208 protein-coding genes, 5 tRNA genes and 3 pseudogenes (2 of these 216 only partly in view) are annotated in these 227783 nt (G+C 71.6%); 125 read left to right on the top strand and 91 right to left on the bottom strand.

Features of this window, described 5'->3' with window-relative positions:
* Positions 1-1652, bottom strand: the 5' portion of a protein-coding gene (locus F7Q99_RS13210; RefSeq protein WP_195911055.1) for a transglycosylase domain-containing protein. Its footprint begins 796 nt before the window's first position; the window shows 1652 of its 2448 coding nt (coding positions 1-1652); the start codon lies at positions 1650-1652; its stop codon lies off the left edge, out of view.
* Between the two features lie 512 nt (positions 1653-2164).
* Here F7Q99_RS13210 and F7Q99_RS13205 point away from each other — a divergent pair.
* Complete coding sequence (locus F7Q99_RS13205) at positions 2165-2866, top strand: PadR family transcriptional regulator (RefSeq protein WP_153461386.1); 702 nt, start codon at positions 2165-2167, stop codon at positions 2864-2866.
* A gap of 126 nt (positions 2867-2992) precedes the next feature.
* A complete protein-coding gene (locus tag F7Q99_RS13200; RefSeq protein ID WP_153461385.1) occupies positions 2993-4075 on the top strand; it encodes an inositol-3-phosphate synthase in 1083 nt (360 codons plus the stop codon).
* Between the two features lie 153 nt (positions 4076-4228).
* On the opposite strand, the gene F7Q99_RS13195 is transcribed toward F7Q99_RS13200, so the two are convergent.
* A complete protein-coding gene (locus F7Q99_RS13195; protein ID WP_153460101.1) occupies positions 4229-5452 on the bottom strand; it encodes an IS30 family transposase in 1224 nt (407 codons plus the stop codon).
* Between the two features lie 124 nt (positions 5453-5576).
* On the opposite strand from F7Q99_RS13195, the gene F7Q99_RS13190 reads away from it, so the two are divergent.
* From F7Q99_RS13190 to F7Q99_RS13180, 3 genes are all read left to right on the top strand, one after another.
* Positions 5577-6914, top strand: a complete 1338-nt coding sequence (locus F7Q99_RS13190; RefSeq protein WP_326846613.1) for an MFS transporter — start codon at positions 5577-5579, stop codon at positions 6912-6914.
* Positions 6915-7014: 100 nt separating this feature from the next.
* A complete protein-coding gene (locus tag F7Q99_RS13185; protein ID WP_153461384.1) occupies positions 7015-7692 on the top strand; it encodes an LppU/SCO3897 family protein in 678 nt (225 codons plus the stop codon).
* A 62-nt stretch (positions 7693-7754) separates the two neighbouring features.
* Entirely contained in the window at positions 7755-8762 is a 1008-nt protein-coding gene (locus F7Q99_RS13180) for an LppU/SCO3897 family protein (RefSeq protein ID WP_153461383.1), read from the top strand.
* 57 nt (positions 8763-8819) lie between these two features.
* Here the strand turns inward: F7Q99_RS13180 and F7Q99_RS13175 are convergent, their stop codons facing one another.
* On the bottom strand, positions 8820-10229 hold the full coding sequence (locus F7Q99_RS13175; RefSeq protein ID WP_153466136.1) for a CCA tRNA nucleotidyltransferase: 1410 nt from the start codon (positions 10227-10229) through the stop codon (positions 8820-8822).
* A gap of 416 nt (positions 10230-10645) precedes the next feature.
* On the opposite strand from F7Q99_RS13175, the gene F7Q99_RS13170 reads away from it, so the two are divergent.
* The 7 genes from F7Q99_RS13170 to trxA all read left to right on the top strand — a co-directional run bounded on the left by F7Q99_RS13170 (position 10646) and on the right by trxA (position 21297).
* On the top strand, positions 10646-13102 hold the full coding sequence (locus tag F7Q99_RS13170; protein ID WP_326846612.1) for a DUF6049 family protein: 2457 nt from the start codon (positions 10646-10648) through the stop codon (positions 13100-13102).
* Positions 13103-13160: 58 nt separating this feature from the next.
* Positions 13161-15671 (top strand): murein biosynthesis integral membrane protein MurJ, encoded by a 2511-nt coding sequence (gene murJ, locus F7Q99_RS13165; protein WP_153461381.1) that lies wholly within the window; start codon positions 13161-13163, stop codon positions 15669-15671.
* Between the two features lie 305 nt (positions 15672-15976).
* A complete protein-coding gene (locus F7Q99_RS13160; RefSeq protein ID WP_153461380.1) occupies positions 15977-17965 on the top strand; it encodes a protein kinase family protein in 1989 nt (662 codons plus the stop codon).
* Between the two features lie 25 nt (positions 17966-17990).
* The gene (gene sigM / locus F7Q99_RS13155) at positions 17991-18707 is read left to right on the top strand and encodes an RNA polymerase sigma factor SigM (protein ID WP_326846611.1); all 717 of its coding nucleotides are present in this window, start codon (positions 17991-17993) and stop codon (positions 18705-18707) included.
* The gene (locus F7Q99_RS13150; RefSeq protein ID WP_153461379.1) at positions 18704-19654 is read left to right on the top strand and encodes an anti-sigma factor; all 951 of its coding nucleotides are present in this window, start codon (positions 18704-18706) and stop codon (positions 19652-19654) included. The genes sigM and F7Q99_RS13150 overlap by 4 nt, the downstream gene beginning before the upstream one ends.
* 206 nt (positions 19655-19860) lie before the next feature.
* On the top strand, positions 19861-20826 hold the full coding sequence (gene trxB, locus F7Q99_RS13145) for a thioredoxin-disulfide reductase (protein ID WP_326846610.1): 966 nt from the start codon (positions 19861-19863) through the stop codon (positions 20824-20826).
* 144 nt (positions 20827-20970) lie between these two features.
* The gene (trxA, locus tag F7Q99_RS13140) at positions 20971-21297 is read left to right on the top strand and encodes a thioredoxin (protein ID WP_326846609.1); all 327 of its coding nucleotides are present in this window, start codon (positions 20971-20973) and stop codon (positions 21295-21297) included.
* A gap of 103 nt (positions 21298-21400) precedes the next feature.
* Here trxA and F7Q99_RS13135 read toward each other — a convergent pair whose 3' ends face one another.
* From F7Q99_RS13135 to rpmH, 9 genes are all read right to left on the bottom strand, one after another.
* Positions 21401-22018, bottom strand: a complete 618-nt coding sequence (locus F7Q99_RS13135; RefSeq protein ID WP_153461377.1) for a GNAT family N-acetyltransferase — start codon at positions 22016-22018, stop codon at positions 21401-21403.
* Positions 22019-22143: 125 nt separating this feature from the next.
* Positions 22144-23208, bottom strand: coding sequence for a ParB/RepB/Spo0J family partition protein (locus F7Q99_RS13130; protein ID WP_326846608.1), 1065 nt, complete (start codon positions 23206-23208; stop codon positions 22144-22146).
* A complete protein-coding gene (locus tag F7Q99_RS13125) occupies positions 23205-24257 on the bottom strand; it encodes a ParA family protein (protein ID WP_407697852.1) in 1053 nt (350 codons plus the stop codon). Before F7Q99_RS13125 ends, F7Q99_RS13130 begins: the two co-directional genes overlap by 4 nt.
* 204 nt (positions 24258-24461) lie before the next feature.
* Positions 24462-25292, bottom strand: a complete 831-nt coding sequence (gene rsmG, locus F7Q99_RS13120) for a 16S rRNA (guanine(527)-N(7))-methyltransferase RsmG (RefSeq protein WP_153461376.1) — start codon at positions 25290-25292, stop codon at positions 24462-24464.
* 177 nt (positions 25293-25469) lie between these two features.
* A complete protein-coding gene (locus tag F7Q99_RS13115) occupies positions 25470-26000 on the bottom strand; it encodes a Jag family protein (protein WP_326846607.1) in 531 nt (176 codons plus the stop codon).
* Between the two features lie 66 nt (positions 26001-26066).
* Positions 26067-27227, bottom strand: a complete 1161-nt coding sequence (gene yidC / locus F7Q99_RS13110) for a membrane protein insertase YidC (RefSeq protein WP_326846606.1) — start codon at positions 27225-27227, stop codon at positions 26067-26069.
* A complete protein-coding gene (gene yidD, locus F7Q99_RS13105; RefSeq protein ID WP_153461375.1) occupies positions 27224-27592 on the bottom strand; it encodes a membrane protein insertion efficiency factor YidD in 369 nt (122 codons plus the stop codon). The genes yidC and yidD overlap by 4 nt, the downstream gene beginning before the upstream one ends.
* Positions 27589-28017, bottom strand: coding sequence for a ribonuclease P protein component (gene rnpA / locus F7Q99_RS13100; protein WP_326846605.1), 429 nt, complete (start codon positions 28015-28017; stop codon positions 27589-27591). Before rnpA ends, yidD begins: the two co-directional genes overlap by 4 nt.
* An 18-nt stretch (positions 28018-28035) precedes the next feature.
* Entirely contained in the window at positions 28036-28173 is a 138-nt protein-coding gene (gene rpmH, locus F7Q99_RS13095) for a 50S ribosomal protein L34 (protein ID WP_030059672.1), read from the bottom strand.
* 483 nt (positions 28174-28656) lie between these two features.
* Here rpmH and dnaA point away from each other — a divergent pair, with 483 nt between their 5' ends.
* The 13 genes from dnaA to F7Q99_RS13035 all read left to right on the top strand — a co-directional run bounded on the left by dnaA (position 28657) and on the right by F7Q99_RS13035 (position 43922).
* A complete protein-coding gene (gene dnaA, locus F7Q99_RS13090; RefSeq protein WP_326846604.1) occupies positions 28657-30432 on the top strand; it encodes a chromosomal replication initiator protein DnaA in 1776 nt (591 codons plus the stop codon).
* Positions 30433-31374: 942 nt separating this feature from the next.
* Positions 31375-32505: a DNA polymerase III subunit beta gene (gene dnaN, locus F7Q99_RS13085; RefSeq protein ID WP_326846603.1), complete on the top strand. Its 1131-nt coding sequence runs from the start codon at positions 31375-31377 to the stop codon at positions 32503-32505.
* 241 nt (positions 32506-32746) lie between these two features.
* Positions 32747-33622 carry a phosphogluconate dehydrogenase (NAD(+)-dependent, decarboxylating) gene (gnd, locus tag F7Q99_RS13080; protein WP_153461374.1) on the top strand — a complete coding sequence of 292 codons (876 nt, stop codon included), beginning with the start codon at positions 32747-32749 and terminating at the stop codon, positions 33620-33622.
* 55 nt (positions 33623-33677) lie between these two features.
* Positions 33678-34811: a DNA replication/repair protein RecF gene (gene recF, locus F7Q99_RS13075; protein ID WP_153461373.1), complete on the top strand. Its 1134-nt coding sequence runs from the start codon at positions 33678-33680 to the stop codon at positions 34809-34811.
* Positions 34812-34942: 131 nt separating this feature from the next.
* Positions 34943-35482 (top strand): DUF721 domain-containing protein, encoded by a 540-nt coding sequence (locus F7Q99_RS13070; protein WP_326846602.1) that lies wholly within the window; start codon positions 34943-34945, stop codon positions 35480-35482.
* 269 nt (positions 35483-35751) lie between these two features.
* A complete protein-coding gene (gyrB, locus tag F7Q99_RS13065; protein ID WP_326846601.1) occupies positions 35752-37773 on the top strand; it encodes a DNA topoisomerase (ATP-hydrolyzing) subunit B in 2022 nt (673 codons plus the stop codon).
* Positions 37774-37903: 130 nt separating this feature from the next.
* On the top strand, positions 37904-40441 hold the full coding sequence (gene gyrA / locus F7Q99_RS13060; RefSeq protein ID WP_153466126.1) for a DNA gyrase subunit A: 2538 nt from the start codon (positions 37904-37906) through the stop codon (positions 40439-40441).
* A 151-nt stretch (positions 40442-40592) separates the two neighbouring features.
* Complete coding sequence (locus F7Q99_RS13055; protein ID WP_326846600.1) at positions 40593-41333, top strand: DUF3566 domain-containing protein; 741 nt, start codon at positions 40593-40595, stop codon at positions 41331-41333.
* 250 nt (positions 41334-41583) lie between these two features.
* Positions 41584-42990 (top strand): SAM-dependent methyltransferase, encoded by a 1407-nt coding sequence (locus F7Q99_RS13050; RefSeq protein ID WP_153461371.1) that lies wholly within the window; start codon positions 41584-41586, stop codon positions 42988-42990.
* A 16-nt stretch (positions 42991-43006) separates the two neighbouring features.
* Positions 43007-43083: transfer RNA gene (locus tag F7Q99_RS13045), tRNA-Ile, on the top strand.
* A gap of 85 nt (positions 43084-43168) precedes the next feature.
* Positions 43169-43242 (top strand) — tRNA-Ile (locus F7Q99_RS13040).
* Between the two features lie 308 nt (positions 43243-43550).
* The gene (locus F7Q99_RS41095; RefSeq protein WP_014137031.1) at positions 43551-43679 is read left to right on the top strand and encodes a DLW-39 family protein; all 129 of its coding nucleotides are present in this window, start codon (positions 43551-43553) and stop codon (positions 43677-43679) included.
* Positions 43680-43849: 170 nt separating this feature from the next.
* Positions 43850-43922: transfer RNA gene (locus F7Q99_RS13035), tRNA-Ala, on the top strand.
* 96 nt (positions 43923-44018) lie between these two features.
* Here F7Q99_RS13035 and F7Q99_RS13030 read toward each other — a convergent pair.
* Positions 44019-44816 carry a DUF5324 family protein gene (locus F7Q99_RS13030; RefSeq protein ID WP_153461370.1) on the bottom strand — a complete coding sequence of 266 codons (798 nt, stop codon included), beginning with the start codon at positions 44814-44816 and terminating at the stop codon, positions 44019-44021.
* A gap of 238 nt (positions 44817-45054) precedes the next feature.
* Between F7Q99_RS13030 and F7Q99_RS13025 the strand changes: the two genes are divergently transcribed.
* Positions 45055-45960 (top strand): rhomboid family intramembrane serine protease, encoded by a 906-nt coding sequence (locus tag F7Q99_RS13025; RefSeq protein WP_153461369.1) that lies wholly within the window; start codon positions 45055-45057, stop codon positions 45958-45960.
* A 365-nt stretch (positions 45961-46325) separates the two neighbouring features.
* On the opposite strand, the gene crgA is transcribed toward F7Q99_RS13025, so the two are convergent.
* Positions 46326-46574, bottom strand: a complete 249-nt coding sequence (gene crgA, locus F7Q99_RS13020) for a cell division protein CrgA (protein ID WP_326846599.1) — start codon at positions 46572-46574, stop codon at positions 46326-46328.
* 172 nt (positions 46575-46746) lie between these two features.
* Here crgA and F7Q99_RS13015 point away from each other — a divergent pair, with 172 nt between their 5' ends.
* The 5 genes from F7Q99_RS13015 to F7Q99_RS12995 all read left to right on the top strand — a co-directional run bounded on the left by F7Q99_RS13015 (position 46747) and on the right by F7Q99_RS12995 (position 50483).
* Positions 46747-47511 (top strand): DUF881 domain-containing protein, encoded by a 765-nt coding sequence (locus F7Q99_RS13015; RefSeq protein ID WP_153461368.1) that lies wholly within the window; start codon positions 46747-46749, stop codon positions 47509-47511.
* 69 nt (positions 47512-47580) lie between these two features.
* The gene (locus F7Q99_RS13010) at positions 47581-47760 is read left to right on the top strand and encodes a hypothetical protein (RefSeq protein WP_153461367.1); all 180 of its coding nucleotides are present in this window, start codon (positions 47581-47583) and stop codon (positions 47758-47760) included.
* A 56-nt stretch (positions 47761-47816) separates the two neighbouring features.
* Positions 47817-48479 (top strand): aminodeoxychorismate/anthranilate synthase component II, encoded by a 663-nt coding sequence (locus F7Q99_RS13005; protein WP_153461366.1) that lies wholly within the window; start codon positions 47817-47819, stop codon positions 48477-48479.
* A gap of 5 nt (positions 48480-48484) precedes the next feature.
* Positions 48485-49621: a class E sortase gene (locus tag F7Q99_RS13000; protein WP_326846598.1), complete on the top strand. Its 1137-nt coding sequence runs from the start codon at positions 48485-48487 to the stop codon at positions 49619-49621.
* 34 nt (positions 49622-49655) lie between these two features.
* A complete protein-coding gene (locus F7Q99_RS12995; protein WP_407697775.1) occupies positions 49656-50483 on the top strand; it encodes a class E sortase in 828 nt (275 codons plus the stop codon).
* A gap of 132 nt (positions 50484-50615) precedes the next feature.
* Here F7Q99_RS12995 and pknB read toward each other — a convergent pair whose 3' ends face one another.
* The 6 genes from pknB to F7Q99_RS12965 all read right to left on the bottom strand — a co-directional run bounded on the left by pknB (position 50616) and on the right by F7Q99_RS12965 (position 59158).
* Positions 50616-52745 carry a Stk1 family PASTA domain-containing Ser/Thr kinase gene (gene pknB, locus F7Q99_RS12990; protein WP_153461364.1) on the bottom strand — a complete coding sequence of 710 codons (2130 nt, stop codon included), beginning with the start codon at positions 52743-52745 and terminating at the stop codon, positions 50616-50618.
* A 260-nt stretch (positions 52746-53005) separates the two neighbouring features.
* Positions 53006-54457, bottom strand: coding sequence for a peptidoglycan D,D-transpeptidase FtsI family protein (locus F7Q99_RS12985; RefSeq protein ID WP_153461363.1), 1452 nt, complete (start codon positions 54455-54457; stop codon positions 53006-53008).
* Positions 54454-55830, bottom strand: coding sequence for an FtsW/RodA/SpoVE family cell cycle protein (locus F7Q99_RS12980; RefSeq protein WP_326847198.1), 1377 nt, complete (start codon positions 55828-55830; stop codon positions 54454-54456). The genes F7Q99_RS12985 and F7Q99_RS12980 overlap by 4 nt, the downstream gene beginning before the upstream one ends.
* A gap of 160 nt (positions 55831-55990) precedes the next feature.
* Entirely contained in the window at positions 55991-57655 is a 1665-nt protein-coding gene (locus tag F7Q99_RS12975; RefSeq protein ID WP_153461362.1) for a PP2C family protein-serine/threonine phosphatase, read from the bottom strand.
* 53 nt (positions 57656-57708) lie between these two features.
* Positions 57709-58254, bottom strand: coding sequence for an FHA domain-containing protein FhaB/FipA (locus F7Q99_RS12970; protein ID WP_153461361.1), 546 nt, complete (start codon positions 58252-58254; stop codon positions 57709-57711).
* A 46-nt stretch (positions 58255-58300) separates the two neighbouring features.
* Positions 58301-59158, bottom strand: a complete 858-nt coding sequence (locus F7Q99_RS12965) for an FhaA domain-containing protein (protein WP_153461360.1) — start codon at positions 59156-59158, stop codon at positions 58301-58303.
* A gap of 414 nt (positions 59159-59572) precedes the next feature.
* Between F7Q99_RS12965 and F7Q99_RS12960 the strand changes: the two genes are divergently transcribed.
* Positions 59573-59656, top strand: a tRNA-Leu gene (locus tag F7Q99_RS12960).
* A 112-nt stretch (positions 59657-59768) separates the two neighbouring features.
* Here F7Q99_RS12960 and F7Q99_RS12955 read toward each other — a convergent pair.
* Together F7Q99_RS12955 and F7Q99_RS12950 are read right to left on the bottom strand one after the other, a co-directional pair.
* The gene (locus F7Q99_RS12955; RefSeq protein WP_153461359.1) at positions 59769-60914 is read right to left on the bottom strand and encodes a sensor histidine kinase; all 1146 of its coding nucleotides are present in this window, start codon (positions 60912-60914) and stop codon (positions 59769-59771) included.
* Complete coding sequence (locus F7Q99_RS12950) at positions 60911-61564, bottom strand: response regulator (RefSeq protein ID WP_153466122.1); 654 nt, start codon at positions 61562-61564, stop codon at positions 60911-60913. Before F7Q99_RS12950 ends, F7Q99_RS12955 begins: the two co-directional genes overlap by 4 nt.
* A 401-nt stretch (positions 61565-61965) precedes the next feature.
* On the opposite strand from F7Q99_RS12950, the gene F7Q99_RS12945 reads away from it, so the two are divergent.
* Positions 61966-63735 (top strand): phosphatidylglycerol lysyltransferase domain-containing protein, encoded by a 1770-nt coding sequence (locus tag F7Q99_RS12945; RefSeq protein WP_326847197.1) that lies wholly within the window; start codon positions 61966-61968, stop codon positions 63733-63735.
* Positions 63736-63938: 203 nt separating this feature from the next.
* Complete coding sequence (locus F7Q99_RS12940) at positions 63939-64676, top strand: hypothetical protein (protein WP_326846597.1); 738 nt, start codon at positions 63939-63941, stop codon at positions 64674-64676.
* 92 nt (positions 64677-64768) lie between these two features.
* Here the strand turns inward: F7Q99_RS12940 and F7Q99_RS12935 are convergent, their stop codons facing one another.
* Positions 64769-67513, bottom strand: a complete 2745-nt coding sequence (locus tag F7Q99_RS12935; protein WP_326846596.1) for an ATP-binding SpoIIE family protein phosphatase — start codon at positions 67511-67513, stop codon at positions 64769-64771.
* Positions 67514-67792: 279 nt separating this feature from the next.
* Here F7Q99_RS12935 and F7Q99_RS43120 point away from each other — a divergent pair, with 279 nt between their 5' ends.
* The 5 genes from F7Q99_RS43120 to F7Q99_RS12915 all read left to right on the top strand — a co-directional run bounded on the left by F7Q99_RS43120 (position 67793) and on the right by F7Q99_RS12915 (position 72081).
* Positions 67793-68995: a rhodanese-like domain-containing protein gene (locus tag F7Q99_RS43120; protein WP_153461358.1), complete on the top strand. Its 1203-nt coding sequence runs from the start codon at positions 67793-67795 to the stop codon at positions 68993-68995.
* 131 nt (positions 68996-69126) lie between these two features.
* Positions 69127-69252, top strand: coding sequence for a hypothetical protein (locus F7Q99_RS42545; RefSeq protein WP_268267544.1), 126 nt, complete (start codon positions 69127-69129; stop codon positions 69250-69252).
* An 89-nt stretch (positions 69253-69341) separates the two neighbouring features.
* Complete coding sequence (locus F7Q99_RS12925) at positions 69342-70001, top strand: DUF5819 family protein (protein WP_153461357.1); 660 nt, start codon at positions 69342-69344, stop codon at positions 69999-70001.
* Positions 70002-70006: 5 nt separating this feature from the next.
* A complete protein-coding gene (locus tag F7Q99_RS12920) occupies positions 70007-71326 on the top strand; it encodes an HTTM domain-containing protein (protein WP_195911054.1) in 1320 nt (439 codons plus the stop codon).
* Between the two features lie 5 nt (positions 71327-71331).
* A complete protein-coding gene (locus F7Q99_RS12915; protein WP_153461356.1) occupies positions 71332-72081 on the top strand; it encodes a TrmH family RNA methyltransferase in 750 nt (249 codons plus the stop codon).
* A gap of 26 nt (positions 72082-72107) precedes the next feature.
* Here the strand turns inward: F7Q99_RS12915 and F7Q99_RS12910 are convergent, their stop codons facing one another.
* The 5 genes from F7Q99_RS12910 to F7Q99_RS12890 form a co-directional block, all read right to left on the bottom strand.
* Positions 72108-73436 carry a peptidoglycan-binding protein gene (locus tag F7Q99_RS12910; RefSeq protein ID WP_153461355.1) on the bottom strand — a complete coding sequence of 443 codons (1329 nt, stop codon included), beginning with the start codon at positions 73434-73436 and terminating at the stop codon, positions 72108-72110.
* 192 nt (positions 73437-73628) lie between these two features.
* Entirely contained in the window at positions 73629-74549 is a 921-nt protein-coding gene (locus F7Q99_RS12905; RefSeq protein ID WP_326846595.1) for a pyridoxamine 5'-phosphate oxidase family protein, read from the bottom strand.
* An 8-nt stretch (positions 74550-74557) separates the two neighbouring features.
* On the bottom strand, positions 74558-75028 hold the full coding sequence (locus F7Q99_RS12900) for a VOC family protein (RefSeq protein WP_153461354.1): 471 nt from the start codon (positions 75026-75028) through the stop codon (positions 74558-74560).
* 154 nt (positions 75029-75182) lie between these two features.
* Positions 75183-76202: a hypothetical protein gene (locus F7Q99_RS12895; protein ID WP_153461353.1), complete on the bottom strand. Its 1020-nt coding sequence runs from the start codon at positions 76200-76202 to the stop codon at positions 75183-75185.
* Positions 76203-76504: 302 nt separating this feature from the next.
* Positions 76505-78673: a protease pro-enzyme activation domain-containing protein gene (locus F7Q99_RS12890; RefSeq protein WP_153461352.1), complete on the bottom strand. Its 2169-nt coding sequence runs from the start codon at positions 78671-78673 to the stop codon at positions 76505-76507.
* 256 nt (positions 78674-78929) lie between these two features.
* On the opposite strand from F7Q99_RS12890, the gene F7Q99_RS12885 reads away from it, so the two are divergent.
* Positions 78930-79496, top strand: coding sequence for a CGNR zinc finger domain-containing protein (locus F7Q99_RS12885; protein WP_153461351.1), 567 nt, complete (start codon positions 78930-78932; stop codon positions 79494-79496).
* A gap of 174 nt (positions 79497-79670) precedes the next feature.
* Here the strand turns inward: F7Q99_RS12885 and F7Q99_RS12880 are convergent, their stop codons facing one another.
* The 3 genes from F7Q99_RS12880 to F7Q99_RS12870 form a co-directional block, all read right to left on the bottom strand.
* Positions 79671-81164, bottom strand: coding sequence for an FAD-dependent monooxygenase (locus F7Q99_RS12880; RefSeq protein WP_153461350.1), 1494 nt, complete (start codon positions 81162-81164; stop codon positions 79671-79673).
* Positions 81165-81310: 146 nt separating this feature from the next.
* Entirely contained in the window at positions 81311-83011 is a 1701-nt protein-coding gene (gene paaN, locus F7Q99_RS12875; protein ID WP_153461349.1) for a phenylacetic acid degradation protein PaaN, read from the bottom strand.
* Between the two features lie 150 nt (positions 83012-83161).
* Positions 83162-84427, bottom strand: a complete 1266-nt coding sequence (locus F7Q99_RS12870; RefSeq protein ID WP_153461348.1) for a glycosyltransferase family 39 protein — start codon at positions 84425-84427, stop codon at positions 83162-83164.
* A 169-nt stretch (positions 84428-84596) separates the two neighbouring features.
* On the opposite strand from F7Q99_RS12870, the gene F7Q99_RS12865 reads away from it, so the two are divergent.
* A complete protein-coding gene (locus F7Q99_RS12865) occupies positions 84597-85181 on the top strand; it encodes a TetR/AcrR family transcriptional regulator (RefSeq protein ID WP_153461347.1) in 585 nt (194 codons plus the stop codon).
* Positions 85182-85192: 11 nt separating this feature from the next.
* On the opposite strand, the gene F7Q99_RS12860 is transcribed toward F7Q99_RS12865, so the two are convergent.
* Positions 85193-85639 (bottom strand): Lrp/AsnC family transcriptional regulator, encoded by a 447-nt coding sequence (locus F7Q99_RS12860; protein ID WP_153466117.1) that lies wholly within the window; start codon positions 85637-85639, stop codon positions 85193-85195.
* A 165-nt stretch (positions 85640-85804) separates the two neighbouring features.
* Here F7Q99_RS12860 and pdhA point away from each other — a divergent pair, with 165 nt between their 5' ends.
* The 4 genes from pdhA to F7Q99_RS12840 all read left to right on the top strand — a co-directional run bounded on the left by pdhA (position 85805) and on the right by F7Q99_RS12840 (position 91166).
* A complete protein-coding gene (gene pdhA / locus F7Q99_RS12855; protein ID WP_153461346.1) occupies positions 85805-86944 on the top strand; it encodes a pyruvate dehydrogenase (acetyl-transferring) E1 component subunit alpha in 1140 nt (379 codons plus the stop codon).
* A gap of 80 nt (positions 86945-87024) precedes the next feature.
* Positions 87025-87987, top strand: coding sequence for an alpha-ketoacid dehydrogenase subunit beta (locus tag F7Q99_RS12850; RefSeq protein ID WP_153466115.1), 963 nt, complete (start codon positions 87025-87027; stop codon positions 87985-87987).
* Between the two features lie 5 nt (positions 87988-87992).
* Positions 87993-89321: a dihydrolipoamide acetyltransferase family protein gene (locus F7Q99_RS12845; RefSeq protein ID WP_153466116.1), complete on the top strand. Its 1329-nt coding sequence runs from the start codon at positions 87993-87995 to the stop codon at positions 89319-89321.
* 219 nt (positions 89322-89540) lie between these two features.
* Positions 89541-91166, top strand: coding sequence for a globin domain-containing protein (locus tag F7Q99_RS12840; RefSeq protein WP_326846594.1), 1626 nt, complete (start codon positions 89541-89543; stop codon positions 91164-91166).
* Here the strand turns inward: F7Q99_RS12840 and F7Q99_RS12835 are convergent.
* Both F7Q99_RS12835 and F7Q99_RS12830 read right to left on the bottom strand, forming a co-directional pair.
* Positions 91163-91705 (bottom strand): NUDIX domain-containing protein, encoded by a 543-nt coding sequence (locus tag F7Q99_RS12835; RefSeq protein WP_153461345.1) that lies wholly within the window; start codon positions 91703-91705, stop codon positions 91163-91165. The genes F7Q99_RS12840 and F7Q99_RS12835 overlap by 4 nt on opposite strands.
* 309 nt (positions 91706-92014) lie before the next feature.
* A complete protein-coding gene (locus tag F7Q99_RS12830) occupies positions 92015-92395 on the bottom strand; it encodes a phage holin family protein (RefSeq protein ID WP_153461344.1) in 381 nt (126 codons plus the stop codon).
* A 108-nt stretch (positions 92396-92503) separates the two neighbouring features.
* On the opposite strand from F7Q99_RS12830, the gene F7Q99_RS12825 reads away from it, so the two are divergent.
* From F7Q99_RS12825 to F7Q99_RS12815, 3 genes are all read left to right on the top strand, one after another.
* Positions 92504-92821 (top strand): cupin domain-containing protein, encoded by a 318-nt coding sequence (locus F7Q99_RS12825; protein ID WP_326847196.1) that lies wholly within the window; start codon positions 92504-92506, stop codon positions 92819-92821.
* A gap of 77 nt (positions 92822-92898) precedes the next feature.
* Positions 92899-93561, top strand: coding sequence for a thiaminase II (tenA, locus tag F7Q99_RS12820; RefSeq protein ID WP_153461342.1), 663 nt, complete (start codon positions 92899-92901; stop codon positions 93559-93561).
* A gap of 178 nt (positions 93562-93739) precedes the next feature.
* A complete protein-coding gene (locus F7Q99_RS12815) occupies positions 93740-93940 on the top strand; it encodes a DUF5326 family protein (protein WP_153461341.1) in 201 nt (66 codons plus the stop codon).
* 167 nt (positions 93941-94107) lie between these two features.
* On the opposite strand, the gene F7Q99_RS12810 is transcribed toward F7Q99_RS12815, so the two are convergent.
* Positions 94108-95565, bottom strand: a complete 1458-nt coding sequence (locus F7Q99_RS12810) for an SPFH domain-containing protein (RefSeq protein ID WP_230210601.1) — start codon at positions 95563-95565, stop codon at positions 94108-94110.
* A gap of 226 nt (positions 95566-95791) precedes the next feature.
* Positions 95792-95992, bottom strand: coding sequence for a hypothetical protein (locus F7Q99_RS12805; protein WP_153461339.1), 201 nt, complete (start codon positions 95990-95992; stop codon positions 95792-95794).
* 242 nt (positions 95993-96234) lie between these two features.
* Between F7Q99_RS12805 and thiC the strand changes: the two genes are divergently transcribed.
* From thiC to F7Q99_RS12790, 3 genes are all read left to right on the top strand, one after another.
* Entirely contained in the window at positions 96235-98067 is a 1833-nt protein-coding gene (gene thiC / locus F7Q99_RS12800) for a phosphomethylpyrimidine synthase ThiC (protein WP_153461338.1), read from the top strand.
* Between the two features lie 322 nt (positions 98068-98389).
* The gene (locus F7Q99_RS12795) at positions 98390-99619 is read left to right on the top strand and encodes a hypothetical protein (RefSeq protein WP_153461337.1); all 1230 of its coding nucleotides are present in this window, start codon (positions 98390-98392) and stop codon (positions 99617-99619) included.
* Between the two features lie 112 nt (positions 99620-99731).
* Positions 99732-99878: a hypothetical protein gene (locus tag F7Q99_RS12790; RefSeq protein WP_153461336.1), complete on the top strand. Its 147-nt coding sequence runs from the start codon at positions 99732-99734 to the stop codon at positions 99876-99878.
* Between the two features lie 348 nt (positions 99879-100226).
* Here the strand turns inward: F7Q99_RS12790 and F7Q99_RS12785 are convergent, their stop codons facing one another.
* On the bottom strand, positions 100227-100748 hold the full coding sequence (locus tag F7Q99_RS12785; protein WP_153461335.1) for a PadR family transcriptional regulator: 522 nt from the start codon (positions 100746-100748) through the stop codon (positions 100227-100229).
* A gap of 108 nt (positions 100749-100856) precedes the next feature.
* Here F7Q99_RS12785 and F7Q99_RS12780 point away from each other — a divergent pair, with 108 nt between their 5' ends.
* The 4 genes from F7Q99_RS12780 to F7Q99_RS12765 all read left to right on the top strand — a co-directional run bounded on the left by F7Q99_RS12780 (position 100857) and on the right by F7Q99_RS12765 (position 104522).
* Entirely contained in the window at positions 100857-101411 is a 555-nt protein-coding gene (locus F7Q99_RS12780) for a hypothetical protein (protein WP_153461334.1), read from the top strand.
* A gap of 155 nt (positions 101412-101566) precedes the next feature.
* Positions 101567-102223, top strand: a complete 657-nt coding sequence (locus tag F7Q99_RS12775; RefSeq protein WP_195911053.1) for a TMEM175 family protein — start codon at positions 101567-101569, stop codon at positions 102221-102223.
* Positions 102224-102394: 171 nt separating this feature from the next.
* Positions 102395-102580, top strand: coding sequence for a thiamine biosynthesis protein ThiC (locus F7Q99_RS12770; RefSeq protein ID WP_230210205.1), 186 nt, complete (start codon positions 102395-102397; stop codon positions 102578-102580).
* Between the two features lie 421 nt (positions 102581-103001).
* Positions 103002-104522, top strand: coding sequence for a serine/threonine-protein kinase (locus F7Q99_RS12765; RefSeq protein WP_153461332.1), 1521 nt, complete (start codon positions 103002-103004; stop codon positions 104520-104522).
* Positions 104523-104568: 46 nt separating this feature from the next.
* Here the strand turns inward: F7Q99_RS12765 and F7Q99_RS12760 are convergent, their stop codons facing one another.
* A complete protein-coding gene (locus F7Q99_RS12760) occupies positions 104569-104850 on the bottom strand; it encodes a hypothetical protein (RefSeq protein WP_195911267.1) in 282 nt (93 codons plus the stop codon).
* Positions 104754-105500 carry a BRO-N domain-containing protein gene (locus F7Q99_RS43640; RefSeq protein ID WP_153461330.1) on the bottom strand — a complete coding sequence of 249 codons (747 nt, stop codon included), beginning with the start codon at positions 105498-105500 and terminating at the stop codon, positions 104754-104756. The genes F7Q99_RS12760 and F7Q99_RS43640 overlap by 97 nt, the downstream gene beginning before the upstream one ends.
* A gap of 45 nt (positions 105501-105545) precedes the next feature.
* Here F7Q99_RS43640 and F7Q99_RS12750 point away from each other — a divergent pair, with 45 nt between their 5' ends.
* Both F7Q99_RS12750 and F7Q99_RS12745 read left to right on the top strand, forming a co-directional pair.
* On the top strand, positions 105546-105773 hold the full coding sequence (locus tag F7Q99_RS12750; RefSeq protein ID WP_153461329.1) for an AbrB/MazE/SpoVT family DNA-binding domain-containing protein: 228 nt from the start codon (positions 105546-105548) through the stop codon (positions 105771-105773).
* Entirely contained in the window at positions 105763-106209 is a 447-nt protein-coding gene (locus tag F7Q99_RS12745) for a type II toxin-antitoxin system VapC family toxin (RefSeq protein ID WP_326846593.1), read from the top strand. The genes F7Q99_RS12750 and F7Q99_RS12745 overlap by 11 nt, the downstream gene beginning before the upstream one ends.
* Positions 106210-106335: 126 nt before the next feature.
* Here F7Q99_RS12745 and F7Q99_RS12740 read toward each other — a convergent pair whose 3' ends face one another.
* From F7Q99_RS12740 to F7Q99_RS12720, 5 genes are all read right to left on the bottom strand, one after another.
* Entirely contained in the window at positions 106336-107700 is a 1365-nt protein-coding gene (locus F7Q99_RS12740) for an RCC1-like domain-containing protein (RefSeq protein WP_195911052.1), read from the bottom strand.
* Between the two features lie 171 nt (positions 107701-107871).
* Positions 107872-109665 carry a stealth family protein gene (locus F7Q99_RS12735; RefSeq protein WP_153461327.1) on the bottom strand — a complete coding sequence of 598 codons (1794 nt, stop codon included), beginning with the start codon at positions 109663-109665 and terminating at the stop codon, positions 107872-107874.
* Positions 109666-109754: 89 nt separating this feature from the next.
* The gene (locus F7Q99_RS12730) at positions 109755-110621 is read right to left on the bottom strand and encodes a hypothetical protein (RefSeq protein ID WP_153461326.1); all 867 of its coding nucleotides are present in this window, start codon (positions 110619-110621) and stop codon (positions 109755-109757) included.
* Between the two features lie 225 nt (positions 110622-110846).
* Positions 110847-111842, bottom strand: a complete 996-nt coding sequence (locus F7Q99_RS12725) for a metallophosphoesterase (protein WP_153466111.1) — start codon at positions 111840-111842, stop codon at positions 110847-110849.
* A 341-nt stretch (positions 111843-112183) separates the two neighbouring features.
* The gene (locus F7Q99_RS12720) at positions 112184-113341 is read right to left on the bottom strand and encodes a LacI family DNA-binding transcriptional regulator (RefSeq protein ID WP_153461325.1); all 1158 of its coding nucleotides are present in this window, start codon (positions 113339-113341) and stop codon (positions 112184-112186) included.
* A 326-nt stretch (positions 113342-113667) separates the two neighbouring features.
* On the opposite strand from F7Q99_RS12720, the gene hisC reads away from it, so the two are divergent.
* From hisC to F7Q99_RS12685, 7 genes are all read left to right on the top strand, one after another.
* Entirely contained in the window at positions 113668-114744 is a 1077-nt protein-coding gene (gene hisC, locus F7Q99_RS12715; protein WP_326846592.1) for a histidinol-phosphate transaminase, read from the top strand.
* Between the two features lie 176 nt (positions 114745-114920).
* The gene (locus F7Q99_RS12710; protein ID WP_153461324.1) at positions 114921-115526 is read left to right on the top strand and encodes a hypothetical protein; all 606 of its coding nucleotides are present in this window, start codon (positions 114921-114923) and stop codon (positions 115524-115526) included.
* Positions 115527-115570: 44 nt separating this feature from the next.
* Positions 115571-116143 carry a hypothetical protein gene (locus F7Q99_RS12705; protein ID WP_153461323.1) on the top strand — a complete coding sequence of 191 codons (573 nt, stop codon included), beginning with the start codon at positions 115571-115573 and terminating at the stop codon, positions 116141-116143.
* 266 nt (positions 116144-116409) lie between these two features.
* Positions 116410-117744: an efflux RND transporter periplasmic adaptor subunit gene (locus F7Q99_RS12700; RefSeq protein WP_153461322.1), complete on the top strand. Its 1335-nt coding sequence runs from the start codon at positions 116410-116412 to the stop codon at positions 117742-117744.
* A 2-nt stretch (positions 117745-117746) separates the two neighbouring features.
* On the top strand, positions 117747-118556 hold the full coding sequence (locus tag F7Q99_RS12695) for an ABC transporter ATP-binding protein (protein ID WP_153461321.1): 810 nt from the start codon (positions 117747-117749) through the stop codon (positions 118554-118556).
* Positions 118553-119764: an ABC transporter permease gene (locus tag F7Q99_RS12690; protein ID WP_326846591.1), complete on the top strand. Its 1212-nt coding sequence runs from the start codon at positions 118553-118555 to the stop codon at positions 119762-119764. Before F7Q99_RS12695 ends, F7Q99_RS12690 begins: the two co-directional genes overlap by 4 nt.
* Before the next feature lie 11 nt (positions 119765-119775).
* The gene (locus F7Q99_RS12685; protein ID WP_153461320.1) at positions 119776-120402 is read left to right on the top strand and encodes a DUF5666 domain-containing protein; all 627 of its coding nucleotides are present in this window, start codon (positions 119776-119778) and stop codon (positions 120400-120402) included.
* A gap of 50 nt (positions 120403-120452) precedes the next feature.
* On the opposite strand, the gene F7Q99_RS42540 is transcribed toward F7Q99_RS12685, so the two are convergent.
* From F7Q99_RS42540 to F7Q99_RS12675, 3 genes are read right to left on the bottom strand one after another with little or no spacing between them, the layout of a single operon-like run.
* The gene (locus F7Q99_RS42540; RefSeq protein WP_268267543.1) at positions 120453-120584 is read right to left on the bottom strand and encodes a hypothetical protein; all 132 of its coding nucleotides are present in this window, start codon (positions 120582-120584) and stop codon (positions 120453-120455) included.
* Entirely contained in the window at positions 120572-120823 is a 252-nt protein-coding gene (locus F7Q99_RS12680) for a hypothetical protein (protein WP_153461319.1), read from the bottom strand. Before F7Q99_RS12680 ends, F7Q99_RS42540 begins: the two co-directional genes overlap by 13 nt.
* Positions 120820-121182, bottom strand: coding sequence for an ATP-binding protein (locus F7Q99_RS12675; protein WP_195911051.1), 363 nt, complete (start codon positions 121180-121182; stop codon positions 120820-120822). The genes F7Q99_RS12680 and F7Q99_RS12675 overlap by 4 nt, the downstream gene beginning before the upstream one ends.
* Positions 121183-121518: 336 nt before the next feature.
* On the opposite strand from F7Q99_RS12675, the gene F7Q99_RS12670 reads away from it, so the two are divergent.
* The 13 genes from F7Q99_RS12670 (at position 121519) to F7Q99_RS12610 (ending at position 136497) form a co-directional block, all read left to right on the top strand.
* Positions 121519-122382 (top strand): helix-turn-helix domain-containing protein, encoded by an 864-nt coding sequence (locus tag F7Q99_RS12670; protein WP_195911050.1) that lies wholly within the window; start codon positions 121519-121521, stop codon positions 122380-122382.
* Positions 122375-122575 (top strand): DUF397 domain-containing protein, encoded by a 201-nt coding sequence (locus F7Q99_RS12665; RefSeq protein WP_153461316.1) that lies wholly within the window; start codon positions 122375-122377, stop codon positions 122573-122575. The genes F7Q99_RS12670 and F7Q99_RS12665 overlap by 8 nt, the downstream gene beginning before the upstream one ends.
* A gap of 99 nt (positions 122576-122674) precedes the next feature.
* Positions 122675-123004, top strand: coding sequence for a DUF397 domain-containing protein (locus F7Q99_RS41085; RefSeq protein ID WP_230210203.1), 330 nt, complete (start codon positions 122675-122677; stop codon positions 123002-123004).
* A 303-nt stretch (positions 123005-123307) separates the two neighbouring features.
* Positions 123308-123739 carry a hypothetical protein gene (locus tag F7Q99_RS12655; RefSeq protein ID WP_153461315.1) on the top strand — a complete coding sequence of 144 codons (432 nt, stop codon included), beginning with the start codon at positions 123308-123310 and terminating at the stop codon, positions 123737-123739.
* A 563-nt stretch (positions 123740-124302) separates the two neighbouring features.
* Entirely contained in the window at positions 124303-125454 is a 1152-nt protein-coding gene (locus F7Q99_RS12650) for a damage-control phosphatase ARMT1 family protein (RefSeq protein WP_326846590.1), read from the top strand.
* Between the two features lie 187 nt (positions 125455-125641).
* Positions 125642-126469: a response regulator transcription factor gene (locus tag F7Q99_RS12645; RefSeq protein WP_230210202.1), complete on the top strand. Its 828-nt coding sequence runs from the start codon at positions 125642-125644 to the stop codon at positions 126467-126469.
* A 33-nt stretch (positions 126470-126502) separates the two neighbouring features.
* Positions 126503-127993 carry a HAMP domain-containing sensor histidine kinase gene (locus tag F7Q99_RS12640; protein WP_153461313.1) on the top strand — a complete coding sequence of 497 codons (1491 nt, stop codon included), beginning with the start codon at positions 126503-126505 and terminating at the stop codon, positions 127991-127993.
* A gap of 150 nt (positions 127994-128143) precedes the next feature.
* On the top strand, positions 128144-128761 hold the full coding sequence (locus F7Q99_RS12635) for a Uma2 family endonuclease (protein WP_153461312.1): 618 nt from the start codon (positions 128144-128146) through the stop codon (positions 128759-128761).
* Between the two features lie 77 nt (positions 128762-128838).
* Positions 128839-129504, top strand: a complete 666-nt coding sequence (locus F7Q99_RS12630) for an MOSC domain-containing protein (RefSeq protein WP_153461311.1) — start codon at positions 128839-128841, stop codon at positions 129502-129504.
* Between the two features lie 311 nt (positions 129505-129815).
* Positions 129816-131360, top strand: coding sequence for a cytochrome ubiquinol oxidase subunit I (locus F7Q99_RS12625; protein WP_326846588.1), 1545 nt, complete (start codon positions 129816-129818; stop codon positions 131358-131360).
* 71 nt (positions 131361-131431) lie between these two features.
* The gene (gene cydB / locus F7Q99_RS12620) at positions 131432-132433 is read left to right on the top strand and encodes a cytochrome d ubiquinol oxidase subunit II (protein WP_153461310.1); all 1002 of its coding nucleotides are present in this window, start codon (positions 131432-131434) and stop codon (positions 132431-132433) included.
* Position 132434: 1 nt separating this feature from the next.
* A complete protein-coding gene (gene cydD, locus F7Q99_RS12615) occupies positions 132435-135917 on the top strand; it encodes a thiol reductant ABC exporter subunit CydD (RefSeq protein WP_153461309.1) in 3483 nt (1160 codons plus the stop codon).
* A 280-nt stretch (positions 135918-136197) separates the two neighbouring features.
* Positions 136198-136497, top strand: coding sequence for a hypothetical protein (locus F7Q99_RS12610; protein ID WP_153461308.1), 300 nt, complete (start codon positions 136198-136200; stop codon positions 136495-136497).
* Positions 136498-136531: 34 nt separating this feature from the next.
* Here the strand turns inward: F7Q99_RS12610 and F7Q99_RS12605 are convergent, their stop codons facing one another.
* A complete protein-coding gene (locus F7Q99_RS12605; protein WP_230210201.1) occupies positions 136532-137395 on the bottom strand; it encodes an HAD family hydrolase in 864 nt (287 codons plus the stop codon).
* A gap of 221 nt (positions 137396-137616) precedes the next feature.
* Between F7Q99_RS12605 and F7Q99_RS12600 the strand changes: the two genes are divergently transcribed.
* Entirely contained in the window at positions 137617-137853 is a 237-nt protein-coding gene (locus F7Q99_RS12600; protein ID WP_153461306.1) for a hypothetical protein, read from the top strand.
* A gap of 11 nt (positions 137854-137864) precedes the next feature.
* On the opposite strand, the gene F7Q99_RS12595 is transcribed toward F7Q99_RS12600, so the two are convergent.
* Positions 137865-138752, bottom strand: coding sequence for an LLM class flavin-dependent oxidoreductase (locus F7Q99_RS12595; protein ID WP_153461305.1), 888 nt, complete (start codon positions 138750-138752; stop codon positions 137865-137867).
* A 134-nt stretch (positions 138753-138886) separates the two neighbouring features.
* On the opposite strand from F7Q99_RS12595, the gene F7Q99_RS12590 reads away from it, so the two are divergent.
* Both F7Q99_RS12590 and F7Q99_RS12585 read left to right on the top strand, forming a co-directional pair.
* Positions 138887-139135, top strand: coding sequence for a hypothetical protein (locus tag F7Q99_RS12590; RefSeq protein ID WP_153461304.1), 249 nt, complete (start codon positions 138887-138889; stop codon positions 139133-139135).
* Positions 139132-139533 carry a DNA-binding protein gene (locus tag F7Q99_RS12585; protein WP_326846587.1) on the top strand — a complete coding sequence of 134 codons (402 nt, stop codon included), beginning with the start codon at positions 139132-139134 and terminating at the stop codon, positions 139531-139533. The genes F7Q99_RS12590 and F7Q99_RS12585 overlap by 4 nt, the downstream gene beginning before the upstream one ends.
* A gap of 49 nt (positions 139534-139582) precedes the next feature.
* Here F7Q99_RS12585 and F7Q99_RS12580 read toward each other — a convergent pair.
* Positions 139583-139772: pseudogene (locus F7Q99_RS12580) on the bottom strand (LLM class flavin-dependent oxidoreductase); the annotation flags it as partial.
* Between the two features lie 134 nt (positions 139773-139906).
* Here F7Q99_RS12580 and F7Q99_RS12575 point away from each other — a divergent pair.
* Positions 139907-140221: a hypothetical protein gene (locus F7Q99_RS12575; RefSeq protein WP_153461303.1), complete on the top strand. Its 315-nt coding sequence runs from the start codon at positions 139907-139909 to the stop codon at positions 140219-140221.
* Positions 140222-140289: 68 nt separating this feature from the next.
* Positions 140290-141498 carry a hypothetical protein gene (locus F7Q99_RS12570; RefSeq protein WP_230210200.1) on the top strand — a complete coding sequence of 403 codons (1209 nt, stop codon included), beginning with the start codon at positions 140290-140292 and terminating at the stop codon, positions 141496-141498.
* A gap of 20 nt (positions 141499-141518) precedes the next feature.
* On the opposite strand, the gene F7Q99_RS12565 is transcribed toward F7Q99_RS12570, so the two are convergent.
* Positions 141519-141773 carry a hypothetical protein gene (locus tag F7Q99_RS12565; protein WP_230210199.1) on the bottom strand — a complete coding sequence of 85 codons (255 nt, stop codon included), beginning with the start codon at positions 141771-141773 and terminating at the stop codon, positions 141519-141521.
* 159 nt (positions 141774-141932) lie between these two features.
* Positions 141933-142169, bottom strand: a pseudogene (locus tag F7Q99_RS12560) (LLM class flavin-dependent oxidoreductase); the annotation flags it as partial.
* A gap of 26 nt (positions 142170-142195) precedes the next feature.
* Between F7Q99_RS12560 and F7Q99_RS42535 the strand changes: the two are divergent.
* The 6 genes from F7Q99_RS42535 (at position 142196) to F7Q99_RS12535 (ending at position 147150) form a co-directional block, all read left to right on the top strand.
* Positions 142196-142330: a hypothetical protein gene (locus tag F7Q99_RS42535; RefSeq protein ID WP_268267541.1), complete on the top strand. Its 135-nt coding sequence runs from the start codon at positions 142196-142198 to the stop codon at positions 142328-142330.
* 99 nt (positions 142331-142429) lie between these two features.
* Complete coding sequence (locus F7Q99_RS12555; RefSeq protein WP_153461301.1) at positions 142430-143038, top strand: hypothetical protein; 609 nt, start codon at positions 142430-142432, stop codon at positions 143036-143038.
* Positions 143039-143425: 387 nt separating this feature from the next.
* A complete protein-coding gene (locus F7Q99_RS12550; protein ID WP_153461300.1) occupies positions 143426-144217 on the top strand; it encodes a hypothetical protein in 792 nt (263 codons plus the stop codon).
* 55 nt (positions 144218-144272) lie between these two features.
* Positions 144273-145163: a hypothetical protein gene (locus tag F7Q99_RS12545; protein ID WP_153461299.1), complete on the top strand. Its 891-nt coding sequence runs from the start codon at positions 144273-144275 to the stop codon at positions 145161-145163.
* On the top strand, positions 145160-146086 hold the full coding sequence (locus F7Q99_RS12540; protein ID WP_153461298.1) for a hypothetical protein: 927 nt from the start codon (positions 145160-145162) through the stop codon (positions 146084-146086). The genes F7Q99_RS12545 and F7Q99_RS12540 overlap by 4 nt, the downstream gene beginning before the upstream one ends.
* Positions 146083-147150 (top strand): hypothetical protein, encoded by a 1068-nt coding sequence (locus F7Q99_RS12535; protein ID WP_153461297.1) that lies wholly within the window; start codon positions 146083-146085, stop codon positions 147148-147150. Before F7Q99_RS12540 ends, F7Q99_RS12535 begins: the two co-directional genes overlap by 4 nt.
* Before the next feature lie 66 nt (positions 147151-147216).
* On the opposite strand, the gene F7Q99_RS12530 is transcribed toward F7Q99_RS12535, so the two are convergent.
* The 11 genes from F7Q99_RS12530 to F7Q99_RS12480 form a co-directional block, all read right to left on the bottom strand.
* Positions 147217-148455 (bottom strand): CynX/NimT family MFS transporter, encoded by a 1239-nt coding sequence (locus F7Q99_RS12530; RefSeq protein WP_153461296.1) that lies wholly within the window; start codon positions 148453-148455, stop codon positions 147217-147219.
* Positions 148456-148519: 64 nt separating this feature from the next.
* A complete protein-coding gene (locus F7Q99_RS12525; protein WP_153461295.1) occupies positions 148520-149251 on the bottom strand; it encodes a FadR/GntR family transcriptional regulator in 732 nt (243 codons plus the stop codon).
* Between the two features lie 138 nt (positions 149252-149389).
* Positions 149390-150235 (bottom strand): HAD family hydrolase, encoded by an 846-nt coding sequence (locus F7Q99_RS12520; protein WP_153461294.1) that lies wholly within the window; start codon positions 150233-150235, stop codon positions 149390-149392.
* 48 nt (positions 150236-150283) lie between these two features.
* Entirely contained in the window at positions 150284-151558 is a 1275-nt protein-coding gene (gene serS, locus F7Q99_RS12515) for a serine--tRNA ligase (protein ID WP_326846586.1), read from the bottom strand.
* Between the two features lie 508 nt (positions 151559-152066).
* The gene (gene pheA, locus F7Q99_RS12510) at positions 152067-153002 is read right to left on the bottom strand and encodes a prephenate dehydratase (protein ID WP_153461293.1); all 936 of its coding nucleotides are present in this window, start codon (positions 153000-153002) and stop codon (positions 152067-152069) included.
* Between the two features lie 93 nt (positions 153003-153095).
* Complete coding sequence (gene efeB / locus F7Q99_RS12505; RefSeq protein ID WP_326846585.1) at positions 153096-154355, bottom strand: iron uptake transporter deferrochelatase/peroxidase subunit; 1260 nt, start codon at positions 154353-154355, stop codon at positions 153096-153098.
* A gap of 5 nt (positions 154356-154360) precedes the next feature.
* Positions 154361-156385, bottom strand: a complete 2025-nt coding sequence (locus tag F7Q99_RS12500; RefSeq protein WP_153461292.1) for a FixH family protein — start codon at positions 156383-156385, stop codon at positions 154361-154363.
* Positions 156386-156397: 12 nt separating this feature from the next.
* Positions 156398-156901, bottom strand: coding sequence for a copper chaperone PCu(A)C (locus F7Q99_RS12495; protein WP_153461291.1), 504 nt, complete (start codon positions 156899-156901; stop codon positions 156398-156400).
* Positions 156898-157566 carry an SCO family protein gene (locus tag F7Q99_RS12490; RefSeq protein WP_153461290.1) on the bottom strand — a complete coding sequence of 223 codons (669 nt, stop codon included), beginning with the start codon at positions 157564-157566 and terminating at the stop codon, positions 156898-156900. The genes F7Q99_RS12495 and F7Q99_RS12490 overlap by 4 nt, the downstream gene beginning before the upstream one ends.
* A 78-nt stretch (positions 157567-157644) precedes the next feature.
* Positions 157645-158418, bottom strand: a complete 774-nt coding sequence (locus F7Q99_RS12485; RefSeq protein ID WP_153461289.1) for a YcnI family copper-binding membrane protein — start codon at positions 158416-158418, stop codon at positions 157645-157647.
* Between the two features lie 226 nt (positions 158419-158644).
* Positions 158645-159478 carry a hypothetical protein gene (locus F7Q99_RS12480; RefSeq protein ID WP_153461288.1) on the bottom strand — a complete coding sequence of 278 codons (834 nt, stop codon included), beginning with the start codon at positions 159476-159478 and terminating at the stop codon, positions 158645-158647.
* A gap of 229 nt (positions 159479-159707) precedes the next feature.
* Between F7Q99_RS12480 and F7Q99_RS12475 the strand changes: the two genes are divergently transcribed.
* Positions 159708-160343 carry an ATP-binding protein gene (locus tag F7Q99_RS12475; RefSeq protein ID WP_326846584.1) on the top strand — a complete coding sequence of 212 codons (636 nt, stop codon included), beginning with the start codon at positions 159708-159710 and terminating at the stop codon, positions 160341-160343.
* 12 nt (positions 160344-160355) lie between these two features.
* Here F7Q99_RS12475 and F7Q99_RS12470 read toward each other — a convergent pair whose 3' ends face one another.
* Positions 160356-161243, bottom strand: coding sequence for an LPXTG cell wall anchor domain-containing protein (locus F7Q99_RS12470; protein WP_195911049.1), 888 nt, complete (start codon positions 161241-161243; stop codon positions 160356-160358).
* A 187-nt stretch (positions 161244-161430) separates the two neighbouring features.
* Between F7Q99_RS12470 and F7Q99_RS12460 the strand changes: the two genes are divergently transcribed.
* Together F7Q99_RS12460 and F7Q99_RS12455 are read left to right on the top strand one after the other, a co-directional pair.
* Entirely contained in the window at positions 161431-161661 is a 231-nt protein-coding gene (locus F7Q99_RS12460; protein WP_153461285.1) for a hypothetical protein, read from the top strand.
* 31 nt (positions 161662-161692) lie between these two features.
* Positions 161693-163075, top strand: a complete 1383-nt coding sequence (locus F7Q99_RS12455; protein ID WP_230210198.1) for an amidase — start codon at positions 161693-161695, stop codon at positions 163073-163075.
* Here the strand turns inward: F7Q99_RS12455 and F7Q99_RS42530 are convergent.
* The gene (locus F7Q99_RS42530; RefSeq protein WP_268267540.1) at positions 163072-163197 is read right to left on the bottom strand and encodes a hypothetical protein; all 126 of its coding nucleotides are present in this window, start codon (positions 163195-163197) and stop codon (positions 163072-163074) included. The two genes, F7Q99_RS12455 and F7Q99_RS42530, sit on opposite strands and share 4 nt — an antisense overlap.
* Positions 163198-163411: 214 nt before the next feature.
* Between F7Q99_RS42530 and F7Q99_RS12450 the strand changes: the two genes are divergently transcribed.
* The 4 genes from F7Q99_RS12450 to F7Q99_RS12435 all read left to right on the top strand — a co-directional run bounded on the left by F7Q99_RS12450 (position 163412) and on the right by F7Q99_RS12435 (position 168227).
* Positions 163412-164233 (top strand): protein phosphatase 2C domain-containing protein, encoded by an 822-nt coding sequence (locus F7Q99_RS12450; RefSeq protein ID WP_153461284.1) that lies wholly within the window; start codon positions 163412-163414, stop codon positions 164231-164233.
* Between the two features lie 480 nt (positions 164234-164713).
* A complete protein-coding gene (locus F7Q99_RS12445; RefSeq protein ID WP_153461283.1) occupies positions 164714-166273 on the top strand; it encodes a peptidoglycan-binding domain-containing protein in 1560 nt (519 codons plus the stop codon).
* Positions 166270-166965 (top strand): ABC transporter ATP-binding protein, encoded by a 696-nt coding sequence (locus F7Q99_RS12440; protein WP_153461282.1) that lies wholly within the window; start codon positions 166270-166272, stop codon positions 166963-166965. The genes F7Q99_RS12445 and F7Q99_RS12440 overlap by 4 nt, the downstream gene beginning before the upstream one ends.
* Positions 166962-168227: an ABC transporter permease gene (locus F7Q99_RS12435; protein WP_326846583.1), complete on the top strand. Its 1266-nt coding sequence runs from the start codon at positions 166962-166964 to the stop codon at positions 168225-168227. Before F7Q99_RS12440 ends, F7Q99_RS12435 begins: the two co-directional genes overlap by 4 nt.
* A gap of 195 nt (positions 168228-168422) precedes the next feature.
* Here the strand turns inward: F7Q99_RS12435 and F7Q99_RS12430 are convergent, their stop codons facing one another.
* The 5 genes from F7Q99_RS12430 to F7Q99_RS12410 all read right to left on the bottom strand — a co-directional run bounded on the left by F7Q99_RS12430 (position 168423) and on the right by F7Q99_RS12410 (position 172476).
* Positions 168423-168944, bottom strand: a complete 522-nt coding sequence (locus F7Q99_RS12430) for a hypothetical protein (RefSeq protein WP_153461281.1) — start codon at positions 168942-168944, stop codon at positions 168423-168425.
* Positions 168941-169852: a hypothetical protein gene (locus tag F7Q99_RS12425; RefSeq protein ID WP_153461280.1), complete on the bottom strand. Its 912-nt coding sequence runs from the start codon at positions 169850-169852 to the stop codon at positions 168941-168943. Before F7Q99_RS12425 ends, F7Q99_RS12430 begins: the two co-directional genes overlap by 4 nt.
* Positions 169853-169951: 99 nt before the next feature.
* The gene (locus tag F7Q99_RS12420) at positions 169952-170101 is read right to left on the bottom strand and encodes a hypothetical protein (RefSeq protein WP_153461279.1); all 150 of its coding nucleotides are present in this window, start codon (positions 170099-170101) and stop codon (positions 169952-169954) included.
* Between the two features lie 710 nt (positions 170102-170811).
* Positions 170812-171774, bottom strand: coding sequence for a pirin family protein (locus F7Q99_RS12415; RefSeq protein ID WP_153461278.1), 963 nt, complete (start codon positions 171772-171774; stop codon positions 170812-170814).
* Positions 171775-171972: 198 nt separating this feature from the next.
* Positions 171973-172476, bottom strand: coding sequence for an SseB family protein (locus F7Q99_RS12410; protein ID WP_407697774.1), 504 nt, complete (start codon positions 172474-172476; stop codon positions 171973-171975).
* Positions 172477-172690: 214 nt separating this feature from the next.
* Here F7Q99_RS12410 and F7Q99_RS12405 point away from each other — a divergent pair, with 214 nt between their 5' ends.
* The gene (locus F7Q99_RS12405) at positions 172691-174520 is read left to right on the top strand and encodes an acyl-CoA dehydrogenase (RefSeq protein WP_153461277.1); all 1830 of its coding nucleotides are present in this window, start codon (positions 172691-172693) and stop codon (positions 174518-174520) included.
* Positions 174521-174946: 426 nt separating this feature from the next.
* Positions 174947-176257: a M18 family aminopeptidase gene (locus F7Q99_RS12400; RefSeq protein ID WP_153461276.1), complete on the top strand. Its 1311-nt coding sequence runs from the start codon at positions 174947-174949 to the stop codon at positions 176255-176257.
* 66 nt (positions 176258-176323) lie between these two features.
* On the opposite strand, the gene F7Q99_RS12395 is transcribed toward F7Q99_RS12400, so the two are convergent.
* Positions 176324-178138, bottom strand: coding sequence for an NHL domain-containing thioredoxin family protein (locus F7Q99_RS12395; protein WP_153461275.1), 1815 nt, complete (start codon positions 178136-178138; stop codon positions 176324-176326).
* Between the two features lie 44 nt (positions 178139-178182).
* Positions 178183-179178: a helix-turn-helix transcriptional regulator gene (locus F7Q99_RS12390; RefSeq protein WP_153461274.1), complete on the bottom strand. Its 996-nt coding sequence runs from the start codon at positions 179176-179178 to the stop codon at positions 178183-178185.
* Positions 179179-179488: 310 nt separating this feature from the next.
* Here F7Q99_RS12390 and F7Q99_RS12385 point away from each other — a divergent pair, with 310 nt between their 5' ends.
* From F7Q99_RS12385 to F7Q99_RS12355, 7 genes and pseudogenes are all read left to right on the top strand, one after another.
* Positions 179489-179641, top strand: a complete 153-nt coding sequence (locus tag F7Q99_RS12385; RefSeq protein ID WP_153461273.1) for a hypothetical protein — start codon at positions 179489-179491, stop codon at positions 179639-179641.
* A gap of 4 nt (positions 179642-179645) precedes the next feature.
* Positions 179646-179930, top strand: a complete 285-nt coding sequence (locus F7Q99_RS12380) for a hypothetical protein (protein ID WP_153461272.1) — start codon at positions 179646-179648, stop codon at positions 179928-179930.
* An 89-nt stretch (positions 179931-180019) separates the two neighbouring features.
* A complete protein-coding gene (locus tag F7Q99_RS12375) occupies positions 180020-180859 on the top strand; it encodes a hypothetical protein (protein ID WP_153461271.1) in 840 nt (279 codons plus the stop codon).
* A gap of 32 nt (positions 180860-180891) precedes the next feature.
* Positions 180892-182937 (top strand): Ig-like domain-containing protein, encoded by a 2046-nt coding sequence (locus tag F7Q99_RS12370; RefSeq protein ID WP_153461270.1) that lies wholly within the window; start codon positions 180892-180894, stop codon positions 182935-182937.
* Positions 182938-183054: 117 nt separating this feature from the next.
* The gene (locus F7Q99_RS41070) at positions 183055-184929 is read left to right on the top strand and encodes a transglycosylase family protein (RefSeq protein WP_153461269.1); all 1875 of its coding nucleotides are present in this window, start codon (positions 183055-183057) and stop codon (positions 184927-184929) included.
* A 108-nt stretch (positions 184930-185037) separates the two neighbouring features.
* A pseudogene (locus F7Q99_RS12360) lies at positions 185038-185235 on the top strand (imine reductase family protein); the annotation flags it as partial.
* Positions 185236-185258: 23 nt separating this feature from the next.
* Positions 185259-185822, top strand: a complete 564-nt coding sequence (locus F7Q99_RS12355) for a GNAT family N-acetyltransferase (RefSeq protein WP_153461268.1) — start codon at positions 185259-185261, stop codon at positions 185820-185822.
* 29 nt (positions 185823-185851) lie between these two features.
* On the opposite strand, the gene F7Q99_RS12350 is transcribed toward F7Q99_RS12355, so the two are convergent.
* Positions 185852-186907 (bottom strand): aldo/keto reductase, encoded by a 1056-nt coding sequence (locus tag F7Q99_RS12350; protein WP_153461267.1) that lies wholly within the window; start codon positions 186905-186907, stop codon positions 185852-185854.
* Between the two features lie 157 nt (positions 186908-187064).
* On the opposite strand from F7Q99_RS12350, the gene F7Q99_RS40370 reads away from it, so the two are divergent.
* From F7Q99_RS40370 to cutA, 3 genes are all read left to right on the top strand, one after another.
* Positions 187065-187997: a hypothetical protein gene (locus tag F7Q99_RS40370; RefSeq protein WP_195911047.1), complete on the top strand. Its 933-nt coding sequence runs from the start codon at positions 187065-187067 to the stop codon at positions 187995-187997.
* A gap of 209 nt (positions 187998-188206) precedes the next feature.
* A complete protein-coding gene (locus F7Q99_RS12340; protein ID WP_153461266.1) occupies positions 188207-189103 on the top strand; it encodes a class I SAM-dependent methyltransferase in 897 nt (298 codons plus the stop codon).
* 39 nt (positions 189104-189142) lie between these two features.
* Entirely contained in the window at positions 189143-189478 is a 336-nt protein-coding gene (gene cutA, locus F7Q99_RS12335) for a divalent-cation tolerance protein CutA (protein WP_153461265.1), read from the top strand.
* Between the two features lie 70 nt (positions 189479-189548).
* Here cutA and metG read toward each other — a convergent pair whose 3' ends face one another.
* The 3 genes from metG to F7Q99_RS12320 form a co-directional block, all read right to left on the bottom strand.
* Positions 189549-191282: a methionine--tRNA ligase gene (gene metG, locus F7Q99_RS12330; RefSeq protein ID WP_153461264.1), complete on the bottom strand. Its 1734-nt coding sequence runs from the start codon at positions 191280-191282 to the stop codon at positions 189549-189551.
* Positions 191283-191398: 116 nt separating this feature from the next.
* A complete protein-coding gene (locus F7Q99_RS12325) occupies positions 191399-191623 on the bottom strand; it encodes a DUF397 domain-containing protein (RefSeq protein ID WP_153461263.1) in 225 nt (74 codons plus the stop codon).
* Entirely contained in the window at positions 191620-192480 is an 861-nt protein-coding gene (locus tag F7Q99_RS12320; protein ID WP_153461262.1) for a helix-turn-helix domain-containing protein, read from the bottom strand. Before F7Q99_RS12320 ends, F7Q99_RS12325 begins: the two co-directional genes overlap by 4 nt.
* 332 nt (positions 192481-192812) lie before the next feature.
* Here F7Q99_RS12320 and F7Q99_RS12315 point away from each other — a divergent pair, with 332 nt between their 5' ends.
* Positions 192813-192968 carry a hypothetical protein gene (locus tag F7Q99_RS12315; RefSeq protein WP_153461261.1) on the top strand — a complete coding sequence of 52 codons (156 nt, stop codon included), beginning with the start codon at positions 192813-192815 and terminating at the stop codon, positions 192966-192968.
* Positions 192969-193049: 81 nt separating this feature from the next.
* Positions 193050-193487: an outer membrane protein assembly factor BamB family protein gene (locus F7Q99_RS43860; protein ID WP_456114937.1), complete on the top strand. Its 438-nt coding sequence runs from the start codon at positions 193050-193052 to the stop codon at positions 193485-193487.
* Positions 193488-193671: 184 nt separating this feature from the next.
* Here the strand turns inward: F7Q99_RS43860 and F7Q99_RS12305 are convergent, their stop codons facing one another.
* The gene (locus F7Q99_RS12305) at positions 193672-194355 is read right to left on the bottom strand and encodes a RibD family protein (protein ID WP_153461259.1); all 684 of its coding nucleotides are present in this window, start codon (positions 194353-194355) and stop codon (positions 193672-193674) included.
* Between the two features lie 44 nt (positions 194356-194399).
* Positions 194400-195821: a helix-turn-helix transcriptional regulator gene (locus F7Q99_RS12300; RefSeq protein WP_195911046.1), complete on the bottom strand. Its 1422-nt coding sequence runs from the start codon at positions 195819-195821 to the stop codon at positions 194400-194402.
* A 442-nt stretch (positions 195822-196263) separates the two neighbouring features.
* On the opposite strand from F7Q99_RS12300, the gene F7Q99_RS12295 reads away from it, so the two are divergent.
* The 3 genes from F7Q99_RS12295 to F7Q99_RS12285 all read left to right on the top strand — a co-directional run bounded on the left by F7Q99_RS12295 (position 196264) and on the right by F7Q99_RS12285 (position 199182).
* On the top strand, positions 196264-197454 hold the full coding sequence (locus tag F7Q99_RS12295) for a cupin domain-containing protein (RefSeq protein ID WP_153461257.1): 1191 nt from the start codon (positions 196264-196266) through the stop codon (positions 197452-197454).
* Positions 197451-198350 carry an aldo/keto reductase gene (locus F7Q99_RS12290; RefSeq protein ID WP_326846581.1) on the top strand — a complete coding sequence of 300 codons (900 nt, stop codon included), beginning with the start codon at positions 197451-197453 and terminating at the stop codon, positions 198348-198350. Before F7Q99_RS12295 ends, F7Q99_RS12290 begins: the two co-directional genes overlap by 4 nt.
* Positions 198351-198483: 133 nt before the next feature.
* On the top strand, positions 198484-199182 hold the full coding sequence (locus F7Q99_RS12285) for a hypothetical protein (RefSeq protein ID WP_326846580.1): 699 nt from the start codon (positions 198484-198486) through the stop codon (positions 199180-199182).
* 215 nt (positions 199183-199397) lie between these two features.
* Here F7Q99_RS12285 and F7Q99_RS12280 read toward each other — a convergent pair whose 3' ends face one another.
* A complete protein-coding gene (locus F7Q99_RS12280) occupies positions 199398-199595 on the bottom strand; it encodes a DUF397 domain-containing protein (protein WP_153461255.1) in 198 nt (65 codons plus the stop codon).
* A 209-nt stretch (positions 199596-199804) separates the two neighbouring features.
* Here F7Q99_RS12280 and F7Q99_RS12275 point away from each other — a divergent pair, with 209 nt between their 5' ends.
* A complete protein-coding gene (locus tag F7Q99_RS12275; protein WP_153459813.1) occupies positions 199805-201007 on the top strand; it encodes an IS110 family RNA-guided transposase in 1203 nt (400 codons plus the stop codon).
* Between the two features lie 84 nt (positions 201008-201091).
* On the opposite strand, the gene F7Q99_RS12270 is transcribed toward F7Q99_RS12275, so the two are convergent.
* The 3 genes from F7Q99_RS12270 to F7Q99_RS12260 are packed head-to-tail and all read right to left on the bottom strand — an operon-like array spanning position 201092 to position 202361.
* A complete protein-coding gene (locus F7Q99_RS12270; RefSeq protein WP_153461254.1) occupies positions 201092-201286 on the bottom strand; it encodes a DUF397 domain-containing protein in 195 nt (64 codons plus the stop codon).
* Between the two features lie 21 nt (positions 201287-201307).
* On the bottom strand, positions 201308-201496 hold the full coding sequence (locus tag F7Q99_RS41065; RefSeq protein ID WP_153461253.1) for a DUF397 domain-containing protein: 189 nt from the start codon (positions 201494-201496) through the stop codon (positions 201308-201310).
* 10 nt (positions 201497-201506) lie between these two features.
* Positions 201507-202361: a Scr1 family TA system antitoxin-like transcriptional regulator gene (locus F7Q99_RS12260; protein WP_153461252.1), complete on the bottom strand. Its 855-nt coding sequence runs from the start codon at positions 202359-202361 to the stop codon at positions 201507-201509.
* A gap of 389 nt (positions 202362-202750) precedes the next feature.
* Here F7Q99_RS12260 and F7Q99_RS12255 point away from each other — a divergent pair, with 389 nt between their 5' ends.
* Positions 202751-203086, top strand: a complete 336-nt coding sequence (locus F7Q99_RS12255; protein WP_153461251.1) for an ATP-binding protein — start codon at positions 202751-202753, stop codon at positions 203084-203086.
* Between the two features lie 64 nt (positions 203087-203150).
* Here F7Q99_RS12255 and F7Q99_RS12250 read toward each other — a convergent pair whose 3' ends face one another.
* Positions 203151-203753 carry a GNAT family N-acetyltransferase gene (locus F7Q99_RS12250; RefSeq protein ID WP_153461250.1) on the bottom strand — a complete coding sequence of 201 codons (603 nt, stop codon included), beginning with the start codon at positions 203751-203753 and terminating at the stop codon, positions 203151-203153.
* Between the two features lie 143 nt (positions 203754-203896).
* On the opposite strand from F7Q99_RS12250, the gene F7Q99_RS12245 reads away from it, so the two are divergent.
* Complete coding sequence (locus tag F7Q99_RS12245) at positions 203897-205120, top strand: IS30 family transposase (protein ID WP_153460101.1); 1224 nt, start codon at positions 203897-203899, stop codon at positions 205118-205120.
* A 72-nt stretch (positions 205121-205192) separates the two neighbouring features.
* Here the strand turns inward: F7Q99_RS12245 and F7Q99_RS12240 are convergent, their stop codons facing one another.
* Complete coding sequence (locus F7Q99_RS12240; RefSeq protein WP_326846579.1) at positions 205193-206476, bottom strand: adenylosuccinate synthase; 1284 nt, start codon at positions 206474-206476, stop codon at positions 205193-205195.
* A gap of 126 nt (positions 206477-206602) precedes the next feature.
* Here F7Q99_RS12240 and F7Q99_RS12235 point away from each other — a divergent pair, with 126 nt between their 5' ends.
* The 3 genes from F7Q99_RS12235 to purM all read left to right on the top strand — a co-directional run bounded on the left by F7Q99_RS12235 (position 206603) and on the right by purM (position 210562).
* Positions 206603-207448: a diacylglycerol kinase gene (locus F7Q99_RS12235; protein ID WP_153461249.1), complete on the top strand. Its 846-nt coding sequence runs from the start codon at positions 206603-206605 to the stop codon at positions 207446-207448.
* Positions 207449-207775: 327 nt separating this feature from the next.
* Entirely contained in the window at positions 207776-209359 is a 1584-nt protein-coding gene (gene purF / locus F7Q99_RS12230; RefSeq protein WP_326846578.1) for an amidophosphoribosyltransferase, read from the top strand.
* A gap of 114 nt (positions 209360-209473) precedes the next feature.
* Positions 209474-210562 carry a phosphoribosylformylglycinamidine cyclo-ligase gene (purM, locus tag F7Q99_RS12225; RefSeq protein ID WP_326846577.1) on the top strand — a complete coding sequence of 363 codons (1089 nt, stop codon included), beginning with the start codon at positions 209474-209476 and terminating at the stop codon, positions 210560-210562.
* A gap of 154 nt (positions 210563-210716) precedes the next feature.
* On the opposite strand, the gene F7Q99_RS12220 is transcribed toward purM, so the two are convergent.
* Positions 210717-210974 (bottom strand): DUF3073 domain-containing protein, encoded by a 258-nt coding sequence (locus tag F7Q99_RS12220; RefSeq protein WP_153461248.1) that lies wholly within the window; start codon positions 210972-210974, stop codon positions 210717-210719.
* Between the two features lie 383 nt (positions 210975-211357).
* The gene (locus F7Q99_RS12215; protein WP_326846576.1) at positions 211358-212515 is read right to left on the bottom strand and encodes a Glu/Leu/Phe/Val dehydrogenase dimerization domain-containing protein; all 1158 of its coding nucleotides are present in this window, start codon (positions 212513-212515) and stop codon (positions 211358-211360) included.
* A gap of 198 nt (positions 212516-212713) precedes the next feature.
* Here F7Q99_RS12215 and F7Q99_RS12210 point away from each other — a divergent pair, with 198 nt between their 5' ends.
* Positions 212714-213649 carry a hypothetical protein gene (locus tag F7Q99_RS12210; protein WP_153461247.1) on the top strand — a complete coding sequence of 312 codons (936 nt, stop codon included), beginning with the start codon at positions 212714-212716 and terminating at the stop codon, positions 213647-213649.
* A 497-nt stretch (positions 213650-214146) separates the two neighbouring features.
* Entirely contained in the window at positions 214147-214353 is a 207-nt protein-coding gene (bldC, locus tag F7Q99_RS12205; RefSeq protein WP_014137253.1) for a developmental transcriptional regulator BldC, read from the top strand.
* A gap of 358 nt (positions 214354-214711) precedes the next feature.
* Here bldC and F7Q99_RS12200 read toward each other — a convergent pair.
* Positions 214712-214785 (bottom strand) — tRNA-Asp (locus F7Q99_RS12200).
* A 105-nt stretch (positions 214786-214890) separates the two neighbouring features.
* On the bottom strand, positions 214891-218877 hold the full coding sequence (gene hrpA / locus F7Q99_RS12195; RefSeq protein ID WP_153461246.1) for an ATP-dependent RNA helicase HrpA: 3987 nt from the start codon (positions 218875-218877) through the stop codon (positions 214891-214893).
* A 353-nt stretch (positions 218878-219230) separates the two neighbouring features.
* On the opposite strand from hrpA, the gene F7Q99_RS12190 reads away from it, so the two are divergent.
* Complete coding sequence (locus F7Q99_RS12190; protein ID WP_153461245.1) at positions 219231-219503, top strand: hypothetical protein; 273 nt, start codon at positions 219231-219233, stop codon at positions 219501-219503.
* Between the two features lie 32 nt (positions 219504-219535).
* On the top strand, positions 219536-220738 hold the full coding sequence (locus F7Q99_RS12185; RefSeq protein ID WP_326846574.1) for a serine hydrolase domain-containing protein: 1203 nt from the start codon (positions 219536-219538) through the stop codon (positions 220736-220738).
* 66 nt (positions 220739-220804) lie between these two features.
* On the opposite strand, the gene F7Q99_RS12180 is transcribed toward F7Q99_RS12185, so the two are convergent.
* Entirely contained in the window at positions 220805-221785 is a 981-nt protein-coding gene (locus tag F7Q99_RS12180; RefSeq protein WP_153461243.1) for a LysR family transcriptional regulator, read from the bottom strand.
* Positions 221786-221925: 140 nt separating this feature from the next.
* Between F7Q99_RS12180 and F7Q99_RS12175 the strand changes: the two genes are divergently transcribed.
* On the top strand, positions 221926-222846 hold the full coding sequence (locus F7Q99_RS12175) for a zinc-binding dehydrogenase (protein WP_153461242.1): 921 nt from the start codon (positions 221926-221928) through the stop codon (positions 222844-222846).
* Positions 222847-222879: 33 nt separating this feature from the next.
* Positions 222880-223986: an alpha/beta hydrolase family protein gene (locus F7Q99_RS12170; RefSeq protein WP_153461241.1), complete on the top strand. Its 1107-nt coding sequence runs from the start codon at positions 222880-222882 to the stop codon at positions 223984-223986.
* A gap of 375 nt (positions 223987-224361) precedes the next feature.
* Here the strand turns inward: F7Q99_RS12170 and F7Q99_RS12165 are convergent, their stop codons facing one another.
* Both F7Q99_RS12165 and F7Q99_RS12160 read right to left on the bottom strand, forming a co-directional pair.
* A complete protein-coding gene (locus F7Q99_RS12165) occupies positions 224362-226752 on the bottom strand; it encodes a non-reducing end alpha-L-arabinofuranosidase family hydrolase (protein WP_326846573.1) in 2391 nt (796 codons plus the stop codon).
* Between the two features lie 97 nt (positions 226753-226849).
* On the bottom strand, positions 226850-227197 hold the full coding sequence (locus tag F7Q99_RS12160; protein WP_153461239.1) for a hypothetical protein: 348 nt from the start codon (positions 227195-227197) through the stop codon (positions 226850-226852).
* A gap of 143 nt (positions 227198-227340) precedes the next feature.
* Here F7Q99_RS12160 and F7Q99_RS12155 point away from each other — a divergent pair, with 143 nt between their 5' ends.
* On the top strand, positions 227341-227783 hold the 5' portion of the coding sequence (locus F7Q99_RS12155) for a SigE family RNA polymerase sigma factor (protein WP_153461238.1). The gene runs 88 nt beyond the window's last position; the window shows 443 of its 531 coding nt (coding positions 1-443); the start codon lies at positions 227341-227343; its stop codon lies beyond the right edge, outside the window.

Below are 227783 nucleotides of genomic sequence, written 5' to 3'. Positions count from 1 at the left end.
GCGAACGTCCCGTAGGCGGTGGCCATGCGGATCGGGCTGATGGTCGAGGTGCCGAGCGGGAAGGTCGGGGTCTTCGGGTCGGCCAGGCTGTCCTTGCGGATGCCCAGCTGTACCGCCATGTCGGCCACGTTCTGGCCGCCGACGTCCTGGTTGAGCTGGACGAACGGCACGTTGTACGACCACTGCATGGCCTGCCGCAGCGAGACGTAGCCGCGCTTGCCGGCGTCCTCGTTCTTCTGCCGGTAGGGCTTGCCGTCGTCGCCGATCACCAGCGAGCCGTCCGGCTTGCGGATCTCGGACATGTCGTCGGAGAGGTAGCGGCTGTCGGCGTTGATCCGCTTCGGCTTGCCGTCGTCCTTCGCGGTCTGGACGCCGACCTGCATCGCGGTGGCCAGTACGAAGGGCTTGAAGGTCGAGCCGACCTGGACGCCCTTGGCGTCGGCGTTGTTGTCGAAGTGGCCGTTCTCCACGCCGTCACCGCCGTAGAGGGCGACGATGGCGCCGTCGCCGGGGCGGATGCTGGCGGAGCCGAACTGGATGAACTTGTCGTTGTCAGGGCGCTTCTGCGGGTCGAGCGTCTCGGCCTTGACGTCGTCGACGGCCTTCTTCAGGGCGTCGACCTTGTCCTTCTCGAAGGTGGTGTAGACCTTCAGGCCGCCCTTGTCGATCACCTGCTGGGTGATCGTCGGGTCCTTGGTGGCGATGTACTTGTTGACGGTGTCGACCAGGTAGCTGATCTCACCGTTCATGTTGCTGGAGGTCTTCGGCGGGACCGGGTCCGGGAACGTGGTGCACTTGGCGCGCTCCTCGGGGGTGGTGTTGTGGGTCTCCACCATCCGGTCGAGGATCCACTTCCACCGGTCCTCGGCGCGCGGCTTGTTGGCCGGGTTGGTGGGGTCGAAGTACGTCGCGCCCTTCAGCAGACCGGCCAGCATGGCGCTCTGGCAAAGGTTGAGGTCCTTCGCGTCGACCCCGTAGTACGCCTGCGCGGCGGCCTGGGCGCCGTTCGCGCCGCGGCCGAACCAGCTGGTGTTGAGGTAGCCCTTCAGGATGTCGGGCTTCTCCATCTTCTGGTTGATCTTCAGCGTGATGAAGAACTCCCTGATCTTGCGGGTCAGGGTCTGTTCCTGGCTCAGGTACGCGTTCTTCACGTACTGCTGGGTGATCGTCGAGGCGCCCTGGGTCTGGCCGCCCTTCGCCATGTTGTAGACGGCGCGGAGCATGCCCTTGGGGTCGATGCCGTTGTCGGTGCGGAAGGTCTCGTTCTCCGCGGAGATCACGGCGTTCTGCAGGTTGGGGCTGATGTCGTTGAGTTCGACGATCTGACGGTTGGTCTCGCCCTTGCGGGTCATCTCCGTGCCGTCTGCCCAGTAGTAGATGGTGTTCTGGTCCTTCACCAGGTCCTTGAGCTGCGGGATCTCGGTGGTCTGGTAGAGGTAGAAGGCCCCGCCGACGCACGCCGCGAAGCACACCAGGAACGCGGTCAGCCACTGGCGCCAGGACGGCAGCCAGCGGCGCACGCCGGTCTTGCCGTGGCGCGGGTAGTCGATGAAGCGCTTCTTGCCCGGGTCGGCAGCGGCGGCGGCCGCGGCACCGCGCCGGCCGCCCTTGCCGTTCTTCTGCCCGGCCTTGCGCATCTCGGCACGGGTCATCCGCGGCTGCTGAGCGGTGTCACGCATACCCGGGGGGCGGCGCCGGCCGAGCCCCTGCGAGCTCAGCTCGTCGCCCCCGGGCCCACCCCGGCGGCCTCCGTCACCCGGGGGCTGTTGCCCTTCGCCGCCCGGGTTGGGCGTCCTCCGCCGTCGTTCGCTCATGTTCCAGCTACTCCTCGCCAGGCGGTTCCAGCCTGAAGGCAGGGTTCACGTCCGATGCCCGCCAACCGCCCTTCCCGGAGGTGGTCCTCGTGCACACGCGAAAGCGTACGCAGCCGAGAAGTACAACTAATCGGATATAAGCGGCCAATGACCACAAAACGGCGACAGATCATTACACGCCCGTTGCCAACCATCCCCGCGCGTCGGCTTGTGATCACATTCACGCGTGCCCCCCTTGCCCCTTCGGAGGGCCAGGTTTACTGTTCTCGATATATCGAGCCGATACATCGAAGCGGCATACCGCCGAACACGGCGCGGGACAGCGACCTGAGGGAAGGAGGACGACGGCATTGGGCAGACGCTCAGGAGTGCTGGAGTTCGCCGTTCTCGGCCTGCTCCATGACGCCCCGATGCACGGGTACGAGCTGCGCAAGCGGCTCAACGTCCTGCTCGGCTCGTTCCGTGCCTTCTCCTACGGAACGCTCTACCCCTGTCTGAAGAGCCTGGTCGCCCAGGGTTTCCTGGTCGAGGACAACCCGGACGTCGAGTACGTCCCGGCGACGGCGCTCAACGGCAAGCGGTCCAAGATCGTCTACCGGCTCTCCCCCGAGGGCAAGCAGCGCTTCGAGGAACTGCTCGCCGACTCCGGCCCCGACGCCTGGGAGGACGAGCACTTCGGCGTCCACTTCGCGTTCTTCGGCCAGACCGACCGGGCGGTGCGGATGCGCGTCCTGGAGGGGCGCCGCAGCCGGCTGGAGGAGCGCCTGGAGCGGATGCGCAACTCGCTGGCCCGGGCCCGCGAACGGTTCGACGACTACACCGTCGAGCTGCAGCGGCACGGACTGGAGTCGGTGGAGCGCGAGGTCCGGTGGCTCAACGAGCTGATCGAGACCGAGCGGGCCAACCGCACCGGCCGGACCGGGCCCGCCACCGGCGGGAACACCACCGCCGTACCCCCCAAGACTTCGGACGGCCGTGGCCGGGAGAGCGGGTCCCCGGACCCGCCCGGGCCACCGTACGACCGCCCGGGGCGCTCCGCCCAGGAGCGCTGACACCGCGTCAGCCCTGTGCCACGCGGCAGGAGTGGGCGCCTCGCGCCCGTACAAGCAGTCATCGAAGAAGCAGGACGAGCGCCGTCGACCCCGGCGGTGCTCATGAGATCACAGGGAGCAACCGGAATGGGTTCGGTTCGCGTAGCCATCGTGGGCGTGGGCAACTGCGCCGCGTCGCTGGTGCAGGGTGTCGAGTACTACAAGGACGCCGACCCGGCCGGCAAGGTCCCCGGGCTGATGCACGTCCAGTTCGGTGACTACCACGTCCGTGACGTGGAGTTCGTCGCCGCGTTCGACGTCGACGCCAAGAAGGTCGGCCAGGACCTCGCGCACGCCATCACGGCGTCCGAGAACAACACCATCAAGATCTGCGACGTGCCGCCGACCGGCGTCACCGTCCAGCGCGGCCACACCCTCGACGGCCTGGGCAAGTACTACCTGGAGACCATCGAGGAGTCGGACGAGGCCCCGGTCGACGTCGTCCAGGCGCTCAAGGACGCCCAGGTCGACGTCCTGGTCTGCTACCTGCCGGTGGGCTCCGAGAAGGCCGCCAAGTTCTACGCCCAGTGCGCCATCGACGCCAAGGTCGCCTTCGTGAACGCCCTGCCGGTGTTCATCGCGGGCACCAAGGAGTGGGCGGACAAGTTCACCGAGGCCGGCGTGCCGATCGTCGGTGACGACATCAAGTCCCAGGTCGGCGCCACCATCACGCACCGCGTGATGGCCAAGCTGTTCGAGGACCGCGGTGTCATCCTCGAGCGCACCATGCAGCTGAACGTCGGCGGCAACATGGACTTCAAGAACATGCTGGAGCGCGACCGCCTGGAGTCCAAGAAGATCTCCAAGACCCAGGCCGTCACCTCGCAGATCCGCGACCGTGAGCTGGGCGCCAGGAACGTCCACATCGGCCCGTCGGACTACGTGGCCTGGCTGGACGACCGCAAGTGGGCGTACGTCCGCCTGGAGGGTCGCGCGTTCGGCGACGTCCCGCTGAACCTGGAGTACAAGCTCGAGGTCTGGGACTCCCCGAACTCCGCCGGTGTCATCATCGACGCCCTGCGCGCCGCGAAGATCGCCAAGGACCGCGGCATCGGTGGCCCGATCCTGTCGGCCTCCTCGTACTTCATGAAGTCCCCGCCGGTCCAGTACTTCGACGACGAGGCCCGCGAGAACGTCGAGAAGTTCATCCGCGGCGAGGTCGAGCGCTGAGCGCAGCGAGGTTCGCGACTGTCGGATGCTGAGCGCTAAGCCTTGAGCGCCGAGCTTGCTCGGCACTGACGGTTCATAACCGCGCATAGCGCCCCGGAAGGGCCTGTGATCATGGGCGGTTTCTAGTGGTCGTTGCAACACGTGGTCGGTTGTCTAGGCCGCGAGGAGTTTAGCCAGACGCTCGGCTGGGGTTTCCCAGCCGAGCGTTTTGCGTGGGCGGCGGTTGAGCTGGTCGGCGACGGCGGCCAGGTGCTCGGGCGTGTGGACCGACAGGTCGGTGCCCTTGGGGAAGTACTGCCGCAGCAGGCCGTTCGTGTTCTCGTTGGAGCCGCGCTGCCAGGGACTGGCCGGGTCGCAGAAGTAGACCGGGATGTCGGTGGCCAGGCTGAACTCCGCGTGCCTGGCCATCTCGCTGCCCTGGTCCCAGGTCAGGGACCGCTTCAGCTGGACCGGGAGTGTCCGGGCGGTGGCCACTAGGGCGTCGCGGACGGTCTCGGCGGTGTGGTCGCCGGGCAGGTGCAGCAGCATCACGTAGCGGGTCGAACGCTCGACCAGGGTGCCGATCGCGGACTTGTGCTCCTTGCCGAGGATCAGATCGCCCTCCCAGTGGCCGGGGACGGCCCGGTCCTCGGCCTCGGCGGGGCGCTCGCTGATCATGACCATCGGGTCGGTGAAGCGGGAACGCCGGCAGTTGGCCTGCCGCTGGGGCCTGCGGCGGGCCCGGCCTGAGCGCAGGGCACCGGCGAGCTCGCGCCGCAGCTCGCCGCGGCCCTGGACGTAGAGCGCCTGGTAGACGGTCTCGTGGACCACGTGCATCTCCGGCCGGTCGGGGAACTGTCGACGTAGAGCGTGGCAGATCTGCTCCGGGCTCCACTGCTCGTCCAGCATCGCCTGGACGGCGGCGTGCAGCTCGGGGTTCTCGGTGATCTTGCGGGCCTTGGGGCGGGGCCGGCGAGCGTCCGCCCTGGCCTGGGCGGCGTGCGGACGGTAGTGCCACTGCCCGCGAGTGCCCTCGGTGCGGTTGCGGCGGATCTCCCGGCTGATGGTGGACGGACTGCGGCCCAGCTCCGCGGCGATGGCCCGCACGGTGGCCTTCTCCCGCAGCCGGTCGGCGATGTGGATCCGCTCGTCCTCGCTCAGATACCGGGAGACACCGGAAGGCGGCACCACCATGCGAATCGGTGGTGCCGCCTTCTGCCGCTGCTCGGCTCCGCGGCCGTGACGCCACTTCTGGCCGGTCCGGCGGGCGATGCCGACGATCCGGCACGCCTCGGTGTTCGTGTAGCCCTGCTGCATGAGCCGGGAGTATGCCTCCCGTTCCCGGCGCAGCTTCACAGGCCCCTGGGCCGTCCGGTCCTTGCGGATCTCGAAGTCCAATGCATCCCCTGAACTGGGGTGTTGCCACGACTCCTAGAACCCAAGATGAGATCGCGGGCCCTTCACCGTTTCCCGGCGAATGTTTCACGTGAAACAGCGCCCGGTTCCGTGGCACTCTGAGCGAGTGGCGATCACCGAGAACGGCAGCACCCACCAGTCCGCGCGGCGTGCCACGCTTCTCGGGCTGCTCCGCGGCCGCGACTTCCGGCGGCTGCTGACCGCCCGGGTGCTCTCCCAGCTCTCGGACGGCGTCTTCCAGGTCTCGCTGGCCGCCTACGTCGTGTTCTCCCCGGAGAAGCAGTCCTCCCCCGCCGACATCGCCTCGGTGCTGGCCGTGATGCTGCTGCCGTTCTCGGTGATCGGCCCGTTCGCCGGTGTACTGCTGGACCGCTGGCGACGCCGCCAGGTGCTGTACATCGGCAACCTGGCCCGCTTCGGGCTCGGCCTGGCCACCGGGGCCCTGCTGCTGGCGGAGGCGCCCACCTGGCTGTTCTTCGCCTCGGCGCTGCTGGTCACCGCGCTCAACCGGTTCATCCTGGCCGGCCTCTCGGCCGCCCTGCCCCGGGTGGTGCGCCAGGAGCAGCTGGTCACCGCCAACGCCCTCTCGCCCACCCTCGGCACCGTCGCCGCCGCCCTGGGCGGGGGCATCGGCTTCCTGCTGCACCAGTTGATGTCCCCCGGGCCGAAGGCGGACGCCGCGCTGGTCACGGTGGCCGCGCTGCTGTACCTGTCGGCCGCGCTGGCCGCTCGCCGGATGGACCGCGACCTGCTCGGCCCCGAGCACCACGGCGACCGCCCTGCACTCGGCCAGGCCCTGGTCCGGGCCGCGGTCGAGCTCGGCGCCGCGCTCCGCCACCTGGTGCGGGACTGCCGGCCGGCGGTGCACGCGCTGGCCGCCGTCACCGCGGCCCGGTTCTGCTACGGCGTGCTGATCGTGGTCGTCGTCATGCTCGCCCGGTACACGTTCAACAGCCCGACCGACAGCGCGGCCGGGCTGGTCACCCTCGGGCAGGCGGTCGGCCTGTCCGCCGCCGGGTTCTTCATCGCCGCACTGATCAGCCCGTGGAGCACCCGCCGGCTCGGCCTGGCCGGCTGGATGACCACCTGCCTGGTGGCGCCGGTGGTCTTCGTCCCCGCGCTGGGGCTGAGCTTCGCGCTGGTGCCCTGCCTGGCGGCCGCGCTGCTGCTCGGGGTGGTCACCCAGGGCACCAAGATCTGCGCGGACACCGTGGTCCAGGAGTCGGTCGAGGACGACTACCGCGGCCGGGTGTTCGCCATCTACGACGTGCTGTTCAACGTGGCCTTCGTGGCCGCCGCCCTGGTCACCGCCCTCGTGCTGCCGCTGTCCGGACGGTCGGCCGCGGTGGTCGTGGGGGTCGCGGCCGTGTACGCGGTGGCGGCGGTCCTCTACTTCCGGGCGGCCCGGCGGTACGGGCCGCTTCCCGGTGACCGGATCTCCTGAAGGCCCGTGGGGCCGCCTCGGAACGGGTGGCGTCCGACAGAGTCGCTAAGGTACGTCAGACCTGTCGGAGCGACAGCACTTGGTCTCGGGGGACAATCTGATGAGCACACCGCCTGGCCCGTACGGCCCGCCACCGCAGTACGGCCCGCCTCCGCAGGCCCCGCAGTACGGCCAGCCGCCGCAGTACGGAGCCCAGCCGTACGGCCGGCCGGCCCCGCAGGCGCCCGCGCAGCCCGGTCCGCCGGGCTACGGGGCGCCGCCGTCGTACGGAGCGCCGCAGCCGCCGTCGTACGGAGCGCCCCAGCCACAGCCGTACGGGGCTCCGCAGCAGCCGTACGGCCAGCCGGCGCCGCCCGCCGCGCCCTACGGCTACCCGCAGCCCACCCCGGCCGCCCCCTACACCCCGGCCGCCGGCGCGCCGACCGCGAAGCGCAGCGCCCGGTCGAAGCTGAAGACCGTCGGCGTGGTCCTCGCCGGGATCGTGGTGGCCGTCGGCTACTTCGTCAGCGGCCCGAGCGTCAGCAGCGCCAAGCCGGGCGACTGCGTCCGGGTGGGCGGCTCGCACGACGTCGAAATCGTCAAGTGCTCCGATTCGAAGGCGAATTACCGCGTCCTGACGAAGTTCGACGACACCACCGACACCAACCGCTGCCGGCAGACGCCGCAGTCCACCAGCGCGATCTCCGGCAAGAGCGGACGCCGCTGGAACAAGAAGCGGTACGTGCTCTGCCTCGGCCCGCTGAGCCCTGCTGGCACCTCGCCGGTCGGGCAGTCCTGACCCCTTCCCGACACCGTCACCGTTCTCCCCGGGGGACCCCTTTGTCCGTTCCGCCGCCCCAGATGCCCTACGGCGCCCCGCAGCCCCACGACGCCAACCCGTACGCCGCCGGAAACCCGTACGGCCAGCCGGCCCCGCCGCCCCCGCCGGGGTACGGCTACCCGGCCCCGCCACCGCCCGACCCGGCGTACGGCTACCCCCAGCAAGCCCCCGGCTACGGCTACCCGGCCGCGGCTGCCCAGGGCGGCCCGGTCTGCCGGGTCTGCGGCGGCTTCCCGGCCGTGCAGACCACTGTGCGCGGGCACCAGGGCATCATCGTGATCATGCGGTTCCTGAAGCAGCACGGGCCGTTCTGCCGTGTCTGCGGCGACGCGACCGTGCGCAACATGTCCGCCCGCACGCTGGTCCAGGGCTGGTGGAGCTACCTGGGCTCGGTCTTCACGCTGGTCACCCTGCTGCTGAACCTGGGCGCCCACAACAAGATCAAGCAGCTGCCGCCGCCCGCCCCGGGCACCCACGGCCCGCAGCTCGACCCGGGCGTCCCGCTCGCCAGGCGCCCGCACATCTTCATGCTGCTGCTGCCGGCCGGATGGATCATCACGGTGATCGCCCTGATCGCCACCGGCGCCCTGTTCCCGAAGAATCCGGACCCGATCTACCCGGCGATCCCCACCGTGTCGATCCCGGCGATACCCAGCCCGAGCTTCAGCCCGAAGCCGCTGACCTCGCCGACGTACACGCTCCCGCCGGTGGCCACGCCGACCCTGCCGAAGCCGTCCGACCCGGGCTCGGGGCCGGAGGCCATCGACAGCGCCAAGGCCGGCGACTGCCTGCGCAACGAGAACGGCACCGGCGCGACGAACGACACCAACCCGCGGATCACCATGCTGCCGTGCACCGACTCCCGTGCCCAGTACAAGGTGATCTGGAAGTACCTGGCCACCTCGGACGAGAAGGTCTGCGAGCAGCAGCCGAAGTCCGACAGCACCTACTACCGCAAGTACACCGGGATGCCGGCGCTGAGCTACGTCCTGTGTCTGCAGAGCATCCACACCGCGGGCACGTCCTGAACCGGAACGCGTGAGGGGTGGTCCCGAGGCCCGGGACCACCCCTCGTCGCGTTTTCGTCAGCCCTGCTGCTGGGCCGCCCACCAGGCGTGCAGCGCGGCCACCGCCTCGTCGTGCTCCATCGGGCCGTGCTCCAGCCGCAGTTCGAGCAGGTGCTTGTAGGCCTTGCCGACCTGCGGGCCGGGCTTGAGGCCGAGCAGCTCCATGATCTGGTTGCCGTCCAGCGCCGGGCGGATGGCGTCCAGCTCCTCCTGCGCCTTCAGCTCGGAGATCCGCTGCTCCAGGCCGTCGTAGGTGCGCGCCAGCGCCGCCGCCTTCTTGCGGTTGCGGGTGGTGCAGTCGGAGCGGGTGAGCTTGTGCAGGCGCTCCAGCAGCGGCCCGGCGTCGGTGACGTAGCGGCGCACCGCGGAGTCGGTCCACTCGCCGCCGCCGTAGCCGTGGAAGCGCAGGTGCAGCTCGACCAGGCGCGAGACCTCCTCGGTGAGCTCCTTGGAGTACTTGAGCTCGCGCATCCGCTTGCGGGTCATCTTGGCGCCGACCACCTCGTGGTGGTGGAAGGAGACCCGGCCGTCCGACTCGAAGCGGCGGGTGCGCGGCTTGCCGATGTCGTGCAGCAGTGCGGCGAGCCGCAGGGTGAGGTCGGGGCCGTCCTGCTCCAGGTCGATGGCCTGCTCCAGGACGGTCAGCGAGTGCTCGTAGACGTCCTTGTGCCGGTGGTGCTCGTCCCGCTCCAGCCGCAGCGCGGGCAGCTCGGGCAGCACGTGGCCGGCCAGTCCGGTGTCGACCAGCAGCCGCAGGCCCTTCACGGGGTGGGCGGCCAGCAGCAGCTTGTTGAGCTCGGCCTGGACCCGCTCGGCCGAGACGATGGTGATCCGCTCGGCCATCGCGGTCATCGCGGCGACGACCTCGGGGGCCGGGTCGAAGTCGAGCTGGGCGGCGAAGCGGGCGGCGCGCATCATCCGCAGCGGGTCGTCGGAGAAGGACTCCTCGGGGGTCGCCGGCGTGCGCAGCACCCGGGCCTCCAGGTCCTCCAGGCCGTGGTGCGGGTCGACGAAGGCGCGGCCGGGCAGGTCGACGGCCATCGCGTTGACGGTGAAGTCCCGGCGGACCAGGTCCTGCTCGATGGTGTCGCCGTAGGTGACCTCGGGCTTGCGCGAGGTGCGGTCGTAGGCCTCGGAGCGGTACGTGGTGATCTCGATCAGGAAGGAACCGTGCGGGGTGTCCTTGCGGGCCCCGACCGTGCCGAAGGCGATGCCGACGTCCCAGACCGCGTCCGCCCAGCCCCTGACCAGCTTGAGGACCTGCTGCGGGCGGGCGTCGGTGGTGAAGTCCAGGTCGTTGCCGAGCCGGCCGAGCAGCGCGTCGCGCACCGAGCCGCCGACCAGCGCCAGTCGGTGCCCGGCCGCCTGGAAGCGGCGGGCGATCTCGTCGGCGACCGGCGACACCCGCAGCAGCTCTTGCAGGCCCATGGTCTGGGCCTCGCTCAGGCCTGGTACGACCTGGGTCGCGGTGCTGGAAGGATGGGTGCGGGCGGCGGGCTCATTGGCAGTGGACACGGCTCACAAGGGTACGTGCCCCGGCAGGTCAACCGCCCGCGTGTTTCGGGCGTCTCACTGCAAGGCCCGCAACACTGCACCCCGGGCCGCATCGTTACCATGCCGGTGGACGAGTCTCGGGCACCGACAGGGGATGCGGTGCCGCGTGCCACCACGGCCGGCCGGGCGACCGGAGGCCGCAACTCTTCACGGCCGCCTTTGCCCGGCTGCTCCGCACGGCTGATCGTTTTCGGCCCGCGGATCATCCGCGGCATCGAGCGGCGGACAGCGTCAAGCGAACAGCATCAGCAGCAGCGAGCGATCGATCGAGAACGGCGAGGGCGAAACGAGTGAGTGAGCCGGCACGGCACTCGGGCCTGGGAGCGTACGGACGGCCTGGACGGCCCACGGGCCCCGCCGACGGGCGAGGGCCCGGGCGCCGCACGGCCCGGCGGCTCGCGGCCGCCCTGGGAGCCGTGCTGGCGGTGTTCACGGCCGCGCCGGCCGGCGCGCTGCCCGTCGGCGGCCCCCGGGCGGGCGCGGACGGCGGGGTCTCCGCCGAGGCCCCGGCGGTCATGACGATCGACACGGTGGCCCCCCAGGTGGCCACCCCGAACGGCACCGTGACGATCACCGGGCACGTCACCAACGGCGGCAAGTCCGTGCTCAGGGACGCCCACGCGGCCATCCGCAAGCCGTGGTCGGGCAAGCCGCTGCAGCGGCGCAGCGAGCTGTCGACGGTGGCCTCGCGCACCGGCCCGGTCGGCCAGGACGGCGTGGAGCTGGACAGCCCGCAGTACGCGCTGCCCGAGCTGGGCCCCGGCCAGAGCCAGCCGTTCACCCTCGGCGTCGCCGTCAACGACCTCCAGCTGAACGGCGACGGCGTCTACGAACTCGCGGTGGACACCTGGGGCACGACCGCCGACAACCAGCACGAACGGGCGCTGGGCATCGCCCGGACCTTCCTGACGTACACCTCGAACCCCGGCGAGGCCCAGCCGACGAGGATCGCCACGCTCTGGCCGCTGGTGCACGCCCCGGTGCTGGCCGCGCAGACCGTCTCCGACAACGAGCAGACCGTCTCCGTCCTGCGCAACGACGGCCTGGCCGGCGAGTTCGCGCCGGGCGGCCGGCTCTACGAGCTCGTGGACACCGGCGCCAAGCTCCCCGGGCTGACCTGGGTGATCGACCCGGACCTGCTGGACACCGCGTTCGCGATGACCAAGCCGTACCGGGTGCAGAAGCCGGGCACCGAGGAGTCCGGGAAGCCTGCCAAGGACGACACCACCGTCCCGGGCACCGGCGTGGCCGCCGCGACGGCCTGGCTGGAGAAGCTGCGGGCCGCCGTCGCCAAGCCCGGCAACCAGGTGGTGGCGCTGCCGTACGCCGACCCGGACGTCGCCTCGATCGCCCACAACGGCGCCGACCTGACCGGGATGGCCACCGCCCTGGGCAAGGCCGCCACCGCGGGCCGGCTGACCGTCGAGGGCCGGCTGTCCGTGGACACCCGCTCCGACGTCGCGTGGCCCTACCAGGGCCACCTGGACCAGCAGATCGCCGGCATCACCCAGCAGGCGGGCAGCGGCCTGGTGCTGGCGAACGGCGCGAGCATGCCGGAGCCGGACGCGCTCAACCACACGCCGACCGCGGTGCGCCCGATCGGCAACGGGCAGAACGCCGTGGTGGCCGACGAGACCGTCTCCGCGCTGTTCGACACCGACCTGAACACCCCGCAGGCGCAGACGCTGGCGACCCAGCGCTTCCTCGCCGAGACCTACGCGATCACCCACGAGCAGCCGCAGAACCAGCGCGGCCTGCTGGTGATGCCGCCGCGCAACCTGACCGTGAACACCGCCAAGGCGCTGGCCGCCGCCCTCCAGACGGCGGCCGGCAAGTGGGCGGAGCCGGCGAAGCTGGACGTGCTGGCCCAGGCCGCGCCCGACCCGGGGGCCGCCACCGCCGTCCCGGCCGCCACCGACTACCCGGCCCAGGCCCGCGCCTCCGAGCTGTCGGCGGCCGACCTGAGCGGCACCGACAGGATCCAGAACGACCTGGACACCCTGATGCAGGTGCTCACCCTGCCGCAGCGGGTGCGCGGCCCGTTCAGCGCCGCCATGGTCCGGTCGCTGTCCACCGAGTGGCGCTCGGACACGCCGGGGGGCGGCAACTACCGCAAGGGCGTCACGGGCTACCTCCAGGAACTGACCGGCGCGGTGAAGGTCCCGCAGAAGACCGTGGTCACGCTCGCCGGGAACACCGGCCTGCTGCAGGTCAGCGTCCGCAACGACCTCACCCAGACCGTCACCAACCTCAAGCTGAAGCTCACCTCGCACCAGCCCAACCGGCTCGGGGTCGGCGAGGACGCGGAACTGGTCATCCCGGCCGCACAGAGCGTCACCGTGCGCTTCCAGGCCGTGGCGCGGAACAACGGGCCGGTCAAGATGACGGCCCAGCTCTGGACCACCGGGCCGAACTCGCGCCCGTACGGCGCGCCGCAGGACTTCCAGGTGGAGGTCACCTCGGTGACCAACGGCGTGCTGTACGTGTTCGCGGGCGGCGTGGTGCTGCTCCTGCTCGCCGCGCTGCGCTTCGTCCGCCAGCGCAAGCGCCGGGCCGGGCAGCCGCACGAGGACGGCGACCAGCTGGTCGGCGACACCGGGGCGGACGGCGCGGCCGAGGGGCCGGACGACGAGCCGGACGACGCCGACGGCGGCGCCTGCGCCGGTGACAATCCTGCGCAGACACCGCGCGCGAGCAGCGCCGATGGCCGGGATCGGGCCACCAGTGATGAGAAGGTTGGTCCTTGATACCGCCGACCCCGCGAGCTACCGGGCCGGCCTCCCCCCACGACAGCGAAGAGGTGACATGACCGGGCGCAGCGAGGAGCGGCCGCCGGGCCGCGGTGAGAGCCGGCCGGGCGCCGAGTCGCCGTCCGGCGACTGGTACGTGGCCGACACCTACGCCCAGGACCCGTACGCGGCCGACGCGTACCAGGGCCCGCAGGACGGCCAGGACCCGTACGGTCTGCGGGCCGCCCGGCCCGCCGCGCAGCAGCCGCCGGCCGCCGCGTACGACGTGCCGCCGCAGTTGCCGCCGCAGGCCGGCGGCTACCCGACGCCGGTGCCGCCGGCGCAGTCGTCGCCGACGCGGTTCTCGCCGCCGGTGCCGCCGGTGCAGCCCGGCTGGGACACCCCGGCCGACTGGCGGCAGCCCCACGACAACGCCCCGGAGGCTCCTGAGGCCCCGGCGGCCCCTGAGGCCACAGTGGCCTCTGAGGCCCCGGCGGGCGACCGCTGGGGTGCCCCGGAGCAGCCCGCGCCGCAGTGGGAGCCGGGCCCGGCGCACTCCGCGTGGGACACCGAGACCACCGAGTACGTCGGGGTGGACGCGCTGTTCGGCGGCCACCAGGCGGAGGCCGCGGCCCAGCCGCCGGCGCCGCAGCCCGCGCCCGTCCCGCCGACCGCTCCGCCGACCGCTCCGCCGGGCGCGCCGTCGGCGCCCGTGCCGTTCCCGCTCGCGGGCGGGTACCCGGCGCAGGACGGCCACGGGGACGGGGCGCGCCCGTTCGTACCCCCGATCGAGTTCGACCCGCCGCTCTCCGAGGAGGAGGCCACCATGCAGGTGGGCGCCGTGGCGCTGCCGCCCGCGGTGGAGCCGCTGGAGGACCTCGCCGCCGAGGAGCACACGGCGCAGGCGGCGCCCATCGCCGAGCCCGCTCCGGCGGCCGGTGGCGGCAAGGTCGCGAGCCTGCTGAACTCCAGCGCGATCATGGCGGCCGGCACGCTGGTCTCCCGCGGTACCGGCTTCCTGCGCACGATGGTGATCGCGGGCGCGATCGGCATCGCCGTCATGGGCGACTCGTACAACGCGGCGAACACCCTGCCGACCCTGCTCTACATCCTGATCGGCGGCGGCGCGCTGAACGCCGTCTTCGTGCCGCAGCTGGTGCGCAGCATGAAGAACGACGAGGACGGCGGCACCGCGTACGCCAGCCGGCTGCTCACCCTGGTGATGGTCGGGCTCGGCGGCGTCGTGTTCCTGGCGGTGCTCGGAGCTCCCGTGCTGGTGCAGCTGATCGCGCACCCGATGATGGAGAACCCGGCCCGCGCGGACACCACGGTGGCGCTGGCCCGGTACTGCCTGCCGACCATCTTCTTCATGGGCATCCATGTGGTGATGGGCCAGATCCTCAATGCCCGCGGCCGCTTCGGCGCGATGATGTGGACCCCGGTCCTCAACAACATCGTGGTGATCTTCACCTTCTCCGCCTACATCTGGGTCTACGGCGGCTTCGACTCCACCCAGGTCACGCCGGAGAACATCACGCCGGAGGGCGTGCGGCTGCTCGGCCTCGGCACGCTGATCGGCCTCGTCGTCCAGTCGCTGGCGATGATCCCGTACCTGCGGGCGGCCGACTTCCACTACCGGCCGCGGTTCGACTGGCGCGGCCACGGTCTGGGCAAGGCCGCCCGGCTGGCCAAGTGGACGTTCTTCTTCGTGCTCGCCAACCAGGCCGGCTACCTGGTCATCACCCAGCTGGCCACCGCCGCCGGCAGCGCCGCCGAGCGGGGCGGCCACGGCGGTGTCGGCCTCGCCGCGTTCTCCAACGCGCTGCTGATCTGGCAGCTCCCGCAGGCCGTCATCACCGTCTCGATGATGAGCGCGGTGCTCCCCCGGCTCTCGCGGGCGGCTGCGGACGACGACGCCGGCGCGGTGCGCGACGACCTGTCGTACGGGCTTCGCACCACCGCGGTGGCGGTCGTCCCGGCCTCGTTCCTGTTCCTGGCCCTCGGCCCGGCGATCGGCCGCTCGATCTACGCGGTCGGCGGCGGCGCGACGGCCCTGAACAACGCGACCAACGTCGGCCTGATGCTCTCCGCCTTCGCGCTCGGCCTGATCCCGTACTCGGCGCAGTACGTCATGCTGCGCGGCTTCTACGCCTACGAGGACACCCGGACGCCGTTCTCCAACACCGTCTGGGTGGCGGCCTGTCAGGCCGGCTTCTCGCTGATCTGCTGGTTCGCCCTGCCGGCCCAGTGGACGGTGACCGGCATGGCGTTCGGCTACGGCCTCGCCTACGCCGTCGGGGTGACGGTCGCGGTGCCGAAGCTGAAGAGGAAGATCGGCGGGCTGGACACCAAGCGGATCGGCAAGACGTACACCCGCCTGGCCACCGCCTCCGTACCGGCCGCCCTGGTCGGCCTCGGCGTCAGCCTGGCGGTCCAGCGGGTGCTCGGCGGCTGGGCGGGCAGCGTGCTCGCCCTCGTCGTGGCCGGCGCCCTCCAGCTGGCCGTGTTCGTGCTCATCGCGAAAAGGCTCCGGATCGAGGAGCTCAACGCCATGCTGGGCATGGTCCGCGGCCGCATCGGCCGCTGACCCACCGCACCAACCAGCCGGACCGGCCGCCGCCCTGACCGAACGTCAACCGCAACGATCGGGCTCCAGCGCCGGTCCGGCCGGCGCCGGGCCGCCATCCGCCCCCGGGTCGCCCGGGCCGCGAGGTGGCGGCCCGGTGTCGGGTCTGCACGACATCTCTCCACCGCTACGCAACCGAGCGGACCCCTCAGCGGTCGTACCCGGTGGAGAAGAGTGGGCACAATTGTCCCGGAGCACACAGGGCCGCCAACCCACATGCTCCAGCGACTCTCAGCCGGGGCGACACAAGGGGAGGCAGGACCACGGTGGCTGATGGCACCAAGGCGGTCGTCGACACGTCAGCAGCTGACGCGGCGGCGGACGAGGCCGCACTGGCCGCGGCGATCGGCGGGCTCGCGGGCGGGAAGGCCGACCAGGCCGGCGACGCCGACGGCTCCTCCTCGGACGGCCCCTCAAACTCCGCCGACGCCCCGGACGCCTCCGCCGTCGCACCGGCCGAGACACCGGCCGAGACACCGGCCGACGGCTCGGTCAGCGAGGAGACCTCGGAGATCACCGCGCCGCTCTCCGTCCAGGAGATCGCCGCCGAGCTGGCCGCCGGCGGCGCGTCCAAGCCGAAACGGGCCGCCGCCAAGGCCCCGGAGCCGCCGGGCACCGCCGCCCGGCGCCGGCCCACCGACCCGCAGCCCACGCACGACCCGCGCGACACCTCCGCCCTCCCGCGCACCCTCCCCGCGCCGATGCGGCACAGCGGCGACAAGATCGGCCACCGGTACCTGCTGGAGGAGTGCATCTCCCAGACCGAGACCTTCAGCAGCTGGCGGGCCGTCGACGAGAAGCTGCGCCGGGCCGTCGGCGTCCACCTGATGGCCTCCGGCCACCAGCGCGCCCGCAAGGTGCTCGCCGCCGCCAAGTCCGCCGCGCTGCTCGGCGACCCGCGGTTCGTCCAGGTGCTCGACGCCGTCCAGGAGGGCGAGCTGGTCTACGTCGTGCGGGAGTGGCTGCCGCACGCCTCCGACCTGGCCAGGCTGATCGCGAACGGCCCGATGGAGCCGCACGAGGCGTACCAGATGGTCCGCCAGGTGACCGACGCGGTCGCCGCCGCCCACCGGCGCGGCCAGGCCCACCTGCGGCTCACCCCGCGCTGCGTGCTGCGCACCGACAGCGGCCAGTACCGGATCAACGGCATCGCGGTGGACGCCGCCCTGCGCGGGCTGCCCGCCGAGGACAGCACCGACAGTGCCGAGCGCGCCGACACCCGCGCGATCGGCGCCCTGCTGTTCGCCGCGCTCACCCACCGCTGGCCCTACCCCGAGGACCGCTACGACCTCCACGGCCTGCCGAGGGGCCTCCAGAACGCCGCGCCCGACCAGGTCCGCGCCGGGGTCCACAAGGGCCTGTCCGACCTTGCCGCAAGGGCCCTGTTCGACCACCCGCCGCACCACGCCTCGCCGATCACCACGCCGGAGGAGCTGGCCCGGGCGATCGCACTGATGCCCCGCATCCGCCAGCCCGAACCCGAGCTGCCCGTCTTCACCCCGCCCCGGCACAACACCCACGCCCTGCCGACCGCCCCCAACCCGACCCGGGTGATCGCCGACCCCGCCATCGCCCCGCTGCCGCCGATGGCGCGCCCGGCGGCGGCCCGGCGCACCCGGCGGCGGCTGCGCCGGGTGGTCAAGGCGACGGCCTGGACGGTCGCGCTGGGCGCCATCGGCGTCGCCTCCTGGCAGCTGGTCGACAACCTGCGCAACCCGGGCCCGGGTGCCGTCGCGGCCCCGCAGCCGTCGATCAGCACCACCGCGCCGGCCGTGCACGCCGCGGCGCACACGCCGGCGCCGATCACCATCAAGGACGCCCAGTCCTACAACCCGATGGGCGACGCACCCGAGGGCAAGGAGAGCGCCGGGAAGGCCGTCGACGGCGACCCGAGCACCGCCTGGACCACCAACTGGTACAACGACCAGCTCGGTCCCAAGCCGCCCTCCCTCAAGTCGGGCACGGGGCTGTTGATCGACCTCGGCTCGCCACAGGCGGTCAGCTCGGTCAGCGTCCAGTTCATCGGCGAGCACACGGCGGAGCTGCGGGTGCCCACCGCGGCCGCCGCCGCCAACCCGGCGCAGGCCAAACCGGAGCACTTCACGGTCGTCGGCAGGAAGGTCGGCGCCAACGTCGAGTACACCCTCGACAACCCGATCACCACGCGTTACCTCTTGATCTGGCTGACCGCTCTGCCGAAGGATACGGAAGGCAGGTTCCGTGGTCAGGTCGCCGAGGTCAAGGTCTCCGGCTGACCCCGACGAACGCGAGAGGGTGACAGTGGCGGACGACGACGCGACACTGCTCGCCCGGCACGTCGCCGGCGATCCGGACGCCTTCGGCCTGCTGGTGAACCGCCACCGCGACCGGCTCTGGGCGGTCGCCCTGCGCACCCTGGGCGACCGCGAGGAGGCCGCCGACGCCCTCCAGGACGCCCTGGTCTCCGCCTTCCGCGCCGCGGCCGGGTTCCAGGGCCGCTCGGCGGTCACCACCTGGCTGCACCGGATCGTGGTCAACGCCTGCCTGGACCGCGCCCGGCGCAGCTCCACCCGTCGCACCACCCCGCTGGACGACGACCCGCAGCGGCTGGACACCCTGGTCGGCTCCGCCGAGCCCGCAGACTCCCCTGTGGTCCGGGCCGAGGTGCACCGCGAGGTGACCGCCGCGCTCGCCGAACTGCCGGCCGACCAGCGGGCCGCCCTGGTCCTGGTCGACATGCAGGGCTACCCGGTCGCCGAGGCGGCCGAGCTGCTGGGCGTGCCGGTGGGCACGGTGAAGAGCCGCTGCGCCCGGGGCCGGGCCCGGCTGCTGCCGCTGGTCCGCCACCTGCGCGAGGGCAGCGGTGAATCGGACGTTTCACGTGAAACGGCGCCCGTCCGGGGCTCGGCGCCACCACGGCGTAGCGCACCGGGGAACCCGAAGGGCGGCCGTACCGTCACAGGGACAGGCCCGGACACCGGCCGGACGATTCTGGAAGGAGATGCGAGCACGCGATGACGGCCCCGTTCTCCTCCCCCGGATCTCCCGACTCCCCCGAGTCCCACCCCCCCACGGACCAGCTCGCCGACCTCGCCGAGGGGCTGATCGACGACGCCGACGCCGCCGAGGCGCTGCACCGGCACCTGGCGGGCTGCGCCGAGTGCCGTGAGACGGCCGACGCGCTGCGCGAGGTCCAGGCACTGCTGGGCGAGGTCGAAACCCCGCCGATGCCGGCCGACGTGGCGGCCCGGCTGGACGCCGCGCTCGCCGACGAGCAGGCCTCCCGTGCCGAAGCCCGGCGCGAGGCCGCCGATCGCCCCCAGGAGGCCCCCGGCCGCACCGCCGGGGCTCCCACCCCGGCCGCACCGTCCCGGCCCGCCACGACCCCCGCCGCGCCGCCCGCCCGGCCCGTCGGCGCCACCGGCCCGGGCCGCTCCCGCTCCCGGCGGCGGCGCTTCGGCCTGCTGCTCGGTGCAGCGGCCGCACTCGCCGCCATAGGCCTCGGCGGCGCGCTGCTGTATCCGACGGACTCCGGCTCCACCGGGGCGTCGGTCTCGGCCGGTGCCCCGACCGCCACCGACGCCGGCCACAGCATCACCGCGGAGCACGCCCTGGGCGCCGGCACCGCCTACCGCGACGACCAACTCGCCGCGCAGATCCAGCAGTTGCTGGCCCGCTCCGGTGGCACCGCCGAGGCCACGGCCGGCGGACCAGGCAAGCCCTCCGCCGCCCCCGCGGAGGGCCAGCAGGGGCTCACCGCCCAGACCGCGCCCCAGACCGCGCCCCGGACCTGCCCTGCCCCCGCCGAGGGCACCCTGCTGGCCACCGACCACGGCAGCTACACGGGCGCCCCGGTCGACGTCCTGGTGTACGCGGTGCCCGGCAAGCCGGGCGTGGTCGACGTCTACCTGCGCTCCCCCGACTGCGGCCCGGTCCTGCTGCACCGCACGGTCCTTGCCCACTGACGCCACACCCGCTGACGCCCCGCCCGCTGACGACGGCTGAAGGCCATGCGATCGACGCCCAGCCCGGCGCGCCACTCCCACACTGCGGGCGCCTGGTACTGATCCTCCTGGGAATGCGAGACACTGGGCAGTCGTTGTCCCGGGCGGCGGAGCAGGACCGCCCTCCCCGCAGCAAACGCGGGTCGCGATGCGAACCAGGAGATGTAGTGAGCGACGTCCGTAACGTGATCATCATCGGTTCCGGCCCGGCCGGGTACACGGCTGCGCTCTACACGGCCCGTGCCTCCCTCAGGCCGCTGGTCTTCGAGGGCGCCGTCACCGCCGGTGGTGCGCTGATGAACACCACCGAGGTCGAGAACTTCCCGGGCTTCCGGGACGGCATCATGGGCCCCGAGCTGATGGACAACATGCGGGCGCAGGCCGAGCGCTTCGGTGCCGAGCTGATCCCGGACGACATCGTCGCGGTCGACCTCACCGGTGACGTCAAGACCGTCACCGACTCCGAGGGCAACGTGCACAAGGCCCGCGCGGTGATCGTCACCACCGGCTCCCAGCACCGCAAGCTCGGCCTGCCGAACGAGGACAAGCTCTCCGGCCGCGGCGTCTCCTGGTGCGCGACCTGCGACGGCTTCTTCTTCCGCGACCAGGACATCGCGGTGGTCGGCGGCGGCGACACGGCCCTGGAGGAGGCGACCTTCCTCTCCCGCTTCGCCCGCAGCGTCACCATCATCCACCGCCGGGACACCCTGCGCGCCTCCAAGGCGATGCAGGAGCGCGCCTTCGCCGACGAGAAGATCCGCTTCGAGTGGGACAGCGCGGTCGAGGCCATCCACGGCGACCCGAAGCTGAGCGGCGTCACCCTGCGCGACACCACCACCGGCGAGACCCGCGAGCTGGACGTCACCGGCCTGTTCATCGCGATCGGCCACGACCCGCGCACCGAGCTGTTCAAGGGCCAGCTGGAGCTCGACGCCGAGGGCTACCTCAAGGTCGAGTCGCCGTCGACCCGCACCAACATCCCGGGTGTCTTCGGCGCCGGCGACGTCGTCGACCACACCTACCGCCAGGCCATCACCGCGGCCGGCACCGGCTGCTCCGCCGCGCTGGACGCGGAGCGCTACCTCGCCGCGCTGGACGACCTGGAGGCCAAGGCCGCCGCCGTCGCGGTCTGAGCCCCGCCGCACCGACAGATCCCCGCGGGGGTGTCGAACGTTGTTTCACGTGAAACACCCCCGCCCCGTCCAGGCAGAAACACAACGGGCCCGCCCGTTGTTCTCCTGGCAGCAGCACACCGCCTCCGAACCCGAGGAGTTCCCGTGGCCGGCGCCACCACCACCGTCACCGACGCGACGTTCAAGGCCGATGTCCTGGACAGCGACAAGCCCGTACTGGTCGACTTCTGGGCCACCTGGTGCGGCCCGTGCCGCCAGGTCGCCCCGATCCTGGACGAGATCGCGACCGAGCACGGCGACAAGCTGACCATCGCCAAGCTCGACGTGGACGCCAACCAGGCGACCGCCGCCCAGTACGGCGTCATCTCGATCCCGACCCTGATCGTCTACAAGGGCGGCGAGCCGGTGAAGTCGATCACCGGTGCCCGTCCGAAGGCCGCGCTGCTGCGCGAGCTGGCCGAGTTCATCTAGGTCCTCGACCACCCGCGATGGCGGGGCTCCCCATGACCGGGGAGCCCCGCCATCGTCGTTTCCCGCTCCTCGAAAGGCCCGCCCAGCTCCTCGAAAGGTCCTCTCAGAACGGGCGCAGCGCCGGCTCCTTGCGCCCCCCGCCCAGCAGCCGCTCCAGCGCCACCTCGACGTCTCCGCGCCAGGACAGCGTGGTCCGCGCCTCCAGCCGCAGCCGCGGGTAGCGGTGGTGCGGCCGGACGGTCTTGAAGCCGACCGCGAGCAGATGGTCGGCCGGCAGCACGCAGCTCGTCGGCACCCGCCCGGCCGTGCCGAAGGCCTCGATCGCCCGTACCCCGCGCCCCAGCAGATCCTTGGCCACGGTCTGCACCAGCACCCGGCCGAGCCCCTGCCGCTGGTAGCCCGGCAGCACCCGGCTGACCATCAGCTGAACGGCGTCCGGTGACACCGGGCTGGTCGGGAAGGACTGCGAGCGCGGGACGTAGGCGGGCGGCGCGTAGAGCACGAATCCGGCGGGCTGGTCGTCCACGTAGACGATCCGGCCGCAGGAGCCCCACTCCAGCAGCACCGCGGAGATCCACCCCTCCTTCTCCAGCTCCGGCTTGCCGGACTCCACCGCCGCCTTTCCGGTCACCGGGTCCAGCTCCCAGAACACGCAGGAGCGACAGGTCGTCGGCAGATCCGCGAGGTTGTCCAGTGTCAGCGGAGCGATCCGGCGTCCCATGCCCCACACCTCCTCGTCCACTCCACAGTCGAGCATTCCCCCCGAACACCGATGGGTGCATGTTTCACGTGAAACAACGCTCACGCGGAACATGCACCCATCGGGTCACACCTCTCCGGCCCGGCTCAGCTCTGCGACAGCCGCAGCCCGTCCTCGCCCGGGGCCAGGCTGTCCAGGATGCGGTTCAGGTCCTCCACCGAACCGAACTCCAGCACCACCTTGCCCTTGCCCAGCTTGCCGCCGCGCTGCGACACCTCGACCTTGACCCGGGTGTCGAAGCGGTCCGACAGCCGGCTCGCCAGGTCGTTGAAGGCCGGCGAGAGCAGCTTGCCCGCCTTCGGCGCCTGCCGCTTCGGCTTCTCGTCCTCCCGGCCCATCACCTTGACGATCTCCTCGGTGGTGCGCACCGAGAGACCCTCCGCGTTGATCCGCGTGGCCAGCCGCTCCTGCTGCTCGCTGTCGCGCAGTCCGAGCAGCGCGCGGCCGTGCCCGGCCGTCAGCACTCCGGCGGCGAGCCGGCTCTGGACGGACGGCGGGAGCTTCAGCAGCCGGAGGGTGTTGGACACGTGCGCGCGCGAGCGGGCGATCCGGTCGGCCAGTTCGTCATGGGTGCAGGAGAAGTCCCGCAGCAGCTGGTCGTAGGCGGCGGCCTCCTCCAGCGGGTTCAGCTCGGCCCGGTGCAGGTTCTCCAGGAGGGCGTCCAGCAGCAGCTTGTCGTCCTCGGTGGCCCGGACGATCGCGGGGATCCGCTCCAGCCCGGCCTCGCGGGAGGCCCGCCAGCGGCGCTCGCCCATGATCAGCTCGTAGCGCTCCGGCCCGACCTGGCGCACCACGACCGGCTGGAGCAGGCCGACCTCCTTGATGGAGGCGACCAGCTCGGCGAGCTTGTCCTCGTCGAAGACGTCACGCGGCTGCCGCGGGTTGGGCGTGATCGCGTCCAGCGGCAGCTCGGCGAAGGAGGCGCCGGGGACAGGCTCCGGCTCCTGCCGCAGGCTCGCCGCCGCCCTGGCCGCCACCGTGCCGCGACCGCCCGGCAGCACCGGCGTCGAGGCCGCCGCCGCGCCGTTCGCCACCACCGAGGCCGGTGCGGGCGTGGCGGCCGCGGGCTGAGCCGCCGCCCCGCCGTCCACCGGCGCGGCGGGGCCGATCAGCGCCCCGAGCCCTCGTCCCAGACCCCTGCGACCACTCACCGATGACCCTCCGTCGTACCGTGCTCTGCCACCGGGGCACCGTGCCCCGCCTGGCCGTCCCTCTGCTGGCCCACCACCGTGGCGCCGCCCATACCCACCGCGCGCAGCGCGAGCTCGCGGGCGGCTTCCAGGTAGGAGAGCGCACCGGTGGAACCCGGATCGTACGTGAGCACCGTCTGACCGTAGCTGGGCGCCTCCGAGATGCGCACCGAGCGCGGGATCGCCGTGCTCAGCACCTCCTGCGGGAAGTGCGTCCGGACCTCCTCGGCGACCTGGGCGGCCAGCCTGGTCCGGGCGTCGTACATGGTGAGCAGGATGGTCGAGACGTGCAGTGTGGGATTGAGGTGCGCGCGCACCAGCTCGACGTTGCGCAGCAGCTGGCCGAGGCCCTCCAGCGCGTAGTACTCGCACTGGATCGGGATCAGCACCTCCTGGCCGGCGACCAGGGCGTTGACCGTCAGCAGGCCCAGCGAGGGCGGGCAGTCGATCAGGATGTAGTCCAGCGGCTGCTCGTAGGCGGCGATGGCGCGCTGGAGGCGGCTCTCCCGGGCCACCAGGGAGACCAGTTCGATCTCCGCGCCGGCCAGATCGATGGTTGCGGGGACGCAGAACAGCCCCTCGACGTCCACCACCGGCTGCACCACGTCGGCGAGCGGCTTGCCCTCCACCAGGACGTCGTAGATCGACGGCACCTCGGCGTGGTGGTCGATGCCGAGGGCGGTGGAGGCGTTCCCCTGCGGGTCGAGGTCGACGACCAGGACGCGCAGTCCGTGCATGGCGAGCGAGGCCGCCAGGTTGACGGTGGTGGTCGTCTTGCCGACCCCGCCCTTCTGGTTGGCCACCACGATCACCCGGGTGGTGGCGGGGCGGGGAAGGCCCTCACCCGCACGGCCGATCGCCTGGACCGCAGCCTGGGCAGCACGCGCGATGGGCGTGTCATCGATCTGGTCGATGGTCTCCGAGTCCTGCATGGGGGTCAGTGTTTCACGTGAAACCGGAGCGGCAACAGTCGCCGTCCGGAAGAGGCCGAGCCCGCGGCGGAGCCGCAGATCGAGACTGTCCGAGAGCAGGGAGCGACGTTTCACGTGAAACACCATGCCCGCTATGTCGGAAATCTGACGTTGCGACACTCCGGTGTTCCGACGTCCGAGCGGAGTCGTCCGGCCACTCACCGGAACGACGACGGGCGGGCGATCCTTCCGGAAGGAAGGACCACCCGCCCGTCATGGCGAGTGTCGAGCGTCACCCGGGGGTCAGCGGCCCTTGCGGCGTCCGCCCCGGCCGCGCTCGCCGGTGCGGGCGCTCGCGTTCCGCCCGGCCCGGGCCGCCTTGGCCCGCCGGGTCGCGGCCCTCACCCCGCCGGGGCTCTCCCCGGCCTTGACCTGGACCACCCGGGTCGAGGTCTCCAGGGTGCCCTCGCCGACCGATATCACGCTCCACTCGACCGCGCCCAGCTTGGTCAGCCCGGCGCGCGAGTCGGCCAGTTCCTGCTCCGCACTGTCGCCCTTGAGCGCCAGCATCTGCCCGTGCGGGCGGAGCAGCGGGAGCCCCCAGCCGGCCAGCCGGTCGAGCGGCGCCACCGCCCGGGCCGTCACCACGTCGACCGCGAGCTTGCCGACCATCTCCTCGGCCCGGCCCCGCAGCACGGTGACGTTCTCCAGCCCCAGCTCCCGGACGACCTCCTCCAGGAAGGTGGTCCGACGCAGCAGCGGCTCCAGCAGCGTCACCGAGACGTCCGGACGGGCCAGCGCCACCGGGATACCGGGCAGGCCGGCGCCGGAGCCGACGTCGCACAGCGTGGAGCCGGGGGGCAGCAGCTCGGCGAGCACCGCGCAGTTCAGCACGTGCCGGTCCCAGAGCCGCGGCACCTCGCGCGGCCCGATCAGCCCGCGCTGGACGCCCGCGGTGGCCAGCAGCTCCGTGTAGCGGACCGCGGCGTCGAAGCGGTCGCCGAAGACCTCCCGGGCGACGGCCGGCGCCTCGCCCGGCTCGCTCGCGGCCGACGCCTCGACGGCCTGGCCCTCAGCGGCCGGATTGACGGCACCGGCCTCCGGCTGACCGCCAGTCGCGCTCTCCGTGTCCATCTCGACCTCTCCGATCCCCGGATCCACCGACCCGCTGTCCGCACCGTTTCACGTGAAACATCTCTCGCCGGGCCACCGCCCCGCGAAGGGACGCGACCCCGTCCGCACGAGGCGGACGGGGTCGCGTCCTGTGAAGCTCACCGGCCGCCGGAGCGGCCGGTCATCGACCTGCCGGCCTCAGGCCGGCAGCACGACCACACACCGCTGGGGCTCTTCGCCCTCGGACTCGCTGCGCAGACCCGCCGCGGCGACCGCGTCGTGGACGACCTTGCGCTCGAACGGCGTCATCGGCCGCAGCTTGACCTGCTCGCCGGTGCTCTTGGCCTGCTCGGCGGCCTTGGCGCCGATCGCGGCCAGTTCCTCCCGCTTGCGGGCCCGGAAGCCGGCAATGTCCAGCATGAGGCGGCTGCGCTCGCCGGTCTCCCGGTGGACAGCCAACCGGGTCAGCTCCTGCAGCGCCTCCAGCACCTCGCCGTCCTGGCCGACCAGGCGCTGGAGCACGCGGTCGTTGCCGTCGCTGACGATGGAGACCAGGGCTCGGTCACCTTCGACGTCCATGTCGATGTCACCGTCGAGGTCGGCGATGTCGAGCAGACCCTCCAGGTAGTCCGCCGCGATGTCGCCCTCCTGCTCCAGGCGGGCGATGAGGCTCTGGTCGGCGCTGGCGGCGGCCTCGGCCTCGACGGCGGAGGTGGTGCCTTCCGTCACTGATGGACTCCTTCGGAGATGAGGCCCAGGTTGGTGGGCCGGGAACGAAGCTCTACACGAAGCCGGTCAGGACTTCTTCTTCGGCCGCTGGCCGCCACCGCGCTTCGGCTGCTGCCGAGCGGTGCCCGGCTTGGCCCCACCGGGCCGGGACGAGCCCGGCTTGGCGACCGGCTTGGCGCTGCCGGCCTCGGCCGGAACGGCGTCCGCGGGCTCCTCGGCCGTGGTGTCCGCCGTGGTGTCCTTGGTCAGGCTCGTGGTCTGCCCGCCGGTGTGCTGGCGCTGGGCCTTGGTCTGCTTCCGCGGCTGCTGGCGGCGGGTGTGCACCGACTCCTCGACCACGGTGGCCGCCGCGGCCTCGACCGCCGACTTCTTCGGGGGCAGCAGGCCCCACAGGGCGCCCTTGATCTCCGAACCGTCCGGGTTCAGCCGGCCGGCCTTCTTCAGACGCGCCTGCCGCTCGTTCCAGGCCTTGCTGCCCGGCGTCGGGTTGTTGTGGATGACGATCAGCTGCTGGCCCATCGACCAGACGTTGGTGGTCAGCCAGTAGACGAGGACGCCGACCGGGAAGTTGATGCCCATGACGGCGAACATGACCGGGAAGACGTACATCAGCATCTTCTGCTGCTGCATGAACGGCGTCTTCACCGTGAGGTCGACGTTCTTGGTCATCAGCTGGCGCTGGGTGATGAACTGCGACAGCGACATCAGGAGGATCATCACGGCGGTGACGACCTTGACGCTGGTCACGTCGCTGCCCAGGAAGGTCGCGGACAGCGGGGCGCCGAAGATGTGCGCCTTGCCGGCGCTCACCAGCAGGTCGCCGTGGATCACACCGATCGGCTTGCCCTTGGCGACCGAGGCCAGCACACCGTAGAGGGCGGTGAAGAACGGCGCCTGCACGATGATGGGAAGGCAGCTGGAGAACGGGTTGGTACCCGCCTCCTTGTACAGCTTCATCATCTCTTCGGACTGGCGCTGCCGGTCGTTCTTGTAGCGCTCCTGGATGGCCTTCATCTTCGGCTGGATCGCCTGCATGGCCCGGGTCGCCTTGATCTGCTTCACGAAGAGCGGGATCAGGCAGATCCGGATGACGACCACCATCGAGGCGATGGCCAGACCCCAGGCCCAGCCACCGTCCGGGTCGAAGATGTGGCTGTACAGCGAGTGGAACTGGACGATGATCCAGGACACCGCCGTGTACAGGGGATTCAGGAAGGAGAAGGTCACCGGTCAGGCTCCTTGGACATATCGATTGGCCGCTCGGGGCCAATGGTCGCCGGGCCCTCGGGGTCCGGACCGGCGGAAGTGGCGGGCACCGGTGCTCCGGCGGCGGACCGGCTCAGCCAGTCGCGCAGTCGGCGGTGCCACACCGGGTGCTTGCGTGGCGGGACGTGATCGACCCCGCCCGGCGTCCACGGATTGCAGCGCAGGATGCGCCACACGGTCAGGCCACCGCCCTTGACCGCTCCGTGCACCCGCACGGCCTCGTAGCCGTAGTGCGAGCAGGATGGGTAGTAGCGGCAGACCGGACCGAGCAGCGGGCTGATGGTCCACTGGTAGACCCTGATCAGACCCATCAGCAGGTACTTCATCGCCCTGCTCCCGTCGGCGCCGTCGCGGCGGGCTCTGCCTTGAGCAGCCGTTTCAGCGCCGCGTCCAGGTCACGTTCGAGGTCCTGGTACGAGGCGGACGCGGCCTGGGGCAGCGCACGCACCACTATCAGGCTACCGGCGGGCAGGCTGGACAGACGATCACGAACGAGGTGGCGCAACCGGCGCTTGACCAGGTTGCGGACGACCGCCGGGCCGACGGCCTTGCTCACGACGAAACCCGCACGCGCCGAAGGAGTCCCCTCGGCGACGTGCGGGCGGGAGTCGCTGGTCCGGTCGACCTGCCCCTTCAGGTCACCATCTCTGCTGAGATGGACGACCAACAGGGGCCGGCCGGCCCGGCGACCGCGTTTCACCGCGGTCGCGAAGTCCTGACGCCGCCGCAGCCGATTGTCGGAGGGCAGCACAACAGACTCTGGCGTGGATCAGGCGGACAGGCTGGCGCGGCCCTTGCCACGGCGGGCGGCCAGAATGGCTCGGCCGGCGCGGGTACGCATACGCAGCCGGAAGCCGTGGGTCTTCGCGCGACGACGGTTGTTCGGCTGGAAGGTGCGCTTGCTCACTCGGGGGCTCCTGAGATGAATCGTAGGATGACGGGGAGTCGCTTGGCCGTCACCGTGCGTCCGCGTGATCTCCCCTGATTCGGAAATCCGGCCCATCGCCCCAGTTCGGCTGGGGTTTGAGGCAATCCACGGCGCCCGTGCTGCGCGCCTTATGGAGCGGGTGGACCCGCGGACATGCGGCAGCGGCCATCGACAACTCGACCTGGTTACGGTACGCGGGACGGGGCGCGAGGGTCAAACCAGCCGCCCCGCGCGGTGTGTGCGGCCGCGCCCCGGCACGGTCTTCCACAGGGGCGACACCCCTCTTCGCCCACAGCCTGTGGACAACGACTTGATCCGGCTCTGTTCGCTGACTACCGTTGCAGGACTTGTCTGGTTTGTTCTTCGCGGTCGAGTCCCCCCGGAGACGGACTCGCAGATCCACAGTTTCTTGATCCACCACCCCCCTGCTGGAGCCGCGGGGAACCGAGAAAGCGTGCACCAGTGGCTGATGTCAACAGCGACCTCGTCCCGGTCTGGGCGAGGGTCGTCGAGCGGCTGGTCAGCGACCCGGACATCGGGGAGATGGACAAGCAGTGGGTGCAGCGCACCCAGCCGATGTGGATGATGCACGACACCGCCCTGCTGGCGACCCCCAACGAGCGGGCCAAGCAGGTGCTGGAGGGCCGGCTGCTGCCGCAGCTGACCGAGGCCCTCAGCCGCGAGCTCAGCCGTCCGGTCCGGATCGCCGTGATGGTCGACGCGAACGCCGTCCCCACCACCCCCGCACCCGCCGAGCCCTACCCCGGCCCGGCCGCCGAGGACACCGGCGGCTACGGCGGCCAGGGCTACCCGCAGCCGTACGAGCAGGGCTACGAGCGCCCCCGGTACGACGCGGGCGGCTACGACCAGCGTTCCGCGCCCTACGGCGGTCCGGCGGCGCAGCCGTGGCCGGGCTACCAGGAGCCCCCGTACCACGAGCACGACGAGCCCGCGCCCCGTCCGGCGCCGCGGCCGCTCCCCGGGCCCGCGACCACTCAGGGCGACCTCTTCGGCGGCGCGTACGGCCCCGGCCCGGGCGAGCAGCCCCGCGTCGGCGCCGGCCGCCGCTCTCCCGGCTCCCGCCCCTCCGGCGGCCGGCCCGCCGACAAGCCCGCGCCGGAGCGCGCCACCGAGCGCCCCGCCGTCCCCGGCGTGCCGGCCCCGCCCGGCGCTCCCCCGGCCGGCGGCGCGCGCAAGGACGAGCCCGCCGCGCGGCTGAACCCCAAGTACCTGTTCGACACCTTCGTCATCGGCGCGAGCAACCGCTTCGCGCACGCGGCGGCGGTGGCGGTCGCCGAGGCCCCGGCCAAGGCGTACAACCCGCTCTTCATCTACGGCGAGTCCGGGCTGGGCAAGACCCACCTGCTGCACGCCATCGGGCACTACTCGCGCAGCCTCTTCCCGGGCACCCGGGTGCGCTACGTGTCCTCGGAGGAGTTCACCAACGAGTTCATCAACTCGATCCGGGACGGCAAGGCGGACACCTTCCGCAAGCGCTACCGGGACATGGACATCCTGCTCGTGGACGACGTGCAGTTCCTCGCGAGCAAGGAGTCCACGCAGGAGGAGTTCTTCCACACCTTCAACACCCTGCACAACGCGAACAAGCAGATCGTCCTCTCGTCGGACCGGCCGCCCAAGCTGCTGACCACGCTGGAGGACCGGCTGCGCAACCGCTTCGAGTGGGGCCTGATCACCGACGTGACCCCGCCGGAGCTGGAGACCCGGATCGCGATCCTGCGCAAGAAGGCGATCCAGGAGCAACTCAACGCTCCGGCGGACGTGTTGGAGTTCATCGCGTCCCGGATCACCCGCAACATCCGGGAGCTGGAGGGCGCCCTGATCCGGGTCACCGCCTTCGCCAACCTCAACCGGGCGCCGGTGGACCTGGAGCTGGCCGGCATCGTCCTCAAGGACCTGATCCCGGGCGGGGACGAGGACGCCGGGCCGGAGATCACCGCGCAGGTCATCATGCAGCAGACCGCCGCGTACTTCGGGCTGGGTGTGGACGACCTCTGCGGGTCGTCTCGCAGCCGGGTACTGGTGACGGCCCGCCAGATCGCGATGTACCTGTGCCGCGAGCTCACCGACCTGTCGCTGCCGAAGATCGGCGCGCAGTTCGGCGGCCGGGACCACACCACGGTGATGCACGCGGACCGCAAGATCCGCTCGCTGATGGCCGAGCGGCGGTCGATCTACAACCAGGTCACCGAGCTGACCAACCGCATCAAGAGCTAGTCCTGCCACCGCCGTCGAGGACGGCCGGCCGAGGGCGTCAGGAGCGATCCTGACGCCCTTTTCGGCATATCCAACAGGTGTGGATAGGCGCCGGCTGGGCAGGGATGCGTTCGACGGATGCTCCGCCAGCCCACGGTCCGCGCCGAACATCTGACCGGTGATTCGAAAACCGGGGTCGCGCGAGGCGGCAATCCACAGATGAGGGGCTTTCTCCACCGTCCACAGGGTGGAGAGTCCGGAGTTATCCAGAATTCCTCCACAGGCGGGTCACCGCTACGCTCTTCCGCGCAGGTCAGATGCCTGTGGACTTGTGCACAACGGTTATCCACAGGGTGTGGACAATTGACGGGCCGCCAGCGGACCGTCAGGGTTGTCCACCGCTTGTCCCCAGGCTCGGGGCGGTTATCCCCAGGTTGTCCACAGCGGCGTCCACAGTTCGACAAGCTTGGGGCCGCGTTCATGCCCTGGTGTGAAAGGCGTCACGAAAAGTTGACCGGCGCCCGTGGATAACCGGGCCCGGATCTGGGGACAGCGCTGGGGAAAACCTGTGGATACCCTGCGTGCCCTGTGGGTAACGCTCCGCCGTCCACAGCGAAGCCTGTCCGTCCACAGCCGCCATCCACACGCACTGTGGACAAAATTCGGGCGCTGACCTGCGGAAACGGGGTTATCCACGGTTTCCACAGGCCCTACTACTACCACTACACAGATAGACCCATCGACTCGTTTCAAAGCAGGTGGGCCCGAAATCTGTGGACAACGGATCACCGACATCTGTTCGGGTTGCTTCCGCCCGTCTGCCCCGTCTGTCGGTGGAGTACGTCAGACTGTCCTCGGCGACTGGAAGCGGAGTGGCAGAGCTCGGCGGACAGCCGAACCGACGATCAAGATCAGACGAACCAGAGTGCGAGCGGGAGCGCTCGATCCAGGAGGCGGTTACCGGTGAAGTTCCGGGTGGAGCGTGACGTCCTCGCGGAGGCGGTGGCCTGGGCTGCCCGCAGCCTCCCGGCACGGCCGCCGGTGCCGGTGCTGGCCGGCCTGCTGCTGACGGCACAGGAGGGCAGCCTGGCCCTGTCCGGCTTCGACTACGAGGTCTCGGCCCGGGTCGAGCTGGAGGCGGACATCGAGGAGGCCGGCACCGTCCTGGTCTCCGGTCGCCTGCTGAACGACATCTCGCGGAACCTTCCCAACAGGCCTGTGGAGATCTCCACCGACGGCCAGCGGGTCAGCGTGGTCTGCGGCAGCTCCCGGTTCACCCTCCCCACCCTGCCGGTGGACGAGTACCCGGCGCTGCCCCAGATGCCGACCGCCACCGGCACCGTCTCCGGTGACGTCTTCGCCTCCGCGGTCAGCCAGGCCGCCGTGGCCGCCGGCCGCGACGACACCCTCCCGGTGCTCACCGGCGTCCGGGTCGAGATCGAGGGCGACCGGATCACCCTGGCCGCCACCGACCGCTACCGCTTCGCCGTGCGCGAGCTGCTGTGGAAGCCCGAGCAGTCGGACATCTCCGCCGTCGCGCTCGTCCCGGCCAAGACCCTGCAGGACATCGCCAAGTCCCTGGGCAGCGGTGACAACGTCTCGATCGCGCTGTCCTCGGGTGGCGCGGGCGAGGGCCTGATCGGTTTCGAGGGCGCCGGCCGCCGCACCACCACGCGGCTGCTGGAGGGCGAGTTCCCCAAGTTCCGCAGCCTCTTCCCGACCGAGTTCAGCGCCGTCGCCGCGATCCAGACCCAGCCGTTCCTGGAGGCGCTCAAGCGCGTCTCGCTGGTCGCCGAGCGCAACACCCCGGTCCGGCTCAGCTTCGAGCAGGGCGTGCTCACCCTGGAGGCAGGCTCGGGCGACGACGCCCAGGCCACCGAGCGGATCGACGCGGACCTGGAGGGCGACGACATCTCGATCGCCTTCAACCCGGGCTACCTGGAGGAGGGCCTCAAGGCCATCGACTCCGCCTACGCCCAGCTGAGCTTCACCACCCCGACCAAGCCCGCGCTCCTCAGCGGCAAGGCCTCGGTGGACGCCGAGGAGGACAAGGCGTACCAGTACCTGATCATGCCGGTCCGCCTCTCCGGCTGACGTTCGGGACCGGCGTGATCCCGGGGGCGTGGGGGTCGTCCCCCGCAGGACTCCGCATGCCGGTCAGCCTCTCCGGCCGACCTCGGAACTGTGATACCCACAGTCCGTACCCACAGCCTGTGGACGGCCTCCCCCGGTCGGGCTTGACCGGGGGAGGCCCCGTCTCCCCAGCGCGTAGGCTCAGGGTGTGTGCGGCAACGGCGCCGCCGGCAGGCACGTCACCACAGGTAAGGACTTGGTCATGGAGCTCGGCCTCATCGGTCTCGGCAAGATGGGCGGCAACATGCGCGAGCGGATCCGCCGCGCCGGCCACACCGTCATCGGCTACGACCGCAACCCGGACATCTCCGACGTCGAGAGCCTCCAGGAGCTCGTCACCAAGCTCCAGGGCCCGCGCGTGGTCTGGGTGATGGTCCCGGCCGGCGCCGCCACCCAGGCGACCGTCGACGAGCTCGCCGAGCTGCTCTCCCCCGGCGACGTCGTGGTCGACGGCGGCAACTCCCGCTGGACCGACGACGTCAAGCACGCCGAGGCACTGGCCGCCAAGGGCATCGGCTTCGTCGACTGCGGCGTCTCCGGCGGCGTCTGGGGCCTGGAGAACGGCTACGCCCTGATGTACGGCGGCGACGCCGAGCACGTCGCCCGCGTCCAGCCGGTCTTCGACGCGCTCAAGCCCGAGGGCGAGTTCGGCTCGGTGCACGCGGGTGCGGTGGGCGCCGGCCACTTCGCCAAGATGGTCCACAACGGCATCGAGTACGCGATGATGCAGGCCTTCGCCGAGGGCTGGGAGCTGCTGGAGGCCGCCCCCGAGGTCACCGACGTGCGCGAGGTCTTCCGCAGCTGGCAGGAGGGCACGGTCATCCGTTCCTGGCTGCTGGACCTGGCCGTCCGGGCGCTGGACGAGGACGAGCACCTGGCCAAGCTGCGCGGCTGGGCCGCCGACTCCGGCGAGGGCCGCTGGACCGTCGAGGCCGCGATCGACCACGCCGTGCCGCTGCCGGCGATCACCGCCTCGCTGTTCGCCCGCTTCGCCTCCCGCCAGGAGGACTCGCCGCAGATGAAGATGATCGCCGCGCTGCGCAACCAGTTCGGCGGCCACGCGGTCGAGTCGAAGTAGTCCCCCACCGGCACCGCGCCGGGTTTTCCACAGAAGGCGAGCGCAGTCCACAGCCATGCACGTCGCGCATCTGTCGCTCGCCGACTTCCGGTCGTACGCCCGGGCCGAGGTCCCCCTCGACCCGGGCGTGACGGCCTTCGTCGGTCCCAACGGCCAGGGCAAGACCAACCTGGTCGAGGCGATCGGCTACGTCGCCACCCTGGGCAGCCACCGGGTGGCCACCGACGCCCCGCTGATCCGGCTGGGCGCCGAGCGGGCGGTGATCCGCACCTCCGTGGTGGACCGCGGCCGGTCCACCCTGATCGAGCTGGAGCTCACCCCGGGCAAGGCGAACCGGGCCCGGATCAACCGCTCCGACAACGTCCGCCCGCGCGACGTGCTGGGCCTGCTGCGCACCGTCCTGTTCGCCCCCGAGGACCTCAGCCTGGTCAAGGGCGACCCGGGCGAGCGCCGCCGCTTCCTGGACGAGCTGCTGACCGCCCGCGCGCCCCGCCTGGCCGGCGTCCGGCAGGACTACGAGCGGGTGCTGAAGCAGCGCAACGCCCTGCTGAAGACCGCCGCGATGGCCCGCCGGGCCGGCGGCGGCAAGGGCGCCGACCTCTCCACCCTGGAGGTGTGGGACGGTCATCTGGCCCGCGCCGGAGCCGAGTTGACGGCGTTCCGGATCCAGCTGGTGGCCGCCCTGCAGCCGCTGGTGGCCGCCGCGTACGGTCAACTGGCGCCCGGCGGCGGCGAGACCGCGCTGGAGTACCGCAGCTCCTTCGAGGGCGAGCTGCCGACCAGCCGCGAACAGGCCGAGGAGCAGCTGCTTCAGGCCCTGCAGGCGGTCCGCCGGCAGGAGGTCGAGCGCGGGATCACCCTGGTCGGCCCGCACCGCGACGAGCTGGTGCTCAAGCTCGGCCCGCTGCCCGCCAAGGGCTACGCCAGCCACGGCGAGTCCTGGTCGTACGCGCTCGCGCTGCGCCTGGCCTCGTACGAGCTGCTGCGTGCCGACGGCGGCGAGCCGGTGCTGATCCTGGACGACGTGTTCGCCGAGCTGGACGCGGCCCGCCGGGACCGGCTGGCCGAACTGGTGGCCGACGGCGAGCAGGTCCTGGTGACCGCGGCGGTCGCCGACGACGTGCCGAAGGCGCTGGCCGGAGCCCGGTTCGCGGTCGCCGACGGCGCCGTCCGCAGGATCGACGCCTGAGCCTCACCGAACCTCCGGGAATCCCCGCCGTCCCGCGGATCCCGGACGTCCGACCGCTCCCGTACGCTGGACCGTTCACCGGCGCGCGCATCCGCGACCGTTGTCCACAGGCTGGGGAAAAGGAGATCGCCGTGAGTGAGCCGGTCGAGTCCTCCCCGCAGCCCCGCGGCGCGGAGCTGACCGGCGCCGACCTCGCCCGCTCGGCGCTGCGGGCCGCCCGGGCGCAGGCGCGCGAGCGCGGCGAGCAGGTCCGGGAGAAGCGCGAGGCGAAGCGCCACGGCCTGCGCAGCGGGGCCCGCTCGGACGGCCGGGACCCGGTCCCGCTGGGAGCGGCGCTGAACCGACTGCTGACCGAGCGGGGCTGGGAGTCCTCGGCCGCGGTCGGCGGGGTGATGGGCCGGTGGAGCCAGATCGTCGGCCCGGACATCGCCGCGCACTGCCAGCCCTCCTCCTACGACGACCAGGCGGCGGTGCTCACCGTGCAGTGCGACTCCACCGCCTGGGCCACTCAACTACGCTGGTTGGCACGACAGTTGGTGGCACGGCTGAACCACGAGCTGGGCCACGGCACGGTCCGCAGCATCAAGGTGCTGGGCCCGGCAGCGCCCGCCCGCGGCTACGGCCGGCTGCGTGCGCCGGGCAGCAAGGGCCCGGGCGACACCTGGGGCTGACCGCCGTGCCGGCCGGGCGTTGAACGGGCCTGGGCGGACCGCGATCTTCCGGAACCCCTGACGGCCCTTCCAGGCGCTCTGTGCCCCCGGGTCGAGTATCGGGACATGTGCAGAGGGGATTCAGGGCGGCGTATCTGCCCTCAAGGGCTGCCAAACGCCCATCTCTGTCAGTCGTACCGGTAGACTGAAAGCCAAACACTGTTGCTAGTGGCAACCGAGTCGAAACGCCGTGGTCGCACGCCCGCCCACACGGGGTGGGGATGCGGCCCGTGCTGTGCCAGAGAGGGCGCTTCGTGGCCGATTCCGGCAACCTCAGCCAGACCCCAGACCAGACCGACCAGGGCGAGAAGTCCTACAACGCCAGCAACATCCAGGTGCTGGAGGGCCTCGACGCCGTCCGCAAGCGTCCCGGCATGTACATCGGCTCGACCGGTGAGCGTGGCCTGCACCACCTGGTGCAGGAGGTGGTGGACAACTCCGTCGACGAGGCCATGGCCGGGCACGCGGACACCATCGACGTCACGATCCTGCCGGACGGCGGCGTGCGTGTGGACGACAACGGCCGCGGCATCCCGGTCGGCATCGTCCCCGGGCAGGAGAAGCCGGCCGTCGAGGTCGTGCTCACCGTGCTGCACGCGGGCGGCAAGTTCGGCGGCGGCGGGTACGCGGTCTCCGGCGGTCTGCACGGCGTCGGCGTCTCGGTGGTGAACGCGCTGTCCACCAGGCTCGCGGTGGAGATCCACACCGAGGGCCACCGCTGGACGCAGGACTACAAGATGGGCGCGCCGACCGCACCGCTGGCCAAGAACGAGGCCACCGACCGGACCGGCACCAGCGTCACGTTCTGGGCCGACCCGGACATCTTCGAGACCACGGTCTACTCGTTCGAGACGCTCTCCCGGCGCTTCCAGGAGATGGCCTTCCTCAACAAGGGCCTGTCGATCTCGCTCACCGACGAGCGCCCCGAGCACGTGGACGAGGACGGCAAGCCGATCTCCGTCACGTACAAGTACGACGGCGGCATCGCCGACTTCGTCGCCCACCTCAACTCCCGCAAGGGCGAGGTGATCCACCCCTCGGTCATCGACTTCGAGGCGGAGGACAAGGACAAGTCGATCTCGGTGGAGATCGCGATGCAGTGGAACTCCTCCTACACCGAGGGTGTCTACAGCTTCGCCAACACCATCCACACCCACGGCGGCGGTACCCACGAGGAGGGCTTCCGCGCCGCGCTGACCGGCCTGGTCAACCGCTACGCGCGGGACAAGAAGCTGCTCCGCGAGAAGGACGACAACCTCTCCGGCGAGGACATCCGCGAGGGCCTGACCGCGATCATCTCGGTCAAGCTCGGCGAGCCGCAGTTCGAGGGCCAGACCAAGGACAAGCTCGGCAACACCGAGGCGAAGACCTTCGTCCAGAAGGTCGTCCACGAGCACCTGAACGACTGGCTGGACCGCAACCCCAACGAGGCCGCGGACATCATCCGCAAGTCCATCCAGGCCGCCACCGCGCGCGTCGCCGCCCGCAAGGCCCGTGACCTCACCCGCCGCAAGGGCCTGCTGGAGTCCGCCTCGCTGCCGGGCAAGCTCTCCGACTGCCAGTCCAAGGACCCGTCCGAGTGCGAGATCTTCATCGTCGAGGGTGACTCCGCCGGCGGCTCGGCCAAGCAGGGCCGCGACCCGCGCACCCAGGCCATCCTGCCCATCCGCGGCAAGATCCTGAACGTCGAGAAGGCCCGGATCGACAAGGTGCTTCAGAACACCGAGGTCCAGGCGCTGATCTCGGCCTTCGGCTGCGGCATCCAGGAGGACTACGACGAGTCCAAGCTCCGCTATCACAAGATCGTCCTGATGGCGGACGCCGACGTCGACGGTCAGCACATCCGCACCCTGCTGCTCACCCTGCTGTTCCGCTTCATGCGGCCGCTGGTCGAGGCCGGGTACGTCTACCTCGCCATGCCTCCGCTGTACAAGATCAAGTGGGGCAAGGACGACTTCGAGTACGCCTACTCCGACCGCGAGCGCGACGCGCTGATCGCCGCCGGTGTGGAGGCCGGGCGCCGGCTCCCCAAGGACGACGCGATCCAGCGGTTCAAGGGTCTCGGCGAGATGAACGCCGAGGAGCTCCGGGTCACCACCATGGACGCCGAGCACCGGCTGCTGCTCCAGGTCACCCTGGAGGACGCCGCGCGCGCCGACGAGCTGTTCTCCGTGCTGATGGGCGAGGACGTCGAGGCCCGCCGCTCCTTCATCCAGCGCAACGCCAAGGACGTCCGCTTCCTGGACGTGTGACGCCGCCGACCGGCAGCCGCACGTACCAGTCCGCGTGAAAGGAAACTGACCACCAGTGGTCGACGACAACCGTCCCGAAGGCGAACAGCCCGAGACCCCCGAGGCCGCCGAGGCCACCGCCCAGGCGACCATGCGGATCGAGCCGGTCGAGCTCGAGACCGAGATGCAGCGCTCGTACCTCGACTACGCGATGAGCGTGATCGTCAGTCGTGCGCTCCCCGAGGTCCGCGACGGCCTCAAGCCGGTGCACCGCCGCGTGCTGTACGCGATGTACGACGGCGGGTACCGGCCCGAGAAGGGCTACTACAAGTGCGCCCGCGTCGTCGGCGACGTGATGGGCAACTACCACCCCCACGGCGACACCTCGATCTACGACACCGTGGTCCGCCTGGCCCAGCCGTGGTCGCTGCGGATGCCGCTGGTGGACGGCAACGGCAACTTCGGCTCCCCGGGCAACGACCCGGCCGCGGCCATGCGCTACACCGAGTGCAAGATGATGCCGCTGGCCATGGAGATGATGCGCGACATCGACGAGGACACCGTCGACTTCGCGCCCAACTACGACGGCCGCTCGCAGGAGCCGACCGTCCTGCCCGCGCGCATCCCCAACCTGCTGGTCAACGGTGCCACCGGCATCGCGGTCGGCATGGCCACCAACATCCCGCCGCACAACCTCCGCGAGGTCGCCTCCGGCGCGCTCTGGTCGCTGGAGCACCCGGACGCCTCCAACGAGGAGCTGCTGGAGGCCCTGATCGAGCGGATCAAGGGCCCCGACTTCCCCACCGGCGCGCTGATCGTGGGCCGCCGCGGGATCGACGACTACTACCGCACCGGCCGCGGCTCGGTCACCATGCGGGCCGTCGTCGAGGTCGAGGAGATCCAGGGCCGCCAGTGCCTGGTGATCACCGAGCTGCCGTACCAGGTGAACCCCGACAACCTCGCGCTGAAGATCGCCGACCTGGTCAAGGACGGCAAGATCGCCGGCATCGCCGACGTCCGCGACGAGTCCTCGTCCCGCACCGGTACCCGCCTGGTGGTCGTGCTCAAGCGCGACGCGGTCGCCAAGGTCGTGCTGAACAACCTGTACAAGCACACCGAGCTGCAGACCAACTTCGGCGCCAACATGCTGGCCCTGGTCGACGGCGTGCCGCGCACCCTGTCGTTGGACGCCTTCATCCGGCACTGGGTCAACCACCAGGTCGAGGTCATCGTCCGGCGCACCACCTTCCGCCTGCGCAAGGCCGAGGAGCGCGCCCACATCCTGCGCGCGCTGCTCCGCGCCCTGGACGTGATCGACGAGGTCATCGCGCTGATCCGGGCCTCGGCCAGCGCCGACGCCGCCCGCACCGGCCTGATGGAGCTGCTCTCCATCGACGAGCTCCAGGCCAACGCCATCCTGGAGATGCAGCTGCGCCGCCTGGCCGCCCTGGAGCGCCAGCGGATCACCGACGAGCACGACGAGCTGCAGCGCAAGATCGACGAGTACAACGCGATCCTGGCCTCGCCGACCCGCCAGCGGGAGATCATCTCCGAGGAGCTCACCGCGATCGTCGAGAAGTACGGCGACGAGCGGCGCTCGACCCTCATCCCCTCCGACGGCGACCTCTCCATCGAGGACCTCATCGCGGAGGAGGACATCGTCGTCACGATCACCCGTGGCGGCTACGTCAAGCGGACCCGCTCCGACCTGTACCGCTCGCAGAAGCGCGGCGGCAAGGGCGTGCGCGGCGCCCAGCTCAAGCAGGACGACATCGTCGACCACTTCTTCGTGACGACGACCCACAACTGGATCCTGTTCTTCACCAACAAGGGCCGGGTCTACCGCGCCAAGGGTTACGAGCTGCCGGACGCCGGGCGCGACGCCCGCGGTCAGCACGTCGCCAACCTGCTGGCCTTCCAGCCGGAGGAGCACATCGCCCAGGTGATGGCCGTGCGCACCTACGAGGACAAGCCGTACCTGGTCCTCGCCACCCGTGCCGGTCTGGTGAAGAAGTCCCCGCTGAAGGACTACGACTCCCCGCGCTCCGGCGGCCTGATCGCGATCAACCTGCGCCAGGACGAGGAGGGCCGGGACGACGAGCTGATCGGCGCCGAGCTGGTCTCCCCCGAGGACGACCTGCTGCTGGTCTCCAAGAAGGCGCAGTCGATCCGCTTCACCGCCACCGACGAGGCCCTGCGGTCCACCGGCCGCGCCACCTCCGGCGTCAAGGGCATGGCCTTCCGCGAGGACGACGAGTTGCTGTCGATGAACGTCGTCCGCCCGGGCACGTACGTCTTCACCGCCACCGACGGCGGGTACGCCAAGCGCACCGCGGTGGACGAGTACCGTGTCCAGGGACGTGGCGGCTACGGCACCAAGGCGGCGAAGATCGTCGAGGGCCGGGGCTCGCTGGTCGGCGCGCTGGTGGTCGACGAGACCGACGAGATCATGGCGATCACCCTGTCGGGCGGGGTGATCCGTACGAGGGTCTCCGAGGTCCGTGAAACCGGACGTGACACCATGGGCGTCCAACTGATCAACCTCGGGAAGCGCGACGCGGTCGTGGGCATGGCCCGCAACGCGGAGGCCGAGGACGAGGAGACGTCGGAGGACGAGGTCGAGGGCACCGAGTCCACCGAGATGGCCGAGGGTACGGAGACGGCGCCCGGCGCAGAAGCCGGAGTCTGAGCCGAACCGTGGGCCGGTGCCGCTGCGTCCCCAGTAGGGGGCGGGGCGGCACCGGCCGCCGACCAGTTCCGGGCAATCCCGCCGGGCGCTGGATGTCGAGTGACGAAGCAGGGCGGTTCCGCCGCTCTGGTGGGAAGTGCGGGAGGACCAGGTGAGTGGAGCCACGGGTGCTGCGGGAGGAGCCTCCGGCGGCCGTCCGGGCGCGCAGGGCGGGGGCGGGTACGGCGTGCCGCAGCCGCCGGCCGAACACCCGGCCGCGTCCACCTCGGTGATGCCGCCGGTCGGCGGGGCGGGCCAGAGCGGCGCGACCTTGGGCGGTCAGACGCCCCCGCCGCCGAGCACCCCGGCCCCCGGGTCCGGCGGGTTCTCGCAGCCGACCACCTACTCCAAGGGTCAGCCGACCCCGGCCCGGGGCACCCGGACCGGCGGCAACACCCCGGCCGGCGGCACGCCCGTCCCCGGGGCCGCGCGCCGGCCCTCCGGGACCCCCTCCACCGGCGGCGGCCCCGGTGGCCTGGGCCGCACCCGCAAGGCCCGGCTGCGGGTGACCAAGGTCGACCCGTGGTCCGTGATGAAGGTCAGCTTCCTGCTGTCGGTGGCGGTCGGGATCATCATCATCGTGGCCGCGGCGGTGCTGTGGATGACGCTGGACTCGCTCGGCGTCTTCGACTCGCTGTCCAAGACCCTCAAGGACGTCACCGGCTCGGACAGCAACGGCGGCCTCAACCTCATGGACTACATCGGCTTCGGCAAGGTGATGACCTTCACCACGCTGATCGGTGTGGTGGACATCGTGCTGCTGACCGCGCTGTCCACGCTCTCCGCGTTCATCTACAACGCCGCGGCCGGCTTCACCGGCGGCGTCGAGCTGACCCTGGCCGAGGAGGACTGATCCCGGCCGGATCCTGACCCGAGGTCAGACCGCTGTCCACGGACGGAATGTACGGGCCCCGCAGGCTGTTGCAGCCTGCGGGGCCCGTCAGCATTCGGGTGACAGCCGGCTCCTCGCGGCGTGCCACCCCGAATCGGGTCGGCCGCCGTGGGATTAGCTGGGTGCCGCCCGTTCCGTGCCAGGGAGTGCCGCAGGCCGCCCCCCGGCCCGAGCCCGGGCCATGCCGGACGACTGGACGGAGGCGCGCTCAATGGCTCAGCTCGCAGGTCACCTGGTCGAGGCCCTGGAGGGGCTGCTCGGGGTTCCGGTACCGCTGCGGGTGCAGGTCTGGGACGGCAGCACCGCCGGGCCGCCCGGCGCGCCCGCGATCGTCCTGCGCAACCGCCGCGCCCTGCGCCGCCTGCTCTGGCAGCCGGGCGAGCTGGGCCTGGCCCGCGCGTACGTCTCGGGGGACCTGGAGATCGCCCCCGGCAGTGACCTCTACGAGGTGCTCACGGCCGTCGCCCGGTTCGCCGAGCGCCCGGAGATCCGCCGGCTGCACCTCGGCCCGCGCGACGTGCTCGGCGCCACGGGCCGCCGGGTCCTCGCCGCCGCCCTGCGGGCCGGTGCGCTGGGCCCCCGGCCCACCCCGCCTCCCGAAGAGGCGGGGACGGGCCGCGGACGGCTGCACAGCCGCAGCCGGGACCGCGCGGCCATCAGCCACCACTACGACGTCGGGAACGACTTCTACGAGCTCGTGCTCGGCCCGTCCATGGTCTACTCGTGCGCCTACTGGACGCCCGGGGCGAAGAGCCTGGAGGCCGCCCAGGAGGCCAAGCTCGACCTGATCTGCCGCAAGCTCGGCCTGCGGCCCGGGATGCGCCTGCTCGACGTCGGCTGCGGCTGGGGATCGCTGCTGCTGCACGCGGCCCGGCACTACGGCGTCACCGCGGTCGGCGTCTCCATCTCCAGGGAGCAGGTCGCGCTGGCCCGCGCCCGGGTCGAGGAGGCCGGGCTGGCCGACCGGGTGGAGGTCCGGCTCCAGGACTACCGGGAGATCGCCGACGGCCCGTTCGACGCGATCTCCAGCGTCGGGATGGCCGAGCACGTCGGCGCCGAGCAGTACCGGGTCTACGCCCGGGGCCTGTACCGGCTGCTGGTGCCCGGCGGCCGCCTGCTCAACCACCAGATCGCCCGCCGCCCCGAGCACGCGGGCGAGCTGCACCGCCCCAGCCCGTTCATCGACCGCTACGTCTTCCCGGACGGCGAGCTCTCCCCCGTCGGTTCCACCGTGGCCCGGCTGGAGGAGGCCGGCTTCGAGGTACGGGACCTCGAGTCGCTCCGCGAGCACTACGGGCTGACGCTGCGCGAGTGGATGGCCAACCTGGAGGCGCACTGGATGGAGGCGGTCAGGCTGGTCGGCCGCGGCCGGGCCCGGGTCTGGCGGCTATACATGTCCGCCTGTGCGCTGGCCTTCGAGCAGAACCGGATCGGGGTCAACCAGATCCTCGCCGTCCGCAGCACCGAGGAGGGCGTGGCCGGACTCCCCGCCACCCGCGAGGAGTGGCTGCTGCCCCGGGCCGCGGGAGCGCCCCGGCCGGCCGCCGGAGTCCCCGTCGCGACCTCGGCCGGGGCCCCCTCCGGTTCGGATTTGGGAGATCGGCCGTCGGTCCGCTAATCTTTCAGTGCGGCGAGGGCCTATAGCTCAGACGGTTAGAGCGCTTCCCTGATAAGGAAGAGGCCACAGGTTCAAGTCCTGTTAGGCCCACCACCGCGAAGGGCTCGGAGTGATCCACTCCGGGCCCTTCGATGTTTTCGCACTTCGGGCAGGTTCCGGTAATCTCTCCGTGTGGCAGGGGCCTATAGCTCAGACGGTTAGAGCGCTTCCCTGATAAGGAAGAGGCCACAGGTTCAAGTCCTGTTAGGCCCACCTCCACGAGGGGCCCGGAGTGATTCATTCCGGGCCCCTCGTCGTTTCCGGACCCCGGCCCCGGGCGGCCCGGCGCCCGCCCGGCCCGCCGGCATGAGGTGCGGCGTCAATCCTCCGCTCGGACCGCCGGGTTGAAGGCAGCGGTGGCTGGTCACGATTGGGACACCGGTGTGTATCATCGGCCGCAAGGGCAGTCTGGCACCGGCCGCCCCGTTGGCGTTGGAAACACATCTGGACTCGTCGGCCCGGTCAGTCCGGCCGGAGCACGGCTCTTGAGTCCACTTACGCAAGAAGGACGAGGTCCCGCGGTGAAGAAGCTTCTCCTGGTCGCCCTGGTCGCCCTCGGCGGCTTCTTTGTCTACCGTCAGGTCCAGGCGGACCGTGCCGAGCAGGACCTGTGGACCGAGGCCACCGACCCGGTTCCGGCCGGTCGCTGAGCCCGGACGATCTGACGATCGACGATCTTCGGGGGCGCCGTACGCGCCTCCCGGGCCGGCCGGCCCGGTCATCCCGACCGGACCGGCCCGGCTCCTTCAGGGGAAGGCGCTGGGAAACGCGCCGGAACCCGGTACGCTAGTGCCCGTTGGCACGCGCGCGGTGCCGTCGAGGGGCATTAGCTCAGTTGGTAGAGCGCTGCCTTTGCAAGGCAGATGTCAGGAGTTCGAGTCTCCTATGCTCCACACCTCGTAGTTCGTAGCAGTCGCCGATCGGCCGCTGACCTGAGTTCCGGTCAGCGGCCGATCGGCTTTTTCGTGCGGTGGGTGCGGCGAGTCCCGTCAGTGCGGCTTGCGCGGGTCGTGCGGCTTCGGGCGGTCGTCGTCGGCGGGCCTGCCGGGCGGGGAACCGGGCTTGGGGGTGGAGGTCTCGGCCCGGGACTCCGGCTTCGGCTCGGGCTCGGCGGCGGCGTCCTCGGGACCGGAGCCGTTCACGGGCGCCGGGGTGGTGCCCGTGGCGTGGGCGCCGGCCGGCTGGGACCCCTGCGGGGCCGGGGGCTCGACCAGCCACTCCGGGTTGCTGTGCCGCCGCCACCACTGCCAGGCCAGGACACCGCTGCCGATCGCCACGGCGCCGGCTACGGCGAGACCGGCGGCCCAGCCGTTGCGCTGCTCCTTCCTGATGTTCCGCGCGGCGAGGTCGCTGATCTCGGCGGAGGTCACATGGCCGTGCAGGGCGGTGATCGCGGCGGCGCCCCGGGTCTGGGCCTCCTGCGCGACCGGGACGACGGCGGCGCGGGCGTCCTCGACGGCCTGGGCGACCCTGGGGCCGACCGTGGAGCGCGCCTGGTCGGCGGCGCGGGTGGCGGACAGGCGGGCTGCCAGGGCGGCCTCCTGCGCCCGGTGGAGCGCCTTCAGGGCGTTCTGCTGGGCGTCGGGCGGCAGGCTGGCGAAGGCGTGACCGATCTGTGGGGCGAGGTGCCGGTCGTACTGGACGCGGAGGCTGTGGGCGGCCTGGGCGGCCTTCGGCCCCACGGTGTCCAGGGCCGGGCCCAGACGCTGCTTCGCGCCGTCCGCGAGGTGCGCGGCGGTGTCCCGGGTCTTGGCGGCGGTCTCACGAGCTGAGTCCAAACGGGTCACGAGTCTCTCCTCCTGGGTGGCGTCCCTTATGCACATATCCACCTGAATGCTGATCATGCATCCTGATTTGTCCGATGGCACTTCGGGTGGGCCGTACGCGGTGGGGCGCGGTCGGCGGTACGCGGTGTTCCCGGCGGGAACGGGGGGCAGGAACGACGGTGGAGAGAGCGCCCGCCGCCGGATCCACCGCAGTAGGCTGGCGGCTCCGGTGGTCCTGCACGGGAAGGGGAATCCGCTGATGCTCCCGGACGAGCCGAGGCCGCCGGCCGATCGGACCCAGCCGACCGGGCCCGAGGCCGGGCTGCCCGGGTGCTACCGGCACCCGGAGACGGCCACCGGCATCTCCTGCACCCGCTGCGGGCACCCGATCTGCCCGCAGTGCATGGTGCCCGCCTCGGTGGGCTTCCAGTGCCCCGACTGCGTCAGCGGCGGGCACGCCCGGACGCGGCAGGCGACCACCCGGTTCGGCGGGACGCCGGCGGCGGACGGCGCGCTGGTCAGCAAGGTGCTGATCGGGATCAACATCGCGGTCTTCCTGCTGGCCGCCTACGTGTTCACGCCGTGGCTGGCCCAGGACTGGTCGCTGTTCAGCGCCGGGCGGGCCATCCCCGGCGGCCCGGTAGGCGTCGCCGACGGCCCGGGCCAGTGGTACCGGCTGCTGACCGCGACCTTCCTGCACCTCCAGCTCTGGCACATCGGCGCCAACATGCTGGCGCTGTGGTGGACCGGCCCGGTGCTGGAGACGGTGCTCGGCCGGCTCCGCTTCCTCGCCCTGTACCTGGTCTCAGGCCTGGCCGGCAGCGCCTTCGCCTTCCTGGTGGCCGGCGACCTGATGAACTCGCTGGGTGCCTCCGGCGCCATTTACGGCCTGTTCGGCGCGACCCTGGTGCTGCAGATCAGGACCCGGGGCCCTATCGGCCCGGTGATGGCACTGCTGGTCTTCAACCTGATCCTCACCTTCTCCATGGCGGGGATCGACTGGCGGGCGCACCTGGGCGGCCTGGTGGTGGGGGCGCTGACCGCGACCGGCCTGATGTTCGCCCCGCGCGAGCGCCGCGGGCTGGTCCAGGGGCTGACGGTGGCAGGTGCGGCGGCCGTCATCGTGGCGATGGTCCTGATCGGGATGGCCCGCTACGGTGCGTGACGCCCGGGGCCGTTGTCCACAACGGGTGCGGGGTTGTGCACAGCCTGTGCGGCGATCAGGCTGTGGACTGCTGTTCTACGCGTGTCCTGCTGTGCGATTCCGATCCCCGAAGCGGCGTGTCCACCGGTGGGGAAGCTGCGTCGGCTGCAAGTTATCCACAGCCTGGGGACACTTTTCCCCAGTGTGGATAACCATGTGGATAAGCACGACAGTGCGACGGTGTGGATAACTGTCCGGGCGGTCGACGTCATCCGGGCACACCTGAACGCCGTCCCGGGTCGAGCGGTCCGGGACGGCGGGTGCCCCTCGGGAGGGCAGAAAGTCGGATCAGCGGCGGAATGCGCCCAGGGCTCGCGCCCCGGGCGTCACTTCCACTGGGTGGAGACGCCGAAGCCCGCGGCGATGAAGCCGAAGCCGACCAGGATGTTCCAGTTCCGCCAGCTCTCGACCGGGTAGTTCCCGCTGGTCACGTAGTAGGTGACGATCCACACCAGGCCGATCAGGAACAGTGCCAGCATCAGGGGCGCGACCCAACTACGGCCCGAACTGATCTTCACCGTGGCCGTGACGGGCGGGGTGTAGTCGGACTTCTTGCGGAGTCGAGACTTCGGCACGAGGAGCTCTCCTGTCGATGCGCTGTGAGACCGCGCAGAGGTGCAGCGGGGGGTGGGTCGGCCGGCGGTCGCTTGTGGAGAACGCCACTGGGATCGCTCCCGCACGTGCCACCGGCGTCCGTTAGCGTAGTGGCTCGGCGGGTTCTAAGGAGATAAGGGTACGGTGCCTAATTTGTCGATTCCCCCTCGCCCGACCCGTACCCGCCGTTCCGGCATCCGAATTGTCGGACGTGCCCTGACCTGCGCCGTCTTCGCGCTCGCCGGTCTGCTCTTCTACATCAGCGCGCAGACCGCCCGCGGCACCGACCTGCGGACCGACAACTCGCTCCTGAGCCTCGGCGACGTGATACGCCAGCGCAGCTCGCAGAACCAGCAGGCGCAGGCCCAGCTCGCCGACCTCCAGGCCCAGGCCCAGGAGCTGGCCGGCCAGCAGAGCCACAACCCGGACGACACGGCCCGGATGGATGCCCTCCGGGCCGGCACCGCCCTGGAGCCGCTGCAGGGCGGCGGTCTGACCGTCACCCTCAACGACGCCCCGCCGAACGCCACCGCGCGCATCCCGGGCTTCCCCGAGCCCGGCGTCAACGACCTGGTCATCCACCAGCAGGACATCCAGGCCGTGGTCAACGCGTTGTGGCGGGGCGGCGCCGAGGGCGTCCAGGTGATGGACCAGCGGCTGATCTCCACCAGCGCCGTGCGCTGCGTCGGCAACACCCTGCTGCTCCAGGGCCGGGTCTACTCGCCGCCGTACGTCGTCAGGGCGGTGGGCCGGACCGACGCCCTGCGGGAGGCCGTCAACACGGACCCGACGATCCGCAACTACCTCCAGTACGTCCAGGTGTACGGGCTCGGCTGGAAGGTCCAGGAGAGCACCGACCTCACGCTGCCCGGCTACTCCGGCACCACCGACCTGCGGTCGGCGGGCGGGCAGCAGTAGCGGACCGGCCTCGGCGCCGTGGCAGGCCCGTCTACTCTTGACCCCAGTCTGCTACGTCGAGGGAGCACCATGTACGGCTGGATCTGGCGTCACCTCCCGGGGAACACCCTGGTCCGGGCCGTCATCTCGCTGCTCCTCATCCTGGGGGTGGTCTACCTCCTGTTCACGTACGTCTTCCCTTGGGCGGAACCGTTGCTCCCCTTCGGTGACGTCACAGTGGACGGCGGCGACGGTGCCGCGGCCGGCTGAGCCGGCGGGTTTTGCTCCGACCTCCAGTCCCCGCTTCCCACGGAGATAGCGCGCGAATGACCACCCAGCCGACCTCACCCCGCATCCTGGTCGTCGACAACTACGACAGCTTCGTCTTCAACCTGGTCCAGTACCTGTACCAGCTCGGCGCCACCTGCGAGGTGGTGCGCAACGACGAGGTGACCGTCGAGCACGCCGTCCGCCGGGCCGGCGAGGAGGGCTTCGACGGCGTGCTGCTCTCCCCCGGCCCCGGTGCGCCGGAGGAGGCCGGGGTCTGCATCGAGATGGTGCACCACTGCGCGGCGATCGGGCTGCCGGTGTTCGGCGTCTGCCTGGGCCTGCAGTCGATCGCGGTCGCGTACGGGGCGGTGGTCGACCGGGCGCCGGAGCTGCTGCACGGCAAGACCTCGCTGGTCGAGCACGAGGACGGCGGGGTGTTCGCGGGCCTGCCCTCGCCGCTCACCGCGACCCGGTACCACTCGCTGGCGGTCGAGCCGGCCACCGTGCCGGCCGACCTGGTGGTCACCGCCCGCACCGAGAGCGGCGTGATCATGGGTCTGCGCCACCGCGACCTGCTCGTCGAGGGCGTGCAGTTCCACCCCGAGTCGGTGCTCACCGAGGGCGGCCACCGGATGCTCGCGAACTGGCTGGCCGAGTGCGGCTATCCGCAGGCCGTGGACCGGTCGGCCGGGCTCGCCCCGGTGATCGGCCGGGGCTGAGCGGCGTGACCACGCTGCGTCCGGAGGGGCGTTACCAGCCGGAGGCGGGCCCGTACGGCGGCGGGCAGTACCAGGGTGTCCGGTACGCCGACGGTCAGTACGGCAACGGCCAGCACCAGCCGGGGTACCAGACCCAGCCCGTTCAGCACGCCCAGCCGGCCCAGCCCGGGCACGGCTCCGCCGAGGACGCCTGGAGCGTCTACGAGCAGGCCGAGCAGGCCGACCGGAGCGCCGCCGGGGCCGACCACCCCTGGCTGCCCGAGCAGACCGACCGGACCGTCCAGCTGCGCGTGCCGGCCGAGGACGGAGAACCCGCCGAGCAGGCCCCGCCCACCGGCGGCCGGGCCGAGCGCCGGCGGGCGGCCCAGGGCCGGACCTCGGGGCGCTCGGGCGGTGGGCGGCGCCGGGCGGCCGGCCGGGGGGCCGGGGCGCGGGTACGGCCCAAGGAGTCCCCGGTCGTGGTCGCCGCGCGCCTCGTCGGCGAGCTGTGCATCACGCTCGGCGTGGTGATGCTGCTCTTCGTCTCGTACCAGCTCTGGTGGACGAACGTGCAGGCCGACGCCGCCGCCAACGGCGCCCGCAACCAGCTGGAGCAGCAGTTCGACGCCCAACAGCCCGCCCAACCGGGACAGCCGGCACCTGATCCGAACAAGCCGGAGACGTTCGAGCCCGGCAAGGGCTTCGCCATCGTCTACCTGCCCAAGCTGGGGCTGAAGTTCCCGATCGCCGAGGGCACCTCCAAGTCGGCGGTGCTCGACAAGGGCCTGGTCGGCCACTACCCGGGCACCGGGATGCCGGCCGACAAGGCGGGCAACTTCGCGCTGGCCGCGCACCGCAACACGCACGGCGAGCCGTTCCGGTACATCAACCAGCTCGGCAAGGGCGACAAGGTCGTCGTGGAGACGGCCACCGCGTACTACACCTACGAGGTCACCGGCGGCATCCCGGAGACCTCCCCCAGCAACGTGAGCGTGATCAAGCCCGTCCCGAACGGCTCGGGCTACACCGGCCCCGGCCGGTACATCACGTTGACCACCTGCACCCCGGAGTTCACCTCGAAGTTTCGCCTCATCGTCTTTGGCAAGATGATCGACGAACGGCCGCGCAGCCAGGGCAAGCCGGCCGCGATCACGGGCGGGTAGCGCCCGGCCGCCAGGCGACAGATGGGGAGCACCGGTGATCCAGGACGAGACGGCGGAATCACCCGATCCGGCGGCGGAGGCCTCCCCGCCCGAGCCCTCGCCTCGGCCCGCCCGTCGAGGGCGGGACCGGGCGCTGGCCGCCCTCGGGGTCTTCGGCGAGCTCCTGATCACGCTGGGCCTGGTGCTCGGCCTCTTCGTCGCCTACTCGCTGTGGTGGACCAACGTCCAGGCGGACCGCTCTGCGGCCGAGGCCTCCGACAAGCTGCGCAGCGCCTGGGCCGCCGGCCCGACCGGCACGCCGTCGGCGGCGGCCCCCGGCGCGGCCCCCGGCGCGACGCCCGCTCCAGGCGCCCCGCCGGTCCCGTTCGCGGCCGGGGACGGCGTGGGCTTCCTGCACGTCCCGGCGATGGGCGAGGACTACCAGGTGATGATCCGGATGGGCACCGACACGGCCACCCTGGCCGAGGGCGTCGCCGGCGTGTACGAGCAGCCCTACCGAGCCGCGATGCCCTGGGACGCGGCCGGCAACTTCGCGCTGGCCGCCCACCGGGACGGCCACGGCGCCAAGTTCCACGACCTGGACGCGGTCCACAAGGGCGACGCGATCGTCGTCGAGACCAAGGACAAGTGGTACGTCTACAAGGTCGACAACACCCTGCCGGAGACGTCCAAGTACGACACCGGCATCGTCGCACCCGTCCCGACCGGCTCCGGCTACACCGGCCCCGGCCGCTACATCACGCTGACCACCTGCACGCCGGTCTACACCTCGCGGTACCGGATGGCGGTGTGGGGGAGCCTGGTGCGGGTCGACGACGTGGACGCCAGGCGCACCCCGCCGCCCGAGCTGCGCCACTCCTGACGCCCCGGGAAGGACACCTCAGGAAAACGCCCGAGGGCCCGTCGCAACCGCTGCGACGGGCCCTCGGGCGTTCCCTGCTCCGGGCTCAGGCCTCAGAAGAAGCTCAGGCCTCACAAGAAGGGGAACCAGGGCTTAGTTGTTGCCCTTGGGGGGTGTGGGGAAGGGAAAGGGGTCGCCCCCTTTGGGCTGATCGGCCGGCTTCGTGGTCAGGGCCACCTGGGAGTTCGGGTCCAGCTGGGTGCCGGCCGGCGGGTTGGTCATGATGACCACGGCGTTCGGGTCGGACGGGCCGTTCACCGCGTAGCCGAGACCGGCCTTCTGCAACTGGGCGATGGCGTCCGACAGCTTGACGTTCTGCAGCGGCGGGACGGTGGCCTTGTCCGGCGCCTTGTAGACGGTCAGCGTGATCTTCGAGTTGGCCGGGGCCTTGGTGTTGGCGCCGGGCGACTGCGAGGCGACGGTGTTGATCTTGGTCGGGTCGTTGGTCACCGCTGTCTTCGAGGCGTCGACCTGGAAGCCGGCGCTCTCCAGCTGGGCCTGCGCGGCCTCCTTCTGCATGCCGACCACGGACGGGACGTTCGCCTTGCTCTTGCCCTGCGAGACGGTCAGCTTGACCGGAGCGGTCGGGTCGGCCGGGGTGTTGGCCGCCGGGTCCTGGGCGAGGACCGTGTCCTGCGGAGCGGTGTCGTCGTCCTTGTACTCGGGGGCGGAGACGTTGGTGAAGCCGGCGGCCGACAGGGCCTGCATCGCCTGGTCCTTGGTCTTGCCGGTGACGGTCGGCATGGTCGCCTTGGTCGGGCCGGAGGAGACCTGCACGGTGATCGTGCCGTTCTCCGCGACCTGCGTGCCGGCCTGCGGGTTCTGGGTGCAGACCTGGTCCTTCTTGACGTTGGCGTCCGGGCAGGCGATCTTCTCGCCCTCGGTCACCACGAGCTTGGGACCGGTCTGCGCGGCGGCCGTCTTGGCGTCGGCCAGGCTCTTGCCGACCAGGTTCGGCGCGGCGATCTTCGCGGCGTCCTTCTTGTCGCCGCCGCCGTTGAACATCGCCTGGGCCACGAAGAAGGTGCCGACCAGGACCAGCACGGCGGCCACCGCCAGCACGATCCAGGAGGTGTTGCTCTTCTTCGGCTGATCGTCGCGGCGCCGGCCGCCCTCGCGGCCGTAGCCGTCGTCGTAGCCGTCGCCACCGCCGACCGGGGCGCCCGCGTAGGTCTGGCCGTAGCCGTCGTCCTGGTAGCCGCCCTGCTGCGCGTAGCCGGGCTGCGCGGAGGCCTGCGGCAGGAGGGTGGTCGGCCCGCCGCCGGGCTGCTGCGGCAGCACGTTGGTCTGGCCGTACGGGTCGTGCTGCGGGTAGCCGTTCTGGTCGTAGCCGTATCCGGCGGCGCCCATGCCGTAGGCGGCCTGCTGGGCGGCGGCCACCGGCAGGCCGTCGAGGAAGCGCTCGATGTCGTCGCGCATCTCGTCGGCGGTCTGGTAGCGGTAGTCCCGCTCCTTGGCGAGCGCCTTCAGCACGATCGCGTCGACCTCGGGGCGCACCTCGGGGTCGAAGACGGACGGCGGCTGCGCCTCCTCCCGGACGTGCTGGTAGGCCACCGCGACCGGAGAGTCGCCGACGAACGGCGGGCGGACGGTCAGCAGCTCGTACAGCAGGCAGCCGGTGGAGTACAGGTCGGAGCGGGCGTCGACCTGCTCGCCCTTGGCCTGCTCGGGGGAGAGGTACTGGGCGGTGCCGATGACGGCAGAGGTCTGCGTCATCGTCATCCCGGCGTCGCCCATCGCGCGGGCGATGCCGAAGTCCATGACCTTGACGTTGCCCTGCCGGGTCAGCATCACGTTGGCCGGCTTGATGTCGCGGTGGACGATGCCGGCCCGGTGCGAGTACTCCAGCGCCTGGAGGATGCCGATGGTCATCTCCAGCGCGCGCTCCGGCAGCAGCCGGCGGCCGGAGTGCAGCAGCTCGCGCAGGGTGGAGCCCTCGACGTACTCCATCACGATGTACGGGATGGAGATGCCGTCGATGTAGTCCTCGCCGGTGTCGTACACGGCGACGATCGCGGGGTGGTTCAGGGACGCCGCGGACTGTGCCTCGCGGCGGAAGCGGGCCTGGAACGACGGATCCCGGGCCATGTCGGCCCGGAGCGTCTTCACTGCGACGGAACGGCCGAGCCGGGTGTCATGGGCGAGGTACACCTCGGCCATGCCGCCGCGTCCGAGGACGCCGCCGAGCTCGTACCTGCCGCCTAGGCGACGAGGCTCTTCCATAGTTCCGACCCTCTCCCTCACCCGCCGGTGAGGTTGTGACGTAGGTGTCCCCGCACGCTCTGGGTGACGCCGCGCGGCTCGCGGCCGGTTCTCCGGCCGGGCCGTGCGCCGCCTCGCGGGCGGCAACGGGCACACCCGCTGCTTGCGGATACGCTACCGGTCGCACCGCGCCGGACCGGAGTCAGCCGTCGGCCGATATCAGACCGGTATCCGGACGGAGGTACCGATCGTGACATTCCCCTCACCGTGGCGCGCGCTCGTCACTTGCCGAGCGCGGCCTGCATCACCGCCTTGGCGATCGGGGCGGCGAGCCGGCCGCCGCTGATGCCGTCGCGGTTGTCGGAGCCGTCCTCGACCACGACCGCGACCGCGACCGACTGGCCGTCCGAGGTCTTGGCCCAGGAGGTGAACCAGGCGAACGGCAGGCTGGCGTTGTTCTCGCCGTGCTGCGCGGTACCCGTCTTGCCGCCGACCTGCAGACCCGGGATCCGGGCGTTCTTGCCGGTGCCGTTCTCGACCACCGACACCATCATGTCCTGCATCTTCTGCGCGGTGGCCGGGCTCATCGCCTGGGAGAACTGCTTCTCGGTGTGCTTGGAGATCGTGGTCAGCGAGGCCGAGCGCTCCGAGTCGATCAGGTAGGGCTGCATCAGGCTGCCGTTGTTGGCGATCGCGGCGGAGACCATGGCCATCTGCAGCGGGGTGGCGCGGGTGTCGTGCTGGCCGATCGAGTCCTGGGCGGTGCCGTCAAGGCTGGCACTGTTCGGGAAGATGCTCTTCTCGGCCCGGACCGGCGTGTCGATGGTGCTGTCGAAGCCGAACTTCTCGGCCTGCGCCCGCATCTTGTCCTTGCCGAGGTCGGCGCCGATCTTGGCGTAGACCGTGTTGCAGGACTGGTCCATCGCGGACTTGAGCGTGGCGTTCTCGCACTGCTCCTGGGGGCTCTCGTTCTTCAGCTCGGTCTTGGTGCCCGGCAGGACGTACGGGTCCGGCGTCTGGGTCGTGTCGTCGATGTTCTGGAACATGCCGTTCTCGAACGCGGCGGTCGCGGTGACCAGCTTGAACGTCGAGCCGGGCGGATAGGTGTACTTCAGTGCCCGGTTGTCCATCGGCTTGTTCGGGTCGGCGTTGAGGGCCTTCCAGGCGTCGCCGTCCTCGCTGCCGGAGATGGTGCTCGGGTCGTAGGACGGGGTGGAGACCAGCGCCAGGATCGCGCCGGTCTTCGGGTCGAGCGCGACGACCGCGCCCTTCTTGTTGCCCATGGCGTCGAAGGCGGCCTTCTGGGCCTTGGCGTTGATCGTCGTGACGACGTCGCCGCCCTTCTTCTGCTCGCCGGTCAGCATGTCGAGGGTGTTGCGGAAGAACAGCCGGTCGTCGGTGCCGGAGAGGATGCCGTCCTCCAGGTTCTCCAGCCCGTTGGAGCCGAAGACCTGGGACGAGTAGCCCGTCACCGGAGCCCACATCGGGCCGTCGATCCAGGAACGCTTGTACTTGTAGCGCACACCGTTGACGAAGTCGGACTTCGTGACCGGCTGGCCGCCCGCGATGATGTTGCCGCGCGGGTGGGTGTAACGGTCGAAGAGCTGGCGCTTGTTGTTGGGGTTGCTGGCCCAGGAGTCGGCCTGGACGCCCTGCACCCAGTTGGTGCGCAGCATCAGGGCCAGGATCAGCACGAGGCAGAAGATCGAGACCCGGCGGATCGGCTTGTTCATCTGGCGGGTCCTCTCTGGCCCTCGGTGGCGGGGGCCGGTTCGGCCCCGGGTCGGCGCGCGCTGTCGCTGATCTTCAGCAGGACAGCGATCAGCGCCCAGTTGGCGACCACTGACGAACCGCCCTGGGCGAGGAACGGCATGGTCATACCGGTCAGCGGGATGAGACCGGTGACGCCGCCGGCCACGACGAAGACCTGCAACGCCATGGCGGAGGCGAGGCCGACGGCGAACAGCTTGCCGAACGGGTCGCGGGCGGCGATCGCGGTGCGCAGGCCGCGCTGGATCAGCAGCGCGTACAGCAGGAAGATCGCCATCAGGCCGGCCAGCCCGAGCTCCTCGCCGAACGAACCCAGGATGAAGTCGCTCTTGGCGGCGAAGTTGATCAGCCAGGAGCGGCCCTGGCCGAGACCGGAGCCGGTCACCCCGCCGGAGCCGAGCGCCATCAGCGACTGGCCGATCTGCTCGGTGGAGCCCTTGGGCGGCTTGGGGGCGAAGGCGGCCATCGGGTCGAGCCAGGCGTCGATCCGGGTCTTCACGTGGCTTGCGGTCATCGTGACGGCGGTCGCGCCGCCGACCGACATCAGCAGGCCGAACAGGATCCAGCTGGTGCGCTCGGTGGCGACGTAGAGCATCACCACGAACAGGCCGAAGAACAGGAAGGACGTGCCGAGGTCGTTCTCGAAGATGAGGATCAGCAGGCTGAGCAGCCAGATCACCACGATCGGGCCGAGGTCGCGCCCGCGCGGCAGGTAGAGGCCCATGAAGCGGCGGCTGGCCAGGGCCAGGGCGTCCCGCTTGACCATCAGGTAGCCGGCGAAGAAGACGGTCAGGACGATCTTGGCGAACTCGCCGGGCTGGATGGAGAAGCCGCCGATCCGGATCCAGATCTTCGCGCCGAAGTCCTCCGCGCGGGCCGGGAAGAACGCCGGGGCCGCGAGCAGGACCAGCGCCACCACCATCGAGATGTAGGTGTAGCGCTGGAGGACCCGGTGGTCCTTGAGGAAGACCATGACGCCGATGAACAGCGCGACCCCGAGGGCCGACCACATCAGCTGGTTGGCGGCGGCGGGGAAGTTCCCTGACAGCAGCTTCCCGGCCTTGTCGAGCCGCCAGATCATCACCACGCCGAGCCCGTTCAGCAGGGCGGCGAGCGGCAGCATCAGCGGGTCGGCGTACGGCGCGTAGCGGCGCACCAGCAGGTGCGCGACCAGGGCGAGCGACCCCATGCCGAGGCCGTAGCCGAGCATGCCGCTCGGCAGCGCGGAGTCCATGGCGAGACCCACGTTGGCGTACGCGAGGACCGGCAGCAGGACGGCGAAGACCAGCAGTGCCAGCTCGGTGTTGCGCCGGTTCGGCGCTCCCTGCGGCGAGATGGTGGTGTTGCCCCGGCGCCGGGTGACGGGCCGGTCGGCCGGCGTCCGGCGGCGGCCGGGCCGGCTCGCGCCGCTGCTCAGGTCGTAGGTACTCACGGGGTGGCCGCTCCCTGACGGCCGGCGGGCCCGCCGGGGGCGGGCCTATGTCGGATCACGGGCGTCACGGCTTCGGGCAGGAGTCGGCGCGCTGCCGCTCCTCGTCGCTCAGACCGGGCACGTCGCCCTGTGCGCCGGCGGGGGCCGGGGCGGTGGCGGCGGGCGGCGCGGTGCTCGGGGCAGCCGGCGTCGGGGTCGCCGTGGGCGTGGCGGTGGGTGCCGCCGCAGGGCTGTGGCCCTTCTCGGTCGGGGTGGGCGCGGTGGCGGCGAGGAACGCGGCGTGCACGGCCTGCGCGCTCGGCGCCTGGGAAGCCGGTGCCTGCGTTGCCGGTGCCTGCGGGGTGGGCGTCTGCGTGGTGCCGGCGGTCCTGGCGTCGGCGACCTTCCGGCAGAGCTTGACCCAGCCGTCGAGCTCCTGGACCGTCGCGTTGGCGTCGTTCAGGCTGTTGACCGAGATGGTCTTGCTGACGTGCGTGCGCTGGTCCGTCGGCAGGTACTTGAGCTCGATGTCCTTGTACTCGGTGTGCACCGAGGAGAGGTTCAGCCCGGCCAGGTTCTGGTTGATGCCCTGGTAGACCGCGACGTGCTCGCCGTCCGCGCCGACGTAGTACTGGCCCTGGGTCCACTGGTAGCCGAAGTACCCGCCGCCGCCGATCAGGCCGAGGGTGGCCAGGAGGGCCAGCGAGATCTTGAGCCCCTTGCGCTTGCGCTTCGGGGGCTCCTGCTCGTCGAAGTCCTCGGTGCCGTACACCGAGGGCTCGGCGGTGCCGTAGTCGCCCTCGTAGCCCTCGGCGGGGCCGAAACCGCCCTGGACGGCGCCGTAGCCGTCCTGGTAGCCCTCCGCCGGGCCGAAGGCGCCGTGCGGGGCGCGGCCGAGGCCGGCCGCCCGGCCGGCCGGGGTGTCGGCGATCGAGCGGTCGGTGGCGGCCGAGGACGGCGGGGCGTCGGCGACCGCGCCGACCACCACCGGGACGTCGTTGAACTGGCCGCTCATGGTGTCCGTGGCGCCGACGTCGATGACGTCCGCCACGATGCAGGTGATGTTGTCCGGACCGCCGCCGCGCAGCGCGAGCTGGATCAGCTCCTGCACGGTCTGCTCGGGCGCGTAGTAGCTGCCGAGGGTGTCCTGGAGGGTCTGGTGGCTGACCGGGCCGGAGAGGCCGTCGGAGCAGATCAGGTAGCGGTCGCCGGCCCGGACCTCGCGGATCGACAGGTCGGGCTCGACCTGGCCGCGGCCGTCCAGGGCCCGCATCAGCAGCGAGCGCTGCGGGTGGGTCTCGGCCTCCTCGGGCGTGATCCGGCCCTCGTCGACCAGGCGCTGCACCCAGGTGTGGTCCTGGGTGATCTGCACCAGCGAACCGTCGCGCAGCAGGTACGCGCGGGAGTCGCCGACGTGCACCATGCCCATCCGCTGGCCCGTCCAGAGCATGGCGGTGAGGGTGCAGCCCATGCCCTCCAGCTGCGGGTCCTCCTCGACCATCTGCCGGAGCCGGTCGTTGGCGCCCTGGACGGCGTCGCCGAGCAGGGTCAGCAGGTCGGCGCCCGGCACGTCCTCGTCCAGTCGGACGATCGAGCCGAGCACCTCGGAGGACGCGACCTCGCCGGCCGCGGCGCCGCCCATGCCGTCGGCCACGGCCAGCAGCCGCGGCCCGGCGTAGCCGGAATCCTCGTTCCCCTCCCGGATCAGTCCCTTGTGGGAGCCGGCGGCGAAGCGCAGCACCAGGGTCATGCGACCTGTGCCCCCCTCTGGGTCATGGACGGGATGCTTGCCCTCATGCGCTACTACTTCCGCAGTTCGATGACGGTCCTGCCGATACGGATCGGCATGCCCGGCTGGAGCGGGGTGGGCGCGGTCAGGCGCTGCCGGTCCAGATAGGTGCCGTTGGTGGAGCCTAGATCCTCGACCGTCCACTGCCCAGTCTGATCGGGATAGATCCTGGCATGCCGGGAGGACGCGTAGTCGTCGTCCAGCACGATCGTGGAGTCGTGTGCGCGGCCCAGCGTGATGGTCTGGCCCTGCAGCGCGACGGTGGTGCCGGCCAGCGAGCCCTGGACGACCACGAGCTGGGTCGGGGCGCCGCGGCGGCGGCCGCCGCCCTGGGTCTGGGCCGCCGCCTGGGCACCGCTCGGCGCGGGCGCACCGCGCCCGGCGGCGGGGGCGGTGGCCGCGCCGCCGGGCGCGGGCGTGGCGTTGCCGCGGCGCGGGGAGCGGGGGTTCACCCGGGTCCCGAAGAGGTCGCTGCGGATCACCTGGATCGCGACGATGACGAACAGCCACAGTACGGCGAGGAAGCCCAGCCGCATCACCGTCAGGGTCAGTTCGGACATGGCCGGCTCGCATGTGGGTGAGCGAAGCGAGCGAACAAAGCGGACACTACCCTTCGACCTGTCGGTAGACGATGGTGGTGGAGCCCACGACGATTCGCGAGCCGTCGCGGAGCGTAGCGCGCTGGGTGTGCTGTCCGTCCACCACGATGCCGTTGGTGGAGCCCAGGTCGAGGACCATCGAAGGGGTGCCGGGGCGGATCTCGGCGTGCTTGCGGGAGACACCGGGGTCGTCGATCCGCACGTCCGCCTCGGTCGAGCGGCCGAGCACGCAGGCGGAGCCGGAGATCTGGTGGCGGGCGCCGTTCACCTCGATCCAGCGGCGGACCGAGGTGCCGTGGCCGGCGCCGGGGAACGCGCGGACGTTGCCACCGGCCGTGGCGGGCGGGCCCGGGGGAACGGCGGGGGGCGCGGCCGGCGGCGGGGGCGCGCTGAACTGGCCGGCGCCGGGCTGCTGCCACGGCGCGCCGGGGGCCGGGGCGGCCGGCGGACGGTCGTAGCCGGACTGCGGCGGGGCGTACTGCTGGGGCTCCTCGGCCGCCAGGGTGCGGCTGCGCACCCGGTACAGGCCGGTGTCCAGGTCGTCGGCCTTCTCCAGGTTCACCTGGAGCGGTCCCATGAAGCTGTACCGCTGGGCCTCGGCGTACTCGCGGACCATGCCGGCCAGTTCGCTGCCCAGCTGCCCGGAGTAGGGGCTCAGCCGCTCGTGGTCGTGCGGGCTCAGCTCGACGATGAAGTCGTTCGGCACGACGGTGCGGTCGCGGTTCCAGATGCTCGCGTTGTTGTCGCACTCGCGCTGCAGCGCACCGGCGATCTCCACGGGCTGGACCTCGGACTTGAACACCTTGGCGAAGGTGCCGTTCACGAGACCCTCAAGTCGCTGCTCGAACTTCTTCAGCACTCCCATGGGGCACCCCCTTCCAGGGTTCGTTCGCCTGCCCGCCGACCGGGCTCCGGGGAGCCGGTCGCGCCTACTTGCGGTACTTCCGTACTGATCGTATCCACGCCGGGCCCATCCGTACGGTTCCCGGACCGCGTCGTGCCCCGGGGTGGGCTCGGACACACAGGGTGACGCATATCGGGTACGGCACGCCAGGCGTGCCCGTCGGAAGGGGGTTCCATGCGTCGCTCGCGCGTTCGCAGCCCTTCCGTTCGGGTGCGCTCCGCCCGCCGGGAAACGGATTCGGAGCAGTCCCCCAGGTCGTGCTACTGTTTTCCACGTCGGAAGGGCCGCCCGCAAGGGAGGCCGGTCGAAGAGCCGCGAAGGACCGCAGGGTCACGAACGGATCGGAGAGCCGGTCGGCACGGAAGACGCACCCATGCGCGGGTGGCGGAATAGGCAGACGCGCTGGATTCAGGTTCCAGTGCCCGCAAGGGCGTGGGGGTTCAACTCCCCCCTCGCGCACAGCGAAGCCCCGCAGATCTTCGGATCTGCGGGGCTTTCTCGTTCCCCGGGCCCGGTTGGTTCCCCCGGGCGGCCGGCTGGGCTCCCCCCTCCCCGGGGGCCGGCCAGGTGCTCAGCCGCGGGAAGCGGGGAGCTCGGCGCGGACCTCGAAGCCGCCGTCGTGGGTGGGGCCGGCGGCCAGGGTGCCGCCCAGCAGCTGCGCGCGCTCGCGCAGGCCGACCAGGCCGTGGCCGCCCCCCGGCAGGGTCTCGGCCGGGCGGACCGGCGGCCGCTCGTTGCGCACCTCGACCCGCAGCCTGCGCCCCTTGGCCCGCACCTTCACGTGCACCGTCGCGTCCGGGGCGTACTTGGTGATGTTGGTGAGCGCCTCCTGGACGGTCCGGTAGGCGGCCCGCTCCACCGCCTCCGGCCACGGGCGGTCGCCCGGGGTCAGCTCGGCTTCGGCGGCCAGGCCGCTCTCCTCGATGAGCCGGGGCAGGTCGGCCAGCCGGGGCTGCGGGGCGAGCGGGGTGTTCTGGTGCGGGCCGGAGGTGCGCAGCACACCGACCATCTGGCGCAGCTCGTCGAGGGTGCGGACGGACAGCTCGCGGATGGTGCGGGCGGTGGCCGCCGCGGCCGGGTCGGCGGTGCTCACCTGGAGCGCGCCGGCCTGGATGCTGATCAGGCTGACCTGGTGCGAGACGACGTCGTGCATCTCGCGGGCGAGCCGGCCGCGCTCGCTGATCAGCACCCGTTCGGCCAGCAGCCGGCTCTCCCGCTCCTGGCCCCGGGTCAGCTCGTCGACCCGGGCCGCCAGCTCCCGCCGGGTGCGGGCGAGCAGCCCGGTGGCGGCCGGGCCGGCGGCCAGCATGACCGACTGGATGGCGTACAGCGCGAGGTCCCGGCTCGGTTCGAAGTTCTGCGCGGAGAGCGGCCAGTGGAAGAACTCGACGAGCGTGAAGAGGGTCCCGCAGGCGATGACGATGCGCGGGCTGGGGCGTTCGGCGGCGACCGTGTAGACGGCGGTGATCGGGGCCAGCCAGATGTTGTCGACGAAGCTGCCGGGCATGGTGAGCAGCAGCACCGTCACCGGGAGGCGGCGGCGCCACAGCAGAGCCAGCGCGGCCAGCACCGAGAGCGTCACCTGCCACCACCGGGCGTCCCGGGCGACCAGGGCCGCGTCCAGCAGGGAGTACAGCACGGGCAGCAGCAGCATCAGCCAGGGCGCGGTGCACCAGGCCGGCAGCCGTCTGGACGGCAGCTGGTCGGCGGCGGTCATGCCCCGTCGCCGGGTTTCGGCCGGACCAGCCCGGCCCGGTGGGCGAGGACGGCGGCCTGGACGCGGTTGGCGGCGCCGAGCTTGCCGAGGATCGCGCTGATGTGGTCCTTGACGGTGCCGGTGCCGAGGAAGAGGCGGTCGGCGATCTCGGCGTTGGACAGGCCCTCGCCGAGCAGCGCCAGCACGTCCAGCTCCCGGCCGGTGAGGGTGCGGGCGAGCGCGGTGGCGTCGGCGTCCGGTCCGCCGCCGTCGACGTAGCCGCCGATCACGGTGCGGGTGACGGTCGGGGAGAGGATGTTGCCGCCGGCCGCGAGCACCCGGACGGCGTGCACCAGCTGCTCGGGGGCGGTGTCCTTGAGCAGGAAGCCGGAGGCGCCGGCCCGTAGCGCGGTGCCGATGTACTCGTCGGTGTCGAAGGTGGTCAGCATCGCGACGGCCGGCGGGTCGGGCAGGGCGCGGACGCGGCGCAGCACCGAGATGCCGTCGAGATCCGGCATCCGGATGTCGAGCAGCACGACGTGCGGGCGCAGGCGCTGGACGTGCTCCTCGGCCTGGCCGCCGGAGCAGTCGCCGACCACCTCCAGGTCGGCGGCGGAACCGACGATGAGGCCGAGGCCGGAGCGGACCAGGATCTCGTCGTCCACGATCAGCACACGAGTGGTGGTGATGGTGCCTCCTCGGGTCGGGCGGCCGGGTTGTGGCGGTCCGCGCGGGTCGATGTCGAGCGTAGGGGTAGCCGGGGTGGGGTGCCGAACGCATGGCGGGTCTGGACCCCCGCCGTTCGGCGGGGGTGGGAATCCGCTACCTGGTTCACGTAATTCTCACGTGAGGTGGGGAACCATGTTGTTGGCTGCCCTTTCGCCGGCCCGCTCTCCATGTGGCCGGTCGGCCAGGCCGAGGGCCGCCGGTCAGTGCCGTCGGGCCCGTGCGGGCGCCCGGCGCCGGGCCCTGTGCGGATGCGCCCCACCTTCTGATCGTTTGGAATTGAGCTGTGTCGTCCACTGTGAAGTCGGAGCCGTCAGCGACGACCGCCGGGCCCCGGCCCGTCGGCGTGCTCGACCGCTGGCGCCCGCGGGCCGCCGCGTCCTGCGTCTGGTACCTGCGGCTGCTGGCGCTGCTGAACGTGGCCACCGTGTTGCTGGTGCCGTGGGGCAACCAGGTCAGCGAGCACAACGAGGGTGAGTACTTCACCCCGTACCTGATGACCTCGGGCCTGGCCAGTGCCGTGCTGTCGGTGTTCCTCGCCATCGCCATGCGGCGGCGCAAGCGGGCCGCGTGGATCTTCAACGCCGCGTTGGGCGGCATGTTCGCGGTGCTGTACCTGCTGGCCATGGTGCTGCCCGACGAGCGCTTCAACCGGCATCCGTTGAACTACGTCTCCACCGTCCTGACCTGCCTGTTCGTGCTGGCGCTGCTGGTCGGGCGGAAGGAGTTCACCTCGAAGGGCGACCGCTCCAACCCGAAGACCGCCGCCGCGACCTTCGTCGGCGGGCTGGTGTTCGGCGGCGGGGTCGGCGCCGGGCTGGTGTGGCTGACCAACGAGCTGAGCGGCGCCGACTTCTGGGACCTGTTCCGCTACTCGGTCGGCCGGATGATCACCATCACCCCGTCCGAGCACCTGCGTTCGGTGATCTCCGCACCGACCTGGGTGAACGCGGTGATCAACACCATGGGCGCGCTGCTCTTCCTGCTCGTCCTGTACGTGGCCTTCCGCAGCCCGCGCGGCAAGGAACTGCTGACCCCCGAGGACGAGGGCAGGCTGCGGGCGCTGCTGGACAAGCAGGGCGAGCGGGACTCGCTCGGCTACTTCGCGCTGCGCAGGGACAAGGCGGTGATCTTCTCCCCCAGCGGCAAGGCGGCGGTCACCTACCGGGTGGTCGGCGGGGTGTCGCTGGCCTCGGGCGACCCGATCGGCGACCCGGAGGCCTGGCCGGGCGCGATCGACGCCTGGCTGGCCGAGGCCCGCGAGCACGCCTGGGCGCCGGCCGTGATGGGAGCCTCCGAGGAGGCCGGCGTGATCTACGCCCGGCACGGGCTGGACGCGCTGGAGCTGGGCGACGAGGCGATCGTCGAGCTGGACGAGTTCTCGCTGGACGGCCGCGCGATGCGGGTCGTCCGGCAGGCCTACAACCGGGTCAAGCGGGCCGGGTACACCGTCCGGATCCGGCGGCACGAGGACATCCCCGAGGCCGAGATGGCCGAGCTGGTGGCCAAGGCCGACCAGTGGCGCGACGGCGCCACCGAGCGCGGCTTCTCGATGGCGCTCGGCCGCCTCGGCGACCCGGCGGACGGCCGCTGCGTGATGCTGGAGTGCCACGACGGGGACGGCGAGCTCAAGGCGCTGCTGAGCTTCGTCCCGTGGGGCCCGGACGGGCTCTCGCTGGACCTGATGCGCCGCGCCCGGGACACCGAGAACGGCCTCATGGAGTTCATGGTGATCGAGCTGCTGCAGCGGGCCGACGAGGTCGCGCTGAAGCGGGTGTCGCTGAACTTCGCGATGTTCCGCTCGGTCTTCGAGCGCGGTTCGCGGCTCGGCGCCGGCCCCGTGCTGCGGCTGTGGCGTTCCGTCCTGGGCTTCTTCTCGCGCTGGTGGCAGATCGAGTCGCTGTACCGCGCGAACGCCAAGTACCGGCCGATCTGGGAGCCGCGCTACCTGCTCTTCGAGAAGAGCAGCGAGATTCCGCGGATCGGTCTCGCGAGCGCGCGCGCCGAGGGCTTCATCGTCGCGCCGAGCCTGCCCGCCCTGTTCCGGCGCCGGCACGCGGGGGCCGCCGTGGTGGCGCCCCGGGTGCCGGTGGCGGCCCGGGAGGGCAAGGGCTAGCCCTCCGCCGGGGGGCGGAGGGGGGCCGGACGGCCGGATGGGGGGCGCCCTAGGGGGGATCCCCTCCCCCCAGAGGATGACCCTGATCCCCTTCTGTGCCGATGTGGATTTGTTAACGGGCTTCTAATGTTGGGGTAGCCGGGAAAAAGGGTTCACGGCTTCGGGGATTCGGAGAGACGGTTGTGATTCACGGGACGGGGGGCGTGCGAAAGGGGCCGCTGGCGACAGCCGGAGCGGCCGCTGTCGCCGAGTGGGGGACGCTGTTCGGGGCGGTCCGGGACGGGGTGGTGCGCAAGAAGTTCGCCGCCGTTCCACTGGCCACCACCGCGACGTCCCTGATCCTGTTGTTCAGCATCGTCCAGCACCTGCCGGGCGGGGAGCGCTTCGTCAACCACATCGGTGTGGTGAAGGCCGCGCTGCCGCTGGACGTCTCGCTGTTGCGGACCCCGCTCTCGCTGTACGTGCCGGCGCTCGACCTGCCGGTCTGGGGCGCGCTGGCCCAGGTGTTCGTGGTCTTCGGCATCGCCGAGATCGTGCTCGGCCGGCGGATGACCCTGGTGGTCGCCTACACCTGCACCCTGGCGGGCACGCTGTTCGCCCGGGTCGGCGTGGCGGTCGGCCCGGACCACCTGTTCGGCTTCCCGAAGTGGGTCGCCCACGTGCGGGACACCGGGCCGTCGGCCGCGGTGGTGGCGCTGGCGATCTGCATCGCGTTCCGCTGCCGGGCCTGGTTCACCGCCGGGCTGGTCGTGACCATGATGGTCGGCGAGGCAGTCGTCCTGCCGAACCTGGCGGGCCTGGAGCACGTCGTCGCGGTGATCGCCGCGCTGCTGATCGCCGTCTCCGCCGAGGTGTTCGGGGGCTTCTGGCCGCGAGTGCTGGCCGGCGTCGGTGCCGCCACCTCGGTGGCCGCGGCGGCCTCCCGCGAGGTCGCGGCGTAGGCCCGCCGGTGGGCGTCCGCCGACGCCGCCGTCCTGAAAGACGTCAAGTGCGGCCTGCCGGCCGGGTGGTGGGCGATGCCCGCACCCGGCCGTCAGACTGTCGGGGGCTCGTGCGGCAGCGGCAGTTCGAACCAGACGACCTTGCCGACCGCCTTGCGGGCGGTGCCCCAGCGTTCGGCGAGTTTGGTGACCAGGGTGAGGCCGCGGCCGGTCTCGCCCAGCTGCTCGGCCGGCTCCAGCGAGGGCAGGTTGTGGTTGTCGTCACTGACCTCGACCAGCAGCTTGTCCACCCGGATCAGCTGGAGCTGCACCCGGTCCCGGGCCACCCGGACGGCGTTCGTCACCAGCTCGCTGACCAGCAGCTCGGTGGTGTCGCTGAGCGCCTCCAGGTGCCAGCCGGCCAGCTGTTCGCGGACCAGGGTGCGGACCCGGCGGACCTCGCGGTTGTCCACCGTGAGGTTCCACGTGGCCACCTCGGACGGGGCGACCCCGTCGAAGCGGGCCACCAGCAGGGCGACGTCGTCCTTGCGGTCGTCCGAGTGCAGTCGCTTCAGCACCACGTCGCAGGCCTGCTCGGGGCTCTGCTGAGGGTCGATCAGGTTGCCGCAGAGCGCGGCCAGGCCCGCCCCTATGTCGCCGCCCCGGACCTCGACCAGCCCGTCGGTGCAGAGCACCAGCATCGAGCCGTCCGAGACGTCGATGGTCTTGGCGACGAACGGCACGCCGCCGACCCCGATCGGCGCGCCGGCCGGGATCTCCAGCAGCTCGCCGCTGCCGTCCGGGTGGACCAGCACCGGTGGGACGTGGCCGGCGCTGGCCAGCTCGCACGTCCGGTTGATCGGGTCGTAGACCGCGTACAGGCAGGTGGCGAGGTGGTCGTCGCCGAGCTTGTGGGCCAGGTTGTCCAGGTGCCGCAGCAGCTGGCCGGGCGGCAGGTCGAGCGCGGCGAGGGTCTGCATCGCGGTGCGGAACCGGCCCATCGCGGCGGCCGAGTGCAGGCCGTGGCCCATCACGTCGCCGACCACCAGGGCGACCCGGCTGCCGGGCAGCTGGATCGCGTCGAACCAGTCGCCGCCGACCTCGGCCTTCGGGTCGCCGGGCAGGTAGCGGTGGGCGATCTGCACGCCGGGGATCTGCGGCGGGCGGGTCGGGATCATCGAGCGCTGCAGCGTGGTGGCGACCCTGGACTCGGCGCGGTGCAGCCGGGCGTTGTCCAGCGAGAGGGCCGCACGGACGGCCAGCTCCTTGAGGGTCGCGGCGTCGCTCTCGTCGAAGCGGGCGCGGTCGGACAGCCGGAGCAGCTTGAGGATGCCCAGCACGGTGCCCCGGGCCGACAGCGGGACGACCAGCATCGAGCGGCCGGAGACCACCTGGGCCAGCCGGGCGCCGCCCAGCGCGATCGCGTAGTCGACCGCGACGTCGTCGGCGACCACCGGCACCAGGACCGGCTGGTTCAGCTGGAGGGCCATGCCGGGCGGGGTGCGGCGGGGCATGCTCACCAGCGAGCCCTCGGCGAGCACGTGGTCCCAGGCGCCGCCGGTCTCGTTGTGGACCAGGGCGACCCGGCGGAGCATGGTGTCGTCGTCCGGCCGGGCGGCCGGCAGCTCGGAGTCGGAGATCAGTCCGTCCACCAGGTCTACACACGCGAAGTCGGCGACCCGGGGGACCAGCACCTGGCAGAGCTCGTGGGCGGTGAAGCCGAGGTCCAGGGTGGTGCCGACCTTGCCGCCGACCTCGTTCAGCAGGGCCAGCTGCTCGCCGGCCTGGCCGTTGGTCAGGAACGGGCCGAGCCGGCCGACCGGGGGCTGGCCGTCGGAGCTCGCAGGGGCGGGGACGGCGGGTGGGGCCTGGTCGTCGCGGCAGGTCTGGTGGCCGCAGACGGACGACTCGACGGCGGCCTGCTCGATGGCGACGCCTCCTCCGCTGGTGGACGGGACGGACAGCGCGGCGGCCGGCTGCGCGGCGGGCCGCTCGTGGTCGCGCTGGCCGGGGAGCGGGCCGGCCGGGCGCCCGCGGGCCGCGCGGGCGGCGGACTGGTCCGGCTGCGGCGGGCCGACCCGGGCGGCGCGCTGCTGGGCGGTGGGGTAGCGGCGGCCGATCCCGGCGGCGGCGTGCGCGGTGCCGGTCTGCGGGTCGGACGGCAGCAGCGGCAGCACGGTGGCCGCGTCCAGCCGCAGGGCGGGCAGGCCGGCTCGTGCCAGCGCCTCCAGGAGCGGCGCGCGGTGGCCGGCCGGCAGCAGCCGGGCCAGTGGCCCGGGCACCGGGTGGCCGGGCGGGGTCAGTGCCGCGGCCAGCCCGTGGAAGCCGCCCCGGGCGGCGGGGGCGGCGGCGAACGGCAATAACCGCTCGCCGAGCGCGAGCCGCGGACCGGTGGTGCGCAGCGGCCGGGCGTCGGTGGCGAGGGCGAGCAGGCTGCCGGACGGGCCGGGCAGCGGGTAGGCCCACCAGAGCACGTCGCGCAGGTGGTCCTCGCGGTCGGTGACCGGCATCCGGCCGGCCCAGGGGTGGCCGTCGGCGGTCAGCGCGGCCAGGGTGTCGAGGGCGTCGCAGCGGCGGCGGACGCACTGGCGGCCGGAGCCGTGGCGCGGCTCGACGGCGGGCAGCAGGCCGGAGGCGGGGCGGTCGTGCGCGACCTCGGCGCGGTGCCCGAACAGCTCCTCGGCGGCCCGGCTCCACTGCGCGATCCGCCCGACCCGGTCGACCAGGACGAGGGCGAGCCGGACCAGGGCGACCACGCCGGACGGGTGGTCGCCCGGTACGGTTTCGGCGTCCGCCGGACGCGATGTGGAGTTGGGCTCGTCGACCATGGATTCGGTCTGCTCCCGCCTGGCCGCCACGCCTGGAGGCGGCCGCTTCTCCGGAGGAAGGCACGCAATGCGGATACCAGCGAAGCACGGACCGGGCCGGACTCGATAGCGAAACGAGGAGATTCCTCGGGAACAGTTGCGCAGCACGTGCCTCGCGCCGGTTCGTACCCCCCTTCCACCCGGTTGACGCCGCGCACGCGGGGGTAGGGTGGCAGGCCTGGCCGCGCTGCGAGCAGGGTCGGCAGGACGGCCCACGGCAGCACCGCCCACGGCATTACTTCAGACGCCAGGACGAGACAGAGGCGAGACGTGACCGCGCAGAGCCCCGCCCGCTGGACGGACCCGGAGATGGAGGAGCTGGAGGAGCGGGTCGCCGCCGCGGAACTCGCCTGGCTCAGCATGGACGTCGACATGCAGACGCTGCGGGTCGAGATCGACAACTTCGCGCTGATCCACCATCAGCTGCTGGGACCGCTGTACGCCCGGCTGGACGAGCTGGACGCGCTGGTCGCCGAGGCCGTGGCGGCCCGGACCGGGCGGCCGGAGGACGTGCGGCGGGCCGCGGAGGCCCGGCAGCTGGTCGAGGAGCTGCCCGACCTGGACTCGCTGTTCGACTCCGTGCAGGAGCAGCGCGAGCAGCGGGAGCGGAGCGGGCAGGAGGGGGAGACGGCCCCGCCGCCGCCCGCCGCGCCGGCGAAGGTGCGGCCCGGCCGGGAGGCCCAGCGGGTCTACCGCGAGCTGGTCCGCCGCGCCCACCCGGACCTCACCACCGACCCCGCCGAGCAGCAGCGCCGCGCCGCGTTCCTCGTCCGGGTCAACGAGGCCTACGCGTTCGGCGACGCCGCCGCGCTGACGGACCTGGCGGCCGAGTGGTCCACCGCACCCGAGGCCGCGCCCGCACCGGACGCCCCGGACCGCCCGGAGTGGCTTCGCCGGCGGCTGGAGTGGCTCACCGCCAAGATCGCCGAGACCGCCGCCGAGCAGGTCCGGCTGGAGCAGAGCCCGATGGGCCAGCTGCTCGCGCTCGCCCCGCAGGACCCGGACCGGCTGCTGGAGCAGCTCGCCGAGGAGCTGCTCGCCAAGGCCGCCGACCGGCAGGCCGAGCTGGAGCGGCTGCTCGGCGGCTACGCGCCGCCGGTGGGCGACAATGGCACGGACCCGACCGACTCCGAGGAGAGCCGAACGATGTTCCCGCAGATCCCCTCCGCCGACGCCGCCTCCGTGCCCGCCGACGCCGTCCTGCTGGACGTGCGCGAGCAGGACGAGTGGGACGCCGGCCACGTGGACGGCGCGTTGCACATCCCGATGAGCCAGGTGATCGCCCGGCTCGGCGAGCTGCCGGACGAGAGGCTGTACGTGCTGTGCCGGGTCGGCGGACGCTCCGCGCAGGTCGTCCAGTACCTGGTGCAGCAGGGCCGGGACGCGGTGAACGTGGACGGCGGCATGTACGCCTGGGAGGGCGCGGGTCGTCCGATGGTGAGCAGCAGCGGCCGGGACGCCTACGTCCTGTAGGAGAAGCGCAACAGCCGGAAGTGATCGCGGCGCGGCGCCGGACGGAGGGCCCGGGGTGGAGATCCGGGGCGGTCCGTCCGGGTTTGACCTCGGGCCCGTGGAGTGGGTCGCCGAGCTTCACGGCTGAACGGATGGCCGCCGCGGTGGGATCGTTCGCCATGGCCCGGTACCGGGGCGCGGCGGTGCTGCGCGCGTTCGCGCCGCGCCGGGGCACCGCGGCCTGCCCGCCGCCGCCCGCGCAGGGCACCCTCCGCTGAGCCGCGCCCGGTAGGGCAGGATGGGCGCGCGACCGAGCCGGGACGACACCGGGGGCGCCCATCGAAGGCAGGGTCGGGGGAGAGAGCACATGGCGGAGAGCACGGACATACCGCTCGGCGAACGGGCCTGGTCACGGCCCGCGCAGCTGGTGCTCGGCCTGGCCACGGTGGGACTGCTGACCGGCACCGGGCTCTTCCTCACCGCGGTGTTCCTGCACGTCGCGCCGGCCAATTCGGTGTCCCGGCAGTACCGGGACGAGGTCGACGGCCTGGTGTACCCCGAGTTCGAGCAGAACTGGAAGCTCTTCGCGCCCAACCCGCTCCAGCAGAACGTCAGCGTGGACGCGCGGGTGCGCACCGTCGCGGACGGCGGCGCCACCCGGACGCACGACTGGACGGGGCTGACCGTGCAGGACATCGCCGCGATCCGGGGCAACCCGGCGCCCAGCCACGTCGACCAGAACCTGCTGCGGCGGGCCTGGGACTTCTACGACGGCTCGCACAACCCGCAGGACGAGACGCTGACCAGCGGCCACGGCAAGCTCGCCGAGGAGTACCTGAAGCGGATCGCGCTCCAGCGGATCGGCCGGACCGTGGACGGCGAGCGGATCCTGGAGATCGAGTTCCGGGTGACCGCGGCCACCGTCCCGCCGCCGTCCTGGAGCGGGGAGGCGGCGCCGCCCGCGCCGAAGGTGCGGGAGCTGCCCTGGTGGCCGGTGGACGACGAGGACTACCGGGGGCTCGGGTGAACGAGGTGTCGCAGTCCGCGGAGATGCCGCCGCAGGCCCCGCCGGAGACGGAACCGCACCTGGTGGACGTCATCCCGCACCAGGCCGGGCACCCGGTCGCCCCCGGAAACGCCCCGGCGCCGCGCGGGCCCGGCCCGGCCGAACTGGCCGCCCGGGCGCTGGCCGCGTTCACCGGGCGGACGCTCGGCCGCCACCAGGCGGCGGTGATGCGGATCGGCTTCGGGCTGGTCTGGCTCGCCTACCTGCTGCGCGAGTGGCCGAACCGGCGGGTGCTGTACGGCGACCGCTCGCCCTGGTCGATGGAGCTCGCCCAGCGGCTGCTGGCCGACAACGGGGCGTTCACCGTGCTGCCCTGGTTCGGCGGGCGGCTCTGGTTCGAGCTGGTCTACCACCTGGCGGTGCTGGCCGCCGTCGCGGTGGTGCTGGGCTGGCGGACCAGGGCGAGCACCGTGCTGTTCATGGTCACCGTGCTGTCGCTGCAGAACCGTGACGTCTTCCTCGGCGACGGCGGCGACAACGTCGTCCACCTGATGGCCGTGTACCTGGTCTTCACCCGCTGCGCCGAGGTGTGGTCGCTGGACGCTCCCCCGGCCTCCGGCCGGGAGGTACCCCCGGGCCGGGCCGGACCCGGGTGGGGCGGCGTGGTGCTCTGGGCCGTCCTCGGCGCCGTCCTGGCGGCCTGTCAGCTCGGGGACTTCTCCGGCGAGAGCCTCACCTGGACCGCCCGCACCTTCCCGTACGTCGGCTGGGCGCCGCTGTTCTGGGGGCTCTGGGCGGTGGCCGGGCTCTGGTGGGCGCTCGGTCGGCTGCGGCCGGACGGCGAGCCGCGGGCGGTGCTCGACGCGCTGGCGAACATGGTCCACAACTGCGCGATGCTGGTGATCGCCGCCGAGGTCGTGCTGATCTACGCCACGGCCGGCTGGTACAAGGTGCAGGGCTCGCGCTGGCAGGACGGCACCGCGCTGTACTACCCGGTGCACCTGGACTACTTCACGCCCTGGCCGTGGCTGTCCGGACTGGTCGGCTCGGCGCTGGTGCCGGTCTTCCTGATCTCGTACGGCACGGTGATCGTGCAGGTCGCGTTCCCGTTCACGCTGCTCAACCGGCGGGTCAAGAACGCGCTGCTGGCGGTCATGATGGCCGAGCACCTGGGGATCGCGGTGATGCTCGGGCTGCCGGTGTTCTCGCTCGCGATGATCGCGGCGGACGCGGTGTTCCTGCCGACCGGCGCGTTGCTCTGGGTGGGGGCGCGGGTGCGGCGGATCCGGCAGGGCAGGCCGCCGGCCGCCCGGGGCGGGCCCGCGGCGGACAGGGTGGCAGAGTGAGCCGCATGGACGACGAGGTGGTGCGGGGCTGGCGGGCGGCGGAGCGGGAGCCGGGCACGGTGCTGCTGGACGGGTTCCACCCGTTGAAGCACGCGCTGCGCTTCGGCGGGGACGTCCGGAGGGTGCTGACCGCCGACCGCGCCGCGCTGCTGGCGCTCGCCGCCGAGCTGGCCGAGGACGTCGCCCCGGCGCTGGACGCGCTCGCGGTGGAGGTGCCGGAGCCCGCGCTGCGCACGCTGGCGCCCCGGCTGCACCCGACCGGGGTGATCGCGCTGGCCGTGCGGCCGTCCGCCGAGGCGAACCGGGCCGCGCTCGGGCGGCTCCCGCGCCGGGCGCCGGTGGTGCTGCTGGAGAACCCGCGCAACCTGGGCAACGTCGGCGCGGTGATCCGGCTGGCGGCCGGTTTCGGCGCCACCGGGGTGGTCACCACCGGCGATCTGGACCCCTGGCACCCGACCGTGGTGCGGGGCAGCGCGGGCCTGCACTTCGCCACCGCGGTCGAGCGGCTGACGCTGCCCGAGCTGCCCGCCGGGCCGCTCTACGTGCTGGATCCGGAAGGCGCGGACATCCGGACGCTGCCCTTCCCGGACGACGCGCTGCTCGCCTTCGGCACCGAGCGGCACGGCGTCTCGGCGGAGCTCAGGGCGCGCGCCGACCACCTGGTGGCGGTGCCGATGCAGCCGGGGGTGTCCAGCTTCAATCTGGCGACGAGTGTCGCGATGGGGCTGTTCCACTGGATGTCGGAGAAGCGCTGAGGGTCGAGAGGCCGTAGGCGGGGGCGTCAGGAGAAGAGCCGGAGCCAGGTCTCCGGGCCGGGGTAGCCGTCGGCGTCGGCGCCGCTCCAGCCCTGGGCCTGCTGGAAGGCCTGGACGTTGCGCTGGTCGCTCTCGCTCCACTGCGGGCCCGGGCCGGTGGTGTAGGCGCCGCCGTAGCCCTTGCGGACCAGCTGCTCGCCGAGCTGCCGGACGTGGTCGTTGTCGGCGCCCGGGCCGAACTTGTCCGCGCCCGGGAAGGTGGGGGGCGCCCCGGTGCCGGGCTGGACGGGTGGCGGGAGCGGGGTGCCGGCGTCGATGGTGCGGCCCTTGCCGTTGAGCAGGAAGTCCCAGGTGTCCTTGCCGGGGATGCCGTCGGCCTCGGCGCCGCGCCAGCCCTGGGCGAGCTGGAATGCCTCGGTGGCCTTGCGGTCGGCCTCGCCCCACTGCGGGCCGGGGCCCTCGGCGTAGAACCGGGCGCCGCCGCGCTGCACCAGCATCTGGCCCAGCTTGGTGACGTACGTGTTGTTGGCGCCCGGCCCGAACTTGTCCGCGCCGGGGAAGCCGGTTGTCGGCGCGCCGTCGTTGCTGCTGCCGGAGAGCCCGAGGTAGCGGTAGGGGACGTACGAGCCGGAGTTGCTCCAGTACGCGTACGGGGTGGGCTGCTTCTTCGCGCCGGGGGAGGTCTGCTCGTAGGCCAGGTAGCGGGTGCGGGTGGCGTCCGTCCAGCCGCCGAAGACGATGACGTGCGAACCGGCCTGCGGGTTGGCCGGGTTGTTGTAGATCAGGACGTCACCGGGCTGGAGGTCGGCCTTGGCGATCCGCTCGGCGAAGTTCGGCAGGGTCCAGGTGGTCTGGCTGCTGCCCAGGCCCCAGGCCATCGACACGAAGCCGGAGCAGTCCTGGCGGTAGCCGTCCGACCAGTAGCGGCCCATGCTGTACGGCACCTTCTGGTCGACCCAGGTCTGGGCGCGCTGGATGATCTGCGCCCTGGTCACCGGCGGGGCGAAGGCGCGCTGGTCGGGCGCGTCGTCGCCGTAGAGGCCGCTGACCTCGCCCTGCGGGTTCTGCGGGGTCTGGGTGGTGCTGCTGCCGTCGCCCGGGGCGGGGCCGGGTGCGGGGGCCGTGGCGGCCGCGACGGCGACGGCCGTCCCGCCGCCGATGGCGGTGCCCACGGCGGCCATCAGCACGGCGGCCCGTCGGCGGAGGCTGCGGGCCGCGGCGTGCCCGCCCTCGTGCACCGGGGCGGCGTGCAGCCGGGCGCGGCGGCGGGCACGGCAGCCTCCGCATATGCAGTCCTCGTCCGGTTCGACCTCGTCGAACTCCAGCAGCGGGGACAGCTGGTCGATACGGGTCATGGTCCGCCTCTCTCCTGGCCGGCCTGACGGTGTGACAGGGCCGGCCTTCCCGGGCCGGTTCCGCATGGCATCGGGACCAACGTCGCAAAGGGGGCGGAGCCCGGCGCGGCGGACTGCGCCGGGCAGGTGACGGCCGTTCGGTGTGGCGCGGGTGGACGAGACGGTGCCGGAGCGAATCCGGCGATCGGTCAGCTAAGGCGCGGTGGGCGGGTTGGCAGGCGAGTACTCGGGCTCGGTCCAGGTCAGCGGGGTGGCGTCGGCCAGTTCGACGACGCCGGTGACGGTCAGTTCGACCATCCGCTCGGCGCCCGGGACGCCCGCGCGGGCCTCGGCGGACCAGTCGGTGCGGGCCTCGCCGGTGACGAGCAGGGCGTTGCCGGTCTCCCAGTCGGGCAGTAGCAGGCCGGCGCGCGGGTCCAGCTCCAGGTTGCCGAGCGTCATGAACATGCTGTTGCCCGGGTATTCGGGCCAGGACAGCCGGTCCGGCGCGGTGGCCCGCAGGAAGCCGGGGAAGCCGCCCCGGTGGGAGGCGTCCACTCTGCCGTCCGGGCCGACGGTGGCGATGAAGAAGGTGTCGGCGGTGGCGGCGGTCAGCCGCTGGGCGGTGGACAGTGTCCGGCCGGCGGCCACGGCGCGTGGGGCGCCGGCGTCCGGGCGGTCCAGCGGGGTGCGGCGCTGGATGTACTTCGGGCAGTTGGAGACCACCTGCTCGGCGGTGATCACCAGGCCGCCCCGGCCGTCCGGTACGGAGCGGCCGTTGAGCCGCATCCGGCGCCGGCCGGCCGGGTCCAGGGCGATCGTGCCGACCTGCGCCGGGCCGGCCAGGGCGGTGGCCAGCGGGTCGTCCTCGGCGGGGTGGGCAGCGACCGCCATGGTCCGCTCGTCCGCGGCCTGGAGGAAGCCCGGGGCGCCGGCGAGCTGGGTGGCCCAGATCCGGCCGTCCGGGGCGGCGGCACCGAGGACCAGCATCCGCCGCTCGGTGAGGAAGCGGGCGGCCACCGGGGGGATGGTGTCGCGGATCGACCGGCCGGCGTGGTCGGCTCGGTCCTGCCGGCCGGCCAGCGACTGGGCGGCCCGCTCGCCGGGGTGGTAGGGCGTGTCGACGGTCGTCACGGCGGGCTCTAGAAGAAGCCGCAGGTCGGGGCGTCGGAGGTGGGGGCGGCGGCGCCGGTCTCGTCGACGCCGGTGCGGGTGTAGATCTCCAGCCGGATGCCGTCCGGGTCGGTGAAGAAGATGCCGCCGGAGGCCGAGCCCTCGCTGTGCGGGACGACGCCGTCGTAGGCGAACTCGGCGCCGAGCTCTCGCAGCAGCTGCTCGGTGGCGCGGACCTCGTCGAGGCTCTCGACCTCGAAGGAGAGGTGGTGCAGGCCGGGGGTGGCGGTGGCGAAGGTGCCCGCGCTCTGCTGCCAGAGGGTCACCACCAGGCGGCCGTCGCGGCCCATCAGGGCGTAGCGGCGGTCTGCTTCGGTGCCCTCGTGCGCCACCTGCAGGCCGAGGACGGCGCGGTAGAACTCGATCGAGCGGGCCAGGTCGGTGACGTTCAGGCCGACGTGGCCGGTCTGGAGAGTGCGGAGCAGGGTGGTGCTGGACATGCCTGATCACTCCCGTGGCTGGGCGGCCGGAGAAGCTCATGCCTAACCGGTACTCATGAACGTAGTAGTTAGATGATGGAGCGTCAACCAGTATCAGGGCGTGAAAGGGTTAGGTGTTGGCGTGCGGTGACTCCGGACGAGGGTCAGGAGCGGGCTACTCCCACTCCCACCGGATGCCGATGTGGCCGGGCTGCTGGTCCGGGGAGAGCACGTGGGCGCTCGCCGAGGCGCCGATCCACAGCTGCTCGCGGCGGCTGTCGACGGCCTCGCCCGGCTCGCGGTCGTAGCGCTCGCAGTGGACCGGGACGGCCGCCGGGTCGAAGTGCACCTGGAGCACGTACTCGCGCACCGGCGTGGCGAAGCGGCGGCTGTACTCCATGGTCGGACCGCCGGGCGGGATCTCCACCTCGTACTCGAAGACGGTGCTGTCGCCGAGGCCGAGCGGCCGGTCGAGCATCACCTCGCCCACGGTCAGCCCGGCCTCCGGGCGGCGGCGGACCCGGCCCAGCCGGCCGTGCCGGACCGAGGTGATCTCGGGGCAGCCGGTGGCCTCCTCGTCGGCCTTGTGCACGACCAGGCAGCGGCCGACGCCGGCGACCGTGGCGCGCACCACCTGGCGCATCCGCAGCAGGTTGCCGCGCCGCTGGGCGTCGACGTAGTACGAGTCGTGGATGCTCAGCCGCTCCAGCTCGCCGGCCGGCGGGGCGTCCAGCTCGGAGAAGATCTCGGCGATCTCCTGCTCGCCGGGCCAGACGTCCTCCAGCCCGAGGTGGCAGGTGTTGGCGGCGGCGGCCCAGCGGCCGCGCGGGCGCGGCGGGCCGAGCAGCGAGGAGAGGGCGCTGTGCGGCAGGCCGAGCAGCTCCTCCAGCAGGTGGACGGCGCGCAGCGAGCTGGCACGCTCGGGCTGGCTGCGCCCGCGCCGCCAGTAACTCAGCGTGGTGACGCTGACCCTGACGCCGCGTTGGGCGAGCGCGGCCCTGATCCGGTCCAGGCTGAGACCGCTGGCCTCGATGGCCAGGTGAAGGGTGTCCGCGAAGCCGCCCGCGCCACCGGGGCGGGCGGCGGCGGACGGTGGCGGAACGGGCGCCGGCGCGGGTGCGGGCGGGCCGGGGCGCTCGGGGCGCTGTCCGACCAGCCGGAGCCGCGCGGCGTCCTGGTGCTGCTCTGCGGCCATGCGGTAACCCTCCCCACCAGGTGAGCTCGGTGGGACCGGTCCGGCGCCGGGGCGCGCCGCCAGCGGCTTCACCGAGCTTTGGGGAACCCTATGCACGGTCGAGAGGCTACGTCATCAGTCGTGCGTATGACAGTGGTCACGGCAGGTGAACCGAAGGTTTAGCGATCTTGAAACGTTGTGGAAATACGGCCGGAGACCTTGACGGAAGCGGACACCGCCGGGGCGGGCCCTATCGGCGCCGCCCCGGCGGGGGTCTCGGTGGTGCTACCGGCCGGTGATCAGGCCGGTGACCAGGCCGGTGATCAGTTGACGTTCAGCGCGACGTCGTCGATCACGAAGCTGGTCTGGAGCGAGGAGTCCTCGGTGCCGGTGAACTTGATCGTCACGGTCTGGCCGGCGAAGGAGGTCAGGTCCAGGGTCTTCTGCACGTAGCCGGCGGCCGCGTTCACGTTGGAGTAGGTCGCCAGCGTGGTGCTGTTGGCCTGGACGGTCAGCTTGTCGTACGCGGTGGAGCCGGTCTCCGCGGTGTCGATGTGCAGCCAGAAGGTCAGCTTCGCGGAGGTGCAGCCGGCCGGGATCGAGACGGTCTGCGACACGGTGTCGGTGTGGGCCGAGCCGTAGCCGTCCATCCACGCCTTCCAGCTGCCCGAGTGGGCCGCCTGCGAGGAGCTGTTGTCGACCACGCCGCTGGAGGTGGTCCACGGAGCGGCGGTGCCGGTCTCGAAGCCGCCGTTGCCCATCAGCTGGGCCGCGGTGCAGCCGCCGGTGGGCGGCGGGGTCGGAGTGCTGCCGCCGCCGAGCAGGGCGGTGGTCAGGGCGTCGGCGACCGGGGAGCCCCAGCCGGTGACCTGGTCGTAGCCGGCCTTCGTCTGGAAGTCCTGGTTGGCGCCGGTGGTCACGTCGTGGAAGACGCTGCCGTAGCTGCTGCTGTTCGCGAGCGCGTACAGGCGGGGGCTGGCCTCGCCCAGGACGGGCTGCCCGGCGGCCTTGGCCTTCTGGTTGAACTGGGCGGCGTAGCCGGACCAGAGCGGCGCGGCGGCGCTGGTGCCGCCGTACACCTTCCAGCCACCGACGGTGTAGATCGCGAAGCCGCTGGCCGGGTCGGCGTTGGAGGCGACGTCCGGGACGGTGCGCATGGTGCCGTTGATGCCGGTGCCGGTCTGCCAGCTCGGCTTGCTGAAGACGGTGGAGACGCCGCCGCCCGCGGTGCTCCAGGCGCTCTCCGAGGAGTAGGTGTTGCTGCTGGAGACCTTGAGGTTGGTGCCGCCGACACCGGTCTGGTGCGGGCTGGAGGCCGGGAAGTCGACGGCCTTGACGGTCGAGCCGCTGGTGGAGCGGGTGCAGTCGCGCGAGCCGTCGTCGCCGGAGGCGGAGAAGATCGAGATGCCCTGGGCGGCGGCCTGCTTGAAGGCGTTGTCGACGGCCGTCATGGAGGCGGCGGTGGTGTCCGGCTCGCAGGAGCCCCAGGAGATCGAGATGACCGAGGCCTTGTTGTCGGCCACGATCTTGTTGGCCATGTCGATCTCGCCCTGGTCGCTGTTGGGCGCCTCGTAGATCAGCTGGGTCGCCTTGGGCGCGGCGCCGCGGACGATCTCGCTGTCCAGCTCGACCTCGCCCTGGCCCTGGCCGGGGGCGGAGTCGTAGTTGGCACCGTCCACCGAGACCGTGGAGACGGCCGGGCCGGTCAGGCCGTACTGCGAGTCGTAGGTGGTCAGGTTGCCGGACGAGTAGCCGTCGAACTCCCAGAGGGCGACGGTCACGCCGGTGCCGTCGGCGCCGGTCTTGTTCAGGTTGTAGGCGCCGTCGTACTGGGCCGGGGAGAGGCCGTTCGGGGTGGCGGTGGCCGCGTTGGGGGTGATCGCGTTCGGCGTGGCCAGGCGGTTCTTGCGAACGGCGTGGTTGTCCAGACCGTGCACGCCCTGGACGATGTCGGCGAGGTCGGCCGGGACGGACGCGGCGGCGTCGTTCGCGAAGAAGGTGCGCTGGAGCTGCTGGTCGACGTACGCGCTCTCGTGCGTGCCGAAGGCCTGCGAGACCTGCGCGGTGGTGCCGCGGGCGCTGATGACCTGGCGGTTGGCGCTCACCGAGGTGACGGCCAGGCCCTGGTCGGCGAGGTAGGCCTTGACCTGCTCGACGGCCGCCTGGGTCGGGCCGAACTGCGCGGTGAACTGCTCCGGCGTCAGGTACTTGCCGTACTGCGGGGTGCCCGGCGTGGTGACCGCGGCGAGGAAGCGGTCCAGCGCGTCGGCGTTCCGCAGCTTGAGGCTGACGGCCACCGAGATCTGCTGCTCGGCCGGGACGTCACCCTTCTTCTCCGAGCGGGCGACCGCGGGGTTCACGGTGTTCGGCAGCTCGACGCGGGGGGTGGCGTGGGGCGTGGGGGCGGCCTGCGCGGCGGAGACGCCGAGCGAGACGGCGGTCAGCGGCAGCACGGCTATGGCGGCCGCGAGGGCGAGAGTGCGGGGGCGCAACGAATCCTCCTCTGGCCGGCTGTGGGGGCCGGCAAGGGGTCACGGCGTTCCGGGGTCGTGAACGCTGGCTAGAACATGTCAGAACAAGTGCGCGAATTGGCTTATGATCAAGCAATTCGTTGCTAAAAAACAGTCAAATGTGGAACAGGGCAAGGCTGGTCGTTTCATACAGTGAATGACCGGAATTCCGGATGTGGTCTACACCAATTCTGGTCGGCGGGGCGGACGTAGAATCGGCTGGAGCCGAGGGAGAACGATGACTGACGTGATGGCGGATCCGAGGGACCCCCGCCCGCTGATCGGCGAGCCGCTGGCGCTCGACCTGCTCAACACGCGCTGGGCCGGAACGCCCGTCAACGACCTGCTCGGCGAGGCCGGGGGATACGGGATATGGCTCTCCTCCGCCGGGCTGAGCGAGCGCTGCACGGCCGACGGGGCCGGGCTGGCGGCCACCCTGAGGGCTCGTGAGGTGCTCGGTGCGGCAGCCCAATTCCTGTTCGAGCACGGCGAGTTGGGCGAAGCCGTGCGGGCCGGGCTGGACGAGGTGCTGGCGCACGGGCGGATCCGGCGGACGGCCGGGCCGGGCGGGGCCGAGGACCGGATCGAGGTGGACCGGCCGGAGTGGCTGGCGGCCTGGCTGGCGGTGGACGACTTCCTCACGCTGGTCGCGCAGGGCGCCCACCGGGTGCGGCAGTGCGCGCACGAGGCGTGCATTCTGCATTTCTTCGACGCGTCGCAGAACGGCCGCCGACGGTGGTGCCGGATGGCGGTGTGCGGGAATCGCGCGAAGGCGGCGCGGCACTATGTGAAGGCGCGCGGGTAGCGAGGCCCGCTGCGCGGGGCCACGGGGTGGGGTGTTGGGGGTCGGCCGCCGGCGGTGGGTGCCGGATGGCGGTGTGCGGGATCGCGCGAAGGCGGCGCGGCACTAGGTGTGGGCGCGCGGCTGACGGAAGGTCGGGTCGGCGGGCGCGCGGAGGAGCGCGCCCGCCGATCGGCGTCAGGCCGTGGTGGGGGTGCCGAGCCAGGTGGTGAGGGCCTCCTGGACGTCGCGGTGGCCGGGGTCGACGGCGGCCCAGGCGGCGTAGCCGTCCGGGCGGATCAGCAGGGCGGTGTCGCGCAGCTTGCCGTGCGGGTCGGCGGGAGCCGCGGTGACCAGGACGTCCGCCCACGGCTCGGCGGCGGTCTGCACGTCATTGCTGACCAGCACGAACTTCCCGGCGCGCAGCGCCTCGTAGAGCCGCTCCGGGGCGGCCGGCTCGCCCTCTCGCGGCTTCTCCAGGGCGGTCAGCCGCAGGTCCGGGACGCGCTTGCCGACCAGCGGGTGGGCGTCCTTCGGTGCCTGGTAGGCGATGCCGATCCCCGAGATCATGCGGGCGCCGCGCTCGGTGACCGGGTCGAGGTGGCTGCCGAGCGCGGTGAGCGCGCCGCGCAGGGCGCGGGTGGGGGCGGACTCGGCGAGGGCGAGCCGGATCAGGGCGCCGGAGGTGCGCAGGACGGTCCGGCCGACCGGGTGCCGCTCGGTCTGGTAGGTGTCGAGCAGGGCGTCGGTGGCCCGGCCCCGGACGGCGGCGGCGAGCTTCCAGGAGAGGTTGGCGGCGTCCTGGAGCCCGGTGTTCATGCCCTGGCCGCCGGCCGGCGAGTGGCAGTGCGCGGCGTCGCCGGCGAGGAAGACGCGGCCGGAGCGGTAGTTGGGCACCTGGCGCTCGTCGCTGTGGAAGGTGGAGGTCCAGCGGGCGTCGTGCAGGCCGTAGTCCTCGCCGAGCGCGGCCTTGGTGATGGCGGTGATCTGCTCCAGCGAGGGGACGGTGCCCTCCGGGACGCGCTCGTGGCGGTCCCAGGCGATGACGCGGTACCAGCCGTCGCCGAAGGGGGCGAGGAAGGCGAAGCCGGCGTCGTTCGCGCCGACGGTGATGAAGTCCTCCGGCTCGCGCTCCAGCCGGACGTCGGCGAGCACGACGGAGTCGACCACCGACTCGCCGGGGAACGGGATGCCGAGGAGGTCGCGGACGGCGGAGCGGACGCCGTCGGTGCCGACCGCGTACCGGGCGCGGTGGGTGGTCCCGTCGGCGGTCTCCAGAGTGACGCCATCGGCGTCCTGCCGCAGGCCGGTGACCTCGGCGCCGCGCAGGATCGTCGCGCCGGCCTTCTCCGCGCGCTCGTGGAGCAGCCGTTCGACGTTGTACTGCGGGGTGATCAGGACGAACGGGAAGCGGGTCGGCAGGGCGGCGAGGTCGACGCCGAAGCGGTTGAACATCCGCAGCGAGGTGAGCGGCCGGCCGGTGGCGATGAGCTCGTCGGCGAGGCCGCGGGCGTCCAGCAGTTCGAGGGTGCGGGCGTGCACGGCGAAGGCCCGGGTGAGGTTGGACTCGGCTGCCCGCTTCTCCAGGAGGGTGACGGAGACCCCGGCGGCGGCGAGGTCGCCGGCCAGCAGCAGGCCGGTCGGTCCGGCTCCGACGATCAGGACGTCGGTGACGGTCGGCTTGGCGGTCATGTGTCAGCTCCCGGTGGTCGGAGGGCGGTTGGACGCGATGATCGGCGTTCTCCCAGCCTCCATCATCGCCGCCCTGGTGGGAGCTGTGAACCGCCGGGCCCCGGCGGTGGGTGACCGCCGGGGCCCGGGGTGAGGTGACGGAGGGATCAGCTGTGCCGGCGGATCTGCACCGTGCGGAACCGGTTGGCGACGAACGCGCCGTCGCAGTAGGCCGAGTTGGCGGCCGGGTTGGCGCCGGTGCCGTGCAGGTCGGAGAAGGCGGCGGTCTGGTTGGCGTACACCCCGCCGGTCAGGTTGAGCGACAGCGAGACGCCGGCGTCGAGCGCGGCCTCGACCAGCAGGGCCTCGACCTCGGGCGAGGTGGTGTAGCCGGAGGCCGTCATCGCGCCCTTGTCGCGGACCGTGGCGCGCAGCAACTCGACCGCGGCGGGCGTGGATTCGACGGCGACGGCGAACGAGACCGGGCCGAAGCACTCGCTGCGGAAGACCGCGCGGTCGTCCGGCTTGTCGGCGTCCAGCTTGATCAGCGCCGGGGTGCGGACGGTCGCGCCGGGGAACTCGGGCGAGTTCACCGCGCGCGGGGCGAGGGCGAGTTCGCCGTACTCGCCGCCGGCCGCGGCGGCCGAGCGCTGGAGCACACCGGGGTTGACCACGGCGCCGAGGATGGCGGCGGCGCGGGCGTCGTCGGAGAGCAGGCCGTCGATCGCGGCGGCGAGGTCGGCGACCACCTGGTCGTAGCTCTTGTCGCCCTGGTCGGTGGCGATGCCGCCGCGCGGGATCAGCAGGTTCTGCGGGGTGGTGCACATCTGGCCGCTGTAGAGCGAGAGCGAGAAGGCCAGGTTGCCCAGCATGCCCTTGTAGTCGTCGGTGGAGTCGATGACCACGGCGTTGACGCCGGCCTTCTCGGTGTAGACCTGCGCCTGCCTGGCGTGTTCCTCCAGCCAGTCGCCGAAGGCGGTCGAGCCGGTGTAGTCGATCATCTTGATCTCGGGGCGGACGGCGAGGGTCTGGGCGACGGTGCCGCCCTCGTGCTCGGCGGCCAGGCAGACCAGGTTGGGGTCGAAGCCGGCCTCGGCGAGCACCTCGCGGGCGATCCGGACGGTGAGCGCGAGCGGCAGCATGGCCCGCGGGTGCGGCTTGACCAGCACCGGGTTGCCGGTGGCCAGCGAGGCGAACAGGCCGGGGTAGCCGTTCCAGGTGGGGAAGGTGTTGCAGCCGATCAGCAGCGCGAGGCCGCGCGGGACGACGGTGAACTCCTTGGTCATCACCAGCGGGTCGCGCTTGCCCTGCGGCTTGGTCCAGCCGGCCTGGCGGGGCAGCCGGGTCTGCTCGGCGTACGCGTAGGCGACCGCCTCCAGGCCGCGGTCCTGGGCGTGCGGGCCGCCGGCCTGGAAGGCCATCCCGTAGGCCTGGCCGGTGGTGTGCATGACGGCCTGGGCGAACTCGTGCGACCGGGCGTTGATCCGGTGCAGGATCTCCAGGCAGACGGCGGCGCGCTCCAGCGGGGTGGCTGCGGCCCACCCGGGCTGGGCGGCGTGCATCGCGGCGATCAGCGCGTCGGGCTCGGCGTGCGGGTACGTCATGCCCAGCTCGATGCCGTACGGGGAGGCCTCGCCGCCGACCTGGTCGCCGTCGGTGGGGTGGCCGTCGAGGACGAAGGGCTTGCCGAGCAGGGCGTCGAAGGCGGCCTTGCCGTCCGCGGGGCCGCTCTCGCCGTACGCCTTCGGGAACTCGGGGTAGGGCGACCAGTAGTCGCGCTTGGCGGCGGCGTCGAGCGCGGCGTCCAGGGTGGCCTGGTGGCGCTCGACCAGCTCGCTGACGAGGGGGTGGGTGACCGCTGCGGACATGGTGTGCGCTCCTCAGAGGGGAGGACGGGACACGTCACAGAGTAACCGAACGATCGGTCGGCTCAAGAGGGCGAAGGGGATTCGATTTCCGAAAGCCGTCGGGGCCGCGTCCGTGGCGGACGCGGCCCCGACGGCGCAGGGATGCCCGGTCTACGGCACGCCGAGCTCGAATATGACGTACCCGGCGTACCAGCCGGAGGCCATCGCGGCCGTGCCCAGCACGGCGGCCAGCACCGGCCAGCTCAGCTTGCGCATCGCCACCGCCAGTGCGATGAACAGCGGGAACGCGGGCAGCAGATAGCGCGAGACGTTGCCGAAGATGCCCAGGCTGCCGAGCACCGAGACGATCGTGGCGAGCGTGTAGGCGGTCAGCACCAGCGGCGGGCGCAGCCGGATCAGCAGCACGATCAGCGCCGGCAGGGTCAGCACTATCAGGGTGGCGAAGAGGTCTGGGACGGGGAACGCGAACGGGTAGTCGTTGCGGCCCAGCAGCACGCCGCGGATCGCGTAGTAGGTGCCCTGGCCCCAGTCGAAGTAGTGCAGCCAGGCGTCGTGCTGGAGCCGGAAGTAGCCGCCCCACTCGCCCATCCGCCAGCCCACCCAGCCGACGTAGCCGAGCAGGCCCGCCGGGGCCAGCAGCATGGCGGTCAGCGGGCGCACGACGCCGCTCTCCCGGCGGTACAGCTCGACCAGCGCGGCCAGGCCGACGGCGCCTATCAGCGCCGCCGCGGTCGGCCGGTTGAGGCCGGCGACCAGGGTGATCACGCCGGCCGCGATCCACTGCCTGGTCATCACGCAGTAGCAGGCCCAGGCCGCCAGGGCGACGAAGGTCGAGTCCGAGTAGAGCGCCCACTCGGCACCGGAGCCCGGGGCGATCGCCCAGATCCCGGCCGCGATCACGCCCGCCTTGGGGCCGGCCAGCCGGTCCACCACGGCGTAGATGCCGGCCGCGGCGAACAGCGAGGCCAGCACGGAGACCAGCATTCCCGCGCCGTACAGGCCGAGTCCGGTGACGTCCGAGGTCAGCCGCATCAGGCCCGGGTAGAGCGGGAAGAACGCGGCCGAGTTCTGCTCGACGGTGAACCCGATCGGGCCGTTCGCGACCGGCACCAGCGCCGGGTGGTAGCCGAACTCGGCCACCTGCTGGTACCACCAGCCGTCCCAGCTGGCCACGACGTCCCAGGGGTTGGCGCCGCCGCCGAAGCGGGCGGGCTTCCTGAGGTACTCGCCGGAGAACGAGAGCAGCTTCATGAAGACCGTGAAGCCGATCAGCTTGAGCACCGCGTAGCACCACACGGCAGGGCCGAACCGGACCGCCAGGACGCGGGCGCGCTCCTGCCAGCCGATGCCGGACACCTTCCCCGGTTCGTCGCTGCGCTGCTCGGGCACGTCGGCGACTGCCGGTATTGCGTTCATCGGACTGAACCCCACCCTGCTGGCCGTGGACGATTTGTCCGCCGAGTCTAGGGCCTGTCGATTCGTTCTGATGCGGACCAATCGTCGTGTGCGGTGGACCGTCGTCGTGGTGCGGTGGACCGGCCGACCCGATCGCTTGCCGCGCAGTGGGGCCGGGGATACTCGGAGGATGGCCGATCACACCACGCGCCCCGCCTACACCGTTGAGTCACTGCTCGCGGTGACCGTCGACGTGTTCAACGAGCGCGGGTACGACGGCACCTCGATGGAGGACCTGTCCCGGGCCGCCGGGATCTCCAAGTCGTCCATCTACCACCACGTGCGCGGCAAGGAGGAGCTGCTGAAGCTGGCCGTCGGGCGGGCGCTGGACGGGCTGTTCGCGATCCTGGCCGAGCCGGCGGCGGTCGAGGGCCCGGCCGTGGCGCGGCTGGAGCACGTGGTGCGGCGGACCGCCGAGGTGCTGCTGGAGGAGCTGCCGTACGTCACCCTGCTGCTGCGGGTGCGCGGCAACACGGCCACCGAGCAGTGGGCGCTGGAGCGGCGGCGGGACTTCGACCACCAGGTCGCCGAGCTGCTGCGGGCAGCCGTCGCGGACGGCTCGCTGCGGGCGGACGTCGAGCCGCGGCTGGCCACGCGGCTGCTGTTCGGCATGATCAACTCGATCGTGGAGTGGTACCGGCCGGGCCTCAAGGCCGCGGACGGCGTCGCGGACGCGGTCGTCCACCTGGCCTTCGACGGGCTGCGCGCGCGGTAGTCGTTCGGGCTTCAGTCCGGCGGGACCTGGTCGGTCTCCTCGAACACCAGCATGGTTCGTGTACCGAGCACCTGTGGGATGGACTGGATGCGGTTGAGCACCAGCTCCCGCAGGGCGTGGTTGTCGGCGGTGTGCACCAGCAGCAGGACGTCGAAGTCGCCGCCGACGAGTGCGATGTGGGCGACCCCGGGGAGCCCCAGCAGCTGCTCCCGGACCGTGCGCCAGGAGTTCTGGACGATCTTCAGGGTGATGTACGCGGACGCGCCCTGACCTGCCCGTTCGTGGTCGACGCGAGCGGTGAAGCCGCGGATGACGCCGTCCTCGACCATCCTGGAGATCCGGGCGTAGGCGTTGGCCCGGGACACGTGCACCCGCTCGGCCACCGAGCGGATCGAGGCGCGGCCGTCCTGCTGCAGCAGCCGCAGGATCGACCGGTCGACGCGGTCGAGTCTGGACATCTGTTCAGCCGACATGACCCCCCACCCTCACCGATTGGACGCACTGCCACAAGTCGACCTCCGCTCGGGCCGAATGTCCACCACCTTGTCACGCTTCTGGTCAAGATGAACAGACGACCGAACAATCGGTAGGGAGCCCCCCGCCACTCCTGGAGGTGCCCCGAGATGACCGTTCTCGACCACAGACACCACACAGCGGTGCCCGGCTGGCTGCCCGGGGCCACCGCCCCCCGCGCCGACCCGGCCCCGCTCCTCCCGGACGTCTCCCCCGTCCGCGTGCTCGGCACCCCCGCGCTGGAGAAGCACGACCCCGCACTGCTGCGCGAGCTGTACCGCCGCCTGGTGGTCGGCCGCCGCTACAACCAGCAGGCCACCACCCTCACCAAGCAGGGCCGGCTCGCCGTCTACCCGGCGTCCACCGGCCAGGAGGCCTGCCAGGTCGCCGCCGCGCTCGCGCTCGGCGAGCAGGACTGGCTGTTCCCCAGCTACCGCGACACCCTCGCGGTGGTCTCCCGCGGCGTCGACCCGCTGGAGGCGCTGACCCTGCTGCGCGGCAACGCCCACACCGGCTACGACCCGCGCGCCGCCCGCACCGCCCCGCTCTGCACCCCGCTCGCCACCCAGGCCCCGCACGCCGTCGGGCTGGCGCACGCCGCCCGGCTGAGCGGCGAGCCGGTGGTCGCGCTCGCCATGCTCGGCGACGGCGGCACCAGCGAGGGCGACTTCCACGAGGCGCTGAACTTCGCCGCGGTGCTCCAAGCGCCGGTCGTCTTCCTGGTGCAGAACAACGGCTACGCGATCTCCGTCCCGCTCACCGCGCAGTCCGCCGCACCGAGCCTGGCCCACAAGGCCGTCGGCTACGGCATGCCGGGCCGCCTGGTGGACGGCAACGACGCACCGGCCGTGCACAGTGTGCTGGCCGAGGCGGTCGAGCGGGCCCGCACCGGCGGCGGCCCGACCCTGGTCGAGGCGCTGACCTACCGGATCGAGGCGCACACCAACGCCGACGACGCCACCCGCTACCGCACCGAGGGCGAGGTCACCGCCTGGCGGGAGCACGACCCGATCCTGCTGATGGACCGCGCGCTGCGCGAACTCGGCATCCTGGACGACGCCCTCGTCCAGGAGGCGGCCGACGAGGCGGAGGCACTGGCGGCCCGGATGCGGGCCGAGTTCCACGCCGACGCCGAGCTGGACCCGATGGCGCTGTTCGCCCACGTCTTCGCCGAGCCGACCCCGCAACTGCGGGAGCAGGCCGCCCAGTTGTCCGCCGAGCTGGCCGCCGAGGCCGAGGTGCAGCACTGATGTCCCCCACCGCCCACCCGTCCACCCCCACCCTCGGCCGAGCCGCTGCGCAGCACCCCTCCGGTGCGCGCACCGCCACGATGGCGCAGGCGCTCAACTCCGCCCTGCGGGACGCCATGCGCGAGGACCCCACCGTCCACGTGCTCGGCGAGGACGTCGGCGCGCTCGGCGGCGTCTTCCGGATCACCGACGGCCTGACCGCCGAGTTCGGCCCGGACCGCTGCCTGGACACCCCGCTCGCCGAGGCCGGCATCCTCGGCACCGCGATCGGCATGGCGATGTACGGGCTGCGCCCCGTGGTCGAGATGCAGTTCGACGCCTTCGCCTACCCGGCGCTGGAGCAGCTTTTCTCGCACGTCGCGAAGATGCGCAACCGCACCGCAGGGAAGCTCCCGCTGCCGATCACCGTCCGCATCCCGTACGGCGGCGGCATCGGCGGCGTCGAGCACCACAGCGACGCCTCCGAGGCGTACTACACCAGCACGCCCGGCCTGCACGTGGTCACCCCCGCGACGGTGGCCGACGCGTACGGGCTGCTCCGCGCCTCGATCGCCTCCGACGACCCGGTGGTCTTCCTGGAGCCCAAGCGGCTGTACTGGGGCAAGGCCGAGTTCGACCCGGCGGCGCCGGTCGAGCCGATCGGCCGGGCCGTCCTGCGGCGCACCGGCACCTCGGCCGTGCTGATCACCTACGGACCCTCGCTGCCGGTCTGCCTGGAGGCGGCCGAGGCGGCGAAGGCCGAGGGCTGGGACCTCGCGGTACTGGACCTGCGCACCCTGGTGCCGTTCGACGACGAGACGGTCTGCCGGGTGGTCCGCTCGGTCGGCCGGGCCGTGGTGGTGCACGAGGCGAGCGGCTTCGGCGGCACCGGCGCGGAGATCGCCGCCCGGGTCACCGAGCGCTGCTTCCACCACCTGGCCGCGCCCGTGGTGCGGGTGACCGGCTTCGACATCCCGTACCCGCCGCCGATGCTGGAGCACCACCACCTCCCCGGGGTGGACCGGATCCTGGACGCGGTCGCCCGGCTGCAGTGGGAGGACTGAGGATGATGCCCGTCGTGCGCGAGTTCACCCTGCCCGACCTCGGTGAGGGGCTCACCGGGGCGGAGGTGGTGCGCTGGATGGTCGAGGTCGGCGAGGTCATCGCCGTCGACCAGCCGGTGGTGGAGGTGGAGACCGCCAAGGCCGTGGTGGAGGTGCCCTGTCCGTACGGCGGGGTGGTCACCGCGCGGTACGGCGAGCCGGGCGAGGAGATCGCCGTCGGCGCGCCGCTGGTCACGGTCGCCGTGGCCGGGCTGGAAGGTCCGGCGGACACGCCCGCCGAGCCGGCTGGGCCCGCCGCGGAGGTGGAGCGGCCGCTGGTCGGGTACGGGGTCGCGGAGCCCGCGAGGGGCGGGCGGCGGCGCCGGGTGGGCGCGGTTGCTGCCGCTCCGGCCGCGGTGGCCGTGGCTCCCGCAGCCCCTGCCCCTGCCCCTGCTGCTCCGGCCCCCGTAGCTTCCGCGCTCGCTGCGCCCGTCGTCGTGCCGGTGATCTCGCCGCTGGTGCGGCGGCTGGCCCGGGAGCAGGGGGTCGACCTGGCCGCGCTCACCGGCAGCGGGCCGGACGGGCTGATCATGCGTGCGGACGTCGAACGGGCGGTCGCGGCGAAGGTCTCCGCGCCCGCCGCCCCGACCGCCGCGCCGGTCGCGCAGGAGAGCGTCATCCCGCTGCGCGGGCTGCGCAAGGCGGTGGCCGAGAAGCTGAGCCGCAGCCACCGGGAGATCCCCGCCGCGACCTGCTGGGTGGACGCCGACGCCACCGAACTGATGGCGCTGAGGCGGCAGTTGAACGCCACACCGGGCCCGAAGGTGAGCGTGCTGGCGCTGCTCGCCCGGATCTGCACGGTCGCGCTGGCGCGCTTCCCGGAGCTCAACTCCAGTGTGACGGAGGACGGTTCCGGCATCGTCCGGCACTCGGCGGTGCACCTGGGCTTCGCCGCGCAGGGCGAGCGCGGGCTGGTCGTCCCGGTGGTGCGGGACGCCCACGCGCGGACCACCGAGCAACTCGGCGAGGAGCTGGCCAGGTTGACCGAGGCGGCCCGCAACGGGTCGCTCACCCCGGCCGAACTGACCGGCGGCACCTTCACGTTGAACAACTACGGCGTGTTCGGCGTGGACGGCTCCACCCCGATCCTCAACCACCCCGAGGCGGCGATGCTCGGCGTCGGCCGGATCGTCGCCAAACCCTGGGTCCACGAGGGGCAGTTGGCGGTGCGCGAGGTGACGCAGCTGTCGTTCACCTTCGACCACCGGGTCTGCGATGGCGGGACGGCGGGCGGGTTCCTGCGGTTCGTCGCGGACTGCGTCGAGCAGCCGGGGATGCTGTTGCGGCAGCTCTGAGCAGGGAGCAGTCGCCCTGGGTGGACGGGGGGCCACCCAGGGCGACCACAGATCGAGTGAGAGTAGCGCGTTCCGGGGCCGGGTGTCCGGGCTTCGCGTGATTCGTCGGATGAGCGGTTCGGGCGTGCCACGCTGCCTAGGCGTCAGCAGAGACAAGCCAGGTGGTGGCGCAGGCCGGCCGGAGGCGAAACGATTCTCTTGGGTACTCGAAACGTTGCGGTGAAGTCCCGCAGAACTCTTCTGGTCCGCACCGGGCACGGCTCGGCGGGGGTCGCCTCCGTCCCGGGCCTGGCGCCGCTCCCACAGCTCCCCCCGGACCGGGCGGCAGTGGTGGACGGGATGCCCGGACGGCCGCCGATGCCACTGGACCCGCCGGACCTCCCGCCGCACGCGCCCGCGGACGCGCCGACGACCGTCCTCCCGCCGGTGCCGGACCTCGTGGCCGGGCCGGTGTGCCCGGCCGCCCCCGAGCCCGTGCGCCAGGCGATCCCCGACCCGCCGGCCCAGCCTCCGGCCGTCCCCGCGCCGAGCTTCCCGGAGCCCGCGGCCCCGGCCGCCGCCCGGGCGTTCAGGCCGCTGCTCACCGACGCCCCCGGCCTCAACTGGTCCGGTCCCGGGGACGGTTGGAGCCACGAGTGGGCGATGCAGACCATCGCCGAACACCGCCCGGCACCGGCTCCCGCAGTCGGCGTCACGGCCGCCGAACAGCCGCCCACCGCACGGGACATCGAGCTGATCCGGGACAGCCTGGCCGTCGTCGAACCGGTCGCCGACCGGGCCACCGCGCACTTCTACGCGCTGATCTTCCTGCACCACCCCGAGGTCCGGGCGCTCTTCCCGGCCGCCATGGACGTCCAGCGCGACCGCCTCTTCCGCGCCCTGCTGGCCGCCGCCCGCGGCGCCGACGACCCGGCCGCGCTGCGCGCCTACCTGAGCGCCCTCGGCCGCGGCCACCGCCGGTACGGCACGCTGACCGGCCACTACGGTCCGGTGGGGGAGTGCCTGGTGCAGGCACTGGCCCGGTACGCGGGCAGTCGCTGGGACGCCGCCACCGAGCTGGCCTGGCGCCGGGTCTACCGGCTGGTCTCCTCGATCATGATCGAGGCCGCCGAGGAGGCCGCCCGCACCTCGCCGCCCTGGTGGCACGGCGAGGTGGTCCGGCACGAGCGCCGCACCCGGGACGTCGCCGTGATCACCGTCCGCCCGGACCAGCCGTACCCGTTCCGGGCCGGGCAGTACGCCAGCCTGGAGACGCCCTGGTGGCCGCGGGTCTGGCGGCACCTCTCGTTCGCCTCGGCGCCCCGCCCGGACGGGCTGCTGACCTTCCACGTCAAGGCCGTCCAGGCGGGCTGGGTGAGCAACGCGCTGGTGCACCGGGCCGCGCCCGGGGACGTCCTGCGGCTGGGCCCGGCGGCCGGGACGATGACCGTCGACCACGGCTCCCCGGCGGACCTGCTCTGCCTCGGCGGCGGCACCGGGATCGCGCCGATCCGCGCGATGGTCGAGGAGCTCGCCGAGTACGGCCGGGCCGGCCGCGCCGTCGAGGTGTTCTACGGGGCCCGCCGGGCCGGCGAGCTGTACGACCTGGACGGGCTGCGCGAGCTGGCCCGGCGGCACCCGTGGCTCACCGTGCGGCCGGTGGTCTCCGGCACCGGCCCGGCCGAGGGCGCGCTGACCGGCGAACTGCCCGAGGTGGTGGGCGGGTTCGGCTCGTGGACCGGCCGGGACGCCGTGCTCAGCGGGCCCCCCGCGATGGTCCGCCGGGGGGTCGGGGTGCTGCTGCGCTGCGGGGTGTCGCCGGAGCGGATCCGGCACGACCTGGTGGGCGACCTCGCCGCCGGCTAACCGAGGTCAGGGGCGAGCAGGGCGCGGACGCCCTCGATGTTGGCCGCCAGGTACGCCCGCAGCCGCGGCGGGACGAGGTTGACGGACGTGACGCCCTCGCGCGTGAAGGGCAGCCGGACCACCTCGTACTCGCCGTTGGGCTCGTCCACCTCGGGCCCGTGCCGCCGGCTGAGGTCCATCGAGGCGAGTCGGCAGACGAAGAAGTGCTGCACCTTGACCCCGTGCGGGTGGAGCAGCGTGCCGTCGTCGTGGTGGGTGTGGCTGATGGTGTCGACGAAGGCGGGCACGACGTCGACGATCTTGCCGCCGAGCTCCTCGTCCACCTCGCGGTGCAGCGCGTCCACCACCGTGCGGTCGCCGCGCTCCACCCCGCCGCCGGGAGTGATCCAGTACGGGTGCGGCGAGCCGGGCCGGACCCGGCGGATCAGCACGATGCCGGCCGGGCTGTACGGGTTGTCCGGATCGAGCTCCAGCAGGATCGCCCGGGCGGTGCGCTTCACGACCGGGCGGGGTGGCGGGGTTCGGTTGTCGGGGCCCATGGCCACCTCCGGGGCGCGAGCGTTGTGCAGGATTCTCCCGCGCCGGGCCGGGGCCGAAACGCCGACCCGGCCGGGTGGATCCGTTCGGGGTTCCGCTGTGCTGCGGTAAGCCTGTGCTGCGGTGACTACGTGCTGCGGTGAGCCTGTGCTGTGGTGATCAACCGATCGGGCGGAGCGGCGGTTTCCCTCCGCATCTCCATTCTGGGCACGGACCCGTGGCGAGGAAGACCGCACCGACCGGCAGAACGGGGCCCGTACCCGGTGGACCACCCGGGCACGGGCCCCGCTCGCGTCGCGGCACGACCGTGCTCAGTCGTCATCCAGGGCCAGGTGCAGGCCCCAGGAGACCAGGCTGATGATCAGCGAGCCCAGCAGCGCCGGCACGAAGCCGTCGACGTGGAAGTCCAGGTTCAGCTTCCCCGAGGCCCAGGAGGTCAGCCAGAGCATCAGGGCGTTGATCACGAAGGTGATCAGCCCCAGGGTGAGGATGAACAGCGGGAACGAGAACAGCTTGACGACCGGCTTGATCAGCCAGTTGACCACGCCGAAGACCAGCGCGACGGCCACCACCGTCAGCGCCTTGCGCTGCCAGTCGGCATTGCCGTCGGTGAGCTGGATCCCGGTGACGATCCAGGCGGCGACCCAGATGGCCACCGCGTTGATCAGCGTTTTGATGACGAAACCCTTCATGGCGCCCAGCCTGACAGGCCGCCGGGTGCGCAGGGAAGCTCCCGCCCGACATGTTGGTGTTGAATGCCCGTGGTCCCGGAGCTGGACGGAGAAGGGAAGGCGGCACCGGTGAAGCTGTTCCGGCTGGACGAACTCGACGCCGAACGCGCGGCGAACGACGGCGCGTACCTGCGGTTCCTACGCGAACCGCGGATGTCCGCCGGGCTGTACGCGCTCTCCCCCGGGGACACCGACCCGCAGACCGCGCACGACCAGGACGAGATCTACCAGGTGATCAGCGGCCGGGCCGAACTCACCGTCGGCGGCGAGACCGCCACCGTCGGGCGCGGCACCGTCGTGTACGTCCCGGCCGGCACCCCGCACCGCTTCCACCACATCACCGAGGAGCTGCGGGTCCTGGTCGTGTTCTCCCCGCCCGAGGACTGACCGCCCGAAGACCGACCGGCCGAGGACCGACCGCCCGAAGACCGACCGGCCGAGGACCGACCGCCTAGGGTCGGGTCATGAGCCTGACGGAAGAACTCTGGGCCGCCATCGAGCCGGTCTACGCCGAGATCCTCGCCCACCCCTTCATCGGCGGCCTCACCGACGGCACCCTGCCGCGCGAGGCGTTCCGCCACTTCGTCGTCCAGGACTCGCACTACCTGCGCGACTACGCCCGCGCGCTCGCCGTCTGCGCCGCCAGGGCGCCCGGCGAGGAGGACGTGCGGGCCTTCGCCGACGACGCGGTCGGCGCCCTGGCGGCCGAGCAGGGCATGCACGCCGAGTTCCTGACCGCCTTCGGCGGCAGCGCCGAACAGGCCGCCGCCGAACCGGTCCTGCCCACCACCCGGGCGTACACCAGCTACCTGCTCGCCACCGTCTACGGCGGCTCCTTCGCGGAGGCGCTCGGCGCGGTGCTGCCCTGCTACTGGATCTACGCCCGGGTCGGCGGGGCGCTGCTCGCCCAGGGCTCCCCGGACCCGCTCTACGCCACCTGGATCGCCACCTACGGCGACGAGGCGTTCCAGTCCGTGGTGCGGCGGGTGCTGGCGCTCACCGACCGGATCGGCGAGGAGATCTCCCCCGCCGAGCGCCGCCGGGTCGTCGAGCACTTCGTCACCACCTCGCGCTACGAGTGGATGTTCTGGGACGCCGCGTGGCGGGGCGAGCGCTGGCCGGTCTGACCCCGCTCGGGGTGCCCCTCAGGGGCACCCCCGGGGTTCCGGGTCGGGGTGATCTCGGGGTTCTCTCCGGGCCGTTGGGCCTCGTTCCGGCACTTGCACCCCCGTACGATCGAAGTACCGAAACAAGCGGGATGCGGCACCGGACGGCAGCCGGCCCGAGGGGAGAGAAGGAACGGACATGGCTGAGCTCTGGAAGTCGCTGCCCTCCTGGGTGCGCAACATCGTCGTGCCGGTGCTGGTCCTGGTGCTGGCCTGGAACATCGTGACCTTCGTGTTCGGCGTCGTCGGCGCACTGCTGGCCATGCTGGTCAAGCTGCTGGTGGTCGTGGGCATCGCGGCGGCGGTGGTGATCCTGGTGAAGAAGGCCGCAAAGAGCTGACGCGCGGCGCCCGAAACGACGCCGAGGCCCGGCACCCCGTGGAAGGGGTGCCGGGCCTCGGCCGTTGGTCGCCACCGGGTACGGGCAGGCACGGGGCCCATCCGCGGGCAGGCACGGGGCCCATTCGACCCGGGCCTGTCCGAACCGGGGCTACCCGAACCGGAAGATCACTCCTCGATCCGCACCTGATGCACCACCGGCGCCGGCGCGTCGGCCGGGCTCTGCGCCGGGTGCTGCTCCCGCTCGTGCATGGTGTTCAGCAGCTGACGGGCCAGGCCCAGCCCGGTGCCGCCCATGGTGAGCGCCTTGGCGAACATCTCGCCCATCCCGTCGGCCCCGTTGAGCAGCACCATGTGCTCGACGTTGCCGAAGGACTCGGCCGCGGCCCGGACGATCTCCGGCCACTTCTCCGCCAACTCCTGTGCCACCACGGCGTCCTGGTTCTCGGCGAGGGCGGCGGCCCGGGCCCGGATGCCCTCGGCGTTGGCCAGCCCGAGCGCCCGGGCGGCCTCCGCGTCCGCCAGACCGCGCGCCTCGACGGCCGCGGCCTCCGCCTGGCCGGTGGCCCTGGTCGCCTCGGCGGCGGCCAGACCGCGCACCCGGGTGGCCTCCGCCTCGGCCGCCGCGGCGATCTTCACCTGGCTGGCGTCGGCCGCGGCCTTGAGCTCGGTCTCCCGGGCGTGCGCCTGGGCCGAGGAGATCCGGGCGTCTCGGTCGGCCTCGGCGCGGGTACGGGTCTCGTACGCCTGGGCGTCGGCCGGCTTGCGGATGTCGATCTGCAGCTGCTGCTCCTTGCGGCGGGCCTCCAGCTCGGCGACCTTCGTCTCCTGGACGACGACCTCCTGCCGGGCGGCCGCCTCGGCGAGCGGGCCGGCCTGCCGAGCCCGGGCGCTGGCGGTGTCCATCTCGGCCTGGTAGGAGGCCTGCTGGATCTCGCTGTTGCGCGTCGCCTCGGCCTTGCGGGCGAACGCCTCCTGCTCCGCCTCGGTCGCCGCGCGGTCGGCGGCGGCCGCCGCGATACGGGCGTCGCGCTGCACGGCCGCGGCGTGCGGGGCGGCCAGGTTCCGGATGTAGCCGGTCGGGTCCAGGATCTCCTGGATCTGCAGGGAGTCGATGATCAGGCCGAGCTTCTCCATCTCGGCGCCCGAGGCGGCCCGGGTCTCCCCGGTCAGCCGCTCGCGGTCGCGGATCATGTCCTCGACCGTCAAACCGCCGACGATGGACCGCAGATGACCGGCGAACACGTTGTGCACCCGCAGGCCCATCTGCTTCTGCTGGTCCAGGAAACGCCGGGCGGCGTTGGCGATCGACACCGAGTCGTCGCCGACCTTGAAGATCACAACGCCCTTGACGTGCACCGGGATTCCTTGCGAGGTCACGCACTCGACGTCCAGCTCGGCCTCGTTGAGGTCGAGCGAGAGCCGGCGCACCACCTGCATGCCCGGCAGGACGAAGGTGCCGCGCCCGGTGACGATCCGGAAGCCCAGACCGTCACCGTGTTTCGAACCGGAGATGATCAGTGCCTCGTTCGGCTCGGCTACCCGCCACATGAGCCTGAACAGCACGATCAGGATGATGACGGAGGCCACCACGGCCCCCGCGACGACGCCGATGACCATCGGCAGACTCCCCCTTCAGGGCACACCGCTCCGTGGCTGCGCGTGGTTGTGCAGGAGTGCGCGGACGCGGTGGCAGCGGAGATTCTGCGCCTGTTCGTGATCGCGCGCCAGAGGATGACGTCGTGACTTCGTCCCGGTGGCGGTACGGATGTGTCACACGGGGCCCGATGGGAGTCCGAAGGGCGTCCGAAGAGGTTCGCGCGCCGTGCCCGTCGGACGAGCGCCGTGCCCGTCAGACCGGCGACACGAAGACCGTCCGCGGCGCCTGGTACTCCACCACGACCACCTGCGTACCGAGCGGCAGCGGATCCCCCGGCACCGCCAGGTACGCCAGGAACGCCTCCGTCCCCTGCCGCTCGGGCACGTGTACCAGCACCTCCCCGACCAGCCCCGCGCCGACCTTCCCCGTGACCCGCCCCGTCAGTCCGACCATGCGCACCAGTCTGCCGCCGCCGTCCGCGCACCGGAAGCCATCCGCACCGGAAGCCATCTGGACCTGCGGCGATCCGCTCGCTACGGTGTTGGGCGTCATGCGCAGGCAACACCGCCTGCGGACGCGGGAGCTCGGAGCACCGGGCTGAGAGGGCGCTGAACGGCACGTCGACGGACGGACCGGACGCTGCGCCGACCGCAGGAACCTGACCGGGTAATGCCGGCGTAGGGAGTAGAGGTCCGATGACCACGTTCGAACCACAGCCGCAGTCTGCCTCCGACACCGTGACCGGCGCCGCCGCCGCGAGCAGTACGGGCACCGGCTACCCCACCCCGGCCTGGCGCAAGGCCTACCGCGAGGGATCCCGCCCCGACCTGCGGGTGCCGTACCGCGAAGTGGTGCTCACCAACGGGAAGACCGTCCCGCTGTACGACACGTCGGGCCCGTACACCGACCCGGCCTACGAGGCCGACGTGCGACGCGGCCTGCCCGCCCTGCGCGACTCGTGGATCCGCCAGCGCGGCGACGTCGAGGAGTACGACGGCCGCGAGGCCCGCCCCGAGGACGACGGGATCAAGCACACCTCGCCGCGCGGCGGGAACCTGCGCAACCTCGACGCCGTCTTCCCCGGCCGCCCCCGCCGCCCGCTGCGCGGCCGCGGCGGCGCCGCCGTCACCCAGCTGGCCTACGCCAAGCAGGGCATCGTCACCCCGGAGATGGAGTTCGTCGCCCTGCGCGAGGGCCTCGCCCCCGAGTACGTGCGCGACGAGGTGGCCCGCGGCCGGGCCGTCATCCCGGTCAACGTGAACCACCCCGAGGTCGAGCCGGCCATCATCGGCACCAACTTCCTGGTGAAGATCAACGCCAACATCGGCAACTCCGCCGTCACCTCCTCGATCGAGGAGGAGGTGGAGAAGATGACCTGGGCCACCCGCTGGGGCGCCGACACCGTCATGGACCTCTCCACCGGCCGCAACATCCACACCACCCGCGAGTGGATCCTGCGCAACTCCCCCGTGCCGATCGGCACCGTGCCGCTCTACCAGGCCCTGGAGAAGGTCGACGGCAGGGCCGAAGAGCTGAGCTGGGACGTCTACCGGGACACCATCATCGAGCAGTGCGAGCAGGGCGTCGACTACATGACCGTCCACGCCGGCGTGCTGCTGCGGTACGTCCCGCTGACCGCCCGCCGCAAGACCGGCATCGTCTCCCGCGGTGGCTCGATCATGGCCGCCTGGTGCCTCGCGCACCACAAGGAGAACTTCCTCTACACCAACTTCGAGGAACTCTGCGACATCCTCGCCACCTACGACGTCACCTTCTCGCTCGGTGACGGCCTGCGCCCCGGCTCCATCGCCGACGCCAACGATGAGGCCCAGTTCGCCGAGCTGCAGACCCTCGGCGAGCTCGGCCGGATCGCCCGCGAGCGCGATGTCCAGGTGATGATCGAGGGCCCGGGCCACGTCCCGATGCACAAGATCAAGGAGAACATGGATCTCCAGAAGGAGATCTGCGACGAGGCGCCGTTCTACACCCTCGGCCCCCTCACCACCGACGTCGCCCCCGGCTACGACCACATCACCTCCGGCATCGGCGCCGCGATGATCGCCTGGTGGGGCACCGCGATGCTCTGCTACGTCACGCCCAAGGAGCACCTGGGCCTGCCCAACCGGGACGACGTCAAGACCGGCGTGATCACCTACAAGATCGCCGCCCACGCCGCCGACCTCGCCAAGGGCCACCCCGGCGCCCAGGCCTGGGACGACGCCCTCTCCGACGCCCGCTTCGAGTTCCGCTGGGAGGACCAGTTCAACCTGGCCCTCGACCCGGAGACCGCCCGCGACTTCCACGACGAGACCCTCCCCGCCGAACCGGCCAAGACCGCCCACTTCTGCTCCATGTGCGGCCCGAAGTTCTGCTCGATGAAGATCTCCCAGAAGATCCGCGACGAGCACGGCGACGGCTCCACCGCCGTGAACACCGACTACGACGCGGAGGCCGTGGCCGGCATGCAGGCCATGTCCGAGGAGTTCAAGGCCCAGGGCAACCGGGTCTACCTCCCGCTGGCCGACTGACCCAGGACACCTGAGCGCCGCCCCAATCACCTCGGGGCGGCGCTCTGCCGTTTCCGGGGGCTGTCTCCGGGCCACCCGAAATCCCGTGGACGAGGCGGGCGGCCGGGTGCTGCCATGGTGGGACGGTTCTCCGTGCTGGAAATGGGAAACCTGTCGTACCGTCATAGTCGCTGTGCAGAGGTGCTTTTGGGGGAAGCGCATGGTCAGATCAGTGGTGAAGGCGGGGGCGTTCGTGACGCTCGCGGCATTCTCACTCACCGCGTGTGGAGGTTCGTCGGGAACAGGTGATCCCAAGGAGTCCCGGACGCAGACCTCGGTTGCCGTGCCGTCCCAGTCTGCCGTGCCGTCCCGGTCCGCCGCGCCGGCCAAACCGATTCCGGCGGCGTTCGACAGTACAAGGGGATGGGAGGTCGCGGCGGGCAAGGACGGGAACCTGGGTGGTCCGGCTGTCGCATCCGACGCGGGACTGATCCTGTTCCGTTCGATCTCCGAGGACAAGAAGACCGCGAGCGTTCTCGCCTACGACGCGAAGACCGGCGCGATCCGCTGGCGGAGCAAGCCGGTCGCCAATCCCACGCGCGACAGCCTGGATGCCGACGCGATGGTGTTCGTCACGCACAAGGCCGGTAAGGAATACGCGGTCCTCGCGGTCACGGGTACCGAAGGCGGGGACGGCGTGAACCGGGCGAGCGGCGTCACACGTCTCGCCGCGTACGACACCGCGTCCAGCGGTGAGGCGGCGCCGGTCAAGGAGACCACGGTCCCGGACAAGGCCACCGGCTACGGCGTCCAGCGCGACGGCGGCCTCGCCACGGTGCAGCTGGCCGGGTCCGCGGCCGTGGTGGACGTGCTCTCGGGCCAGGTCACCACGTACCGCCGGAACGACCCCGCCCTGAACGCCCCCAAGCCCTGCGAGCTGGCCATCGGCTCGTGCAACACGAGTACGGGCGTCGCAGGGCTGACCTCGGCCGGCCCGCTGGTTCAGGGCTTCGGCGCCTTCTGGGTGCTCGGCGGCTGGTTCAGCGGCGACGTGGTGCCGGCGGGGGCGAGCCCCATGGTGGGCGCCGGCAAGGTGATGGCCTACGGATCACCCGATGGCCGTGTCGTGGCCGCCTGGCCGCTCACCGGGCACGACAACGACAGGTCGATCTGGGCCGTGCACGACGGCGGGACCGGCCAGGCGCTCGCCACGGTCGAGTGCACGGGCAAGAAGGCCGAGCCACGACTGTCGGCCGACGGGCGCTACCTGATCGCCGGCCTCGCGGTCTTCGACCTGCAGGAGAAGAAGGGCTACTGCTTTGAGGCGACCGGCGCCCGGAACCCCGTCCAACTGACCACGGTGGACAAGGACGGAACGGCGTACGGCAACGCCAAGACACCCGACCAGGCCACCGGCAGCCTGAGGGACACACCGACCTCGGTCACCCTGGCCAACGGCCAGGCATCCGCGCTCCCCGCCGGGACGCTCGTCCCGGACCTGATCGCTGCGGACGCCGCGGTCTTCGGCATCGACACCGGCATCGGCCCGGTCCTCGTCTACCCCCGGCGCTGACCCTGCCACGGCACGCCGAGCCGTCCCCGCGTCGCGCCCCGATGCCGCCCAGAAGGCATCATGTCGGCGCATTCAGACGCGATGTGCTGGTTTCGGACTGAAGTTGTCGTCGATGAAGATCAGCAAAAGCGTCAATGAGCAGTTCGGCCAGGGTCAGGCCTCGCCGGAGTACGACGAGGAAGCCGTCGAGGGCATGAAGGCCATATCCGACGAGTTCAAGGCCCAGGGAAACAAGGTCTACCTGCCGCTGGCGGACTGATCTGGTCTGACCGACTGCGTCGCTCCGGGTCCCGTTGGTTTCCCGGAGCGGCGCTTCGACGTGGCGGGTCCGGCCTGCCGGTCAGCGACAGCGGCCATTGCTGCGCAGAAATCCGCTCAGTGACCTGAGGCCGTGCCTGGGATGATCCACGCCATGCAGCCTTGGAACACCTTGAGCCCGGCCGAGCAGACGCTGATGCGCGGCAGTCGTGACCAGCGACGTTGACGCCGAGGCGCTGGAGGGCATGAAGACGAAGTCCGAGGAGTTGAAGGTCCAGGGCAACCGGGTCTACATCCCGCCGGCCGACTGACGCACTGGCGGAGTGAGCCGGGGCGGGCCTGGCCTGGCCTACAGGTGCTCGGTCAGCTGCTCAGCTGCCCACTCCGCCCAGTCCCCGGAGGACTGGGAGGCGCGGATCCCGAACTCCAGTGCCAGCCACTCGCAGACCTGGACGGGATCACCGCGCCACTCCGCGCCGTCACGGAGGCTTTCGAGGAAGGCGTGGCGCGCCTTGTTGCGGCGGGCGAATTCCTGGAGGTAGGCGGCGCCCTCCTCGCGCTGCAGCGTCCACAGGAAGAAGACGCGCAGCAGTGCGGGGCTGCGGTAGGCGGCCTCGGAGCCGGGCCCGATCATCCAGTCCCTCAGTTCGGCGCGCCCCGCATCGGTGATGCCGTACTCGCGGCGATTGCGGGCGCCGGTGCCGGTGACCTCGATCAACCCGGCCTCGCTGAGTCTGGCGAGCTCGCCGTAGACCTGGCTCTGCTTCGCCGGCCAGACGAAGGCGAGCGAGGTCTCGAAGCGCTTCATGAGGTCGTATCCGCTACTGGGGTTCTCGGCCAGCAGGCCCAGGATCGCGTGGCGCAGGCTCATACCCGAACCCTACTACCGGGCTGACATGTCAGGACTGGACAGAACAAACATGACCCGTCATCCTTTGACCGTCCAACATTGGAATGTGACTCCGGGGGGATAGCCGCGGTGAACTACGTCCGAGGTTTCGCACCATGGCTCTGCTACGCGGCACTGAGCCCGCTCGACTGGAGGCTGGGCATGTGCGCCGCCGCCCTGGTCGCCGTACTGTCGCTGGCCGGCCGGCTTCGCGCCGGCGGCGTGGACCTGCTGGGCGCCGCCACGTGCGCGTTCTTCGTGGCAATGGCCGTGATCTCGCTCGCTGCCCCGGAATCGGGCCTGAACACGTGGACGTGCGCGCTGGCCAACGCCGTCCTCGCGGTCACGGCACTGGCCTCCCTGGTGGTGCGCCGGCCGTTCACCCTCTCCATCGCCCGGTCCCAGGTGCCCGAGAAATTCTGGAACGCACCCGGCTTCATCCGCGTCAACATGGTGCTGACCGGCGTGTGGACCACGGCGTTCGCCGCCGCTGCCGTCGCGTGCGCCCTCATCGTCGCCTACGACCACGCCGCGACGCTGCCCCTGATCACAGTGCAGGTCCTCGGGTTCGTGATCCCCTTCGTGATCTCCGGCCGGTACGCCGCCCGGGCCCAGGCCAAGGCCGTCGCACACACCACGGCCTGACCGGGCGGGCACCGCGCCCGACGGCCACGTTCGACAGCGTCGACGACGGTGCTGGAACGCCGGGCCCATACGACTGATGTCCATCCGCCGCGCAGATGGCGGCACAGACCACAACAGGTACAAGTTCAATGCTGAAATCGGAGGGATACGGCGAGATGGCCGAGACGGCTGCGCGACCCACAGGCAGGATGCACGGAGAGTCCGACGAGGCCGAGCTGGTCAGCCCGGAACGGTTGATCTACTTCTCGGACGCCGTGATCGCCATCGCCATCACGCTGCTTGCGCTGGAGCTACCGGTCCCGCACGGAGAGGTCCACGGCAACGGCGGTGTTCTGCACTTCCTGCGTGAGCACCTGACGGAGTACGTGGCGTTCTTGATCAGCTTCTCGGCCGTCGCCATGCACTGGCTGTTCCATCAGCGCCTGTTCCGTTACGCGAAGGGGCTGACGGGTAGCGCGATCCACTGGAACCTGCTGTGGCTGCTCATGATCGTCACCATGCCGTTCGCCACCAAGCTGCTGACCAATGAGGCCGACGCGTTCCAGATCCAGTTCACCGCCTACGCGGCCAGCCAGGCTCTCGCGGGTCTGTTCCTCTGGCGGGCCTTCTCCGCACTGCGACACCGCGGGCTACTGAAGGACCACACCCCACCCTCGGTGATCACCAACACCCTGTCCTGGAACGCCGCAATGGTCGTGACATTCACGGCGTCGATACCTGTCGCGCTGGTCACTCACTCGGCCTCACTGTGCTGGACGCTGCTCCCGGCGATCCGGCTCGCCCTGCGCTTCGTCCGTCCCGAGCGCCGCTGACGTCACGGGCATGGTCATCAGGGTCGGTGCGAGGATCACGGTCCCGGTGAGCAACGTCAGTTGATGGCGGTGGTCGCCGCAGAGAACCCGGGCGGCCACCTCGATACCGCTGAGCGATGGCTACTACCCGTCATGCCCCAATGTGCTGGTTTCAGGCTGAAGTTGTCATCGATGAAGATCTCCCAGAAGATCCGCGACGAGCACGGCGACGGCTCCACCGCCGTGAACACCGACTACGACGCGGAGGGCGTGGCCGGCATGCAGGCCATGTCCGAGGGGTTCAGGGCCCAGGGCAATTGGGTCTACCTCCCGCTGGCGGACCGACACCGCGACGCCGTGGGCGGCCGGACCGGGTGAGTGATGCTCCCGGTACGGCCGCCCATGTGTGCCTGGGCGCCTCAGAGGCTCACGATCGGCTTCGGTTGCTCACCGGTCGTCTCTTCTCTCACGTGGACCACCGACCCTCTCCGGGAGGGAACTTCTCATACCTCAGGCCGTTCTACCCCCAGCGCCAGTGCGGTCACCGCCAACCCGGTGGTGACGATCCACCGAAACCCCCTCCCGCTCGGCGAGTCCAGCCAGCAAAGCAGACTGGACATGCGGCTGCGGAACAACTTCGACGAGCGCAACATGGCAATCTCCGGTGAGTTGTGACCAGGGCCATCTACCGTCGAAGGCCCGCGAGTTGACTATGGCCCGGGTTGGTACGGCAGTCTTGCCCGTGGGGTGTAGTACGCGGACAACACCGGTTGTCCGGTGACAATTCGGGGGAGTACTGGTGGCAACCGCCGAGCCGAGGAAGCCGGGACGACGGTTCAAGGAGTTAGGCGACAGCCCCCCGGAACAGGTCGCCACCTTGCTGCGGAGCTGGCTGAAGGAAGCCGACCTGACCGTAGCCGGCCTGCACGCACAGCTCCGCCCCGAACACTTCGGCCATGCCGACGACACGCTTGTCCCGTCGCAGCGCCAGCTTTACGAACCACTCAAGGGCGAAAGGCTCTCCTGGGCCTTCGTCGAGGCCGTCGCAGACATCTGCTCGAGCGACAATGCCGATCGCCAGCGCAGACTCGATGAGATCGCCCCACTGTGGCGTGCGGCCAACGACGCGACAATGGCCATGGGCCCCGTCCTGGACCGTGACCAGCTCATGGTTCGGCTGCTGGCCACCCAGGACGAACTCGACAAGCTCCGGTGGCGACTCGACGAGAGCGAACAAGCCCGTCACCAGGCTGAACAGACAGCCCTCCTGTTGACCGCGCTCTTGACCGCCTACCGCCCCCACGACGCGCAAGCGGGTAAGGGCTCCGAACATGGCACCAGGGCATTGTTCGGAACAATCCCGCGTAACCCCGTACCCGACGCCCATCTCGATCCGGAGCTGATAGACGGTCGATACCGTCTGCGTGAACTGATCGGCCAGGGTGGTGCCGGAGCACTTTGGGAGGCGATCGACACTCGCCTCGACCGCCGTGTTGCGCTCAAGCTGATCGAGACGCCTCACTCCCGTGACCGCGAGGGCTTCCTCGCCAGGGCGCGCACCGAGGCATGGGCCCTCGCCCGGGTCAACCACCCCAACGTGGTTGCCATCCACGACGTTGTCGACCTCGGGAACGAGATCTGGACCGTCATGGAACTCCTCAATCCGCGCAGCCTGGACCGGGTCCTGCGCGAACACGCCCCGTTACCCGTCGATGAGACGGCCCGCATAGGTCTCGACCTCCTGCACGGGATCTCGGCTGTTCACGGCCACGGCATCCTGCACAGGGATGTCAAGCCGGAGAACGTTCTGTTCCGGCAGGACGGAAGCGCCGTCCTCGTCGACTTCGGGCTAGCGGTGTTCCACGAGACAGCAAGCCCCACGAACTCCGATGGGACTGTCATGGGCTCGCCGCCATTCATCGCTCCGGAGCGCTGGCGGGGCCAGGATCTCCCGGCCTCTGACCTTTGGTCGCTCGGCACTGTTCTCTACACCATGGTCGAGGGCAGGAGCCCGTTCGATGACACGTCTCCCGGCGTCGTCGGTTATCGGATAGCCCATGGGGAGTACCCGCCCGCCGTGCACGCCGGTCCCGCGCTGAGCGGGCTCATCACCGCGATGCTCGATCTGGAGCCGGCGAATCGGCCGACTACGGATGACATAGAACGCGAGTTGCTTCGGTTCGTCGACCGGTCCACTCGAACGGACCCTCGGATCATCCTCCGTGACCACCCGGATACCCCGCTCGGTCGGATGTTGATCCCGGTAGGGGTCAAGCTCGCCAAGTCCCGGGGCCTGGCTCCGCCGCCTGCTGCGGACTAGACCAGATCGACCGACTGCTGCTCTGCCGCCCACAGCGGAGAGTGCGCTACAGCACGCCGCGTTCGATGTCCTGTGCGACCAGCTGACGCATGATCATGATGCCTTGAGGCAGGACGAGTGGCTGGTAGTGGTGAGTGCAGGGCCAGCCGTGTGCAGCTCCACCGATGCGGCGGACGACGAAGAGCCCTGACAGGCGCGGATCGGTGAGCGTATTGCCGCTGTACGGTGCGGTCAACCGTCGCAGTAGTCGGGCGTCACGGGCGATCGCGAAGAGCTGGTCGCGACTGAGCTCGGGCCGGTTGAACTCGCAGCTGAGGATCTCCACCAAGCGCTGAAGGGAATGGCGTTCTCAGGGATCCGAGTGTGCCAGAGAGGCGCCGATGCTGCCCGTTGCGCAGGCATTTCGGGTGGCGTCCCGGAGGAGATGGGTGGCACCTCAGGCGGTGCTTCAGGGCCGCGGTTGACCAGAAGTCCCGACGTGATCGTCGACACTTGGTCGGGATGCGTTTGTGACAGTGCCTCGGCGATCACGGCGGCGGCATCACGAGGGTCGGTGCGGGCCAAGGCGAGGAGTGCCTCCAGACCGGCCCGAGCGACGGATCCGAAGACCGCGGCGGTCTCGGACGGCAGAGCCGAAGCCGTGTGATCTTCGACCGCGTACCGGCCGGTCCTTCGGATGGCGGGTAGTACTTCGTGGGTGACCCAGCGGCGGAACTTCTTGGTGTCGGGCTTCCTGGAGCGAAGGACCAACGAGTAGAGGCCGGACTCGCTGATGATGGAAACCTGCTGGTCACCGCCGGGGGTGCGGATAGTATCCGTACCCTTCTCGTCGTCGTCGAGCCCGCGTACGGCATCATGCGCGCGGGCGATCTGCAGCACCGAGGCGACATCGGCGGCCACCCGCCAGGGCTTTCCCGCGCCGAGTGGAGGACCGGACGACGCTTCCTCGCATGACTTCCGGGCGAGTGGGGGCTGCATCTAGTATTACGTGGTAGAGGTATTACGTGGTACAGGAGGTGGGAGATGCGGCTCAACAGCAAGGGGCAGGTCACCATCCCCGCGGACCTTCGCGAGAAGTGCGGTCTGCGACCCGGGGACGAGGTGGACGTCATCGAGGAGGACGGCGTCCTGCGGATAGTGCGCCGGGAGGGGTACGGCACCAGAGGGCAGCGGGTGGCCCGCCGGATGAGGGGAAGCGCCGCGGGCGGAATGTCCACGGACGAGATCATGGAGCTACTGCGTGGCGAGTAGTCGGTTGAGGCTGGTCGGCCCGGACCGGGGCCGGCCGGTGACCTTGGTGGACTCCTGCGTGCTGCTCGACCTGATGACGGACGATGAGAACTGGGCCGATTGGTCGGAGGCCGCGTTGTCCAAGGCCCAGGACGAGGGGGAGGTGGTGATCAACCCGATCGTCTACGCGGAGGTCTCGGTGGCGTATGCCGCGATCGAGGACTTGGACGCGGTCCTGCCCGCCGAGGACTTCGCGCGAGAGCCGCTCCCCTACGAGGCAGGGTTTCTGGCAGGCAAGGCATTTCTGCTGTACCGCAAGCGCGGCGGGCAGAAGATCTCACCTCTGCCGGACTTCTACATCGGAGCGCATGCGGCTGTGCGTGGATATCGGCTGCTCACGCGCGACGCCTCGCGCTATCGGACCTACTTTCCGACCATCGAACTGATCTGTCCCTGACTGAAGGCCGAGTACTACCCGGGCATGACGCCGGATCCGGCTCCCCGCGGTTGTCGCCGCATGACGCTGCCCCGGGAGCGGCGGTGCTCCCGGGGCAGCGGTGCGATCAGAGGCTATTCGGTGCGGTCAGGTGCCGGTCGCGGAGCGGGACAGCGCCAGGCTGGAGTAGTTGTCGGCGGCGACGGCGCTGATGCCGGTCAGCTGGTCGGCGCAGCTGTTGACTTGGCAGACCCGGACCGGGGTGTTGCTGTTGCTGGTGGTGCCGTTCCCCAGCTGGCCGGCGTAGTTGGCCCCCCAGCTGTGCACCCCGCCGTCGGATCGCAGGGCCAAGGTGTGTTGGTAGCCGCCGGCGACGGCACTGATGCCGGTCAGGAATGTGCCGCAGGGCGCGGTCGCGCCGGGGGCGCAGACCCGGACGGGCAGGTTGGCGTCGGTGTTGGTGCCGTCGCCGAGCTGGCCGAAGCCGTTGCTTCCCCAGGCGCGGACGGTGCCCTCCGAGCGCAGTGCCACGCTGTGGAAGCCTTCGGCGGAGATGGCGGCGATGCCGCTCAGCTTGGCGCTGTCGCAGGTGCTCGGGGCGCAGACCTGGGTGGGGGTGTGCCGCTCGGTGTTGGTCCCGTCGCCGAGTTCGCCGTAGGTGTTGTCGCCCCAGGCGTAGACGGTGCCGTCCGTGCGCAGGGCCAGGCTGTGGCTGAAGCCGGCTGCGATGGCGCCGTAGTCACCGGATGTGGTGATGACGGGCATGTTGCGGTTGGTGGTGGTGCCGTCGCCGAGCTGGCCGTTGGCGTTGTCCCCCCAGGCGACGATGAGGCCGTTGCCGAGCAGTGCCAGGCTGTGGGAGAAGCCGGCGGCGATGGAGACCACGTTGCCCAGTGGGGCGCCGCAGGTGCCGATCGCGCAGACCTGGACCGGGGTGGTGGAGTTGCCGTTGGTGCCGTTGCCGAGTTCGCCGTAGAGGTTGTCGCCCCAGGCGAGGATGGTGCCGTCGGCGCGCAGGGCCAGGCTATGGCCGCCGCCGGCCGCGACGGCGACGACGTTGTTCAGGAAACTGGTGCAGGGCGCGGTCGCGCCGGGGGCGCAGACTCTCGCCGGGGTGGTGGACGTGGTGGTCGTGCCGATGCCGAGCTGGCCGAAGAGGTTGGATCCCCAGGCGAGGACGGTGCCGTCGGATTGGAGGGCCAGGGTGTGGCTGCCGTTGGCGGAGAGCGCGATGGTGTCGTGCAGCGGGCTGGTGCACGGGGCGCCGCCGCAGACGCGCCCGGGGGCGAGGCTCCGCGGGGCGATGGAGCCGTCGCCGAGCTCGCCGCTCTCGTTGCTCCCCCAGGTCAGCGGCGCGCCCGGGGCGGCGGGTCTGATGTCCCTGGTCTGTCCCGGGTCGGCGTGTGCGGTCTGCCAGGTGCCGGGCAGCAGCACGGCTGTCAGGGCTGCGGTGACGAGGGCGAGCGTGCCGCGCAGGCGACGGCGGTGGGTGGGGCGGTTGGCGGCGGGCATGCGGTCTCCGAACGGCGGGCCGGTGTGGGGTGTGTCTGCCAAGATGAGGCGCACGGGCGGCGCGTCCGGGTGATCGACACGTGACGGTCGCTCCGATGGCCCGTCGGCATCACCCTTGTGCGGGAGGGGCCCGCGTGCCCGGAGGGACATCGCCCCGGCGGCCACGGGGCTTCACTCGATCAGGGCGTTCACCGGGGCCGGTCGGGCGGGCTGTGGGAGCGAGGGCGGCACGGGCTTCTCGAAGGGGCCGGGGACGGGGAGGTACGCGTCGAGGAACGCCCGGACGGCGGCGTCCTGGACGGCGGGATCGACGACCCCGGTGGTGACGTCGTTCAGGCAGAAGACCGCCGCCCGCCGCTCGGCGAGCAGTTCGGGCAGCCGCCGCAGCCCGTCCGGCCGGCCGATGTCGAGGAACACCTCGTCGGCCTCGGCGAAGACGGCCCGGCCCGTGAGGTAGGCGGTGTACCCGTAGAGGGTGAACGGGGAGAGGCTGCCGTGGGCCCGGAAGGTCTCGGCGGCGGTCCGGTTCAGTTCGGCCGTGAACTCCGTCGTGTTGAGCGCCAGCAGGCTGCGGTGGGCGGCCCGGGGGGCGTGGCTGAACGTCCGGACGGGGGTGCGGCCGTGCCTCCCGGCGACGGCGTCCCGGGTGTTCTTCTGTCCGGCCGTGTAGGCGTCGTCCTCGGAGCGGACGGCGTTCGGCGGGATGACCGCGTCCTGGAAGAGCCGGGCGGCGCCGTTGCTCTGGAAGAAGAAGCCGGGGCCCAGCTCGCGGCCGAGGAACATGTCGTCGTTGAAGTAGACGAAGTGCTCGGTGAGTCCCTCGATCCGGTGCAGCTGGGACTCGATCGCACGGGAGTTGAAGACCGGCAGCACGCTCGGGTCGTCGAACAGCTCGCGGTGCGGGACGACGGTGATGCCCGGGTGTCCGGTGTCCAGCCAGTCGGGGACCTGGTCGTCGGTGACCAGGTGGACGTGCCGGATCCACGGCGCGTACATCGCCAACGAGCGCAGGCTGTACCGGAGTTCGTCACGGTTGCGGAACCGTTCCGGTTCGGTGCCGTGCGGCCGGCCGGCGGCGCTCGGCGGGGTGGGTACGGCGCTTCGGGCGCAGCGTTCGCGCCAGCGCGGGTCGGTGTCGTCCACCCAGGTGTAGACGGCGTCGATCGGGAAGTCGACGTCCTCGACCAGCCGCCGGGCGAAGGCGGCCGGGACGCCGTGGTGCCGGCCGGCGACGGTGACGCGGGCGGCCGGGGCGAGCGAGGGCACCCACCAGCCGGCGCGGGTGTCGCCGTACGGGACGATCGCGCCGCCGTCGGGGCCGTCGCACGGCTGCCAGAACTTGATCTCGCAGCCGTGCTCGGCGCCGTACCGCAGGCTCCGCGACGGGGTGACGAACGGCCGGAACACCCGGACGCCGCGGATCAGCCGCTGCGGGGCGTCGGCCTGGTCGGGGCAGGCCTCGGCGGCGGCGACGGCGGCGGTGAGGCCGGGGGCGAGGCCCGGTCCGGGCCCCGGGCCCCAGCTGATCGGTTCGAGGTAGACGTGCCGGCCGGCGCAGGCGGTCTCCAGGGCCTGGAGCGCGGCGGCGCGGTGCTCCAACGGGACGGCGACGTGGTGGCGTTCGGGCTCGTCGGGCCGGCGGGCGTCCTCGGCCAGGACGTACGGGATGCCGTGGCCGGTCAGTGCGGCGGTGGCCAGCGTGAGGTTCTCGGCCCGCGCGGCGGCCGGGGTCAGGTCGGCGCGGACCTCGGCGAGCAGGCCGGCGTCCCGGACCAGCGCCGGGTGCACGGCGAGCAGCTCGTCCTCGCGGGTTCGGGGGGCGGGCGAGGCGGTCCGGCGTCCGGTCGCCCAGCCGAGTCGGGCCAGCAGGCCGGTCGCGCCCGGTGCGTGCCGGGCGCGGCCGCGGGGCGGGTGGCCGTCGCCGGTACCGGGTGTCGGCAGCGCGGACTGGTCGGTCTGAGTCATGGGTGCTCGCACGCGCCTGACTGACTGAGGGTGGTCACGATTTAACGGACTGTAGCTCAATCGGACGGGCGGTCGTGCTGCGGCGCGCCTCAGACCTCGTCGGGGCCGGTGAAGCCCGGTGGGGTGTAGCCGGGGCCGGTGAAGTCGGGGGTGGTGAAGGCGGCGGGGCGGGACTCGCGGCCTTCGGGGCCGGTGATGCCCTCGGCGCCGGGGCCCGTGAAACCGGGCGGGGTGTAGCCGGGGCTGCTGAAGTCCGGGCTGGTGAAGTCGGGGCCGGTGGCGTCGGGGTTGCTGACGGGCCGGGCGCCGGTGGCCGGAACGGCCGGGAGGCTCGCGTGCAGGTACGGCAGGAGGCCGCGATCGCGCAGCGCGGTGCGCCATGCGCGGCGGGCCTCGGCGAGTTCGCGCGCGAGTTCGGGGTCGGTGCCGGCGGGTGCGGCGGAGCCGTCGCGTAACGCGGTGAGGACGAGTCCGACGAGGCCGACGGTCATCGCGACGACGCCGGCCGCGAGGGCGACCCAGCCGGCGGTGAGGAGGGAGCGGGCGAGGGTGAGGTCGGGGTCGGCGGCGCGCAGCGTGTAGCCGAGGACGAGCAGGACGAGCGCCGCGGCCCAGGCCAGGACCGGGGTGAGCACGGTGAGGACGGGGAAGAGCCCGGCGCCGCCGTCGGCGGAGCGCAGCTGGGTGAGCAGGCCGGGGGCGGTGGGTTCGGTGCCTTCCGGGGGCGGTGGCGTGTTGCGGAGGCTGTCGCGGAGCTGTGTGTAGTGCCGGTACTCGGTGTCGGCCGCGGCGGCGATGGCGTCGGCGTCGCGCAGGGCGCGGATGCGCAGCTCGGCGGCGGTGAGTGCGCCGGGCGCGCGCAGGGCGGTGAGCACGGTGCCGTCGCGGAGGGCTTCGGCGAGGAGTCGCTCGTACTCCGGGCGGTCCTCGGCGTGCAGCGGCGGGGGGTTGGTCATGGGGACCCCGTTCATGCGGACCCCGGTTCGCTCCGCCCCAGGGGCAAGGCCCTCAGGGACGCCGAATCGGGCGCGGAGGCGGGCCGCCGGACGGGCGGCCGGGTGTGGTGTGCCTCATGGTAGGGGCGGGTGCGGCCATGGTGACAGTCGGTTTCCGGAATTTCGCGCCCCGGGCCGCGCGCGTGCGGCGGCCCGGGCGCCGGGAACAGCTGTTCTGTCCGTGTGTCAGTTGACGGGTAGTCGGGCGATGAGCAGGCGCCCTTCCATGGTGACGCCGCCGTCCATGGCGACGGCGAGGTCGTCGGCGTAGACGTACGGGCCGGGGATGTGCGGCGGCGCGCCGTCGTCAGCGTGCACCGCGCCGGTGAGGTACGGGATCGGGCTGTGCCCGTGCACGATCCGGGTGCCGCCGTAGGTGTCGAGGAGCTCGTGGACGGCCATCGGGCCGGCCTCACCGCGGAAGGCGAAGCGCTTGGTGAAGCGGCGGAAGCAGTCCCACCACTCGTCCACGCCCTCGTCGGCGAGCAGCTTGTGGACGGCGTCGTTGACGTCGGGGATGGACTCGCCGTACTCCAGGTAGGCGGTGGTGTCGGAGTGCAGCAGCAGGTGGCCGTCCTCGATGGCGATGGCGGGCAGCCGGGAGAGCCAGCTGATGTGGTGCGCCTGGAGGCGGTCGAGGTCGTGCTGCTGGCCGCCGTTGAGTCGCCAGGCGGCGAGGAAGGAGGCGGTGCCCGCGGTGGACTGGACGGGTTCGTCGCCGTACCTGGCGGCACCGAGGAAGAGCAGTTCGTGATTGCCCATCAGGGCCCGGCAGTAGCCGCCGGCCGCGGCGGCCTCGGCGGCGAGCTGCATGACCAGGTCGATGACGCCGATGCCGTCCGGGCCGCGGTCGGTGAAGTCGCCGAGGAACCAGATCCGGGCGCGGCCTGCGGCCCAGTGGCCGTCGGCGTCGATGAGGCCCTGGTGGCGGAGTTCGGCGAGCAGTTCCTCGAGGTAGCCGTGGACGTCGCCGACGACGTAGAGCGGGCCCGGGGGCTCGTCGGGGGCGGGTGCCGGGTACGGGTACGTGGGCGTGCCGGGCTCGGGGAGCGGCGGACCGAGTTCGATCGTCGGCGGGTCGTCGCGCCCGGGGAGCTGGTCGAGTTGGTCGAACTGGAGGGCGGGCGAGGGCTGGTCGGGCAGGGTCGGCTCGTAGCCGGGGTGGCTCTCGTGGGAGAACATCGGCGCGTGAACGGTGTGTCCGTGGCCCTGGCCGTCGGAGGGCCAGTGCTGTTCCAGGTAGCGGGCGCCGCCGTAGCCGGTGTAGGTCTCGTCGTACTGCGTGCCGGAGTAGCCCGGTCCGGGTTCCGGTTCGTAGTAGGTGCCGTACGGCAGCACATCGAGGGCCGGCTGGTGGCGGGGGCCTGAGTCGGGGTGTTCAGGCCCGGGGAAGCGGTCCTCGGGTGTCATTCGCCCATCATAGGAAGACCACTCTCCCGGCGTCGTCACCTGGTGGGTATCCAATCTCCGGAGCGTCAGCCGGGCCGTCCCGCGAGGTCCGTTTTGTCCCGGCTCGTTATGGTCTAGACCTCGCCCGGGGGGCGGGGAGCGCTGACGGTGGTGCGCGGGCTCCGGCGCTGGGAGGATGCGCGGACGATCAGCTCGGTGGGCATCAGGGTGCCCGGCGGCGGGCCGGTGCCGGCGGTGCGGAAGCGCGGTGGGAAGAGCCGGGCGATGTCGACGCCGGTGCCGGAGTCGACTCCCTCGATGGCGTCGATGAGCAGGTTGACGACGGTCGTGCCGATCCGGCGCGGCTTGAGTGAGAGCGTGGTGATCGGCGGCTCGGTGGAGGCGTAGACGTCGCTCTCGCTGCAGCAGACCAGCAGCAGGTCGTCGGGCACCCGCAGGCCGTAGCGGCGGGCGGCGGCGAGCAGGTCGGTGCCGTTGGGGTCGAACAGGCCGTAGACGGCGTCCGGGCGGTCGGGGCGGGCGAGCAGTCGGTCGGCCGCGACGGCGCCGGCGGCCGGGTCGTGCGCGGGGTAGGCCTCGTACACCGGCTCCTGGCCGACCTTGGCGCACCAGCCGAGGTAGGCCTCGGTGGAGAGCCGGGTGTAGGTGTCGGTGCTGGTGCCGGTGAGCAGGCCGATCCGGCGGGCGCCGGCCTCGGAGAGGTGGTCGAGGATGCCGAGCACGGCGGCCTCGTGGTCGTTGTCGACCCAGGCGGTGACCGGGCAGTTGCCGGGCTTGCCGTCGCTGACCACCGGGACGCCGGACCGGTAGAGCTCGCTGACCAGCGGGTCCTGGTCGGGCGGGTCGATCACCACGGTGCCGTCCAGGGCGATGTTGCCCCAGACGTCGTGCCGGGAGGAGGCGGGCAGCACCACCAGCGCGTAGCCGCGGCCGAGGGCGGCGCTGGTGGCGGCCCGGGCCATCTCGGCGAAGTACGCGAACTCGGTGAAGGTGAACGGCTCTTCACCGTAGGTCGTGACGGTCAGCCCGATCAGGCCGGACCGTCCGGTGCGCAGGGTGCGGGCCGCCGCCGAGGGGCGGTAGCCGAGGCGCTCGGCGACCTCGCGCACCCGGCTTCTGGTCTCGTCGGGCAGGCGGCCCTTCCCGTTCAGCGCGTCGGAGACGGTGGTGATCGACACTCCGGCGGCTGCTGCCACATCCCGGATGCCGGCCCGCTCCAGACGCCGTGAGGTGGTGGGTCGCCGACCGCTCTGGTTGGCTGCTGCTGTCATGGCGGACCGATCGTATGGCTCCTGACAAGGGTCTGTGACCGGCGCATCGGGAGCCCTTGGAGATACGTTTCTCCACGAGTGAGCCGGGGTGCGCCCCTTCGATACCCGTCCGAAACCTGCCGTCTTACCTCTGACATGTGCCACTGGAACCCGGCAGAATGGCTGATCTGCACCTGTAAACCGACCGGCCATCTCACTCCTACGGGTGAGGGCGGTCGGTATCGTGCGGGGCACCCGACCGGGGTGGTCCGGCGCACGCACCCGAGGCGTACGCACCGGAGAACACGCGCCCACGAGGCGCGGAGAGAACGAGAAGGAGAAGGACCGTGAGTGGTACGTCTGCGCAGGGCCCGCGACTGCGGCCGACCCTGGACGGCATCCCCACCTACAAGCCCGGCAAGCCGGCCGGCGCCGACGCCTACAAGCTGTCCTCCAACGAGAACCCGTACGAGCCGCTGCCCGGCGTGCTGGAGGCGGCGGTCACGGCGGCGGGCTCGTTCAACCGGTACCCCGACATGGCGGTCACCGGGCTGACGGAGGAGCTCGCCGAGCGCTTCGGCGTGCCCGTCGAGCACATCGCCACCGGCACCGGCTCGGTCGGCGTCGCCCAGTCGCTGATCCTCGCCACGGCGGGCCCGGGCGACGAGGTGATCTTCGCCTGGCGCTCCTTCGAGGCTTACCCGATCATCACCCAGGTCGCCGGCGCCACGCCCGTCCCGGTGCCGATCACCGCCGCCGGGGACCACGACCTGGACGCGATGCTCGCCGCGATCACGCCCAACACCCGGCTGATCTTCGTCTGCAACCCCAACAACCCCACCGGCAACGTGATCCACCGCGCCGAGCTGGAGCGCTTCATCGACGCGGTGCCGCGCGACGTCCTGGTCGTCGTCGACGAGGCCTACATCGAGTTCATCCGCGACCCCGAGGTCCCCAACGGCATCGACCTCTACCGGGACCGCCCGAACGTCTGCGTGCTGCGCACCTTCTCCAAGGCGTACGGCCTCGCGGGCCTGCGGGTCGGCTTCGCGATCGCCCACGAGCAGGTGGCGACCGCGCTGCGCAAGACCGCCGTCCCGTTCGGCGTGAGCCAGCTCGCCCAGAACGCCGCGGTCGCCTCGCTGCGCGCCGAGGAGGCGCTGCTGGTGCGGGTCGAGGCGCTGGTCGAGGAGCGGGCCCGGGTGGTCGCCGGGCTGCGCGCACAGGGCTGGGAGATCCCGGACTCGCAGGCCAACTTCGTCTGGCTGCCGCTCGGCGAGCGCTCCGCGGAGTTCGCCGCCGCGGCCACCGAGGCCGGGGTGATCGTCCGGCCGTTCCCGGAGGGCGTCCGGGTCTCGATCGGCGAGGCCGAGGGCAACTCGATCTTCCTCTCGGTGGCCGAGGCGTTCCGCAAGACGCTCTGACCTTCCCCGTACCCGCAGGGGCGTGCCGGCTCGGTGCGCCCCTGCGGTGCTTCGTGCCGATCCCGTTCTGAATCTGTATCAGATGATCACCCGAGTGTTGCCGCGGCTTTCCGGTCGATAGTCTGTGCGACCGTCAGCAGGCAGTCGTCCGACTGCCGTCACACGGGGGAACCATCTTGAAGACCCGCAGCACCCTTCTCACCGTCGCGGCCGTCACCGCCGCTCTCGCCCTCTCCGCCTGCGGCCCGGAGAACGACCCGAGCCCGGCACCCACCAACGCCGCTCCGACGGCGCCCACGACCGCGACCACGGTGCCCACCGCCAAGCCGACCGGGTCGGGCACCGCCAAGCCGAAGCCGACGAAGACCGCGAAGCCGGCCCCGACCGCAACGAAGCCCGGTCAGGCCGGGGAGGACTGCAAGCCCGGCGAGATGAAGCCGATCCCCGCCGGGCACAAGGTGATCGTGCTGACCAAGCCCACCACGACGACTGCGGTCGTCGCGAAGGACGGCGAGTACACCTGTCACATGCCCGACCAGGGCTGGTGGCCCGTGGGCGAGGACAAGACCTACGCCTTCGCGCCCGGTGCGAAGGCGACGCTGACCACGCTCGACGGGCAGAAGCCGATCACCCTGGAGCAGCTGGTCGACCACACCAACCACTGCGTGAACCACATCAACGACCCGGCCTCGAACTGCGAGGACGGTACGGACTACGACATCGTGCTGGACGGCTCCGGAAAGATCACCGCGATCACCGAGGTCTACGACAACGCCCCGTGACCGTCGGTCCCGTCCCCGTCCGACCACTCTCCCAAGGATCGATGATGTCCTCCCGCCGTACCCTCCTGACCCTCGCAGCCGCTGCCGCCGCCCTCACCCTGGCCGCCTGCGGCCCGGAGAACGACCCGTCGCCGGCGCCGACCAACGCCGCTCCCACCGTGCCCACCACGGCGACCTCGGTGCCCACCGCCAAGCCGACCGGTGGCGCGACCGGCGGTGCGACCGGCGCGCCCGTGAACGACCCGAACTGCACGGCGCCGGCGGTCCCGGCCGGGCACAAGATGCTGAACCTGTCCAAGGCGGCCACCGTGACCACGGTCTACGCCAAGGAGACCAAGTACCTCTGCGGCAAGCCCGAGGGCGGCTGGATCGACGCGGGCGAGGAGAAGACGTACACCTTCGCCCCCGGTGCCACCGCGAAGCTCGCCGACCTCAACTACGGCACCCACGCGGCCACGCTCCTTCAGTTCGCGGCACACACCGACTCCTGCATCAACCACACGTCGGCCGCCGACCAGGACCCCTGCTTCCCCCGCAACACGTACGACGTGGTGCTGGACGGCTCCGGGAAGATCACCAGCATCACCCAGGTCGGCCTGACGAAGCCGGCCTCGTAGCCCTCGCAGTAGCGCGTGCGGAGTGGGAGGCCGGATTGGTCGGCCTCCCCCTCCGTCGTCGTCTCCGGGTTGTCTCCGGCGCCGTTCTCCCGGATGGCTGGGGATTGCTGGGAGCGTGCTGGGAGTTCGGCCAACGGACGCCCAGGCTGCGGCCAAGTGGCCTGCGCGAACGGGGCGATGCGTCCGGAATGTCCGGATAGGGCCGGTCAGTCTTCTCCCAGTCGGCGCCCAGGGCTCCGCAAGAGCGCCCGGCGAAGCTGTCGGGCATGAAGGTCCTTCCGCGACGGCGCGGTGCCGTCCTCGTCAACTCCGCACTGGGCGTGGCACTGCTGGGCGGTGCCGCCCTGGTGTACACCACCCTGAACGGCGGCACCAGCGCCGCCGCCGGGCGCCCCCAGAGCCGGACCGCGACCGTGGCCAAGGGAACGGTCCTGGCCACCGTGTCCGGAACCGGCACTCTGGTGTCGCCGACCGATGCCGCGCAGGATTTCACCACCGGCGGTCGGCTGACCGCGGTCAAGGTCGCGGTCGGGGACGCCGTGAAGAAGGGCCAGGTGCTGGCCACCGTCGACACCACCGCGGCCCAGCAGCAGGTGGACGCCGCCCAGGCGGCGCTCACCACGGCCAACGCCAACCTGGCCAAGGCCCAGGCGGGCGTCACCACCACGACCACCGAGCCGCTTCCCGGCGGCACCGGGGGCACCGGGGAGCGCGGAGCGGGCGGGAGCAGTACGCCCGCTCCGCAGACCACCACCATCACCACCACCAAGGTCGACGACGCGGCCGTCGCCCAGGCCCAGCAGCAGGTCGCCACCGCGCAGACCAACCTCGCCAACGCCCAGGCGGCGCTGGCCGGCACGACCCTCACCGCCTCCGTGGACGGCACCGTCGCGGCCGTCTCCGCGAAGGTCGGCGACACCGTCGGCACGAGCTCCGGCAGTGCCTCCGGGTCGGCCAAGTCGACCGCGACGAGTACGAGTTCGGGCACGCCGAACGGCTTCATCGTGCTCACCAACCCCACCGGGATGCAGGTCACCGCCAACTTCTCCGAGCTGGACTCGCTCAAGCTCAAGAAGGGCGAGGCGGCCACCGTGACGCTGAACGCGCAGTCCGACACCAAGCTCAACGCGACCGTCCTGTCGGTCAGTTCGCTGCCCAGCAGCAGCGGCGGCAGCGCCGGGTCGACGGCCGTCCAGTACGCGGCGACGCTGCAGATCAGCGGCGACACCAGCCACCTGCGCACCGGCCTCAGCGCGACCGTCTCGGTGGTCACCGGCGAGGCCGACAACGCGCTCTCGCTGCCCACCTCCGCCCTCTCCGGCACCGGCGCCAGCCGCACCGCGACCCTCGTCCAGCCGGACGGCTCCACCGAGCGGGTCAGCGTCGGCGTCGGCGTCGAGGGCGACAGCACCGTGCAGGTGCTCGCCGGCCTGAAGGAGGGCGACAAGGTCGCACTCCCCACCACCAGCGGCGGGAACGGCTTCCCGAACGCCTCCTTCCCGGGCCTGGGCGGTGGCGGCCAGGGCGGTCGCGGCTCCGTCGGGATCCCGGGCGGCAGCGGCGGCCAGGGTGGCTCCGGCCGCGGCGGCGGTAGGGGCTGAGCATGCGTCACGTCATCGACAAGCGGGTGCCGGCCGATCCCCCGCCCGTCATCCGGATCCGCCGGCTCACCAAGTCCTACGGCCACGGCGACGCCACCGTGCACGCGCTGCGCGGCCCGGCCGACCCGGCCACCGGCGCGCCGCTCGGCGTCGACCTGGACGTCCACCAGGGCGACTACGTCGCGGTGATGGGCAGCTCCGGCTCCGGCAAGTCCACCCTGATGAACATCCTGGGCTGCCTCGACGTCCCCACCGCCGGCCGCTACCTGCTGGACGGCACCGACGTCGGCCACCTCGACGAGCGGCAGCTCTCCCTCGTCCGCAACCGCAAGATCGGCTTCATCTTCCAGTCCTTCAACCTCGTCCCCCGCACGACCGCCCTAGCCCAGGTCGAACTGCCGCTCGCCTACGCGGGCGTGCGGGCCGCCGAGCGGCGCCGCCGGGCGCTGGCCGCGCTCTCGCTGGTCGGGCTCGCGGAGCGGGCCGGGCACCGGCCCAACGAGCTCTCCGGCGGCCAGCAGCAGCGCGTCGCGGTGGCCCGGGCACTGGTCACCGCGCCCGCGATGCTGCTCGCCGACGAGCCGACCGGCAACCTCGACAGCCGTTCCACGGAGGACGTCCTCGCCATCATCGACCGGCTCAACGCCACCGGCCGCACCGTCGTCCTGATCACCCACGAGGACGAGGTCGCGCGGCACGCCAAGCGCGTGCTCCGGCTGGTCGACGGCCAGATCGTGAGCGACGTCCGGCAGGCGCCGGTGGACGGGCCGCCGCCGTTGCTGGACCAGGCCGAGGCGGGGGTGCCCGCGTGATCGTCTGGCAGATGCTCCGCTTCGCGGCCGGCGGACTGGCCGCCAACAAGGTGCGCTCGGCGCTCACCATGCTCGGGGTGCTGATCGGCGTCGCCTCGGTGATCCTGCTGCTCGCCGTCGGCAACGGTTCGTCGGTCGCGGTGAAGGAGTCGATCACCTCGCTCGGCACCAACGCGCTCACCGTCAGCTCGGGTTCGGCGAATGGCGGGGCGCGCGGCGCCTCCTCGGTGAAGAAGCTGACGGTGGCCGACGCCAAGGCGCTGGCCACCGACGCCGACTCCGGCGCGATCAAGTCGGTCGCGCCCGTCGTCACCACGACCGGCACCGCGCTGTACGGGAACGTCTCGTACAGCCCCGGCTCGATCGTCGGCACCTACCCCGCGTACTTCGAGACCGCCAACCAGAAGGTGGCGCACGGCGAGTACTTCACCGACGACGACGTGCTCGGCTCGCGCAAGGTCGCGGTGCTGGGCGCCACCACCGCCAAGCAGCTGTTCGACACCGAGGACCCGGTGGGGAAGAAGATCACCGTCGGCGGCACGCCCTTCACCGTGGTCGGCGTGCTCCAGGCCAAGGGCGGCAGCGGCTTCACCGACCCGGACGACGTCCTGGTCGCCCCGCTGCCCACCGTGCAGAACGCCTTCACCGGCTTCGGCCCGGTCAACCAGATCGTGGTGCAGGCCGCCTCGGCGGACACGACCGGTGAAGCCCAGACCGAGATCACCCGGGTGCTGCTCGGCACCCACGCGATCGCCGACCCGACGAAGGCCGACTTCCGGATCACCAACCAGGCCTCGCTGCTCACCGCCCGGGAGAGCACGACGAAGACCTTCACCGTGCTGCTCGGCGCGGTGGCGGCGATCTCGCTCCTCGTCGGGGGCATCGGGATCACCAACATCATGCTGGTGACGGTGACCGAGCGGACGCGCGAGATCGGCATCCGCAAGGCGCTCGGCGCCCCGCGCGCGGTGATCCTCGGGCAGTTCCTGACCGAGTCGACGCTGCTGTCGGTGATCGGGGCCGGGCTGGGGGTGGCGGTCGGGATCGCCGGCTCGCACTTCAGCATCGTCGGCATCAGGCCGGTGGTGATCCCCGAGTCGGTGCTCGGCGCGTTCGGCATCGCCGTCGCCATCGGGCTGTTCTTCGGCAGCTACCCAGCCAACCGGGCCGCCTCGCTGCGCCCGATCGACGCCCTCCGGCACGAGTAGGACGAGACATCATGACCGACCAGAACAGCACCCCGGCCGAACAGGTCGCCCTCCTCGCCACGCCGCCGGACGCCCGGGACATCGCCGCCGAGCTGGCCGCGCCGCCGCGCCGTCCGCTGCCCTGGCTGTCCCTTGCGCTGGCCGCCGGCGTGATCGGCACGAGCGCGTTCGCGGGCGGGGTCTGGTACCAGCAGAACCACGGTCCGAGTGGCTCGCCGCGAGCGGCGGCCTCCGGCGGGCAGCAGCGTCCGGGAGCTGCGGGCGGCGGGTACGGGCAGGGCGCCGGCGGTGCCGGCGGGTACGGGCAGAACGGCTCGCGTCGTGGGCAGGGTGGCGGTCAGGGCCAGGGCGGACAAGGCCAGGGCGGACAGCCCGGATTCACCCGGGGCACGGTCAAGGCCGTCGACGGCACGACGGTGTACCTGACCGACGCCAACGGCAACACCGTCAAGGTGACCACCGGCGATGCGACGAAGGTGCAGCTCAACAAGGAGGGCAAGGTCACCGATCTCCAGCCCGGCCAGAGCGTCACCGTCGTCGGCACCCCGGACGCCAACGGCGGCTACACCGCCAACCAGCTCGTCGAGGGTGTGGCAACCGCATTCGGCGGTGGTAACCGGAACTCCGCCAACGGCTGACGCCGCCGCGAGGCCCTCGCCCAGGTGGGCGAGGGCCTTCGCGTGTGCGCTCAGTGCTGCTGGTCGCAGTCGTCGGGGCGCGGCATCTTGAGGGTCGCGACGACACCGAGGGCCACGGTGGCGATCGCCAGCGCGAGGAGCGTGACGAGGGCGGCGCCGACGAAGAAGTTCACCGGTCCCACGCCTCGTTCCTCTCGGCGTCACGGAGGAGGTGGAGGAGGTTGAGCAGAGTGCTGACGGGCGCGTTGCCGAAGTCGACGAGGATGCGGCCGTCGATGGTGGTGTCGGTGGCGGACACGGAGCCCCAGAGGAGGCCGTAGGGGCGGCCGCGCTTGCGCAACTCGCCCAGGAGGGCGGTGATCTGGGGCTCGGTGTAGTCGCGCAGGCTGGGGTCGTCGGGCGCGACGGGCCGGCGGGTCACGCGGCGAAGTCCAGCTCGTACCAGACGCTCTTGCCGCGCTTCTGCGGGTCGACGCCCCAACGGTGGGTGAGGCCCTGGACGAGTTGGAGGCCCCGGCCGGTCTCGGCGAGGTCGGCGGGGGCCCGCTGCTCGGGGAGGGCGTCGCTCTCGTCCGAGACGGAGACGCGGAGCGTGCAGCCGAGGAGCGAGTAGAAGACGACCGGCGAGGCCGTGGCACCGTGCCGCCAGGCGTTGACGACCAGTTCGGCGAGGGCGAGTTCGGCGTTCAGGATGGTCTCGGCGTCCCACCCGGCACGGGTGAGCCCGTCCCGGAGCGACTGCCGGGCGAGGGCGAGCGAGGGCGAGTTAAGGGTGCACACGGGAACCTCCATGAGGCATCGGTGTGGAGAGGGGGAGAGAAGGGGGAGAGACGGATGGCGGCGGATACGTCGCCGTGAGCCAGACCAAGCCGCGGCTGGCTGATGCCGCGCGTGGCTGCTCTTCGGTGCCCGGGCAGCAGGCGCCCACTGCCCTGGAAGCAGGCATTACTGACGATCCGTCGGATCGATCTGGCAATGACGATAGCGCATAGGGCTCGAAATTTTAGGCGCCGGTTGGAAAGTTCCCTCTACCGTGGACGGGACCGTCAACGGTCCAGATGGACCCGCGTCCCACCAGCGCGGCAGACTGGCCTCATCACCAGCAGAGAGGACGCCATGGCCGTTCGAGCCAACCCGACCCTCCGCCAACGTCGGCTCGGATCCGAGCTGCGGAGATTGCGAGAGCAGGCCGGACTTGGCGGCAGCCAGCTCGCCAACAGGCTCGGGATCAGTCCTGGTCAGATGACGCAGATGGAGACCGCGAAGATCGGCGTCAGCCCGGAACGCCTCCGCATGGTTGCCTCGGCCTGTAACTGTGTCAACCAGCCTCTGATCGACGCGCTCGCCGACATGGCTTCGGATCGGAGAAAGGGCTGGTGGGAGGAGTATCGCGGAAGTCTGACAACAGACTTTCTTGAGGTGGCGGAGCTTGAAGGCCACGCAACTCGGCTCGCCATCTGCACGACCACCTACATGCCGGGACTACTCCAGACCGACGCCTATGCATCTGCTGTGTTCGCTCGGGTCTTTCCGCCCCTGCCCGTAGAAGATGTCGAGGTCAGGACTTCCTTCCGCATCAGAAGGCAGGAGATCGTCCGCAGCGGCAAGACATCCATGCAGGCGTTCATCCACGAGGCTGCGTTGCGGATGCAGTTCGGCGGCCCCAAGGTGCTTGCGGATCAGCTTGGAGCTCTCCTCGAAGACTCCGAGCGGCCGGGTATCTCCGTGAGAGTCGTGCCGTTCGCCGTCGATACGTTTCCGGGCGCCGGTGAAAATCTGACCTTTGCCGAAGGACTTGTCCCTGAGCTGGACACCATCCAGATGGACGTGTCCCAGGGTGCGCTCTTCTTCGACTCCCCGGCAGACCTCGCCAAGCATCGAGCCATCTTCTCGCGCCTGGACTCGACCGCGCTCTCCGAAGATGGATCGCGAGACTTCATCCGATCCATCGTGAAAGAAGTGAAAGCCACCTATGCCTGAGCCCGACTGGCAGAAGTCCAGCTTCAGTGCCGCGAACAACGAGTGCGTCGAAGTCCGCGCGGTCAACGGTCTGGTCGAACTGCGCGAGTCCGACGAGGGCGACATCATCGTCCGCACCACGCCCATCAAGTTCGCGACCTTCCTCCAGGGCGCGAAGGCACGCGAGTTCGACCACCTCACCGCCAACGCGTAGCGAATCGTTCCGGCGGCCCCTTGCTGCTCGCAAGGGGCCGCCGGTAGATGTGGCTCTCCCGTCCATCTCCAACACCCTTGCAGATAGGTCGTGGCAACCATGCGCAGCCCCACGTGGCAGAAGTCCAGTTACTCCGGTGCGAACTCCGAATGCGTTGAGGTGCGTGCCGTCGATGGGGTGATCGAACTCCGCGAGTCCGACGAGGGCGACGTCATCGTCCGCACCACGCCCGTCAAATTCGCGACCTTCCTCCAGGGCCGCGAAGGCGGGCGAGTTCGACCACCTCACCGCCAACGCGTAGCGAATCGTTCCGGCGGCCCCTTGCCTCCCGCAAGGGGCCGCCGGCAAAGGTGGGTGGCAGGCGACAGAACCTTGCGTACAGGCCGACTTGTCCGCAGGCGAGGCGTCCTTCGGCCGATAAGCAGTTGATCCTCTTCGTCGGCGCCCTAGACTCCGCCCGTTAACAGCACGTCCTCGGGGGAGCATGTGAGCATTGGTCATTTCAACACCGCTGCACGCGTCATAGGCCGCCGTAACGCCCTGCGCTACCTCGCGCTCGGCGTCGGGGCCTCGCTCGTCGCGGCCTGTTCCAGCGGTGGCGGTCATGACGGGACGGCGGCTGACGGCGACGGGTCCGCGCCTTCCAACGGTGGCCCGACAGCGACCGGACAGGCCCCCGGTTCCTCTGCCCCCTCGGTGCCCTCCGCGCCTTCCGGGGCCGGGAAGCCCACCGTGGCGGACCGCGTCTTCGACGCTTTCGTGCGCGGCAGTTGGACCATCCAGTCGACCACCTCCCATGGGGAGACCGTCCAGGGCAAGGTCACGGTCCAGACCGACGGCGGCGGCAACGGCGGCTGGTCCATCGCCTGGGACGGCAAGAGCGGCAAGGACGCCACCTGGCACGGTGGCTTCCTGCTACGCGGCGGCCACCTCTCGCTCGACATCTTCGAGGGCCCGAGCAAGCTGGTCCACGAACGCGCCCCCGAGGCCCTCAACGTCCCGGCCACCGTCGGCGCGACCATCCAGCTCACCCTGCCCTGGACCCCGCCCGGCTCCATCGGCAGCAGCAAGGAGAACCTGGCCGTCGACTACGACGGCGCCACCCTGCGCATCGTCCACACCGCAGGCAGCAGCAAGACCACCCATGTCTGCACCCGCGCCTGACCTCCGGATGTTGTGTCAGCAGTTCGAAGCCTGCGGAGCCCCCGCAGCACAGGAAGTCGGCCAAGCCGACGTCCTATGCAAGGGCGGCACTCTGCGGACCCACCTGGCACCCCTGCGGCCAAGTCGCGCTCGCACGCGCGAGGGGCCGCAACTCGCCGCGAGGGCGTAGGTGCCGGCGAGTTGTTCCGGCGGCCCCTTGCCTCCCGCAAGGGGCCGCCGGTCGGGATCATGTGCTCCGGACGCTCACGGGGCCTTGGCGCAGTCGGCCGTATCCCGTACCTGCCGGTACACGGCGTCGCCGACCCAGTGGTAGTACAGCGAAGTCCCTGGAATCGAGAGGCGGGGAGAGTGCTGTCCCGCTCAAGACCAGGCTGCGACCTCGGCTCGTGGTCGGCGGTTGTTGTCGAGTGCGGCGACGAACTCCGACGACGGCCTGAGATCGCCATCGGCAGACATCATGATTCCGAGCGGCTCGGCGGTCTCGTTGGTTCAGTGGAGGCCACCAGTGGCCCAGCCATCCACCGATGACAAGAGAGACGAGTCCCCACGTGCCAACCGCACCCGTGATCCGTAGCGATGTCCCCGGGTCCTTCGCCTGGGGCGTGTTCCACGAGCGCCACCCGGAACTCGTCCGGCAGGTTCTCGACGCGCTGCCGTACGGCCCGGCACAGCGAGCAGAGGTGGAGCGGCTCCTTGCGGAGAGCATCACCGGTGTCCTCGAACCGCCGGCGGAGAGCGCCCACGACCATGCCCAGTGGTTGGCCTGGGGAGAGGGACTGTGGGGCCGGACCTGGGGTGAGGTGCCGTTCCTGTGGGCGGAGAGCTACTTCTACCGCAGGCTGCTGGACGCCATCGGATACTTCGGGCCCGGTGCATGGCAGGGCGTCGACCCGTTCGCGCCGTTCAAGAACGCCGAGTTGGCCGGGGCGGCGGTCGACGACGAGTTGGCGGCTCTGAACAAGCTCGACGGCCTGCGGGAGGATCAGCGCGCGGAGGTGCTGCTGTCGTCCGCCCTGTGGGGCAACCGGGCGGACCTCAGTTTCCGGATCACCTCGACGGGAGGCGACCTGGCGGCCTCCGATCTGCTCGCCGACGACAGCGCGGCCTTCTGGGCCGAGGTGCGACGGGCATCGGGCGGGCGGATCGCTCTGATCGCGGACAACGCCGGACGGGAACTGCTTCCGGACCTGGTGCTGATCGACCACCTCCTGGCCGGCGGGCTGGCGACGGAGGTCGTCCTGTACGTGAAGCCCCGGCCGTACTACGTCTCGGACGCGACCACGACCGACGTCCTCCTCACGGTGGAGCGCCTGCGAGCCAGTTCCTCGGGTCACGCGAAGGCGGTCGGACGGCGGCTGTGGCAGGCGATGAACCAAGGTGATCTGTCGGTCCGTACGCACGAGTTCTTCTGCGCGCCGCTGTCGTTTCACGACATGCCCGCCGACCTGCGGTCGGAACTCGCCGGGGTGGCCATGACGATCCTCAAGGGCGATCTCAACTACCGCCGCCTCGTGGGCGACCGGCTCTGGCCGCCCACCACCTCCTTCGGCGAGACGGCTGCTCACTTCCCTTCTCCGGTCGCGGCCCTGCGGACGCTGAAGTCGGACGTGATCGTCGGCATCGACGCGGCCACCGTCGCCGCCCTCGACGGGACGGGCGAGGCATGGCGCACCAGCGGTCGCCATGCCGTGGTTCAGGTCAACCGCGCCGGCTGACGGGCGTGCTCCCGGGGCCGTCCGCGGTGGTGGCGGCTGCGGGCGGCCCCGACTTGTCGCACGGGACCTCCCGCCCCCGTGCGCACACCACCCAAGCCCAGCCCCGCGGGCCGGCCGCGGCAAAACCGACCGTTAAGGTGTTAATCCAACATTCATCCATGCCGCATAGCCTCCGCGGGCTAGCCTCATGCTGAACGCCATCGTCCGACCGGGAGGCGAAACCCCCGTGCAAGGCACTGTGACCACACCAGGCGGCTCCGCGGTGGCCGGCGGCCCGGGCGAGGCCTTCCTCCTCGTCGTCGACGACGAACCCAACATCCGCGAGCTGCTCTCCGCCTCGCTGCGCTTCTCCGGCTTCCGGGTGGCCTCAGCCGCCACCGGCACCGAAGCCCTCGAACTGATCGCCGCCGAACGCCCCGACCTCGTCGTGCTCGACGTGATGCTCCCCGACCTCGACGGCTTCACCGTCGTCCAGAAGCTGCGCGACCGGACCAGCCGCGGCCAGATCGCCGGCCCCGCCCACGGCCAACCCGGCGACCACCTCCCGGTGCTCTTCCTCACCGCCAAGGACGGCGTCGGCGACAAGGTCCAGGGCCTCGCCGCGGGCGCGGACGACTACGTCACCAAGCCGTTCAGCCTCGAAGAGCTGATCGCCCGGATCCGCGCCATCCTCCGACGGGCCGGCGGCCCCGCCGAGGACGGCCGGCTGGTCGTCGCCGACCTGAGCCTCGACCCCGTGGCCCACGAGGTCACCCGCGGCGGCGTCCCGGTCTCGCTCTCCCCGACCGAGTTCAAGCTGCTGCACTACCTGATGGCCAACGTCGGCCGGGTCGTCTCCAAGACGCAGATCCTCGACCACGTCTGGGCCTACGACTTCGGCGGCGACCTCTCCATCGTCGAGTCCTACATCTCCTACCTGCGCCGCAAGCTCGACTCCGGCCCCGTTCACGGCCCCAAGCTGATCCACACCGTGCGCGGCATCGGCTACGCCCTGCGCCGGCCCCCGCAGGGCTGACCGGCCTCCGTGCTCACGCGGTTCACCTCCCGGATGTCACTGCGCGTACGGCTGCTCGTGCTCGCGCTCGCCCTCGTCACCACGGGACTCGTGGTCAGCGACACCATCGTGCTCGGCACCGTCCGGGTCCAGCTGGTGGGCCAGCTCGACGAACAGCTCCAGCGCTTCGGGCAACCACTGTCGCACCGGGCCCCGGGCAGGCTCAGCCCGCCCGACGCCGCACGGCCCGCCGTCGGCGGCCGGCGGCAGTCCATGCTGCCCAGCCAGTACCTCGTGCAGTACCTCTCCACCGACGGCAAGGTGCAGGCCGTCCTGCGCCAGCCCGTCTCCGACAGCGACCCGGCCCCCCAACTCGCCGGCCTCAACCCGGCCGCCACCGCCCCCGACGTCCCCTTCGACCTGCCCGACCAGCGCGGCCACCGCACCTGGCGGGTTCTCGTCCTGCCGCTCCAGCCGTCCAGGACCCCCGCCACCGGCCCCAGCGCCTACGCCTCGCCCCTGGCCACCCCGACCTACCTGATGGTGGCCGTCTCCCGCGAGGACATCGACGCGACCGTCGGCAAGCTCCGCACCTCCTTCCTGGCCATCGGCGGCGCCGTCCTGGTACTGATCGCCGCCCTCGGCTTCTTCGCCGTCCGCACCGGGCTGCGCCCGCTGCGCCGCATCGAGGCCGGCGCCGCCCGGATCGCGTCCGGCGAGCTCTCCCACCGGATGCCCGAACTCTCCCCGCGCACCGAGGTCGGGCGGCTCTCCATCGCGCTCAACGGCATGCTCACCCAGATCGAGGCCGCGTTCGCCGCACGCGCCGAGTCCGAGGCCCGGATGCGGCGGTTCGTCGCCGACGCCTCGCACGAGCTGCGCACCCCGCTGGCCGGCATCCGTGGCTTCGCCGAGCTGTACCGGATGGGCGCGCTGCCCACCGACGAGGACGTCCGCCGGACCATGACCCGGATCGAGAGCGAGGCCGTCCGGATGGGCGCCCTCGTCGAGGACCTGCTGGTACTGGCCCGGCTCGACGAGGAACGCCCGCTCGACCTCGCGCCGATGGACCTGCGCACCCTCGCCGCCGACGCCCTGCACGACCTCACCGCCCTCGACCCCACCCGGCCGGTCGCGCTCACCGGCCCGGCCGGCAACGGCGCCCCCGGCGCGGCCCCCGTCCTCGGCGACGAGGCCAGGCTCCGCCAGGTGGTCACCAACCTGGTCGGCAACGCGGTCAAGCACACCCCGCCCGGCACCCCGGTCCGGATAGGGGTCGGCGGCGGCCCCGACGGCGTCTGCCTGCTGGAGGTCGCCGACGCCGGCCCCGGCCTCACCGAGGAGCAGGCCGTGCAGGTCTTCGACCGCTTCTACCGGGTCGACGCCTCCCGCAGCCGCCACGACGGCGGCGGCGCCGGACTCGGCCTCGCCATCGCCACCGCCCTCACCCGCGCGCACGGCGGGACCCTCACCCTGGAAACCGCACCCGGCGCCGGCGCCACGTTCCGGGTCGAACTACCCGCGAATGGTGACCTGGTTCGCTGAGTCTCCAACCGTTCTCGGCGCCCAAACCCCCTGATCGGGTGAACCCTGTCCGTTCACACGATCAGCGCCGCCGCCGCATGCGATCGTGCTGCCGTTGCTTGTGCGAGCTCGCACGGGTTGATCACACTGGACGGGAAAAGGGGTGTCTTGATGAGCGCGCTCGCCGCCGAGGAGACCGTCGTGAACCTGGACCAGCAGCTGTGGCAGGCGTGGAAGTCCATGGATGTGCCCGAGGGCTTCCGAGCGGAGATCATCGAGGGGACGATCACGTTGTCACCCACCGGCGGGACCCGGCACTTCACCATCAATCGTCGCCTGGGCCAAGCCCTGTACGAGTACCTGCGAGGCACCGGATTCGCACCGGCGCAGGATGGCAACGTGATCGCCGGTCTCAAGGTGCTCATTCCGGATGTCTTCGTCGCGCCAGACGACACCGACGAGATCGAACACCCCGAAGGCCTGGGGCTGCTGGCATCCGGGATTCCGCTCGTGGTCGAGACCGTCTCGCCCGGCGCCGAGGCCCGCAAGCGCGACCACGTCCTCAAGCACCGTGCGTACGCCGCCGCGGGCATCCCGGTGTACGTGATCATCGACGACTACGACGACGGCGGCGCCGTGACCATCCTCACCGGTCCGGACGCCGGTCGCCGCGCGTACGCGTCCTCCACCCGGGTCCCCTACGGCCAGGAGGCCGTGATCCCCGAGGGTCCTGCCAAGGGGTTCGTGATCGGCCCCGACGTCACCGGAGAACGCCGGCCGAAGAGCTGAGGGCGCCGACCGGAAGTGGCGTCGACGGGCGGGTAATTCGCTCGCCCCGGATTTCCGGCCGCCGTACCGTCGGAGGTATGGACACTTCCGCACAGGTGCTCTCGGTGAACGTCGGCAGGCCCCGCCCGAATCCGTGGAAGCGGGGTGTCGGCGAGACGGGCATCGACAAGCGTCCGGTGGACGGGCCGGTGGCGGTGGCCGCGCCGGGGCCGAAGGGGACTGGCGCGGTCGGGCTCGCGGGGGACCGGGTGTTCGACGTGAAGCACCACGGCGGCGACGACCAGGCGGTGTACGCCTACGCCCGGGAGGACCTGGACGGCTGGGAGGCCGAGCTGGGGCGCCCGCTCGGCAACGGTTTCTTCGGCGAGAACCTGACCACCCTCGGTCTGGACGTGAACGGCGCGCTGATCGGCGAGCGCTGGCGGATCGGCCCGGACGTGGTGCTGGAGGTGTCCTGCGCGCGTGTGCCGTGCGGCACCTTCCAGGGCTGGCTGGAGCGCGACGGCTGGATCCGCCGCTTCACGCAGGCGGCACTCCCGGGCGCGTACCTGCGGGTGATCGAGCCGGGCGAGCTGTGTGCCGGGGACGGGGTGGAGATCGTCCACCGCCCGGACCACGACGTGACCGTGGCACGGTCGTTCCGCGCGGTGACGCTCGAACCGGCGTTGCTGCCGGGCCTGTTGGCGGCCGAGGCGCTGCCGGAGGAGATCAGGCAGACGGTGCGCCGGCGGATCTCCGCCTAGGGACTCGCATCGGCGGAGCCCACGCAGCGGTGTGGGCTCCGCCTGTCAAGCGCCGGGCTGTCCAAGACCATCTCCGGATGTGCCCGGCCCGTTCGTTGTCGTCGTCGTAGGCGGCTCCGCAGACTGTCGGCACCTTGTCGCACGTCAACCCCCACCCCGGCTGCGGATCGCTCGTAAGGATGATGGATACTCTCCTTGTGAACGTGTTCACGTTCACAAGCGGACAAGCTTGCGTGGGTAGGCAGTGGTCTACGGCAATAGGGAAGTTTGTCCGGAACGTGCCCTGAAGGGCTGGTCGGAGAGAGGGCGACGTGGAACTGGCAATCGCTCACGAAACCATCGCGCGGTGGCAATTCGGCATCACCACCGTCTACCACTTCCTCTTCGTGCCGCTCACCATCAGCCTGGCCGCCGTCGTGGCCGGGCTGGAGACCGCCTGGGTGCGGACGAACAAGGAGAAGTACTTCCACGCCACCAAGTTCTGGGGGAAGCTCTTCCTGATCAACATCGCGATGGGCGTGGTCACCGGCATCGTCCAGGAGTTCCAGTTCGGCATGAACTGGTCCGACTACTCCCGGTTCGTCGGCGACATCTTTGGCGCCCCGCTCGCGATGGAGGCGCTGATCGCCTTCTTCTTCGAGTCCACCTTCATCGGCCTGTGGATCTTCGGCTGGGACAAGCTGCCGAAGAAGCTGCACTGCGCCTGCATCTGGATGGTCGCGCTGGGCACCGTGCTCTCCGCCTACTTCATCCTGGCCGCCAACTCCTGGATGCAGCACCCGGTCGGCTACTCGATCGACCCGGCCACCCGCAAGGCGCGGCTCACCGACATCGGCGCCGTGCTGTTCCAGAACACCACGCTCACCGTCGTCGCGCACACCCTGACCGCCGCCTTCCTCACCGGCGCGGCCTTCATCGTCGGCATCGCCTCCTTCCACCTGTGGAAGGCCAAGCGCAGGCCGGAGACGGCCGACCCGAAGAAGACCGCCGCGATGCGCACCTCGCTGCGGCTCGGCCTGGTGCTCGCCGTCGTCTTCGGCCTGGGCACCGCGCTCAGCGGCGACTCGCTCGCCAAGGTCATGTTCGAGCAGCAGCCGATGAAGATGGCCGCCGCCGAGGCCCTGTGGGACACCCAGTCGCCGGCGCCGTTCTCGGTCTTCGCGGTCGGCGACGTCGGCAAGGGCCACAACTCGGTGGAGCTGGAGGTCCCCGGGATCCTGTCCTTCCTCGCCCACAGCGACTTCAGCTCCTCCGTCCCCGGCGTCAACGACACCGCCGCGGCCGAGGCGGCCCGCTACGGCGGCGACCCGAAGAGCTACATCCCGAGCATCTTCGTCACCTACTGGGGCTTCCGCCTCATGATCGGCTTCGGGATGACCTCCTTCGTGGCCGGCGTGGTCGGCCTCTGGACCACCCGGAAGAAGCTCTTCCTGCGCCCCGAGTTCCGCACCGGCGAGACCGAGGTCCCGCGGCTGATGCTCACCCCGAAGCGCGAGCTCGGCCCCTCCCTCACCGCATGGAGCTGGCGGATCGGCATCCTGACCATGGGTTTCCCGCTGATCGCCAACAGCTTCGGCTGGATCTTCACCGAGATGGGCCGCCAGCCCTGGGCCGTCTTCGGCCTGATGACCACGGCGAGCGCGGTCTCCCCCAACGTGAGCACCGGCACCCAGATCGGGGCGCTCACCACCTTCACCCTGCTGTACGCGGTCCTCGCCGTCGTCGAGGTCCGACTGCTGGTCAAGTACGCCAAGGCCGGCCCCGTGGTGACCGAGCAGCCCCCCGCCGTAGACCCGTCACTGCGCGGGCCGTCCACGGGCGACGACGCCGACAAGCCGCTCGCCTTCGCCTACTGAGGCCTACTGAGGCCTGCTCCTCCGCCTACCGAGGCCCACCGAGGCCTACCGAGGACCACCTGGGATCTGACATGCAACTCCACGACGTCTGGTTCGTCCTGATCGCGGTCCTGTGGATCGGCTACTTCTTCCTGGAGGGCTTCGACTTCGGGATCGGCATCCTCACCAAGCCGCTCGCCCGCGACACCGCCGAGCGGCGGGTGCTGATCAACACCATCGGCCCGGTCTGGGACGGCAACGAGGTCTGGCTGCTGACCGCGGGCGGCGCCACCTTCGCGGCCTTCCCCGACTGGTACGCGACCCTGTTCAGCGGCTTCTACATCCCGCTGCTGGTCATCCTGGTCTGCCTGATCGTGCGCGGCGTCGCCTTCGAGTACCGGGCCAAGCGGCCCGAGCCGCGCTGGCAGCGGAACTGGGAGGAGGCCATCTTCTGGACCTCGCTGATCCCGGCCTTCCTGTGGGGCGTGGTCTTCGCCGACATCGTGCGCGGCGTCGACATCGACGCGCACAAGAACTACGTCGGCGGCTTCTGGGACCTGCTCAACCCGTACGCGCTGCTCGGCGGCCTGGTGACGCTCAGCCTGTTCACCTTCCACGGCGCGGTGTTCGCCGCGCTCAAGACGGTCGGCGGGATCCGCGAGCGGGCGCGGACCGCGGCCCTGCGGGCCGGCGTGGTGACGGCGGTGCTCGCGCTGGTCTTCCTGGTCTGGACCCAGGGCCACAGCGGCAACGGCCGGAGCCTGGCCGCGCTGGTGGTCGCCGTGCTGGCCCTGGCCGGCGCCCTGGTGGCCAACCAACTAGGCCGCGAGGGCTGGGCGTTCGTCCTCTCCGGGGCGACCGTCGTGGCCGCGGTCGCCATGCTCTTCCTGGCGCTGTTCCCGAACGTCATGCCGTCCACGCTGAACGACGGCTGGAGCCTGACGGTGACCAATGCCGCCTCCTCGCCGTACACGCTCAAGCTGATGACCGTCGTCGCGGCCGTGTTCACCCCGCTCGTGCTGCTCTACCAGGGCTGGACGTACTGGGTGTTCCGCAAGCGCATCGGCGTCCAGCACATCCCGGCCGGTCACTGACATGCGTCCGGTCGACCCCCGACTCCTCGGGTACGCCCGCACCACCCGCGCCTTCCTCGCCGGGTCCGTGCTCCTCGGCGCGGCGGGCGCGGGCCTGGTGGTCGCCCAGTCGAGCCTGGTCGCCGAGATCGTCGTCCGCGGCTTCCAGCGGCAGGCGACCCTCGGCGAGCTCACCACCCCGCTGGTGCTGCTCGCCCTGACGGCCGTCGGGCGCGGGCTGGTCGGCTGGCTCACCGAACTCACCGCGCACCGGTCCGTCGCCCGGGTGAAGTCCACCCTGCGGCGCCGGCTGCTCGACCACGCCACCGCGCTCGGCCCGTCCTACCTGGCGGGCCGGCGCACCGGCGAACTGGCCACCCTCGCCACCCGCGGCATCGACGCCCTCGACGACTACTTCGCCCGGTACCTGCCGCAGTTGGCGCTCGCCGTGGCCGTCCCGGTGATCGTGCTGCTGCGGATCGCCGGCGCCGACCTCGCCTCGGCCGCGATCATCGCCGGGACGCTGCCGCTGATCCCGCTGTTCATGGTGCTGATCGGGATGGCCACGCAGTCCCGGATGGACCGGCAGTGGGACACCCTCGCCCGGCTCTCCCACCACTTCCTCGACGTGGTGGCCGGTCTGCCCACCCTCAAGGTGTTCAACCGGGCCCGGGCACAGGCCGCGACCATCGCCCGGATCACCGCCGACTACCGCCGGGCCACCCTGCGCACCCTGCGGATCGCGTTCGTCTCCTCGTTCGCGCTGGAACTGCTCTCCACCCTGTCGGTCGCGCTGGTCGCGGTCTCCATCGGCTTCCGGCTGGTGGACGGCACGCTCGACCTGGAGACCGGACTGCTGGTCCTGATCCTCGCGCCCGAGGTGTACGCCCCGATCCGCCAGGTCGGCGCGCTCTACCACTCCAGCGCGGAGGGGCTGACGGCCGCGGACGAGCTCTTCCGGGTGCTGGAGACCCCGCTGCCCGCCACGGGCACGACGCCCGCGCCCGCGCTCGCCGGGGCGGTCGTCCGCGCCGAGGGCCTGGTCGTCCGGCACCCCGGCCGGACGGAGCCCGCGCTGGACGGCGCCGCGCTGACGCTGCGTCCGGGCGCCACCGTGGCCCTCACCGGCCCGAGCGGCGCCGGCAAGTCCACCCTGCTCGCCGTCCTGCTCGGCCTCACCGCTCCGGACGCCGGCACCGTCCGGATCACCGCCGCCGACGGGCGGACGCACGACCTGGCCGAGCTGGACCCGAAGACCTGGCGGCGCCAGATCGCCTGGGTGCCACAGCACCCGCACCTGTTCGCCGGGACGGTCGCCGAGAACCTGCGGCTCCACCGGCCCGAGGCCACCGACGAGGAACTGTGGACGGCGCTGCGCTCCGCCCACGCGCTCGACTTCGTCACCCGCCTGGACGCGCCGCTCGGGGAGGACGGCGCCGGGCTCTCCGCCGGGCAGCGGCAGCGGCTCGCGCTCGCCCGGGTGCTGCTCGCCGACGACCGTCCGCTGGTGCTCCTCGACGAGCCGACCGCCAACCTGGACGGCGCCTCCGAGGCGGCCGTCGTCGACGCCGTCCGCGCGCTCGCCGAGGACCCGGCCCGCACCGTGCTGGTCGTCGCGCACCGACCCGCGCTCCTGGCCGTCGCCGACGAGCGGGTCCGCCTGGCGGGGCCCGCCGTCCCGGTCGCCGGTGCGGTCGAGCGGCCGGCGCACAGCGGACGGCCCACGGCCGTCACCGTGGTGGACGACGAGCCCGTGGCCGGAGCCACGGCGCCCCGGCTGACGCTGTCGATCCTGCTCGGTGCGCTCGCCCTCGGCTGTGCCGTCGCCCTGATGGCCACCTCCGGCTACCTCATCTCGTACGCCTCCGAGATGCCGCCCGTCCTCTACCTGATGATGGCCGTCACCTCCGTCCGGGCGTTCGGCATCGGCCGCAGCGTCTTCCGGTACGCCGAGCGGCTGGTCTCGCACGACGCGGTGCTGCGCTCCCTCGGCACCCTGCGGGCCACCGTGTACCGGCGGCTCACCGCGCTCGCCCCGGCCGGCCTGCCCGCGTTCCGGCGCGGCGACCTGCTCTCCCGGCTGGTCGCCGACGTCGACGCGATCCAGGACCACTACCTGCGCTGGCGGCTGCCCGCCGCCGTCGCGGGCGTGGTCTCGCTGGCCGCGGCCGTCGCGATGGGCGCCTTCCTGCCGGCCGCCGGCGTGGTGCTCGGCCTCGGGCTGCTGCTCGCGGGCGCGCTGGTGCCCACGCTGTCCGCCCGCTGGTCGGCCGGCGCCGAGCGGCGGCAGGCCCCGGCGCGCGGGCGGCTGTCCACCGCCGTCGTCGACGCCTTCACCGGCACCGCCGAGCTCACCGTGGCCGGCGCCCTGCCCGGCCGGCTGGCCGCCGTCCGCGCCGCCGACGCCGCGCTGACGCGGCTGGCCGCCCGCTCGGCCGCCACCGCCGCGCTCGGCACCGGGCTGATCGCGCTGCTCACCGGGCTGACCGTGACCGCCGCCGCGGCCGTCGGCCTCCAGGGCGTGCGCGGCGGAGCGCTGGCGCCGGTCTGCCTGGCCGTCGTCGTGCTCACCCCGCTGGCCGCCTTCGAGGCCGTCACCGGCATGCCGCTCGCCGTCCAGGCCCGGCAGCGCAGCCGGGCCGCGCGGGCGCGGCTGGAGGAGGTGCTGGAGGCCGAGGCCCCGGTCGTGGAGCCCACGGAGCCGGCGCCGCTGCCCGAGCAGCCGCTGCCGATCGCCGTGCGCGGGCTGGCCGCCCGGCACCCCGGCCAGGCGGTGGACGCCGTCGCCGGGGTCGACCTCGACCTCACCCCCGGGCGCCGGATCGCCGTCGTCGGCCCGTCCGGCTCCGGCAAGACCACGCTCGCCCAGGCGCTGCTGCGCTTCCTGGAGCCGAGCGCGGGCAGCGTCACCCTCGCCACCGGCTGTCCACAGGCTGTGGACAGTCGGGCGCTCGCCGGGGACGACGTCCGCCGGGTGATCGGCCTCTGCGCGCAGGACGCCCACGTCTTCGACAGCTCGCTCCGGGAGAACCTGCGCCTCGCCCGGCCGGGCGCGAGCGAGGACGAGCTGCGCGCGGCCCTGGCCGCCGCCCGGCTGCTCGACTGGACGGACGCCCTGCCCGCCGGCCTCGACACCATGGTCGGCGAGCACGGCGCCCGCCTCTCCGGCGGCCAGCGGCAGCGGCTCGCGCTCGCCCGGGCGCTGCTCGCCGACTTCCCCGTGCTCGTCCTCGACGAGCCCGCCGAACACCTCGACCTGCCCACCGCCGACGCGCTCACCGCCGACCTGCTCGCCGCCACCGAGGGCCGCACCACCGTCCTGATCACCCACCGGCTCGCCGGGCTCGACGACGGGACGGTCGACGAAGTGCTCGTCCTGGACGGCGGCCGGGTCGCCGAGCGCGGCCGGTGGTCGGAGCTGCTCGCGGACGAGGACGGGCGGCTGCACGCGATGTGGCGGCGGGAGCGGGAGGCGGACGGGCTGCTGGAGCCGGTCGGCCGGTGATCGCCGCCGGCAGCCGGGGCGGCACCGCCCCGTCGGCCCGGTGAAAGCTGAACGGGGGAGAACTTCCCGACCAATAACGGAAGTTGTCCGCCCTCGCCCCTTCCGGCCGGTCCGTGTGCACACATATCGTTGCTCCCGTCTCGGAGAGGAACCGGACGGGAGAACAGTGGACGCGTCGGGCCGCGGTCACGCCGCAACAGGAGCAGTCCGCGGGGGATTTCGCACCGAGCGGGGCCCGGACGGGCGCTACCGCTGGCAACTCAAGGCGCCCAACGGGCGCGTGGTCGCCGTCACCCCGGCCGCCTTCGAGACCGCCGGCGAGGCCGAACGGGGCTTCGACGGCCTGCGCGCCGGCGCCGCCGGACTCACCGCGCGCATCACCCACGTCCGTGACGGCATCGGCTGGATCTGGGTCGTCCCCGGCTCCCGCGGCCTCCCCGAAGTGCGCTCCAGCCGCGCCTACGAGCGGTACGCCACCTGCCAGAACGCCTTCCGCCGCTTCGTCGTGCTGCTCGCCAAGCAGCCCGCACGCGAACTGCCCGAGCGCGCCGTGCCGTTGAGACGCCCCGATGGCCGCTGACGGTCGGCCGTCCGCACGACCGGCGCACCCCGGACTACGTCAACGAGCCCTTCGTCCGGGAGAGTCCGAGGAGTTCCTCGAGGACCGCCGCGACGCCGTCCTGCTCGTTGCTCACGGTGTGCAGCGGCACCGCCGCGAGCACCTGCGGGTGCGCGTTGGCGACGGCGTACGCGGTGCCGGCCCAGGCCAGCATCTCCAGGTCGTTCGGCATGTCGCCGAAGGCCACCACCTCGGCGCGGTCGATCCCGTGCTCCGCGCACCAGCGGGCCAGCGTGCTGGCCTTGGTGACGCCGGCCGCGCTGATCTCCAGCAGCGGGATCGGCGCGGAGCGGGTGATCTCGGCCAGGTGCCCGGCGGCCTCCCGGGCCTCGTCCAGCAGCTTGTCCGGGTCCAGGTCCGGGTGCTTGGCGAGCAGCTTGAACAGGCCGCGCACCGGGCCGCCCGCTCCGAGCAGCTCCTCCGCCGGGCCGACCGGGTGGTCCACCTCCTCGCCCCACATCGGCACCTCGTACCCGGGCTCGCGGGCGAAGCCGGCCGGGTACTCGAAGGCGAACGCGGTGCCGGGCAGCTTGGCCCGCAGGACCTCGACCACGGCCAGCGCGGTCTCCTCCGGCAGCGGGAAGGACTCCAGCAGCTCACCGCGCCGCACGTCCACGACCGCGCTGCCGTTCGAGCAGATCGCCACCCCGTGCCCGCCGATGTGCGAGCTGACCTGCTGCATCCAGCGCGGCGGGCGCCCCGTGACGAACACCACCCGCATCCCGGCCGCCTCGGCCGCCGCGAGGGCCGCGGCGGTGCGTTCGGTGACGGTACCGCCGGTGCAGAGCAGGGTGCCGTCCAGGTCGGTGGCGATCAGGCGGGGGGTGCGGGGTTCGGTCACCGGTCCATCTTCGCGCATCGGCCTCGACCGGTCGCCGCCGCGGTCGGGTTCCCCCGGCCCTCCCCCCGCCGGTCCCGTCGCGGCCCGGTCGCCGCCGTCTCGGGGCCTCATTCAGGTGTCCTTCGGGCCTCTTTCGGCCCCCGAACAGCCGTTTCCGGCCGATCAGCTCCCGGCCGGGGTGTCCCGCTTCTGTCCGGCGGGCAGGAGTGTCCTCGGTGATCCCGTCGGCAGGAAGAGCCATGCGCACGCGCCAGCTTCGAGACGAGCCTCTCCCGACCGCCCCTCCCGCCGCCCGCGCCTTCGCGCGCGAGCCCGTCCTGCTCGGCGACGTGCTGTTCCACACCCTCGCCGAGATCGCCCGCCGCGCCCCGGGCGCGCCCGCCGGGCCTGCCGGGACCGCCGGATCCACCGGGTCCGCCAGGGCCGCCGGGCCGGAGCCGAGGCTCCCGGCCCAGCGCACCCGTCCGCATCCTTAGCCGGGGCCCGCTCAGCCCAGCTGGGCGAGGCCCTCGGTGGCGATCCGCTCGAAGACGGCGAGGTCGTTCGCGAAGATCGAGTCCGGCACCGGCCAGTGGACCACCAGCTCGGTGATGCCCAGCTCCCGGTACGTCCCCGCCCAGTCGACGAACGCGTCCAGGGACTCCAGCGGCTTCTCCGCCGTCGAGCCCTGGAGCAGGACCTTCTCCAGCGTCGCCACGTCCCGGCCGGTGGCCTCGCAGGCCGCCGTCAGCTTCCCGATCTGCTGCGCGATGACCGCGGGCGCCTGCTCCACGGGCACGTCCGCCGGACCCTTCGGGTCCCCGTACGTCACCCAGCCCTGGCCGTACTCGGCGGCCAGCCGCAGCCCGCGCGGCCCGGTGGCGGCCACGTAGAACGGCACGCGCGGCGTCTGCACGCAGCCGGGGATGTTCCGCGCCTCCACGGCCGAGTAGTACGTGCCGGTCTCGGTGGTCGCGTCCTGGCGCAGCAGCTTGTCGAGCAGCGGCAGGAACTCGCCGAACCGGTCGGCCCGCTCCTTCGGCGACCACGCCTCCTGCCCCATGGCCGTCGCGTCGAAGCCCAGCCCGCCGGCCCCTATCCCGAGCGTCAGCCGCCCGCCGGAGACGTCGTCCAGCGTGATCAGTTCCTTCGCCAGCGTCACCGGGTGCCGGAAGTTCGGCGAGGTCACCAGGGTCCCCAGCCGCATCCGCTCGGTCGCGCACGCCGCCGCCGTCAGCGTCGGCACCGACCCGAACCACGGCTCGTCCCGGAACGACCGCCAGGACAGGTGGTCGTAGGTGTACGCGGCATGGAACCCGAGTTCTTCGGCCTGCCGCCAGATCTTCTGCCCCTCGACCCAGCGGTGGATGGGGAGGATCACAGTACTCAGTCGCATACCGCCGACCCTACGCGTGCCCACCGGCGGGCGACGGCTTCGCAACCCACGGTGGCACCCCCTCTCGGCGCGAACAGCCACCCCTGACTCCCAGAAGGCCTCCGTGCGGGCGCATATCGCAGTATGCTTTCTATATGTCAGCAACCACGCGCATCACCGTCACCCTCCCGACGGAGCAGGTGGCAGAACTGAAGAAGCTCACCGACAACGTTTCCGGCTACGTCGCGGAGGCGGTCGCGCGCCAGATCCGGCACCAGTTGCTCGCGGACGACCTTCGTCGATACCAGGACGAGCAGGGGCAGTTCACCGATGAGGAGTTGGCTGAGGCACGGGCCAGGATCTCCGCTTCCGGCGAGGCTGCGGGTTCGGCGAGCGCCGCGTGACCGAGCGTTTCGAAACGGTCGTGCTGGATTCCCAGGGGCTGTCCGCATGGATCACCCAGGACCGGGGTGTACTCGCGATGCTCCAGGTGTTCCATGCCATGGGGGCCGACTTCGTCGTCGGCGCGAACACCATCGTGGAAGTCACGCATGCGCGCGTGAACGAAGCCCGGCTGAGCTGGACGCTCTCCCGGGTCAAGGTTGAGGCGGTCACAGATCAGGCTGCTCGGGCCTCGGCCAAGCTGCTCAAACAGGCCGGCCTGCACGGGCACAAGTACGCGATCGACGCGACCGTCGCCGAGATGGCGCTGCGTCAGCCGGGACCAGTGGCCATGCTCACCTCGGACATCGATGACATGACGAAGCTCTGCGGCGACCGTGTCCGGCTCATCTCGGTGTGAGGCTTGGCGCCGCAGCCCTTGACTTCTCTACCGGTCTCCCCGCAGGTCGGACTGCGATGGGTGAACGAGGCTTGCCCGAGGTCACCAGCGTCCCCAGCCGCAGCCGCTCGGTCGCGCACGCCGCCGCCGTCAGCGTCGGCACCGACCCGAACCACGGCTCGTCCCGGAACGACCGCCAGGACAGGTGGTCATACGTGTACGCGGCGTGGAAGCCCGAGCTCCTCGGCCCGCCGCCAGATCTTCTGCCCCTCGGCCTACCGGTGGATGGGCAGGATAACGGTACTCAAGCGCATGCAGTGACGATACGCGCGCGGATCGGCGGGACTTCGGACCGCCCGCAAGTCGGCACGAGCAGGTCCGCTAGCGTGGCGCCATGGGCAAGTTGAGCAGGCGCGAACTGGCCGCGCTGGTCGAGGAAGCGACGGTCGACACCTACGACGAGCACGAGGAGCTGTCGGCTCTGTTCACCGCCGTCGAGGAGAACCTGGCGGTGCCGTTCAGCACCTCGGTGCTGGGCGCCGAGGTGACCGTGCGAGGCATCGACCTCTCACTGGACGGAAGGATCGTCGCCCTGTGCACCCGCGGTGAGTTCCGGCAGACGATCGGATTGCTGGACCTTCAGCTGCCGGAACCGGCTCCGGACGGAGCGGAGTGGGTCGAGGCGTACCGCTACTACTGGACGCAGTGAGCGCCGGAACCTTCAAGATCGAGAGGGCCTGCATGGCTGTCGTGGTACGGAACGAGGATGAGGCATCGTTGCGAGACCTGATCGAGCGAAGCTCCGAACTGAAGGGTGAACTCGTCGCCTTCGCCCAGAGCGCGCGCTTCGACCGGTGGTTGACGCCCCTCCTCCTGGAGGCCGCCGGGCCCCAGCGGCAGTTGGAGGAAGGCGATGCGATCCGGATCATCGACAACTTCATCCTGCGGTACCGCTTGCCGGACGGTTCGACCGTGGTGGACCGGTTCGTCGCCGGACGACGGGGCTTGACCGAGGCGGATCGGGAGATGCTTCTCGGCTGGCGTGACCCCGTCGAGGGCATCTTCGAGATCCGGCGCAAGGATGGGGACGCCGTCGTCCTGCTGAACCTGATCGACGACCTGGAGTACCGCACGTACTCGAACGTCGGGCGGGTGGCCTTCCGCGGAGTGTCCAAGGGGGGATTCCTGCACACCTGCCTGGTGCCCGTCCACTCGGTCGACGGGGCGTGGCTGATCTCCGGAATGATGTCGTCCTACCCGAAGTCCAGCGCCACCGAGATCGCCCAGGCGGCGCTCCAACTGGCCACCGAACACCCCTCATTGGTCTTCCGCAGCCCGGAGAAGATCGAGCAGGGATGGCGCTCGATGCGGGAGGACCGAACCGCGTTCATCGAGTTCTGCGGCAGCGACGAACTGGTCCTTCCCCCTGCCGAAACCGAGGAGCGGCTCAACGCCTACTACCGGCACCGGCAGGAAGCCGCCGTCGCCGAGCATCCCGACCGGGCCCGGGGCAGGCGGCTCCCCGGCCTTGCCTTCCCGGCCTTCGAACTGCCGCGAGGACTCGCGGAATCGGAAACGGTCGGTGCCATTTATGACGAAGTCGACGGGCTCAACTTCTACCCGGACTACGGGATGCTGCGGGACCTCTTCGCCGATCCGGCCCTCCCTGGCCGCAGGCAGCACCAGGACCTGCTGCGCGTGTACCTGCGCGAGGAGTCGATTGCACCGCTGCCGCTCCGCCGCCTGGCCGCCGCCCACCCGGAGACCGTCGACGAGGTGTTCCGGAAGCTGCTGCGGAAGCCCGGATTCACCTGGGACGAGCACGGCGAGGAGCTGCTGCGCCGGCGCAAGCCCTGGTACTACGAGCAGGAGCCCCGCCCGGGCGTTTCCGTGATCGGTGAGCGCCTCAGCGAACTCGCTGCTGGCGGCCGTCGGCAGAGGTTCACCAGGACACGGCGTGTGCCGGGTCGACCCGGCCACCCGTGACCGAGGCTGGTTTTCGGTGATCAGTAGCGAACCATGTGCGGCATGGCCTTCTCCGCCAGCTCGATGATCGCCTGTGCTTTCGGCAGATCTCCCCTGACCTCCTCGGGGGTGACCGGCGGAGCTTCGGCAGATCGGTATTCGCTCTCGTTCCGGCGGACACGCATGCGGCTGAACGGTCGCAGGATGCCTCCGAGTGGCGGGTCCAGCTGCGCCTTCACCGTCTCGTAGACCGCGACATGGCCGCCCCTGCTCGTGGCGCGAAGTCCCTGGTTCACCAGGACCGCCGCAAGTGCCTGCGCGCAGCGTCGTAGGCAAGGCTGTACGCACCGACCGGGGCGGCCCGTACGTCACCAGCAACAGGTCGCACAGCGGCCTGTACAGAACGGTGTCGGTCCTGGCTGTGATGACTACGACTATTTCGCTGGTCAGGCAGCGATGGGTGAACGAGGTTTGACCGAGGTCACGAGGGTGCCCAACCGGATACTCTCCGTAGCTGCCGCTGCGGTGGTCAGCGTGGGGACGGCTCCGAACCACGGCGCGTCCCGAAAAGACCGCCAGGAGAGGTGGTCGTAGGTGTACGCGGCATGGAACCCGAGGTCCTCGGCCCGCCGCCAGATCTTCTGTCCTTCGGCCCACCGGTGGGTGGGGAGGATCACCGTACTCAGTCGCATGGCCTCGACCCTACGTGTGCGCTCCGGTGGGTGAGATTCTGAGCAACACCGCCGACCCGACCGCCACCATCCACGTTCCGGTCACCGCCGTTTGCGCCCGCGTCCTCGCCGCCCTGTCCGGCAACGTCCCCTGCTCGCCGGACGGATCTCGGGGGTGCTGACGCGCAAGGAGCGGGCGCGCTCGGGCGGACAGTGGGAGGCGCTAGCCTGACGGCCGACACCTTCTATCTGATCATGCGTCACACGGGGGTTATTTCGTCATGTTCGACTCCAGGAGACTGCTCGCCACCGCTCTGGTCGCCACCGCCGCGTTGGGGCTCGCGGCGTGCGGTCCGGACAACTCGTCGGACCAGGCCAAGGGCGGCGACTCCAGCCCGGCCGCCACCACCGCGCCCACGGCCACCGCGCCCGCTACGGGAAAGGCCACCGGGGCTGCCTCGCCGGCCGGGACCGGAAAGCCCGCGGCCACCGCCAAGCCGTCCGGCGGCGCCGACGACGGGCCGGAGGGCTTCTGCACCCACGCACCGCTGCCTGCCGGGCAGAAGTGGATCGTCCCGGTGAAGGGCTCGACCGCGACCGCCCTGGTCTACAAGGACACCAAGGACGTGTGCGGCGTGAACGACGTCGGCTTCCTGCCGGTCGGCCCGGACAAGACCGCGCAGTTCGACCCCGCCGTCAAGGGGCACCTGAGCTCGGTGCTGGCCCCGCCGAAGGACGTCGCGGTGGCCGACCTCGTGAAGCACATCAACGAGTGCATCGCCACGCCGCACAACGAGAAGGGCTTCTTCCCCTGCTCGGACGGTGACTACAAGGTCGCGATCGACGCCTCCGGCAAGGTCACCGAGATGTGGGAGCGGGCGTCCTCCTGACGTGTCTCCTGACGTGTCCTCTGACGCGTCCCGGCTCGCGGAGACAGGCGGGCGAAGTGCCAGCAGGACGGGCGGATCGGCGGTCGGCGCCGGTCCGCCCATTGCGTTTGCATCACGGCGTGTCCGATTCATCGGGCATTGGGCGGGAGTGCGGCGATTAACTTTGTTGGCAGTGGTGTGGACGGACTCTCATACTTCCTGCTGAGACGCGTGACGGACGGTCCGGAGAGCCGCTGGGGGGCGGTTTGCGAGGGGGCCCGTGCGCGACATTCCACATTTCCCCGGGGGAGCCCCTTGTCCGCGCCCGAAAACGATTCCGCCGCCGAGCAGCCGGTTGCTGCTCAATCTCCCTTTCCTAGTGAGGAGTTGGCCGCAGAGCCGACACCGGTGTCGACGCCGGCACCCGCACCGGACGCTGCGGCCCCGCGCCGCCTGCCGCGTGCCGTCGGCGTCGCGCTGGCCACCGCCGGGCTGCTCGCCGTCACAGCGACCAGCGCCGCGGTGACCGTCGCCGTCGGCAAGCCGGACGCCCGCCCGGCCGCCGCCGCGCCCGCGCCGACCGCGACCACCGCGGCCTCGGTGAGCGCGAGCCCGAGCCCGACGCCCTCCGCCGTGCCGGTGCCGACGCCGACCGCCGTCCCCACCACGCCCAAGCCGGCCAGCACCGTCAAGGGAACGGTCAACGGCGGCAAGCACGACGGCGACCTGCGCTTCTTCCTGCTCCCGATCCCGGACGGCGGCGAGTCGTACGGGCCCGCGGACGGCCGGACGATGACCAGTGAGGACGTCGCCGCCATGTTCGGCAAGCAGGACGGAATCATGGACATCCTGGGCTCGTACGGGTACAAGGAGGGCGCCACCCGGATGTACCGCACGGCCGACGGCAAGGTCGAAGTGACCGTCACCCTGCTGCACTTCGGCTCGACGGCGATGGCGACCGAGTTCGTCAGGGGCTACACCGTCAAGTCGCAGGACCCGATCGACATCGACGGCGACCCGAACGCCCACGGTTACGTGCACAAGCCCAGGCAGCAGGCGTTCACCGGATCGATGACCGGCATCTCCAGCCAGGGCGACGTCCAGTACACGATCGACGTCGAGGTGAAGGGGACGCCGGACAAGGCGCTGCTGAGCGACCTGATGAAGCGCCAGCGCGAGTGGCTCTCCTCCGGCGGCTGAGCCCGCGCCGCCGCCCGCCCTCCGACGCCACCCTTTCCTCTTCTGGAGCCACTTCGTGACCACCGAACCCGTGGAGCCGTCGTCCGGCGACACGCCTCCGCCCGGCGCTGCGCCTGTACCGCCCGCCGTTCCGGCCGCACCGCCCGTGCCCGTCGTTCCTCCGCAGCCCGAGGCCGCATCCTCCGCCGCACCGTTCATCGTCGAGCCGGCCGAGGCCTACTCGTTCGACGAGCTGTCGGCCGGACCGGACCGCGCCCCGCGCGCCCCGCGCCGCCCCCGGCCGGTGCTGCTGGCGGTCAGCGGCCTGGTGCTCGGCGCCCTGGTCGGCGGTGGCATCGGCTACGCCATCCAGGCCCACCGCCCGCCGACGCCGCTGCCGCCGCTCCAGGTCGCGCGGCCGTCCTACCCGGCCGGGGCGGTCGACCCGACCGCCTTCGCCGCCGACCAGCCCAGGCCGCTGGCCATCGACGGTGACCTGCAGAAGCTGCTGGTCACCGCCCCGGACGGCAGCATCCCGTGGGGCGACTACCCGGACAAGCCGAGCTGGCTGTCGGTCGGCGAGATCGCCGAGCGCCGCGGCGACTCGACCCGGGAGTTCAAGGACCTGAACTCCCGCGGGTTCCGCCGCGCCGTCGAGGTGGACTGGAAGAAGGACGACGTCAAGTACCGCGTGACGCTAGTCCAGTTCACGCCTGACCGCGCCAGCGAGGCGAAGGTGCGCGCGTCCCTCTACCACCTGCAGCCGTTCGCCGACGGCGCCAACGGCGGCTACAAGATCGAGGACGAGCCCCGGCACTGGGCCGAGAGCACCGAGCAGTACTACTACGGTCACGCCCTGGCCCAGCGCGGCACGGTGGTCATGGAGGTCGAGGCCTTCGGCACCAAGCCGGTGAACCCCGATGTCGTCAAGGACATCGCCAAGCAGCAGTGGGAGCGGCTGGTATGAGCGACAACACCGTGACCGGGGCCCCGAACCCCGAGCCGACGCCGACCGTGGTCGAGCAGCCGGCCGTCCCGCCCACCCCGCCCGCCGCCGGGCCGGAACAGGCCACCGTCGAGCCTGCGCGGCCTGCTGCCGATCAGGAGCAGCCCCCGGCCGAGCCTGAGCAGCCCGCAGTGGCGCAGCCCCGCCCGGCGTCCCGCCGCCTGCTCCGTGCCGGTGCCGCGACGGTCGCGGCGGCGCTGGTGGGCGTGGCCATCGGCATCGGCATCATCAAGACCCAGTACGACGACCCCGCCCCGGCCACGGCCGCCGGGCCGTCCGCCGCGCCCGCCCCCACGGCGACCGCCACGCCGTTCGGCGCCAAGTCCAACGGCAACCACTTCGGTTCGCTGCGCGACCTGCTGCTGCCCGTCCCGGCCGGCTACGAGCTCGGCCCGGACGAGGGCGGCTACGGCAATGACGACGAGATCGGCGCCGACCAGCTGCACGCCGAACTGGACGCGGAACTCCAGCAGATCCCCAAGGACAAGCGCGACAAGCTCCGCGCCTACTGGGAGAGCCTGCACGTCAGGGCCACCGGCGTGCGGACGTACCGGGCCAGCGGGGACGACCTGGTGATCGGCCTGAAGCTGCGCCAGTTCAACCAGCAGGAAGTGCAGAAGCTCAACGAGTACACCGCGGTCTTCACCGGCGACACCGGCCTGTTCCGGATCGGCCCGGAGATCCCGAACCACCCCGAGGCGCACTGCTACCTGATGCCGGCGCCGCCGTCCGCGCCGATCGACTACCTGGAGTGCTCGGCCGCCGAGGGCGACCTCCTGGTGGTCATGAACGCCGAGGGCGTGGCACCGCTGCCCAAGGACAAGATCGTCGCCCTCTTCACCATGCAGCTCGACCGCCTCGCCCGCCCGGGAGCGTCCGTATGACCGACCACGCCACCCCGCAGGACAACGCGGGCACCCCCGCGGAGGCCCCCGCTCCCGCTCCCGCTGAGGCGCCCGCCACGCCGGCTGCTCCGCCGCTGCCGCCCACGGTGGACCTGCTGCCGCCCCCGCCCGTGATCCCCGAGACGCCCGAGGAGCGCGAGGCCCGCCTCGCCCGGCGGACCCGCCGGCGCAAGGCGGCCGTGCGCTGGGCCACCGCCACCCTGGTGTTCGCGCTCACGGGCACCGGCGCCGCGCTGGCCGTCACCGCCCCGGAGCGCACCGACATCCCCGGCCTGGCCACCAAGAGCGACGGCCGCTACACCTTCCCGGCGCTGGCACTGCCGCCGCTGCCGTCCGGCAAGAGCGCGCCGGACGGGAAGGGCGCGACGGCCGCGAAGGACAAGAACCGCCACTACGCGGACCTGCGCTACCTGCTGCTGCCCACGCCCAGGGAGGCCGGCGGCTCGCTGGCGCCGGTGGTCTTCCCGATCCCGACCGCGACGCCCTCCGGCACCGCCTCGGCGAGCCCGTCGGCAACCCCGTCGGCGTCCGCCAGCCCGTCCGGGACCCCCTCCGCGAGCGCGTCGTCGTCCGCCTCCGCGAAGCCGACCGGCCCGGCTGCGGCCGAGTGGGTCACCTGCGACGCGGTCCTCGCCGAGCAGCAGAACCCGGCCAAGCTGCGCGAACTGCTGCTGCAGAACGCCTGCCGCGCCGCCACCGTCCGGGAGTGGACGGCCTCCGACGGCACCCGCACCCAGATCCGGCTGCTCCGCTTCGGCTCCTCCGCCGAGGCCTGGGACGTGTTCTCCGGTCTGCGCTCGGACAGCCAGCCGAAGGACGTTCCCGGGGCGAAGATCGCCTCGCACGACGGCTGGGACACCGCGGGCGTCGACCTGACGGTCAAGGAGACGTCGACGCAGGGTGACAAGGGCGATCCGACGGCCCGCCTGGCCTACATCGGCGCGTCCGACGTCCTCGCCGTCGTCACGATGACCAACCCCAAGGGCGTGCCGCTCGCGCCGTTCCGTCAGGTGGTCACGCTGCAGTCCGACCTGCTCGGCTGACGATACGTCGGTAGACGGACAGGGCCGGCCACGTCACGGTGGCCGGCCCTGCTCCGTACTGCCGTCCTACAGCGTCCGGTTGCGGCCCGCGCCCCAGCCGGCCGCGCCGACGACGGCGACCAGCACCAGCATCAGCGCCAGCGTCGCGTTCCAGCCGCCGGTCAGCTGGTGCAGCGCACCCGCGCCGACCGGGCCGGCCGCCGCGACCAGATAGCCGATCGCCTGCGACATGCCACCCAGCTGGGCGGCACCGGCCGCGCTGCCGGTCCGCAGCACGATGAACGCGAGGCCGAGGCCCAGCGAACCGCCCTGCGCGACCCCGAGGACGGCCGCCGCCGCCCAGGCCCCCGACACCGGCGCCACCAGCAGCAGGGCGATGCCGAGGCCGTTCAGCCCGGCCATGGCCACCGCCAGGCCGCGCTGGCGGGTCATCCGGCCGGCCAGCAGCGGCACCAGGAACGCGCCGGCCACCTGCACCAGGTTGGAGAAGGCGAAGACCAGGCCGGCCTCGCCGCGGTCCATCCCGTGGTCGGCGAGGATGGTCGGCATCCACGCCACCAGGATGTAGACGAGCAGCGACGAGATGCCCATGAAGAGGCTGATCTGCCAGGCCAGCGGCGACCGCCAGATCCCCTCGACCGGCCTGCTCGCGGCCGGAGCCGCCGCCACCGACGCCCGCTCCTGCCGGGAGCGCAGCACCTGCGGCAGCCAGGCCACCGCCGCGACCAGCGCGAGCAGCGACCAGGCGCCCAGCGAGGCCTCCCAGCCACCGCCCAGCGCGTGCTCCAACGGCACCGACAGGCCGGCCGCGAGGGTCGCGCCGACCAGCATCGTGGTCGAGTAGAGGCCGGTCATCATCGGCGCCCGGTCCGGGAACTCCCGCTTCACCAGGCCCGGCATCGAGACGTTCAGCACGGCGATCGCCACGCCGATCACCATGCAGCCCGCGTACAGCGCCACGACCGAGGGCAGCACCCGCAGCAGCACGCCCGCACCCAGCACCAGCACCGCGCCCAGCACCACCCGCTCGGTGCCGAACCGTCTGGCCAGCCGCGGGGTGAGCGGCGCACCGACGCCCTGGAACAGCACCGGCACGGTGGTGATCAGGCCGCTCGCGGTCGCCGACAGCCCGAAGGCGCGCTGAATCTCGCCGACCATCGGCGACACCGCCGCCAGGCAGGCGCGCATGTTCAGGGCGACCAGCAGGATGCCGGTCAGCAGCAGGGCCGGGTGGGCCAGCCGGGAGCGGACGGGAAGCGGAGCGGAGGAGGTGACAACCGGCTGCTGGGCACGGGTGACGGCCATGGGTGAGCTTGTTCTTTCGTGAATCTCGAAGGACGTGGGAGGGCGGAGGGAGGCTCGCGCCGTCCTACTTCCGGGCCGCGATGGTCGCGAGGAGCTGCTCGACGGCCGCGGTCGGCTCGGCGAGCAGTGCCCGACACGCCGTCTCGGCGCGCTCCGGGTCGCCGCTCTCGATCGCGTCGACCAGCGCCGCGTGGGTGGCCACGACCACCTCGGGCATCTCGTGGTCGCCGAAGGCCGACCGCATCGACTCGCGCACCGAGGCGCCGAAGTAGCGGTACACCTCGGCCAGCGCCGGGTTGTGCGCGGCCTCGACGACCGCGGTGTGGAACTCCAGGTCGTGCTCGACGGTGGCCTCGCGGCCGGCCCGCTCCGGGTGCGAGGCGATCACCTCGGCCTCGCGGGCCAGCGCGGCCCGCATCCGGGCGATGTCGTCGGGGGTGTGTCGCAGGGCGGCCAGCCGCGCGGCCTCGGTCTCCAGCGCCGCGCGGACCTCCAGGACGTCCCGGATCCCCGAGCGCTGCACGCCGCGCAGGACGGCCGCGGGGTCGCTGGTGCTGCGGACGAAAGTGCCCTCACCCTGCCGGGAGACCAGCATTCCGGCGTGCACCAGCACCCGGATCGCCTCCCGCACGGTGTTCCGGCCGACCTGCAGCCGCTCGGCCAGCTCGTGCTCGGTGGGAATCCGCGACCCCACCGGCCACACCCCGCCCGCGAGCTGCTCGCGCAGCTGGTCGATGGCGGTGTCCACGAGGGAGCGCCGCCCGGCCGCCTGCAGGCTGCTGCCGTCGTTGCTCATGCCGGTCCTCCCTTCACCACTCGCCAGCACAACCGGTCATCGGTCATCCTACAACCTCTTGCCCGGTCATCCTACAACTGGCGATGGCGGAGCCGCCTTCGTCATGACGGCGCCAGGACGGTTCCTCGCGACGGCCTTTCAGCGGGCCGGGAAGAGGCGTTCCAGGACGAGGGCGACGCCGTCCTCGTCGTTGCTCGCGGTGATCTCGTCCGCGACGGCGAGCAGTTCCTCGTGGGCGTTGGCCATGGCGACGCCGTGGGCGGCCCAGCCGAACATCGGGACGTCGTTGGGCATGTCGCCGAAGGCGATGGTGTCGGTGGCGCGGACGCCGAGGCGGCGGGCGGCGACGGCCAGGCCGGTGGCCTTGGACAGGCCGAGCGGCAGCAGTTCGACCACACCGGCGCCGGCCATGACGACGCCGACCAGGTCCCCGGCGACGCGACGGGCGGCCTCGGCGAGGGAGTCGTCGGTCAGCCCGGCGTGCTGGATGTAGAGCTTGCTGATCGGTGCGGCGAGCAGCTCGTCGCGGTCGACCCGGACGACCGGCAGGTCGGAGCCGATCAGCAGCTCGTAGCCGGGCCCGGCGAGGACCTCGCCGTCCAGCCCGTCCTGGTTGGCGGCGACGGCCAGCGGGCCGGTCTCGGCCTCGATCTTGGCGATGGCGAGCGCGGCGAGCCGGCGGTCGAGGGTGAGCGAGGTGAGCAGCTTGTGCGCGCCGGCGTCGTAGACCTGGGCGCCCTGGCCGCAGACCGCTATCCCTGCGTAGCCGATCTCGTCGAAGACCGGCCGGGCCCAGGCGGCCGAGCGGCCGGTGACGATGATGTGCAGCGCACCGGCGCCGGTTGCCGTGGCCAGGGCGGCGCGGGTGCGCTCGGAGACGGTCTCCTCGCCGGTCAGCAGAGTGCCGTCGAGGTCGGTGGCGACCAGCCGGTACGGCAGGCCGCCACCGTTCGGGGAGACGGGGCTGGGGCTGGTGGTGCTCATGGGCCGTGCGTCTCCAGGGAGTTGCCGGTGGTGCGGGTGCGGCAGGTGCTACTTGACGGGGGTCAGGACGGACCGTCCGCCGAGGTACGGCCGCAGCGCCTCGGGCACGACCACCGAGCCGTCGGCCTGCTGGTGGTTCTCCAGGATCGCCACGATGGTGCGCGGCACGGCGACCAGCGTGCCGTTCAGGGTGGCGAGCGGGCGGGTCTTGCCCTCCTCGCGCATCCGGATGGCGAGCCGGCGGGACTGGTACTCGGTGGTGTTGGAGGTCGAGGTGACCTCGCGGTACTTGCCCTGGGTGGGGATCCAGGCCTCGATGTCGAACTTGCGGGCGGCCGAGGCGCCGAGGTCGCCGGAGGCGACGTCGATCACCCGGTAGGGCAGCTCCAGCGCGTTGAGGAAGTCCTTCTCCCACTGGAGCAGGCGGCGGTGCTCGTTCTCGGCGTCCTCGGGAGTGGTGTAGACGAACATCTCCACCTTCTCGAACTGGTGGACGCGGATGATGCCGCGGGTGTCCTTGCCGTAGGTGCCGGCCTCGCGGCGGAAGCAGGACGAGTAGCCGGCGTAGCGCAGCGGCAGCTTCTCGGCGTCGATGATCTCGTCCATGTGGTACGCCGCGAGCGGGACCTCGCTGGTGCCGACGAGGTAACGGTCCTCCTCCTTGAGGTGGTACACGTTCTCGGCGGCCTGGCCGAGGAAGCCGGTGCCGTCCATGGCGGCCGGCCGGACCAGGGTCGGGGTGATCATCGGGATGAAGCCGGCCGCGGTGGCCTGGGCGAAGGCCATGTTGACCAGGGCGAGCTCCAGCAGCGCGCCGACGCCGGTCAGGTAGTAGGAGCGGGCACCGGCGACCTTGGCACCGCGCTCGGTGTCGATCGCGCCCAGGATCTGGCCGAGCTCGACGTGGTCGCGGGGCTCGAAGCCCTCGGCGGCGAAGTCGCGCGGGGTGCCGATCTCCTCCAGGGTGACGAAGTCCTCCTCGCCGCCGACCGGGGCGGCCGGGTCGATGAGGTTCGCCAGCGAGCGGAGCAGGCGGTCGGCCTCCTCCTTGGCCGCGCTCTGCTCGGCGTCCGCGGCCTTGACCTCGGCGGCCAGCTCCTTGGTGCGCTGCAGCAGGGCGGTCTTCTCGTCGCCCTTGGCCTGGGCGACCTGCTTGCCGAGCAGGCGCTGCTCGTTGCGCAGCTCGTCGAAGCGACTGCCCGAGGCGCGGCGCCGCTCGTCGGCGGAGAGGAGGGCGTCGACCAGGTCGACGTCCTCGCCACGGACGCGCTGCGAGGCGCGCACTCGGTCAGGGTCTTCACGAAGCAGGCGAAGGTCAATCACGGGGCCAAGCCTACCGGGCGGGGGCTCTTCCACCGGTACGGGTTTTCTCCTGGGGATAACTCCGTGGCGCCTGTGGATAACTTCTCCGAGGGGTCGCCCGAGTCCGGGTTATCCACAGGCGCGGGGTCAGGACTGTGGATTGCCGGGGATCCAGAGCCTCCGGGAGTCCGAACCAGGGAATTGAGGTTTCAAACCTCATTTGACCTTCTCGGGCGAGGGAATTGAACCACTCGGACGGGTGATTTGCCGGCGCGAGGGTGACTCTGGTCCGATTGGTCATCTCTGCGACGCAAACCGATGATCCGACCGCTTGTGTGCAGTGGCTATACCGGTTTGTCGACTCGCCCCCAGGCCTGTGGATAACTTTCGGCTGTGGACAGCCGACGGTCCTGTGGACAGCCACATCCGGTGCCGGCACCCCTGTGGACGGCGGGTGCGGTCACCCGTCCCGCCCGGTGATCCCGGGTCGAAAACAGTCGGAAAAGGTCAGAAGGACAATAGGCGTCGCTCAGATGTCGCCGCGGCCGTCGAGGGCGCGGGAGAGCCAGTCCGCCGCCGCCGCGAAATCCTCGTCGGACGTCCCTGGCCGCCGGTGCGTCGGCGCCTGCTGATCGGCGCGCGGATAGGACCCGAGGAAACGCACCTGCGGGCAGATCCGCCTGAGCCCCATCAGGGCCTCGCCCACCCGGCGCTCGGACAGGTGGCCCTCGCAGTCGATCAGGAAGCAGTAGCTGCCCAGCCCCTCGCCCGTCGGCCGGGACTCGATCCGCATCAGGTTGATCCCGCGCACCGCGAACTCCTGGAGCAGCTCCAGCAGCGCACCCGGGTGGTCGTCCGGCAGCCAGACCACCATCGAGGTCTTGTCCGCGCCGGTCGGCGAGGAGACCCGCCCGGGCCGGCCGACCAGGATGAACCGGGTGGTCGCGTTCTGCGCGTCGGCGATGTCCTTGACCAGCGGGTCCAGCCCGTAGATCGGCGCGGCGAACTCGCCCGCGAACGCGCCGTCGTACCGCCCCTCGGAGACCAGCCGGGCGCCGTCCGCGTTGGACGCGGCCGACTCCCACCGCGCGTCCGGCAGGTTGGCCGCCAGCCAGCGGCGCACCTGCGGCTGGGCCACCGGGTGGCTGGTCACCGTCCTGATCTCGGACAGCTCCGTCCCCGGCCTCACCAGCAGCGCGAAGGAGATCGGCAGCAGCACCTCGCGGTAGATCATCAGCGGGGCGCCGGAGGCCAGTTCGTCGTTGGTCGCGGTGACCGCGCCCTCGACCGAGTTCTCGATCGGCACGAAGGCGCCCGAGGCCTCGCCGGCGCGCACCGCGTCCAGCACCAGCGGCACCGAGGCCAGCGGCACCAGCTCCCGGGTCGCCGCCTCCGGCAGGGTGCGCAGCGCCGCCTCGGTGAAGGTGCCCGCCGGGCCGAGGTAGGTGTAGCGGGTCGCCGACATGCCGTCTCCGTCTCGTCTGACCGAAGTAGTCACCATAACCACTCCGTTCCCCGCCCATGAAAGCGTTTCAGTGGGCGGGACCACGTGCTGCCGTCATCCCTCCAGCAGCTGCTGCCCGACGTAGCCGCCCTCCGGGACGCCCGGCGGCACCGCGTACACGCCGCTCGCCTCGTGCCGCAGGAAGCGGGAGAGGCCGTCGCCGCGGGACAGCTTGCGCTGCACCGGGGTGAAGCCCTTGCGCGGGTCTGCCTGGAAGGCGAGGAAGAGCAGCCCGGCGTCCGGCGAGCCGTCCGCCAACAGGCCGTCGTGGTACGAGAATCCGCGCCGCAGCATGGCCGCGCCGCCGTTGGCCGCCGGGGCGGCGACCCGGATGTGCGCGTCGGCGGGGATCACCAGGCCGCCGTCCGGGCCCTGCGCGGACAGGTCCACCGGCGCGTGCTCGCCGGCCCCGGCGGGCGCGCCGAGCGGTGCGCCGTCCGACTTGCGCCGCCCGATCACCCGCTCCTGCCGGTCCGGCGGCAGCGCCTCCCAGTGGTCCAGCAGCATCCGGATCCGCCGGAACACCAGGTACGAGCCGCCGGCCAGCCAGGCGGGCTGGTCGGCGCCGGCGAACACCGTGGCGGCGAAGCCGTCGTCGGCGGGCCTCGGATTGTTGCTGCCGTCGATCTGGCCCATCAGGTTGCGGCTGGTCATCGGGTGCGGGGTGGCGCCGGGCGTGCGGGCGAAGCCGGCGCACTGCCAGCGCAGCGCCGCCGTCCCGGCCGCCTGGCGCTGGAGCACCCGCAGGGCGTGCACGGCCACCAGGGCGTCGTCGGCGCCGATCTGGACGAACAGGTCGCCGTCGCCGCGGGCCGGATCGAGCGCGTCGCCCGGGAAGGACGGCAGCGGTTCGAGCCCGGGCGGGCGGCGGTCGGCCAGTGCGGTCCGGTCGAACAGGGTGGCGCCGAAACCGAAGGTGAGGGTCAGCGAGCACGGGCCGGCGTCCAGGGCGACCTGGTTCTCGAACTCCTCGGCGGGCTCCCCGGCGGTCAGCCGGGCCGCCGTCCGCGACCAGCGCCGGAGCAGCCCGCGCAGCCCGTCCCGCCCGGCGCCGTCGGCCAGGTCGAAGGCGGCCAGCTGGACCCGGGCCTGCTGCGGTTCGAGGATGCCGGCCTGGTGCTCGCCGTGGAACGGCACCCGGGCCGCGCCGAGCGCCCCGCCGGCCGCGGGGGCGGTGCCGGCGCCGGGGCCGCGGTCCAGGGCGACGGCCCCGGCGACCCCGGCGCCCGCGCCGGCCACCAGTCCGGCGCCGGCGGTGCCGAGCAGCGCCCGCCGGGTGACGCCGGTCCGTGCCGGCGCAGCGGTCTCGTCCACCGCGCTCACCCGATCTTCAGCGACTGCGTCGGGGTGGTCTGGTCGATGTCGGAGGAACGGATCTGCACCGACACCACCCAGGTGCCGGCCAGCGGCAGCTGCGCCGTGCCGCTCCAGCGGCCGGTGCCCCCGGGGGTGAGCGTCACTGGCAGCGGGCCGAGGTCGCGGTCCGGCAGGGTGAAGGCGAGCTGCACCTCCGGGACGTCGACCGGCTGCCCGTCCGTGCCGTCCAGCCTGAGGTGCACCTCGTTGGGGCCGGTCCGGGCCGGGTTGAGGGTGACGGTCGCGGTGCCCTTGGCGTTCGGGGTGCGGCCCTTGGTGTCGTACGGGAGCTTGAGCTCCAGGGTGCGGCCCGGCTCGGTCTGCGCGGTGGCGGCCCCGCCGGCCACCGGCGCCCCGGCGGCACCCCCGGCGCCCCCGGCCTTGACCTCGCTCGCGACGCGCCCGGGCGGGGAGTTGGTGAGCATGGTGGTGACTGCCAGCACGGCCACCGCGACCGCCGCCTCGACCAGCACCGAGCGGCGCAGCCCGGCCCGGCTCGGGGTCAGCCCGCGGTCCCGTCCGGCGTGCTCCCGGGCGGCCTGCTGGCGGGCCAGCTGCGCCTGCCGGACGGGGTCGTCGGAGTGCGCCGCGACGGCGACCGGCTCCGGCAGCTCGGCCGTCTCGACCTCGGCCGCCTCGGCGGGGGCCGAGCGGAGCCGGGCCAGCCAGGAGCGGGAGGTCCAGGCGACGCCGAGCATCGCGACCACGCAGCCCGTCTTCACCAGCAGCAGCCGCCCGTACTCGGTGCCGGTCAGCGCGCCCCAGCTGCCGAGGCCGCGCCAGGACTGGTAGATCCCGGTGGCGGTGAGCAGCGCGACGGCGCCGAAGGCGATCTTCGAGAAGCGGTCGACGACCTCCGCGCCGACGCCCTCGCGGAGCGCGACCAGCAGCGCGGCGAGGCCGCCCAGCCAGACCGCCATGGCGATCAGGTGCAGCAGTCCGAGCGGCAGCGCCAGCCAGACCTGGATGCCCACCGAGGCGTGGTCGGCGCCGGCCCAGGTCGCCGCCAGGGCGACCGCCAGCACCAGCCCGGCGACGCCGAGGCCGAGCCGCACCTCGCGCTGCGGACGTTCGACGGCGCGCCGCTCCAGCTCCCGCAGTTCGGCGGCCTCGGTGTCGTCGCTGTCGCTCTCGTTCGCGGCCTCGTTCTCGGCCTCGTTCCGGGGCTTCGCCGGCTCCGCGGCGGGCTGCCCCAGCTGCCCGACCAGCAGCGACAGGAACACCCCGCTCGCCGCGAGCAGCAGCAGCCGGGCGGCCAGCGCCGTGCCGATCCGCTCGTCCAGGGTGGTGCGCACCAGCGACAGGTCGAGGGCCTGCCCGATCCCCGAGCCGCGCTCGTACGGGCCGCGCAGCATCAGGACCGCGACGGTGGACACCAGCAGCGCCACCCAGCCGGTCATCAGCAGCCGCTGCACCGGGCGCCGGGCCACCCCGGCGGGCCAGCAGACGAGGACGAACGCGGCGACCCCGGCGAGCAGCGCGAACGCCGCGTACGCGACGGTGCGGCCGGTGCCGTACAGCGCGGCGACCACGCCGTCGGCCTTGGCGCTCTGGAGTGCGGTGGTGGACACCGAGGTGTCGGAGGGCGCGCCGATGGAGAAGGTGAACGCGCCGCCGATGGGGTGCGAGTCCTCCGAGACGGCCCGCCAGGCCACGGTGTACGTGCCGTTGGCGAGCCCGCTGTTCAGCCCGACCCGGGCGGTGTTGCCCCTGCCGTCGGCGTGTCCGGGGTTGCCGGTGTCCACCGCCTTTCCGGCCGGATCGAGGACCCGGACGGAGTCGCCCGAGAGCGACACGGACTCGCTGAAGGTGAGCGTGACCGCTTGCGGGGCGGCGGCGACCACCGAGTTCTGGTGCGGGTCGGTGGCTTCCAGGGTGGCGTGCGCGGACGCCGGACCGGCGCCGGCGAACATCAGCGTGAGCGGCGCGCCGAGTACCCCGAGCAGTCCGGCGGTCCGGCGGCGGTGTGCGGACAGGCCGTTCGGCATGTGGCGGACCCCTTAACTCTGGCCGGGGCGATAGGTGAGCTCCTTGACCGGCACCCTGACGGAGATGGTGCCGGACTTGGCGAAGGTCAGGTCGAGCTCCAGCTCGTCCCCCAGGGCGGGAGCCTTCTGCCATCCCATGATCATCAGGTGGGTGCCGCCCCGGGTGAACTGCAGCGCGCCGTGCGCGGGCACGTCCAGGCTGCCGATCTGCTCCATGCTCGACGGGGTCGAGCGGTGCATGGTGACCGACTCGGCGCCCGGGCTGGCCACCTTGACCAGCTGGTCCTGCCCGCCGTCGTTGCGCACGGTCAGGTAGCCGGCCGCCATCCCGCCGGCCGGGGGCAGCGGGATGTAGGAGTCGGCGACGCTCAGCCGGGCCGGTCCGTCGGCGGCGCCGTCCTGGCCGCCCGCGTTGCAGGCGACCAGGATGGCGCCGCCGCCCAGGGCCGTCGCCAGTACCGCCCCCGTGAGCGCCGTCCGCCGGAAGCCGAGCGTCGCGCGGCCGGTGGCCTTCATGCCGCGACCCCCTGGGCGAGCAGCGGCAGGTCGTGCTCGTAGGTCTTGACCTCGGTGCCGCCGAGGTAGAGCACGTGCGCCTTGTCGTCCGAGGGGAGGAAGGCCAGCACCTGGGCGCCGTGGGTGGAGGTGACGGTGCCGTCGGCGTTCACCACCGGGTCCTCGATCATGATGCCGAGCGACTTGGCGGCGGTCTTCACCTTCTCCAGGTCGCCGGTGAGGCCTATGAAGTCGCTGCCCATCGAGTCGAGCCAGGTGCGCAGCACCTTGGGGGTGTCGCGCTGCGGGTCGGTGGAGACGAACACGACGTCGATCTTCTGCCGCTCCTCGGGGGAGAGCTTCTTCATCGCGACGCCGATGTCGCCCATGGTGGTCGGGCAGACGTCCGGGCAGCTGGTGTAGCCGAAGAAGAGCAGCGTGGCCTTGCCGTTGGTCTTCTGCCGCAGGTCGAAGGGCTGGCCGGAGGTGTCGGTGAGCTGGAGGTCCGGCTTCTCGAAGTTCTTCACGAGCTTGGTGCCCTCGTACGGCGAGGCGTCCTTCTGCTGCGTGACCTTGGTGGTGCCGGAGCCGTCGCCGGAGGAGCCGCAGGCGGTCAGCGCGAGGGCGGCGGCCAGCGCGAGGGCGGCGGCTCCGACTAGGCGGGGGGCGCGGGTGGTGCGGGGCATGGGGAGTTCCGATCGTGCGCGGTGGACCGCCGGCGGGGCCGTACCCGGGGTGCGGGTACGGCCCCGCCGGCGCGGGGGTCAGGAGGCGGAGCCGCTGCTCTTGCGGCGCAGGCCGAGGACGCCGACGGCGGTGCCGATCACGCCGACCACGATGCCGACCACGCCGAGCACCCGGGCGGTGGAGTCACTGCTCTTCTTGCCGCCGTACGAGGCCTGGGCCTGGTCCTCGCTGTCGCCGTGGCCGTGGCCGTCCGCGGCCGGGGAGGCGGTGACCCCGCCGTGGCCGTCGCCGTGGCCGTCGCCGCCGGCGGCCTTGGTGAGCTTCAGGACGGGCGCCGGGTGGGCCGGCTCGGGCTGGCCGTCCTTGGACTCGTCGATCCAGCGGACGATGTCGCCGTTGTCGTAGCTCTGGAGGGCCTTGAAGACCAGGCTGTCGGAGTCGGTCGGCAGCGGGCCGAGCGAGACGCGGAACTCCTGGAACTGGCCGGGGGCGATCTTGATGCCCGCGTCGGCGGTCCAGGTGATCTTGGAGACGGCCTCGTTGACGTCGTTGCCGTGCACCTTGATCGGCTTGTCGAGCTTGGCCTTCTCGACGGTCGCGGTCCAGCCCGGCATCGGGAGGGTCCGGACGGAGGCCAGCGGGTGGTCCAGCGGGAGGTTGACCTCCAGCTTCACCGTGCTGGCGGTGTCGCTCTCGTTCGGCACCCGGAAGTCGACGGCCGTGTAACCGCCCTGCGAGGCCGTGCCCGGGTTCACGGTGACGTGCGCGAACGCCGGGCCGGCCAGCACCACGACGGAGGTGGCGGCAGCGGCGACGGCGGCGGCGATACGGCGGGTGGGAAGGGAACGCATGATTCGGAGGTCTCCGTTCGGAGCTCGGCGGACCCCCTGCTCGCGGGCGAACGGTGGAACCGTGCCTCGGCGGGGTCCGCACGTGGGGTCGTGGGGGTGGAGCTGCGGACGGACCGCCGCCGCGAGATCGACGCGGGTACGGCCCGGCGACTGCGCACGCCCGGCACCCGGTACGGACGGGGGCACCAGGTGGGCCCCTCCTGTCCGTTGACGGGCGAGGGTGAGATCAGTACGCGAACGCCCCGACCGGCGGGCCGCGCCGGACCACGCTGTGCCGCAGCGCGGCACCCGTCGACAGCGGGTGCTCCCCGCCCCGGACACCGAACCGGCGGGCCGGACCGGCCGCGCCGAACAGCCCCCGCAGCAGCGCCGCGGCCAGCGCGAACGCCGTCCGCAGCGGCGCCGCCCAGTGCTCCCTGGCGGCCGTCGCGGCCACCCGGACCAGCCGCCACAGCGCCGCCTCGCCGCGCCGCAGCCACCAGCCGGCCACCAGGGCCGCGGCCAGGTGGCCCGCCAGCATCGACGGCGTCATGCCGAGCAGGCCGCCCTGCCACCACGGCACGTCCGCGAAGGCGCGCGGGTCCAGCCCCGCCGAGGACACCAGCTGCTCGGCCGACGGGCCCCCCGGCAGGCCGGCCAGCGTGCCCGGGTGGGACTCGTTGCAGATCAGCCGGCCGGCCACCCGCGGCAGGGTCAGCGGACCGGAGCCGCCGTGGTGCATCCCGGCCATGCTGGTCAGCGCGGTGGCCTGGCCGCCGAAAGCGTGGAAGAGACAGTGCAGACCCAGCTGGCCCGCGCCCAGCGCACCGGCGATGGCCGCGAGCGAACGCTCCCGTCCGCCGAACGCCACCGCGAGCACCAGCACCGCCGCGAAGCCCGTCGCCAAGGCGGCCGGGGCGACGTTCCCGCCGCCCGCCAGGGCGTGCCCGGCCGCCGCTATCAGCGTGCAGACCAGCGCGAACGGGACGGCCCGGGCGAGCCGCAGATCCCAGGCGGCGGCCCCCACCGGCGCGTCCGGTGCGAGGGCGCCCGGGTGCGGGGCGGCGGCGAGGGCAGTCATGGCCGGGCCATCATCTCATCGCTTACCACGCCCCCGTGGGCAGGGTGGGAAATGCCTACGAATGCCCCGTTCGGCCGCGGCGTGCAGGGCCCTGAGTGCGCCGCGCGGCACAGACCACGGCCGCAGTCCATCCGCCGATCGGGCGGTAGCGGACCTCGGTCACGGTTCGCCGCGGGAACACCCGGAGATACCTAGTTGTATGTGGAGCTGCAGCCAGGAGGGACCTCCCGTGGACATCTGGTGGACTCTGCACCTCAAGCGCGACCCGGTCAGCGTTCCGCTGGCCCGGCGCATCCTGCTCGGCGCCATGGCGACGGCGGGCGTCGACCCGCAGATCGCCGACGACCTCGGCGTCGCCCTGAGCGAGGCCTGCGCCAACGCCGTCGAGCACGGCGCGGGCGGGCGGCCCGACGAGGGCTTCCAGGTCACCGCGTCGATCAGCGGCGACCGGCTGCGGATCGAGGTCACCGACTCCGGCCCCGGCCTGTCCGCGCCCGCCCCCCTGCCGCCGCCTGCGCCGCAGCGCCGCCCGGTGGCCCCGCCGCCCCCGCGGCCGGCCCGGCGCCGCGCCCGCCGCGGCCGCGCCACCGTCCCTGACCGGGTGTTCACCGTCCACCGCTCCCGCCGCGACGGCCGCCCCTACGACACCCACGTCCTCCCCTGTCGCCCGTCGGCTCCCACCCTCCGCCCGGTCGACCTCGACAACCTTCCCGACCTCACGGCGGAATCCGGCCGCGGTCTCTTCCTCATCCACGCCCTCACCGACCACGTCCAGCTCCGCAACCACCCCCTCCGGGGTGCCATCGTGAGCTTCGACAAGATCCTCAAGTGGCAGGACGGGGCCCTGCTGCGGGCTGCGTCGTAGGCCGAGGACGGATCAGTCCTCGGCTCGCCGCCGGCGGGTGACGAGGAGGAGGGCGCCGCCGACGGCGATGGTGGCGGTCCCGGTGACGGCTATCGGGAAGGTGTTCGCGCCCGCGCCGGTGTCGGCGAGCTGGGTGGGCGTGCGGGTGGGAGTTGCGGCAGGGGTGGTGGGGGCCGCGGGGGCCGGGGAGGTGGTGGCGACGGCGTGGTCGGTGACGGTGAACGTGCCGCCGAAGGTGCCGGCCAGCTGCGGGCAGGTGTACTTCTTCGAGGGCGCCGAACCGCTCGGCAGCAGCTCGGACTTGGCCGCGAAGGAGAACCGGTAGTCGCCGAGCGTGGCCTGGGCGCCGGCGGTGATCCGGACCTGGAGGGTCAGCTTCTCGCCCTGGGCGAGCTGGTAGGCACCCGTGTTCGTTCCCGTGAGCGGCTTCCAGTCGGAGCCGGGCGCGCGCAGCTTGACGTCGAGACCGGCCCCGCCGCCCTTGCCGGTCAGGGTGAAGGTGGTGGCCAGCTCCCGGACCGTCGTGGTGGCGATGTTGTCGAAGGTGACCGACAGTTCGCCGGGCGCCCCGCCGGTCACCACGGCACCGCCGGCCGGGCCGCTGCCGGTGGCCGGCATCGGGGCCGCCATCGGGCCCTCCGGGCAGCCGGCCGGCCAGGGCGAGCCGGTGGCGGTGGGCGTGGTGGTGGCGGTGGGCGTGGTGGTGGGGGCAGCGGTGGCGCCGGGCGTCGCCGCGGGAGTGGTGGCAGGAGCGGTCGGGTTCCCGGTGGCCGTGGCGGACGGGCTCGCCGTCGCCGTGGGCGCGGCGTCGGCGGCGAGGGCGGGGGTCGCGCCGACGGCCGCCGTGCCGGCGGTGAGGACGAGCACAGCGCTGGCGGCGGTCAGCCGGGGGGAACGCATGGTCAGGCTCCAGTGGTCGGATCGGAGTTCGCTCTTCGGCCGGGAAGACCACCGAGGGGCGCGAACGGTTGTGCGTGCCCCGTTTGATCTCGCCGGCGGTCGATCGGCTGTGCGGGCCCGCCGGGCGGCGACGCAGGACGAGCGGCGTGCGGTTGCCGGGGCCGGTGGGCGGTCGGACGATGGGGGCATGATGCACCAGATGCGAGCCGAGTACGGCGCCGGGGGCCCGCCGGACGGGGTGCGGCTGTGGCACATGGTCCGGGGCGCCGGAAGCGTGGCGATGTGCGGCCGGGAACTGGACGCGGCGGCGCCCGTCCGGGAGGCGGCGGACTGGGGGAGGACGCCCGAACTCTGCTGCCACACCTGCGGGGCGTACTTCCTGCGCGAGACGCCGTACCTCGCGGCCGAGCACCAGTAGGCCGGTGCGTCCGGGGTCTACCGTGGTCGGCATGGAGAAGTCCGTCGGCATGGAGAAGTCCGCCGGGGAGGAATCCCTGGCCCGGCCCCGGTCGCTGACCCGCGAGGCCGCCGGGCTGCGGTCCGGCGAGCCGTCGCTGCCCGAGCACGTCGACCGGCTGTGCGCCCGGATCGAGCGCGTCGACCCGCTGATCCACGCCTTCGTGTCCGAGCCCGGGCGGCACGACCGGCTGCACGCGCAGGCCCGCGCGCTGGCCGCGCGGTACCCGGAGCCGGCGGACCGGCCGCCGCTGTACGGCGTGGCGGTCGGGATCAAGGACATCGTCCATGTGGACGGGCTGCCCACGCACGCCGGATCGGCGCTGCCACCGGGCGTGCTGGCCGGGCCGCAGGCCGTCGTGGTGGACCGGCTGCGGGCGGCCGGGGCGCTGGTCGCGGGCAAGACCGTGACCGCCGAGTTCGCCGCCAGCGCACCCGGCCCGACCCGCAACCCGCACCACCCCGGGCACACCCCGGGCGGGTCGAGCAGCGGTTCGGCGGCGGCGGTCGCGGCCGGACTGGTGCCGCTGGCGGTGGGCACCCAGACGGTCGGCTCGGTGATCCGGCCCGCCGCGTACTGCGGGGTGGTGGGCTTCCGGCCGACGTACGGGCGGATCCCGATGGCCGGGGTGATCCCGAACGCGCCCAGCCTCGACACCCTGGGCGTGTTCACCGCCGACGTGGCGGGTGCGGCGCTGGCGGCGTCGCTGCTCTGTGACGACTGGGACGGCCGGCGGGTCGAGAGCGCCGCCCGGCCCGTCAAACGGGCCGACCTCAAGAACGTCCTGCTCGGCGTGCCGGACCGGACGTACCTGGAACGGGCCGGTGCCGGGCCGGAGGCGATCGCCGTCTTCGAGGCGCAGGCGGCGCGCCTCGGCGCCGCGGGGCTCACGGTGGAGCAGCTGTTCCCGCTGTCCTGGGACGTGGAGGAGATCACCCGCCCGCTGCAGACGATCAACCGTTTCGAACTCGCCCGCAGCCACGCCGACTGGTTCGCCCGCTTCGGCGGCCTCTACCGGCCGGAGACGGTGGCGAGCATCCGGCACGGCCAGGGCATCGCCCCGGAGGACCGCACGGCGGCGCTGCGGGTGCGGGAACACCAGCGCACGCGGATCACGGAGCTGATGCGCGAATGCCGGGTGCACGCCTGGCTGGTCCCGTCCGCCACCGGCGGAGCCCCGAAGGGGCTGCACAGCACCGGTGATCCGGCGATGTCGGCGCCGTGGAGCTACCTCGGCCACCCGGCGATCAGCCTGCCGGCCGGGCGGACGGCGGATGGTCTGCCGCTCGGTCTCCAGGTGGTCGGCGAGCCGGGCGGCGACGAGTCGCTGCTGGGCCTGGCCATCGTCCTGGAGCGGGTGCTGGCGGAGGCTTAGGAGCGTTCGGCGGGGCGCTCGCGCTGCTCGTCGGGGAAGCGAGGCCCGCCGATCAGGAAGAGCAGCGCGGCGGTCGGAAAGCCGAGCGAGGCGGCCGTCACCACGATGAACTGCCAGAACATGTCCCGCTCCTCGTCAGTCCCGGGCCGCCCGGCCACTCGAAGGTGATGCCAAACCCAACGGGCCCCGATTGGCCGAATTGTCCACTCGCTATCCGACGGTATGGCCGAATTGCCCCGGCTGCCACCGGACGACGAGCGCCCCGAGGGCAGCGGCCCGCGCCACACCGGCGCAGGGGTCTGGGCGCGGGCCGGGGGTGGCGGCCACACTGTCGGGATGCAGCTACAGCTCGCAGGGGAAGCACGGCGGCCGGACCGCGAGAGCGAGGACTTCGCGGCGGCCTCGCCGGAAGCGCTGGTACTGCTGGACGGTGCGAGCTCGCCGACCGGCCTGGAGTCCGGGTGCCGACACGGAACCGCCTGGTACGTCCGACGGCTGGGCGTGCACCTGCTCGCCCGGCTCACCGACCGGTCGGACCGCTCGATCGCCGAGTGCCTTGCCGACGCCATCGTCGAGACGGCCGCGCTGCACGGCGGCCGGTGCGACCTCGCCCACCCGAACACGCCCGCCGCGATGGTGGTCGCCGCCCGGCGGCACGGCGAGTCGCTGGAGTACCTGGTGCTCGGCGACTCGCTGCTGGTGCTGGAGTTCAAGGACGGCTCGCCGAAGGTGATCGGGGACAACCAGCGCTTCCCGGGCGGCGAGGAACTGCGCCGGCAGATCTGGTCGACCGTGCCGGGCTCCACGGAACGGGCCGAGCTCCACCTGGAGTACGCGCTGGCCGTCCGGGCCGCCCGCAACACCGGCAACGGCCCGTGGATCGCCGCGGCCAGCCCGCGTGCGGCCGAGCACGCCGAGACCGGCTTCGTCCGCCTGGAACGGCTACGCGCGCTGGCCGCCCTCACCGACGGCGCCTCGCGCTACACCGAGCGCTTCGGCCTGGGCAGTTGGGCGGACGCCCTGCAGCTGCTCGCCGAGTCCGGCCCGGGCGAGCTGATCGCCCAGGTCCGCGAGATCGAACGGGCGGACGCCGCCTGCGAGCGCTGGCCGCGCGGCAAGGCGCACGACGACGCCTCGGCCGTCTACGCGCTGCTGTAGCTGCGGTAGCTGTTGAAGCCGCAGTAGCCGCGGTGGTCGGACGAGGCGCCGCGGGGAGGGACCGGTCAGTCGATCGGGTGGCGAACCGGCCGGCGCTCGGCGCCGATCGTGTCGCGCCGTGGCGGCCGGACTTCAAGATCGTGGAGGACACTCATTTCCACGCCCATTGACCGGATGCCAGCGACTGCTGTCAGGCAAATCGCCCCACCATCACACCAAGTTCAGTAGCACTCCCTCGCAACTGCACTTTGTATGAGGACCGATGACCTGCTGAAGTCCGCAGACAATGCGACGGGGGCGTCGTGGCGGTCCGAAACGCCTATGCTAAGCATGACGTGGAAGCCAATTCGGCGGACGTCGCCGACTGCCGGCAGCAACTGGGCGTCAGGCCAAGGAAGGCCGCCGATATCGTCGCTGACTCACGGGGATGACGGCCGATCGCCTCCAACCTCCTTACGTCCCAACGACATCCGATGGGTCATGCTCTTCCCGAGGGGCACCATCGAGGAGAAGGCACTGTTGACAACGACCGGCACGACCGATGAGACCGTTGAACAGCCGCCACCGTCCGCCGGGTCCCGTACCGCGCGGCGGCGGCGGGCGTTATTAGGGGTGGCGCTGGGCGCCGGGTTGGTGGCGGTGGGCGGGGTGGGGGCGGCGACGCTGGTGAAGTCCCCGGCCGAGCGGGCCGCGCAGACGGCGCCGCCGCCGAACAGCCTGCTGACCGCGCCGGTGGTCAGTCAGGTGCTGACGCCCTCGATAGCCGTGCGCGCGGTGGTGTACCCGCCGGCGCAGTACAACGTGGTCCCGGCTGCGGCCTCGACCGAGGTGACCGGGCTGTTCGTCTCCAAGCTGGGCGTGAAGCAGGGGGACACCATCGCGGCCGGAGAGTTGCTCGCCGAGGTGTCCGGGCAGCCGCTGTTCGCCCTCCCCGGGCCGGTGCCCGCGTACCGCGACCTCAAGCCGGGCAGTACCGGCCCCGACGTGGCCGAACTCCAGGATGCCCTGGCCGGGTTGGGGCACGGGAGCGGCGACGACGACAAGGGCGCGTACGGGCCGGGCACCGCCGCCGCGGTGTCGGACTTCTACCGTGGGCTCGGCTACCCGGTGCCGACGACCGGCGCCACCACCCAGCAGGCCGTGGACACCGCGCAGAAGGCGGTCGACGCCGACCGGCAGACGGTGGACAGCCTCACCGCGCAGAAGAAGGCGGGCGCGGCCGCACCACCCCAAACCCCGCCACCGTCCCAGCAGGCCCAGCAGTCCCAGCAACCGCAGACCGGCGACCTCGACCAGCAACTCGCCAACGCCCGGAAGCAATTGGCCGCCGACCAGGCCGCCCTCGGCAAGGCCAGGGCCGTCAACGGGCCGATGGTCCCGGCCGCCCACGTGCTGTTCCTGCCCGCTCTCCCGGCCACCGTCACCGCCGTCAACGGCGCGGTCGGCTCGCCGGTCTCCGGCACTCTGCTCTCGCTCACCAGCGGCGGTCTGGCCGTCACCGGCCAGCTGACCCCGGCCCAGGCGGCCGGCGTGAAGCCGGGCATGACCGTCGAACTCCTCGCCGAGGACACCAACACCACCATTCCCGGCACCGTCGCCGAGCTCGGCGCCCCGACCACCGCTCCCCCGGCCGGCAAGATGATCACCCTCGGCGGTTCGGCGGCACCCGGCGCGGGCTCCGGCCCGGCGCAGCCCGGCGCAGCAGGCCCGGCCGCAGGAGTGCCCAACAACCAGCCCGGTGGCCAGAGTTACGTCCCGGTGACGATAGTCCCGGACACCCCGCTGTCCGCCGCGATGAACGGCAAGAACGTCCGGCTCACCGTCCTCAAGGCCAAAGCGGGCGCCCCCGTCACCGCTGTCCCGATCGCCGCGATCTCCACCAACGCGGCCGGCCGGACTTCCGTCACGACGGTGGACACCGCCGGCGGCCGGACCACCGTCCCGGTGACCACCGGCGTCACCGCCGACGGCATGGTGGCCGTGACCCCGGCGGACGGCGCCCGGCTGCGCGCCGGCGACCAGGTGGTGGTCGGCAAATGATCCCCGCACCGCCCGTCATCACCCTGCACGGCGTCGGTCGCACCCACCCCGGCCACCCGCCCGTCATCGCCCTGCGCCCCTGCGACCTGACCGTCCGCCGCGGCGAGTACCTCGCCGTCACCGGCCCGTCCGGCTCCGGCAAGTCCACGCTGCTGCACCTGCTCGGCCTGCTCGACACCCCCACCACCGGCCGCTACGAGCTGGATGGCATCGACACCGGCGCCCTGCGCGACCGGGACCGCTCCACGCTGCGCGGGCGCCGGATCGGCTTCGTCTTCCAGTCCTTCCACCTCCTCCCGCACCGCACCGCCGAGGAGAACGTCGTCCTCGCCCAGGTCTACAACCGCACCCCGCCGCGAGCCCGCCGCGCCGCCGCCCTGGCGGCGCTGCGCCTGGTCGGCCTCGGCCACCGCACGGACGCGCTGCCCGGCACCATGTCCGGCGGCGAGCGCCAGCGCGTGGCGATCGCCCGCGCCCTGGTGAACCGGCCCAGTCTTTTGCTGTGCGACGAACCGACCGGCAACCTGGACTCGGCCAACGCCGAAGCCGTGCTGGCTCAGTTCGACGCCTTGCACACCCAGGGCTTCACCCTGGTGGTGATCACCCACGACCCGGCCGTCGCCGCCCGCGCCCAGCGCCAGGTGACCATCCGCGACGGCGTGCTCGGCGAGGCGGGAGCGCCTGCCCGGTGATCCGCATCCGACGACACGGAGGGGCCGCACTCCCGGAGTCGCCCTCCCGGCTCAGCCTCCGTGACCTGCTCTCCGAGGCGCTCTCCGGCATCCTGCAGCGCCCCGGCCGTTCGGCGCTGACCCTGCTCGGCACCGTGCTGGGCATCGGTGCCTTCGTCGCAGTCCTCGGCCTCACCGCGACCGCCACCGGCCAGATCGGCGAGCGGTTCAGCCTGACCAAGGCCACCACCGTCACCGTGACCGACCTGCCGCGCGCCGACGGCGTCGCCCCCGGCACCAACCCGCCGAGCGACTTCCCCGCTGACGCCGACCACCGGATCGCCGCGATCGACGGCGTACGGGCCGGCGGCGTCTGGTGGCCGCTGCCCGGCACCCCGACGGTCTCCCGCCGCCCGGACGGTCCCGACGAGGGCACCGGACTGTCCGTCCTGGCGGCGACCCCGGGCGCGGTCGCCGCGATGGAGCCGGCCCTGACCGCCGGGGTCACCCTGGACGAGTTCGTCCAGAGCACCGCGCAGCCGGTGGTCCTGCTCAGCGAGGCGGCCGCCAAACGGCTCGGGGTGGGCCGGCTGGACGCTCAGCCGGCCGTCTTCATCGACCGCGTCCCGTACACCGTCGTCGGCATCTACTCGGACGTCCAGCGCCAGCCCGGCGCCCTGCTCAGCCTGATCATCCCGGCTGGTACGGCGCTCGAACGGTACGGCAACCCGGCTCCGCAGCCGGACCGCGGCGCCCAGGCACTGGTCGCCACCCGGGTCGGCGCGGCGCCCGTGGTGGCCGCCCAGATCCCGCTCGCCCTGCGGCCGGACGCCCCGAACGCGTTCACCGTGGTCCCGCCGCCGGACCCACACAGCCTCCAGGACACGGTGTCCTCCGACCTGACCGGCCTGTTCCTGGCGCTGGCCGGGATCTGCCTGCTGGTCGGCGCCGTCGGCATCGCCAACACCACGCTGGTCGCCGTCTTGGAGCGGACCGCGGAGATCGGTCTGCGCCGCTCGCTGGGCGCCCGGACCGGCCACATCGCGGCCCAGTTCCTCACCGAGTCAACCGCGCTCGGCACCCTCGGCGGGCTGATCGGCACCAGTCTCGGCGTGGTGACGGTGGTCGGCGTGGCCGCCGCCCGCGACTGGACCGCCGTGCTGCAGCCGGCCACCACCCTGCCCGCCCCGCTGATCGGCACCGTCGTCGGCCTCCTGGCCGGTCTCTACCCTGCCCTGCGTGCGGCCCGGACGGACCCGCTGAGGGCCCTCAGAAGCACCTAGCGTCCTGCCGCCTGTGATCGGCTTGTCATCTGCGACCTGTCCCCCTGCCGCGCATGGATCGGCCGATGGCGAGTCGATCTTCACCGACGACGACCAGGAGACGCTGGTCCGCTGATCGAGGTGGGCGACGTCGTCGCAGGCATGGCTCAGCGGCGTCGGATCGTGCTCGGCTGCGCGGACGCCCCCGGGCGGCGTTCAGCACTCCGAGAGGACCTCGCTCCGTGTCACCAGCCAGCGGCCGCCCCTGGGCGCGAGGGTGTAACTCGCCAGCTGTTTCGGGCGGTCCGTCAATTGGCCGGGCTGAACTCTTCCGCTCCGCGCCTCGTACTGGATCCACTTGCCGACGTCGACGCAGTCCACCAGGGTTGCCAACGTCCCGTCCACCGTGATGCTCCGGATCCGGTGATCGACGGACCCCTTGGCCACGAGCCCAGCGCCAGTCAGGGCGCCCAGGTTCGCACGCAGGATCTCCAGTTGCTCACCCGCCGCGTGGTCGGCCAGTGCCGAGCCGTCACCGGACTCATTGGCCACCAGCATCGCCTTCCAGTAGTCACCGTAGTCCTGCTGGACGCGCAGTCGTTCACCTGTGAATGCCTCACCGCTCTCGCTGCTCGACCGGTTCGCGGCGAGCGTGCCAACGAATCCGACGACGGCGAGGAGGGCCAGGACGAGCAGCAGGAGCCAACCACGGCGGTGGCCGCCGGCCACCGCCGTCATGCCTGGCCCAACAGCTTCTTGGCTGCGGCGATCCGCTGCTGGGAGATTTCCCTGTCTGCTTGGAGGGCCTGCTCGTTCCTGCTGATGTACAGCTGCTGGTAGGCGGTCAGCACGGCGTTCCAGGTGGCCAGCAGCTTCACCTGCCCCTTGCAGTTCATGTCGGCGACCGCCGTGTCCCGTTCCTCCTGTGACACCTGTTCCGGCCAGGCCGCCGAACTCGCCTGTACCGGATTCGCGTAGTTGTAACCCAGCTTGGCCATGCAGCTCTGCCAGTTCGCGAGCGAGGCGCGGACTCGGCTGTCGACGGCGGCGTGGTCGTACGCCTTGCCGCGGAGGGTGCCCACCAAGTCCGAGGCGGTGTCCTTGATGCCTTCCGCCTGGAGCCGCCGTTCGAACTCTCCCATGCAGCCCCGGTCTGCCTTGGAGCCGGCGGCACCGACCTTGGTCCCGCGATCCCCCAGCAGGGCCTTCTGGTATTCGGGGCCCTGCCCGGGCGGATTCCCCGTACCGGAGGTGCCATTGCCGCCTGGCCTGGGCGGCAGGTGGTACCCGGTCTGCTGCGCAGCGGAGACGGAGAGCAGGCCCAGGAGCGAAGTGTCGACGGGAGTCGGCGGGGGAGGTGTCGACGCCGGCCCGGGGTCGTAGTTGAACCCCTTGGCGGTCATGCAGATCCGGGTGGCCTGGCTCATGGCCCGGAAGATCAGCGCGGACTCCTCGGCCCCGACCGAGTAACCGTCCAGCGGATGGGTTACCGGCGAGCCGTCTGCCGGGTCCGCTCCGATCTGCGGGACCACTGGTTCGCCCACGATGTCGGAATCACCGCCCGTCTTCGCGTCTTTGCTGCAGCCTGCGGTGAGAACCGCTAAAGCCACTACAGCGATGACCACTCGGGCCCTGTTCATCCGCATTCAACACGCCACCTTCATGTCCGACGTCGCCTGTCGACGCCCAGCTTCGCACCGTCGTGGCCCCGCCGGAGAGGCAGGGCCACGACAACTCTCTCGCGACTAGCGGCAGTCGGGGACCGTGCCGTCCCACCAGAGGTAGTACTGGGCGCTGTATGCGTCACCGAAGTAGCTGCCGTCGGCCAGGTAGTGGTCCAGGTGGTTCCACCTGGGGTTGCCGTTGATGGTCTGCCCGAAGCCCCAGCACAACATGTTTGCCTTCTGGTCCGCGTAGCCGCGGCCCTTCAGCGTGCAGCTCTGCGACGCGCAGCTCCGAAGGCCCACTCCACCGTCTTGGGTCTTGTAGCCGCCCCAGACCTCCGCTTGGGCTGTTCCGCTTCCGATGCCGACTGTCGCGAGGCCCAACATCGCTGTGGCCACAGCGGTTGCCATCCTTCGCATGATCCCTCCCTGGTTCTCACCTTGGCTCCCGCGCATCGGCAGGGAGCCCTCAAGGGCAAACATGTGCGGGCAAGCCCGCCGAATAGCATGCATGTTCGCTCACGGCGAGAATGGCGACACATCAAGATCAAGTAAAGCGAGATGTTGCGCCATGCAATGTCAACAAGCCTGCATCGAGCGGCAATTAGACGCCTGGTCGGGGACAGTCGGAACCGGATCGAAATTGATCATAGATCGTATTGGTCGCAGACGATCCGAATCCATGCCAAACCGATCAAGCTCGCTGCTCGACGCCCCGTGCGAAGACCGGCGGTGAGCGCGCGGACTGGCAGAACAGCCACTCCGGGTGCCTCACAGAGCATGGAAAGGTCCGACGCGGAACGGCGCATTACCGACGTCGACGCTTCAAGGTGATGGCGGTGCGAGATCGAGCGAAGCGAAAGTTCGGAGGCGCGCGACGACGCCCCCGCCGTCTACGCACTTCTGTAGACGGCGGAGGCGTCGTGGCGGACTACCGGGGGCTACCGGGCGTCGGTGGGGATGGTGCCGAGGCGGCCGGCCTGGAAGTCCTCCATGGCCTGCTGGAGCTCGCGGTGGCTGTTCATCACGAACGGGCCGTACCAGGCGACGGGTTCGCGGATCGGCAGGCCGCCGAGGAGGACGACCTCGAAGTTGGCGCTGCGGGAGTCCGGCTGCTTCTCGTCGGCGCGGATGGTGAGGGAGTCGCCGTCGCCGAAGACGACGGCCTGGCCCATGTGGAACGGGCGGCGTTCGGCGCCGGCCGAGCCGCTGCCGGCCAGGCCGTAGGTGAGGGCGTTGAAGTCCGGGCGCCAGGGCAGGGTGACCTGGGCGCCGGGGCTGATCGACGCGTGGATCATGGTGATCGGGGTGTGGGTGGCGCCCGGCCCCTGGTGGCCGCCGATCTCGCCGGCGATCACCCGGAGCAGCGCGCCGCCGTCCTCGGAGCCGAGGAGCTTGACGCTGCCGCCGCGGATGTCCTGGTACTTCGGGGCGATCATCTTGTCCGCGGCGGGCAGGTTGACCCAGAGCTGGAGGCCGTGGAAGAGGCCGCCGGACATGACCAGCGACTCCGGCGGGGTCTCGATGTGCAGCAGGCCCGAGCCGGCGGTCATCCACTGGGTGTCGCCGTCGGTGATGGTGCCGCCGCCGCCGTGCGAGTCCTGGTGGACGAACGTTCCGTCGATGATGTAGGTGACGGTCTCGAAGCCGCGGTGCGGATGCCAAGGGGTTCCCTTCGGCTCCCCAGCCGCATAGTCCACCTCGCCCATCTGGTCCATCATGATGAACGGGTCGAGGTACTTGGTGTTGATCTTGGCGAAGGCGCGGCGGACCGGGAAGCCCTCGCCCTCGTAGCCCTCGGGGGCGGTGGCCACAGTGAGGACCGGGCGGGCGGTCGACGCTACGGCGTCCGGGGTGGCGATGCGCGGCAGGGTCAGCGGGTTTTCGACGGTCACGGCGGGCATGTCGGCCTCCTTCAGGTGCTTCTCTGGCCTACATGCACGAGGGTAGTTCAATTCTCAACAAGCGGCAAGTTGAAAATTGAACTATGCGGTCATGGGGGAGCGCGGGGCTCCTCTTCTTGGGACGTGTCAGGTGCAGCGTGGGTCAGCCGTCGTCAGCCGTCTGCGAAGCAATGGCACTCGGCGGCCGCGAAGCGGTCGTCAGCCATACATGCGGCGCATGGTGAAGTCGACCATCTGCTCGACGGCCTTGGCGTCGAACACCATCCGGTGCTCGCCCTCCATGTCCAGCGCGAAGCCGTAGCCGGTCGGCAGCAGGTCCAGGACCTCGGCGCCGGTGACGGTGAAGTGCTTCGAGTCCTTCCCGGCGTAGCGGCGCAGCTCCTTCAGCGAGCTGAACATCGGGATCACCGGGGTGGGGGTGTTGTGCAGCGCGAGGAAGCCGGGGCGGTCGCCGCGCGGGCAGTGCACCTTGGAAGTGATGAAGATCGCCTGGAAGTCCTCGACCGCCATCGACCCGGTCGTGAACGCCCGGACGGCGTCCGCCAGGGACGGCGGGGAGGGCTCGGGGTAGAGCGACTGCTGGGACGCCTGCGACTGCGCGCCGTAGGCGTCGGGGCCGGGCATGCCGTTCATGCCCGGCTGCGGACCCGCCTGCTGCTGGTAGGGGTCGCCCGGGTATGCGTTCTGGTCATATCCGTACACACGGACAGGCTAGCGGGAGCGCAGCCGCGCGCGCTGGCGTCGATCCTGACAAGGAGTGGTCGTCCCGGCTTGTGGGACGTGACCACGTTCATAGCGGATTCACGGCCGGGGGCTTGCCCAAGTTACCGCCGGGTAGCATCATGATGCCTACTGGTGGGTACGGGACGCCGGAACGCGGCGGTCTCCCGGAAGCGACGAACCGGAGAAAACGGCCATGGGTCACTACAAGTCCAACCTGCGGGACGTGGAGTTCAACCTCTTCGAGGTGTTCGGCCGCGAGCAGGTCTACGGCACCGGACCGTTCGCGGACATGGACGTCGAGACCGCGAAGAACATCCTGAGCGAGATCTCGCGCCTCGCCGAGAACGACCTCGCCGCGTCCTTCGCCGACACCGACCGCAACCCGCCGGTGTTCGACCCGGAGACCAACACCGCGCCGGTCCCGGCGACCTTCAAGAAGAGCTACCAGACCTACATGGACGCCGAGTGGTGGCGTCTGGGCATCCCGGAGGAGATCGGCGGCCAGGTCACCCCGTCCTCCCTGATCTGGGCCTACGCCGAGCAGATCCTGGGCTCCAACCCCGCCATCTGGATGTACTCCTCCGGCCCGGCCTTCGCCGGCGTCGTCTTCGACGAGGGCACCGAGGAGCAGAAGAAGGTCGCCCAGCGGATGACCGAGCGCCTCTGGGGCGCCACCATGGTCCTCACCGAGCCGGACGCCGGCTCCGACGTGGGCGCCGGCCGCACCAAGGCGATCAAGCAGGAGGACGGCTCCTGGCACATCGAGGGTGTGAAGCGCTTCATCACCTCGGGCGAGCACGACATGTCCGAGAACATCATCCACCTGGTGCTGGCCCGTCCCGAGGGCGGCAAGCCGGGCACCAAGGGCCTGGGCCTCTACATCGTCCCGAAGTTCGACTTCGACTGGGAGACCGGCGAGCTCGGCGAGCGCAACGGCGCCTACGCCACCAACGTCGAGCACAAGATGGGCCTCAAGGCCTCCAACACCTGCGAGATGACCTTCGGCGCCAAGCACCCGGCCAAGGGCTGGCTGCTCGGCGAGACCGTCGACGGCATCCGCCAGATGTTCAAGATCATCGAGTTCGCCCGCATGATGGTCGGCACGAAGGCCATCGCCACGCTCTCCACCGGCTACCTGAACGCCCTGGAGTACGCCAAGGAGCGCGTGCAGGGCGCCGACATCTCGCAGTTCCTGGACAAGACCGCCCCGCGCGTCACCATCACGCACCACCCGGACGTGCGCCGCTCGCTGCTGACCCAGAAGGCCTACGCCGAGGGCATGCGCGCGCTGGTCCTGTTCACCGCCTCCACCCAGGACGACATGCTGGCCGCCAAGCTGCGCGGCGAGCGCGACGAGGCCGCCGAGCGCCTGAACGACCTGCTCCTGCCGATCGTCAAGGGCTACGGCTCCGAGAAGTCCTACGAGCAGCTCGCCCAGTCCCTGCAGACCTTCGGTGGCTCCGGCTACCTGCAGGAGTACCCGATCGAGCAGTACATCCGGGACGCCAAGATCGACACCCTCTACGAGGGCACCACCGCGATCCAGGGCCAGGACTTCTTCTTCCGCAAGATCGTCAAGGACGGCGGCCAGGCGCTGACCGCGCTGTCCGAGCAGATCCAGAAGTTCCTCGGCTCGGCCGAGGGCGGCGACGCCCTGGCCGCCGAGCGCGAGCTGCTCGCCAAGGCCGCCGGCGACCTGGAGGCCATCGTCGGCAAGCTGCTGGCCGACCTGTCCTCGGTCGAGCAGGACGTCAAGAACATGTACAAGGTGGGCCTGAACACCACCCGCCTGCTGATGGTCTCGGGCGACGTCGTCGTCGGCTGGCTGCTGCTGCGCCAGGCCGCGGTGGCCCTGGCCAAGCTGGAGGCCGGCGCCTCGGAGAAGGACATCCCGTTCTACCAGGGCAAGGTCGCGGCGGCCCGCTTCTTCGCCAAGAACATCCTGCCGACCGTCGCCCCGCAGCGCCTGATCGCCGAGGGCATCGACAACGAGATCATGGAGCTGGCGGAGGAGGTCTTCTAAGACCCCGCACCCACCGACCGCCTGACCTCACCCTCACGCCGAAGGGCCCGGCTCCACAGCCGGGCCCTTCGGCGTTGTTCGGCTGCGCCGTCTGCGAACCGTTCTTCGGCGATCAATTCGGCCTTCGCTTCCGCATGCTGACGTGACGTCAGATCGTCCCGTTTTCGTCGCGGTCGGCGGGGCCGTGGTCAACAGGGCGCTCTGCCCGAGGACTTCACCGCGACGAGGGGAAGGCCGCCGGGATGACCGTCCGCGACCAGGGCGGATCTCTGGGTGAACGGTGGTCGGAGGGGCGCCACTTCACGGTTGTGTGCGCGTTTCGCATCCGTTGGGAGGTTACGACTTCCCTGTCCGTGTACGGGCATATGCTCAAGGTGCGAAGCCGACCCCCATCCGGCTTCGGCCCTCCATCGACTCAGGAGCAGTATGTCGCCCGCCGCCGCCCGACAGGCGTTCTTCGACCGGACACACACCGACGATCTGATCGCGTTCCTCGGTACCTCGCCGTCCCCGTACCACGCGGTCGCGAGTGCCGCCGAGCGGCTGGAGAAGGCGGGGTTCCGTCAGGTCGCCGAGACGGACGCGTGGGATGCGGCGGCCGGCGGGCGCTACGTCATCCGGGGCGGCGCGCTGATCGCGTGGTACCTGCCCGAAGGGGCCGGCCCGGAGACGCCGTTCCGCGTGGTCGGGACGCACACCGACTCGCCGAACCTGCGGGTCAAGCCGGTGCCGGACACCGGGTCGGCGGGGTGGCGGCAGGTCGCCGTGGAGATCTACGGCGGGGTGCCGCTGAACACCTGGCTCGACCGGGACCTCGGCCTCTCCGGGCGGCTGGCCCTGAAGGACGGCAGCTGGCGGCTGGTGCAGCTCGACGAGCCGCTGCTGCGCGTGCCGCAGCTGGCGATCCACCTGGACCGCCAGGTCAATGACGGCATGAAGCTCGACAAGCAGCGCCACCTCACCCCGATCTGGGGCCTCGGCCCGGTCGACGAAGGGGCGCTGATCGAGTACGTCGCCCGGCGGGCCGGGCTGGAGCCGGCCGACGTGGTCGGCTGGGACCTCATGACGCACGACGTCCAGCCCGCCTCCTACCTGGGCCGGGACCGCGAGCTGCTGGCCGGCCCGCGGCTGGACAACCTGCTGTCCGTGCACGCGGCCACCGCCGCGCTGGCCGCCGTCGCCTCGGCGGAGGGCGCGGCGGACCTGCCGTACATCCCGGTGATGGCGGCCTTCGACCACGAGGAGACCGGCAGCGAATCGGACACCGGCGCGCAGGGCCCGCTGCTCGGCAACGTGCTGGACCGCACCGTCCACGCGCGCGGCGGCACCCTGGAGGACCGCGCCCGCGCGCTGGCCGGCACCGTCTGCCTCTCCTCGGACATGGGCCACGCCGTCCACCCGAACTACACCGAGCGGCACGAGCCGGGCCACCACCCGATGCCCAACGGCGGGCCGATCCTCAAGGTGAACGTCAACAACCGCTACGCGACCGACGGCGTCGGCCGGGCGGTGTTCGCGGCGGCCTGCGAGAAGGCCGGCGTGCCGTGGCAGAGCTTCGTCTCCAACAACGCGATGCCCTGCGGGACGACGATCGGCCCGATCACCGCGGCGCGCCTCGGCATCACGACGGTGGACTGCGGCATCGCGGCGCTGTCCATGCACTCGGCGCGCGAGCTGTGCGGCGCGGACGACCCGTACCTGCTGGCCGGCGCGATCAAGGCCTTCCTGGAGGGCTGAGGACGGTACGGAAGGGCCCGGTGGAGCTGTGCTCCGCCAGGCCCCTTCCGCGTGTTCCTGCGTTTACTACTCCATGCCGGCGAGCACCAGCGGCAGCCGGCGGGCGCCGTCGGCGACCAGCTTCACCGGCACACCCCAGTCCTGCTGGTGCACGTGGCAGGCCGGGTACTCGATCTCCGGGTCGTCGTCGCACGACGCGGCCATCGCCGAGACGTGCAGCACGCCCTCGGTGATCTCGTCGGAGAGCACCAGTTCGCGCGAGAGGTCGGTGTCCGCGCCCACACCCGAGACCAGCAGCTCGGGCGGGGTAGCACTGACCAGCAGCCGGGTGGACGGGCCGTACCGCTCGTCCAGCTTCTGGCCGCTCGGCGCCTCGAACACCACGTCCAGTCGGAACGTGCCCGGCGCGACCTCGGTGGCCGCCCGCTGGGTGCGGTGCGCGACCGACTCGACCCGCACGGCCTCCTCGGGCAGCCGCAGCCTGGTCAGCCGGTGCCGGGCCGACTCGACCACCACGATGTCGCCGTCCACCAGGACGGCCCCCGAGGGCTCGCGCAGATCGGTGGCCAGCGTGGTGACCTCGCCGGTCGCCGGGTCGAAGCGGCGCAGCGCGTGGTTGTAGGTGTCGCTGACGGCCACCGAGCCGTCCGGCAGGACGGTGACGCCCAGCGGGTGCTGGAGCAGTGCCTGGTCGGCCGCGCCGTCGCGGTGGCCGAAGTCGAACAGGCCGGTGCCGACGGCCGTGTGGACCGTCTTCGTTTCACGTGAAACCGAACGCAGCGCCGAGGTCTCGGAGTCGGCGACCCAGAGCCTCGCGCCGTCCGCGGAGACCGCGAGGCCGGACGGCTGGGCGAACCACGCCTCGTCGGCCGGGCCGTCCACCAGGCCCTCGTTGGTGGTGCCGGCCGCGACGCCGACCGTGCCGGCCGCCGGGTCGTACGCCCACAGCTGGTGCACGCCGGCCATCGCGATCCACACCCTGCCGTCGAACCAGGCGACGTCCCACGGCGAGGAGAGGTCCACCTCGCGGGCCGGACCCTCGGTCGCGGAGCCCTGCCACCACTGCCGGCCGGTGCCGGCCAGGGTGGTGACGCTGCCGTCGGCCAGCCGCACGCCGCGCAGCGCGTGGTTGACGGTGTCGGCGACGATCACGTCGTAGTCGTGGCCCTCCGGGAGCAGCGCGAGGCCCTGCGGCTCGCTGAACCGCGGGCTCGTACCGTCCACCAGGCCGCGCTGCCCGTCACCGATCCGGCGGACCACCGTCTCGCCGTCCTCGGCGAGCTCGACCAGCGAGTGGTGACCGGAGTCGGCGACCAGGAAGTGACCGTTCGCGAGGCGGACCGCCTTGCCGGGGAACCTGAGGTCCCCGGCGGCCGGCTCCGGGGCCACGTAAGGGCCGTCGCCGCGGCGCAGCGTGCCCTTGGCCGCGTGCTCCGCCTCCAGCTCCTCCACCAGCCGGGCGATCGCGTGTGCGTGCCCCTCGCCCGCGTGCTGGGCGACCACGTACCCCTCGGGGTCGATCACCACCAGCGTCGGCCAGGCACGCACCGCGTACTGCTTCCACGTCGCCAGCGCCGGATCGTCCAGCACCGGGTGGTGCACCTCGTACCGGGCGACGGCGTCCACGACGGCCTGGTGGTCGGCCTCGTGCACGAACTTGGGCGAGTGCACGCCGACGATCACCACGGTGTCGCGGTGCTTCTCCTCCAGCTCCCGCAGCTCGTCGAGGACATGCAGACAGTTGATGCAGCAGAAGGTCCAGAAGTCCAGGACGGTGATCTTGCCCCGGAAGTCGGCGAGGGTGAGGGCCTTGCCGCCGGTGTTGAGCCAGCCGCCTGCGCCGACCAGCTCGGGGGCGCGTACACGTGCACGAGATGCCATGCCCGTATCCAACCCCATCGGGGTGGGGCGGCATTCCGCCGTGGTCAGAGCCAGCCGAGCCGGGCGGCCTTCAGGCCGGCCTCGAAGCGGCTGCTGGCGTCCAGGCGCTCCATCAGGGCGGCCATCTGGCGACGGACGGTCCGCAGCGAGACGCCGAGGCGCCTGGCCGCGGTCTCGTCGGTGAGGCCGGCCGCGAGCAGCTTCAACAGCTCCTTCTCGACCGGGCCCAGCCCGGACTCGGGGTCGGCGGCGGTGTCGGCGCCGAGCGGGACGGCGGTGTTCCAGGCCTGCTCGAACAGTGCGACGAGGTTGGCGACGATGGCCGGCTCGCGGGTGCACAGGGCGCCGAGGCGGGTGTTCGCCGGGTCGATCGGGACGACGGCGACCTTCCGGTCGAAGACCAGCAGCCGGGGCGGCAGCACCGGCGCGGTGCGGACCTGTCCGCCGAGCCCGGTCATCCAGCGTGCGTAGCCGAAGGTGGCCTGGTCGTTGCGGACGCTGCTCTGGTAGAGGGTGAGCAGGCTGACGCCCCGGTTCAGGGCGTCCTCGTCCAGCGGGCGGGAGGCGTCCAGGCTGGCCCGCGACTGCGCGCCGCCCGGCATCACGCTCAGGCACTCGGTGCTCAGCTCCCGGGCCAGTACCTCCAGCTGGGCCTGGATGGCGTCCAGTCCGCTCAGGCGCAGACTGCCTTCGGAGCCGGGGAACGGGCGGTGCTCGGCGTACTCGGCGACCGCGCGGGCGGCGGCGGCCCGCTGGGAGACCAGCTCCTGCTGACGGCGGAGCAGTTCCTGCTCCTGACGGTGCAGCGCGGCCTCCAGGGCCAGTTCCGGGCTGACCACCCGGAACGTGCCCGGGGTGTCCCGGGACGGCCGGAGCAGGGCGCTGTCGGCCAACTGGTCCAGTGCGCCGTGGACGTGGCTCTCCGGTACGCCGAGCTCGGTACTCAGTTCGGCGACCCCGAGGCCGGGGTCGGTGAGCATCGCCCGGTAGACGGCGGCGACGGTGGCATCGAGCCCCAATAGGCCCAGTACGTCCTGCATGGTGGATCCCCCCGGTCGGCGCGGTTCGTGCACGTGCGCCGATGTTGATCATTTCAGTCGTGCCCGCACCGCGCAAACAACGGACCCCAAGGGGCGAACCGGGTGAAAAGTCATCAAGCGGACAGGGGTGGGATCGTCCTGTCACCAAGGTGTCAGGACGGTTGGTGACAGGCGAAACCCCTCCCCAGTGGCCCGGCGAACCGGCAGAGTATTCCTCGTCGGGAACGGCCGGAGGGAAAAGCCGGAACCGGCGGGAGCTGGCGGGAATTCCGCGCAGCCAATCATTCCGATTTCGAACAGGGGTACCGCCATGCCTAAGGCCGCTCGAATTGTCGTCGGTTTCGCCGCCGCCGGGATGCTGATGATCGCCGCCGCGCCGGCCGCCAACGCGATCGGCATCGGCTGGGACGTCGCCCCCAAGGGCGAGCTGACCGTTCAGGCCTCCGGCATCGGCTGGGACTGAGCGCATGTACGTCGCACTCGCCCACCTGGCCCCGGTCGCGGCCGCCGCCGTCCCCACGGACGCGGACGCCCGGCTGGTCCACGACGCCCTCTGGGCGCACGCCACTCCGGCGCACCAGCTGGAGCACGTCCGGGCCCGGGCCGAAGCGGGCGGGATCACCCTGACGTTCTTCGTCAACCGCCGGGTCGGCGGGCCGGAGCAGGCGAAGCGGAAGTCCGCGGATCTGCTCCGCCGGGCGCGGAGTGCGACGGTGCTCTCCTGCTTCGGAATTCCGCACCTCCATTCCTGAACTCGACGAACGATTGGCCTGATTCGGCCTGGTGAATCCTTCCCGCCGAATTTCCTCTTTTCCCAGTTGCTCGCTCACGGAGTTCTCCCATGTCTCAGCACAGCATCCGGCGCATCGCTCTCTTCGCCGGTGCCCCGGCTCTGGTCGCCGCGGTTCTGGCCGTGAGCGGCTTCGCGGACGCATCGCCCACACCCCGGGGCGCCGCGCCCACCACGTCCGCCGCGCCCTCCGTGGCCACCACCGCTGCCGCCGCTCCCGCCGCCCCCTCCGCGGCTGCTCCCGTCGCCCCCGCTGTGTCGGCCGCGCCTACTGCGCCGCCCGCCCTCGCCCCGTCCGCAGCCGCCCCTTCGGCCGCGCCGAGCGCCGCGACCCCGCCGCCCCCGCTGGCGCCGGCCGAGCTGCCGGGCAGCGCCGCCGCGTCGTGGAAGCCGATGGCCCCGCCGCACACGCAGCCCGTCACCCACGACGTCGGCCTCAACGAATGCGCGTCCGTCCGCGGGGCCCTGACCTGGCAGCAGCAGGGCTACGTCAGCGGCTTCAAGACCCCCGCGATCCAGGACTCCTTCACCTTCGCCGACCCGGCCGCCGCCCAGCAGACCTACCAGTCGCTGCTGAGCGCGATGAAGACCTGCCAGGACACCTCCCGCACCCTGCAGGGCAACGCCCACCTGAGCCCCGACGCCGAGGTCGCCCAGACCGGCACCACCGCCGACGGCGCGGCCTTCGCCCGCCGGTGGACCGCCGTCGCCGGGATGTCCGCACCCGGTCCCCAGACCAACCACGTCTACCTCGTCCAGCGCGGGAACCTGCTGACCGTCCTGCAGTTCCCCGAGTTCTCCGACAAGGGCGCCACGTACGCCCCCACCGACGACCGGCCGGCGCTCACCGCCCTCGCCGACCGACTGACCTCCGCGAGCACCACCAAGTAGCTCGCAGCACACCGCCGAACACGATTCCACCGATGAGTCAGGACCACGCCGTCATGTCCCGTTTCACCCGCACCGCCCTCCGTTCGACCGCCGCCCTCGTCGCCGGCTGCGCCGCCTCCACGCTGTTCGTCGCCGCCCCGGGTGCCCACGCCGCGTCGAGCGCTGGTGGCACGATCTCCCGCGGCGAGGTGCTGGCCCGGGCGCAGAGCTGGGTCGACCAGAACGTGCCGTACAACCAGGGCGGGTACTGGACCGACAGCAACGGGACCTACCGGGAGGACTGTTCGGGCCTCATATCGATGGCCTGGCACCTGACCGACAGCCTGACCACCTGGACCCTGCCCAGCGTCTCCACCCGGATCGGCTTCTCCGAGCTGCAGTCCGGCGACGCGCTCGACTACACCGACGCGCACACCTTCCTGTTCGCCAACTGGACCGACAAGGCGAGCGGCGACTTCACGTACTACGCGGAGAGCAACCCCCACAACCCGACCCACGGGCCGACCGCCGCCAACATCAACAGCTCCAGCCTGGAGGGCTGGCCCACCAGCTACTACACGGCGCTGCGCTACAACAACATCGCCGGCGACCCGACCCCGGCCGTCGCCTCGGTGACCGGCCCCTCCGCGGGCACCATCGTCAGCGGCCAGATCAACCTGACCGCCTCGGTCTCGGAGAGCGTCGGTACCCCGACCGAGGCCGACTTCCTCGTCGACGGCAAGCCCGTATCCTCCGTGACCGGCGCGGGCCCGACCTACTCGGCGCCGTTCGACACCAGGAAGCTGAGCGACGGCCCGCACACCCTGGCCGTCAGCGCGAAGAACGCCGCCGGCAGCACCGGCTCCACCTCCTCCCCGGTCACCTTCTTCGTCGCCAACCGGGGCACCGCGACCACCACGACCGGTGACTTCAACGGGGACGGCAAGGACGACATCGCCGTCCTCTACAACAGCGGCCAGGACGGCTCGGGCAAGAACCTCGTCACGCTGTACACGTTCCTGAGCAACGGCGCGACCTTCAACACCCCGGTCAACGCCTGGGACAACAACGACAAGGTCAACGGCAGCTGGACCTGGGACAACGCCAAGATCCTGGTCGGCGACTTCAGCGGGACCGGGAAGTCCGACATCGTCGTGATGTACAACAGCGGCCAGGACGGCGCCGGCAAGTACCTGACCACGCTGTACAAGTTCGCCAACGACGGCTCGGGCGGCTTCAAGGCCCCGGTCCGGATCTGGGACAACAACGACAAGGTCAACGGCAGCTGGAACTGGGCCAACGCCAAGCCGGTCGTCGGCGACTTCAGCGGCACGGGCAAGGCCGACATCGCCGTCCTCTACAACGGCGGCCAGGACGGCGCCGGCAAGAACATGCTGACCATCTACAAGTTCGCGAACAACGGCTCGGGCGGTGTGCTCAACCCGGTCAACGTCTGGGACAACAGCGACCGCGTGAACGGCAGCTGGAACTGGAACGCGATCAAGCCGGTGGTCGGCAAGTTCAGCGGCTCCGGGAAGGACGACATCGGCGTCCTGTACAACGGCGGCCAGGACGGCGCAGGCAAGAACATGCTGACCATCTACAAGTTCGCCAGCAACGGCTCGACCTTCAACGCGCCGGTCAACATGTGGGACAACAACGACAAGGTCAACACCAGCTGGAACTGGAACGCGCTGAAGGCCGTCGCCGGCGACTTCAGCGGGACCGGCAAGTCCGACATCGTCGTGATGTACAACAGCGGCCAGGACGGCGCCGGCAAGGGCCTGGTGACGCTCTACAAGTTCGCCGGCAACGGCTCGACGCTGAACGCGCCGGTCGACGTCTGGGACAACAACGACAAGGTCAACGGCAGCTGGACCTGGGACAAGGCCAAGCTGGTCGCCGGGAAGTTCAGCGGGACCGGCAAGTCCGACCTCGCGGTGATGTACAACGGCGGCCAGGACGGGGCCGGCAAGGGCCTGGTGACGCTCTACAAGTTCGCCGGCAACGGTTCGACGCTGAACGCGCCGGTCGACGTCTGGGACAACAACGACAAGGTCAACGGCAGCTGGGACTGGTACCGCGCCGACCTCGCCTGATCCCTCCGGTGGAAGCAGCCCCTGCGGTCGCAGGCCCAGGGGCTGCTTCCCGTACCGCGCCACCGCTCCCCGCATCCGCTCTTCGCCATGCTCTCCGCCACCGTTCGAGGTACTCCCATGTCTTCCGCCACCAACGCCCGCAAGAAGTCCCGTGCCGTCGCCGTCGCCGCGCTGCTGTCGACGGTCGGAGCGGCCGGCACGTTCCTCTCGGCGGCCCCCGCCGGCGCCGCCTCCCTGAGCACCTGGGACAAGCTCGTCCAGTGCGAGGCGTCCGGCAACTGGTCGGCGATCAACCCGGTGGGCCCGTACTACGGCGGCCTCCAGTTCGACCAGGGCACCTGGGAGAGCTACGGAGGACTCGACTACGCCCCGCGGGCCGACAAGGCCACCCCCAAGCAGCAGATCCTGATCGGCGAGAAGGTCCTGGCCAAGCAGGGCCAGAGCGCCTGGCCGCAGTGCGGGCCGGCCGCCGGGCTCGGCTCCGACCACGCCAACCCGTACCCGGACCCCGTCCCGCCGGTGTCCACCGTCACGGGCCTCGGCGCGGGCTCCATCGTGACCGGGACGGTCGCGCTCACCGCCACCGTGACGGACGCCGAGGGCACCCCGACCGGCGCCACCTTCTACGTCGACGGCAGGGCCGTCGGCACCGCGAACGGCTCGGGCCCCTCCTACCGGGTCGACCTCGACACGGCGGGTCTGGCCGAGGGCTCGCACAGCCTCACCGTGCGGGCCGTCAACGACGCCGGGCAGACCGGGCCGGCCTCCGCCGCCGTCGCGTTCTTCGTGGCCAACCGCGGCACCGCGACCACCGCCACCGGTGACTTCAACGGGGACGGCAAGGACGACATCGTCGTCATGTACAACGGCGGCCAGGACGGCTCCGGCAAGAACATGGTGACGCTGTACACCTTCCTGAGCAACGGCGCGACCTTCAACACCCCCGTCGACGCCTGGGACAACAACGACACGGTCAACGGCAGTTGGAACTGGAACAACGCCAAGGTCCTGGTCGGCGACTTCAGCGGGACGGGCAAGGCCGACATCGCCGTCTTCTACAACAGCGGCCGGAGCGACAGCGGCAAGTACCTCACCACGCTGTACAAGTTCGCGAACAACGGCTCGGGCGGCTTCCGCAATCCGGTCAAGGTGTGGGACAACGACGACACCGTGAACGGCAGTTGGAACTGGGCCAACGCCAAGCCGGTGGTCGGCGACTTCAGCGGTTCGGGGAAGGCCGACATCGCCGTCCTCTACAACAGCGGGCAGGACGGCGCGGGCAAGAACATGTTGACCATCTACAAGTTCGCCAGCAACGGCTCGACCTTCAACGCGCCGGTGAACGTGTGGGACAACAACGACCGCGTGAACGCCAGTTGGAACTGGAACGCGATCAAGCCGGTCGTCGGCAAGTTCAGCGGTTCGGGGAAGGCCGACATCGCCGTCCTCTACAACAGCGGGCAGGACGGCGCGGGCAAGAACATGTTGACCATCTACAAGTTCGCCAGCAACGGCTCGACCTTCAACGCGCCGTTGAACGTGTGGGACAACAACGACCGCGTGAACGCCAGTTGGAACTGGAACAGCATCAAGGCCGTCGCCGGTGACTTCAGCGGCACGGGCCGGGACGACCTCGCCGTGGCGTACAACAGCGGGCAGGACGGTGCGGGCAAGAACCTGGTCACGCTCTACAAGTTCGCCAGCAACGGCTCCGGCTTCAACACCCCGGTGAACGTCTGGGACAACAACGACAAGGTCAACGGCAGCTGGACCTGGGACAAGATCAAGCTGGTCGCCGGCAAGTTCGGCGGCGCCGGCAGGTCCGACCTCGCGGTGATGTACAACAGCGGGCAGGATGGTGCGGGCAAGAACCTGGTGACGCTCTACAAGTTCGCCAGCAACGGTTCGACCTTCAACGCGCCCGTGAACGCCTGGGACAACAACGACAAGGTCAACACCAGCTGGGACTGGTACCGGGCCGACCTCGCCTGACCTTTCCCCGTCTGACCTCTCCCACGACGCAGCCCCTGGGCCCGAAGGCCCGGGGGCTGCCGCGTGCCCCGGCTTACGGGACCATCGCAAGGACCGCGGAGCGGCTGGAGCGGGGACCACACCAGGGACGTGGTGTCGAACCTGGCGATGCAGGTCGCGGGCAAGCAGACGCTGCTGCGCACCGCCGAGGAGCAGGGGGTGCGCCATGAACGGCTCGCACCGTCCTTCCGCGTGATGGAGCGTCTGCTGGAGATCGGCAGCGGCGACGAGGACCTGACCGGCGTCATCGACCTGCTGCGCAGGTGAGGCCCGGCCGGTAACGTACCGGCATGGCTGACCTTGAAGAACGCGCCGACGTCGTCGCGTCCGACCCGGGGCGGGCCGGGGTGTCCGTCCGACGGCGCCGTGCCACCGACCTCGCCGACTGCGTCCGGGTGCTGGGCGACGTGCACACCGCCGACGGCTACCCCACCGAGTGGCCCGACCGCCCCGCCGCCTGGCTCACCCCCGACGGCCTGCTCGCCGCCTGGGTCGCCGAGCTCGACGGCCGTCCGGCCGGCCACGTCGGCCTCTCCCGCAGCGATCCCGGTGACGTCGCTCCCGGCCTGTGGAGCGGGCGCACCGGCGGCCGCCCCGAGCTCACCGCCGTGATCGGCCGCCTCTACGTCGCTCCCGCGGCGCGCGGGCACCGGATCGGCGCCCGGCTGACGGCGAGCGCCGTGGCGCACGCGCGGGCGCTCGGCCTGCACCCCGTCCTCGACGTCGTCGCCACCCACCCCGGGGCCGTGGCCTTCTACCGCCGCCTCGGCTGGACCCTGCTCGGCAGCGCCGAACAGCGGTGGGCCTCCGGCCGTACGGTCCTCGTCCACGGCTTCGCGGCCCCGAGGGGGTAGCGGGCGGATCGCGGGGTGGCCGGGCGCCGTCAGCTCGCGGACCGGTCCGCGGTGGGGCGGCGGCGGAGGGCCGGGGTGGTGAGCGCCGGGGGCTGCCAGACGCCGTCGGCCCGGTAGAGGTCGGTGCCGGGCGCGACGATGGCGTCGATGCGGTCGAGGGTGGCGTCGTCGAGGACGAGGTCGGCGCCCTTGAGGGCCGATTCGAGCTGCTCCATGGTGCGCGGGCCGAGGATCACCGAGGTGACCGCGGGATGGGCCAGCGGGAAGGCGACGGCCAGTTCGGGCAGGGTGCGGCCGAGCTCCTCGGCGAGGGCGGTGAAGGCCTCGACGGCGTCCAGCTTGGCCGCGGTGGTGGGCAGCTCCGGGTCGAAGCGGGCCGGGTGAAGGGCGGCGCGGCCGGCGGTGAGGTCGATCGGTCGGCCCTTGCGGTAGCGGCCGGTGAGGAAGCCGCCGGCGAGCGGGCCCCAGGTCAGCACGCCCATGCCGAGCCGCTGGACGACGGGCAGCACGTTCGCCTCGATGCCGCGGGCGAGGAGCGAGTACGGCGGCTGCTCGGTGCGGAAGCGCGGCAGGGCGCGGCGCTCGGCGACGTGGTGCGCCTCGACGATCTGCTCGGCGGGGAAGGTGGAGCAGCCGAAGGCGCGGATCTTGCCGGCCCGGACGAGGTCGTCGAGGGCGGAGAGGGTCTCCTCGATGTCGGTGGTGTGGTCCGGCCGGTGCACCTGGTAGAGGTCGAGCCGGTCGGTGCGCAGCCGCCGCAGGCTCTCCTCGACCTCCCGGACGATCCAGCGGCGCGAGTTGCCGCCCCGGTTGCGGCCCTCGCCCATCGGGAAGTGCACCTTGGTGGCCAGCACGATCTCGTCCCGGTCGCCACGGGCGGCGAGCGCCTTGCCGACGATCTCCTCGGACTCGCCGGCCGAGTACATGTCGGCGGTGTCCACGAAGTTGATGCCCCGGTCGAGGGCGGTGTGGATGATCCGGGCGCAGTCGTCGTGGTCGGGGTTGCCGACCGCGCCGAACATCATGGTGCCGAGGCAGTAGGCGCTGACCTCGATGCCGGTGCCGCCGAGGACGCGGTAGCGCATGGGAGTGCTCCCCCTGGTGGTGGGTGGTCCGTCTGACGGCTCCGAGGCTAGGAGTTGGAGCGCACTCCAGCGCAAGTGCCGGGATCCCCCGGCAGGGGGAGAGGGTTCGTCGCGACGGGGGAGGCCATGGGCGGAGCGCGCGGGCGAGCCTGGGGGCATGACGAGGAGCGGTTGGGGTGTGGCCGGCTGGGGTGTCGCCTATGCCGGGTTCGGGGTGGCATGCGCGCTGAGCGGGACGGCGTTGTTCGGGATCTCCTGGCTGGGGTGGGGGGTCGCCGGGGTGGGTGCGGCGGCGGTGCCCGCCGGGGTCGCGGCGGCCCGGGGGCAGCCGGGGCCGGTGCTGCGGACGGTGCTGTGGGTGCTCGCCGGGCTGGCGGGGGCGGCGGCCTGGAGCCTGTTGATGGAAGTGCTGATGCTGCTGGTCGGAGAGGGCGTGGACAGCGGTCCGGGGACGGTGCACCATGCGCTGTCGGCGGCCGGTGCCGTGCTGCTGGCCGCGGCCGCGCGCGTTCGGCGGCCGGGTGCGGCGTGGGCGGTCGCCCCGGCCCCGTCGGAGGCTCCTGCCGCGGTCCAACTCGCCGCCTGCGCGGGCACGCTGGCGTTCGTCCCGTACGCCGTGATGAAGCTGAACTGGGCGCTCGGCGGCAGCTTCGCCGGGGTCGACGGCGCCGAGATGCGGGCGAGCAACGAGCGCAACGGCGCGTCCGGGATCTGGCTCACCCTGGAGGACTGGGGGCTCGACGCCACCGCACTGCTGGCAGGGATCGGGGTGTTCCTGCTGTGGGGCCTGGTCCGGCCGTGGGGACAGGTCTTCCCGCGCTGGACCCTGCTGCTGCGCGGCCGCCGGGTGCCGCGCTGGCTGCCGCTCACGCCCGCCCTGCTCGGTGCGGGCACGCTCGCACCGTACGGGGTGGTCGGGCTCGGGTACGTGATGCTGTGCACGACCGGCGTGACGACGATCCGGAAGGGCGACTTCGCCACGGCGACGGACGCGCTGATGGTGAGCTGGATCGGGGTGAGCGCGTTCGCCGTGTACGGGGTGGCGCTGGCGGTGGCCGCCCGGTCGTACTGGCGACGGACCGGGGGGTGACGCGGCCGGGGGTTTTGCGGGAACGGCAACAAAGCTTGCCGCTTCTACGGCGCCGGCCGCAGCCTGGCGGTGGACGGGCGGGTACGGCGCGCCCCGGGGCTCTCGCTCGGTGTCGCGCGACCGAACCGCGCGTCCGCCGCCTCCGTCCCCGCCCGAGCGGGGAAGCTCCCTCCCGCACACCGTTCCGTCCGCACGATCGGAGACCTCGCATGTCCGACCACCGGCACCACCCCGGTCACCACTCTGGTCACCACCACGGGCACGTCCCCGCCGCCGACTTCGACTGGGACGCCCTCGCCGCCCACCTGGAACGGGAGGCCGAACTGCGGGCCCCCGCCGTCACCGCGGCCGCGCGGTGGCTGCGCGACCTGCCGGGCCGGGGCGAGGTCCGGCGGGTGCTCGACGTCGGCAGTGGGCCGGGCGTGATCGCAGGGCTGCTCGCCGACGCCTTCCCGGACGCCGAGGTCGTCGCCGTCGACCAGTCGGCGGCCCTGCTGGAGCGTGCCCGCACCCGGGCGGGCGGTCGGCTGACCGTCCAACAGGCCGACCTGCCCGAGGAGTTCGACAAGCTGGGCGAGGCCGACCTGATCTGGTCCGCGAACGCCATCCACCACCTCGGCGACCAGCAGACCGCACTCACCGCGCTGGCCGGACGGCTGCGCCCCGGCGGTCTGCTGGCCGTCGCCGAACGCGGACTGCCGCTGCGCTACCTCCCGCGCGACTTCGGCCTCGGCCGGGCCGGCTTCCAGGCCCGGCTGGACGCCGCGCACGAGGACGGCTTCAGCACGATGCGCGCCGAACTGCCCGGCGCCACCGAGGAGGTGGAGGACTGGCCGGCCATGCTCACCCGCGCCGGCCTGACGCCCTCCGGCACCCGCACCTTCCTGGTCGACCACCCGGCGCCGCTCGCCCGCCCGGCCCGCGAGCACCTCCACGCCCAGCTCGCCCGCCTGCGCGACCAGCTCGCCGACCACCTCGCCGCCGACGACGCCGCCACCCTCGACGCTCTCCTCGACGAGACCGCCGCCACCGGCATCCTGCACCGCCCGGACGCCTTCTACCTGTCCGCGATGACCGTCCACACCGCCCGGGCGCTCCCGGCCTGACGGCGGCCGGTATCCCGCGCGGGCGGGTAGGGTCGCCGCATGGCAGCCAACGAGCACGGGTTCGTCGTGGTGACGACCACCCACGAGACCGAGGACCGGGCCCGCGACCTGGCGTCCGCCGCCGTCCGCGACCGGCTGGCCGCGTGCGCGCAGGTGTACCCCGTCCGGTCCGTCTACTGGTGGGAGGGCGAGGTCCAGGACGCCGAGGAGTGGCGGATCGATCTCAAGACCAGGGCCGAACTCGCCGACCGGCTGGGCGCGTTCCTCACCGAGCGGCATCCGTACGAGACACCCGAGGTGGTCGCCGTTCCGGTGGTCGCGGGCAGCCCCGGCTACCTGGCGTGGGTCACCGCCGAGACGTCGTCCGCCGGCTGAGAGCCGGACGGACGGGCTCGGCCGTGACCCACGGCCGGGCCCCGCGCCGGCTTCGTCAGGCCGACCGACGTTACGCCGACTCGCCGCCGAAGCGGGCCGTCCAGGCGGCCAGGTCCTCGTCCGTGATCTTCGCGAACAGCACCGGCGGCACGGTGAACGCCGTCCCGGCCGGCACCAGGTCCAGCGCCCGCGCCTCCTCGGCGCTCACCCACCGCCGGGACGCCGCCGGGTCGCCGTCGGCCACCGCGAACGCTCCGCGCATCGCCGCCGCGGCCGTCGGGATGAACGGCTCCGACACCACCGCGTACAGGTGGATCAGGTTCATCGCCGTGCGCAGGGTCAGCGCCGCCGCCTCCGGGTCGGTCTTCACCTGGAGCCACGGCGCCTTCTCGTCCAGGTACGCGTTGCCCGCGCTCCACAGCGCGCGCAGACTCTGCGCCGCCTTGCGGAAGTTGAGCGCGTCCAGCTGCGCCTCGTACTCGGCCAGCAGGTCGGCGATCTGCGTGCCCAGCCGCTGCTCCGCCTCGCCCGGCGCGTGCCCGCCCGGGACGTCGTCGCCGAAGCGCTTGCGGCTGAAGGACAGCACCCGGTTGACGAAGTTGCCGAGGGTGTCGGCGAGGTCCTTGTTGACGACCGAGGCGAAGAGGTCCCAGGTGAAGCTGGAGTCGTCCGACTCGGGCGCGTGCGCCATCAGGAAGTAGCGCCAGTAGTCGGCGGGCAGCAGCTCCAGCGCGACGTCCGTGAAGATGCCGCGCTTCTGGCTGGTGGAGAACTTCCCGCCGTAGTACGTCAGCCAGTTGAAGGCCTTGACGTAGTCGACCTTCTTCCACGGGCGGCGCGAGCCGAGGATCGTCGCCGGGAACATCACCGTGTGGAACGGGACGTTGTCCTTGGCCATGAACTCGGTGTAGCGGACGGTCTCGTCGGCCTCGTACCACCAGGACTTCCAGTCCCGCGGCTGCCCGGCCGGGGCCGCGTCCGCCCACTCCTTCGTGGCGCCGATGTACTCGATCGGGGCGTCGAACCAGACGTAGAAGACCTTGCCCTCGGCCGCCAGCTCCGGCCACACGTCGGCCGGCACCGGGACGCCCCACTCCAGGTCACGGGTGATCGAGCGGTCCTGCAGGCCCTCGGTCAGCCACTTGCGGGCGATCGAGGAGGCGAGCACCGGCCAGTCGTCGCCGTGCGCGGCGATCCACTGCTCGACCTCCTCGGTCAGCTTCGACTGGAGCAGGAACAGGTGCCTGGTCTCCCGGACCTCCAGGTCGGCGCTGCCGCTGATCGCCGAGCGGGGCTCCAGCAGGTCGGTCGGGTCCAGCACCCGGGTGCAGTTCTCGCACTGGTCGCCGCGCGCCTTGTCGTAGCCGCAGTGCGGGCAGGTGCCGACGATGTACCGGTCGGGCAGGAAGCGGCCGTCGGCGTTGGAGTACACCTGGCGGATCGAGCGCTCCTCGATGAAACCGTTGCGCTGGAGTTCGCGCGCGATCTCCTGGGTGATCTCCCGGTTCTGCGGGGACGAACTGCGGCCGAAGAAGTCGAACGAGAGCCCGAACCCGTCGTACACCGCCTTCTGCGCCTCGTGCGCCCGGGCGCAGAACTCCGCCACCGGCAGCCCGGCCTCCTGCGCGGCCAGCTCGGCCGGCGTGCCGTGCTCGTCCGTCGCGCAGATGTACAGCACCTCGTGGCCCCGCTGGCGCAGGGAGCGGGAGTAGACGTCCGCCGGGAGCATGGACCCGACCATGTTGCCCAGGTGCTTGATCCCGTTGATGTACGGAAGGGCGCTGGTGATCAGGTGCCGAGCCATCCTCGGATGCTCCGATTTCTCCCGCACAGCGCCCCGCCCGGGGTGCTGTGCCAGGCGCAGGGGTCCACTGTGGGCTGCCAAAGCCTACCGCCGCCGGCCGGCGGGCGACGAAGCGTTTACGGCGCGGTGCGGTCGGTGGCGAGGCCTCCGGTGAAGTCGCCGTAGCGGTCGAACTCCCCGGCCTTCACCCCTCGGACGAACGCCGCCCACTTGCGCGGCGTGGTCCGGACGATGATCTCGGCGCGCTCCGACTCGCGGATCTCCACCAGGCCGTCTGCGGCCCTGATCTCGACGCATTCGTTGGCCTCGCCGCTCGCCGTCGACTTCTGCCAGTCGTTCATGACCGGCCCGCGAGGTCTTTCAGTATGGTCCGGATGAAGTCCCGGGATTCGGCCGGCCCGAGCGCGATCGCCTCGGTCTCCGTCTTGATCTCGCGGTACGTCTGCAAATCGGCCTCGGCGTGCACGAACTTCGGGCCCTGGGAGAGATCGATCTGGACGGTGTCCAGCTCCGGAACCGGCCCGCAGGCGAGATACAGGCTCTCCCCGGAACCCGGAAAGGTGTCCAGGCTGAACGGGATCGCGTGGATCTCCACGCCCGGGCGCTCGGAATCCTGGAGCAGGCTCTCCAACTGCTCGCGCAGTACCACCGGCCCGCCGAACTGCATCCGCAGCGCGGATTCGTGGATGAAGGCGGTGTACGGCTTCGGCCGGTCGACCAGGATCTGCTGGCGCTGGATCCGGAAGGCGGTCCGCACGTCCGCCTCGTGCCGGGGCAGGGGGGGCCGCAGCCGCGCGAACACGGCGGAGGCGTAGGCGGAGGTCTGCAGGAGCCCGGGGATGAAGCTGGTGTGCAGGATCGTGAGCGACTCCGCGTGGTGCTCCATCTCCGCGATGTCGATGATCCCGTTCGGGATCCGCCCGCGGTAGCCGTCCCACCAGTACTTCCGGCGGTCCTGGGTCATCGCGAGCAGCGCGTCGAGGTAGGGGCCGTCGGCGCAGTCGCAGGTGCGCGCCCAGATCCGGAGCCGTTCGGCGCTGATGCCGGACTTCCCGTTCTCCATCTGCGAGATCTTGGGCAGGTCCGTCCCCAGCGTGGCGGCCAGATTCTTGGGCGTCACGCCCACGCGTTCGCGCATCCTGCGCAGCTCGATGCCAAGGCGCTGCTGGCGCACGGTCGGCGACAAGCGGGGTGGCATGACTCTCTTCTCCGGATCGCGGGTTCCGTCGATGCTTCCGGTGAAGTGTGCCGCGCACACCGGGCCCTAGCTGCCGAACCGGGGGATACCCCACGATGGAGTGAACGTTCCCGCGCTCGGTAGCAAGTCTTGTACCTCGACCCTCTAAGGTCGATCCCGCGTCACTCGCTGACAGTTGTCCTGCCTTGCCGTCAATCAGCCGTACATTCACACCAGATGCACGGTCGGCAGGCTCGACATCCCCGACCGGAGACAACCATGCCGCATCCGCCGCTTCCGCCGGTTCCCCGCCGCCCCCGGCCTCTCCGACTCCGACGTCGTTCCGCACGCCGGTGAACACGCTGCTGGTCGCCGGACTGTCCCTCCTCCTGCTGGCCGTCCTGTTCGTCGGCTGGCTGGTCTGGCTGGTCACCACCCAACCCCGCCTGCCGCGTCCGACGAAACCCGGATTCGCCCTCCGCCATCCGACCTCCCGCAAGGAGAAATAGCCGCCGGGGCCGGCCGCCTGCCCTGTCCCGAAGACGCGACCCTCCGCCGTCGTACGATCACCCGGCAACACCGACCGGCACATTCGTACGGGGGACTGGGGAGTCTGGGCCGACGAGGAACGGGCATACACCACGTGGGACGGGTCCGACCTCCAGGCCGTCAAGCTCGCCGACGGCACCCAGCTGTGGTCCACCAAGCACCAGGGCGACCGCTTCGGAGCCCCACTGGTGGCCAAGGGCACCGTGTACGCCAGCGACGGCGCCCCCTCCGTCACCGCCTTCGACGCAGCCCGCGCTGGACCTGCCAGCTGCCCAGCCTCCCCCGCTGGGACAGCGCCCCCGTCCTCGCCAACGGCATCCTCTTCGTCCCCAGCCAGCTGGGCACCGACGGCGTCCACGCCGTCGACGCCACCACCGGCAGGCTCAAGTGGACCTTCAGGGACCCGGACTAACAAGGCAACGCCACCAGCGAGAACTGGCGCCTCAGCACCAACGGCACCCTCGTCTTCGCCGCCCTGAAGAACAAGGTCTTCGCCCTGCCCGCCACCTGACCATGAGGGCAGGCATCTACCTGTTGGAGGTGGACCCGCACGACGGCATGCCGATCGGTGGTGCGCCATGCCTGCTCCGCACGGTCGAGGTAGGCACTCGGCCAGCCTGAACGATGACGGTCGCCGCGACGCGGCGGCTTGGTCGCCGGCGCTCAGGCCGAGACGTTCTTCGGCGCGAAGCGCAGCAGAACCACGTCTCCGACCGTCCGGGTGTCCAGCAGCTTCATCCGGCGGGTGCTGCCACCGGGGAACTCGGCCGGGTAGACGAAGCGCGGTGCGCCGACCTCGCCGACCAGCAGCGGTGCCACTGCCAGGTGGATCTCGTCGGCCAGGCCCTGGGAGAGGAATTGGGTGTGGATCTGACCGCCACCCTCGACCATCAGGCGCTTCACGCCTCGGCTGGCCAGGTCATCGAGCACCAGGCCGAAGTCCACCGTGTCGCCGGTGGAGACCACGTCGGCCAGGCCGTCGAGGGCGTCGCGCAGCTTCAGCGCGCCGGCGTCGGTCGTGTATACGACCTTCTTGTCCCCGAAGTGCCAGAACTTGAGGTCACGGTCGAGGTCACCGCTGGCCGTGATCGTCACCTTGAGCGGGTACTCCGGCTTGCCGGCCGCAACCCGAGCGGCCCGGCGTTCGTCGCTGTTGACCAGCAGCCGCGGGTTGTCGCTGCGCAGCGTGTTGCCGCCGATGAGGATGGCATCCGATTCTGCCCGCACCTGGTCCACGCGGTCGAAGTCGTCCGCGTTCGACAGCAGCAGCCGCTGCGGCGAGGTGTCGTCGATGTAGCCGTCGATCGAAGTGGCAACGCTCAGCAGGACGAAGGGGCGCTCGGTCATCGTGGCTCCGTTTCTCGCTAGGCGGTGCAACGCCGCCAGGGTGATCACACTTCATGAAGCATGACGCTGTCGAGAGCTTCACGGAACTCGGTCACCGCAGCCACCGTCGACCACCGCTGCAACTGACCGTCGAGCGATGCCAGTTCGGCGAAGATTCTGGCCGATCCCGTACTGATCCCAATTGATAGAGCCTCAGCTGCGGTCATGGCCGCCTGCTCGGGACCAACTGAGTGGAGCTGGGCTCCCGCCGACCTGGCCAGATACACCCCGCGATCCCGCCGGAACGAGGCCGGCAGGGCGCGAATCGCTCGATCGAAGCCGGTGGTCGCCGCCTCGTAGTCGCCCAGGACGGACAGCGAGCGCGCCCGTTGGGCTTCCACGTAGGCCTCATTGAGCCAGTGACCACGACGGACCTCGGTGTCACCGGGCCGGGTCACCAGCTCCAGGGCCAGGTCGTAGCCCCGCTGACTGGCCAGCCCGTCGCCCAGTAGTGCGTGCCCATGAGCCCCGAAGACCGCCCCGAGGGCCCCGAGCCTGCTGCCGGGCATGGCCAGGCGCTGGGCCGACTCGGCCAGATCGACTGCTTCCAGGGGATCCTTCATGTCACCGGCCAGCTGGGCCTTGCGGGCCGTGATGTAGACGGTCAATTCGTGATCTTCAGCGGCTCCCGACCAGTCGATGGCCCGATCAGCCCAGTACTGAGCGGCACGGTGGTCGCCACTGTCCTGGTAGAGCCAGCTACAGAACTCGGCGTACTCGGCTTGGACCTGCATCAAGTCCTGGCGGTCGCGGCCGGAAGCGTCACGGCGCAGCTGCTGGATCAGGCGGACATGCTCCTGGGCTGTGGCGACGACGTTCCGGGGACCGAGCACGTTGTCGCAGCCGACCAGCGACCTGCGCAGCTGGCGCATGTTGTGAACCGGGTTGACGTCAGGCGAGAGCGCGAGTGGCTTCGGCTGGGCAGTGGGGCCGCCGAAGGCGGACAGCATCGCGGTACCGGTGGCGGCCGTGGCAGTGCGCAGTAAGGCGCGGCGCGGCATGGTCACGAAGATGACCCTCCCGTCAGATGTGCGGCAACCAACTCTGACCTCCGTGCCCATGAGCGCCGTGGACGAGCCGACAACGACAGCCTCCTGCGCCAGATCGCCAAGGTCGAGCTGCTCGGTGTGAGCATTCCCGAGGCCAGGCGGCTGCGTTGGAGGATCTGGGGATTCGGCTCGTGGAGCTGGCACCAACCTGGAGGCAGCTGCCGGGTGATCCGGCGTCGTGAAGAGCGCCCTCAACTCGATGGTGCGGATCTTCAGCAGCCGGGCCAGCTTCACCCACATCCACGGTTGCGGCTCGCCCTGGCCGCGCTCCCACCTCACCACCGTCGAGCGGTGAACTCCCAGCGCGTCAGCCAGTGTCTCCTGGGTGTGGCCAGCATCCTTGCGCCGCTGAGCGAGCCGTTCCCGCTTGACCACCATCGGCTCCCGCCCTCTGCTACGCCAGATCGTCTGTCCTGACAACGCGCCAGGTGGCGCCCGGGTATGCGCCTCGGATGCGACATCAATGCGCCAATTCTGCTCTGGTTCACGCCGGTTGGAGGCGGTTCTGTAGGGACGTGCCGGACGAAGTTGGCCCGGCAGCGGCTCTGACCCAGCCGGGCTCGGTGGCCACTGACCGCTTGCGGGCTCGGTCACTGGTCGTCCAAACCTCACCATCAAAGTCTTCCCGTCGAAACCCCGGCGGGAGTGTCTATCAGAAGGGAAAGACCATGGTGCACAACAGCACCCCGGCGGCTCCGACCGCTGAGGGCGGTCTCCTCGTTTCGGCGCGGAAGATCGCTGCGGCTCGGGCTCGCACCGAGCAGCCGTCCGACGTCAGCAGCGGCCGTTCCGACGGCAACGACTGATCCGGCCGCCCACGATGCTTGATGCTGCCTCGTGGGCGGCGCGTCTGGGCGGGGACTCGTTCCTCGCCCAGACGTTCAACCGCTCCTACGCCGTCATCCCCGGGCAGGCCACCGACGTCGCCGGCCTGCTCTCCTGGGACGACCTCAACACCATCCTCGCCACCCAGCGGCTGGAGCCTCCACGGCTGCGGCTGTCGCTGGACGGCGAGATGTTGCCGCTGCACCGGTACGCGCTGCCGGTGACCACCCGCCGGTCGGTGACGTGGCACCGCTTCCAACCGGCTGAGCTGCACGCTCGCCTGGCAGAGGGTGCTTCGCTCGTCCTGGACTCCATCGAGAAGATCCACCCGCCCATCGGGGCGGCAGCTGAAGGACTGGAGCGCTTCCTCGGAACGCTGGTGCAGGTCAACGCCTACGCGTCGTGGACCGAGAAGGAGGGCTTCGGCACCCATTGGGACGACCACGACGTGGTGGTCGTCCAGATGTACGGAGCAAAGCGCTGGCGGCTCTACGGCCCCACCCGTGAGGCTCCGACGTTCCGAGACGTCGAAAGCCCGGACACTCCCGAGGGCGAGCCGGTCGCGGACATCGTGCTGACGGCCGGCGACGTGCTCTACCTGCCGCGCGGCTGGTGGCATGCGGTTGCGGCCGACCAGGGGTCGGAGTCGCTGCACCTCACCTTCGGTCTGGTCACCAACACGGGAGCTGACCTCCTGACCTGGGTGGTCGACCAGCTGCGGTCTCGTACCGCGCTGCGCCTGGATGTGCCTCGGTTCGCCTCGCCAGAGGAGCAGGCTGCCTACGTCGAGAATCTGCGCGCCGAGGTGCTGAGCGAGCTCACCGATCCGGACCTGGTCAGCCGGTGGGCCGAGTCGGTGGACACCACGCACTACGGCAGGGCGGTCACCTCGTTGCCGTACATCGGAGGTCTGCCCGCGAGGGCTGAGGTGAGGGTGCGCCTCACTGCACCACGGGCGAGGCTGACGGAAAACGCGCCGGAAGGCACCGTCACCCTGGCGGCGGCGGGAACGGCGTGGGACTTCGCTGGGCAGGCCACTCCGCTGCTCCAGAAGTTGCTCACAGGTGAGCCGGCCACCCTGGGGGCGCTGGCCGAGATCGCCAGCTTGGAGGTCGAGCACGTGGCCTCCCTGGTGTCGGTGCTCATCGAGGGCCAAGCAGCCGCCGTTGTCGGGACAGCGCTGTGACGGCCGTGTTGGGGCTGGGGACGTACCGGGTGCGCGTCGTTGCTCAAGCGGCGCGCACCGCCCTCGCGGCGGGCGCTTCCTGGGTCGATACGGCTCCGAACTATGCGGATGGCTTCGCCCACCAGCAGCTGGCGCAGGTGGCAGCCGACTACCCAGATGCACGGATGTCGACGAAGACCGGTTTCCACACGGCTGCCCAGGGTCGAGCTGCGGTCGCAGCTGGCGTGTTGACCGCCGACGAGGCGGCGGGCGGTCACAGCCTCGCACCGACCTTCATCCGGTGGCAGACGGAGCGCGCGCTGCGCCTGCTCGGCCGGGCCAACCTGGTGTTCGTCCACAACCCCGAGCGGGTCGGCCATGACCGCGCCCAGGTGCAGGCCGAGCTCCGGGAAGCCTTCGCAGTGTTGGAAGAGTTCGCCCAAAGCGGCCAGATCGGCGGGTATGGAGTCGCCACCTGGTCGGGCCTGGCCTCCGGCGCGTTCACGGTGCCTGACTTGCTCGGCCTCGCCGGGGAGGCCGCCGGCTCAGCCTCGCACCACTTCACCGGCCTCCAGCTGCCAGTCAGCCTGGTCATGGCCGATCCCATGGTCCAGGCGCTGAACGGCAGCGGGCCACTCGTCCAGGCGCAAGATGCCGGAGTCATCACCTTCGCCTCTGCGCCTCTGCACGGCGGTGAATTGCCCGGCCTGATGACACCCGAACTGGCGGAGTTCATTCGTGCCGGCCTGTCGGCTCCAGCGGCTGCACTACTGGCTGTCGCGTCCTGCCCTGGCCTGGATGTGGTCCTTGTGTCGGCCAGCACTCCGGAACACTGGGACGATGCGGCGAAGGCCGTGGCCGTCCCCCTTGCACCTGAACGTCTGAGGAGCATCCTTGATGAACTCGCCACCGGATGAGGCGACCCAGGTCCGCATGGAGGCCGCTCACCACACTGCGGCGCTGCTCCTGGGGCTGACCTGTACTGGCCCCGCAGCCTGGGGCTTCCAAGGCCGAACCATGGGTCGACGAGCCGGAAACCAGTGGCTGAGGGTGAACTGCACGACCAAGGCCAACGCGCAGCGGAAGCAGGGCGAAGGCATCGTCGGCGCGTCCACCCTGATTCCGGACGATGTTCCCCGGCCACGGCTGCACGACGTGATCGACTGGAGGGAGGATGAACACGTCTACCAGGCTGAGATGACCGACTACGTGAGCCACCCGGTCATCTCGCCGGACCGGGCTGACCTCGCCCACGACCCGGGACTACCGGACGAGTGGTGGAGCAGCCTGTGCCGCGTCCTGAGCCGGCTCGGCCAGGCGGAGGGCGTCCGCACCACCATCCGACCCGAGTGGATCGAGCGGGCCTTCCCGCAGTTCCTCGGCATCCCCGCGCCGGAGAAGGTCGAGCGGGTCACCGGCCATGCTGATCTGCACTGGGGAAACCTGACGGCCCCGCTCACCCTGCTCGACTGGGAGCGCTGGGGGCTGGTGCCCGTGGGTTACGACCCGGGCCTGCTCCACGCCAACAGTCTGCTCGTCCCCCAGGTGGCTGCCCGTCTCCGGTCGGAGTTCGCGCCGGTGCTCGACACCCCAGCCGGCCGGATCGGGGAACTGGTCGCCCTGGCCGAGATGCTGCAAGCAGTTGCCCGAGGTTGGTACCCCGAGCTGGCTCCGTTGCTGGCTGACCGCGCGGCCGACCTGACCGGCGTCCGGCCGCCCACCAGCGCGAACCCCCTGCTCGCCGGGTGACTGCGGTTGGTGCCACCGCGATACACAGAAGCCCTCGGCAGTCGAAACTGCCGAGGGCTTCTGGTTGAGGGCACGGATCCGAAACGTTTGTCGTTCTGGGGCGTTAAACGTGGTCTGCCATCAGTACGTCTTCTGCCGACGCCAGCGCCAACCCCCGCATCGTCCGCAGTTACTTCCGGCGGCTCCTTGCGAGGCGCAAGGGCCGCCGGAACGACCTATTCGGCGTCCGCGACGAGGTGGTCGAACTCGCCGGCCTGGACGCCGAGGAGGAAGGCCTCCCACTTCTTCGGGGTGGTGCGGACGGTGATCTCGGTCGTGTCCGACTCGCGGATCTCGACCATGCCGTCGACGGTCCGGACTTCGAGGCACACGTCGGACTCGCTGCTCAGTGACGGCCTCTGCCAGTCGCTCATGGTGGCTCCGTAAGTTGTTAGGCGGCCCGGGAGGGCCGGATGTGGCTGATGGTGGCTTGCCTCTGGTGGCTCCCAAGGAGTGGCCGTCCGGCTCTCCGGGGCGCCCTGACCGCTGATTGAGATCTGCGTCCTGGTCGCTGTTTACGGAGCTGACGGCGGGGTGTTCCTCGGGCCAAGGAGAGTGCTGGTTTCGGCGTGGGGAGCGTGGGATGACAGAGCGGCGGGCTCGGATCTGGGTGGGGATCGACGCGGGCAAGGGCCACCACTGGGCGGCGGCGGTCGACGAGTCGGGGTTCCAGGTCTGGTCGAAGAAGATCGACAACGACGAGGCCGCGATCCTGGAAGCGGTCGCCGAAGCGCTGGCCATGGCGGGTGCGGTGGACTGGGCGATCGACCTGTCCGGCACCGCGTCCGCGCTGCTGCTGGCCCTGCTCGCGTCGCACGGGCAGAAGCCGGTCTACGTTCCCGGCCGCACCGTCAACCGGATGTCCGGCGCCTACCGAGGCGAGGCGAAGACCGACGCCCGCGACGCGTTCGTGATCGCGGAGACCTCGCGCCTGCGCAGGGACTTCGCGGCCGTGGACGTCCCCGCCCAGCTGGTGGCCGATCTGGCGCTGCTGGTCGCGCACCGCACTGACCTGGTCGCCGACCGGGTCCGCATGGTCAACCGGCTCCGTGACGTGCTGACCGGGATCTTCCCGGCCCTGGAGCGGGCCTTCGACTGGTCCGGCAGCAAGGGCGCGCTGACCCTGCTGACCTACCGGCAGACCCCGGCCGGGATACGCCGGGTGGGCCGCGCCCGTCTGGAGTCTTGGCTGCGCAAGCGTGGTGTCCGCTCGGCCGACAAGGTCGCCGCCACCGCGCTGGAGGCGGCCGGGGCCCAGCACACTGTGCTGCCCGGTGAGAGCATCGCGGCCTCGATCGTCGCAGACCTGGCCTCCCAACTCCTCGCGCTGGACGAGCGGATCGGTGGCCTCGACAAGCAGATCAAGGAGACCTTCCATGCCCACCCGCAGGCGCACATCATCGAGTCGATGCCGGGCATCGGCCCGATCCTGGGCGCCGAGTTCGTCGTCGCTGCGGGCGACCTGTCGGCCTACGCGGATGCCGGCCGGCTGGCCTCCGCGGCCGGCCTGGTTCCGGTGCCCCGCGACTCGGGCCGACGCACCGGCAACCTGCACCGGCCCAAGCGTTACAGCCGTCGCCTGCGCAGGGTGTTTTACATGTCCGCGCAGACCAGCATGATCAAGGACGGCCCGAACCGGGACTTCTACCTCAAGAAGCGTGCCGAGGGCTGCGGCCACGTCCAGGCCCTCATCGCCCTTGCCCGGCGCCGGGTGAACGTCCTGTGGGCGCTGTTGCGCGACGGACGGGAGTTCACCCCCGCACAGCCGGTCGCGCAGGCGGCTTGACTCGGTCATTGAAACTCCCAGGGGTTCGGTGATGGTCAGCCGGTGGCCCTTTGCGCGGAGCAAGGGGCCACCGGAACACGTTTGTCAGGCGTTGCCGAAGTGGTCGAACTCGCCGCGCTTGACGCCTTCGATCCAGAGGGCGTACTTCTGCGGAGTCGTCACGATGACCGAGTCAGGTGCGTCGGACTCGCGAATCTCGATCCTGTTGGCGATGGAACGGACTTCGACGCACTCGTTGGACTCCCCGCTCAGCGATGACTTCTGCCACTGCTGGGACATGGTCGCCTTCTCCAGTTCCGGTCAGATGGTGAACTCTCCCTTGGCTATGCCATCGAGGAGATCCCGCCACTCCCGGTGGGTGAAGCGGACAGGGGGCGCGTTGCGGGCGAGGCTGCTTCGGATGAACACCGAGTCTGCCGTGATCGCCACCTCGGGGCAGTTGTTGCCCGCGCCGCAGATGCTCGGAGTGCGCCAGTCGAGGTCTTCCACGGTTCTCCTTTCAGGACGTCTTCAGGAGATCATCCATGAAGGCGATCGAGTCGGCCGGGCTGAGCGCCGACCTCTCCATGGCGTTGAGAGTCTCGCGGTAGTTGTCGAGTTGGTCGGAGCCGTCGAGGAAGATGGGGCCGTGGACGGAGTCGACCTGCACGGTGTCCAGCCGTGGGACGGCGCCACCGACGTAGAGGACCGCGTTCCCGGCGCCGGAGAAGCCCGGGGCGTCGAACGTGATGACCCGCACGGTGATGTTGGGGCGGTCGGTCATCGCACGGATGTGTTCGAGCTGGGCGCGGGCCACGGCCTTTCCGCCGAAGTTCATGCGCAGGGCCGCCTCGTGGATGATCGCGTCGTACTCGACGGCATGAGGCCTGGTGAGAACCTTGACGCGCTCCACGCGGTGGGCGATCCGTGCCCAGAGATCGCGAGCGGGGAGCCGTGGATGGACCATCTCGAAGATCGCCCGGGCGGTGTCCTCGGTCTGGAGCAGGCCGGGCGCGTGGCAGATCTGCAGAGTCCTTATCCGGCCTTCGGCGCGATGTTCGAGTTCCGAGATGTCGAGGAGGCTTCCAGGCAGGACGCCCCGGTACTCCTCCCACCATCCCTTGCCGCGCTCTGCCGCGACCGAGGCGAGCGCTTCGACATAGGCCGAGTCGCCCTCCTGGTACTCGCGGGCCAGGGTCCGTACGCGGTCGGGCGAGATGGCGTAGAGGCCCTTCTCGATCTGGGTGATCTTCGTTCGATCCAGGCCGAGGATTGAGGCTGCGTCAGCGGTCGTCTTCCTGGCGGAGTCGCGCATCTTTCGCAGCTCCAGTCCAACACGCAACTGGCGGGCGGTTGGTGTGTTCCTCGGTGGCATGCCGGGAGTCTCCCGTGTCTCTCGGTGGCAGTCCACTCGGAGAGGCGGGCGACCAGGATTGGGGCACATGTTCCCCTAAAAAAGTGGGCACTAATGCTGCCGATTGGGTGGCATGACTGCCGGTGGATGCTCTACGGTGTGTAGCGAGCCGCTTACATGAAGTGTCGTCAGCGTCCCGAAGTGCACCCCGGGTGTGCGAGTGCAGGCTGCCGACGCCTGCGCTCCTCATCGTCGGCGGGGGTAGGCCACGGGTGGCGTCTTCATTCGCGAGCATCCTCATCTCTCTCATAGGGCTGGAGACAGTCGTGTGTCTTCCTCTGTTCACTTCCCCTCGTACGGAGCCGACTTCGGGGTTCAGGCTGAGCCTCTCGCCGCCGGCCCATCTCGGCATGGTCGGCCCGATCCGCCGACTCCTGCGGGACGCCCTCCGAATCATCGGGCTCGACCCCGACTCGGCGTGCCTGATCGTCTCCGAGCTGGTGACCAATGCACTGCTCCACGGGGAGGGGCAGCCGACGGTCGTGCTTGAACTCCGGGGCGGGAGGCTGCACATCACCGTCTCCGACTCGTCGGGGAACCCCCTCCGGAGACAGGCCCCGGACGACTCGCGAACGAGCGGCCGGGGCCTGGACATCGTCGACGCGCTCTCCGAGTCGTGGGGCGTTGAGGCGATCGGGAGTCACGGCAAGGCGGTGTGGGCGGTGACGAAGGTGGGGCACACGTGATCGGGCTGGTGTCGCTGCTCGTGGCACTTGTCTTCGTCGGGTGGGTGGCCTGGCGCGTCAACACTCAGCCGCGGGAAAGGCGCTCGACCAACCGCGACTTGGCCTCGGGCCACTCGTCGGCGAGCATCGAGAAGTAGGCGGTGTCCCGCCATACGCCGTTGGCGCGGAGCCGGTCCCGGCGGTGGATGCCCTCGAAGCTGGCGCCGAGGCGCAGGATCGCGTTGCGGGAGCGGTCGTTGAGTGCGTCCGCCTTCCAGAAGACCCGGCCCATGCCCAGGTCCTCGAAGGCGTATTGCATCATCAGCAGCTTCGACTCCGAGTTGACGGCCGTCCGCCACACCGACCGGGCGTACCAGGTGCCGCCGATCTCGACCAGCTCGTTCACCGCGCTGAAGTCGTAGAAGCCGGTGACGCCGACGGCCCTGCCGCCGGCCAGCTCGATGACGGCGAACTTCACCGCCGTTCCGGCCTCGACCTCGGCGATGCGGGTGTCGAGGATCGCGCCCAACTCCTCTTCGGTCGTCGGCGGGAGGAAGGGGACCCGGCGCCAGACCTCCGGGTCGGGGCCGACGGTGTCCCAGAGGTCGGGGAGGTGCCGGCGGTCCAGGGGCTCCAGGCGGACGTGGCGGCCGGTGAGGGTGACGGGCACGGGGAGCTTCGCGGTCATGATCCAGACGGTAGCGCCCAATTGCACTAGAGGCAATGGATATACGCACTAGTGCAAAATGGAGGGGTGGGGCAAAGCGAGGGGCCCTGCGGGACGTGCTTGGGTTCTAGGAGTCGTTGCAACACCCCAGTTCAGGGGATGCATTGGACTTCGAGATCCGCAAGGACCGGACGGCCCAGGGGCCTGTGAAGCTGCGCCGGGAACGGGAGGCATACTCCCGGCTCATGCAGCAGGGCTACACGAACACCGAGGCGTGCCGGATCGTCGGCATCGCCCGCCGGACCGGCCAGAAGTGGCGTCACGGCCGCGGAGCCGAGCAGCGGCAGAAGGCGGCACCACCGATTCGCATGGTGGTGCCGCCTTCCGGTGTCTCCCGGTATCTGAGCGAGGACGAGCGGATCCACATCGCCGACCGGCTGCGGGAGAAGGCCACCGTGCGGGCCATCGCCGCGGAGCTGGGCCGCAGTCCGTCCACCATCAGCCGGGAGATCCGCCGCAACCGCACCGAGGGCACTCGCGGGCAGTGGCACTACCGTCCGCACGCCGCCCAGGCCAGGGCGGACGCTCGCCGGCCCCGCCCCAAGGCCCGCAAGATCACCGAGAACCCCGAGCTGCACGCCGCCGTCCAGGCGATGCTGGACGAGCAGTGGAGCCCGGAGCAGATCTGCCACGCTCTACGTCGACAGTTCCCCGACCGGCCGGAGATGCACGTGGTCCACGAGACCGTCTACCAGGCGCTCTACGTCCAGGGCCGCGGCGAGCTGCGGCGCGAGCTCGCCGGTGCCCTGCGCTCAGGCCGGGCCCGCCGCAGGCCCCAGCGGCAGGCCAACTGCCGGCGTTCCCGCTTCACCGACCCGATGGTCATGATCAGCGAGCGCCCCGCCGAGGCCGAGGACCGGGCCGTCCCCGGCCACTGGGAGGGCGATCTGATCCTCGGCAAGGAGCACAAGTCCGCGATCGGCACCCTGGTCGAGCGTTCGACCCGCTACGTGATGCTGCTGCACCTGCCCGGCGACCACACCGCCGAGACCGTCCGCGACGCCCTGGTGGCCACCGCCCGGACACTCCCGGTCCAGCTGAAGCGGTCCCTGACCTGGGACCAGGGCAGCGAGATGGCCAGGCACGCGGAGTTCAGCCTGGCCACCGACATCCCGGTCTACTTCTGCGACCCGGCCAGTCCCTGGCAGCGCGGCTCCAACGAGAACACGAACGGCCTGCTGCGGCAGTACTTCCCCAAGGGCACCGACCTGTCGGTCCACACGCCCGAGCACCTGGCCGCCGTCGCCGACCAGCTCAACCGCCGCCCACGCAAAACGCTCGGCTGGGAAACCCCAGCCGAGCGTCTGGCTAAACTCCTCGCGGCCTAGACAACCGACCACGTGTTGCAACGACCACTAGAAACCGCCCGTGTCCCGCAGGGCCCCTCACGAACCTCAGGCTCAGATGAACGAGTTGATCTGGATCGTCTCGTCCCGGCCCGGACCGACGCCGATGGCGGAGATCGGCGCGCCCGACATCTCCTCCAGCGCCTTCACGTACGCCTGCGCGTTCTTCGGCAGCTCGGCGAAGGACTTCGCCTTGCTGATGTCCTCGTTCCAGCCCGGCAGCGTCTCGTAGATCGGCTTGGCGTGGTGGAAGTCCGACTGGTTGTAGGGGAGTTCCTCGACCCGCTGCCCGTCGATCTCGTACGCGACGCAGACCGGGATCTGCTCCCAGCCGGTCAGCACGTCGAGCTTGGTGAGGAAGAAGTCGGTGAGGCCGTTGACCCGGGTCGCGTAGCGCGCGATGACGGCGTCGAACCAGCCGCAGCGGCGGTCACGGCCGGTGGTGACACCGCGCTCGCCGCCGATGCGGCGCAGGGCCTCGCCGTCCTCGTCGTTCAGCTCGGTCGGGAACGGGCCGGAGCCGACGCGGGTGGTGTAGGCCTTGAGGATGCCGATGACCCGGTCGATCTTGGTGGGGCCGATGCCGGCGCCGGTGCAGGCGCCGCCCGCGGTCGGGTTCGACGAGGTCACGAAGGGGTACGTGCCGTGGTCGACGTCGAGCAGGGTGCCCTGACCGCCCTCCAGGAGGACGACCTTGCCGGCCTTGAGGGCCTCGTCCAGGACGAGGGTGGTGTCGGCGAGGAAGGGCTTGATCTTCTCCGCGTAGCCGAGGTACTCCTCGACGACCAGCTCGGCCGGGATGGCGCGGCGGTTGTAGAGCTTGACCAGGATCTGGTTCTTGTCGTGCAGCGCCGCCTCGATCTTCTGGCGCAGGATCGACTCGTCGAACAGGTCCTGGACCCGGATGCCGACGCGGTTGATCTTGTCCGCGTAGGTCGGGCCGATGCCGCGGCCGGTGGTGCCGATCCGGCGCTTGCCCAGGAAGCGCTCGGTGACCTTGTCCAGGGTGCGGTGGTACGGCGTGATCAGGTGGGCGTTGCCCGAGATCAGCAGCTTGGAGGTGTCGATGCCGCGCTCGTTCAGGCCGCCCAGCTCGGAGAGCAGCACGCCCGGGTCGATGACGACGCCGTTGCCGATCACCGGCGTCACGTTCGGGCTGAGGATGCCGGAAGGGAGCAGGTGCAGGGCATACTTCTGGTCGCCGATGACCACCGTGTGACCGGCGTTGTTGCCGCCCTGGTAGCGGACGACGTAGTCGACGGAGCCGCCGAGGAGGTCGGTCGCCTTCCCCTTGCCCTCGTCTCCCCACTGAGCGCCAACGAGCACGAGTGCCGGCACAGGCGTACACCCCTTCCGGTTGGGGCATCCTGCGAAGGCCGCAGTCTGCCCCGAGATAGACGAAGCCCCTGGCGCAGTAGCGCAAGGGGCTCTTGCACCGAGAGATTACCTGAGGAAGGACCGGTCGTGTCGTCCCTGTCCACACCCGCAACCGGGGGCCCCGAACCGCTTCTGCTGCTCCTAGACCCGGTGGCCCGGCAGGCCGACGGCGAGTCGGTGCGGATCGCGAAGGACGTGCTCTGCGGGGGTGCGGACGTCAAGGTGGCGTACCCGGAGAGTCCGTCCGAACTCGATCGGGTGCTTTCGCACCGGGGTCGACGGCGACCGGTGGTGATCGGTTCCGATCTCGCCCTGCAGCGAGTGCTGCAGGCCCTGCATCGGCAGCGTGAGCTGGGCGCGGATCCGGTGGGCATGGTTCCGGTTGGCCGGCCGGAGGAGCTGGTGGCGGCCCGCGCGCTCGGTGTGCCGGGGGCTCCGGTACCGGCGGCCCGGGCGGTGCTGTCGGGCGCGCCGCGGAAGCTGGATCTGCTGGTGGACGACGGCGGCGGAGTCGCGCTGGGCGGGGTGCGGATCTCCGGGAGCGGGGCACGGCGGCTGGTCGGCCGTCCGGGGGGCTGGCGTTCGCTATGGGCGAAACTGGCTGCGGCCGAGCAGGGGAACGCACCCGTCTCCGAGGCGGCCGAGCACAGCTCCCGGATCCGGGTCGAGGCCGACGGCCGGCTGCTCGCGGACGTCCACCGGCCGGTCCGGCTGGTGCAGGTCACGCTGCCGTCCGGGGAGTCGGACGGGACGGGCGTGATGGAGATCGTCGTTCATGCGCCCGACGCACTCGTGCGCACCCGGGCCGCGAGCGTCTCGGTGGTCGGGCGCGGCTTCGGCTACGAGGCGGACGGCCACCCGGTCGGCCCGGTCCGTGCCCGGACGTGGACGGTGCACCCGGGCGCCTGGGGCCTCCTGCTGCCGGCGGCGTGAACAGGCCTGCGTGAGCCGAGCAGTGAGCCGAGCCGTCAGGCCTACGTGAGCCGAGCGGCGAACCAAGCAGTGAGCCGAAGCGTGAAGCCCGCGTGAACCCCGGGTGAGCAGGCTCACGTTCGCCTCCGCCCCGACACCCGGCGCTCCGTACGCGGAATGCGCCAACAGGCGCGAACCGCAAGGCCAGTCGCCACCCGCCGGAATTGCGCAACCCTGAAATCCCCGCCCGGTAAGGGGTTTTGTCTACGCGCGTTACCGAACGATCGCCCGAGAATCCCGGCATCCCGGGTTCCGGAAGCCCGTTCCCGCTGCCCTAGACTCGAAGGCGTGCCACGTGGTGACGGAAGACTCAACCACGATCTTCTTCCCGGTGAGAAAGGCCCCCAGGACGCGTGTGGCGTCTTCGGTGTCTGGGCTCCCGGCGAGGAGGTCGCCAAGCTCACGTTCTTCGGCCTTTACGCCCTGCAGCACCGCGGTCAGGAATCCGCGGGCATCGCAGTGAGCAACGGCTCCCAGATTCTCGTCTTCAAGGACATGGGACTCGTCTCCCAGGTCTTCGACGAGGCCTCGCTGGGGTCGTTGCACGGGCATATCGCCGTCGGACACGCCCGCTACTCGACCACCGGTTCCTCGGTCTGGGAGAACGCCCAGCCGACCTTCCGGGCGACCGTCCACGGTTCGCTGGCCCTCGGGCACAACGGAAACCTGGTGAACACCGCCGAACTGGCGGCCATGGTCGCCGAACTGCCCGGCGAGGAGCACGTCTCCCGCTCGGGCCGCACCGCCGCGACCAACGACACCGACCTGGTGACCGCGCTGCTCGCCGGCCACCCGGACCTCTCCATCGAGGAGACGGCCAAGGTCGTGCTGCCCGAGGTCAAGGGTGCGTTCTCGCTCGTCTTCATGGACGAGCACACCCTCTACGCCGCCCGCGACCCGCAGGGCATCCGCCCGCTGGTGCTCGGCCGGCTGGAGCGCGGCTGGGTGGTCGCCTCCGAGACGGCGGCGCTGGACATCGTCGGCGCCTCGTTCATCCGCGAGGTCGAGCCAGGCGAGCTCATCGCCATCGACGAGAACGGCCTGCGCACCTCCCGCTTCGCCGAGGCGAAGCCCAAGGGCTGCGTGTTCGAGTACGTCTACCTGGCTCGCCCCGACACCAGCATCGCCGGCCGCAACGTCCACCTCTCCCGTGTGGAGATGGGCCGCAGGCTGGCGAAGGAGGCCCCGGTCGAGGCCGACCTGGTCATAGCGACGCCCGAGTCCGGCACCCCCGCCGCGATCGGCTACGCCGAGGCCAGCGGCATCCCGTACGGCTCCGGCCTGGTGAAGAACGCCTACGTGGGCCGCACCTTCATCCAGCCCAGCCAGACCATCCGCCAGCTCGGCATCCGGCTCAAGCTGAACCCGCTGCGCGAGGTCATCGCCGGCAAGCGCCTGGTCGTCGTCGACGACTCGATCGTCCGCGGCAACACCCAGCGCGCGCTGGTGAAGATGCTGCGCGAGGCCGGCGCCGCCGAGGTGCACATCCGGATCTCCTCGCCGCCGGTGAAGTGGCCGTGCTTCTTCGGCATCGACTTCGCCACCCGCGCGGAGCTGATCGCCAACGGCATGACCATCGAGGAGATCGGCCGCACCCTCGGTGCCGACTCGCTCTCCTACATCTCGATCGACGGCATGATCGAGGCCACCAAGCAGCCCAAGGACAGGCTCTGCCGGGCCTGCTTCGACGGCGAGTACCCGATGGAGCTGCCGGACCCGGCGCTGCTCGGCAAGCTCCTGCTGGAGGCCGAGATCAAGGGCGGCCAGCAGCCGCCCGCCGTCCGCGGCAAGCCGACCAGCGGCAGCGACCTGGACGGCGTCCAGTCGCTGCTCGGCGGGGCGGGCGCGGCCGACGCGCTGCGCCGCCCGTAACGAATCCACGGTGGGGTCCCGCAGGCGGGGCCCCACCGCCGTTCCGCCCCCGCTGTTCCCGAACAACCCCCGGACGTTCCCGAACAACCCCCAGACCCGAGAGGGCCGCACGCAGTGACCAGCTCCAACCAGAACGGCGCCACCTACGCCGCCGCCGGTGTCGACATCGAGGCGGGCGACCGCGCCGTCGAGCTCATGAAGCAGTGGGTGAAGAAGGCCGACCGCCCCGAGGTGGTCGGCGGCCTCGGCGGCTTCGCCGGGCTCTTCGACGCGTCCGCCTTCAAGAACTACGAGCGGCCGCTGCTGGCCACGGCCACCGACGGCGTCGGCACCAAGGTGGCCATCGCCGCCGCCATGGACAAGCACGACACCATCGGCCACGACCTGGTCGGCATGGTCGTGGACGACCTCGTGGTGTGCGGCGCCGAGCCGCTGTTCATGACCGACTACATCTGCGTCGGCAAGGTCGTGCCGGAGCGGGTCGCCGCGATCGTCAAGGGCATCGCCGAGGGCTGCGCGCTGGCCGGCTGCACCCTGATCGGTGGCGAGACCGCCGAGCACCCGGGCCTGCTGGGTCCGGACGAGTACGACGTCGCGGGCGCCGGAACCGGTGTCGTCGAGGCCGACGCGCTGCTCGGCGCGGACCGGGTCCGGGCCGGCGACGTGGTGATCGCGATGGCCGCCTCCGGCCTGCACTCCAACGGCTACTCGCTGGTCCGCCACGTGCTGCTGAACCAGGCCGGCTGGAAGCTCGACCGCAAGGTCGAGGAGTTCGGCCGCACCCTCGGCGAGGAGCTGCTGGAGCCGACCCGGATCTACTCGCTGGACTGCCTGGCGCTCACCCGCGCCACCGAGATCCACGCCTTCTCGCACGTCACCGGCGGCGGTCTGGCGGCCAACCTGGCCCGGGTCATCCCGGCCGGTCTGCACGCCCGCCTGGACCGCGGCACCTGGACCCCGCTGCCGGTGTTCCGCACCGTCGCCGAGGTCGGCAAGATGGCCACCCTGGAGATCGAGAAGACGCTCAACATGGGCGTCGGCATGGTCGCGGTCGTCCCGCCGCACTCGGTGGACGTGGTGCTGTCGCTCCTGGAGGACCGCGGCGTCGAGGCCTGGCTGCTGGGCGACATCGTCGAGCGCACCGACGAGCACGAGGGCGGCGCTGCCCTCTACAACGCCTACGAGGGCTTCACGGCCGGCTGAGCCGCGGAGCAACCGCGAGAGGGCCCCTCCGGTACGCCGGAGGGGCCCTCTCGCGTCATCAGCGGGCTCTCAGCAGGAAGGACGACCGTACGCGGGAACGCCGAAGACCGGCCCGGCGCTCTGGGCGCCCGGACCGGTCCGGCGGAACTGCGGGTTACGAGCGGCGGGAGGCCTGCGACGGCCCGGTGCCCGGCTCGTTGTCGTCCTCGTCGTCGAGGTCGGCGTAGCGGGCGGCGTACTCCGCGTACGGGTCGTCGTCCTCCTCCTCTTCGATCGGCTCCGGCTCGATCGAAGCGGTGGACGGCGATACGCCCAGCTCGTTGGACAGACGGTTAGCGTCAAACCCGCCGCTGTTGTACTTCAGCTCGCGGGCGACCTTCGTCTGCTTGGCCTTGGCCCGGCCGCGCCCCATGGGTCGACCCCCTCAACGATGGGGCTCACGGCCCCGAGTCTGACACGTGTTCATGATCAGGACCGGCCTGCCCGAATGGGAGGACCGTCCCTTGGAGCATTAACGGTACCTGTTTCCGCCGCTGGACGGTACGTCGTCGGTGTGACGTGGCGCGCACCGACCGCACCCGAGACCGGGTCTTCCCAGGTCACAGGAGGTTTTGCGGCGGTTTGCACGCCCTCAGGAGGTGTCTCGGTTCCGTTGTTCCGGGATCGATTATCCCCCCAAGGGGGACTCTCGATCACCCGATCGGGCGCAGAAGTGAGAATCCGGTTCCACATCGTGATGCGCGGGGGACGGGTGGGCCCTCGCCCCCCGCGCATGCGGGGTCCGGAGCGGGCGGATCAGCCCCGGCGGGCGCCCGGCAGCAGGACGGTGCGCAGCGCACTGATCTCGCGCATCCGCTTCTCGGCGAGGCGGTCGGCGGCGACCGCCGGCGGGACGCCGTCGGCGGCGGCCCGGGTGAAGATCTCCAGGGTGGTGTCGAAGATCTTGGTGGCCTTGTTCTTGGCCCGCTCGAAGTTGAAGCCCTCGATCTCGTCGGCGACCTGGATGACGCCGCCGGAGTTCACCAGGTAGTCGGGGGCGTAGAGGATGCCGCGGTCGGCGAGGTCCTTCTCGACGCCCGGGTGGGCCAGCTGGTTGTTGGCCGCGCCGCAGACGATCGAGGTGCCGAACTCGCCCAGCGCGGCCACCGAGGCGTCGGTCAGCGCGCCGCCGAGCGCGCAGGGGGCGTAGACGTCCAGCTTGGCCTGGAGCAGGGCGGCGGTGTCGGCGACGACCTCGACGTCGGGGTGGGCCGCACGGACGCGGTTGACGGCGGCCTCGGAGACGTCGGTGATGACGACGGTGGCGCCGTCCGCGACGAGGTGGCCGACCAGGTAGTGGCCGACCTTGCCGACGCCGGCGACGCCGACCCGCTTGCCGCGCAGGGTCGGCTGGCCCCAGCGGGCCTGGGCGGTGGCCCGCATGCCCTGGAAGACGCCGAAGGCGGTCAGGATGGACGAGTCGCCGGCGCCGCCGTGCTCGGGCGAGCGGCCGGTCACGAACTCGGTCTCGCGCGCGATGACGTCCATGTCCTGCACGTAGGTGCCCACGTCGCAGGCGGTGATGTAGCGGCCGCGCAGGGACTCGACGAAGCGGCCGTAGGCCCGGAGCATCGCCTCGTTCTTGTCCTTGTTCGGGTCGCCGATGATGACGGCCTTGCCGCCGCCGAGGTCGAGCCCGGCCAGCGCGTTCTTGTAGGACATCCCGCGGGACAGGTTGAGCGCGTCCTCCAGGGCCGCCTCCTCGGAGGCGTACGGGAAGAAGCGGGTGCCGCCGAGGGCGGGGCCCAGCGCGGTGGAGTGGATGGCGATGATCGCCTTGAGCCCGGAGCTGCGGTCGTGGCAGAGGACGACCTGCTCGTGGCCGTCGCTCGGGGCGCCGTCCTGCTCGGTACGGAAGATCCTGCTGAGCACGCCGGGTGCGGGGTGCGTGGCGGATGTCTGTACGTCGGTCACTGTGGTGACTCCAGTATCGAAGGCCCGCTGCTGTGGTGCGGGCGCCTAAGGCGAAGAGTAGTCGCGTGCGCGCCGCTGATCCGCCCTCTTGTCCGACCTTGTGCCGGTTGTCCGCAGGGTGAGACGAGAGGGGGTGGGGAGTACGGGCGCGAACGGTTCGGGGCCGCGCCCTCCCGGCTCCGGGCGGCACGTGCGACCATGCAGGACGTGACCGTCGTACGCACTTCGGTACAGCCGCCCTACACCGCCCACCTGCGGGTCTACGAGCCCCTGGCCGCCTACTCGGAGCCCGAGCGGGCGCGCTGGCAGGCGTACGCGGCGGAGCACGGGCCGGACGCGGCGGAGGCCGCCCAGCCGGTCGCCGCGGCGGTGCTGGCGGAGCAGCGGGAGGCGTTGGCGGAGCTGGTCGCCCGCACTCCCCGGGCGCTGCCCGAGCGGGAGAGCGAGCGGGCCTACGTGCGGGTGCTGGACGGCGTCCTGTACGTCTGCCCGTGGGCGACCAGGCTGCGCAGCTGGCAGGCGCTGGAGGAACTGCGGGCGGGGGCGCCGGTGGCGCTGCTGGACACCGCGGTGCCGCCGGTGGCCCGGGCCGCCGCGGAGGCCGACCGGGAGCGCTGGCGGGCCGAGCACCCGGACGCGCGGCCGTGGATCCTGACCAGCCGGTGGGAGGTGCCGGTGCGGTGGTTCCTGCCGTTCGGGGAGGAGGACCGCTGCTTCGTGCCGGCGGGAGAGGGGAAGGACCTCGCCGCGGGGGCGCAGGAGGAAGGGGAAGGGGAAGGGGAGGCGCGGGCGGCGGCACTGTTCTATCTGACGCCGATGGCACAGGCGCGCCGCCGGGTGGCCCGGGCCTACCGGGCGCTGCGCGAGGCGGTTCCGGAGGGGGAGCTGGTGCGGGGGGCGGAGCAGGTCGGGCGGTGGCTGGAGGAGTTCCATCCGCGCTCGCTGGTGGAGCTGGACTACGGGGGGCTGGTGCATCTGCTGGGGCCGGAGCGGTTGCTGGCGGACCGTTCGGCGGGGGAGCTGGAGGAGGGCCTGCGGGCGCTGCGGGCGGGGGACACCGTGGAGGCGCTGCGGGTGTACGGGGAGCTGACGGTGCGCTGGCGGCGGGTGCTGGCCCTGCGGTACGCGAACTGACGTCCGACGGCGCGTGTATGACTGTAGGAGTCCTGGGTCGGTCCTGCGGTCCGGGCCCGCATGACCGAGGTCCCGGTTCGGGTCAATAGCCGCCGAACGTGACACTACTCACCGTTGACGCGAACTTACCCCTATGTGCAAAAATGGGACAACCAGCCCAACTTCACGTGAGCGTGCCCACTTTTGGGTGGTTCTGGAGTCGATGCGTGCTTTGCGGGGAAACGGAGGGTCTGGTCCCCTCGTAACCGGATGTCACGGCAGCGTGACTGTCCGTTATGGGGTGGTCCATCGCCATCCGTCGGCCTTGAACCCGTGAGGGGTCAATTTTGGCGGTTTGGTCGATAGGGCTGGACGGATGGTGTAGTTGTAGACACCAGGACAAGCCGTTCGTCCTATAACCGACTCGACCCGTCTATGCCATTTCGGGCATCGCGGGCCAAGGTGCAGAATTTGAAGGATAGAACCGCCCTGGTTCGGTTCTCCCGAGGAGGCCGCTCATGACCGCTCGTACCCCTGACGCCGAGCCGCTGCTGACGCCGGCAGAGGTCGCCACCATGTTCCGCGTGGACCCGAAGACGGTCACCCGCTGGGCCAAGGCCGGCAAGCTGACGTCGATTCGCACGCTCGGCGGTCACCGCCGTTACCGCGAGGCGGAGGTGCGTGCACTGCTGGCCGGGATTCCCGCCCAGCGTACCGAGGCCTGATAGGCCAAAGGCTCTTTAAAGGGGCCGCTTACCGGACTCCGCCGGGTCCGGTAAGTGGCCCCTTTGTCGTGCCCGGGTGCGGCCGGTCCCGATCGGCCGACCGGTCGGAATGTTGAACTCCGGATAACGATTTGATGTTTGTGTGGTGGGGGGGATTTACAGTGAATAGCTGTACAATTTTATATATTAAATTAGTGGGCTCTTCATGGAGGTCCGGCGCGCCCGTTCCTTGGGGAATGGTGAGTGACGACTGTCACACGTTCTGTCACTTGTGGTCCGTACCTGGCCCGGGTAGAAGCCGGGCGGTCAAAAGCGAGAGGCCCGGAACCTGAACGGTTCCGGGCCTCTCGCACTGCGGCGATCCCGACGGGACTTGAACCCGCGACCTCCACCTTGACAGGGTGGCGAGCTAACCAACTGCTCCACGGGACCAGAGATTTCTGATCTCGTTCACTCGCTTGCCGCGCTGCGAACAAGACAGATCGTAGCCCATGGTGGGCCCCCAGGTCGAACTGGCTCCTGAGGGCCCGTCCCAGCTCAGAGCGCGGCCCGGGCCGCCTCCATCGCCTTCATGATCCGCTTCTCCGAGACCGGGGCCGGCGTGCCCAGCGACTGGGCGAAGAAGCTGACCCGCAGCTCCTCGATCGTCCAGCGGATCGCCCGCACCTCCGGGGACGGCTGCCGCCCGGCCGGGACGGCCGCCAGCAGCTCCCCGTAGGCCTGCTGCACCTGCTGGACCTTCAGCAGCAGCTGGGCGTCCCGCTGCGGGTGGTTGGGCAGCGCCTCCAGCCGGCGGTCCACCGCCAGGAGGTAGCGCTTGAGGTCCGGCAGGCGCTGCCAGCCGGTGTCCGTCACGAAGCCCGGGTGCACCAGCGAGGCCAGGTGCAGCCGCACGTCGTTCACCGCGTTCAGCAGCACCGGGCTGCTCACCGTCTTCAGCCGCGTCGAGGCCTTGTGGAAGGCGATCAGCGCGGTGGCCGTCTTCAGCGTGGTGTCCGCGGACAGGTCGTACAGGTCCGCCCGCACCCTGTCGTGCAGCTTGCCGAAGGCCGCCTCGTCCCAGGCCGGGCCGCCGCCCAGGGCCATCAGCCGGTCCGTCGCACAGGCCACCACGTCCTCGAACAGTGCGGTGATCGAGCCGTGCGGGTTGTGCGAGAGCGCCAGCTTCGCCTGGTTGCCCAGGCGGCCCTGGATCGACTTGGCCGGGGAGTTGGTGGTCAGCATCAGCAGCCGGCGGGTGCCCTCCCACATCGCCCGCTCCTGTGCCTCCGGGGTGTCGAACAGCTTGATGCCGACCGTCGCCCCCTCGTCCACCAGGGCCGGGTGGGCGCGCAGCGAGTGGCCGCGTGAACGCTGCTCGAAGGTGCGCTGGAGCACCGGCAGCGCGACCGGCCAGGCGGTCAGCCCGCTCTGCTCGATGCCCTTGCCGGAGGCCGCCGAGGAGAGCGTCTCCTTCAGCTTCGGCTTGAGCCGCAGCCGCAGCTCCTCCAGGTCCTTGGACTCGGCGAGCTTGCGGCGGCCGTCCACGACCCGGAACGTGACCTTGAGGTGGTCGGGGACCCGGTCGTCGTCCCAGGCCTCCGGCGGGACGGTGACGGCCGTCAGGCGCTTGAGCGCGTGCTCCAGGGACGGCAGCAACGGCTCTTGGCGGTCCCTCACCTCACGCAGCGCGGCCTTGGCGAAGTCCGGTGCCGGGACGAAGTTGCGCCGGACCGCCTTCGGCAGCGACTTGATCCAGGCGGTGACCAGCTCCTCCCGCAGGCCCGGGATCTGCCAGTCGAAGCCCTCCGCGGTGACCTGGTTGAGCACCGGCAGCGGGATGTGGACGGTCACGCCGTCCGCGTCGCTGCCCGGCTCGAACTGGTAGGTCAGCTTGAACCGCAGCTTGCCCTGCTGCCAGTGGTCCGGGTAGTCGGCCTCCGTGACGCCGTCGGCGGCGTCGTTGATCAGCATCGACTTCTCGAAGTTGAGCAGGTCCGGCTGCTCGTGCCGGGCCTTCTTCCACCACGCGTCGAAGTGCCGGGTGGAGACGACGTCGTCGGGCAGCCGGGCGTCGTAGAAGTCGAACAGGGTCTGGTCGTCGACCAGGATGTCCCGGCGACGGGCCCGGTTCTCCAGCTCCTCGACCTCGCCGAGCAGCTTCCGGTTCTCCGCGAAGAACTTGTGGTGGGTCTCCCAGTCGCCCTCCACCAGCGCGTTGCGGATGAAGAGTTCGCGGCACAGCTCCGGGTCGATCTTCCCGTAGTTGACCTTGCGCTGGGCGACGATCGGCATCCCGTAGAGGGTCACCTTCTCGTAGGCCAGGACGGCGCCGGCCTTCTTCTCCCAGTGCGGCTCGCTGTAGCTGCGCTTGATCAGGTGGCCGGCCAGCGGCTCCACCCACTCCGGCTCGATCTTCGCGTTGATCCGGGCCCAGAGCCGGGACGTCTCGACCAGCTCGGCCGACATCACCCAGCGCGGCGGCTTCTTGAACAGGCCCGAGCCCGGGAAGACCGCGAAGCGGGCGCCGCGCGCGCCGCCGTACTCGCGCTTCTCCACGTCGAACAGGCCGATGTGGGAGAGGAGCCCGGCCAGCAGCGACTGGTGGATCCGGTCGGCGTCCGGCTCGGCATCGGGATGCGGCTCCTCGATCGTCACGCCCAACTGCTTGGCGACGGTGCGCAGCTGGGTGTAGACGTCCTGCCACTCCCGTATGCGCAGGTAGTTGAGGAACTCCGCCTTGCACATCCGGCGGAACGCCGAGGAGGACAGCTCGCGCTGCTGCTCCCGGACGTAGCGCCACATCGCCAGGTAGGAGAGGAAGTCGGAGGTCTCCGAGTTGAACCGGCGATGCCGCTCGTCGGCGGCCTGGCGCTTCTCGGTGGGGCGCTCGCGCGGGTCCTGGATGGAGAGCGCGGCGGCGATCACCATGACGTCGCGGACGCAGCCGTTGCGGTCCGCCTCCAGCACCATCCGGGCCATCCGCGGGTCCACCGGGAGCTGGGCCAGCTTGCGGCCGAGCGCGGTGAGGCGCTTGCGCGGGTCCTTCTCGTCCGGGTCCAGGGCGCCGAGTTCGTGCAGCAGGTGCACGCCGTCCTTGATGTTGCGGGAGTCCGGCGGGTCCAGGAACGGGAAGGCGGTGATGTCGCCGAGACCGGCGGCGGTCATCTGCAGGATCACCGACGCCAGGTTGGTGCGCAGGATCTCGGCGTCGGTGAACTCGGGGCGGGAGAGGAAGTCGTCCTCCGAGTACAGCCGGATGCAGATGCCGTCCGAGGTGCGGCCGCAGCGGCCCTTGCGCTGGTTGGCGCTGGCCTGGCTGACCGCCTCGATCGGCAGCCGCTGCACCTTGGTGCGGTGGCTGTAGCGGGAGATGCGGGCGGTGCCCGGGTCGATCACGTACTTGATGCCCGGGACGGTGAGCGAGGTCTCGGCCACGTTGGTGGCGAGGACGATCCGGCGGCTGCCGGAGCGCTGGAAGACCCTGTGCTGCTCGGCCGAGCTCAGCCGGGCGTACAGCGGCAGGACCTCGGTGGACTTCAGCTTCAGGCGGTTGAGCGCGTCGGCGGTGTCGCGGATCTCGCGCTCGCCGGAGAGGAAGACCAGGATGTCGCCCGGGCCCTCGGCCTGGAGCTCCTCGGCGGCGTCGCAGATCGCCTGGATCTGGTCCCGGTCGCGGTCGGCGGCGTCGTCCTCGGCGTCGCCGTCAGCGTCCTCGACGATCGGCCGGTAGCGGACCTCCACCGGGTACGTCCGGCCGGACACCTCGATGATCGGGGCGTCGTCGAAGTGCCGGGCGAAGCGCTCCGGGTCGATGGTCGCGGAGGTGATCACGACCTTGAGGTCCGGGCGGCGCGGGAGCAGCTGCTTGACGTAGCCGAGGATGAAGTCGATGTTGAGGCTGCGCTCGTGCGCCTCGTCGATGATCAGGGTGTCGTACTGGCGCAGGTCGCGGTCGGTCTGGATCTCCGCGAGCAGGATGCCGTCGGTCATCAGCTTGACAAGGGTGCCCTGGCCGACCTGGTCGGTGAACCGGACCTTCCAGCCGACCGCCTCGCCGAGCGGGGTGTCCAGCTCCTCCGCGACGCGCTCGGCCACCGTACGGGCCGCGATGCGGCGGGGCTGGGTGTGGCCCACCAGGCCGCGCACGCCCCGGCCGAGCTCCAGGCAGATCTTCGGGATCTGGGTCGTCTTGCCGGAGCCGGTCTCGCCCGCGACGATCACCACCTGGTGGTCCCGGATCGCCGCCAGGATGTCGTCCTTCTTCTGGCTGACCGGCAGCTCGGCGGGATACGTGATCGTCGGGACGCCGGCGCGGCGCTGCTCGACCAGCAGCTCGGCGCGGTCGATGTCCGCGGCGATCTCGGCGGCGATCTTCTGCCGGGCCTCGGGCGCCCGGACCCGTCGGGCCCCCTCCAGCCGGCGCCCGATCCGCACCTGGTCGCGCAGGGTCAGCTCGGGCAGGCGGGCGGCCAGCTCGCCGATACCGGGACCCGCGGCGGGCGCGGTGGCGGACTGGACTGCGGGAGAACTCACTGCGGGCATCCCTCTAGGTTCGCAAGGAGGCACGTCGGCGCGCACCTCGGTTTTCGAGCCCCTCCAGTGTCACAGCCGCTGGCGGCGAATCGCGAACGGCGGGTGGACGGGTCGGTGGACGGGCCCGGGCAACGGTTTGCGGCGGTTCGGGGCTCTGGGGGGTTGAGGAGGTGCTCAGGGAGCCCAGAAAGGGTACCCGCCGGGGCTCGACTCGGTGGAGGTCAGCATGACGGTCGCCGGGAAGGCAACGTCGGCGGCTCCGGGCGCCAGGTGCCGATGCCCGGAACCCGGCTCAAGCCCACCGGCGCCGAGCACGAGGGCCTGTCCGGCGGCCTGGAGGGTCTCAAGGGCGGGGGCCGGGCGTGCCCCGGGTGCGGACGGCGCCGGTCAAGCCGGACGTCGCCAAGGCCGTCGCCGCCTGGGACGACGGCAGCAGCACCGAGGCGCTGCCGGTCGCCGTGGCGGACTCGCCGATGCGCTGGATCGCCATCCCGCAGAAGGCCGGCGTCGGGGCGAAGTCGGTGAAGCTGTACGCGGTCGACGGCACGGTGCTGCTGACGGACACGCAGTGGTTCCACCGACCGGCCCGGATTGTCGGCGCCGTGGTGCAGAGTGAGGCACGACAGCAACCATGACGGGCCGTCAGCGGCCTGAGAGGCGGTGGCCGGTGAGCGGCGCGACGGGGTTGTCGAAGGAACGGCTGGACCGGATGCACACCGTACTGGCCGGACACGCCGAGCGGGGCGGGGTGCCCGGCCTGGTGGCGGCCGTCGACCGGGACGGCGACGAGCACGTCGAGGTGCTGGGCGGCCTCGCGGCCGCCGGTGGTGAGCCGATGCGGCGGGACACGCTCTTCCGCATCGCGTCCATGAGCAAGCCGGTCACCGCCGTGGCCGCACTGACCCTCGTCGAGGAGTGCGTCCTGCGGCTCGACGACCCGGTCGACGACCTGCTGCCCGAGCTGGCCGGCCGGCGGGTGCTGCGCCGGCCGGACGGCGAACTCGACGACACCGAGCCCGCCGCCCGGCCGATCACCCTGCGTGACCTGCTCACCTTCCGGCTCGGGTACGGCCTCGTGATGCTCCCGCCGTCCGCCCCGATCGCCCGGGCGATGGCCGACCGCGGCATCGACGTCCGACCGCCCCGGGCCGACCACCCCGCACCGGACGAGTACCTGCGCCGGCTCGGCGAGCTGCCGCTGCTGCACCAACCAGGGGCGGGCTGGCTCTACCACACGGGCTCGGCCGTCCTCGGCGTCCTGCTCGCCCGCGCCTGCGGCAAGCCGCTCGGCGAGGTGCTGCGCGAGCGCGTCCTCGAACCCCTCGGCATGCGGGACACCGGCTTCACCGTCCCCGCCGACGGGTTGCACCGGCTCCCCGTCGAGTATCTGCGCGACCCGGGCAGCGGGCGGCTCGTCCCGTACGACGACCCGGCCGACAGCGCCTGGGCCCGGCCAGCCGCCTTCGACGACGGCGGCGCCGACCTGGTGTCGACGGTGGACGACTACCTCGCCTTCGCCCGGATGCTGCTCGGCGGCGGCAGCCACGGCGGCGTCCGGATCCTCTCCCGGCCCGCCGTCGAGCTGATGACCACCAACCAGCTCACCCCTGCCCAACTGGCCGGCTCCGCCCCGCTGCTGGGCCGTGAGGATCTCACCGGCTGGGGTTTCGGCGTCTCCGTCACCACCACCCGCACCGGCCTCGCCGCCCCCGGCCGCTACGGCTGGGACGGCGGCCTCGGCACCACCTGGTTCAACGACCCGGCCGAACGGCTGACCGGCGTCCTGCTCACCCAGCGGATGTTCGAGAGCCCCGCCCCGCCGCCGGTGGCACGGGACTTCGAGGTGCTGGCGTACCAGGCGGTGGCGTGACGCCCCTCGCGGGACGGCCTCTCGCGGGCTGAGCTCTCGCGGGCCGAGCTCTCGCGGGCCGAGCCCTTACGGGTTGAGCGCGGCCTCGTCGGGGCCCGGCAGCCAGTCGCGCGCCGGGTCGTACTCCAGCCACCGGCTGCGCCGCGCCTCCTCGGCGAACGCCCGTAGCAGCGGCCCAAGTTGGGGGTGCGGATCGGCGTCCTCGGGGCCGCTGCGCCAGAGCAGCGACCAGGCGTAGAGCGGGGTCGGATCGGCCAGCGGCACCGTCCGGATGCCCGGGCGCCCCGGCGCGGCGGGGACGTCCGGCAGCGGGCAGTCGGCGGGAACGAGGGAGAAGCAGGACGGATCCGTCCGGATCCGGTCCACGAAGTGCTCCAGCCCCAGATTGGTCGAGCCGATCCGCTCCTCGATGCCGAACCGGGTGGCGAACCGGGTCAGGAAGTCCAGCCGGTCCACCGCGGCCGGATACCGCAGCACACTGCCGCGCAGGTCGGCCGGGCTCAGCACGTCCCGGTCGGCCAGCGGGTGGTCGGTGCTGAGCAGCGCGTCCACCGGCTCCAGCCGGACCAGCCGGTGGGTCAGCCCCGCGTCGCGCCCGTCCGGCAGCGGGTGCACCCGGCCGAACCCGGCGTCCGACTCGCCGCGCAGCAGCGCCGCCGCGACCGACGGCAGATCCCGCCCCGGCACCGGCTCCACCTCCAGCCCCGGTGCGCCGTCCAGCGCCTGCGCGACCGTCCGCATCGGCGCGTACAGGTGGCCCCACACGTCGATCCGCAGCGGGCGGCCGGTGCAGGTCACGGCCGCCACCGCCCGGTCCCCCTGGTCCAGCACTCGCCGCGCGGGATCCAGGAACCGCCGCCCCGGCTCGGTCAGCCCCACCCCCCGGGCGTCCCGGTCCAGGAGCCGCACGCCGAGAGCGGCCTCCAGCCGGGCCAGCCGCTTCGACAGCGCCTGCTGGCTGACCCCGAGGCGGCCCGCCGCCCGTCCGAAGTGCAGCTCCTCGGCGGCGGCCACGAACGCCCGCACCTGGGCGAGATCAAGATCCATGGGTCTTCACCCTAGGCGGCCCTCCGGCACGTACGACAACCGCCCTTTGTCGCCGCCGTTCATCGGTTGTTGGACCGGCCCGTGCGGCGGGCGGTGTGCTGGGCGACGAAAGGGATGACCGCCGAAGGAGGACGAACGAGATGAAGGCGCTGACACCGACCGGCCGGGCGGACGCACCGGTCGGCTTCGCCGAGGTCGCACAGCCGCAGCCGGGGCCGGGGGAAGCGCTGGTCAAGGTCGAGGCGTTCTCGGTGAACCGGGGCGAGACCTTCCAGCTGGAGGCCCCCAGGCCAAGCTGGCGGCCCGGCAAGGACGTGGCCGGCCTGGTCGTGCAGGCCGCCGCCGACGGATCCGGGCCGGCCGTCTGCCGCCGGGTGGTCGGCCACCCGCCCGCGGGGGGCTGGGCCGAGTACGTGTGCATCCCCACCTCCTCCCTCGCCGAACTCCCCGACTCGCTCGACGCCGTCCGGGCCGCCGCCCTCCCGCTGGCCGGGCTCACCGCGCTGCGCCTGCTCCGTACGGCGGGCCCGCTGGCCGGCTGCCGGGTGCTGATGACCGGGGCCTCCGGCGGCGTCGGGCACTACGTCACCGAGCTGGCCGCCGCGGCCGGGGCCGAACTGACCGTGGTCACCGCCTCCCCCGAGCGCGGCCGGCGGCTCGCCGAACTCGGAGCCGCCGAGGTCGTCCACGAGCTCGGCGAGGCGCGCGGACCCTACGACCTGGTGCTGGAATCCACCGGCGGCGCCAACCTGCCGCTCGCCCTCGCCCGGCTGGCCCGGCGCGGCACGCTGATCTGGTTCGGCCAGGCCTCCCGGACGCCCGTCACCCTCGACTTCTTCGACTTCTTCAGCGGCCCCGAGTCCGCGGCCCTGCGGCACTTCCACTACGCCGACTCCGACGTGCCCGACGGCCGGGACCTCGCCACCCTCGTCCGCCTCGTGGGGGAGGGCCGGCTGACCCCGGAGATCGGCCGGGTCGCCCCCTGGAGCGAGACCGCCACCGTTCTCACCGACCTGCGCGACCGCCGGATCCGCGGCAAGGCCGTCCTGACCCTCACCTGACATCCGTTCCGCAGTCCTGCCAAGGAGTTCGCCATGACCGACGCCCCGGACCTCTCCTTCGACCCCTCCGTCGACCTCTCCTTCCTCGACGCCCCCGGGCTGCTCGCCGCCTTCGTCGAGGAGAACCGCCCCCGCGCCCACGGCGCCGGCCTCGACCCGTACGACTACACCCGGGTGACCACCCCACTGGCCTCCCTGCACGAATGGCCGGCCGCCTTCCGCGCCGCCGGGCAGCGGTACACCGGGATCGCCGAGCGCGCCGAAGCCTCGGGTCTGACGGTCACCGCCGGCGAGGCGTACCGGACGGCCGCCCGCTGGTTCCACTTCGCCGGGCTGCTCCCGCACCCAGACCGCGAGGCCGCCGCCCACGCCGCCACCGAGGCCGACGAGGCCATGCGGCGGGCGCTGGCCCACCTCGACCCGGGCGCGGAACGCGTCGAGGGCGAGGGCTTCGCGGGCTGGCTGCGCCGCCCGGCGGCCGGGACGGGGCGCGGTGACGCGGCGCCCGTGGTACTGGTCGTGCCGGGGATGGACTCCTGCAAGGAGGAGTTCCACGCCGTCACCGAGGCGCTGCTCGCCCGGGGCCTGGCCGTGCTCGCGCTCGACGGCCCCGGCCAGGGAGTCCTCGCCGCCACCAGCACCCCGGAGCCGGACTACCACCGGGTCGTCGGCCGCGCGATCGACGCCCTCGCGGACCGCGCCGGCCTGGACCTCGACCGGATCGCCGTGATCGGCCTGAGCCTCGGCGGGTACTACGCCGCCACGGCCGCCGCCCACGAGCCACGCGTCCGCGCCGCCGCCCTGGTCAGCGGCCCCTACCGGCTGGACTGGGACGGCCTCGTCCCGTTCGTCACCGCGACCCTCGCCCAGCGTTGCGGCGGCCTCGACTCCGCACGCGCGTTCGCCCGCCGCGTCGACCTGACCGACCTCGCCCGCGCCCTCACCGTCCCCCTCCTCGTCGTCGAGGGCGGCGAGGACGTCATCCCCGGCTTCACCAACGCGACCCCCCTCGCCGCCGAGGTCCCCGCCGCCGAGCTCCTCCTCGTCCCCCACGGCAACCACCTCCTGGGCACCGCCCTCCCTGACTGGCTCCCCACGACCGCCGACTGGGTCGCTACCCACCTGACGGCGCCGCGGTAGGGGTCGGCGGGGCAGGCGAAAGACACCAGCGGCCCCACGCGGCGATCCGGCAACCTGAGTCAGTAGCCCTCGGTCCAGAACTGCTGGAGTCGCTCGATTGCCTGGGCCCTGTCCAGCTCGGCGACCTGGTCCTCGAGGGTAGGAGGGCGGTGACCGTCCGCTGCGCCGTTGGCGTCAACCGGCACAAAAATGCCCTCGAAGTGAGCTGCTTCGAGGGCATCGTGCCTGGCCAGGCTCTTATGAAGTCACGCAAGTCGGGCCGGCGGATGCTCACGAGCGGCTCCCGGACGAGGCCGACAGATCCCGTTGAGGACCCGAGGTCAGTCAGAGCTTGGGTCAGACCTGCCCGGGAACCGCTCATGAACATCCTCACTGTCAGCGCTGGAGGGTGAGGAGGCCGGGCCGCCACGGCAGGTGGTCGTAGGAGCCGGTCGCGGTGGGGGACTTGCCCTGGTAGAGGAACTGCAGGTTGCAGGGGTCGATGGTCATGGTCTGGTCGGGGTTGTTGCGGACCAGGTCGCCGTGGCTGATGTCGTTGGTCCAGGTGGCACCGCTGTTGGCCTTGCCCGCGAAGGGGTTGTTCTCGCTGGCGGCCTGCGGGGTCCAGGAGCCGTTCAGGCTGGAGGCGGTGAAGGAGCGGAAGTAGCGCTGCTCGTTCGCGCCGCGGGCCTCGACGATCATGAGGTACTGGTTCTGGCCCTTGACCTTGTAGACCTGCGGGGCCTCGAAGAGGTTCTTCTCCGAGTCGCTCATGACCGTGGTGTACGAGGAGCCGAAGTTGCCGGGGAAGTTTCCGATGGGCATGCTCGCCCGGTAGATGCTGCCGTTGTCACCGGCGAAGAACAGGTACATGTTCTGGTCGTCGGCGATCAGGGTCTGGTCGATCGGGCCGGTGCCGGAGCCCGGGATGCTGCCGGTGAACAGCGGCTGCGGCGCGGACCAGCCGTTGGGGTTGGTCGGGTCGCTGGACGTGCGGTAGACGAACGGCCACTGGCCCCACTGGTAGGCCAGCACCCAGATGTTCTTCGGCGCGAAGTAGAACAGCGTCGGCGCCACCGCGGCCTGGCTCATCCCGGTCTGGGGGGCCGAGGCCATGTCGGACCAGTTCGTGAAGGGGCTGAACATCATCGAGCCGTACGAGGAGCCGTTCACGTTCGACGCATAGACCAGGTGCTTGCCGTTGTAGACCACGTCGGTGAAGTCCTTCACCGCGGCCCAGCCGTTCGCCGGCTGCGCCAGCGCGCCCGTCGAGGACCAGTGGTACGTCGACGGGAGGGTGCAGGTGCCGCCGCCCGTCGGTGCGGACGAGCCGAGGTTCCAGTGCTGGTTGGCGGCGCCCCAGGAGTCCCAGATCTGGACGGAGGTGCCGTTGGCGCTCTGGCCGCCGGGGAGTTCGAGTGCCCGGCCGCTGGCGACGTTGATCAGGGTGTAGGAGCCGTCGGCATTGCGGTTGGCGCGCCAGTGCTGGTTGGCACCGCCGTTGGCGTCCCAGACCAGCGGCTTCGTGCCGTTGGCCGTCCGGCCGGCGGGCTCGTCCAGGACCCGGCCGCTGGCGAGGTTGGTGAACGTGTAGGAGCCGTCGCCGTTGCGGTCGGCGCGCCAGTGCTGGTTGGCCGCGTCGCCGTTGGCGTCCCACACCTGAAGTGGGGTGCCGTTGCCGTTCTGCCCGGCGGGCTCGTCCAGAACGCGTCCGCCGACCGCCGCGGAGAGCGAGTAGACGGTGCCGGAGCTGATACCCCCGCCCTGTGTGCCGTCGCCGCCACCGCTGCTGCCGCCGCCGAGGGTGGTGAGCGCTGCGGCGTAGGCGGGCTTCTTGTTGCCACTGGCGTCGAACAGCAGCGGGTTCTCACCGCCGCGCCACGAGTCGCTGTCGCGGATGCCCCACACCGAGATGCCCGTGCAGCGGGCGACGTTGAGGCAGTCCCGGACGGTGTCGGTGTACGCGCTCGCGGGGGCCTGGGCGATGTCGAGCTCGGTGATCTGGACGTCCACGCCGAGCGCGGCGAAGCTCGACAGCGTGGTCTGGAAGTTCGACGGCGGGCCGCCCGCGCCGAAGTGGCTCTGGAACCCGACGCAGTCGATCGGCACGCCACGGGACTTGAAGTCCTTGACCATGCCGTAGACGCCCTGGGTCTTGGCATCGGACCAGTTCTCGATGTTGTAGTCGTTGTAGCAGAGCTTCGCTCCGGGGTCGACGCCCCGGGCGGTGCGGAACGCCTCTTCGATGAAGCCGTTGCCCAGCACGTTCTGGAACACCGAGCTGCGGTGCTGGCCGCTCGGGCCGTCGGCGAAGGCCTCGTTCACCACGTCCCAGGCGTAGATCTTGCCCTTGTAGTGGGTCATTTCCTGCGTGATGTGGTTGTCCATCACGCTGCGCAGGGTGTTGGCGTCGTTGATCGAGCCGACCCAGCCGGGCAGCTGGGAGTGCCAGACCAGGGTGTGGCCGCGCATCTTCTGGCCGTGCGCGGCGGCGTGGTCGACGATCGCGTCGGCGGGGCCGAAGTTGAACGAGCCCCGGGAGGGTTCGGTGCTGTCCCACTTCATCTCGTTCTCGGGGGTTATCGCGTTGAACTCCCGGTCGAGGATGGTGGAGTACGTCGAGTCCCCGAGCCTGCCCGCGGCCACCGCCGTGCCGAAGTAGCGGCCGCTGCCGGCCGCCGCCGCGCCCAGCGTGGTCGGCGTGCCGGAGTTCGACGTGAACGCGGCCTGAGCGACCAGCGGTACGGCGGCACCCACGGCAGCGAGGACGACGGCGGCGGCGAGCACGCGGCGGGTTGTCGGACGGCGGCGATGAGAGCGGTTCTGATCTGGCAAAGGCTTGTCCTTCTGGCGCGGGGGCCTCCGTCTCGGCCCCGGTTACCCGTCAGTTGCCGCCGCGTCCGGGAAGGTTGCCGTTCGGGAAGGAGAATTTTCCGTCGAGCGGACGGGCGCGGCCCTCATCCCGCGGGGCGAAGCCGGTCCGGGCCGCGAGGGTGCCTGCGGCGGTCCCGGCGTCGGCGCGATCGGTGTCATCCTTGGCGTCCCGTCCGCTGCTGGCGCGGTTGTACCGGTCGGCGAGGACGTGCTGTTCGGGCTGGACCTTACGGCCCGGTTCGGGGATCCAGCGGTAGACCCGCGCGCCGATCTCCTCCCGCACGACGACGGCGAAGTCGTCCGCCGGCCGGGCTTGCCGGCTGCCGCTGCACTGCACGCCGCCGGTCGCGTCATGCATTCCTCGAGCACGGCGATTCCGCGACGATGACGTGCGTCGATAGAACCACTTGATGAACCGGAGCCGGCTACCGATTGGTACGCTTCCGCTCCCCCGCTTTCGGATGTGAGCGCCAACAACGCACTGAGAGGCTGCCGACGGACATGCTCTTCGATGATGCGTCCGCGGAGTTCCATGGATTCTTCGAACGCCATTACGCCGAACTTGCCCGTTTCGCCCACCTTCTGACGGGCGAAGCGGATGCGGCCGACGACCTGGCGGCTGATGCGCTGCTCGCTTTGTGGCGGCGATGGGACCGGCTGCGCGCAGCGGAGCAGCCGCTCGCGTATGCGCGGGGCGTCGTGGCCAACCTGGCGCGGGCTCGAATCCGAAGTTCGGTGCGTGAAAGGCGGCGGATCACCATGTTCTGGTCCCATCGGTCGGAGCGGATCGAGGGTCCGGACGTGGCTGCTGTGGTGGACGTGAGGACGGCTTTGGCGCGGTTGCCGTTCCGCAAGCGGGCGTGTGTGGTGCTGCGGCACGCCTTCGACCTGTCGGAGCGGGACACGGCGCTGGCTCTCGGAGTGTCGGTCGGTACGGTGAAGAG

The organism is Streptomyces kaniharaensis (assembly GCF_009569385.1).
GTDB classification, from domain to species: domain Bacteria; phylum Actinomycetota; class Actinomycetes; order Streptomycetales; family Streptomycetaceae; genus Kitasatospora; species Kitasatospora kaniharaensis.
Note: the sequence above shows the minus strand (reverse complement) of the source record. Positions and strands in the feature narration are given on the sequence as shown.

Coding starts and splice junctions, on each gene's coding strand:
- F7Q99_RS12440 (WP_153461282.1), top strand. CDS start 166,270: ATGATCCCCGCACCGCCCGTCATCACCCTGCACGGCGTCGGTCGCACC.
- F7Q99_RS12910 (WP_153461355.1), bottom strand. CDS start 73,436: ATGACCCGTATCGACCAGCTGTCCCCGCTGCTGGAGTTCGACGAGGTC.
- F7Q99_RS40370 (WP_195911047.1), top strand. CDS start 187,065: ATGACGAGGAGCGGTTGGGGTGTGGCCGGCTGGGGTGTCGCCTATGCC.
- F7Q99_RS12965 (WP_153461360.1), bottom strand. CDS start 59,158: ATGGGAGTGCTGAAGAAGTTCGAGCAGCGACTTGAGGGTCTCGTGAAC.
- tenA (WP_153461342.1), top strand. CDS start 92,899: ATGAGCCTGACGGAAGAACTCTGGGCCGCCATCGAGCCGGTCTACGCC.
- F7Q99_RS12170 (WP_153461241.1), top strand. CDS start 222,880: ATGACCGACGCCCCGGACCTCTCCTTCGACCCCTCCGTCGACCTCTCC.
- paaN (WP_153461349.1), bottom strand. CDS start 83,011: ATGTCCGCAGCGGTCACCCACCCCCTCGTCAGCGAGCTGGTCGAGCGC.
- F7Q99_RS12555 (WP_153461301.1), top strand. CDS start 142,430: ATGTTCGACTCCAGGAGACTGCTCGCCACCGCTCTGGTCGCCACCGCC.
- F7Q99_RS12270 (WP_153461254.1), bottom strand. CDS start 201,286: ATGTCCCAGCAGTGGCAGAAGTCATCGCTGAGCGGGGAGTCCAACGAG.
- F7Q99_RS13025 (WP_153461369.1), top strand. CDS start 45,055: ATGCTCCCGGACGAGCCGAGGCCGCCGGCCGATCGGACCCAGCCGACC.
- F7Q99_RS12400 (WP_153461276.1), top strand. CDS start 174,947: ATGTCGCCCGCCGCCGCCCGACAGGCGTTCTTCGACCGGACACACACC.
- F7Q99_RS12300 (WP_195911046.1), bottom strand. CDS start 195,821: ATGGTGGTCAAGCGGGAACGGCTCGCTCAGCGGCGCAAGGATGCTGGC.
- F7Q99_RS12880 (WP_153461350.1), bottom strand. CDS start 81,164: ATGACCGCCAAGCCGACCGTCACCGACGTCCTGATCGTCGGAGCCGGA.
- F7Q99_RS12695 (WP_153461321.1), top strand. CDS start 117,747: ATGCGTCACGTCATCGACAAGCGGGTGCCGGCCGATCCCCCGCCCGTC.
- F7Q99_RS12685 (WP_153461320.1), top strand. CDS start 119,776: ATGACCGACCAGAACAGCACCCCGGCCGAACAGGTCGCCCTCCTCGCC.
- F7Q99_RS12390 (WP_153461274.1), bottom strand. CDS start 179,178: ATGCAGGACGTACTGGGCCTATTGGGGCTCGATGCCACCGTCGCCGCC.
- F7Q99_RS12775 (WP_195911053.1), top strand. CDS start 101,567: ATGGCCGAGACGGCTGCGCGACCCACAGGCAGGATGCACGGAGAGTCC.
- F7Q99_RS12420 (WP_153461279.1), bottom strand. CDS start 170,101: ATGTTGTGCTGGGGCTTCGGGCAGACCATCAACGGCAACCCCAGGTGG.
- F7Q99_RS12730 (WP_153461326.1), bottom strand. CDS start 110,621: ATGACCAACCCCCCGCCGCTGCACGCCGAGGACCGCCCGGAGTACGAG.
- F7Q99_RS42530 (WP_268267540.1), bottom strand. CDS start 163,197: ATGTTCTGGCAGTTCATCGTGGTGACGGCCGCCTCGCTCGGCTTTCCG.
- F7Q99_RS12430 (WP_153461281.1), bottom strand. CDS start 168,944: ATGACGGCGGTGGCCGGCGGCCACCGCCGTGGTTGGCTCCTGCTGCTC.
- F7Q99_RS12525 (WP_153461295.1), bottom strand. CDS start 149,251: ATGAGCAACGACGGCAGCAGCCTGCAGGCGGCCGGGCGGCGCTCCCTC.
- F7Q99_RS12485 (WP_153461289.1), bottom strand. CDS start 158,418: ATGCGTTCCCTTCCCACCCGCCGTATCGCCGCCGCCGTCGCCGCTGCC.
- F7Q99_RS42545 (WP_268267544.1), top strand. CDS start 69,127: ATGGCCGCCGCGGTGGGATCGTTCGCCATGGCCCGGTACCGGGGCGCG.
- F7Q99_RS12860 (WP_153466117.1), bottom strand. CDS start 85,639: ATGTCCAGACTCGACCGCGTCGACCGGTCGATCCTGCGGCTGCTGCAG.
- F7Q99_RS12220 (WP_153461248.1), bottom strand. CDS start 210,974: ATGGGGCGCGGCCGGGCCAAGGCCAAGCAGACGAAGGTCGCCCGCGAG.
- F7Q99_RS12355 (WP_153461268.1), top strand. CDS start 185,259: ATGGCTGACCTTGAAGAACGCGCCGACGTCGTCGCGTCCGACCCGGGG.
- F7Q99_RS12255 (WP_153461251.1), top strand. CDS start 202,751: ATGGTCGGCCCGATCCGCCGACTCCTGCGGGACGCCCTCCGAATCATC.
- F7Q99_RS12340 (WP_153461266.1), top strand. CDS start 188,207: ATGTCCGACCACCGGCACCACCCCGGTCACCACTCTGGTCACCACCAC.
- F7Q99_RS12985 (WP_153461363.1), bottom strand. CDS start 54,457: ATGAACAAGCCGATCCGCCGGGTCTCGATCTTCTGCCTCGTGCTGATC.
- F7Q99_RS12350 (WP_153461267.1), bottom strand. CDS start 186,907: ATGCGCTACCGCGTCCTCGGCGGCACCGGCATCGAGGTCAGCGCCTAC.
- F7Q99_RS12645 (WP_230210202.1), top strand. CDS start 125,642: ATGCTGAACGCCATCGTCCGACCGGGAGGCGAAACCCCCGTGCAAGGC.
- F7Q99_RS12500 (WP_153461292.1), bottom strand. CDS start 156,385: ATGCCGAACGGCCTGTCCGCACACCGCCGCCGGACCGCCGGACTGCTC.
- thiC (WP_153461338.1), top strand. CDS start 96,235: ATGACCACGTTCGAACCACAGCCGCAGTCTGCCTCCGACACCGTGACC.
- cydD (WP_153461309.1), top strand. CDS start 132,435: ATGCGTCCGGTCGACCCCCGACTCCTCGGGTACGCCCGCACCACCCGC.
- F7Q99_RS12415 (WP_153461278.1), bottom strand. CDS start 171,774: ATGCCCGCCGTGACCGTCGAAAACCCGCTGACCCTGCCGCGCATCGCC.
- F7Q99_RS12865 (WP_153461347.1), top strand. CDS start 84,597: ATGGCCGATCACACCACGCGCCCCGCCTACACCGTTGAGTCACTGCTC.
- pheA (WP_153461293.1), bottom strand. CDS start 153,002: ATGTCGGCGACCCGCTACACCTACCTCGGCCCGGCGGGCACCTTCACC.
- F7Q99_RS12725 (WP_153466111.1), bottom strand. CDS start 111,842: ATGTTCTCCCACGAGAGCCACCCCGGCTACGAGCCGACCCTGCCCGAC.
- F7Q99_RS12700 (WP_153461322.1), top strand. CDS start 116,410: ATGAAGGTCCTTCCGCGACGGCGCGGTGCCGTCCTCGTCAACTCCGCA.
- F7Q99_RS12260 (WP_153461252.1), bottom strand. CDS start 202,361: ATGCCACCGAGGAACACACCAACCGCCCGCCAGTTGCGTGTTGGACTG.
- F7Q99_RS12305 (WP_153461259.1), bottom strand. CDS start 194,355: ATGACCGAGCGCCCCTTCGTCCTGCTGAGCGTTGCCACTTCGATCGAC.
- F7Q99_RS12575 (WP_153461303.1), top strand. CDS start 139,907: ATGGGCAAGTTGAGCAGGCGCGAACTGGCCGCGCTGGTCGAGGAAGCG.
- F7Q99_RS13185 (WP_153461384.1), top strand. CDS start 7,015: ATGAGCACACCGCCTGGCCCGTACGGCCCGCCACCGCAGTACGGCCCG.
- F7Q99_RS12895 (WP_153461353.1), bottom strand. CDS start 76,202: ATGGCCGCAGAGCAGCACCAGGACGCCGCGCGGCTCCGGCTGGTCGGA.
- F7Q99_RS12595 (WP_153461305.1), bottom strand. CDS start 138,752: ATGCGACTGAGTACTGTGATCCTCCCCATCCACCGCTGGGTCGAGGGG.
- F7Q99_RS43640 (WP_153461330.1), bottom strand. CDS start 105,500: ATGCAGCCCCCACTCGCCCGGAAGTCATGCGAGGAAGCGTCGTCCGGT.
- F7Q99_RS12395 (WP_153461275.1), bottom strand. CDS start 178,138: ATGGCATCTCGTGCACGTGTACGCGCCCCCGAGCTGGTCGGCGCAGGC.
- F7Q99_RS13200 (WP_153461385.1), top strand. CDS start 2,993: ATGGGTTCGGTTCGCGTAGCCATCGTGGGCGTGGGCAACTGCGCCGCG.
- F7Q99_RS12385 (WP_153461273.1), top strand. CDS start 179,489: ATGCCTAAGGCCGCTCGAATTGTCGTCGGTTTCGCCGCCGCCGGGATG.
- F7Q99_RS12900 (WP_153461354.1), bottom strand. CDS start 75,028: ATGTCCAGCACCACCCTGCTCCGCACTCTCCAGACCGGCCACGTCGGC.
- F7Q99_RS12520 (WP_153461294.1), bottom strand. CDS start 150,235: ATGAGCACCACCAGCCCCAGCCCCGTCTCCCCGAACGGTGGCGGCCTG.
- F7Q99_RS12665 (WP_153461316.1), top strand. CDS start 122,375: ATGCCTGAGCCCGACTGGCAGAAGTCCAGCTTCAGTGCCGCGAACAAC.
- F7Q99_RS12320 (WP_153461262.1), bottom strand. CDS start 192,480: ATGCCACCCCGCTTGTCGCCGACCGTGCGCCAGCAGCGCCTTGGCATC.
- F7Q99_RS12815 (WP_153461341.1), top strand. CDS start 93,740: ATGGCTGAGCTCTGGAAGTCGCTGCCCTCCTGGGTGCGCAACATCGTC.
- F7Q99_RS12530 (WP_153461296.1), bottom strand. CDS start 148,455: ATGGCCGTCACCCGTGCCCAGCAGCCGGTTGTCACCTCCTCCGCTCCG.
- F7Q99_RS12325 (WP_153461263.1), bottom strand. CDS start 191,623: ATGAACGACTGGCAGAAGTCGACGGCGAGCGGCGAGGCCAACGAATGC.
- F7Q99_RS12885 (WP_153461351.1), top strand. CDS start 78,930: ATGACTGACGTGATGGCGGATCCGAGGGACCCCCGCCCGCTGATCGGC.
- F7Q99_RS12975 (WP_153461362.1), bottom strand. CDS start 57,655: ATGACCCTGGTGCTGCGCTTCGCCGCCGGCTCCCACAAGGGACTGATC.
- F7Q99_RS12640 (WP_153461313.1), top strand. CDS start 126,503: ATGTCACTGCGCGTACGGCTGCTCGTGCTCGCGCTCGCCCTCGTCACC.
- F7Q99_RS12370 (WP_153461270.1), top strand. CDS start 180,892: ATGAGTCAGGACCACGCCGTCATGTCCCGTTTCACCCGCACCGCCCTC.
- F7Q99_RS41070 (WP_153461269.1), top strand. CDS start 183,055: ATGTCTTCCGCCACCAACGCCCGCAAGAAGTCCCGTGCCGTCGCCGTC.
- F7Q99_RS12455 (WP_230210198.1), top strand. CDS start 161,693: ATGGAGAAGTCCGTCGGCATGGAGAAGTCCGCCGGGGAGGAATCCCTG.
- F7Q99_RS12835 (WP_153461345.1), bottom strand. CDS start 91,705: ATGGGCCCCGACAACCGAACCCCGCCACCCCGCCCGGTCGTGAAGCGC.
- F7Q99_RS12535 (WP_153461297.1), top strand. CDS start 146,083: ATGACCGACCACGCCACCCCGCAGGACAACGCGGGCACCCCCGCGGAG.
- F7Q99_RS12870 (WP_153461348.1), bottom strand. CDS start 84,427: ATGAACGCAATACCGGCAGTCGCCGACGTGCCCGAGCAGCGCAGCGAC.
- F7Q99_RS12450 (WP_153461284.1), top strand. CDS start 163,412: ATGCAGCTACAGCTCGCAGGGGAAGCACGGCGGCCGGACCGCGAGAGC.
- F7Q99_RS12705 (WP_153461323.1), top strand. CDS start 115,571: ATGTCCTCCCGCCGTACCCTCCTGACCCTCGCAGCCGCTGCCGCCGCC.
- F7Q99_RS12470 (WP_195911049.1), bottom strand. CDS start 161,243: ATGCGTTCCCCCCGGCTGACCGCCGCCAGCGCTGTGCTCGTCCTCACC.
- F7Q99_RS12405 (WP_153461277.1), top strand. CDS start 172,691: ATGGGTCACTACAAGTCCAACCTGCGGGACGTGGAGTTCAACCTCTTC.
- F7Q99_RS12790 (WP_153461336.1), top strand. CDS start 99,732: ATGAAGATCAGCAAAAGCGTCAATGAGCAGTTCGGCCAGGGTCAGGCC.
- metG (WP_153461264.1), bottom strand. CDS start 191,282: ATGGCTCGGCACCTGATCACCAGCGCCCTTCCGTACATCAACGGGATC.
- F7Q99_RS12280 (WP_153461255.1), bottom strand. CDS start 199,595: ATGAGCGACTGGCAGAGGCCGTCACTGAGCAGCGAGTCCGACGTGTGC.
- F7Q99_RS13150 (WP_153461379.1), top strand. CDS start 18,704: ATGACGGCCCCGTTCTCCTCCCCCGGATCTCCCGACTCCCCCGAGTCC.
- F7Q99_RS12630 (WP_153461311.1), top strand. CDS start 128,839: ATGGACACTTCCGCACAGGTGCTCTCGGTGAACGTCGGCAGGCCCCGC.
- rsmG (WP_153461376.1), bottom strand. CDS start 25,292: ATGGACACGGAGAGCGCGACTGGCGGTCAGCCGGAGGCCGGTGCCGTC.
- F7Q99_RS12460 (WP_153461285.1), top strand. CDS start 161,431: ATGATGCACCAGATGCGAGCCGAGTACGGCGCCGGGGGCCCGCCGGAC.
- F7Q99_RS12830 (WP_153461344.1), bottom strand. CDS start 92,395: ATGAAGGGTTTCGTCATCAAAACGCTGATCAACGCGGTGGCCATCTGG.
- F7Q99_RS12605 (WP_230210201.1), bottom strand. CDS start 137,395: ATGCGCGAAGATGGACCGGTGACCGAACCCCGCACCCCCCGCCTGATC.
- F7Q99_RS12175 (WP_153461242.1), top strand. CDS start 221,926: ATGAAGGCGCTGACACCGACCGGCCGGGCGGACGCACCGGTCGGCTTC.
- pknB (WP_153461364.1), bottom strand. CDS start 52,745: ATGGAAGAGCCTCGTCGCCTAGGCGGCAGGTACGAGCTCGGCGGCGTC.
- F7Q99_RS13005 (WP_153461366.1), top strand. CDS start 47,817: ATGACCACCCAGCCGACCTCACCCCGCATCCTGGTCGTCGACAACTAC.
- F7Q99_RS12160 (WP_153461239.1), bottom strand. CDS start 227,197: ATGCATGACGCGACCGGCGGCGTGCAGTGCAGCGGCAGCCGGCAAGCC.
- F7Q99_RS12490 (WP_153461290.1), bottom strand. CDS start 157,566: ATGCCCCGCACCACCCGCGCCCCCCGCCTAGTCGGAGCCGCCGCCCTC.
- F7Q99_RS12670 (WP_195911050.1), top strand. CDS start 121,519: ATGGCCGTTCGAGCCAACCCGACCCTCCGCCAACGTCGGCTCGGATCC.
- F7Q99_RS12495 (WP_153461291.1), bottom strand. CDS start 156,901: ATGAAGGCCACCGGCCGCGCGACGCTCGGCTTCCGGCGGACGGCGCTC.
- F7Q99_RS12480 (WP_153461288.1), bottom strand. CDS start 159,478: ATGACTGCCCTCGCCGCCGCCCCGCACCCGGGCGCCCTCGCACCGGAC.
- bldC (WP_014137253.1), top strand. CDS start 214,147: ATGACCGCTCGTACCCCTGACGCCGAGCCGCTGCTGACGCCGGCAGAG.
- cutA (WP_153461265.1), top strand. CDS start 189,143: ATGGCAGCCAACGAGCACGGGTTCGTCGTGGTGACGACCACCCACGAG.
- F7Q99_RS12250 (WP_153461250.1), bottom strand. CDS start 203,753: ATGACCGCGAAGCTCCCCGTGCCCGTCACCCTCACCGGCCGCCACGTC.
- F7Q99_RS13180 (WP_153461383.1), top strand. CDS start 7,755: ATGCCCTACGGCGCCCCGCAGCCCCACGACGCCAACCCGTACGCCGCC.
- F7Q99_RS12275 (WP_153459813.1), top strand. CDS start 199,805: ATGACAGAGCGGCGGGCTCGGATCTGGGTGGGGATCGACGCGGGCAAG.
- cydB (WP_153461310.1), top strand. CDS start 131,432: ATGCAACTCCACGACGTCTGGTTCGTCCTGATCGCGGTCCTGTGGATC.
- F7Q99_RS13050 (WP_153461371.1), top strand. CDS start 41,584: ATGGCTCAGCTCGCAGGTCACCTGGTCGAGGCCCTGGAGGGGCTGCTC.
- F7Q99_RS12850 (WP_153466115.1), top strand. CDS start 87,025: ATGGCGCAGGCGCTCAACTCCGCCCTGCGGGACGCCATGCGCGAGGAC.
- recF (WP_153461373.1), top strand. CDS start 33,678: ATGCACGTCGCGCATCTGTCGCTCGCCGACTTCCGGTCGTACGCCCGG.
- gnd (WP_153461374.1), top strand. CDS start 32,747: ATGGAGCTCGGCCTCATCGGTCTCGGCAAGATGGGCGGCAACATGCGC.
- F7Q99_RS12210 (WP_153461247.1), top strand. CDS start 212,714: ATGCAGGACGTGACCGTCGTACGCACTTCGGTACAGCCGCCCTACACC.
- F7Q99_RS12805 (WP_153461339.1), bottom strand. CDS start 95,992: ATGGTCGGACTGACGGGGCGGGTCACGGGGAAGGTCGGCGCGGGGCTG.
- F7Q99_RS12445 (WP_153461283.1), top strand. CDS start 164,714: ATGCTCTTCCCGAGGGGCACCATCGAGGAGAAGGCACTGTTGACAACG.
- F7Q99_RS12845 (WP_153466116.1), top strand. CDS start 87,993: ATGCCCGTCGTGCGCGAGTTCACCCTGCCCGACCTCGGTGAGGGGCTC.
- F7Q99_RS12380 (WP_153461272.1), top strand. CDS start 179,646: ATGTACGTCGCACTCGCCCACCTGGCCCCGGTCGCGGCCGCCGCCGTC.
- F7Q99_RS12785 (WP_153461335.1), bottom strand. CDS start 100,748: ATGAGCCTGCGCCACGCGATCCTGGGCCTGCTGGCCGAGAACCCCAGT.
- F7Q99_RS12590 (WP_153461304.1), top strand. CDS start 138,887: ATGTCAGCAACCACGCGCATCACCGTCACCCTCCCGACGGAGCAGGTG.
- F7Q99_RS12635 (WP_153461312.1), top strand. CDS start 128,144: ATGAGCGCGCTCGCCGCCGAGGAGACCGTCGTGAACCTGGACCAGCAG.
- yidD (WP_153461375.1), bottom strand. CDS start 27,592: ATGAAGTACCTGCTGATGGGTCTGATCAGGGTCTACCAGTGGACCATC.
- pdhA (WP_153461346.1), top strand. CDS start 85,805: ATGACCGTTCTCGACCACAGACACCACACAGCGGTGCCCGGCTGGCTG.
- F7Q99_RS12375 (WP_153461271.1), top strand. CDS start 180,020: ATGTCTCAGCACAGCATCCGGCGCATCGCTCTCTTCGCCGGTGCCCCG.
- F7Q99_RS12720 (WP_153461325.1), bottom strand. CDS start 113,341: ATGACAGCAGCAGCCAACCAGAGCGGTCGGCGACCCACCACCTCACGG.
- F7Q99_RS12425 (WP_153461280.1), bottom strand. CDS start 169,852: ATGCGGATGAACAGGGCCCGAGTGGTCATCGCTGTAGTGGCTTTAGCG.
- F7Q99_RS41085 (WP_230210203.1), top strand. CDS start 122,675: ATGCGCAGCCCCACGTGGCAGAAGTCCAGTTACTCCGGTGCGAACTCC.
- F7Q99_RS12925 (WP_153461357.1), top strand. CDS start 69,342: ATGGCGGAGAGCACGGACATACCGCTCGGCGAACGGGCCTGGTCACGG.
- F7Q99_RS12735 (WP_153461327.1), bottom strand. CDS start 109,665: ATGACTCAGACCGACCAGTCCGCGCTGCCGACACCCGGTACCGGCGAC.
- F7Q99_RS13175 (WP_153466136.1), bottom strand. CDS start 10,229: ATGGGCCTGCAAGAGCTGCTGCGGGTGTCGCCGGTCGCCGACGAGATC.
- F7Q99_RS12180 (WP_153461243.1), bottom strand. CDS start 221,785: ATGGATCTTGATCTCGCCCAGGTGCGGGCGTTCGTGGCCGCCGCCGAG.
- gyrA (WP_153466126.1), top strand. CDS start 37,904: ATGCGGATCGAGCCGGTCGAGCTCGAGACCGAGATGCAGCGCTCGTAC.
- F7Q99_RS12955 (WP_153461359.1), bottom strand. CDS start 60,914: ATGACCGCCGCCGACCAGCTGCCGTCCAGACGGCTGCCGGCCTGGTGC.
- F7Q99_RS12740 (WP_195911052.1), bottom strand. CDS start 107,700: ATGCCCGCCGCCAACCGCCCCACCCACCGCCGTCGCCTGCGCGGCACG.
- F7Q99_RS12295 (WP_153461257.1), top strand. CDS start 196,264: ATGCTTGATGCTGCCTCGTGGGCGGCGCGTCTGGGCGGGGACTCGTTC.
- F7Q99_RS12600 (WP_153461306.1), top strand. CDS start 137,617: ATGCGCACGCGCCAGCTTCGAGACGAGCCTCTCCCGACCGCCCCTCCC.
- F7Q99_RS13135 (WP_153461377.1), bottom strand. CDS start 22,018: ATGGGACGCCGGATCGCTCCGCTGACACTGGACAACCTCGCGGATCTG.
- F7Q99_RS12540 (WP_153461298.1), top strand. CDS start 145,160: ATGAGCGACAACACCGTGACCGGGGCCCCGAACCCCGAGCCGACGCCG.
- murJ (WP_153461381.1), top strand. CDS start 13,161: ATGACCGGGCGCAGCGAGGAGCGGCCGCCGGGCCGCGGTGAGAGCCGG.
- F7Q99_RS13010 (WP_153461367.1), top strand. CDS start 47,581: ATGTACGGCTGGATCTGGCGTCACCTCCCGGGGAACACCCTGGTCCGG.
- F7Q99_RS12770 (WP_230210205.1), top strand. CDS start 102,395: ATGAAGATCTCCCAGAAGATCCGCGACGAGCACGGCGACGGCTCCACC.
- F7Q99_RS12750 (WP_153461329.1), top strand. CDS start 105,546: ATGCGGCTCAACAGCAAGGGGCAGGTCACCATCCCCGCGGACCTTCGC.
- F7Q99_RS12915 (WP_153461356.1), top strand. CDS start 71,332: ATGGACGACGAGGTGGTGCGGGGCTGGCGGGCGGCGGAGCGGGAGCCG.
- hrpA (WP_153461246.1), bottom strand. CDS start 218,877: ATGCCCGCAGTGAGTTCTCCCGCAGTCCAGTCCGCCACCGCGCCCGCC.
- F7Q99_RS12970 (WP_153461361.1), bottom strand. CDS start 58,254: ATGTCCGAACTGACCCTGACGGTGATGCGGCTGGGCTTCCTCGCCGTA.